Raw genomic sequence first — 169,107 nt, forward strand, 5'->3', positions numbered from 1 at the left:
AGACTTGTGGAGCTCGACCTCCCCCCTCCCTCAGCAGAGTTTGGGGGGGGGCGGTGACGCCCGGACCTTTTCTTGTTCTCGCCCCCCCGCCTCGTCATTCCGTCGCCGCGGTGCCGCGGCTGGGCTGCGTGCATCGCAGGTGTGCCGCTCACCTATGTTGTCCCCTATGAGTCGTTGGGAAGAGCTGACTGGTGGGACGTCCGGAGAGGACTACGCGGCCCGGTTCGCGGCGTTGGCCGGCAGCGGTAAGGACATGCACGGTGAGGCACGATTGTGTGCTGCGCTGGTGCCCGCCGGGGCGCGGGTGCTGGATGCCGGGTGCGGCACCGGCCGGATCATGATCCGGTTGGCGGAGCTGGGGTACGACTGCGTCGGGGTCGACCTCGACGCTTCCATGTTGGCCGTGGCGCGCAGGCAGGCGCCAGAACTGCCCTGGATCCAGGCCGACCTGGCCGCCCTCGACCTGGCTGAGTTCCATATCGCCGCGGACTTCGACCTCGTGGTCGCGGCCGGCAACATCTTCCCGCTCCTTGCCACGGGTACGGAGGCCGCGGTGGTCAGGCGCTTGGCGGCGACTCTGCGGCCGGGCGGCCTCCTGGTCGCCGGATTCGGCCTGGACGCGGCCCACCTGCCGGTACCGCCCACCATCACACTGCCCGAGTACGACGCCTACTGCGCCGAAGCGGGCCTCACCTTGGTCGACCGCTTCGCGACGTGGGACGCCCACCCCTATGAGGGCGGCGGGTATGCCGTCAGCGTCCATGAGGTCCATCAGGTCCCTCGCGGCCGGCAGCAGTAGCGCCCGTAGCTCCCGTAGCGCACGTGGCTCCCGTAGCTCCCGTGATGAGAGTGGGCTCCGTCGGATGGGGGAGGCGAACGCTTCCACGGGCGGATGTGTCCGGGTGGGGCGGCGTCCGAAGCTGGGATTCCTGTTGAGTGAAGGGATTCTCGGGTGGAACGCTGGGACCGGGTCGGGCGCTGCGCGGCATACGGGGCTGCGCTGGCACTGTTGCCGTATCTGTTGATCAAGATGTCGTGGGTGGCCGGTTCGCTTCTGGGAGTGGTGCCGACCCCGGATGGTTACAGCCAAGCCGGTTGGGTGCTTCTCAATACGGTGACCATCGGCATGGCGGGGATCGGTATCACTCTGGCGCTCGCCCTGGTACGGCCGTGGGGGATGCGGATACCGGGGTGGCTGGTGGTGTTCTGTGCCTGGACGGGGTCTGGGTTTCTCGTATCGATCCTTCCGTACGCCGTGCTCAGTACGCTGCTTGAGTCCGCGCGCGGCGACTCGGCCGACAGCGGAAATGACGGCTCTGCCACGACCGACTGGATGTCAGCCCTGATCCAGTTCAGCTTCGTGGGGATGGGGCTGGGCCTTGCCATCGCGCTCCCCGCCTACCTGCGGCGACGCTGGCCGGAGGCGTTTGCCGGGCGAGTGGGGGACGGCACCCGGACAGCCCTGCCATGGGCAGCTGTGCTGGCTGCCGTGGTCGGCCTGGTCTGGCTGTACTGGGCAGTCGGCGGCACCTTGGGAATTGCCCACCCGGCCGAGCGGCAAACCGATGGGTACCTGCTGACCGGCCTGGGCGCCCTGTGGGCGCTGGCCGCTGCCGCTGCCGTCCAGACCGTCGCCCGGACACGTCCCACCCGGATGCCCCGGTGGCTCCCGCTGACGGTGGGCTGGCTCGGATCAGGGTCCCTTTTCGCATGGAGCGGCTGGAAACTGCCCGTCACACTGTTTGTCGCGCTGGCCCATCCCGCCGACATCACACCGCCGGAAAACCTCGCGGTCGCCGCGGTGCTGCACCTGGCTGCCGTGGTGGCGGGCGCCGGCATACTGCGGATACTCATCACCCCGCGCCCGTTCCCGGATGGCTCCGTTGTCGAAGGCCGACTCGTCGTGCGTGCCCCACTCGACGGCTGAGCGCTGTGGATGGACGCCGATGCCGGCCGCCGGCAGGTCAGCAGACGCTGTCGGTCGGCTTCGGGTTGCCCAGGCCGAACAGCGGGCGCAGGCGCAGGCCGGCCCAGGTGCCGAGGATGGCTACGAGCGCCCAGATCCAGCCGTGGAGGGAGCCGGAGGCGATGCCGGCGAGGTAGGCGCCGATGTTGCAGCCGTCGGCCAGGCGGGCACCGACGCCCATCAGGATGCCGCCGATGACGGCGGCGAGCGCTGTGCGGGCGGGGATGTTGCGGTGCAGCCGCCACATGCCGCCGGCGGCCGCGGCGACGGCCGCGCCGACCATGATGCCGATGTCGGTGAGGCTGTTCTTGTCGGCCAGCACCGGCCCGGACAGCTGGGCCGCGCTGCCGGGCTGCTGCCAGAAGGCCCAGGTCTCCGGCGAGCCGCCGAGCGCGTCCACGACCTTGGCGCCCCAGAGGGCGAACGCGCTGGTGATGCCCCAGGCGCCGCCCGAGACGAGCAGTACACCTGCGCCCAGTATCGCCAGCACCAGGGCGCCTGCGGCCAGTGGCCAGGAACCCCGCACCGTACGGCGAAGAGCGCCGCGTGCTGATGGCGGTGTGCCGACCGGCGGGGGATTGCGGCGGGCTTGTACGGCGCGGGCGGTGAACCAGATCGCGGCGAGCGCCGCGATCGTCACTGCCCAGGAGCCGAACCAGCCGATGTGGTCGGACAGTACGTACGGGTCGAGCGCGGGCAGGTTGTTCCAGAGGCCGAACTGCCAGGCGGCGAGGGTGGAGCCGGTGATGAAGCCGAGGAGGGTGAGCACGATGGTGCCCTGGCCGGAACCGACGGCGAAGAGGGTCCCGGAGGCGCAGGCGCCGCCGAGCTGCATGCCGATGGCGAAGAGGAAGGCGCCGACGAGCAGCGCCACGCCGATCGGTCCGGCGCTGGGCGTGGGCACCGAGCCGAACAGGCCGCTGCCGGTGCCGATGATCAGGGCGAAGAGCGTTGCGGTGGTGCCGAGCAGCAGGGTGTGGGCGCGCAGGCCGGTGCCGTTGCCGACGGCCACCAGCTGCCGCCAGGCGGAGGTGAAGCCGAACCGGGAGTGGAACAGGGCGAACCCGAGTCCGATGCCGAGCAGCAGCAGGACGCCGGGTTTGGCCCCGTGCTCCGCGAAGACGTAGCCGGCGAGCGCGGCGCCGATGACACCGGCGACCGCCAGCGGCAGCCGCCGGACCGACGGCAAGGCCTCGGCCTGAGGGGCGGGGGCAGAGGTGGGGGGAGGGACGAGCAGGGCGGGCCGTGGCGGCGCCCCGGCATCGGGAGCGGTGGTCAAGGCGGTCTCCGGGAACGGGAGGGGAGGTCGGACAGGCTCAGGCTGTGGTCGCGTGAGCGCGGAGCGGGACATCAGCGCCGGTTGATGGTCAGCGGCCGACGGGGCAGAGGCCGACTGGTCAGCGGCTGACGGGGCAGTGCCCGATGGGTCAGCGACCGATGGGTCAGCGGCGACAGAGCGCGTCGTCGACGCTCCACGGCGTGGCCGCGAAGAGCGCGAGAGCGAGGTGACGAGCGGGTCCGAACATGCGCTCCACCTTAGACATCCCGCTCAGATCGCAAAATGTTGTCTCACATAGAGGACGCATGAATGAGACGGCGCGCTGGATCGACTGCGCGTCTCCCCCCCCGCGGTCACGCGCTCCTGCGGATGGAATGGGTCCGGGCCCAGTACGACCGGGTGGCGACGATGAGTGCGACCCCGTAGACGGCGAACGCGGCCATGCCGATCCAGCCGACCAGCAGTGCGTCGTCCGAGGAGGGGAAGTCACCGCGCCGTATCGTGACCACGTCGACCGTGGCCAGAGTCACGTAGCCGACCCCGAGTACCCCGTACGGGGCCAGAGTGGCAGCGCCGATCAAGGCCGGGGTCAGGGGGAGCCAGCGGGGAACGCGCCGGCCACGCAACCACGGAGTCCAGCGTGGAAAGACCTGACCCCACGGGCGGACCAGGCCCCACAGCAGGAAGACACCGAGCGCGGCCAGCAACACGGTGCCGTCCAGGCCCCAGGAGTCCAGGGTGAGCCAGATCCCCGACGCACCGTTGCGCTTGGAGATCGCGAGCATCTCTTCGCCGGCGATTCCGGCGAAGGTGCCGCCGGATGCCCAGATGAGCTTCATCGCCACGTAGGGGAGAAAGGCCACCGTTCCGGCGCAGGCGGCGAGTTGGACCGGTCGGGAGGCGGCGGAGGGGGCTACCGCACCAGCCGCCGAGGACGGGCGGCGGTCGGACCGGGCGGTGGCCGCGAGCAGCAGGCCCCCGGCCGCCGACAGCGCGTGGTTCACAGCGGCCACCCCACTGTCCACCCCCTGGCCGAAGACCAGGGTGATGACGTCCATCAGCAGGCCGAACGCGCCGATCCCGGTCAGCGCGCAGAGAACCCACAGCAGCACTCGCAACGCCGGCCGCAACCCCAACCGCGCATGCGCACCGCAAGCCACCGCTGCCAGCGCCCCCACCGCCGCGACCGCCCAGCCCAACGTCGAGGACCCCGGGGCACCGCCCAGGTGGAACGGCGGCGTCCCGCTCAACGCGCAGGCCAGGCCGAAGGCGGCGTACAGCACAGCCCACACCGTCGCGGCGCGGCCCACCCAGTACGGCCACCGCTGCCACCACATGCGCCAAGGCGCAGTCGTCATCCCCGTCGCATCGAGCATGCACCGACCATCGCAGCAGCTGCCGCGGCGTGACATCAACCGCCAGGTTGCTTGCCCTCCCCCGAGTGGGGGAGTGACGCCTACGACCCAGGCACGCCGGCCAGCATGACCCTCGGGACCGGAAAGCCCGCATGGTCTTCGGCTTCGGCCGAGGTCCCGTGATGTCGTCAGGGCGGTGTGAGGGCGTTGAGCTGTTCGGCGAGGTCGGGGTGGGTGGTGGTCAGGTGGGGGCGGGTGGCGTTGAGAGGGGGGATGAGCTCGGCGGGGTCGTCATGGGCGAGGGCCGCGTGGAGCTGGCTGAGCGGGAGGCCGGCCGTGGCGGGCAGGTCGGTGAGGGCGGTGATCTGGCCGGCGATGCGGCGCAGGTCTGCCGCGTTGCGGCGGGCCCACGTGGCTGTGGTCCGTTCGGCGGCGCGGCGTTCACGGGTGGCCTGGACGCGTTGCTCGCCGGTGGTTCCGGCGGGGCCGGGGCAGCCGCGCAGGTAGCGGCGTTCGGCGGCCTGGCGGCTGGCGACGCCGAGAGGGTGGGCGAGGTCGGCCCAGCTGGCTCCCGCGTCGCGGGCGGTTTCGATCAGGCCGGTCTCCCATCCCGCGAGTCGCTCGCGCACCTCCCGCAGCAGCATCAGGGAGGCCAGGGCCTGCTCCGGCCCGGGGCCGACTGCGTCGGGGGTCTCCGCGGACTCTCGCTGGGCGTCACGCAGGGCGTCGTCTATGGCGTGCAGGGCCGCCGCGGCGGCGAGGAACGACGCCGGGCTGTGGGCGTTCGTACTGGTCGTGGACGGCTTGTCGGCTGTGGCCACGGACACCTCCCTTTGATGTCATTTGATGTCATCACGTGGACGACACTGTGGTTGTCATCCATTGGATGACATGTTACAACGGTGTCAGTGAAGCGCATTGGCAGCCACTGCCTGAACCTGCTGGAGGTGTTCTCACCATGTTGATGCGCACTGACCCCTTCCGTGAGCTGGACCGGCTGGCGCAGCAGCTGATGGGCCCGGGCACGTGGTCCCGCCCGTCGGCGATGCCGATGGACGCCTACCGCGAGGGCGACGAGTATGTCGTGGCCTTCGACCTCCCGGGCGTCACCTCGGACGCGATCGACATCGACGTCGAGCGGAACATGCTCACCGTCAAGGCCGAGCGGCGGCCGATGGCGAAGGCCGACGACGTGCAGATGGAACTGTCCGAGCGGCCGCTGGGTGTCTTCTCGCGCCAGATCGTGCTCGCCGACACTCTCGACACCGAACACATCCGGGCCGACTACGACGCGGGCGTGCTCACCCTGCGCATCCCGATCGCCGAGCGCGCCAAGCCCCGCAAGATCTCCATCGGCGTCGAATCCGACCGCAAGGAGATCTCCGGCTGACACCGGCCGGACGGTCGCGGAGGGCGGGCAACTGATCTCCCTCCCACCCCGCTCTCCGCACCCCCTCTCCGCACCCCGTGCACAGTCCGAAGAAGAAGGGTGGCGGCCGAGATGACCCTGCGACGCGAAGCGTTCCTCGGCCATGTGAAGGAACGCGGCGAATACGACACTCACCAGGAAGCCGAGCGCGCGGCCCGTGTGGTGCTCGCCCTCCTCGGCGCGCACCTGGTCGGCGACGTCCGCGCCCAGCTCGCGGCGCGCCTGCCGGAGGAGTACGCCCTGATCCTGCTCAACCCGCTGCAGAGCGCCGAGCCGCTGCCCCCGGAGCGGTTCGTCCGCGCGACCGCCGCGTGGATCGAAGGCGCCACCGAGCGGACCGCGGCCTGGGACGTGAGCGCCGTGCTGTCCACCGTCGCCGACGCCGCCGGCGAGGACCTGCTGGGCCAGATCCTGCTCCAGCTCCCCACCGGCTACGACCTGCTCTTCGGCCGCCCCCAGCCCACCTGACCATCCGACCCCGGTGCCCGAGCACCGGCCACAGAAAGAAAGGCAACCACCCCAGTGATCTCCGACCGGCACGCACCGCACCAGCAGACGTACGGGACGGCATACGAGCAGATGCTGGAGAAGGTCCGCCACCAGGGCGCATACCCCACCCGCGAGAAGGCAGACCAAGCCGCCCGCATGGTCCTTGCCGGACTCGGGCGCCAGCTGACCGGCGACGAACGCGTCGACCTGGCCGCGAGCCTGCCCATAGAAGCCGCACGCGTGCTGACCGCCCAGATCCCCGCCCCCCAGCCCCTGACCGGCTGGGCCTTCGTCAAGGACCTCACCGCCCGCACCGGCGCCTCCCTGGCCACCGCCCGCTGGGACACCGGATCCGTCTTCTCCGCCGTCGCCGCCTACGCCGGCCCCGAACTGATCACCCGCATCCTCCACCAGCTCCCCACCGGTTACGCCCTGCTGTTCGGCCGCGCGGAACTCACAACGGCCGCGTAGGGCATGGACGGCGCGGCGGCCTTGGGCATCGGCGCCGCGGATGTTGGCGGCGGGGAGCGCGGGAAGACCTGCGCCCCCGCCGCCAACACCCGCCGCTCGGCCGCGTTCATGGCTGTCGGCGAAGCGGTCTGCGGCGCGCACCACGTCAGCGGGAACTGCTCACCGGTGGTGTGGGTGGTGCCTCGCGGCCCTGGTGCACGCCGCCGTAGGGAAGCTGTTCGGGCACATCGCCTGTCAGTGGTTCGTGCGCCGCCGATCGGGGCGCGTACGTCCTCGCACCGGTCGGGCCCCGGAGTACCGGGGCACGCACCATGCAAGGCGAGACGACGGTGACGGGGGAGTCCATGCTGTGAGGGGTACTTGGCAGGTCCCCCACCCGTCGTGCGGCCTGCCTGCCGACGTACGGTCAGCGCCGGGTGCCCGGACTGCGCAGGGGAGAGCTCGCCACGCTCGCCGGGGTGAGCGTCGAGTACTACACGCGCCTGGAGCGCGGCAACCTCGCCCGCGCTGCCGGGCCGACGGCGCCCCGAACGCGGGCCCCACGGCGGGCGGTTCGGCCGGCGGTGCGGCCGAGTGTGGCGCGGATCGTCGAAGGCATGGCTCCGAAGTGGTCCGAGCACGCGGCGCACGAAGACGGGGTTGGCGTTGGTGCTCCTGGAGGGTTCCTCCGAACTCACCGGTGACCAGCCGGTCCGTACGGCCTGAAACCGATGACTCGGTCAGGCGGGCGCGGGCCGGGTGCGGTCAAGAACGGGTTCGAGGCGGACGACGATGCCCTTCGACGTGGGCTGATTGCTGATGTCGGCGACGCTGTCCAGCGGCACCAGCACGTTCGTCTCCGGATAGTAGGCGGCGGCCGAACCCTTGGCGGCGGGGTAGGGCACGATTGCGAAGTTCTCGGCCCGGCGTTCGGTGCCGCGTTCGGTGCCGTCCGCCCAGACGCTCACCAGGTCGACACGGTCGCCTTCGGCGAGGCCGAGTTCGGTCAGGTCGGCCGGGTTGACGAGCACGACGTGGCGGCTGCCGTGGATACCGCGGTAGCGGTCGTTGTTGGTGTAGGGGACGGTGTTCCACTGGTCATGCGATCGCAGCGTCTGCAACAGCAGATGACCCTTCGGCGCCCGGGGGACGACGCGCTCGTTGCGGGTGAACAGGGCCTTGCCGACCTTGTTGTTGAAGACGCCCTCGTTGACCGGGTTGGGCAGTTGGAAGCCCCCGGGGCGTGACACCCGTGCGTTGTACTCGTGGAAGCCGGGCACGACGCGGGAGATCCGGTCGCGGATGGTGCCGTAGTCGCCCTCGAAATTTTCCCAGGGGATGTCCGCCTTGCCGTCCAGGGTGCGGCGGGCGAGCCGGCACAGGATGGCGACCTCGCTGAGCAGCAGCGGAGAGGCAGGCTCCAGGCGGCCCTGGGAGGTGTGCACCTCGCTCATGGAGTTCTCGACGGTGACGAACTGCTCGCCGTCGGCCTGGACGTCACGCTCCGTGCGTCCCAGGGTGGGCAGGATCAGCGCGGTGTCGCCGCAGACGGTGTGCGAGCGGTTGAGCTTGGTGGAGATATGGGCGGTCAGCCGACATGAGCGCATCGCCTCCTCGGTGACCTCGCTGTCGGGAGCGGCCCGGACGAAGTTGCCCGCCAGGGCGAGGAAGACCTTGACGCGGCCCTCGCGCATCGCCTTGATCGAGTTCACCGAGTCCAGTCCGTGCGGGCGCGGCGGATCGAAACCGAACTCCTTTTGCAGGGCATCGAGGAAGGTGTCCGGCATCTGCTCCCAGATGCCCATGGTGCGGTCACCCTGGACGTTGCTGTGCCCGCGCACCGGACAGGCGCCGGCACCGGCGCGCCCCAGATTGCCGCGCAGCATCAGGAAGTTGACGATCTCCCGGATGGTGGGCACGCCGTGCTTGTGCTGGGTGATGCCCATCGCCCAGCAGACGATGACGCGTTCGCTGCGCAGGACCTCGTCGCGGACCTTCTCGATCTCCTCGCGGGTCAGTCCGGTCGCGGCGCACACGTCGTCCCAGTCGACGGTGCGGGCGTACTGGGCGAACTCCTCGAAGCCAGTGGTGTGGGCGTCGATGAAGGCGTGGTCCAGGACGGTGCCGGGCCGCGCGTCCTCGGCCTCAAGCAGCAGGCGGTTGAGGGCCTGGAACAGGGCGAGGTCACCGCCGGGCTTGATGTGCAGGAAGCGGTCGGCGATCTGTGTGCCGCGTCCGAGGATGCCGCGGGGTTTCTGCGGGTTCTTGAAGCGCCGCAGCCCGGCCTCGGGCAGCGGGTTGACCGCCACGATCCGGCCGCCATTGCGCTTGGCCTCCTCCAGGGCGGTGAGCTGGCGAGGGTGATTGGTGCCCGGGTTCTGACCCACCAGGAAGATGAGGTCGGCGTGGTGGAGGTCGTCGAGACCGACGGTGCCCTTGCCGGTGCCCAGGGTCTCGCTCAGGGCGAAGCCGCTGGATTCGTGGCACATGTTGCTGCAATCGGGCAGGTTGTTGGTGCCGAAGGCGCGGGCGAAGAGCTGCAGGACGAAGGCGGCCTCATTGCTGGCGCGGCCGGAGGTGTAGAAGACGGCCTCGTCGGGGGAGGCCAGCGCCTTCAGCTCCCGCGCGAGGACTCCCAGGGCGTCGTGCCAGCCGATCGGCTCATAGTGATCGGAGCCGGGCAGCTTGATCATCGGCTCGGTGAGCCGCCCCTGCTGGTTGAGCCACATGTCGGAGCAGGCGGCGAGGTCGGAGACGCTGTGCTCACGGAAGAAGTCGGCGGTGACCCTGCGTGTGGTGGCCTCGTCGTTGATGTGCTTGGCGCCGTTCTCGCAGTACTCGTTGCGATGGCGCTTGCCCGGTGCCGGGTCCGCCCACGCGCAGCCGGGGCAGTCGATCCCGCCCACCTGGTTCATGGTCAGCAGGTCCACCCCGGTCTTCCTCGGGGAAGTCTGCTCCAGGGAGTACTCCAGCGCGTGCACGACCGCGGGGACTCCGGCAGCCCACTTCTTCGGCGGCGTCACGGAGAGGGTGGTCTCCGGCTCCTCGCCGGACGGGTTCTGCATCGGTTCGCCTTTCTCGTTCCGTGTACGGCACGCCGCTCAGCCGACGGGCCACTGGGCCACGCGGCTCCTGGGCGGTTCCGGGTGATCGTGCTGCACGCGGCCGTTGCGGATGGTGCTGCGCCAGGCGCCGCCCTCTTGGCCCAGTCCTTCGATGAAATGCTTGAAGTTCATCAGCTCACCGCGCAACAGGCGGGCGGTCAGCCTAGCGGCCCCGGACGAACGGGTGAGGATACTCGCGGCTCCCCGCGGTTCCAGGAGCATCCGGACGGTGATCGCCGTGCCGCCGGACTCCGTCGGCCTGAACTCGACCTCGCCCTGGTGGGAGGGGCTCTGCTCCAGTCCGCGCCAGGCCAGGTAGGCATCGGGGTCCTGCTCCACGATCTCGACCGCGAAACGGTGGCGCAGCGGCCCGTAGCCGATGGTCCAGGCGGTCACGGTGGGCCTGATCTGCTCGACGGATCGCACCACGGTCGAGAAACGCGGGAAGGCCTTGAACTGCGTCCACTGGTTGTACGCCGTCCGCACCGGCACCGCGATCTCCACCGTCTCCTCGACGTGCTGCTCCCGCAGCGGCCGACGGTGCGTGACGCCGCCGCCGTCGGTGCGTGTCTCCGGCGTGTGCGTGTGCGTGTCCGGCACGGCCTGCCGGTCGTCGTCTTCGTGCGCCATCGTGGTCTCTCCTCCGGGCAGGGAACCGGGCCGCAGGGCACCCGGCCGCCGCTCGCGCGTCAGGGCTCGTCTACCGGTACCCACATCGTGAACTTCGAGTCACTCCGGTGCGGTATGTGCTCCGCATGAGACGATTGCGGCTACGAGAGGGGCGGGCGGGCAGGGCAGTCACGGGGCCGGGTTGGCGAGGGCCGACTTCCGGCGGTTGGCCTTGGACCGGGCGGGTGACCGTGGCCGGGCCGGTGCCCGTGGACCGTCAGCAGCTCCTCCGCCACGTCAGGCATCTCCAGTCTCACCCCCTGCGTGTCCACCCGCCACTCACTGTGATCCAGCAGCACGTAGACGACAACCACGCGATGGGTGTCGGCGGGCGTCGGCGAGCACCCGGGTGCTGACAAACGCCTCCAGCGACGTCTCGCCGGACTCGGCCAACCGGCTGGGCAGAGTAATACAGGGGCCCAGCGCGGGCGTGCGGCCGAAACTCCGCCACCGGAACGGAACGCGGAACGCGGCAGCCGCCCTGCGCTGGCTAGCGAGCCCGCGCCGTGCCTGCCCCCGGCCGCTACGGATCAGTCCGACGCGGCCATCAGGGCGGTGACGTAGGCATCCAGCCGCTTCTCCACAACCGGCGTCGTCAGCTCTGTCCTTCCTGCCTCGCGCCATGGCCGCGCCACCTGCCGCACTTCTTCCGAGCTCGCCAGCCCGTCCCGCACCTGCCAGTACAACCGCTCATCCGCGGTCGCGGCCAGCACACCGCCGGCCGCCTCGTACACCTCAGGGAAACGCAGACCCCACTCCGGGCCATGCAGGAGTGCGAGGGTGGTCGAGCAGTGCGCCACGTCGAGATCTGCCGGGCCCCAGGAAGTCGCTGCCCAGTCGACGACCCCCGTGACACGGGCCTCTGCCGGCCCATGGGGCGGCACGTTGAACAGCACGTTGCCGGGCTGGAAATCCCGGTGTAGGAACCGCCCTTCATAAGGCGGCGCCGGCCTGCGGATCACGTCGATCGCCGCGGCCCATGCCGCCACGTCGGCGCCCTGCGGAGTGACGACAGTGTCGGCGGTCGTCAGCGTCACGTACTTCTTGGGCCGGTCGACAGGCCGCAATGCGTGGATCGCCACGAGGTGACGGGCCAGCAGGTGAATCCGCGTCTCCAGTCCCTCGTCGTCGAGGACCGTCCGGCCCGCCAGATGTGTCATCAGGAGCGATGGATACGCGCAATGCGCGGCGGTCGGATCAACCGCTACCAGTTCAGGAGCAGGCACGTCGGTGTCCGCGAGCTGGGTCAGGGCGCCGGCCTCCCTGTGGAGCGAGTCCTCGGCGTGCTCCACGTAGAACGGGTCGACGAACGTCCGCAGCACCAGGGCACGGGTATCTCCGTCGCGCGTGCCGATGGTCAGCCTCCGCATTTCGGCAGTGATGCCGCCGTGCAGCGCGTCGGCCCTGACGATCCGTTCGCCGGGCTCCAGGTGCCGGCTCACCCAAGCGAGTGTCAACGGTCGGACAGCCGCTGCCCCATCGTGTTTGGTCACCGGGCCACCTCAGCAGCCGGACGGCAGCCTGCGCAAAGGCTTTTCCGGGGCCCGAGGCACCACCGACAGGCCCTCGCGTAGGCCGTCGAGCCCCACGGTGACCTCAGATGGTCGCCGCCCGGGCCCCGGGGCCGGGCCGGTTGCGACGGTTCAGGCGGGTGGGCCGGTCAGGGCCGTCGCCTTCGGTTTCTCGGCAGGGCGGGAGCGGGTGCGTGGCCGGGTGAGTGCCGCCAGGACGACGAGGCCGGTCGCCAGTGTCTGGACGCCGACCGGCCAGGGGTGCCCGTCGGCGTTGTTGACCATGGACTGGGCGAGGAGCGGGCCGACTCCGCCACCGATGATGGTGGCTGTCTGGTAACCGATGGACATTCCGCTGTAGCGGACATCGGCAGGGAACAGGCCCGCGAAGTACGACGGTTCGGGCGAGGACATGATGGCCTGGAGCACGGAGCTGCCGATGAAGACGCAGAACAGGGCTGCGACGCTGTGGCTGGTGAGCAGCCAGGCCATGGGCAGGCTCCACAGGGTGATGGCGAAGCCGCCCGTCAGCAGGAGCCGTCGCTCGCCGAAGCGGTCGGCCAGCCGTCCCACGAACGGGGTCAGCAGCATGTTGACGAAGCTGCCGACGATGTTCCCGGACAGTGCCACCGACGCGCTGATGCCCATCGTGCCGGTGGCGTAGGCGACGAGGAAGGCACCGCTGAGAAAGCCGATCATGGTGGGGCCGACGTGCACACCGATGACGGACAGGATCGACCTGGGGTAGCGCGTCACGGCGATGCGCAGGGGTGTCCGGGCCGGTTTCGCGTGTGCTCGCGTCTGCGCGAAGGCCGGGCTCTCCTCGACCTTGAGACGGAGCACGAATCCGAAGAGGACCAGTACCGCGCTGATGAGGAAGGGGACGCGCCACCCCCACGTGAGCATCTGGTCATCGGTGAGCGTGGTGGTGAGCAACGCCACGACGCCGTTGGCCAGGATGACCCCCAGGGGCGCGCTCGCCGAGACGATGCTGCCGAAGAAGGCCTTGCGCCCCTGGGGGGCGTGCTCTACAGCCAGCAGCGCGGCTCCGGCCCACTCCCCGCCCAGTCCGATTCCCTGGAGGAAACGGAGTGACACCAGCATGACCGGTGCCCAGACGCCGATCTGCTCGTAGGTGGGCAGCAGACCCACCGCGAAGGTCACCGTGCCGGTCAGCAGGAAGCTGGCCATCAGTACCGGCCGGCGCCCCACCCGGTCGCCGAGGTGCCCCGCGATCAGCCCGCCGAGGGGGCGTGCGAGGAAGCCGACGGCGAAGGTTCCCAGTGACAGCAGGACGCCGGTGCCGGAGGACTGAGCGGGGAAGAAGATGCGGGCGAAGACCAGCGCGGCCAGCGGGCTGTAGATGAAGAAGTCGTAGAACTCCAGGACCGACCCGACCCCGCTGGCCAGCGCCGCTCTCCAGGCCTGGTCCTCGGTCGGGGGAGTCCCCGTGGTGGCGTGGCTGTCGGTCATTGTCCGCCACCGCCGACCAGGGTTCCCTGCCCGAGATGCCCGAGATGCCCGAGCCGCCGTGGCCACCGATCCGCCTGTGCCCAACCTGCCCAACCTGTCTTCATCAGCCGCCTCCAGTTAAGTTTGGAATCAATTCCAGGACAGACTGAGTGCGGCTTGCGTGAGCTGTCAATAGATGTGGAAGCACTTACTTGCAGGTCACGAGCTTGACGCCACATTGGTTGGGTCATAGCTTATGGAATCGATACCAAGCCAAGTGGTCGTCGGTGCCAAGCCAACCGGTCGATACCAAGCCAAGCGGTGAACAGGCCCGGTAGTAAGGAGTCAGGCGATGAGTGCGTGCTGCGGACCCGTCCGCGAAGCCGGCGGAGACCCGCCCGCGAACCGGCTGCCCCGGCCCCCGGTCCGGACCGGCACCCGGAGGAGTGGCCCTGTCCACGGCGTGGCAGCGATGGTGCGGATTCCCGGCGGTCCGTTCCGCATGGGAGGTGACGACGCCGACGCCTTCGCGGCCGACGGCGAGGGCCCGGTGCGCACGGTGACGACACCTGAGTTCCTCATCGACGCCCACACCGTCACCAACCGGCAGTTCTCGCGCTTCGTGCGCGAGACCGGGTACGTCACCGACGCCGAACGGTACGGCTGGTCGTTCGTCTTCTACGCTCTCGTCCACCCCGAGGCCAGTGGCGCGATCACGGGGGGAGGCGTTCCGCAAGCGCCCTGGTGGCTAGCCGTCGAGGGGGCTTCCTGGCTGCACCCCCACGGGCCCGGTTCCACCCTGGAGGGACTCCACCAGCATCCCGTCGTACACGTCTCCTGGAACGACGCCTCCGCGTACGCCGCGTGGGCCGGCAAGCGGCTGCCCACCGAAGCCGAATGGGAGAAGGCGGCCAGGGGCGGACTCGCCGGGGCACGCTATCCGTGGGGCGACGAACTGCGCCCACGAGGACGGCACCGCTGCAACATCTGGCAGGGCGCCTTCCCGCAACACAACTCCGGCGAGGACGGCTACCTCGCGACCGCTCCGGTGACAGCCTTCCGCCCCAACGGCTACGGCCTCTACAACGTCGCCGGGAACGTGTGGGAGTGGTGCTCCGACTGGTGGAGCACCACATGGCACGTACCGGACGAGCCGCGCACGCGCGACAACCCCCAGGGCCCCGACCGCGCGGACGCCCGGGTCATCCGGGGTGGCTCCTACCTGTGCCACTCCTCGTACTGCAACCGATACCGGGTGGCGGCACGCACATCGAACACGCCGGACAGCAGCGCCGGCCACACCGGTTTCCGCTGTGCGGCCGACACCGAACCCACTCAAGGAACCGCAGGAGAACACCGTGCCGACCAGTGAGTCCGCCGCACCCGCCCGTACCGTTGCCGAAGCGGTGCCCTCATGGCCGGCCCAGCCCGGTGGCGATCTGCCCAACATCCTCACCGTGATCCTCGATGACACCGGCTGGTCGGACTTCGGCTGCTTCGGCTCCGAGATCCGCACACCCACCATCGACGCGCTGGCCGCAGGCGGGCTGCGGTACACCAACTTCCATGTCACGCCCATGTGTTCGCCCACCCGGGCGTGCCTGCTGACCGGCCGCAACAACCACGGCCTCGGCATGCGTTTCATCGCGGACACCGACACGGGATTCGCCAACTCCCGAGGCCGGATCGATCCCGGCGTCCCGCTGCTCCCCAGCCACCTGCGGCCCTCCGGCTACGGGTCGTACCAGGTCGGGAAGTGGCACCTGACACCCGGACACGAGATCACCCCGGCCGGGCCCTTCGACAACTGGCCGCTGCGACGCGGCTTCGACCGCTTCTACGGCTTCATGGACGGCTGCACCGACCAGTACGCCCCGGAACTCTACGAGGACAACCACCAGGTCCAGCGACCCGAGGGCGAGGGCTATCACCTCTCGGCGGACCTCGCCGACCGCGCGATCGGCTTTCTGCGCGAGCACCGGACCTACCGGCCGGACAGCCCGTTCTACCTGAACCTCGCACTGGGAGCCACGCACGCGCCCTTTCAGGCGCCCAGGGCTTACATCGACCGGTACCTCGAAACCTTCGCCAAGGGCTGGGACCGGACCCGCGTCGATCGCTTGCGCCGACAGGTGGAGGCGGGTCTGGTGCCCGAAGGGACCGGGCTCACCGAGCGCGACCCGGGCGTGCCGGCCTGGGCCGACCTCGACGATGACCGGCGGACCCTCTACACCCACCTCCAGGCCGCCTACGCCGGCTTCCTCGAACACGCCGACGCGCAGATCGGCCGGGTCGTCGCGGCCCTCGAAGAGTGGGGCGCCCTGGACAACACCGTTGTCCTGGTGATGTCCGACAACGGAGCCAGCAGGGAAGGCGGCAGTCAGGGAGCGGTCGACGTCAACGCCCCTTACAACGGGATTCCGCAGAGCGTCCAGCAGGAACTGAAGCGACTCGACCGGCTCGGCGGACCCGAAGGCCCGGCCCACTACCCCGAAGGCTGGGCGACCGCCGGGAACACCCCCTTCCGCCTGTACAAGCAGTTCACCGACCTGGGAGGGGTCCGGGTACCGCTCATCGTGCACTGGCCGCGGCACATCACCGACGCGGGAGGGATCCGCGACCAGTTCGTGCACGCCATCGACATCATGCCCAGCCTGCTGGATGCCGCAGGGACCCTGGCGGACCCGGAGAGCTTCGACGGCCGCAGCATCACCCGCACCTTCGAGGACGCCACCGCACCGGCGCCCAGGGACACCCAGCACTTCGAAATGCTGGGCCACCGTGCCATCAGGCACCACAAGTGGAAGGCAGTCACCACCCACGTCCCCGGCACACCGTACGAGGAGGACGTGTGGCGTCTGTACGACACCTCGGGCGACTTCTCCGAGTGCCACGACATCGCTGCGAGCGAGCCGGGCCGTCTGTCCCACCTGCGCGCGCTGTGGGAGGAAGCGGCCCGCGCCCACGGCGTCTTCCCCCTGGACGACCGGCCGCTCAAGGAACTCCTCGCCCTGGACACCGGACAGGGCCTGCTCGGCACCGACCGGATCGTCCTGGCAGCCGGAAGCGGCCACGTTCCCGCCGCGAGCGGTGTGACCGGCAGCAACAGATCGATGCGCGTGACCGCCCGCATGCACCACCTCGCCGACGGAGTCGTCCTCGCCAGCGGCACCCTCGCGGGCGGATACGTGCTCTACATCAAGGAAGGACGCCTCGTCTTCGAGCACCACCTGCTCGACGAACGCGTGCACTGCGTCGCACCGGGACCGCTCCCGGCGCGGACGGAAACGGTCGGCTTCCGCCTGGAACGGCGTGCGGACCGCTCCGCCCGTCTCACGCTCCACATCGACGGCAGGCCTGCCGGCCGGGCGGAGATCCCCATGACCGCCCCCCGGCTGTCCGGCTACGGCCTCGACGTGGGACGCGACACGGTGAGCCAGGTCTCCACGGCCTACAGCGGCGAATTCCCGCTGCCCGACGGGGCGCTCATCGATGTCGAGCTGCGCTTCACCGAGCCGGGCGACCTCGACGAACGCGCCGAGGTGCTGGAGGCAACGGAATGACCGTTTGCCCCGAGCCTGCCCCGAGTGAGCCCTGCCGCGCTCCGGCCGGACACGCCGTCAAGGAGCCGTGAGACGCTACTGCGTCAGTGACGACATGAACGGCGGACAGGTGAGGAATGGCAACGATCAGCGATGTCGCACAGCGCGCCCAGGTATCGCGGACCACGGTGTCGCGGGTTCTCAACGCCCCCGAAGCGGTCGCGGAGGACAAGCGGCTACGCGTCCTCCAGGCCATCGAGGAGCTGGGCTACCGCCCCAACGTCAGCGCCCGCAACCTGCGCAGGGGCGCCTTCGACACCCTGGCCCTGTGCGTCGGTGACATCTCGCAGCCCTTCCACGGACAGCTCACCAAAGCCGTGCAGAAAGCCGCGGAGAAGCACGGCTACGGCGTACTGATCTACGATCTCGACAACCGGCCCGACCGCCTGGCCGGGTTCCTCCGCGAGCTGCCGCACCGAGGCGTCGACGGTGTACTGATCGCCACCGCCGACGACCTCACCGCCGCCTCGGTGCGCGCGGCGATCGGTTCCGCACTGGAGGCGGGCGTCATCGTCGTCTCCACGGGCACGGAAGTCGACGATCCGGTGGTCCCTGCCATCGCCTGCGACCACTCGGCCATGGGTGCCGACGCCACCCGGCACCTGCTGGAACAGGACATGTGGCCGGTGGCCTTCCTCGGCGGCCGCCGGACCTCCGCACTGTCCGCGCGGCTGGGCGCCGGATACATCGCCGCCTGCCGGCGGGCCGGCCGAGTGTCCCAGAAGTGGATGTACGTCACCGGCGACTACCAGACCGAGCCGGCCAGGGCGGCTGTGACACGGCTCCTGCGCGCCAGGCCCCACACCCGCGCCCTCGTCGCCGCCAACGCGCCGATGGCCCTCGGCGCCCTGCGGGCCGCCGCCGACCTCGGACGGCGGGTCCCCGACGATTTCGCCGTGGTGTGCTGCGAGGACGTCGGCGTCCTGACACACCTTCAGCCCTCCATGACCGCCGTCTCCCTCGACCTCGACGAGCTGGGCTCCCGGGCCGTCGGCACGTTGGTATCCGTCCTCGCCGGCGAGAAGGTCACCACCACCCAGCAACTGCCCCACCACCTGATCGTCCGGGAGTCCTCGGTCTCCGGTGCTTCCGCAATGTGAGCGGGCGTCCGCCGGAGGCTGAGCGCCGGTGGCCCGGATGCCCTCCTCGAACTGCGGGCCGCCGGGGGCGGGGCGACACTCGTCAGTGGCGTCTGCCGACGGGAGGACGGATGGTGAAGCAGGACGACGGCGCGGCCGAGACGGAGGGGCGGGGCCTGGCCGGTTCCCCCACCTCGCGGCAGGGCGGTGCGGATCTGCGGGGCATCAGCGTCCTGGTGGCGGACCGGGACCCCGGAGTCGCCGCACACCTCGCCGCGCAGTTGCGGGAGAGGGGCGCGCACCCCGTCGGGCAGGCCGTCGACGAGACGGAGTTCCTGGAGGTGCTGCGGAGCCGGCCCGATGCCTGGCACGTCTCTCTCTGGCACGAGGCCCTTGAGCCGGACCCGGGCCGCCGGCAGGGACTGCTCCAGACGTGGCAGCGGGAGTTCCCGGCCACCGTGACCGTGCTCACCACGGACAACGTGACGGCGTCGAACACCCTGCTGGCGCTGCGCGGCGGCGCGGTCGACGTCGTACAGCGACACGCCCCCGGTGACGAGCTGGCGACAGCGGTACGCCGTGCCCGGGAGGTGCACCGCACGCGTCGGGCGCCGACGGGTCGTGCGGAGGCTCCGCGCATGCTGGTCGTGGGGGCGCATCCCGACGACTGCGAGATCGGCGCCGGCGGTCTCATCCACCGGCGGGTACGCGACGGGTGGCAGGTGTCGATGATGGCGCTGTCCCACGGCTCGTGGGGCGGGGAGCCGGGCCGGCGGGCGCACGAGGCGCGGGAGGCGGCGACCGCCCTGGGGACGACCTCATTCCACCTGGAAGACTTCCCCGACGGTCACATCGCCGATGAGACGGAGACCGTGCAGGCCATCGAGCGCGTGATCTGCGAGATCGACCCGGACGTGGTGCTGGTGCACTCGGTGCGGGACACGCACCAGGACCACCGGGCCGTGCACCGGGCCACCCTGGTCGCGGCCCGCAAGGTGCCGCGGGTGGGCTGCTACCAGTCGCCGTCCGCGACCGCAGACTTCACTCCGAACCGGTACATCGGTCTGCGCGAGGAGGATGTGGAGGCCAAGCTCGCGGCCATCGCCCGGCACGCTTCGCAGGCCACCACGCGGCCGTACCTCGACGTGGGCCTGATCCGCGCCACCGCTCGGTACTGGGGCCGTTTCACCAACGACAAGTTCGCCGAGCCCCTGGAGATCATGCGGTACACGGCCGAGATCGAGAGGTCCCTGGTGTGAACGACCCCCGACCGCCGCTTCCCGACCTGTCCGCTCCTCTGGGCCGTCGACCCCGCGTCCTGGTCACGGGCGCGGGAGGCCCGTCCGGTGTGTGCTTCCTGCGCGCGCTCGACAGTTCGTGCGACCTCTTCGCCGGGGACATCGACGCCAACGCGGCCGGTCTCTACCTGCTGCCCTGTGAGCGGCGCTGGCTGCTGCCGCGCGGTGACGCCCCGGAGTACGCCGACGCGCTGCTGAGCCTGTGCCGGCGGCTGGGAGTCGACGTCCTGGTGCCGACGGTGGACACCGAGCTGGTGCCCCTGGCCAGGGCCGAGGCCGCCTTCGCCGAGGCCGGGGTGCGGGTGCTAGTGTCCGCCCCGGACGCGCTGGAGCGGTGCCTGGACAAGTACGAGCTGGTACGGGCCTGCCGCGATGCCGTGCGGGTGCCGCACACCGTGCTGCTGGAGGACGGTGCCGCGTCGCGCTTCGCCGCCGGGCTTCCTGCCGTCGCCAAGCCCCGCCGCGGCAGCGGCTCGCGCGGAATCCGCACGGTCGACACCCCGGGCGCGGCGGACCCCTTGCCGCACGACGGCACGTATCTGCTCCAGGAACTCCTCCCCGGCACCGAGTACTCCGTGGACGTGCTGGTCGGTCCGGACGGGTCCGCGTGCGCCGCCGTCCCGCGCTCCCGCGACAAGACCGACTCGGGCATCGTCGTGGCCTGCCACATCATGGCTCGGCCCGACCTGTCGCGCCTGGCCGTCGACGTGGCGGCCGCCGTGGGATTGCGCGGCATCTGCAACGTGCAGGTCCGCGGTGACCGGGAGGGGCGGCCCGCGCTGCTGGAGGTCAACCCCCGCCCGCCCGGCGGCATGTCGCTGACGGTCGCGGCGGGCGTCGCGATGCCGCAGTGGGCGGTGGCCGGACTGCTCGGCGAGCGGCTGCCCGGCCACATCACCCACCGCGAACTGTCGGCGGTGCGGCACTGGCAGGACGTGGTGCTGGCACCGGACGGCCTGGGGACCGTGGCGGGCCGGGCGTGATCCCGGCGGACTCGGCGCTCGCGGAGGACTTCCACACGCACACCGCGTTCTCCGACGGGCGCGACACTCTCGACGCCATGGTCCGTGCGGCGGCCACTGCGGGGCTGCGCACGCTCTACGTCACCGACCACGTCCGCCGCGACACCCGCTGGCTGCCCGAGTACACACGGGCGGTGCGCGAGGCGGCCCGGCGAGCCGCTCCTGACCTGCGGGTGGTGTGCGGGGTGGAGGTGAAGATCCTCGACACGGCGGGGCGCCTCGATCTGCCGCCCGACCTGACGGGCGTCCGGCACGTCGCCGTGGCCGACCACCGCTTCCCCCTGCCCGGCGGCCCCGCGGCACCCAAGGAGGTGAGCGACCTGCTCACCAGCGGGGAACTCGGCCGGGAGCAGGCCCTGGACGCGCTCACCGAGGCGACCGTCGCGGCCGTCCACACCGTACCCGCCTCCTGTACGAGCCATCTGGCGCACCTGTTCAGCGTGCTGCCCAAGGCGGGACTGAGCGAGGAAGAGGTGGGGCCGGACCGGCTGGCCCGGATCGCCGGGGCCTGCCGCGACACCGGCACGGCCGTCGAGGCCAACGAGAAGTGGCACTGTCCAGGACCCGCCGTACTGGAGGCTCTGCGCCGGCACGGCGTGCGTCTCGTCGCCGGCAGCGACGCGCACACAGCGGCAGCCGTGGGGGCCTGGTCGTACGCGATCTCCGTACTCGGCGGCCCGGACGGCGCGGCAGGCGGTCACCGCGACGGCGGGGCGATGCCGTGAGGACCCTGTCGGCGATCGCGCACACCGTCGCCTTCGTCTGCGTCTTCCTCGGAGCGATGCCCCTGCTGACGGCGCTCGGGCAGTTCCTGCTCGTCGGCCTCCAGCGCTACCGCGGCGTCTACCGCCGTACCGCCCTGCACCTGCCCAGGACGGCCGTCCTCATCCCCGCCCGCGACGAGGGCGCCGTACTGGCCACCACGGTCGACACCCTTCTCGCCTCCGCCTACCCCGCTGACCGGCTGCGCGTCGTGGTCATCGACGACGCCAGCACCGACGACACCCCGGCCGTGCTCGCCCGTCTGGCGCGCGCCCACCCCGGTGCGGTGGTGCACCTGCGGCGCGAGCAGGGCGGGCAGGGAAAGGCCCACACCCTCAACCACGGGCTGCGGCACGTCCTTTCCGACGACTGGGCGCAGGCGGTGCTCGTGATGGACGCGGACGTCGTCTTCGAACCGGACACACTATGGCGGATGGCCCGGCACCTCGCGGACCCGCGGGTGGGGGCGGTGACCGCCTACATCCAGGAGGGCAGCGGCCGGCGCGGCAACTATCTGACCCGGTACATCGCCTACGAGTACATCACCGCCCAGGCCTCGGCCCGCCGCACCCAGAACGTCCTGGGCGCCGTGGCCTGCCTGGCCGGAGGCGCGCAGTTGCACAGCCGGGCCAACCTCGACGCTCTGGGCGGCGCCTTCGACACCAGCACGCTCGCCGAGGACACCGTCACCACGTTCGACAGCCAGCTCGCCGGCCACCGCGTCGTGTTCGACGGCTACGCGCTCGTCCTGGCGGAGGAACCGGATTCCCTCACCGGACTGTGGCGCCAGCGGCTGCGCTGGGCGCGGGGCAACTACCAAGTCACGCGGCGCTACCGAAAACTGTGGTTCCGAGGCCGTCTCACCGGCGACAACCGGCTGGGATCCTGGCTCTTCGGGCTGATGTGGTTCGCGGTCCTGCTGACGCCGTTCCTGATGCTGCTCAGTTCGGCCGCGCTGCTCTTCCTGTTCTTCACCGACACCAGCAGCTCGTGGTTCGCCTTCAAGGCGCTGTGGGTCGTGAACCTGCTGAGCTATCTCTTCGTCACGCTCCTGAGTCTCGTCGTCGACCCGCGCACCGCACGCCGCTGCTGGCGCGAAGCGCTCATCTTCCCCGGCTTGATCTCGTGCTTCTTCCTCGTGGTCACCGCCGTCCCCGCGGTGACGCTGCCCTGGCTGGACCGTCTGGGACTGGGGCTGACCCGTGACTCGCCGCACCCGCTCATGCTGTTCGCCTACTGCTGGCTGGCCCTCTGCCTGCCCCTGGCCTGGCTCGCGAAGTGCCTGACGGGAACCCGGGCACGCTTCCTGTCCCGCCCGCTGGTCCACCTCGTCGGCTACGGGTCGGTCCTCGCCGCCTGCTCTCTCGCGGCCTTCCTGATGCAGGTGCGGGGCGCCGACCAGACCTGGGGGCGGACGGAGAAGACCGGCAAGGTGGGCAAGCCGCCCGCCCCTAACGCCGACGCGGCCGGACCCACGACCAGTGACCGCACCCGCTCGGGCTCGACCGGGGACCTGTCCACGCCGGACGGCGCGACAGGCGAACTGAAAGCGCGCTTCACCGAAGGCACCCGACGTGACGCCGAGCGCGACCGTCGACTGCTGTGGTGGGAAGCCGTCGTGATCGTCGTTCTGGCGGCGCTGATGGTGATACGGCAGATCTGGCTGACGTGAACACCCCGCCGCACCACGCCGGGCGGCAACCGGTTCAGGGCTGGTCTCACTCCAGGTAGGTGAACTCGTCCGCCGGGCTCGCGGGCGATGAGTAGTTGCTCGAGAGGACGGTGATGTTGACGGTCGAGGACTTGCCGACGGCGATGGTGGGTCTGGGCGCTTTGACGATCAGTTGCTCGGTGCCGTACTCGAGGAGCTCGGCGAGATTGTCGCCGAAGTAGACCCGGGAGTCCGGGCCGAAGTAGACGCCGTCGACCTGGACTTGGTCGCCGGCCCGGCCGCTGTCCGGGCTGATATCGGTGACCAGCACGGCGGCGCCGCCGCCGTAGCAGAACTGGCCGCGCGGGACGGCCGGGGAGGTGCCCAGACTGCTGGTGACCCGGATGTCGACCACGCCGACGCCCTCGGGCGCCCATGCGACCATCACGTCGTCGCGCAAGACGTAGTTCCTGGTGCTCGACACCGTGCCGAAGTCGACCACGACACCCTGGCTGAACCCGCTGCCGACGATCTCGACGGGGGCGCCGCCCTTGCCGACTGGGGTGACGAGGGTCACCACGGGACCCGACTGCACATCAGGCGCGCCGACAAGGCCCAAGTAGGTGGAGTTGGCGTGCTGGAAGGCCGCCTGGCCCATGAAGTCCTGGGTTGACCGCTTCACCACGTTCGGGTCGACGGGGTGGTAGGTCTTGTTCAGCTGGTCGTCCTTGCCCGGCTGGGCGTAGACGTTGGGGCCGGGGAGGCCGGCGAGCGTGGAGATGACGGCTTTGACATCGTCGTCCGCCGCCGGGCCCGGCGGACTCGGGTACCACTGAGTGGCCGCCGCGAGGTTGTTCCAGGCCTGCGGCACCAGATCGTTGATGTTGTAGTGGCGCTCATTCGCCTGCCACTCCAGGGAGTCGACGTAGGCGGCGAAGGCCTCTCCGCCGGCGGTGGGGGCGGCGAAGGTGTGCAGCTCGAAGTTCGGCTTCCCGCCGGGCCAGGTGAGCGTCTGCAGGTACGGGGCGACCATGGTCGCGATACAGCCGCCCAGGCTGTGGCCGGTCACGTAGACCGTCGGGTTCGGCTGCGCCTGTCCCAGGGCGGTGCCGAGCGCCTGCGCCAGGGTGACACCCGCCGTGCTCATGGTGACGACCTGGGAGAACGCCTTCATCGCCCCCTTGGAGACCTGGACCGGTGACGGCATCCCTACGAGGTTGAGCGGGACCACGTTGCCGACGTCGAGGTCCTCCAGCAGATCGGGCACGTTGCCGACCGTGCCACGGATCACCACGGCGAACGAGTTGGAGCCGTCGGTGTTCTTGGCGAGGTAGGCCATGTTGGCGTTGCCCGGACTCACCGCCAGCCAGCACAGGACCCAGGTGCCCTGGGTCGCGAGCGAGGTGTCCGCCAGTTGCCGGTTGACGCCGAGGACGATCCGCGTGCTCTGTTCCGCGAGCGTCTCGCCCGAGGGGCGCGGGGTGGCGCCGCTCGCCGCGATCGCGGAGAGCGTCATGGTCACCTGCGCGACGGTCGGCTGGGTCACATCGGTCGCCATACTCGCTCCTTCGGGATCGCCCGGTCCGGCAGGAGCAGGTTGGTGGCCAACCTACTTTTCACCGGGGGCGGCCGAGGGGAGGCCGAGGGGAGGCGGGGCTCGGGTTCACGCGATCGGGGCAGTCGGAGGCGGTCGTCGGCCGACGAGCACGAACGGTGCGAGCGACGGCCGACCGTGTCGACGCGGCCCCGACCCGCATCGGCACCTGGTGGCCGACCGACACCGTTCCCCACGCGAGGCCCTCATCTCGTCGCCGGAATTTGCCGCTGATCCAGCTGGTGGGTCGGGTCCGGCCGCCGTGGTGCACCGGACCGGTACGGTGAGCGAGTGATCTCATCTGACCGTAGAGCAGCCGAACGTGAGGCGGCGCAGGCAATCACCTATCGCGTGGCGGAGAGCGAGAGGGACAAGTCCACCGTCATCAAGGGTGAGTTCAGCTCGGATACCGTCTTCGAAGTGGTCGGCTCCGAAGGCGGGTTCACCATTCGGCCCGCCCGGCTGGACCCACCGGTTCACAAGGTCTTCCCCGACGACGAGCCCGAGGCCGATGAGGCATCGGAAGGCAAGCGACGGTTTGTCGCGCTGGATGGCGAACTCGTGTGCGGCTACGTCGACACAGAGTATGAGCCCTGGAACCGGCGGCTGACTATTGCCGATATCGAGGTGGCCCACCCGTACCAGCGCAGGGGAATCGGGCGGACACTGATGCGTCATGCCATCGGCTGGGCCCAGGAATGCGGTGCCGGGCACGTGTGGCTGGAAGTGACGAACATCAACGCTCCGGCCATCCGCGCCTACCAGCGGTTGGGGTTCACCTTCTGCGGCCTGGACACTTCCCTCTACAGCGGTACCGAGTCCGAGGGGGAGACGGCACTGTATATGAGCCTCATACTCGACTGATCCGCCGGCTGGCAGCCGATCCAGTGCTCGACCTTGTCACGTATGCCGGGCTGGTCCCGGTGATGCGTCTGGCCGAGCGGTGCGGGCTTGCCCCTTTGACGGCGCAGAAGGTGAGGCTGAGCGGGCGAAGAACCCCGGGAGTATGGTGCCGACACCCTTGGCGAACGGCGCCGGCCGTCGCGCGGTGCCGGCCACGGTTCGGTCCTCGTGATTGGTGATCTGCTGGCCGGACCGGACGTGCGTCCAATGGAGGGAGTGAGGGGCACGAGGTGAACCGTGGCTCGGCCGCCGGGCTCCCGAACGGGCATGCCCTCGCCCCAGAGCGAGGCGATGCTGACCGCACGTTCGCCGGTGGGTGAGAGGTGTTGTCCGATGTCCCACATGGGTCGCAGAACACCGGCACCGGAGACTGGCGTCGTGCGTCGCGCCTCGGCGGCAGGACGGAGCGTCAGATCTGCCCGGATCATGCCGTTGCGCAGCTCGGAGCACCGCCAGTGGCACCAAGCCGCGCTCCGCTCAAGCCGGAGCTGCTCAGCCGCTTCGGCGAGCTGCTCCCAATAGGCCAGGGGGAGCGAACGTGCGTCGCCGAGCTCCTCCAGCAGGGAAGCTGATTCGAGCAGTTCGGGGACGTCCGTCGCTCATTGTCGGCCACATGAACTATGAGGCTGCGTTGCCCGTTGCCCGTTGCCCCGTTGTCCTGGTCGCGTGCGACGGCTGTGAGCCGGTTCTTGAGGCGGTAGCCAGGGCCGTTGACGGAGATCCGCCTCGGCCCGTCGCTGACCTGCCGCGGGTCGCTTCGGAACGGGGGCCGGTCGGAGATCCTCCCCAAGCTCGAAGCTGTGGAACGATGATCGGCATGGCAGGTCAAGTCTTGGTTTCGCTCATCTCATTGGGCGGAGTCGTCCTCGGCGGCGTGTTGTCCTACCTCGTTCAGCACAGGACTCAGCAATCAGCGGAACGCGCCGAACAGCAGCGGCAACGGACCGCGTTGTCGGAGACCCGACGCGCGGAACGGCTGGGGCTGCTGGAGCGGTTCATCGAGGTATCGGCAGAGGCGGAACGCTGCGCCTACACCCGGCCGTCCGACTGGGAAGACACAGACGACTGGTACCTCACGACCCGGGACGTCATGTACAGGTTGTGGGTCGCGGATAGGCTCCTCCGTATCCAGTTTCCCCTTCCTGTGCATGACGCCGCACACGCGCACTTCCTCGACCTCAACAGAACCGTGTGGCACGGCTTGCCCGACGGTGAAAGCGTGCGGGACTACTTGGAGGGCAACCGGTCGGCGTTTCTGGACGCGGCCCGCGCGGTCATGGGGTAGCGCACCGCTGCTGCCTCGCATAGATCTTTTGCGGGACAATCAATACTCAGGGGAGCGAGCCTGTGTGCGACGCGCTGTTGGACATGAGGAGGACAGGGCGGGTGGCGGCCCAGTGTGGCGGCCTTGGTGCCACTGACGGCGGCGCGGTAAACGTGCCCTGTACTGATCCTCCCGGTCCAGCGTGCACTTCCGCGTGGTGGTACCGAATGTGGCGACGAACCGGGCTCCGGTTGCGCCCCCCCCAACCGTGTTGCCACCGATGACCCTTGTCATCGACGCCGCCAGGACCGACGATGCCGCCGTCACGTCGTCCAGCGCCTCGCCCGCGGCATCGGCCTACGCAGCCGACCTCATGTCAAGCTGTCAAGCGCCTGGGGGAGCCGGACGCTGGGCCAGTCGTCGAGGAGTACGTCCGCCAACGTGCTCCTCGACGACGCCCCTCCTGCGAGGAGGCAGCGCCTGGGCCGGTCCAGCGTCCCGGGGGGCGCCTTCGATTCACAGGTCGCTCTTGGGTACGGGTGGTCCCGCCAGGCGAGTGTCAGTACCAGGCGTTGTCCGTTGCTGCCGGTGTACTCCCACTGGATCGCGTGGGCGCCGTTGTCCTGGCTGCTGCTACCGATCGCCAGGCACTTCCCACTGGCTTTGTTGTGGTCTTTGACGTACGTCCCCTGGCGGCCACTCCGTCATGACGGCGGACGGAGTCGGCCTTGAGGCGCGCGGCCTTGTCGGGGCTCCGCTGCTCGAAGGCCTTCACCTCAGCCGCGGAAAGTTTCTCCACCGCGCCGAGCCCGGAACGGTCAGGCGGCGTGGCGGCGGTTGCCGGAACAGCGAATGCAGAGCTCGTCACGCCGCACAGGGTCGCGGCGGTGACTCCCATAAGGAGCAAGCACCGCTGCCCGCCGCCGTGTGTGGTGGGCAGCCGCCCGCAGCACACGGCGACTGCGCACGCTCATCGCCGCCCTGTCCATCCTGGCTGTGATCGCCTCCACGGCCGCCGTCACGGCCTTGCAGCAACGTGCCACCGCCTGAACACAACCCGGCAAACCTCTGCGAAAGCAGACCAGTCGCGCGGCACCTCGGCGAGACGGAACTCCCGCCGGTGGCCCGTCATTCCCGGGGCGGAGCGCCCGGATTCGTGCTCGCCCGCCCGGCGGAGGCTGTTCGGTCCGTGGAGCGATCCTGACCTGGCTCCTCGGCTGCGAGTCTCGAAGCGTACGGGCCGCTCCGGCCCGTGGACGTGAGGAGCGCGGATGTTCCGGGCCAGGCCGAGCACGACAACCGACGAACCGGCACACGCGCCACGCCGGGAAGGCCGCCTGAGACAGGCATGGCGCGCGGCGCACGAGCCCGCCGCGGGAGTGCCGCGCTGGGCTCGCCGGGTGGCCTACGCAGTGCCGCTGGTGGTGCTCCCCTCCGGGATCTGGCGCCTGGGCGTGCTGTTCGCCGCGGAAAAGCGTGGCGGGGCGATCGCGGACTGGGCGGTGAACGGCTACGTCGTCTTCCTCACCCTCGTCTCCGAGATCCTCGCCTTCATGGCCGTCGGGCTGGTCGCCCGCTGGGGCGAGGTGTTCCCTCGCTGGATGCCGTGGGTGCGCGGGCGGCGGGTACCGACGGCCGCCGCGGTCGTCCCGGCCGCGATCGGGGCGACGGTCTTGACCCTGATGTTCACGGTCATCGCGATCGCCACCACGGCCACCCAGTCCAAGACCAATGGCGATCCGCTGCCGGCCGACTTCCCGAGCAAGGCTGGTGGCTGGGAGACCGTCTACTTCTACGCCGCCTACGCCCCTCTGGTTCTGTGGGGCCCGATGCTCGGCATCCTGACGTACGGGTACTGGCACCGGCGCAGGTCGGCGACGAACGGTCCGCTGCTGTCGTCGGCAGTCGGCAGCACGCGCTAGGCGGCCGTGAGCCGTAGGCTCGGGCCGGGGCGCGAGCGCTTTACGCTGTCCGGAAAGCATTGGAAAACCGGTCGCCAGGTTTTATTCTCTTCCTCGCGGGGCCTTCTGGGCGACCATGATGGACGGCATGTTCAGTCGGGAGTGCTGGCCGAAGCGCGAGTTGGCCGCGGGGAACGCCCGTATGGTACGTACGCGCCGGTTTATTTCGTTCTCACTGATCCTGCCGACGCTGGACTGGTAGGAGGATGTTGTGGCACAGCAAGAGCGGGCCATCAGGACACGGCAGGCGATCCTCATGGCGGCATCTGCTGTGTTCGACGAGGTCGGGTACGAGGCTGCGACCATCTCCGAGATTCTGAAGCGGTCCGGCGTGACCAAGGGCGCGCTCTACTTCCACTTCACGTCCAAGGACGAGCTCGCACAGGCGGTCCTGGCCGCCCAGGTCGGTTCGTTGCCCCCGATCCCGCATCGGGAGCTGACCTTGCAAGAGGGGCTGGACACGTCCCTGGTGCTGGCCTACCTGCTCAGTCGCGGGGACTCATTGGTGCGGGGCAGCGTCCGGCTCACCGTCGAGCAGGGCGCGCGGGACGGCCTGAACCGGCAGGTGCCGATCCAGGCGTGGCTCGACTTCAACGAAGCCGTACTGAGGAAGGCGAAGGCGGGCGGGGAACTGCTTCCGCATGTTGATGTGGCCGCTGCCGCGTGGCTGTTCGCCAGCTGTTTCACCGGGGTCCAGATCGTGTCGAAGATCATGTCCGGGCACGCGGACATGACGACACGGGTGTCGGAACTCCAGCAGTACCTGATGGCGTCCGTTGCGGTGCCGGGGGTGCTCGTACAGTTGGACTTCCGGCCGGAGCGGGGCCAAGAGGTGTACGAAGAAGCGATGAATGCCCAGGAAGAGGCCGCGGCCTCCCGGGCCGATTCGGTCTGAGCGAACTCTCCCGTCGTAGCCCGTCGCCGTAGCCCATCGGGGCGCTGCGCCCTGATAAACAGCCCGCTGAGTCTGCTTTATTGGCTGTTCTGATGCCCGCGCGGGAGGGGCGCTCCGCGCCTCTCGGGGCTTGAGGGGGCGCAGGAGCGACTCGTTAGACCGTCAACTACTGCATGTAGCAGGCTTGTTGGGGCCGATTAGTAGGAAATGTCGGCGTCAGTAGGTGCCGAGCATCGCTGATCTCCCCCGTTAAAAACAGCGCGAACGGTCTCGTATTGACAAACCGTCCGTCCTGTTTTGTAATCGTCGGACTGGGAGCTAGAAACTGCACAGGGTGGGGGAGTTGAGGCGGCAGGTGTCTCGCCGCTGAAGCCGCTCATCCATTTCACCCACTGGCTGGCCCGGACGCTTCAGGAGGAATCGGCTGTCCGGACCGGCTGTCCGGACCGGCTTTCCGATCGCCCGTGAGTGCGCCGGGCGGCTGTCCTGTCCTTGGCGAACGACCTGCGTGGGGCTGCGGCTCGGGGTGCTTGTTTCTGGCCACTGAGAGGAACTCGAAGAGCGACTCGACGAGGTACGGAGGGGAACGTGAAGATCCAGGTTCTGGGTCCGTTGAGTGCTGAAGTCAACGGGGGTTCGATTGTTCCGACAGCGGGTAAGCCGCGACAGATCTTGTCGCTCCTGGCGCTCTATCCGGGGCGGGTGATGCCCGTTCCGACGCTCATGGAAGAGATCTGGGAAACGGAGCCGCCGAGGAGCGCGCTCACCACCCTGCAAACGTACATCCTTCAGCTGCGCAGGAGACTTGGCACGGCGATGGGCCCAGGCGCACCCGGTGGCGCCAAGGACGTTCTCGCGACTCGGCACGGGGGCTATCTGCTGCAGATACCCGAAGACAGCGTGGACGTTCACCAGTACGAACTCCTGGTCGCCGAGGGGCAATCCGCTTTCGAGGCGGGCGCCAACGACGTGGCCGCCGACCGGTTCCGCCAGGCGCTCGGCCTGTGGAACGGGCCCGCACTGGTGGACGTACAGGTGGGCCCCATCCTCGAGATCGAGGTCATGCGCCTGGAGGAGAGCCGGCTGGTCACCGTGGAACGGCGGATCGACGCCGACCTGAGGCTCGGACGACATTGCGAGCTTCTGGCCGAACTGGCAGAACTGACCGCACGTCACCCTCAGCACGAGGGGCTGCATTCGCAGGCCATGGTGGCGCTCTACCGGTCAGGCAGGCAGGCCTCGGCACTGGAGGTGTACCGCAGACTGCGCGTGCGGCTCATCGGCGATCTCGGGGTCGAGCCCTCGCCACAGCTCCAGCGGCTGCATCAAGCCATGCTCACCGTCGACCCGCAACTGGACGTCATCTCGGGGGCCCGGCGCACTTCGACCTTCGACCTTTTCGCAGCCTGAGAATCAGGTGGGGCGCGACGCGCACCCATCATCGCCGCCGACGCCGGCGCCATCATGGTCGCGGTCTTCGGGTCCTTCATGCTCAACGGCGACCGCATGCTGCAGCAGTTCGGCTTCGGGACGGCCGTCGCCGTCTTCGTCGACAAGCACTGACCCCGGTACGGGAGTTCGGGCGTCCTGACGGCGCCCGGACTCCGCCATGCGGCCGTCGCGCCGCCCTTCCATATGGTCGGCCGCACAAGGAGAGACTCTCGTGGACGACGTGCTCACCCTCGCACGGCTCCAATTCGCCCTCACCGCCATCGCGCACTACCTGTTCGTCTCGCTCACCCTCGGTCTGGTCACCTTCCTCGTCGTCATGCAGACGCGCTGGGCGATCACCGGCAAGGAGAAGCACCGCGCGCAGACCAGGTTCTGGGGGCAGCTCTATCTGATCAACTATGCCCTGGGAATCGGCACCGGCATCGTGATGGAATTCCAGTTCGGGCTGAACTGGAGCGGACTCACCCATGCCGCGGGCAACGTCTTCGGCGCGCCCCTCGCGGTGGAGACCCTGGTGGCGTTCTTCGCCGAGTCCACGCTGCTCGGCCTGTGGATCTTCGGCTGGGACCGTCTTGGCCGCACCGCGCACACCGTACTGATCTGGCTGGTGGCGCTCACCGCGTATGCCTCGGTCTTCTTCGTCATGGCCGCCAACGGGTTTCTCCAGTACCCGACGGGCACGCGGACGGTCGACGGCGAAATGGTGCCGGTCAACGCCGCCACCCTCTTCCAGAACTCCAACGCGAGTTCCGCGATGGCGCACGTTCTGACCGGCGCGCTGGCCACCGGAGCCTTCTTCATCGTCGCGGTCAGCGCCTGGCATCTGCGACGGCGCACCGCACACACGGAGTTCTTCTGGTCGTCGATGAAGCTGGCCCTCCCCGTCGCCGCGGTCATGGCCATGATCACCGGTGTCATGGGCGCCGGCCTGTTCCAGGTGGTGGCCGACCAGGCCCCGACCAAGTTCGGTCCAGGGGACAAGAACGCGGTGGCCAAGGCCGAGGAGTTCACCGAGAAGTTCGGGCCCGACAACTACTACGGTCCCGACTACGTCAAGACCGCGGAGAGCCTCATGATCTCCACCTGGGGCGTGATGATGGTCGTCGCCCTCGTCGCCACGCTGTTCCTGATCAAACGGAACCTGATCCGCCGCCGCATCCTGCTGTGGCTGCTCAGCGCCGCCGTGGTCCTGCCGTACGTCGCGAGCACCGCCGGATGGATCTTCCGCGAGGTCGGGCGCCAGCCCTGGGCCATCTACGGAGTGCTCAAGACCGAGGACGCGATCACCCCCGGCATGACCGTCGGCGGTGCGCTCGCCTCGCTCCTCGTCTTCGGCGTACTCGTCGCGGCCCTCACCGTCATCGACTGGGCCCTGCTGCTCCGTTTCGCCCGCCGGGGACCGGACGCGGCGCAACTCGGGAAGACCGAAAGCCCAGCCGAAGAGCCCGCGGACGTAGCCGCGTTGACCTACTGAAAGGCGCACATCATGTGGGACAACATCTGGTACGCCCTGCTGGCACTGCTGCTGACGGGCTATCTCGTGCTCGACGGCATCACCATCGGCAGCGGGATCGTGGGCCGCCTCGTCGCCCGCACCGACGCGGACCGCCGCACCGTCGACGCGGCCACCGGGCCGTTCTTCCTCGGCAACGAGGTCTGGCTGGTGGCCGCCGCGGGCATCACGCTCGGCGGATTCCCCGGCCTGGAGTCCACCGTCGTGAGCGGCATGGCCCCGCTGATCGTCGTGGCCGTCGCCGCGCTGCTGCTGCGGCACGCCGCGATCCAGTTCCGCCGCCGCGTGCCGTCCCCCGGCTGGCGGCGCCGCTGGGACGCCGTGGTCCAGACCGCCTGCGTGGCGCTGGCCCTCATGTGGGGCGCCCTGGGCGGCGCGGTGATCGGCGCGCTGCCCGTCAAGGACGGGCACCTGAGCCCCTCCCTCGACCTGCTGCTGCGCCCCGTACCGGTGGCGTCCGCGCTGACGGCCGTCGCCGTCCTGGCGCTCCACGGCGCCGTGTTCCTGGCCAGAAGGACGACGGGCCCGGTCGCCGAACGGGCCGCGGAGCTGACCTCGTGGCTGGGCACCGCGGCGGCGGGGCTCGGGCTGCTCACCCTCTTCGCTGCCGCCTTCGACGGCAGGACCCGGGACGGAGCGCCCAACGCGCTCCCCGCCGTGCTGATCGCCGCGGCCGCGATGGCCGCCGCGCTCCTCGCGGCACGGCTCGTGGCGTCCAACAGCGCGGGCGCCCCGCTGTTCAGCGGACTCGCCGCGTGCCTTCCGGTGCTGGCGATCGGCGCCGCCCGCTTCCCGCAGACGGTGGTGAGCACGTACGAGGGGGAGGACCTCTCGCTCGCCGAGGCCGCCGCCCACCCCGACACCCTGAGCATGGTCGGCCCCATGATGCTGCTGATCCTTCCGGTGCTGCTCGCCTTCCAGGCCATGCAGTGGTGGGCGTTCCGCACCCGGGCGGATGAGCGGTCCCCGGTGTACTTCTGATCCCGTGGCCGCCCAGCAGGCCGCGGAGACGGGGCTGCTGGGCGACCGCATCCTCGGCGCCTACCGGGCGGGCCCTACCTGTCGTCAGGCGAGCGGCCGGCCGATTCTTGTGGCACCGGATCCGCACCGGATCCGCACCGGATCCGCACCGGATCCGCACCGGATCGAGGATCACTCGTACGCGGACCCAGCTCGTGCGGTGGCCCTCAGGCGGGAGGCCGGGCCAGCATGTAGACCGTGCGCAGCACCAGAACCCCGGAGAGAAGCAGCAGGTGGTAGCCGATCAAGGCATACAGCCCGATCCCGGTGGCGACCACGGGCCCGTCCTTCGAGCCGAGGAGCAGCAGCACCCCGGCCATGCCGAAGAAGACCGCGAGGAACGCCAGCAGCACCCGGCTGAGCAGCTCGCCTATCACGCGCCGGTCCCGCGGGTCGGCGAGCAGCCGGACGTTCACTCCCAGCCGGCCCTCCTCCAGCGCCCCGCTGATCCGGTCCAGACGCCGCGGCAGCCGGCGCAGCACCGGCAGCAGCGCGACCAGCTCGTCGCGCGCCGTCTCGCCCGCCGTCCCGGGGCTCAGCTGCCGGGCGAACTGCGTGGCGGCGTACGCACGGGACGCCTCCACGATGTCGAAGCCGTCCGAAAGCCGGGTCAGGGTGCCCTCCATCGTGGCCAGCGCCCGGAACACGGCCGCGATCTCCGGCGGAACCGCCAGCCTGAAGTCCGTCATCAGCCGGAACAGTTCCGTGAACATCACCGTGTCCGGGGCACCTCCATGGGCGAGATGGCGGGCACTGAAGTGCCCCAGCGCCCGCCGGAGCCGCTGCTCGTCGACCTGCTCCGGCCGGTTGGTCACCTCAAGCAGCGCATCGCACAGCGCGGTGGGATCGCCCCGGTCGACCGCCAGGAACAGCCCGGCCATGGAGGCCCTCAGCCCCGCGTCGATCCGGCCCACCGAACCGAAGTCCAGCAGCGCGGGGGTGCCGTCGGGCAGCACCAGGATGTTTCCGGGGTGGGGGTCGGCGTGGAACACGCCGTCCTGCATGATCTGGTCGAGCAGCGCCGTGAGCAGCGTCGTGGCCAGCTTCTCCCCGAGCTCCGCGGTGCCGGGTGCCGCCTGGCCCAGGGGCACCCCGTCGATACGGCTCATCACCAGCACCCGCGCGGTGCTCAGCTGTTCGTGCACCCGCGGCACGGTGACGCTCCAGTCGCCGCGTGCCTCGGCCGCCATCCGTACGGCTGTCATGTTCCGTGCCTCGATGCGGAAGTCGAGCTCCTCGCACAGCGCGACCGCGAACCCCCGGGCGAGTTCGGTCAGGCCCAGGCTCCGGCCCCAGGCGGTACGGCTCTGCAACGTGACCGCCAGCCTGTTCAGGATGTCCAGGTCCCGCTCGACGAGCTCCTGGATGCCGGGCCGCTGGATCTTGACGACGACCCGGGTCCCGTCGTGCAAAACAGCGGCGTGCACCTGCGCGATGGAGGCCGCCGCGAGCGGCAGCCGGTCGAACTCGGCGAAGACCTCCCCCGGAGGCGCCCCCAGCCCGGCGATCAACGTCTCCTCGACCTGCGGCCAGGGCGCGGGCGAGACCTGGTCCTGCAACCGGCTCAGCTCTTCCGGATACGGCTCCGGCAGCAGGTCCCGCCGGGTCGACATCAACTGGCCGAGCTTCACGAACGTGACCCCGCCGGCCTGCAGTGCCTGCCGCAGCTCCTGCGCCAGGAGCTGGTGGGGCACCCCTTCGTTCTCGACGCCTCTGCGCCCCCGCAGGTAGGGCCCCAGCCCGTGCCGCCCGGCGATCCGGGCGATGTGCGTGTAGCGGCGCCCCCGCGCGATCCGCCCTCTGATCCCGCGCACCAGGTCCAGCGGCCCGCTGCCCGCGGGCAGCAGTTCCCGCAGCGAGACGAGCGTGACCATGGCCGTCAGCACACCGATCCCGATCATCAGCGACAGCAGTACGTGCCGACGATCCGAATCCTGTAGCTGGGGCCCGATCAGTACTCCCGAGACGGAGATCCCGACGACACCCGCCACCACGAGCCGCAGCGGCCCGGCCTCGATGCCGAGGAGACGGCGTCCGAGGAAGGCCGGGAGGAGAACGACGGCGAATGACCCGATCAGTCCGGCGATGATCCACATAGCGCAAGTGTCGCTACTCCCGCTCGAGTATCACTCGTGCGGCCAAGGCTGTGCCGCGGCGGCCCCGGCCACACCCCCGCGACAGAACCCTGAATGTCCGGCATGCAGCATTGGTCGCCGGGGCCGTCTCGACCGGTTCTCGAGTGGGCCAGGGCAGATTCCCTCTCGACACTCATCGGCCTCGGCACCCTTCTTTCCGTACGGCTGGTGCGCTGAGGAGCACCGGTCGGGCGATGCTCCTACGCACGGTCCACGTCGAGCAGCTCGAATTCGACGGCAGACATGAGCGCGTGCCTCAGCCAGCAGTGCCGGTCAGGCAGCGCATGATCGTCATGAGTTCGTCCGGCGGGGAGATTCTCATCGTCCGGCTTTCCTGGTCGAAGAGCGTGATCGATGTCAGGGCCCCGGCGCGCCACCAGAACACTCGGGGGGAGAGGCGTCCGGGGCCGTCCTCGTAGGCGCCCTGCCCGAACTGTGCCAAGGCGTTGGCGGCCTCGGCGACATGCTTGTCGGTGAGGGGATAGAACACGAGGTTGTGCCGGTTGGGGACGACTAGCAGCACACCCTCGTCCGGTATCCAGGGGCCGCCGGCGGCGCGTACCGTCTCCTCGAAGACGAGCACCTTGCTGGCCGCGAACACCGACTCGGGGTGGCCGAGGATGTGGAGGACCGCACCACCGGGGAGATCGACGGTGTCGTAGTTGACCGGCTCGCTGAGCAGGTTGCTACGCGCGGCAGCCGCGAGGGTGCCCCACTCGACGAGGGCCGTGTCGCGGTCACTGAGGACCCGGACGTCGTCAGGAGTGTCGAGGGCGATGCCCACCAGAAGGTCCGTGGCCAGCGGTTGCAGGTAGCTGAACTGCCCTCGCGCTTCCTCGGGTATCGATTCCTCGGAGACCAGCCTCAGGTACACGCTGCGCAGGGGGTCCGGGGCGCTGCTGCGGTCGGTACGGGCTGACAGGACACTCATGCGCGGTTCCTTCGGGATTGATAGGCGGTCCGTCGGGCTGCTCCCACGTGGAGCGGCTCACCGATCAGATCACGCAGCCCCGCACCGCCGCACCGTGGTGCCCTGACCCGTATGCCCCTACAGCGAACGGACAGTACGTACGCAGGATCAGCGCCGGGACGGTGGTCAGGGTGCCGCAAGGGCAGTACGTGCGGCGTCGAGGAAGTCGGCGTGCGCGGTCCGGTACTGCTCAGGTGAGGCGTTCGCGTCGAGGGAGCGTTCCAGTGCCTCGGCTCCGGAGCTGACCGGATCGGGGCCTTCGAGCCGGACGAGGGTAAGTGCCTCGCCGACGGTGGTCAGGGCTGCGCTGTAGCGGTCGCGGCAGCCTGCCGCCTCGGAGGTGCCCAGGGCTTGCTGCCACTCGACGCGACACTGGTGGCCGGTGTCGGTGGCGGCGAGGAAGGCAGCGTAGGCAGCCCGACGCACCTCACGCTGCGTGGCGAGGTGCTGAGCGGTCAGCGTTTGCCGGGCCACGTCGAGTTGGGCATCGGCCTGCAACCGTCCGGCTTCCCACGCGGCATCCGCCTGCCGGCGCCCCGCTTCCCATGCCGCATCCGCCTGGCGCCGACCGGCCGCCCAGGCCGCATCCGCCTGCCGGGCCGCCGCGTCGACCGTGCTCTGCGCCTGTTTCCGGGCGGCCGCCAGGGTGAACCATCCCGTGACCGTACCGCCCGCGAGTGCCCCGGCCACCGCCGAACCGGCGGCGATCCACGCCGTCATCGCCGCATCCGACATACGACTCCCCTGTTCTCCGGACCGCTGCCCCGCCGGTGCAGTGTGCCAGCCACCGAGGACGCCCGCGACGCCCGCGGCCAAAGCGCCAGCAGAAGAACTCCTGTTGCCGGACGCTGCCCTGCCCCGGCGGGGAGCGACATGATGGGCCGGCCACCCATCCCACGCACGAGTAACAGGTGCGGTGACAGGGAATGAGGTGAACTCCGCTTGCATGATGGCGCGTTGGCACGGCATGTCTGCCGATGGTGGTGGTTGCCAGTACACCGGTAGGAGCATGAACATCGGTAGAGCAGGGCGGTCCGGGGGAGGGCGGGTGTCCGAAGAACACACGACGCGTGCTGCGGCCGGGCGTGAACTACGCAGCAGGCTGAACGATCGTCTGGCTGTGAGTCGGTTGACCAAGACACAGCTCGCCAACCGGTCGGGGCTGGGGCGCGCCACCGTCTCGGAGGCTTTCCGGCCCGATGGTCGGCTGCCGTCGGCGAAGACGGTGGCAGCGCTGGCACTGGCCTTGGGGATCCCGGCACAGGCGCTTCTGGAGTTGCAGCGGACCGCGGCCGGTGGGGCAGGCCCGACCGTGGACGTAGGGCCGGTGCTGGGCAAGTCTGTCGAGGAATGGGAACCGCATTCCCTGGAGGTGCACCCGGCCGGGAGCACCGCGAACGGGCACGAGGCGGGTGTGCTCGAAGATCGGGTACTGCCCGGCTATGTACACCGTGAGCACGACCGTGTACTGGCTGCGGCGGTGCGGGAGGCCACAGAGGGCCACAGCCGCATGGTGGTGCTGGTCGGGAGCTCCTCCACGGGAAAGACCAGGGCTTGTTGGGAAGCGGTTCAGCCGCTCGCAGGTACAGGGTGGCGGCTCTGGCACCCCTTCGTTCCGACCCGGGCGGAGGCCGCACTTGAGGACGTGGGCCGGGTTCAGCAGCGGACCGTGGTGTGGCTGAACGAAGCTCAGCACTACCTCGACAGCCAGAGTGCGGGCGAGCGCATTGCTGCTGCCCTGCATCTCCTGCTCACCGACCCGGCACGGGGGCCGGTACTCATCCTGGGGACACTGTGGCCCGAGTACGCCAGGCAGTACACCGCTTTGCCGACCTCGACCGGCTCGGACTCCCACAGCAGGGTGCGCGAGTTGCTTGCGGGCCGCACCGTGTCCGTGCCTGACGCCTTCGATGCCGCTGCCCTGGATCGCGCCGCAGACCTGGCGGACAGCGGTGACCGGCTGTTGGCCGATGCGCTCACCCGGGCCCGGGCCGATGGACGCGTCACGCAGGACCTCGCCGGCGCACCTCAGCTTCTGCACCGATACGAGCACGGCACAGCGGCCGCCCGCGCTCTGCTCGAAGCGGCGATGGATGCCCGCCGCCTGGGTCTCGGGCTCCACCTTTCCCAGCCGTTTCTCACCGACGCTGCCGCCGACTACCTCACCGACGTCGACTACGACCAACTCACCCAGGACTGGGCGGAAGCCGCCTACGCCGAACTCGCTCGCCTCGTCCACGGAAAACAGGCACCCTTGCGTCGCGTCAGCCTGCGACCCGAACGCCGCCGTCCGCAAGCGCCGTCAGCGCCGTCACCTTCCCCTGCTGGGCCCGTCTTCCGCCTTGCCGACTATCTGGAGCAGCACGGCCGGACCGTCCGCCGGCCGCTGTGCCCACCCGCAAGTTTCTGGCACGCCGGTTACACGCATCTCACCCGGGTCGACGACCTCAAGGCCTTGGCGACAGCGGCCCAAAGGCGGCACCGACTGCAGTGGGCACACCACCTCACCTGCCGCGCGGCTGATGCCGGCGACGCTGACGCCCTCGTTCATCTCTCCCGCTTTCGAGAGCGGTCCGGGCAGCACGCGGCGGCCGAGGAACTGGCGGGGAAGGCGGCGGGAGCCGGCGACACCCGGGCGCTGGCGCAGTTGGCCCGGGACCGGGAGAAGGCGGGCAGCAAAGAACGCGCTGAAGCGCTCGCCCGGCAGGCCGCCAGTGCAGGAGACAGCCGGGCTCTGCTCCGGCTCGCTCATGTCCGGGAACAGTCCGGAAACCGCGATGGTGCCGGGCAACTCTACCGGGAGGCCGCTGCCGCGGGCAGCGCCGAAGCAATGATCCAGCTGATGCGGATCCGTCAAGAAGCCGGAGACGCCCAGGGAGCTGAGGAGGCCGGCCGGCAAGCCGTCAGGGCAGGCAGCGAAGAGGCGTTGGTCCGACTGGTCCTCATCTGGCAGGAGGACGGTCGCGAGGAAAAGGCTGAGGTCCTGGCCCGGCGCGCGGCCGCGGCCGGCAAGCTGCGTGCCCTGACAGACTTGGCGCTGACGCGTGCGAAGTCGGGTGACCGGCAGGGAGGCGAAGCCCTGGCCCGGTACGCGCTCGACCTCGGCAGCCCGGCCGCGCTGGCCGAACTGGTGTGGGTTCGAGAGGAGGCTGGAGATCACGCGGCGGCTGACGACTTCGCCCGGCAAGCAGCGGCAGCCGGCAACATCCAAGTGCTGGTGAACCTTATGCTTGAGCGCGAGAAGGCGGGCGACGAAAAGGGCGCCGAAGCCCTGGCCAGGTACGCCGTCAACCTGTCAGGGCACCGCTCATCAGGCGATCCTCCCCTGGAGGGCAGAGGGGCGGCGTACCTGAGTGGTGCCGCGGCAGCCGACTGGCGTGCTCCTGCGTTCCACGGGACGTATGCCTTGCTGGTGCTGGCCCGGCAACGGAAGCGGGCCGGCGACGACGTCGACGCCGAGGACCTCTTCCAGCAGGCGGCCGATGCAGGCGACATGGAAGCCCTTGCGTCGCTGGTCCGGCTACGGGACAAAGCAGGCGAGCATGCAAAAGCGGAAGCTCTGGCCCGGCGCGCGGCCGCCGCCGGCGACGCCGGTCCCCTGACCCATCTGGCACGCTCTCGAGAGCAGGACGCCGATTTGGCGGCGGCCGCGGTTCTGTTCCAACAGGCCGCCGACGCCGGCAGCCGCACGACGCTCGCGGACCTTGCCCGTGTGCGTGACAAGGCAGGCGACCGGACAGGCGCCGAGGAGCTCGTGCTGCACGCGGCCCACAATGGCGACCTCCATCCGCTGCGCGAACTGGTCCGCACATGGGAGAAAGCAGGGGAACACGCGGCAGCCGAGACTCTCTCCGTCCGCGCAGCCGACGCGGGCAACGTCTACGCACTGCTCGATCTGGCCGTGACCAGGGGAAAGGCCGGAGACCACGCAGGAGCCCAAAACCTCCTGCGGCGCGCGGCCGACGCGGGCAGCGCTCACGCCATGTTCGAACTCGCCCAGGAAAGAAAACGAGCCGGGGACCACGCAGGGGCAGAGACCCTCGCCCGGCAGGCAGCCGACAGGGGCAGTCTGGGAAGCGTGTCGAATTCCAACGCCTTCAGAACCTACGCACGACGGCAATGGCCTTACGGTCTGGACCCCGACGGCACGCCCACCCCGCCCTGGACATAGCGAGGCCGACCGTGTACGGGCGGTGCCAGGGGGGTCGGCGGTCCAGGTGCTACTGCTGCGGCGGATCGGCGCGGCCTGGCAGGGCGGCGGGCCTGGGCTGCTGATCCTGCCCGGTGAGCCGGTGGAGCACGACGGTGTGCGGATGGTGCGCGCCGTCGTACGTCCGTTGCCGGCGGCTTCTGCGGCCGTATAGCCGTCGGCGGGCCTGGGATACGAACAGCCCCCTCGACCCAGTGGTCGAGAGGGCTGTCGCGTTGGTAGCGGGGACAGGATTTGAACCTGCGACCTCTGGGTTATGAGCCCAGCGAGCTACCGAGCTGCTCCACCCCGCGTCGGTAGGACAACCCTACGTCACTGGGCCCCATGCTCCCGACCACATCGCCCCGGGCAGCGCCACGTCTTGCTGGTGCCGGTCCAGGACCGACCTGCGCAGTGGGCCAGCCCCAGAGCGTGGTTGGGTTCGCGGTAGTCGTGATCGATGCGCCCACCGGCCCTTGAACAGACGGGCCAGGTCGCTCGATCGGTGAACCGTACGCGGTCTACGTATCGTGCCAGTCCATGGACGCGGCCCGGACGTTCCTCCGCGACGCCCTCAATTCGCATGGACCGCGTGATGCGCAAGCCGGTCCCGGTTTCCCCGATCTCGCCGCCGGAGGGTGGACTGACGGCACCCGCTCAGTCCGGGGCGGGCAGATGGATCGAGGCGAGTTTGGCCGGGTCGATGATGATGTGGATGCCGGCGATCAGGCCCTCGGTGACGGTGAAGGCGATGATGGAGAGAGGGCTTCCGTCGGGGCCCCAGGACATGTGGCCGGGGATGCCATTGACCAGCACGGGCCGTTGGCGGGCGACTTCGCCGGAGAACATACGGGCGCCGGCGGCGACCCTGGTGGCGCCGAGGGTGACGACCACGCCGTCGGGGGTGTCGACGGTCAGCTTCACATTCGGGTCGAGGACACGAAGCAGCGCTTCGAAGTCGCCGCTGAGGGCGGCGGCGCCGAATGCCTGGACGACCTCTCGGTGCTCACGGCCGGTGCCCGCCGACCGGTCCGTGGCCTGGACCTTGCGGCGGGCGCGGCTGGCGACCATCTTGGTCGCGTCGGTGGATTTGCCCAGGATCTGGCCGATTTCCCGGAACGGGACCGCGAACATGTCGTGCAGGACGAACGCCAGGCGTTCGCTCGGGGTGAGCGAGTCGAGCACGATGAGCAGGGCGAGGCCGACCGAATCGGCCAGCGCCACCTGCTCGTCCGGCGCGGGGCCATCGTCGGGTGTCACCACGAGGTTCGCGAACTCTTGCTCGTAGTCGGTTTCGGGGTGAGCTCGGCGGGATCTCAGGATGTCCAGGCTGATTCGGCCGACCACGGTGGTCAGCCAGCCTGCCAGATTGCCGATGGTCGCCTCGTCCTGGCGGACCAGGCGCATCCAGGCTTCCTGAACCACGTCCTCGGCATCGGCGTGCGAGCCCAGCACGCGGTACGCGACGGCGCGCAGCCGGTCGCGCTGGGCTTCGAACGCCTCGGTCACGAGGAGGGACGGGTGGGCGGTCACGGCTTGCGCTGCTGACGGAGCGAGACGCGGTTGCCGTCCGGGTCCACCGCCTCGACGCGAACTCCGAAGGGGTAGTCCACGGGTTCGGGCTCTTCGAAGACGACGCCGCGCCGGCGCATGGTCTCGAAATCCTTTCGCAGGTCCTCGGATTCGAGGATCAGCGGACCGGGCGCGCCGGTGCCGCCCGGCTGTCCCGCGGCCGGCGCATGCGACCACAGAATGATCTGCACCGGGCTGCCGGGCACGCCGACGGTGAGGAAACGTCCGTCGGGCCCGGGGAAGTCGAGCCGCTTTTCCAGGCCGAGCCCTTCGGCGTAGAACTTCAGCGCGCGGTCCTGATCGGTGACGTAGATCGTCACGTACATGATGTTGGTCAGCATCCGGTTCTCGATTCACTCGTCGGTGCGACAACCGTTCGTACTCGGCTGTCACACCTATGACGGATGCCGAGGGGGCAAGGTAACAGCGAGAACGCCCCTGAGGAGATTTCAAGGAGCGCCGTCACGTTGATCGTGATGGCGATCGTCGGTGAGCTGAGCAGCTTCGGGGCCTGCGATCCGTCGGTCCTGACTAGCGTCTCGTGCCGCCGCACGGCCGTGCGGCGGCAGCAAGGAGCACCCCCAAAGGGGCTGACCATGAGGAGAAGTGCGCAATCGTGAGCAAGGGCGCGATCTTGAGGGACGGTGTCGGCGGCGCGACGCCGCCGCCCTTCGCCACCCGGCGGTGGGCGCTCCTCGCCATGTCCGTGGGGGTGTTCTGCATCCAGCTCGACTCGTTCGGCCTGAACCTCGCCCTGCCGCAGATCGGCCGCGACTTGCACGCGGGCGGAGACGGTCTTCAGTGGGTGATCAGTGCGTATCTGCTGTCCACCGGCACGCTGATGCTGGGGGCGGGACGGCTCGGTGACCTGTTCGGCCGACGGCGGCTCCTGGTCGCGGGGCTTGCCGTGTTCGGCGCGTCCTCGCTGGTCTGCGCGCTCGCCCCGACCCTGCCCGTCCTCATGGGCGCCCGGGCGGCCCAGGGCGCCGGGGCCGCGATGATCATGCCGGTGGGGCTGTCCCTGCTGACCAACGTCTACCCGGCCGAACTGCGGGGCCGTGCCACCGGCTGGGCCCTCGGCATCGGCGGGATCGCCACCGCCTGCGGTCCGTTCATCGGGGGCGCCCTGACCGAGTCGGTGTCCTGGCGTGCCGTGTTCTGGCTCAACGTCCCGCTCGCCGTACTCGGCGCGGTATGTGCCTCACGTACCGCCGAGAGCTACGACACCAGTGCGCCCCGCAGCGTCGACTGGAGCGGCCTGGCCGGTGCCACGGCCGCGCTCGCCGCACTCTGCGTCGTCATCGACCGCGGACCGCGCTGGCCGTGGCCCGCGGCGCTGGCGGGCGTGGCCGTCACGGCAGCGCTGCTGATCCTGTTCGTACGGCGTGAGCGGGCCGCAGCCCATCCGCTGGTGGAACTCAGCCTGTTCCGCAACGGGCCGTACATGGCGCTCACCCTGGCCGGTGCCGCGGCCAACACCACCACCGTGATGTTCCTGTTCGTCGTACCCCTGACGCTCCAGGGCCACTGGGACCTCTCGGTCGTCCTTGCGGGCACCGCGTTCCTCGCTCCCGCGCTGGCCATGGCGCTCGCCGGGCCGCTCGCCGGGCGGGTGCCGCCACGGGCCGCGGTACGGCTGATGGCGGGCTGCCTGTGCGGGGGAGCGCTGGTTTTGGCGTGCCTGGCCCGGACCTCCTCCCTCACCTTGTACGTAGGCGTGGCCACCGTGGGCGGCGCGGTCCTCGGAGTGGCCAACTCACTGACGCTCATCGCCACCCAGGCGGTGATCCGGCCGGAGCGGGCCGGGGAGGCGTCGGGAGTCACCAAGACGGTCATCACCGTGGCCGCCGGCCTTGGCGTCGGACTGGCCGGGGCCGTCACCGACCATGACCGCGGCGTGGGTTCGGAAGCGGCAGCCGACACGGCACTGCTGATCACCGCATCGGGCTGTCTGGCGGCGTGTGTCGTCCTCACCGTGTGGATCAAGCTGCGGGAGGGCATGGTGCGGGAGGGCATGGTGCGGGCGGGGCCGGGGGAATCGGGGAGATGACTCAGTTCCGCGGGCGGTACGTCGCGGAGCCGTCGCCGGATCGGGCCGTCCGGTCACCCGAGTTCCTCCCGCGGCCATCCTCCTTCATGCGAGGCAGGCACTTCGACCTCCATCTCCAGTGTTCTGAAGACCCCATCGCCTACGACAGGAATGGCCCCAACGGCTATGGCCCCAACGGCTATGGCCCCAACGGTTACGGTTCCAACGGCTACGGGGCCGTCTCAGCGATCCCGTCGCCCAGCCGCACCAGCACATCCAACGGGGCGGAGTCGATCTGCGTCAGCTCGCCCGGCGCACTGGCCGGCACCTCCCCGAACGGACCCGGCGGCCGTGCGTCGACCGAACGGCGGGTACGGGCCGTCCTGTTCGCGTGAGTGCTCGTGGCCCGCGTCCCCGCTCGGTCCGCCGCCGAGTGCGTGGTTGGCGGGTGCCGAGGTCCATGACGGTGGAGCGGTGGGTCGGTCAATCGGCAGGGCGATCGATTCGGTAGACGAAGTACAGGCGGTCGTCGACAGGATTGTCGGGTTCCAGGAATGCCTCGGTGCGGCGGTCGAGTCCCGCCTTCTCCAGCATCCGCCAGGACGCGTGGTTGGCGGAGTGAACGGGAACGATGATGCTCTGCGCATCCGGGTGGTCGGTCCAGGTGGCCGCGACGATCGCCTTGATGATGCGTGTGCCGAGCCCTCGACCGGTCAACCGGGCGTCACCGATCAGGTAGTCGATGGTCATCGCCTGCTCGGGGATCTCGACTTGGGACGCCAGTTCGCCGATGTACTGCGGATAGTCGGCGAGCCGGCACCGCTGGACCAACGCCACCGGGTCTTCGCCGACAGCGACGAGCAGGTCCTCCGAAGGCTCCTCGCCCCGGACCGCCGGGCCGAAGTCGCGTGCGACCGCCTCGGGTGAGGTCTGGTGATTCCACCAGCGTGCGACGTGAGGCTGAAGGAGCCATTGCCTCAGCAGCGGGAAGTCGGACTCAGTGAGTCTGCGCCATGTGATCGCCACGAAAGTCCTCACGGCATCGGTTGTGTGTCCAGCCTCTATTCCAGCCGACCGGCCGCCGCATCGCCAGCGATTACCGGAGCACCGCCACTGTCTACGTCGCCCGCGCGTCGGCCCCAGCGACATCGGCGCTGCTCGCTGCGTCGGCCGTGCCGCAGGGACGGTAGGTCGTCCGGACCCGCGTCCAGGACGGGCGGCGGGACCGCCACGGTCGACACGGCTTCGCTGTGGACATACGGCGATACCGCTGCCGCCCGTACGGCGAGCGCGAGCGCGAGCGAGATCTCGTGGCCGTCGGGCGACAGGTGTTCAGCGGCGCCCGCGGCGCATGGGTACCAGGTTGCCGCGCCGGTGGGCGGCGATGAGCATGGGGATCGCGATCAGCAGGCTGACGATGACGGGCACGATCGACGCCTCAAGGCCGAAGTCTCCACCGGTCACCAGGTCGGGGCCGGTCGGGTTGGTGGTCATCAGGCCCTCGGAGACGTGGCCGGATACGGGGATGCCGATCAGGCCCAGGGTCGTGTTCCAGGCGAAGTGCAGGCCCACGACGAACCAGATATTGCGCTTCCACAAGAACGCGGCACCCAGGAGGACGCCGGCTTCGATGGCGATCGCGGTCGAGCTCCACAGCGTGGCATCCGGGTTGGCCAGGTGCAGTCCGCCGAACAGCACCGCGGTGATCGTCAGAGCCGCCCAGCTGCCGCACAGCTTCTCCAGTGCCTGGAGGGCGAGGCCGCGGAAGAGCAGTTCCTCGGTCACGGCGGCGCCGACCGACATCGCGGCCATGCTCGCGACGATGGACAGGCCGTTACCGGGCCGTTCATCGAACGAGAACTCGGTGAGGAGCATGAGCATCGACACGGTGATGAACCCGAAGCCGATCGCGGCACCGAGCAACGTCTGTGTCACGGCCCCCGACTTCGCGATCTCCGGCACGCTCCGCTGGGCGACGTAGCGCATGACCGCCCAGTAGATGACAACCGCCACGACCGCACCCACGATGGCGACCACACCACCCACCGAGGCCAGGCTGGATGCCAGACCCACCCCCACTATGCCGGTCAGCATCCAGGCGAGGGGAGACCGGAAGAAGCGGCCGCCGCCCTCCCGGCGTGTGGGCTGGGGTGACGTGGTGTGAGTCGTATTCAAGGTGATCTCCGTATGGCATCGGCCGCGTGTCTTCAGGCGGCCCGCCAAGAACGCTACGAGCGCGGCGACGTCTGCGAGTCACCCCTGAGTGGACAGTCCGAGTAGCTCTGACGGGGGACACGGGCGGCGGACGCCGCGAAAGGCAGGGCGGTTCACGGTGTGGCACGCGGAGCGTCCGGACTGCCGCCGGAGGGTCTTGACCCCTGATCTTGGACACACGAGACACTGGATCCTGAGGATCCGAGGACGGACACCTCGTGGGCATGAAGAACCATCGGCCGCAGGCCGAGGCGGACGCCGCCGCGCTGTACCAGTCGCGACCCGAGGCGATGATCCGGCAGGTCGCCGCCGATCTGGCTGCCCGGTTTCCGGCGGTGCGCCAGGCGTCCGACGCGCGCCTCGCCACCCGCCGCCGAGCTCCGCGAGACGGGCGAGGACGAGAGGCCGCAGGTCTTGCCCCGACTCATCCACACGCTACGGGGGACGCGTTCAGGGGCGCGCGGTGTAGACCGGGTCGCAGTCGGAGAGGAAGTTCGACCGCTCGTCGGGTTTGGGGAGGATGACGCACTGCCGTCCATCGGGCAGGGAGAGTTCGTCCTCGCCTCCGAACGCGGCCAGGACATTCGCTGGGTCTCCGCCGACCACGAGGAGTACGTTCCGCCGCGGCCCGGGCGCGGTGTACACCCACCCCAGATAGGCGGCCCGGACACCGGGGACCGGCTCAAGGCGCGCACCGATCCAGGCGACGAACTGCGAGGGCTGGGGCTCCAGCACGCCGGCGCGGAACAGCGTTGCGGCCCCGTCCAGGGTGTCGAGGACACCCTCGACAACACCCGCCGGCACGGTGAAACCCAGTCGGGAATTGGGATTGACGACGAGTGCCGAGCCGACGGTCACGCGAAACAGGACTCCTGCCTCGGCGGGCACCACCAGCAGGGACTTCAACTGTGGGTTCGCGCGCAGGAAGACCCTGAGCCGGGAGCGGCGGGTGAAGAACGGCGTCACCGGGCCGTCCTCGTCGTTGACGTGGACGATGCCGAGCCCCGGCTGGCCCGGCCGTCCGGTTCCCCCGAGGCTCGCTGGAGGGGGGTCCGGGGAGTCTGTGTGCCGGCCGAGCGCCAGGACGGTGGCTTCGTTCGCCGCCAAGAAGGCGAGGAAGTTCAGCGCGTCCTGGTCACCCCGGACGCGACGCAGCACGGACTCCACCTGTCGAGCCTTGAGAGGGGCCATGCGCTCTGCCTAGCGGACGCGTCACCTCTCCGGCAAGCCCACGGAGGGATCTGGCCATGACCGCTTCCGGCATGACCGGTTCCCTCGTGGCCACGTCCCTGGCCCCGGGCTACGGTCCATTTCACCCCCGCGTCTCAGCGCGGCGAACGCCTCACAGCACGCTACCCACCGGCCAAGATGCCCACATGTCCCTGGAGGTCCCGTGCGTTACCTCAGCCGTGCGCTGACTACCACCGTCGCCGTAGCACTCCTGGCAAGCGCGGTAGCCGTGCCCGCCGTCGCTTCTATCCCTTCGGCCCCGCCAGGGCCCACCGGCTGCACCACCTGGACCGAGAACGACTACGAAATCGGCGTCTGGCTGGGCGCGGGACAGTGCGACACAGGCAAATATGTCGTCAAAGTCCGCTGCCGCAACATCCTGACCGGCCAGGTCTACTTCAACACCTCCAGCAAGACCTTCCCGACCAAAGCTCCTCGCATCGCCTACACCCCCTGCGGCAGGGACAGCGTGGCCCAGGAAGCATGGATCGTTCCCGTCTCCTGATCGTCTCCTGAGAGTACGAAGCGAAGCCATGGGCGGCGGACACACCATCGCCCGCCGACCCAGGCTGCTCCGGCAGCGGTGTCCGACGGCGGCCGTACGTGAGTCCACCGGGCCCGGTGGTACAGGCCAGAGGGCGATGCCTGGCGCGCTGACCGGCAGCCGGGGCCCTTTCCGTGCTGTGCACGGGCTCTGCGCACCCACAGCAGGCTGCTCGCTGCCGGGGATGTCTACGCGCGCCTGTACGCGGCACAGTTCGCGTCCGCCATCCCTTGCCGGTGATCGTGCGACGCCGGGGCAGTGGTCGCCGGGAGTCGCCGATGTGCGTCTTGGTGCATGAGTGGGTGCGAGTACCGCGTCGGCCAGGGCCCCCGAACGGACGGCGGCGGGATGTCCCGGGCTGGCCGCACTCGTCGTCTAGCGCGCCACGTAGACGGTGTTGGTGGCGGTTCCGCCTTGCAGTGGGTTGGGGAAATCCACGATGTGGCTCTCCACCTCCGAGAACACCTTGGCGAGTACGGCGTTGAACTCCTCGTCCGGCGGGTCGTTCGACCACAGGGCGAACACGCCGCCCTGGTGGAGCCGACCGGCGAGTGCGCGCAGCCCCTCTGGCCGGTAGAGGGCTGCGTGAGTCGGATGCAGCACATGGCGGGGTGAGTGGTCCACGTCGAGCAGGATGGCGTGGAAGCGGCGATCCGGCTCCTGAGGGTCCAGGCCGCCGCTGCCCTCGCCTGCCATCGCGAAGAAGTCGCCTTGGACCAGGCGGCATCGGGGGTCCGACGACAGGGCGGCGCCCAGCGGTACGTACCCGCGCTCATGCCACTCGATCACTTCGCCGAGTGCCTCGATCACGGTCAGCGAGCGCACCCGCCGGTCGTCAAGGGCGGCATGCGCGGTGTATCCGAGGCCGAGGCCGCCCACCGCGACGTCCAGCTCGATGTCCGGCAGGGGATCGAGGCCGAGCCGGGTCAGCGCGATCTCGCCGGCCGTGAAGAGGCTCGACATCAAGAACTCGTCCCCGAGCTTCACCTCGTACACGTCGTCGCCCGAGGCCGGGTCCCGTCGCCGTCGCAGGCTGATGTCTCCCATCGGTGTCGGCCGCCAGTCGATCTCCTCGAAACGCACGCTCATCCGTTCACCTTTCTGGGCAGCTCTGGGCAGCTTGGGCGGCTGGGCCGGCGCTTGGTCAGGCGTCGATGATGACCGGGATGATCAGGGGCTTGCGGCGGTGTGTGCGGTACGCCCAGTTCGCCACGGCACGAGCGATGAGCTGTTCGAGCTGGTGGGCGTCGCCTACGCCTTCCTCGGCGGCGGTGGCCAGAGTCTTGTCGATCACCGGGATGACGGACTCGAAGGTCGTCTCGTCGTGGACGAAGCCGCGGGCCAGGAAGTCGGGGGCCTCGGCGAGGGCGCCGGTGTCCGCGTCGACGATGGCGACGACGGTGACGACACCTTCCTCGGCCAGGGTGAGGCGGTCCTTCAGGGAGGCTTCGGTGGCGCCGCCGACGGTCATGCCGTCCACGTAGACGTTGCCCGCGGGCACCTTGCCGGTGATGGAGGCGCGGCCGTCGACGAGGTCGACGACGACGCCGTCCTCGGCGATGACCACCCGGTCGCGGGGAACGCCGGTGCGGACGGCCAGGTCGGCGTTGGCCTTGAGGTGCTTCCACTCGCCGTGCACGGGCATGACGTTGCGCGGCCGGACGATGTTGTAGCAGTAGACGAGCTCGCCGGCGCTGGCGTGTCCGGAGACGTGGACCTTGGCGTTGCCCTTGTGGACGACGTTCGCGCCCCACCGGGTCAGTCCGTTGATCACGCGGTAGATCGCGGTCTCGTTGCCGGGGATCAGCGAACTGGCGAGGAGGACGGTGTCGTCCTTGCCGATACGGATCATGTGGTCGCGGTTGGCCATCCGCGACAGCGCGGCCATCGGCTCGCCCTGGGATCCCGTGCACACCAGGGTGATCCGATGGTCGGGGAGTTTCTCCAGTTCCTTCATGCTCACCACCAGGCCCGATGGGACCTTCAGGTAGCCCAGCTCACGGGCGATGCCCATGTTGCGGACCATGGAGCGGCCGACGAAGGCGACCTTGCGGCCGTACTGGTGAGCGGCGTCCAGGACCTGCTGGATGCGGTGTACGTGACTGGCGAAGCTGGAGACGATGACGCGGCGCGGTGCGGTGCGCAGGACCTGCTCGATCGCGGGGTTGAGGTCGCGCTCGGAGGTGGTGAAGCCGGGCACCTCGGCGTTGGTGGAGTCGGTGAGGAACAGGTCGACGCCCTCTTCGCCGAGCCGGGCGAAGGCACGCAGGTCGGTGATGCGGTCGTCCAGCGGGAACTGGTCCATCTTGAAGTCACCGGTATGGAGCACCATCCCGGCACCCGTTCGGATGGCGACGGCGAGCCCGTCGGGGATGGAGTGGTTGACCGCCACGAATTCGCAGTCGAAGGGACCGAATCCGCGCCGGTCACCCTCGCGCACGCGCACCGTGCGCGGCCGGATGTTGTGTTCCTTGAGCTTGGCCTCCAGGAAGGCCAGTGTCAGCTTCGAGCCGACGACGGGGATGTCGGACCGTTCACGCAGCAGGTAGGGCACGCCACCGATGTGGTCTTCGTGGCCGTGCGTGAGCACCAGCGCCACGACGTCGTCGAGCCGGTCCCGGATGGAAGTGAAGTCGGGAAGGATGACGTCGACGCCGGGCTGGTTCTCCTCGGGGAACAGCACGCCGCAGTCGACGATGAGTAGCTTGCCGGCGTGTTCGAAGACGGTCATGTTGCGGCCGATCTCGCCCAGGCCGCCCAGGGCGACGACGCGGAGCCCTCCTTGGGGCAGTGGCGGGGCGGGCTTCAGCTCGGGGTGTGGATGGCTCATACCGTGACGCTACCGGAGAGTCGAGATGACTGAATCATGACCCGGGCGATCTCTCTGCTTCTCGTTGGTCTGGGGTTTTCTCTGTGGGCTGACTCCGGGGCCTTCTGCTCAGACCGGCGGCCGAGTCAGGGAACGGTGCAGGTGGTACCGCTTGCCGTGGGTGAGTCGTATGCCGGGTGTGCTGGAGAAGATCTCGTGAACCTTGTCGTGGGTTCCGGCGTCGGCCGCCTGCTGGTGGGCCTCGGCGCTGGTCCACTCGGTGTAGTTCAGGACACGGGTGCCGTCGGTGCTCAGAAGGAAATGGGCCGATATGGCCCCGGGGTGGCCGTCGTCATCGGGCAGGGCGGCGGTGAGGGCGTCGACGAAGTGCCGCTGCCGCTCGGGTCCGTCGACGTCGAAGGCGGCGGTGACCAGGCAGCCGGGCGTGCGGGCCTCGTCGGCTTGGGCGAGGCTGCGGTACAGGCGGTAGCGGGGCGGCCCGGCGGGCGTCGCCGAAGAGCCACTGCCCCGCAGGTACGCGTCGTGAGCGGCGGCTCCGGCCCACTGTGCGCAGGTCAGCACTGTCTCGCCGTCGGTGCTGAGGAACCAGGACAGAGCGGCGACCCCCCGTATCCAAGGGCCACGTTCGTATGCGCCCGCATCGGCGGTGGCCATCCTCAGTTGCTGTTCCCGGCTGCCCGCGTACCGGGTGCCGATGACGATGGTGTCGGCGTCGGACCGGCTGAGATCCGGGAAGGCGGGGGTGCTCACGCTGTTCTCCTCCAGGGGCTGGGGCGCGCACGGCGCCGAGCGGGGCCGCCCTCGCCGCAGCGTTTGCGGCCTACTCTAACGTCAGGGTAGGTTTGTGGGCAGTCGGGATACCCTGTGGGAGACGCGAGGTGGCGGAGCCGTGGGGCTGATCGGCGGTGCGAAGACCCGCGGCGGGAGCTGACGTCGGCGGAGGAATTCGCCCGCTCCCCGCACGGTCATCTCTCCCCGCTGTTGGACGCCCCGGTGGCGGATGCGAAGGTGGCCCGATGAGCACCACAGGACAGTGGGCGGCCGGTGATGCCGCGCAGCGGCGACGGACGTTCGCAGTGATCAGCCATCCCGATGCGGGCAAGTCCACGCTGACCGAGGCGCTGGCTCTGCACGCGCAGGCGATCACGTCGGCGGGCGCGGTGCACGGCAAATCCGGGCGGCGAGGGGTGGCGTCGGACTGGATGGAGATGGAGAAGGCCCGCGGGATCTCCGTCACATCGGCGGTGCTGCAGTTCGCCCACCGCGGCTGTGTCCTGAACCTTCTGGACACCCCGGGCCACGCGGACTTCTCTGAGGACACCTACCGGGTCCTTGCGGCCGTCGACTGCGCGGTGATGCTCATAGACGCCGCCAAGGGCCTGGAAGAGCAGACCCGCAAGCTGTTCGACGTCTGCCGGCACCGCGGCATCCCGGTCATCACGTTCGTCAACAAGTGGGACCGGCCCGGCCGGGAGGCCCTGGAACTGCTGGACGAGATCGAGCGCGAGTTCCGTATTCGGCCCACCCCGGTCACCTGGCCGGTCGGCGACGCCGGGTACCTGCGCGGGCTGATCGACGTACGCGACCCCGGCCGTATGCTGCGCTACACCCGCGCGCCGGGCGGGGCTGACGAGGCGATCGAGGAGCCGGTCCCCGCCGAGCAGGCTGCCTTCGAGGAGGGCACCGACTGGGAGCGGGCGACCGAGGAACTCCAGCTGCTGCAGGCGGAGGGGGCTGAGTTCGACCGCTCTTCGTTCCTGGCAGGCGCCTCCACGCCGGTCTTCTTCGGCGCCGCGATCTCCAACATCGGCGTACACCTGCTGCTCGATGCGATCGTGGACCTCGCCCCGCCGCCGGGCCCGCGTGAGCTGGAGGGCGGCGGCACGCGCCCGGTGGACGCGCCGTTCTCCGGCCTGGTGTTCAAGGTGCAGGCCAACATGGACCCCTCCCACCGTGACCGGATCGCGTTCCTGCGGGTCTGCTCCGGCATCTTCGAGCGCGGCGCGACGGTGACCCGGGCCGCCTCGGGAAAGCCGTTCGCCACCAAATACGCGCACAGCGTGTTCGGCAAGGACCGCTCCATGGTCGACACCGCCTACCCCGGTGACGTCGTCGGCGTGGTCAACGCCGCCGCCCTGCGCGTGGGCGACACCCTCTACGCCGGGCAGCCCGCGCTGTTCCCGCCGATGCCGACGTTCGCTCCCGAGCACTTCGCGGTCGTTCGCCCGGTGGACATCGGCCGCTCCAAGCAGTTCCGGCGCGGCATCGCCCAACTGGACGAGGAGGGCGTGGTGCAGGTGCTGGCCTCCGACGTGCGCGGCGAGCAGGCGCCCGTGCTCGCGGCGGTCGGGCCGATGCAGTTCGACGTCGTCTCCGCGCGGATGGCGGGGGAGTTCTCCGCTCCCGTACGCCTGGAGGCGCTCCCGTACCACCTGGCGCGAGCCACGGACGCGGCCGGTGCCGAGGCACTCAACCGCTCCCGGCTGGTCCAGGGCGAAGCTCTCACGAGGCTCCGGGACAATGCCCACCTCGCGCTGTTCCCGGACCGCTGGCAGGCCAACTCCTTCGAACGTGAGTTTCCCGGCGTGCGTCTTGAACCCCTCCTGGCCGCGCACGAATAAGCGAGCCGCGGCTCGGCGGTGGGCGCCTGGCTGCCCGCCGAGGGGACGGCTGGGGCGGCGAAGAGGACGACGGCTCCGACCACCGTTGAGTGGAGGACCTGTCGGGGCCGCCGAGCCGACCGGACCTGGCCGGCGGAGCGGTCGGCGCCATGAAACGGCCGGGGGAGTCGCAACGAGTCCCGCCCCGGGCCACTCGGGCGGGGCCGCTGCGATACGCCCGGGGCGGTCGATTCGCCGCCGTCTGCGAGGCCAGGCGGCGCTCGTCGCCGTGATGATCCTGGTCGCGTTCGCCACCTTCGACTGGCACTCCATCCAGCCCAAGACCCTCAAGCGGATGCCGGTCGGCGAGACCACCGTCATGGCCGTCACCGTCGCCTGCGTGGTGGCCACCCACAACCTGGCCATCGGCGTCGTCGTCGGCTGCATCGTGGCCATGGTGATCTTCGCCAAGCGCGTCGCCCACCTCGCCGAAGTCACGGGCGTTGTCGACCCCGACGGCAACCAGGTCGTCTACGCGGTCACCGGCGAGCTGTTCTTCGCCTCCTCCAACGACCTGGTCACCCAGTTCAACTACAGGGACGACCCCGATGACGTCGTCATCGACCTGACCGACGCCCACATCTGGGACGCCTCGTCCGTCGCTGCTCTGGACGCCATCGAGACCAAGTACGCCCAGCGCGGCAAGAAGGTCACCATCGTCGGCCTGAACAAGCCCAGCGCCGAGATGCACGACAAACTCGCCGGCCAGCTCACCGGCGGCCACTGAGAACAGACGTCGCCCTTGCCCGCCGACCACCGCACCAGACATGGCGACACCGAAGCCGAGCAACCGCGTAGCGCGCGTCGGTCACCGCGAAGGCAGCTCACCGCGAACGCAGCCAGCGTCAGGACGCCGACGGCAAGAGTCCGGCCCGGGGCATCGGCCCGCGCTCCAGCCGTGCTCCTTGGCCTGCGTCGCGCCATGGACGAGCGCGGTGACGCCGAGCGTGGCGAGCACCGCGCCCGGCAGGCACCGCAGACCCGCTGCATCAAAGCCCAGAGCTGACTGGATCGAGGGCAGGGCGACATTCGCCTCCGCCACCGCCACCGCCACGTCGAGCACCACCATGAACTGCACCGCGCACGCCAGCCACATGGCCCTGAACTGGCCGCGCAACCCTTCGTCGCCGGCCCGGCCCCGACCGCCTGGAACGGCAGCTGACCGGAGTGCTGGAACAGGCCCGGGGAGAGGCCACGTTGGTCCGGCGCAGGCATGCGGTGGGCGAGGCCGCGCACCTGCTGTCCCTCAGCCACGGCCTCGGCACCAGTGTCCTGGCCGGTCAGCGCACGGCGGATGCGGATGCGGCCATGGAGATCCTGCACGCCCACCGCGGCCGGCTCTTCGCGTACCCCGCGTCGAGCCCGGGAAGGCACAGCCGGTCAGGCCGGGCGATCAGGCACGTCACCGCCGAGGGTGGTGCAGGCCGCTGTGGTGCGGGGGCCCGGGTCAGGGAGCGGCGACGCGTGTGATGCGTTCGCGCAGGGTGGCGGCGAACTCCTCGGCCCGTGCCAGTTGGGTGCGCAGTTTCTCCACCTGCTCGGCCGAGCTCTGCTCGTAGCCGCGAATGCGCTCGAGCAGCGCCTCCTGCTCAGCCGCCGGCAGTTCTTCGCCGGAGTCGAGGCGGTCGGTCGCGTCCAGGAGATCCCGCATCTCGTCCAGAGTGAAGCCGAGCGGCTTCATGCGGCGGATCACCATGAGGCGGCCCACATCGGCCTCGGTGTAGAGGCGGAAGCCGCCCTGCGAACGGGCCGAGGGGATGACGAGGCCGGCCTCCTCGTAGTGCCGGATGGTGCGCAGCGACAGCCCGGTCCGTGCTGCGACTTCACCGATCTGCATGTGCTCGCTGCTCACGCGAGTGCCTTTCCTCATCCGTCGCCAGGGCCACAGGTGCCAGCGCTGATCTCTACCGTAACGTTACGATGGAGTAGGTGATCGACTGGGGCCGGTCCGGTGCCGCCCCGATTCCGGGTACGGGGATGTATCGATCTCATGATCGACAGTGGTGTCGGGGCCGATGACGCTCCCGGCCGAGGACCAATGCTGCGGGAGAGAGAGCGTGCGCATGCCCATGATGCTCAGCGCCACCACCTGCCCACCGTGATCCTTCGTCTCTGAGCAGCGCCCCCCCACAGCTGTCACCTGTGGCCGCTGCGCCCTCTGACTCCGGCCCGCCGTACACGGGCTTGGCGGATGGCCGCCCCGGCTACCGCGCCTTCCCGCACGCCCCAGGTCATGCCAGGCGTGCCCGAGAACGACAGGTACCTCTTCCTTGTCTACGTCCGCACTGTCCCCGGCCGCCCGGCTGCGCGGCCTGCGCCCCGACTGGCTGTCCGACCCGAAGGTCTGGCGCACCGAGGTGCTTGCCGGCCTCGTCGTGGCCCTCGCCCTCATCCCTGAGGCGATCTCGTTCTCGATCATCGCCGGGGTCGATCCGGCGATCGGTCTGTTCGCGTCATTCACCATGGCCGTCACCATCTCGATCGTCGGCGGCCGCCGTGCGATGATCTCCGCCGCGACTGGTGCCGTCGCCCTGGTGATCGCCCCGCTCAACCGCGAACACGGGCTGGGCTACCTGATCGCCGCGGTCATCCTGGCCGGAGTCATTCAGATCCTCCTCGGGGCGCTCGGTGTCGCGAAGCTGATGCGGTTCGTGCCCCGCAGCGTAATGGTCGGCTTCGTCAACGCCCTCGCCATCCTGATCTTCATGGCGCAGGTGCCCGAGATGCACGACGTGCCGTGGCCCGTCTACCCGCTGATCATCGGCGGCTTGGCGCTCATGGTGTTCTTCCCGAAGATCACCACGGTGATCCCGGCCCCGCTCGTGTCCATCGTCATCCTGACTGTGATCACGATCGCCGCGGGGATCGCGGTGCCGACGGTCGGCGACAAGGGCGACCTGCCCTCCTCCCTCCCGGTGCCGGGTCTGCCGGACGTGCCGTTCACGATGGACACCCTGACCACCATCGCCCCCTACGCGCTCGCGATGGCGCTGGTGGGTCTGATGGAGTCGCTGATGACGGCGAAGCTCGTCGACGAGATCACCGACACGCACTCCTCCAAGACGCGTGAGTCGATCGGCCAGGGCATCGCCAACATCGTGACCGGCTTCTTCGGCGGCATGGGCGGCTGCGCGATGATCGGCCAGACCATGATCAACGTAAAGGTGTCCGGCGCCCGCACCCGTCTGTCCACCTTCCTGGCGGGCTCGTTCCTGATGGTGCTGTGCATCGTCTTCGGGCCGGTCGTCTCCGACATCCCGATGGCGGCTTTGGTCGCGGTCATGGTGATGGTGTCCTTCGCGACCTTCGACTGGCACTCCATCGCCCCGAAGACGCTGAAGCGGATGCCCACCGGGGAGATCGCCGTCATGGTCATCACGGTGGCCTGCGTGGTCGCCACCGACAACCTCGCCATCGGCGTCGTCGTCGGCTCCATCACCGCCATGGTCATCTTCGCCAAGCGCGTCGCCCACCTCGCCAACGTCACCGCGGTCACCGACTCCGAGGCGAGCACCGTGGTGTACTTCGTGACCGGTGAGCTCTTCTTCGCCTCGTCCAACGACCTCGTCGGACAGTTCGACTACGCCACCGACGCGGACAAGGTCGTCATCGACCTGACCGCTGCCCACATTTGGGATGCCTCCTCGGTCGCCGCGCTCGATGCGATCGAGACCAAGTACGCCCATCGCGGCAAGACCGTCGAGATCATCGGCCTCAATCAGCCGAGCGCCCAGATCCACGAAAGGCTCAGCGGCGAACTCACTGGCGGTCACTGACGGATCTGCCTTGCCCACGAGGGCCTCACGGGCTCCCTGCGTGGCGCTGCGGAGGTTAGCGGCCGCAAGCTCTCCCACCCCTACGCCCCCGCCGATCCGGAGCACGTCCTCGCCGTGCTCCGGCGCCTGCTCAGCGCACGCGCCACGGTCCTCGCGGTCAACGCCGCTTACATCGCCTCCGCGGGCAAGATCGCCGCCCGGGCAGACGACAGACCTCGTCATGAACGACGCCGAAGTCGCTGCCCTCATCGACGACCACTACTACATCGGAGAGGTCCAGACGCTCGCCCCGGCGCCGAGGCCAACCTCCTGAAACTCACCGAACTGCGCGGCGCCCTCACCCCCGAGCCAACCGACCGCTGGACCGAGAGCAAGAGCGCAGATGTCCGCGCCCACAGGCTCGGCGGGACCGACGACCCGCTGGTCCGCGCCGTCGACGCCCTTGCCCTCCTCGCCGACCGCGTCGCCTCCGTCGAGACGGCCATCACCCGAGCCGCCGAGCCGCGGGCACGCGCTCGCCAACCCGGCAGCGTCTGAGGGATGAACATGGCGACTCACGACGTGATCCCGAAATGAGTGTCCGATGAACGGACCAGGCCATCTGAATAACGGTCTGGTTTCGTTCGCTGGGAGTTTCGAATATTACGCATGGTGATGTGATCTGCATCACTAAAGAATGCGTAAAGGTCGTGGTAGAACTGCCCAACTCCGCAGGTGGCGTCACCCTCGCCGCATCCCCCGGAGCGGCCGGCACGCACCGGCAGTACGACCAGGATGTTCACGTTCCGAGTCCGCGGAACGTGACCCCAGAGTCGCCGATCGGACAACGGCGTTCGCTCAGACCGCACATCTTCCGGCGCAACCCCCGGCGCCGGCCCTGCGCCATCGAGGTAGTCACCGTGTCACTCGACTCCATCACCACCTCCGTCGACGAGGCCGTCAGCGGCTTCTTCGAGCCCATAGCCACCTGGCTCGGGGACGTCGTCTTCTACTCCGTCTCCGTCGCCGGTACGGAGCTGCCCCTCATCGTTGCCTGGCTCGTCATCGCAGGTCTGGTCTTCACCACCTGGTTCGGGCTGGTGCAGGTCAGGAAATTCAAACTCGCCGTCGACGTGGTGCGCGGGAAGTACGACGAGGAGGGGTCGGCCGGTGAGGTCAACCACTTCCAGGCGCTGACCGCGGCGGTCTCCGGCACGGTGGGTCTGGGCAACATCGCCGGCGTCGCCGTCGCCGTCTCCATCGGTGGCCCGGGTGCCACCTTCTGGATGATCCTCTGCGGCCTGCTGGGCATGGCCACCAAGTTCGTCGAAGTCACCTTGGGCGTGAAGTACCGCGAGGTGCACGCCGACGGCACCGTCTCCGGTGGCCCGATGCACTACCTGCCCAAGGGCCTGGCCGACCGCTTCGGCAAGAACGGCAAGACGCTCGGCAAGATCCTGGCAGTCCTCGCCTCCTTCATGATCCTGTTCTTCGGCCTCTTCGGCGGCAACCTCTTCCAGGTCAACCAGTCCTACGCCCAGCTCGTCTCCGTGACCGGCGGCGAGAGCGGCCTGATGGGTTCCTCTGCCGGTGCGCTGTTCTTCGGCATCCTGATCGCCGCTCTCGTCGGCATCGTGCTGCTCGGAGGCATCCGCTCGATCGCCAACGTGACCAGCAAGCTCGTCCCCGCCATGGCCGGCATCTACATCGCGGCCTGCCTGGTCGTCATCCTGGTGCACGTCTCCGCGGTTCCGGCCGCGATCGGCAGCATCATCGAGGGTGCGTTCAACCCTCAAGGTGTCGCCGGCGGTGTTCTCGGCGCGCTGATCATCGGATTCCAGCGGGCCGCCTTCTCCAACGAGGCCGGCCTCGGCTCCGCCCCGATCGCACACTCCGCGGTCAAGACCAAGCACCCCGCCAGCGAGGGCCTGGTCGCCCTGCTGGAGCCGTTCATCGACACCGTCATCATCTGCACGATGACCGCGCTGACGATCGTCATCGCCAATCCGGCCAGCTGGGTCGAGGCCCGCGAGAGCAACGGTGGGTCCATCGGCGGTGTCACCATCACCTCCGACGCCTTCGCCACCGTAATGCCCTGGTTCCCGTACATCCTCACGGTCGCGGTGATGCTGTTCGCCATCTCCACCGTGCTCACTTGGGGCTACTACTGCCTCAAGGCCTGGACGTACCTCTTCGGCCGCAGCAGGGGCAGCGAGCTGACCTTCAAGGTCCTCTACACACTGTTCGCGGTCGCGGGCTCCCTGCTGACGCTGGAAACCCTGATCGGCATGGCCGACGCGGTGCTCTTCATGCTCGCCGTCATCAACATCATCGGCCTGTACCTCCTCGCCCCGGTCGTCAAGCGCGAGCTGAACACCTTCCTGGAGTTCGTCCGCGCCCGCAACGCCGGTGAGGGCACCAAGGACGACGAAGACCAGGAGCCGGTGAAGACCACCGTCTGACCGCCCCCGCGGCCCGGCTCCTGAACGGGCCCGTCCACACCTGACGCCTTGGTGTGGACGGGCCCGCTCGCCATGCTCGAACCACGTGTCCCAGCAGGGAGAACGCGGCCTGGCAGGGTGCACGTAGGCCGGTCAGGGTGTAAAGCACGCGGCCGGGACTCAGGCCTGGCCTGGTGTCGCTCATGCAACAACGGTCCCACTCGACACACGAGTTCGCTGATGATCGCTGTGCGCGTCGTGTTCCCCACCACACGCCCACGAGCCCGTTAGCGGAGTGCCGCAAGGGCGATATAGATGACCGTCGAGACGCCAACGACGACTAGGGCGATCCGCTCCTGCCTCGGACAATATGTCCATGAACGGTGCGTTCGCGGGTTGAACATGTCGTAGTGGCCCGCGAGTGCGAACGGGTATCCCGCGAGCAAGAGGACAGACAGGCCGAACGCCTTGACCGGGACAGTTGCGCTGCCGATATCGAGGACGGGTGCAATGAAAACCCCGAGCATCGTTACTGCGATCGACAGTAAGTTGAGGATGTCCGCGGGGGGAAGCCACGTAATGTCGCCCTTGCCGCTAACGTCAATCTCCCTATTGATCCGTAGGGCGAGTCCGGTGACCTGGAAGCCGGAGATCACTCCGGCCGCGGTCCATAATGATCCAAGATCGGGTTGCATCTCACACCACCTCGGCTGCTGACATGACACAGGCGGGGTAAGCGTCGCATCGCAGCGAGCCCGCGGAACAGGCCGAGGGGGACTGACCTGGCGGCCTTGTAGAGCTCCAGCTTGCGGGTGTGGAAGTGGTCCTGGAACTCGCATCATTCGTCGGTCGTGGGAGCGCGGTATTCCTCTGCGGGCCGCGTCGCTCGCCGCTGTTGGTATGGCCGAGCAAACGAGCGGCGATATTGACGGGCAGTCCGCCGGCGACGGCCTCGGTCGCGAAGATTCAGCGGAAGTCGTACGGCGTGAAGTGCAGGGGCTCGCCCGTCTGGTTGGTGAGGGCGGTCGGTTCGGGCCAGGATGTCGTTGAGTAACTGGTAGAGCATGTTCGTGCTGATGACGCCGCGTTTCCAGTCGATCCGGCGCTGGATGAGGTACGGCAACGGCGGCCAGGTGACGATACCCCGCTCGGCTGCGGAAGCAGTTGACGGTGTGACGGTGTGATCTGGAAGTGCAGCATCAGGCCCATGCCGGCGAGCACCAGACCGGCCGCGGCCGAGCCGGGTCCGCTCAGCTCTCCGGGCACACCTTCGGGTTCAGGTCGGGGACGCCCAGCGTGGGCTTCTTGAGCAGAGGGGCCAGATTCTTCTGGTACATGGAATTCCACCCCGGCGTGTCCTCAAGGATCGCTGTCACCGCCGAGCACACCTTCTTCTTCAGGACCGGCGTCCCGGAACGCATGGCCACACCGTATTCCTCCGTACCTTCGATGGTGTCCAGCATCTTGACCTTGTTCGACTGGGCGTAGCCCGCGAGAACGGCGTCGTCCGAGGCCACTGCGTAGATGGTTGTCTGCCCGCTCATCAACTGCTCCAGGCAGTACTGGTAGGTGGCCGGCAGCGACTTCATCAGGGTGAAGCCGAGCGAGGGAAGGTCCTTCGCGTAGGTCGAACCCTTGGCGGTGCACACCTCCACCTTCTTGTCCTTCAGATAGCTGGCGTCCTTGATCTCCCCGTGCCGCAACGAGTTCTTGCGCACCAGGAACCCCCGGCCCGCCTCGTAGTACGGGCCGACGAACTCGATCTCGGCGCTTTTCCTCATGGTGTACGAGGCGATGACGAGATCCACCGCCTTTCTCTTCAGGTGACTGTCCCGGTTCCCGGACGTGACATCGACGAACTTGACGTCCTTGTCCTCGTATCCCAGGTCCCGGGCGACCTTGTAGGCCATGTCGATGTCGAAGCCCTCGTATGTGTGATTCCCTTCGCTGTCCTTTCGCTTCCTCAGGCTCAGCCCTCGCTGATCGGCCTTGACGCCGATCTTCAACTGGGGATGAGCCTTCTTCCAGTCCTTCCATGCCTGTGTCTCGGCGTCGCCACCCCGGCCGTCCGGGCTGGCGGCATCGCTGACCTTGTCCTTGTCCTTACCTCCCAAGCCGGCTCCGTTCGTCACGAACCAGCCGGCGGTGGCCAGCAACACCACGGCGAGAGCCACCGCTACCGCCCTCTTCGCGCCTTTCTGGGAGCCGGACCGCGGGTCCTTCTTCGGGGCGGCCGGGGGAGCGGAGGCACTCGGGGGAGCCGGGGCGAACGCGCGCTCCGGTCCGGGTTCGCGTGCGGGTACGGGCTCCGATTCGCGCTTCGGCGGCTGCGGCGCGGCCCCGGCGGGGGCGGCGTTCGATGGAGCGCCCAGCACCTCGCGCAGCATGCTGTCCGCCGTGGACGTGTCCAGGCGCTCATCGGGATTCGTGCGCAGCAGCCCCTGGATCACCGGGGTGAGGGGACCCGCGTACCGCAGGACCGGGTGCGGCGACTCCTTGATGCTCGCCTGGACCTCCCAGGACTCCCTGCCGCCGAAGGGACGGCTGCCCTCGACCATCTCGTACAGCACGACCCCCAGTGCCCACAGATCCGAGGCGGGGGTGGGTCCGCTGAAGAACAGTTCGGGCGCCTGGTACGGGGGTGTGCCGATGACGCTGCCGGACCGGGTCAGCGGGGTGGCTCCCTCGAACGTCGCGATCCCGAAGTCCACCAGGATCACGTGCCCGTCGTCCCGGACCAGTACATTGGCCGGCTTCACGTCGCGGTGGAGGACGGACGCCGCGTGCACCGCCCGCAGACCCTGGAGGATTTGGTGGCCGATGTCCGCCGCCCTCGGCACGGCGAGCACCCTCTGCTCGTGCAGCAGGTCCGCCAACGACCCGGCGTCGAGCAGCTTCATCACGATCCAGACCTGGTTGTCGGTCTCGAGCTGGTCGTGGACCGTCACCACGTTCGGGTGTTCGATCTTGGCTATGGCCTCCGCCTCCCGGCGTGCCCGTTGCATCGCCGCGGCCTGGGAACCAGCGGCCACGGCGTTCCGGTTGAGCAGACCCTTTATGGCGACGAACCGGCGCAGCCGCCGGTCGTGGGCCTTCCACACCTCGCCCATGCCGCCGCTGCCGATCGGTTCCACCAGCTCGTAGCGGCCCTCGATCACCGCATGCGGGTGGTCAGGCGTGGACGAGGCTCCGTGAAACGGTTCCGTGGGCCATTGCTGAGCCGCCCCTGAGCCCGCCTGCTGAGGCGTGCTGTCCGCCCACGGCTCTCCGGAGCCACCACCGGCTCCGGGCCTGTCTTCGCCTTGCATGCGCCCCCCTCACAACTGGATTCAGACCACAGTAGATGCTCGGTCCGAAACGCGCGTAGAGCTATGAGAATGGTGGTGGCGAACATCGTGTCCTGCGCGGTGGTGGCTGAAGAGCGTGAGGACCGCGAGGGGGGCATGTTTCGGCATGGCCCGGGCGAAGTGGCCCTGCCAGGAAAGGTATTGAGTTGTGATCAGTAGGGCAACTGGCCGATGTGGAGCGGATGTTCGTCGAGCCAAGCCATACCCGCCGATCGGTGAGTACGGCCCGTATCCCGCAGCGGCTGCGGAAGCAGTTTGAGGTGTGAACTGGCGGTTCAGGCAGGCGGGTAGTGGCGGGAGATGCCGGCGGAGTTCGGCGCCGCCGCCGCTCTTCCGGGGGCGTGCAGCGTGACGGCCGGGAGCCGTCCGAGTTCGCCGCCGTGCTCCAGGGCCTGATGGCCGACCGTGCCTGGGACCTCCCGGCCGCCGACGACACCGTGCTGGACTGCTGGCCCGACATCGAGGCTGCCGTCGCCTTCCACTCCGAGACCGGCCAGCTGGACCTGCGCCTCGACGTCTCTGAACTCCGCGCTGTCTCAGCGATCAACCGGAGGGTGCCGCGCTGGTACTTGACCGGAAATCGCGGGAGGGGTGGGCAAGCAGGTGGAAAGCGACCGGCGGCGTGCAGCCACCGTGGCGCTCGGTGAGCTCGGGCGAAGCCACGACTACCGTGACCGGGCGGATGCCGGTCATGCCTAGCAGGATTCGCCGAGACGCAGGAGGTCGGTCCACTGCTGGAGCTCCTGCTCGACCCAGGCAACACCTTCGTCACCCGGGTGACGGCGGCGACACCCCCTGACCGTCGTCCCGGGCCGACTCGCACGCCGAACCGGCCCCGGGGCACGCTGGGAGGCGTGAGCAGCGCGGCCGACCGTCGTGCACCTGCCCTCCCTCCCGGGCGGCCGGAGAGTCACGGTGCACAGCAGCGGCCGAGACGAGATCCTCGGCACCGCCTACAACGACCACGGCCTGGTCGCTTTACTCGATGGCGTCGGCGTCGCCGAACCCGAGGCCATCCTGAACGACCCGCAGCGGGTGGAGTGGCGCGGCGGCCCCGCCCACTAGCGCAGCGCCGCCTGACATTCGAGCGGCGGCAACGGCCGGGCAGGGGCTATTCGCTTACAGACGCTTGGTGAAGCGGGCAAGGGTGACATCCACGAGCCCGGCGTCATTCAGCCGGTGCAGTACGGCCTCGTGCAGCCGGCCCCAGACACCGGCTCTGGACCGGATCACGAACCGGCGGTGCGCGGTCGACCGCGGCCGCACCCTCGACCGCTGAGTCGGGGGGTTGTTCACGTTTTCGATCGCGGACCGGCGGGGCGACTTGGCAGACTGCTTGCCCCCGCTGACACCGGGGACCTCGAAGTCGACTTCGAGGCACGGGTCACCACGACCTGCGAGCTGGAGCGGTTGACCGGAGCCATGCCGGATGCTGACTGGTGGTCCTACGGGGCCGACCGGCACGGCTCCTCGCGCAATGGCGACTCCCCGTCGGGCCTGAGGCTCCGCAGGCCGGCCTCGACTGCTGGGGCAGCAGAGGTGCCTTGAGGAGCCCGCGCGGGACCACACGGTGTACATCCACGTGAAACAGTTCGAAGCCCAACGGGCAGCCTGGCTGCCGGCGCAAGTCGGCCTGCGGACCATCGGCGAGTTGCAGATGGCACGCCTTTGAACCTGCCCGAATGGCGCCACACTCACCTGGACATTCGCCGGACAGATGGACGGCCCCGCATGAGCCTGCCTTCCAATACGGAACCGCAGTCATACGAAGGACGCAGAGGTAAGTCGCCGTACCACGGCGTCGGTCGTCCACACGTTGACCTGGACGGCTGTGTCACTCTCACGACGTCGTGCCGAGCTACGGGTTGAAACCGTCATTCTCCTCCGGCGCGTGCGCGACCCGAGTGGGAGCCGCGTAGTTGAGCCAGGTAGATGGAGATGACGGCGGGGGCACGCCGACTGAGGTTTCTACTCCGAGCGGGCGCTGCCGTGTGGGTACCAGGCCATCATTTCCGTGTACTCGGCAGGGGTCTTACCGTCGGAGGTGAGCCAGTCGGTCTCCCCTTGCTCCCATTCGAATGCGAGGTGACGGGCGGTGAGTTCCTCGACGAGGTCGGTGGCGAGACGGGATGCCTCGAAGAGGTCCTGATCGGGGGTCTGGGAGCTGGCGGCGACGACGATGCCGCGGACTTCGGCGGAGTGGCCGTAGCGGAATGCCCCGTTCCCGAGCAGGTGAGGGTCTGTGTGGACGGCCACTCCATTGTTGTGGCCGAGACGGCGGTGCACTGAGGCCTTCGCCGCGGCCTTCGGGAGGAAGCGCCGGGCGTCGCTCCCGATGGTGATGGCGCCCAGGACGGCGTCGGCTTGGCCGACGCGGGCGTCTGCCGTCGGGTCGAGGATGACGAAACCCATCGCGGGCCGGGGGTACGGGCCGCGTGGGGCGTGGCCCGGCGCGGTGGTGGAGTTCCGGAGGATGCTTTCGGCGCGCCGTTCGCCCAGGGACTGGAGCAGGGAGGTGAGTTCGGCGTCATCCAGCATGTATGCATAGGGGTTTCGCTGTACTGCGGCCTGGACCTGCGGACTGTTGGGCACCGCTCTCTCCGATTCTGTGCTGCTGCGACGGTCGATGGGTCAGGTGTCCGTTATGGCTGCGTTCTGGGTCATTCCGCATGCACCGCATGCTTTTCGCGTCCAGTAAGCGCTTTACGGTATTCGCAAGAACCTGGGTTCTGTGTCACCCGCGCGATATTTCGCACCCTTCGCGCGGTGTTTCGCACCCTTGCGTGAGTACTGTCAGGCGGCGCCGGAGGGGCAGTGATCCCCGTGCCCGATGAGCGAATGAGTGACCTGTCGGCGGCGCCGTGCCAATTCCTTCGCCGGCTGGATCATGCCCGGCCGCAGCGATCTTTGCAATGCCCGGCTGCGGCGCCATGCTCGCTGTGAGTGAGGTGGTATGCACTCTGAGCAGGCATGGTACGGAGACTGATGACGCCTCAACCAGGTGCGTGACCAGGTGCGTTGATGTCCTGGCCAGCCGAATGACCTTGACCTGCCGAAGATGTCCCGCCTAGTGTCCGGATCGGCCCACAGGTATAGACCAACCTGTGGAGGCCTCGTCGAATTTCCGTAGTCGGCTGCTCCGTCCGTGCTATGCAGCGTTTTCCACGCAGCGCTGTGCCGACGAAACATAGGCAAACGAAGGGGTTGTTCAGTTTGACCACGCAAGTGGTTTCCGAGTTGGCCCAGAAGTTCGCAGACGACGGATACGCCGTGGTGGGAGAAGTCATCTCGCCGGGCGATCTCGAGGTCTACAGGGCGATCTACGACCGGCTCCTGAGCGGAGACATCGAGACCGGGGACAAGCGGTCCGACCTCGGCTCGCACATCGCACGCAAGGAGGGGGTGCGCGAGAACATCACGCAGATCATGTGGCCGTCCGCGCTCCATCCCCCGCTGCGTGAACTCCCGCTGCACGACAAGGCGCTGGCGGTTGCTCGCGAGCTCATCGGAGACGACGCGGAACTCGACTTCGACATGATGATCCACAAGGATCCGCACACGGCTGTGGCGACCCCCTGGCACCAGGACGAGGCTTACTGGGTCGACATGCCCGACCGCCGCGCCGTCTCGATCTGGATAGCGATGGACGACGCGAGCCTCGACAACGGCTGCATGTGGTACGTCCAGGGCTCCCACAAACAGCCGATCCGGCCGCACCGTCCCACCAGCGACGGCAAGAACATCGAATGCGACTGCTCGGAGGACGAGCCCGGCGCCACCCCCGTGCCCGTGCGGGCGGGCGAGGCAGTGGCGCACTCCGGGGCCACCCTGCACTCCTCGCGAGGAAACACCACGAGCGCCACCCGCCGGGCGTACATCCTCAATTACCGGCCCGCGGCCATGATCCGGCTGGAACGCGAGCGCGGCGCCGATCACGGTCTCAACGAGAACGTGCGGCAGGTCCGCAACTCCGACGCCCAGGACTAACCGCGCGGCGGAGGGCCGACGCCCCCGCCCGCACACGCAACTCGACACCGCCGGGCCGGCCCCCATCGCCGGCCCGGCACCGACGAACCGGAAGGTGACCCGTGAAGGCAGTCGTGCTCACAGGCGCGGTGATGACCCACCCCAGAAGGCTTGCCGCGGCACAGGGAATCGCCGCGCTGGATGCCCGGGGCCGCATCCAGGTCATCACGGATCCCGACCCTTCGGGGCCCCCGACCGCCCTGCGGACCGCCAATCCGTCCTGGAGTTGCGTGGGAGAGGCTGCGACCCATCACATCGTCTTCCAGGACGACGTGATCCTGGCCGAAGGGTTCTTCCCCTACGTCGAGCAGGCCGCCGCCGCCTTCCCCGGCGAAGCCGTCGCCTTCTACGAGGGCTGGGAAGGCCGCAACAGCGGCGTCGTACGCCTGGGAGCGCTGACCGGCGCCCACTGGGCCCACGCCATCGACGAACACGTGCCGTCACTCGCGCTGATGCTGCCTGCCGAAGCGGCGCGAGGGTACGCCCGGTTCGCGGCCGAGCACGGTGATGGCTGGCCGTACGACGTCGTGGTGCAGCGCTACCTCAAGACGTTGAAGATCCCGGTCCGGCTCGCGGTTCCCAGCACCGTCGACCACGACGACGTTCCCAGCCTGGCCGGCAACAGCAAGCACGGATGGCGGCGAGCGACGTACTTCACCGACCGGGCGGGCGAGGTCACCGACACGGTTGCCTCCTCGTTCCCGGTGGTGCCGTTCTTCCAGTACGGCGAGGCCAAGTGCGGCGTGCGGTACGGCGAGCGCTGGGAGTTCCTGGACACCGAGACGTACTTGCACCGCATCCACTTGGCGGAGGCCTGCGACAGCGGCTTCGCGGAGGCCGGGCAGCCGGAACTTCCCGCCGCCGCCCGCCGACACCTGTGGCTCACCGCCTTTGCCACGGGAGTCGTCTGCGCGGACCTCGCCGCAGGCCCCGTCGAACCCGATGTGGCACGTGCCGTGATGGACTCGCTGGGCCCCGGGGGCCTGTGCGAGGACTACACCGGTGCAGAGCTCATCGATATGATTCCCGCGCTCCGTGCACTGGCCCTGGAGGCGTTCGACGCCGGCTTGGCGGCACGGGCCGCCGGGCACCCCCGTCCGCCGCTCACGGCAGATGCCGGCCCGGTGACCGATCCCGTCGTCGTCACCGGTGGCGACCGGGCCTTCGGCGATCGACTGGCCCGGCTGCTCGGGGACGAAGGACGCGGCGCGACCTATGTCAGCGAACTCGGCGCCTACGAGGGGCAGACACCCGCTGCCCTGATCCACCTCGGCGACCGGAACCGTGGAACCCGTACACCGCAAACGCTCGCCCACGCGGAGAAGCTGGGGATCCAGCGCGTGGTGCATCTCGGTTCAGCCGCCGTCTACCGTGGCGCGGCGGCAGACCAGGGCGCGGAGGACGCCTTGCACGTCCGCCCCCTCGACGAGGAAGCGGCCGCCTGGTGGGACGAGGAGCAGGCGATCCTGCGGTGGGGCGCGGAGACGGCCACGTCCGTGCAGGTCGTCCGACTCGCGGAGCAGGTGGGGCCCCACGCTCCGCTGGAGGGCGTCATGGCCACCTGGATGCTCCAGGCCTGGACCCGCCGCCCCATGGTCCTCGTCGAAGGGCGCGACCACCAGATCGTCGACCACCGCGACACCGCGGGAGCACTCGCCGCCATCCTCGCGGGCCCGGCGCGTTCGCCGGTCTACAACGTCGCCTCGGCGCACTTCGAGGAGGCCGAACTCGCGGAACTCGTCGCGGAGACGGCGCGCCGCACCCCGTGGGAGCAGAGCTCCGCCGACCGCACCCCGAGCCGGCCCCGTATGACCACCGCTCTGATCACCGCGGAGACGGGCTGGCGGCCCTCCGCGTCCGTGCACAGCGGGGCGCGCGCGCTCGCGCAGTGGCTCGCCTGCGACATCCACGACCCCGAGACGGCGGCACCGTACCGGAGCAGCGATGCCTGACGAGCAGACGCGTCTGGCCAAGGACGCCGACGCCGGCCCCGGGCTCTTCTCCCGGCGGTACGCCGCCGCGACCACGACCTTCGCCGTCGTCATGTTCCTCACCGGCTTCGCCGCGCTGGCCGTCGTGCCCACGCTGCCGACCGCCGCGAAGGACCTCGACGGAGTGCCGCTGTTCCCGATGGTCGCCGGCTGCTTCGTGGCAGCCAGCCTCTTCGGAGGCGTCCTTGGCGGACACTGGGCCGACCGGGCCGGTGCCCGTCGTCCGCTGGCGCTGGGCATGGCCCTGGCGGTGGTGACGCTGCTGGTGTCCGCGTCCAGCGTCTCCATCTGGCAGCTCGCCCTGGGCCGGTTCGTCGACGGCATGGCCGCGGGGATGGTCGCGGTGTCGGTGACCACCGCGATCGGCCAGTCCTACCCGGAGTACCTGCGCCCCCGCATGCTTGCCATGATGAGCGCGAGCTGGGTCATTCCGTCCCTGGTCGGTCCGCCCCTTGCCGGCGTCGTGGCCGAACTCTGGTCCTGGCGCGCGGTCTTCTACGGCCTCGCCGCGCTCACCGCGCTGCCCGCCGTCGTCCTGGTGTTCGTCCTGCGGTCAGGCCCTGCGGGCGGCCGGGACTCCGCCCCCGCCGACATCCCGCCGGAGGAGGAACGCGCCGCACGTCCGCCGCTGCTGGTCGCCGCACTCCTCAGCCTGGGGGCGGCGCTCGGCCAGTACGGCGTGTCCGAGTGGGATTTCCACCACCTGCTCTTCGTCGCCGTGGGCGTCGCGCTCCTGGTGGCGTTCGCCCCCAAGCTGCTGCCCCGGGGAACGTGGAGCAGTGCCCGGGGACTGCCGACCGCGGTGCTCATGCGAGGTCTCACCTCCGGCAGCTACTTCACCGTGGAAGCGCTGGTGCCCCTGATGCTGATCACGGAGCGCGACGTGGACGCGGTGGTGGTCGGTGTGGCGTTCACCGCCTCCGCCGTCCTGTGGGCAGGTTCCTCCTGGATACAGGGCAACCTCCTCCAGCACGTGGCCCGCCATCGGCTCGTCACCGTCGGAGCGCTGGTCATGGCCGCGTCCGTCGGCTTCGCGGTGATGGGCAGCTTCTCCGGCGTGTCCCCGTTCACCGCGGTCGCGGCCATGCCGCTCGCCGCCGTCGGCATGGGCCTGCTCGACCCCTGCGTCACGGTCCTTTCCCTCAACCACAGCGCACCGCACCGGCAGGGACACACCACCAGCGCGATGCAGACCAACATGAACCTCGGGCAGGTCGTGATCCTGGCCCTCACCACCGCGGTCCTCAACGGCTGTCTGGCCGTAGGCACGAGCACCCTCGGCGGCTATGCGACCGCGTTCGCGCTGCTGCTGGTGCCCACGCTCCTCGTGGCTCTCGTGGCCGTCCGCGCGCGCAGCAACTGAGACAGAGAGCCACCCCCGGCGAATCTCCGGCGAATCCCGCCCCCGCACCCTCCCCACCCCACCTTCAGAAGGAGCACGCTGTGCGCAGCGATCTCGTTGTCATTGGCCTTGGGTACGTGGGCCTGCCCCTGGCGGTCGAAGCCGGCCGCTGCGGCCTGACCGTCACGGGCCTCGACCTCAATGCCGAGACCGTGGCCAGGCTCAACGACGGCATCTCCCATGTGGACGACATCGACGACGCCACCGTGGCCGCCCTGCGCTCCCAGGGCTTCACCGCGACCACCGACGAGCACGTCGTCGCCGAGGCGGACACCGTCGTCATCTGCGTCCCCACCCCGCTGTCCCCGCACGGCGGCCCCGACCTGGCCATGGTCGAGAGCGCCTGCGCCATGATCAGCCGCCACCTGCGGCCGGGCACCCTGGTGGTGCTCGAATCGACGACCTACCCCGGCACCACCGACGAGGTGGTCCTGCCCATCCTCGAGAAGTCCGGGCTCAGGGGTGGCACGGACTTCCACCTGGCGTTCTCGCCCGAACGCGTCGACCCGGGCAACAAGATCTACAACATCCGCAACACTCCCAAGGTCGTCGGCGGATACACGCCCGGCTGCGCCACCGTCGCCGCCGCCTTCTACGGAAAGTTCGTCGACGTCGTCGTCCAGGCCGCCGGCACCCGCGAGGCCGAAATGGCCAAGCTCATCGAGAACACCTACCGGCACGTCAACATCGCCCTGGTCAACGAGATGGCTATCTTCTCCCACGAACTCGGCATCGACCTCTGGGACTCCATCTCCTGCGCCGCCACCAAGCCTTTCGGCTACCAGGCGTTCCGCCCCGGCCCCGGCGTGGGCGGACACTGCATCCCCATCGACCCCAACTACCTCGCCCACAAGGTCCGTACGCTCGGCTACCCCTTCCGCATGGTCGAGCTGGCCCAGGAGATCAACACCCGCATGCCGCGCTACGTGGTCGAGCGGGCACAGCTCCTCCTCGACGCGAGCGGCACCACCCTCAGCGGAGCAAGAGTCCTGCTCCTCGGCGTCACGTACAAGGCGGACATCGCCGATCAGCGTGAGACCTCCGCCCGGGACGTCGTCAGAAGGCTCCGCACCCTGGGTGCCGAAGTCTCCTACCACGACCCGCACATTCCCGCCTGGGAGGTCGACGGCACACCCGTGCGGGCCGAACCGGAGATCACGGCCGCCCTGGACAGCACCGAGCTGGCGATCCTCCTTCAGCGGCACTCCGTCTTCGACATGGAGATGATCGAGCGCCGCGCGCCCCGGCTCCTCGACACCCGGGGCACCGCCCGTGTGCAGGCGCACGTCGCACGCCTGTAGTGACGGCGGCAGCCCACTCCCTTCCGGCCCGGACCATCACACTCATCACTGTCAGGAGTAAAAGCCATGTGCGGTATAGCAGGGTGGGTGGACTTCGCCCACCCCGTCGACAGGGGCCTCGCGCAGGCCATGACGGACACCATGTCCCGCCGCGGCCCCGACGCGGAGGGACTGTGGAGCGACCGCCACGCGGCCCTCGGCCACCGGCGCCTGTCCGTCATCGACCTCGAAGGCGGCTGCCAGCCCATGGCCGCCGACGACCCCGCCGCCCCGGCTGCCGTACTGACCTACAGCGGCGAGACCTACAACTTCCGCGAACTGCGCACCCAGCTCATCGCCCTCGGCCACCGGTTCAAGACGCGCAGCGACACCGAGGTCGTCCTCCGCGCATACCTCCAGTGGGGCCCCGCGCTCGCGGACCGCCTCGAAGGCATCTACGCCTTCGCCGTCTGGGACACCCGGCGCCAGGAGCTCGTCCTCGTCCGCGACCGCATGGGGGTCAAGCCGCTCTACTACGCCCAGACTCCGACAGGGGTCCTTTTCGGGTCCGAGCCCAAAGCGATCCTCGCCCACCCCGCATTCAAGGCCGAGGTCGACGCCGACGGGCTCCGCGACATCCTCTCGGTGGCGAAGGTACCGGGGCACGCCATGTTCCGCGGCATGCGAGAGGTCCCGGCGGGATGCACCGTCCGCGTCAACCGGGCGGGGCTCACGGAGAACCGCTACTGGCAGCTGAAGGTCGCAGATCACACCGACTCCCTCGACCAGACCATCTCCGCGGTGCGCACACTGCTCGAGTCAGTGGTCGAACAGCAGATGGTCTCGGACGTGCCGCTGTGCACCCTGCTCTCCGGAGGCCTCGACTCCAGCTCGCTCACCGCACTCGCCGCCCGGGCCGGACACCGCAAGGGCCTCGGACCGATACGTTCCTGCTCGGTCAGCGACCCGGACATCGACGGCACGGCCGGAGCGGACGCGAACCAGGACCATGTCTACGCGCGCCTACTGGCCGAGCACGTGGGATCCCTGCACAGTGAACTGCCCCTGCGCGCACCCGACCTGCTCGCACCGGAACTGAGGGCATCCGTACTCAACGCCTACGACCTCCCCCTGGCCAAGGGCGACGAACACGCCTCGCTCCACATGCTGTTCGGCATCGTCCGCGGGCATTCCACCGTCGCGCTCTCGGGAGAATGCGGCGACGAGGTCTTCGGCGGCTACCGCTGGCAGCGCGACCCCGACGCGGTCTTCGCCACCACCTTCCCCTGGGTCCACGAAGGCCGGCACAACTACCAGGGCAACGACGTCCTGTACGCCCCCGAGCTCCTCGCAAAGCTCGACCTCGACTCCTACGAACGTGACTGCCACAGCGCCGCGGTGTCCGAGATCTCCGCGCACCAGCATCTCGATGACCCGAATGAGGCCCGCTACCGGGAGGTCACCTACCTGGCACTCACCCGCCACGCGCAAGTGCTCTTCGACCGCAAGGACCGGATGAGCATGGCCTGCGGGCTGGAGGTGCGGGTTCCCTTCGCCGACCACCGCCTCGTGGAGTACACCTTCAACATCCCGTGGGCCATGAAGAGCTTCGACGGACGCGAGAAGAGCCTGCTTCGGGCGGCCATGAAGGACCTGCTGCCCGAAGCCATCTCCCAGCGCGTCAAAACCCCCTACCCTTCCATCCGCGCGGAGGCCTACAACCAGACCCTCCGCGAACGGCTGGCGCATCTCGTCCAGGACGGTTCCAGTCCCCTCACGGACTACCTGGCCCCCAGCCTCACCGAGGGCCTCCGCCGCAACGGGCCCGCGGCTCTGGAGAAGGGCATGAGCCGGGCGGCCCTCGAGACGACTCTCCAACTCGACGCATGGCTGCGCGCCTACAACGTCGCCATCACCCTCTGATCACCGCGGGGGCATGAAGAGGACGAGCCGGTCCCCACCGACCGGCACCGGCTCGTCCTGGCGCCCGCATGCTGGCCGGTATCGCCAAGGCCCTGCATGGCGGCTGCCGGGGCCCGGCAACAGTTCTCTACTACGCCCTGAACACCGTCACTGGCCAACGGCATTGGGCCTAAGCCTTGATCGGTGCGGCCGACCTTGCGGCCTGCTCGATCTTCGCGCAGTAGGCTGCACGGGCTTCCTCGTCGATCTGCTTCTCGTGTTCGGCGCGCAACCCGGTCCGGCCGTCGAGGTCCTCGCGCAGGATATCGGCGTGCCCGGTATGCCGGATGGACTCGCCGAGGACATGGACCAGGACGGCGAACAGGTTGGTGTCGGCATGAGGTTCCGGCCACCACGGCACGTGGCCGGGGGCGTCGAGGGGAAGCTCGTTGATCGTCGTGTTTGAGTGTTCCCACGTGCGCCGGTAGAACCCGATGATCTGAACGCGGGTCTCGTCCTCGGTCGCCCACAGGTCACTGCCGTTGGAGTCCTGCCACCGGGGCAACGGTTCCGGGGATGGGCGGCCGAAGACCTCGCCGAAGTACCTGGCCTCGACGGTGGCCACGTGTTTAACCAGGCCGAGGAGATTGGTCCCGGTCGCCGTCAAAGGCCGGCGGGCGTCGTATTCCGTCAAGCCGTCGAGTTTCCAGAGCAGCGCCTTGCGGTCCCGCCGCAGTCTCCCGTGCAGGTTGTCTTTAGCGAATTCATCGATCACGCGGCACGAGCCTGCCATGGGCTGCTCGCGGTCTCAAGATCCCATACGTGGTCCGAACGACAGGTGGAGCCTAGGGCCCTCCGGTCACTGAGGTCGTCGGGAGAAGCTCCCGCCGCCTTGCGAGAAGGCTGCGGCGGCGCGGGCGGGTGATACTGACGGTGACCTGTTGCCCCGCCGCCGGGCAAGCCTCGGGCGCGGGCCCGGTTGGTGGGCACGCACCTTTGTCGATGTTTCCGAGGGGAGCCGTTCATGACCACGGCGAAAGACCTGTTCATCATCGCCATGGACCCGAAGCGTTCCGTGGGGCAGCGCGACTTGTCCCTCGCACTCGCGGGAGCCGAGCTGATCGATCTCATCGGTGCGGGAGTCCTCGTCGTGGACGGCGAGAGCATTGTGCCGGGTGCACAGGTGACGCTGGACGATCGGTTCCTGGACGAGGCTGCGGCAGGGCTCACTCGGCAGGCGCCCTACGAACGGATCGAGGACTGGCTGTGGCGCCGGGGCCGGGACCTCTCGGCCGCGTACCAGGTTGCCCTGGAGGAGAACGGTGAGCTGAAGGCGCAGCGAAGCGGCCGGTTGCCCTTCGGCTCGGAACGCGTGGAACTGGTCGATACGCCCGCGCGCCGCCGTGCAGCCGACCGCTGGAAAGAGAAGGAACCCGTCCTGATCGCCCTCTCTTCGGTCCTGGGCATCGACGACGAACGATCCGATGATGAGCCCGGCCTCGATGACGAGGCGGTGACGACCGTGGTGGCCGCCGTCCACGACGCGGTGATGGAGCTGGAGGCCGTACGCCAGAGGCGGACCATCGAGAACGCTGCCTTCGCCAACCTCTGGCGCGGACCCTGAGCCGAGCCCGCCTTCGGGGCGCGGTCGCACAGCCGTCGGGCGGGCGCCTACAGCACGTTCGTGGACCCGTTCCGGTCAGGGGCGCGCGGCCCGGTCCGGTCCGGTCCGGCCAGGAGGTCACCTCCGTGTGGACGGACCTGGCGATGGGCGCTATGGCGCTGCCGGAGGGGACTGTCCTGGACGGTGTTTTGTGACGTGTGGGGGTGTCTCAGCCCCAAGGTGTCTCAGGCGGCGCAGCTCTCATGGACGAGACGTGACGAGATGTGACGAGACGTGACGAGACGTGACAGGCTTCGCCGCCACGCGCCGCAGCGGCCGCTCAGAGGTGGCCGTCCAGGAACTTCCGTACCTCGGCGATGGTCATGGACCCCGTGCCGTGCGCCACCGGCTCTCCTCCCTTCAGCAGGACGTAGGACGGGGCTGCGGTGATCCCGTATCGCTCGGTTGCGCCCGGGCAACGCGTGATGTCGGTGCGGACGGCCGTCAGGCGGCCCGTGTAGTCGTCGACGATGCCACCCACGACGAGGTCCATCACTCGGCAGGGCTCGATTGCCTTGGGCCATGTCCCGGTGAAGTATGCGAGGACCGGAACTCCGCTCATCCCGAGGATGAAATCGAACTCCGCGTCCTCACGGGGTCGGTGAACCGGCTTTGCCATGGAAGCTCCTGACTTCACGTTGCGTCATTCCGTCCCTATCATCCCTCGCGAGGTGTGCCAGGCCGGCGGCCCGGCGACCGGATGCTCGATGAGCGCGTCGACGGGCGGACCGGTGGACATCGTCCACCGGATCCAGTCGAGCCGTATCCGCCACCGCGCTTCTCGGAGACAGCGCCCCCGACGGCATTCTCGAGGCCTCGCCCGTTTCCCTGGACCGCTCGCGGACGCGGACGCGGTCGTGGACGGTCGAAGTACGCGTCAGCCGCCCCGAAGACCGACCGCCAGCGTCAGTTCAAGGACCCGGTGCGGCGATGCGAGATCCGGGAACAGCTCCCGCAGCTGGGACATGCGGTACCGGACGGTCTGGGGATGGACGAACAGCGCCGCCGCCACCTCATCCCGCCTGCCCTGGTGCAGCAGCCACGCCCGCAAGGTCTCCTCCAGCCGCCGTGCGGTCGCGACAGGCAAGGTCCGCAACGGTGCGAGGGCTCGGGCACGCAGGTCTGCGAACGCGTCCGCGTCGGCGCTCAGTACCAGCTCGGGCAGATGGTCCTCGGTGTCGCGAATATCGGAGGAGAGGGAGCGCGCGCGTACGGCTCGTGCGTACGAGGCGGACGCGCGAGTCCATGGCCGGGCCGGGCCGACCACGGCGGTGCGGTCGGTCAGCTGCCGCAAGAGACGTGATCGGTCGGCATCGGGGACGAGCAGCACACCGGTGTCATCCGGCAGATCATCGAGGACGAGGGTGCTCGGATTGAGCGCGCGGTAGGCCGGCCGGGCCTGGGCGGCGGGCAGCAGGACCGCGGTCAGCGAAACCGGAGGCTGCCACCCGGCCCGTTGCACAGAGGCCATGAGCACGTCCGGGCTCGCGTCGGCGAGGAGGTCGCGGGCCAGCTCTTCCAGGTGGCGCTCGTGGGCCCTGCCCCGGGCGGCCAGCTCGTCGGCGTGGCCCGCGGCGCTCGCGGCGGAGAGCTCGTCGATGTAGGCGAAGGTCAGCTCGGCGAACTTGGCGACCTCGGCCGCGGGCAGACCTGCGGGTACGGCACCCGCTGCCAGGCATCGCCAGGCCACGCGGGCGCCGACGCGGTAGGCGCTGAGCAGGGCGTCCATCGAACGGCCGTCGCGCACCTCGCCGCGGCCCAGCTCGTAGGCCGCGTCACCGGCGTCGCCGCCTGTGGCGTTCCCGCTCGCCAGGTCCAGGTAGTGGCCCAGGGCGGTGCGGACGGCCCGGCGGATGGTGGCGCCCATGCGGCCCGAAAGGGCGTTGGCGTAGGGAGGGACCTCGTCGATGATCGCCTGGACGACCTCGTCGGCGGTGGTCTTCAGCGCGGCCCGCAGTGCTGTGACCGTCGTCTCATCCAGGGCCAATTCGCTGGCCCTACGAATTGCATGGCTCACGTTTTTGTTCCCTGCGAACAATTCAGCCGATCAGATTTACGTCCTGCGGTCAGGACTTTACACCTTGAGGCGCAGCAAGCTGGAGTCATGACGAGTGCAGCCCTCCGCAGCAGGGCGTGGAAACTGCTGGAGATGGTCACGACGCCGCTGCTGCCGTCGGACTACCTCGACCTGGCCAGCCCGCTGCGTGCGGGCGCTGACCTGCGTGGGCGCATCGAGGCCGTGCACCCCGAGACGGATGACGCCGCGACTGTCGTGATCAGACCGGGACGGGGCTGGCGCGGCCACACAGCCGGTCAGTATGTGCGGATCGGGATCGACGTCGACGGGGTGCGCCTGTGGCGTGCCTACTCCATCACCTCGCCGACGAACCGCCGCGACGGCCGCTTCACGATCACCGTGAAGGCGCTGCCGGACGGCAAGGTCAGCAACCACCTGGTCCGCAGGGCGAAAGCGGGCACGCTGATCCAGCTCGACCAGCCGACCGGTGATTTCGTGCTGCCGCAGGCCAAGCCCGCCAAGGTGCTCTACATGACGGCCGGCAGCGGCATCACGCCCGTGATGGGCATGCTGCGCGACCTCGAGTTCGACGACGTCGTCATGGTCCACTGCGCGCCAAAGCCGCAAGACGTGATCTTCCGCAGCGAACTGCACGACCTGGTCGCGGACAAGAAGCTGCGGCTCACCGAGGTGCACACCGACACGGACGGCATGCTCGACATCACCCGTCTCGACGAACTCGTGCCCGACTGGGCCGAGCGCGAGACCTGGGCCTGCGGGCCCGCGGGCCTGCTCGACGCCGCCGAAGAGCACTGGACCGAGCACGGCGTCCAAGAGCGTCTGCACACCGAACGCTTCCGTCCCAGCATCGTCGTCGCCGGTGACGGCGGCGAGGTCACGTTCAGCACCACCGGCAAGACCGCCGACGCGGACGGCGCCACGCCGTTGCTGGACATCGGCGAGGAGGCCGGCGTGCTCATGCCCTCCGGGTGCCGCATGGGCATCTGCTTCGGCTGCGTCACACCGCTCAAGGCGGGCGCCGTCCGCGACCTGCGCACCGGCGAGATCACCGAGGCCGAGCCGGGCGTCCTCATCCAGACCTGCGTGTCCGCCGCGGCGGGCCCTTGCGACATCGAACGGTAGGAGCACCTTGACCGCCATCGACCCCACCGCCCACCTGACCGCGGAGCAGATCGAAGAGCTTGGCCGCGAGCTGGACGCGATACGCGACGAGGTGATCGCCGATCGAGGCGAGAAGGACGCCGCCTACATCCGTAAGGTCATCTCGGCGCAGCGCAAGCTCGAGCTGGTCAGCAGGGGCGTGCTGCTGTTCTCGATCTTCCCGCCCGCGTGGCTGCTCGGCACCGCCGGTCTGTCCGTGGCGAAGATCATGGACAACATGGAGATCGGCCACAACATCCTGCACGGCCAGTGGGACTGGATGCGGGACCCGAAGATCCACTCCACCACGTGGGAGTGGGATCACGTCTCGCCCTCCGAGCAGTGGAAGCACTCGCACAACGAGCTGCACCACACGTACACCAACGTGATCGGCAAGGACAACGACCTCGGCTACGGCATCATGCGCGTCGACGAGGACCAGAAGTGGCACCCGTTCCACCTCGGCCAGCCGCTGTGGAACTTCATCAACGCCTGCTTCTTCGAGTACGGCATCGCGGCGTACGACCTGGAGCTCAGCAAGAACCTGCAGAAGCACCGCCGCAAGACCCCGGAGTTCCGCGCGCGGGCCAAGGCCGTGGGCCGCAAGATCCGCAAGCAGGTGCTCAAGGACTACGTGATCCACCCGCTGCTTTCGGGCCCGTCGTTCCTCAACACGCTCGCCGCCACGTTCACCGCGAACCTGGTCCGCAACATCTGGACCCACTCGGTGATCATGTGCGGGCACTTCCCCGAAGGCGTACAGGTCTTCGAGCGCCGGTCGATCGAGGGCGAGACGCGCGGCCAGTGGTACCTGCGCCAGATGATGGGCTCGGCGAACATCAGCGGCAGCAAGGCCATGCACTTCATGACCGGCAACCTGTCGCACCAGATCGAGCACCACCTGTTCCCGGACCTGCCGAGCAACCGGTACGCGGAGGTCGCGGTGAAGGTGCGCGCACTGTTCGAGAAGTACGAGCTGGAGTACGTCACAGGGCCGCTGCCCAAGCAGGTGTTCTCCGCCTGGCACAAGGTCTTCCGGCTCTCGCTGCCGAACAAGATGGCCCAAGGCCAAGACGCCGGACCGCGAGCCGAGGTCCCAGTGGCGGCCTGGGCGCAGTGACGCGTGTCGTAGGCCGGGCCCGGAGCTTCGTGCCGGCGGCATGCACGCGGATCTCCCCGATGGGATGCGAGCGGGCCAGACAGGCCGGCAGGGACTAGATCGCCCTACGGTGATCGACCCGGTTCATCCGCGAGAGGTAGTCACGGCGCGCGGAGCGAACCGCACCCCAGCCCTGGGCAGAGCGATCGCCGGCAGCATCGGCAGTATCCGCAGCAACGCCCAGGGCAACGTCGCGAGCACGACTGCGGCCGCCGCCATGCCGATCACCACACTGCCTGCGCCGACCGACAGCCGCAGCATGCTGCGGGCCGAGTCAACGCCGAACCTGCCTGCCGCCGGCACCCGCTAGACCTCTCGGGCCGCTCGGTCGCCTCAGCCTCCACACCAGTGACGGCCGTGTAGTACCGGGCGGAGACCGCACGCTCCACCTGCGGCTCAAGGGCGGTGTCCCCGGTGTCTCCGGTAGGGGTGGCCGCCGTAACAACCCGGGAGTCAGCGGGATGGGCGACTGGCGCGGCCGCGGCGACCCGACACGCTGCGGGCGCGAACGGCACTACGTGACGCTCTTGCGCAGGAAGGTCTCAAGGCGGTCGGTGAAGCCCGGTGCGGCGGCGACGAAGTGTCCAGCGCCCGGATGAACGCTGCGCTCACCGCCGAGTGCGTCCGCGAGGGCGTCGCAGATGCGCTCAAGCGCGGGGGAGTGGTCCCCGGACGCGACGAGCACCGGGACGCCGACGCCCCGGAGCACGTCGAGTCGTGGGCGGGCCTGGCTGGCCGGCCGGCTGCCGTGTGCCCGCCGAACACCGGCGACCACGCCCTCCGGGAGCGGGCCGTCGCCGATGGGCGCGCCCGCGAGACGGAGGAACTCGCGAAGCTCGGCGGGGTCCGTGTCCATCCCCTGGGCGAGGACCGCGTCCCCGATGCGCTCGAGCCGCGTCACCTCGGGATCATCGAAGACGAGGTAGTTGAGCGGCGGTTCGATCAGAGTGAGGGAGCGCACGCCGCCCGGCGCGGCGGCGGCCGCGATCAACGTCCCCAGGACACCGTAGGAGTGGGCGACGACGTGCGGGCGGCCGAGGAGCAGCGGCGCCAAGTCCAAGGCATCCACCTCGAAGTCCTGACGGTCCTGTGGCGGTGGACTCGGCGGATAGCCGCGGCGGTGGACGTGTGCCAGCGTCCACCGAGCGGACAGCGGAGCCAGAGCGCCCCACGTCGTCCGCGGGCCGGCACCGCCATGCACCAGCAGGACCTCCGGCCCGGAGCCGTCGCGCACCACCACGATCTCACCCACGAAGCGAGCATAGCGACGCGCGGCGAGACACCGCGCCAGGAGCGGCATCTTCACCCGTGAGACACGATTTGCCCGGTGTCCGCGGCTCAGCGGCGGCCTCCGCCACCCCCGCCCGTGCCGGAGCCGCTGGTCGTGGAGCTGACGCAGCCGGTGCAGGGCCCTGTGCCCTGCCGCAGATACCGGTGCTGGTTCGCCAGATCGACCGCGGGTGTCAGCGAAGTCCCGTCGGTGGGAACACCGATGCCGAACCGGCCGTAGAAGGTGAGCAGGTCGGCGTCGGCGCGTTCGACAGCGGACCGGGTGCGTACGTAGGCCACTGTCATCAGGCGGCGGACGTCGATGCGCACGAGTCGTCCGCCGTCGGGCGGGGGCCCGCCGATTCCCTGGCCCCACCGGTGGAAGATCTTCTTGACCGGGCCGTCCTCCACCAGCCCGCCGAGGTACTCCTTGACCAGCTGTACGGCCTGGTTGTCGCCCAGATCGAGGGTGTCGAAGGTGCGGGTGATCGCGAGGGAGGCGAGCTCGGCGAACCGGTCGGTCTGCTGCTCCCGCTCCGCGGTGCGCTGTTGGCTCTCGCCGAGCTCATCGAGCCGGCCGTCGAGGTCATCGGCCTCCGGGGCGGGAGTGGGCGGTGACTCAGGGTCGTCGAGAGCCAGTGCTGAGGCCTGGAAGCGGCCGACCTGCCGGGCGATGTCCTGCGCCGTCCGGTTCGCGGGCTCCCCGGCCGGTGAGGGAGCGGCCCGGTGCACGGCGAGAATCACGGCCCTCAGCCGGGCCGCGGCCCGGGGATGTGCCGAGACCTGCTGGTGGATCTCCTTGTACGCGGCCGCGGCGCCCTCGGCGTATTGCCGGCGCTGCACCTCAAGGGCGTATCTCTCGGCCACCGGCCGCTTCCACGCGCCCTCGGACACGGGAGCCGACACGACGATGAACAGTAGGGCGACCATGATGCCGACGTTGATCCCTGAAAGGGAACGGCGCGCGAAGTTGGCGGTCATGCCCAGCGGCAGCCGGGACGAGCTGAAGCGCGCCGGGCGCAGCCGCCGTCTGACCAGCGCGATGCGGTCCGGCCAGCGCAGTACGGCGTAACTGCCGACAGCCAGCACCGTGTAGGCCGCCAGCCAGTACAGCCAGTGCACCTCGGTCAGTCCTTGAACCTTTTCCACCAGGTTCCGCACGATGGTGACTTGTGGCGGAGTGAACGACAGGACGTTGGCCAGCCACACCATGAGAACGCACAGCACCAGGCCGAGTTGCACGGACAGGACGATGTCGGCCACCGCCTGTACCGTCGCCCGCGTCGAGTCCTTCAGCTTTCGCCAGCCGCGCCAGGAGAGCCAGATGGCGAGCGGGAAGAAGAGCCCGGCGGCCGGCGCGAGGGTCAGTACGTCACCGGAGACGAGCTGCTCGACGCTGAGGACGACGAGGAACACGCCGAGCGGATCCGGAAGGTGGCGCACGATCCGGCGCTCGGACGCGACGCACCGCCTCACCGCGAGCAGCAACGTCCAGCCGCCGAAGAACAGCAGCACCACCAGCGGCACCAGACGAGAGGGGATCGCGTGGAACAGGACGAGGAGCAGCGCCACCGCCGGGACGACCGTGCCGAGCGCCAGGGCGGCCGTGGCGAGGTATCGGCGATGCCGGAACCAGCGGATCAGGGCTTCGACGAGCAGTCCGGCCACTGCCTTCGGCACGGCCATGAGGGCTGCCGCGAGGCCAAGGCCGAAGACCGCTCCGATCACCGCCCCCAGGGCAGCCCTGGCGACGGTGAGGAGTGCGGAGCCCGGTCCGTCGACGTCCCGTAGCGTGCCAAGACGCCAGGCCGCCCAGGCGGCCACCCCGAACGTGACGTAAAGGGCCAGGAGTTCCGGCACCTCGCTCGGCGACTCCGGCTCGTCGCGGGCGGCGGATGGCGCGGGCTCGGGCGGAGCCGGGGTGACCGGAGCGCATGCGGCCCGCGGCCTGCGTTCGCGCAGCCGGCGGGCGACGTCGAGGAAGATGTCCAGGTTGGGCAACTGATAACCGGGTCTCAGGAAGTACGTCGGGAAGTCGCTGCCGCGTGAGGTGACCAGCAGGTCACCCTCCGCCGTCAGTGCGAGCGAGTCGACGTCCTCCCAGGTGGTGAAGTCGTCCCGGCCGCGCCTGCGCCGCACGGTCAGTCCGTCCTGGCTCGGCACAAGGTCACCGAACGCGACTTCACCGCCGCTCAGAGCCGTTTCGGCGGCCTGGGCGGACTGCGCGTCCCACACACCCCGCCGGATCGCCGGACCCCACTCCTCCTCCTGGGGGAGTTGGGCGCCCCTGATCACCGTACGGGTGCGCAGGCCCCGGATCTTCTCCCCGCCGAATACGGGGCCATGGTGCGCCGCCCCGAGTGTGACGACCGTCCCCTCGGCGTTGGACAGTTTGTAGCGATGCGAGCCGCTGGTGAAAACAGAGGTCGTCCGCCAGGGATAGACCGCTTCCGCACCGTCGGCCGCAATCGCGACCAGACCCTTCTCGTAGAGGCGGAGCTCCACTCTTGTGTGCCGCCAGTGCCACAGCACCCGGACAGTGAACGGCCCCAGCAGCGCCAGCGCGCCGACCACTCCGGGGGCAACGGCCCCCTCCCAGTCGAACAGCGCGCCGAGGAGGACCGTCACGAGGCAGGCCAGAATCGAGAAGGGGGTCAGGGCCAGCAGGAGCATCGCGTACGTGGAGGGCCCTCTGCGCAGCGGGCGGTAGGTACGGCGATGACGCCCCAACTCCGGGTGCTCCACGCCGTCCCCTGCGCCTATGAGCTCATCCATCCTCCGATCTTCGCAGAGGGTCCCGGTCCTCAGGCCGTGTGGGACGCGGGAGTTGGGGGTGAAGGGGCTGGACTCACCACAGGACCGGCGGCCTTTCGGCGCCACGCGGGTGAGGTCGTCCGCACCGTAGCGGCGGCGTCCGCCTGCGTCCCGTACGGGGTGCAGCAGGCCCATCGACTCCCAATGCCGCAGGACGTGCGTGGCGAGACCGAACCGTGCCGCAAGAGCGCCGATGCTCAGCGCGCTCGCGCTGCTGTCTCCGCTTGACTTCATGCCGACAGCAAGTCGCAGCTTGGCGTCCATGTCCAAGAACGAGGAAGCGGTGGAAAGCACCGCGACACCGAGGCCCTGCTGGCCGCCCTCGACGCGGCGGACCAGACGCCGAGCGCCGGCCTGCTGCGGGCCCGGATGCTGGCCGCGGCCCGGCAACGGTGCTCGGCAGCCGAGTTCTGGGATGCCGGGGCGGAGGATCTGCCGTTCGCCGACGGAAGCGTGCGCGGCTACCGTGCCGACGAGGTCTTCCACGTACTTCAGGAGCCGGGGCGCGCGGTGGCGGAAGCTCGGCGCGTCCTCTGTCCGGGCGGCAGAATCGTCCTGGCGGGGCAGGACTGGGACGAGGACTGGGACGCCATCATGGTCGACTCTGATGACGCGGCGCTCACTCGCACGATCGTGCACGCCCGCGCCGACCTCCTGGGCACGCCCCGCGCCGGCCGCCAGTACCGCAACCTGCTCCTGGACGGCGGCTTCAACGACGTCACCGTCGAGGTGCACACCAGCGTGTTCACCGATCCCGCGATGCTGTCGCTGCTCATCAGGCTCGCCGAACCGGCCTGTACGAGTGGCGCCGTCGGTCGTGACCAGGCCGATGAGTGGCTGGCCAAACAGCGCCGACGCGCCGAGGCCGACCGCTTCCTCATCGCCATTCCGTTCTTCGTGGCCTTCTGACGTGCCGGCCTCCGCGGCGGCCGGCACGTCTGTGTCATGGGGGTGGTGGCCTGGCTGTCTGGCCATGGGGGAGTCGGGCAGGTGCCGTCAGCGCGGGAAGGCGTGAGCTTCTTGGCGTAGGGCGAGCCCGGGGGTGTCCGAGACGCCGAGTTCTGCCGGGCCCCGGCGGTCGGGCGAGTCAGCGCAGGCCGGCGAAGAGATCGTTCTCGGGTACGGCGGCGTTGGTGGAGTCCTTGACGCGTACGAAGGTCTCCATGCCCATCAGCTCGCCGAACTTTTCCTTGCCCATCTTGAGGAAGAAGATGTTCTCGCCCTGGCTGGCATGCGCGGCCAGCGCATCGAACTTCTGACCGCTGAACGCGGTGGTGTCCACCCACGTGGTGATCTCATCGTCGGGGAGGCCGATCTCGGCCATCGCGGCGGCCTCGGCAGGATCGGGCTCGGGCATGTTCTCGTCGAGCTCGCGCATGGTCTCCCCGAAGCGCTGCACCGCCGAGCGGGGCATCGTCGTCCAGTACACCTTCGGTGTCAGCGTGACCATCTCAAGCGCCGCCATCGTGATGCGGTGAGCCTGGATGTGGTCGGGGTGGCCGTAGAAGCCGTTCTCGTCGTAGGTGACGACCACATCGGGTCGGTAGTGCCGCATGAGTTCCGCGAGCCGGGCGGCCCCTTCCTCCACGGGGGTCTGCCAGAAGGATCCGGGGGCGTCGTTGCTCGGCCAGCCCACCATCCCGGAGTCGGCGTAGTCCAGCATCTCCAGATCGCTGATCTTCAGTACGTCACAGCTCTCCTCGAGTTCCCGACGGCGCATCTGGGCGACGGCCGCCGGGTCGTGCCCGGGGTCGCCCGGCTTGAGACCCCCCGGTCCATCACCGCAGCCGCCGTCGGTACACGTCACGAGGACCGTCCTGATGCCCTCTGCCGCGTACCGCGCGAGGACCCCTCCGGTTCCGGTGGCTTCGTCGTCGGGGTGGGCGTGTACTGCCATGAGCGTCAAGGGCCGGTCAGTCATGAAACAGTCCTTCTGTAGGAATACGTAGTCAGTAAAGCGCGCGGGGGCGTACCGCGACCCTGAGGGCCCGGGCCCTGGTGGGGCGGATGGCCTCGGTGGCCCCCGCCCCACCAGGGACCGTCCCTCGATCGATGCAACCGTGCCGACCGCACTGGATGTTCCCGGCGCCGCTGATCGGCTTGCCGGACGTCGCCCGATTCAACCCTCGGAAATGTTCCGGTCGCGGGTGGGCCGGCGACGGCGTCGACGTACTCCCCGATTCAGGCGGGCCGCTCGGCCATGACGACCACGCCCGGCCCGCTCTGCCCGTTCGCGGGGAGGCGGAGCTCGGCGACGGGGTGCAGTCCGGCCTGGTCGATCAGGTCGATGAGCTGTTCCGGGCGCCACTGGTGTGTGGTCCAGCGAACGGGCACCCCGCCATAGGCCTCGGTGCGCACTGCATCCTCGTCGCCGACGTGTGTGGCGGTGATGAAGTGTCCGCCCGGCTTCAGGGCGCGTGCGAACAGGGCCAGGACTTGCGGGAGGACGGCACGGGGGAGATTGAACAGTGACCACCATCCGAGCACCCCGCCCAGGGATGCCTCGTCGAGGTCGAGTTCGGTGGCGGAGGCGACGCTGAAGCGGCAGTGCGGATACAGCCGGCGCGCGTTTTCGATCATGCGGGTGGAGGTCCACCCCGGAGATGTCGAGTCCGCGTTCGGCGAGGTAGCCGGTCACCGTGCCGGGGCCGCAGCCGACGTCCAGGACGGGCCCGAGGTCGCCCACGGTGTCGGCGAAGGCGTCGATCGATGCCTTGAGCCAGGGGTGGCGGCGGATGTCGCCCATGCCGGTGGTCGCCACCATGTGGGCGTAGTTGTCGGCCACCTGGTCATAGGACTCCCGGACGGCGTCGAGATCAGCGGGGCGGTCGATATGGCGTGTGCGCATCAGCCAACCTTAGGGCGGCGGCCGCCCTGGAGCGTGGTCTGCCCGGTGCATGACTCCGGCGGGGTCTTGAGGTGGAACTCACGCTGCGGCAAGTCGTGTTCACCGGATCGCTACCTTGGCACAACCCTTCGTACGCCTCGTCTCGGGCTCGGTCTGGCAGTGGCCGACTTCCGCAGGATCGCGGCGTTCCCGCGGCCGGTGGCCTGCGCGCTGTTCTGTCAGCTTGTGCTGTTGCCCGCCGCCTGTCTGGGCCTGGTACTCGCCTTCGACCTGGGCCCCGCGCCGGCGGTCGGCATGATGCTGCTCGCGGCGTCTCCCGGCGGCACCATGGCCAACATCTTCAGCCACCTATTCGGCGGTGACGTCGCCCTGAACGTGACGCTGACCGCCATCAACTCGGTGATCGCGGTCGTGACGCTGCCGATCGTGGTGAATCTTTCCCTGAACCACTTCATGAGCGGAACGGATGAGGCGCTGGGTCTGCGTTTCGACAAGACGCTGCAGGTGTTCCTGGTGGTCCTGGTGCCGGTGGCGGCCGGAATGCTGGTGCGACACCGCCGACCGGATTTCGCCGAGCGTTCCACCAGGGTGGTGAAGGTGACGGCGGTGGCCGCGCTCGTCGGCATCGTCATTGCGGCGCTCGCCGCCGAGCGCGAGAACGTGCTGGGCTACCTCGCCGACGTAGGCCTGGTGACCTTCCTTTTCGGCGTCATTTCCTTGAGCGTCGGCTATGGGGCGACCCGGCTGGTCCGCGGGGATCACCGGCAGTCCGTTGCCACGTGCTTCGAGATCGGCATGCACAACACCACGCTGTCGATGGCAATCGCTCTGAGCCCCTCGCTCCTGGACAACACCCGCATGGCGATCCCCTCGGCGGTGTACGCGGTGCTGATGTTCGCCATGGCCCTGGCCACCGGTTTCCTGCTGCGCCGCATGGCGCCGACAGGCACCACCCACACCTCCGCAGCGACCCCGACGCCGCAAAAGCCGGTCGGCCCGCAATAACCTCTCCGCGTCGCCCACCCCACCACAAATTCCTGCTCCGTGCTTTAGGCTGGGCTGCCCGCATGACCTCAGACGCGATATCAGCGGCGGCTGCGGACGCGACTGGGGTCACGGACGCGAGCAAGGCTTTGGAGGTCACCTCTCCGGTGATCAGGCGGGCATCGGTGGCGAACGGTTTTCCGGTGCGGTTGAGTGGTACGCGGCCCTGGCGTGCTGGTTGATCGGCGCTGTCGCGATTCCGCTCCGCCACGGCGTGCGCGCAGGCTGGGAGATGACCCGAGAGACATGGCGGCTCCGCACCTACGGCGTCCTCGTCGAGGGGCGCAAGCTGTACTCCGGTACCTACGAGTTCAGCGACGCCGATGGTCGGATTCGTCAACTTACGGACAGCTGCGAGTCCGAGGATCAGGTGCAGATTCTTTACGATCCGGCGGCTGCCGGACAAGTTGCCCAGGTGGGTCGCCGAACTGCCGGCCCGCTGGCCGCCCTGGACGTCCTCTCTGTCGGCCTGCACTGAGCTCCCTGCAAGAAGCTCCCTGTACTGAGGCCAGACGGTGGAAGCAGGACCGGCGCCGCGCTGACAATTCTCGGGAACCGTAGGGTCCGCAGGAGACATGGGGCCACCCGGAGGCTGGTCAGCAGGGTCGAGCCGGCGCGATGCTCGGGGCAGTCTCCCCAGGAGGAGGGCCCATGAAGGCCATCGCCCAAGGCTCCTACGGCACCGCCGACGGCCTGGAACTGCGCGACGTCGCCCGTCCCGTTCCCAAGGACAACGAAGTTCTGGTCCAGGTGCATGCCGCTGGGGTGGACCCGAGCATCCTGCACCTCATGACGGGCAAGCCCTACATCGCCCGTCTTGCTCTGGGACCGCGTAAGCCCAAGAACCCGGTCCGCGGCTGGGACCTTTCCGGAGTGGTCGAGACCGTTGGTGCGAAGGTGACGCGCTTCGAGCCGGGGCAAGAGGTCTTCGGCAGTGGCGACGGCTCGTTGGCCCAGTACGCCTGCGCCAGGGCCGACAGGCTGGCGCCCAAGCCCGGCAACCTCACCTTCTCTCAAGCCGCGGCTCTCCCCGTCTCCGCCGTCACCGCCTACCAGGCCCTCAGCGGCAAGGCCCGCTGCAAACCAGGGCAGAAGATCCTGATCATCGGTGCCTCCGGCGGCGTCGGCTCCTATGCCGTACAGCTTGCCGTCGCGCGGAAAGCTGAGATAACCGCCGTCTGCGGCCCAGGCAACGCGGACTTCGTGCGGGCACTGGGCGCCACCCGCGTCATCGACTACACCAGCGGGGAGATCACCGACTCCAAGCTGCTGTTCGACATCATCCTGGACACCGCAGGCAACCGCCCGCTGTCCCTGCTGCGCCGCGCCCTGGCCCCCAAAGGCGTCCTGGTGATGGTCGGGGGCGAAGGCGGCGGTGACTGGGTGGGCGGCCTGGGGCGCCAGCTCGGCGGCTACGCACTCTCGCCCTTCCTCGGCCAGACGCTGAGCAGCTTGATCGCGAGGGTGCGCCACGAGGACCTGCTGGCCCTCAAGCAGCTCGCCGAGAACGGCACGATCGCACCGGCCATCGACCGCACCTACCCGCTCGACGAAGCCGTCGCAGCGATCAAGCACCTGGAGACGGGCCATCCCCGGGGCAAGATCGTCGTGACCGTTTGAGCCGTGGGCGATCGCGGCGTCAGCCGCACCAGGACGCCACCGCGGCGTCCTGGCTACGCAATGAGAGGCTGGAACGATCAGTCAGCCACGCCGTGGCCTTGGATGTGCCTGCTCCGCCCAGGCTCCGGCGAACCGTTCGTGAACGGGAGTCGGGATGGCGAGGGCTGCGGGGTCGTCCGTCGGGGTGGGTGGTGCTGGGCGGGGGGCCTTGGCTGCGGTGAGTTCCTTGCGGACGGCGCGGTGGTGGTCCAGGGTCCAGGTGTTCCAGCGGCGGATGATGCGGTCGGCCGGGCGGTCGAGGGCGTGCAGTTGGAGGTGGAGGGCCGCCGCGTCGCGGCCCACGCCGAGGGCCGCCGCTGCTGTGTCCACCAGGGCCGGGACGCTGAAGAGCGGGTTGGTCTCGTACTGGCCCGGCGGGACCGGGGTGTCGGCGGACCGGTCCGCCAGGCGGCGCAGGGCGGTGCGGAGGCCGGCGGGGGCGTCCGTGAGCTGGTCGATGAGGGCGCGGGCGCCCGCTGCGGCCGGGTCGCCGGTCGGGCGTTCGGTGAGCGCCCAGGTGATGGCGGTTACGGCGTCCCGAACCCCCTCGGCGTCCAGGGGCTCCGGGGCGCGCCCGGTGAGCAGGGCGGCAGCCCACATCTCGGGCAGGCCGCGGTCCGCGGCGAGGGCGGCGGCGTGGCTGCCGTCGTCCCTGTACGGGGCGGCATCGAGGAGTCCGGCCCAAGCGGTGGCCATACGGTCCGCGGCGGCGGTCATACCGCCGGGTGCCCACAGTTCGGCCGGATCCGCGGGCAGGGCCGCCGCGAGCACGGTACGCCGGCCGGCCGGGCCAAGCCGTCCCTGCAATGCCCCGTACGCCCAGACGGTCTTCTGGTCGGCTTTGTACGGCTTGGTGCGGAGCAGCTTGCGGTGCTCGTCGTAGTCCTCGCGGCCGGGGAACCCGTCGAGGATCAGGGCGGCGACCGGGCGCGGTACGCCGGTGCGCCAGCGGAACAGGTCCACCGCCTCCTCGGGCATCGGCAGCGGGCCGTGTTCGGCGAGCAGCGCCAGCAGGCGAGGCAGCCGCGTGGTGTCGTCGCCGGTGATGGTGTGGGTCTCGCACTCCTCGGCATCGGCGGGCGCCGGGTCGGCGGCACGATGGAGGAAGGGAGCGAGGCCACCGCGGACCGGGCCGGAGGCGATCAGGACGCCGTCGGCGCGGAGTTCGGCGATCCGCTGCGCGGGGGCGCGGCCCACCCGCCAAGCGCTGTCCGCCTCGGCGAACGGCTGCCGGCTCCACACGCCGAGCAGTGCGGTGAGGGCCTGCCGTTCCTCGTCGGGGGTGGCGGAGGTGGCGGCGCGCCAGGCAACCGCGTCGATCCGGCCGGTCAGCCCGCCCCACTCGGACGGGGTGGCGGGCAGGGCGAGCACCCGGACCTCGTCCTCGATCTCGCCGCGCAGGTACCGGCCGTCGGCGGCGACCGATGTGAGGAGCGCGGGCTGCGGCTGTGGCGGATGCTCCTCGAAGGCCCGCAGTTGGGGCAGCAGGCCGCGCAGGGCGGGGATGAGACGGGTGTCGAGTGCCGGGTCGGGCAGGTCGACCACCGGCCCCGACCGCATGATGGCGACCCGGTGGGACAGTTCCCGGCGGCGGCGCAGAACATCGGCGGCGAGCCGGGCGGCGCGGTCGACGCCGGCCCTCACCCGCAGGTCGCTCACGCCGGGCAGGGGGTGTGGCGCGTTGTCGCCGCTGCCGGTGCCGGGCTGCAGTAGCCGCCGCAGGTCGGTGTCGGTAACGGCCCGCAGGGCTGTGGAGGATGCCTCGTCACGGGGGACGAGGAAGTGCCAGTAGGCGGGCGGCGGCATCGGTCCGGCCTGCTCGCCGAGGGTGGCGCGTACGGGGGAGCGGTCACGGCTGCCGGGGAAGCCCCGCACCTGCCAGAGCAGGGAGTTGTCCTCGGCGGCGTGGCCGCGGATGGTGATCTCGCCGGTCACGACGGCGTCCTCCCCGCCGAGCGGCAGGGCGAGAATGCCCCAGGGGCGGCGCCCCCAGGTGCGGCTGCGGTAGGAGGCGGTGCGGCCGTCGATGCTTTCCAGCACGAATTCGCGGGGCGAGGGCCCGGCGTACGGCGTGCGGTAGCGGACCCGGCAGCCGGTGAGGCGCCCGTCCTGGCCCAGCGGAGAGGGCGGCGCATCTGGTGGCAGCGCGGCGAGGATCCGGTGGTCGGGGAAGGGCTCGGTGCCGGGCGGGGTTTCGGCGGGGCGGTGGAGTGCGGGCAGGGTGTGGTCGTCGGTGAGGGTGCCTGTGTCCGAGTCGAAGCGGGCCCAGCCATTCCTGCGTTCGCCGAACACCTCGGAACTCCAAAGGGCCTGGCCGTCGTACATCTGGTAGTCGCGGTGGCCGATGCCCTCGTGGCCTCCTGCGCGCAGGACGCGTTCGCCGTCGAAGCGCCCACTGCCGTCAGGGGTTTCGAAGTGGTAGCCGAGGCCGCCCTGGATGCTGCCGCCGTAGGGGGCCAGTCCGTACGTCTCCTCCGGTTCGAAGATCTCGCCGAGCCGGTCGGACCAGTAGGCGTTGCGGGGTCGCCAGTCGCCCTCGTCCTCGCTCCACGCGACGAGGAACCGGCCGCCCACCCAGTGCACGGTGTGGCTACAGGAGGCGTCGGGCAGATCCAGAGTGTGCTCGCCGCGCCGGCCGGCGTGGTCGACGGCGATGGCGCGCGTTTCCCCGTACACGGTGAGCACCGGCCAGGTGCAGGTGACGTGCAGGGTCTCGTCCGGCCGGAACTCGGTCAGGGCCTGTTCCAGCGCGGGCCAGCCCAGCTCCTCGGGCAGTCCGGCGCGCAGGCTGCGGGCCAGCGGGCCGGTGAGGTCGAGGGCGTCGAGGGCTTCCTCGATGCCGTCCAGCGCGATGGCGGTGGGCCGGTCGAGGAGCTCACGCAGTTCGTCGACGGCTTCGTCGGCGGCGGCGAGGCCACCGCCGCGCAGGGCGTCGAGCAGCTTCTCGACTCGGGTGTGCACCTCGGCGGCAACGCCTGGGTTGTGCGGGAGTCTGCTGATGGCGGTGCCGGGGCGGGGCCCGACGACGCCACCGCGGCCGGAACGGAGCCCGGCGTGCACGGTGCCCTCCAGACGGGGCCCGAACACCGGGTCGGCAGCGAGTGCCTTGAGGTCCCGCCACGAGCGCTCGCCCCACAACTCCAAGGGGGTGGCGGCGCCAGGGTCCTCGACGGACACGCCCTCGGCGAGGCATTGGTCGAGCAGGTCCGCGTCCAGGTGCGGCCACTGATAGCGGTCCTCGTGCAGCCGGACCGGGGTGCCGGCCGCCCGGAGCAGCGGTGCGAACCGGCCCACCAGGTCGAAGAGTTCGGCCGGCATGGCCTGCCTGGTCACACCGCCGCCGGCGACACGGCGGTGCGAGTAGCCGGCACAGTAGCGGCGCAGCCAGTCGCCCAGGCCGCCCTCGGGGGCGATACGCCCGGTCGCCGCGGCGTCGGCGGCACCACAGCGGATGAGCAGCCGCAGCCAGGCAGCCGCGTCGTTCTTCGACTCAGGGAACAGGTCGAGCAGTGCGGTGGCCTGGTCGTCGGTCGGTGGGTGGGCGCTGAGCGGCCCGGCTGCGGCATCGAGCAGCCGGTCGGGCACGGCCTTGCCCCGGGCCGCCGCCAGCAGCTCGCCCAGCACCCGTGCCTCCTCCTCGGTGCCGAGACCGGCGGCACGGGACGAGTCGCGGACCCGGCGGACCAGGTCGGCGGGGAGCTCGCCGGGCGATGCCGCCCAGGTGGCCAGGAGGCGTACGAACTCAAGGTGCGCGTCGCCCGGTTCGAGGATTCCGGTCAGCCACGTGTGGTGACCACTGAGTTCGACGGTGGGCAGGGCGCCGAACCGGGCGAACAGCAGCACGTTCGCCCTCCGCCAGTCGGGGTCGACCCGTAGCCGGTGATCTCGTTCGGCGGCGCGCGCCTGGCCGTAGGCGCGGGCGGCGGAGCGGCGGTGCGTCTCCAGCAGCCAGTGACCGATGGTGTCCCAGAACCAGGGCAGGTGGGCCGTCGGCAGACCTCGGGCCAGCCTCTCCATGTCGTCCACGAACCGACCGGGCTTCTCCCAGGCCCGCCCCCGCTTCCGGTCGGCCTGGTCGAGCACGGCGCGCGCGGTGGGCTCGGCGCCCGGCTCCTGGGTGCGCGCCCAGTCGACGTAGCTCTCGGACATGCGGTGGTTGGGCGGCAGCGGGACGGGAGCGTCGGTGTGGCTGGTCATGGCTCCGATCGTGCCAGCTGGCACTGACAAGGCGGGCAGGACCCCGGCTCTGAACGCCCGGCCATTCGGCCGGCTCTGCCGGACCCATGCGGCAAGTTGCTCTGAGTCCGCCGATGCTCAGCCCCGGCGTCCGCGTCTACGTGTGGACCAGCCCGACCCCACGCCGCCCGAGCGCAACGCGAGAGGGGCAAGCCCTACGAGCAGGGGACCGACCACCGCGCAGGGCCTGGTGTGGCCGGGTCTGCTTGCGACCAGGACCGCCCGGCAGCCGCAGATGCCGTATTGGCGCGACCGCGGCGTCGGCGGGAGTTCTGCGTTCAACGGGCAAACCACGATCCGGCCACCGATGGAGGACTTCGACGACTGGGACGCCACCGGCTTTACCGACCGGGCCGGAAAGGATGTGCTGCCGTACTTCGCGAAGCTGGAGGACGACGCGGAGTTCGGCGACATGCCCTACCACGGGCACGACGGACCCACGCCCACCTTCCCTACGCCGCGAGCGCGTTGCGGCGGCGCCGACCACGCGCTTCTCGAAGCGGCACGCGCCGCAAGCTGCGCCTGGGCGCCGGACGTGAATGCTCCCCGGTGCGACAGGGATCTATCCCTACCCGATCAACTCCCGGTCCGGGCGCCGCGCCTCGGTCAACCGCGCGGTCGGTGTCCGCGTGCGCTCAGGACGATCTCGTCGCCGTACTCAGTCTCCGCCGCCCCGTCCACCGGCCCCTTGAGATGCCGATTCAAGGCTGCCGTGAGACCCGACATCGCCAAAGCGGCCAGGGCGAAACAGCCGCAGACGAAGCTCACGGTCGCGCCCCATGCGGCGGGCAAGCCGTACACCGAGAGGGAGAACTGAAACCCTGCGCCGAGCGCACCCGATCCTGCGGCGAGCAACCATGTGCCAGGGGTGAACGCGGTCCAGATGTCACCCGTGGCAGCAGACCGCGCGACGCGCAGGAAGACCTGCCCGGCAAGTACCGCGCACGCGATCGGCGCGACAGCGGCCAACCCCAACAGGAGCACTATGGGCAGGATCCAGATACCGGCATCTTCGGACGCGAGGGTCATGAGTGCATGACCGTCTGAGCAGCCAAAAGGTTGCCCTGCACAGGACGCCATTGATGGTGAGAGGGGACCTCACCATCAATGGCGTCGAGGGTGTCGAGGCGTCGAGTGCAAGTTCCTGCGGCTCCTCCTTGGCTGTCACCGCGGTCGGGGTGGAGTTGCGAGGAGGAGTGACGAGGGGCTACGAGGGGGCCGGGGTGTCTGAGTGTGCGTCGTCGGTGTCGGGCTCCTGGAGCGGGTCGCTGAGTTGTTCGCGCAGGTAGTTCCAAGTCACTGCGGTCAGGGCGGTCGCCGGTACGGCGAGGAGGCTTCCCACGACGCCGGCGAGGTTGGTGCCCAGGGTGACGGCCAGCAGGATCACGCCCGCGTGCAGGCCGAGCCCGCGGCTTTGAATGATCGGTTGGAAGACGTTGCCTTCGAGTTGCTGGACCACGAGGATGATGGCGAGCACGATCAGCGCGTCGGTCGGTCCGTTGTAGACCAGGGCGATGAGTACGGCTACCGCGCCGGCGAACAGGGCGCCCACGATCGGCACGAATGCCGTGATGAAGGTCAGGATGGCCAGCGGGAGAACGAGGGGCACGCCCAGGATCCACAGGCCCAGGCCGATAAAGATGGCGTCGAGCAGGCCGACGAGTGCCTGGGAGCGTACGAAGGCGCCCAGGGTGTCCCAGCTGCGGGCGGCCACATTGGGGACGTGGATGGCGAGTCGGCCGGGGAGCTGACGGGCGAGCCAGGGAAGGAAGCGGGGGCCGTCCTTGAGGAAGAAGAACATCAAGAAGAGCGCCAGGACCGCGGTGACCAGCCCGTTCAGCACGGTGCTCACTCCGGTGAACAGAGTGCTGACCATGCTGCCGGCGCTGTCCTTGATCCGGTCGGTTGCCGAGTCGACTCCTCCTGAGATCTGGGCGTCGTCGATGTTGAGGGGCGGCCCGGCGGCCCACTGGCGCAGCTTCTCGATGCCTTCGACCACGCCGTCGCTCAGTTCGCCGGACTCGGAGGCCACCGGCACTGCGATCAGCGCCACGATGCCCGCAGCGGCCACGAGGAACAGCACGGTCACCACCGAGGCCGCCAGGGCGGGAGGCCACCCGCGCCGGCGCAGGAAGTGGGCAAGGGGCCAGGTCAGCGTGGTGAGTAAGAGGCCCACTATGAGCGGCCAGATCACTGACCACATCCGGCCCAGAACCCACAGCGCCGCTGTAGCGGCCACCACAACCAGCAGCAACTCGGCGGAGACCCGCGCCGACTGGCGGAGCGCCGCGGCGGTTTTCGTGGAACTTAGCGTGGCAGGCATGGGGGACACCCTATGGATACGTCCGTCGCGTTCGCCCTCCGGGATGACCTTGCGGGCACCGATCTCGCATCCGTGGCCCAGCGGCCCAGCCGGGCATCGGTGCCGCGATCCGGCTCCACGCCACAGATGTCCAGGCGATCCACGATGCTCTGGTCGCCGATGCTCACAGTCGCCCCCGACCTGGCCGAGCAGACGGTGCACACGTCCGGCTACTGCTACTGCGGCTATTCGTCTCGGCGTTGGCGTCCGGCCGGGAGGTCCAGGCCGGTGAGTTTGTACCGGGTGCTTACCGCGGTGGTCTCCAGGCGTACCTGTTCTCGGAGGTCGGTCAAGGCCTGGTTGAACACTTCGTAGCCGTCGACGTCGCTCGTGAAGCGCCGGCCGTCGTGTCCGCCGGTCTCGATGAAGTCGGTGAACGCGGAGCGCAGAGCCCGCAGCCAGGTACGCAGATCACTCTTGGGTTTGTGGATCTGCTCCAGGAACTCCGAGAGCCGCTGCCTGCACTGAGCTGCCGAAGCGAGGCAGGAGGTGGCTTCGATCTCGGGGCGCCCGGACCCGATGGTCAGGACGCGTCTGTCGGCCAGGAAGTCCATGACCTGCTGCGCGATCAACTTGTCCGACTTGGTGAACTCCCAGTTCGCGCCTATGCCCAGTGCGCTGAATGCCGTCCCTCTGATACCCATGCCGCCGCCCCCTCTTGGCCGCCGATGTCGGTGCTCCATCTCTATCAGGACGACGTAGTACGAACCTATGGCGAGCGCGATGTCCGCCTGAGCCCAGAACCGGTGGCACGTGAACGTCGGCGCCGCCCCGCCCGCCAAGTAGGCCGCGAGAAGTAGCCGTTCGCCGGGTTGGTGATCTTCCCGTAGAGATCGAGGAAGCGGGCATCGTACGTCTTGGACGCGCCGAGCTGAGTGGCGGTGACCGTGGCCTTTGGTGTGGCCCGGGGCCGTCACGCCGAAGGTGGCCGCGCCGGTGCCGGTGCCGGTGCCGGTGCCGGAGGCGGAGGCGTTGGCCGACGCTGCATTCGGCTGACGCCGCGTCGGCGGTGGCGGGAAGAGCGGTGAGCGTGGCGAGCGGTAGTGCCAGGGTGGCCGCGACAGCGGTCCACGGCCGCCGGCCCGTCTTTGTGGCATGCCCTGGTTCCTCCTTGCAGTTCGAAGAGCGAGGGGTGGCGATGTGATGTGGGCGTCACAACCTGTGAACCAGTGGGAGCGCTCCCAAGGATGGGGACGGAGGAAATGGGGGTCAAGAGGGTTGAAGAGTCGAATAAATTCGACAGCAGAGAATTACCAACTTCTCTGTTGCTTGACGGGAGTTCATTCTCTACAGTCCACCAGCAACCAGTGGGAGCGGTTCCATCAGTCGACGCGACGGCCATGTGCCGGTCGCGCCCGAGCTGCAGGGAGTCGCTCATGCGCCACCCCCCGCGTCACGCATTGCACGCAACCCTGCTCGCGTGCGCCGTCTCGGCGGCCACGCTCGTCCCCATGACCGACGCCGCGTCCGCGGCCGCCCCCGCATGCTCGGTGGAGTACTCCGTCACCGGCCAGTGGGACAGCGGCTTCCAGGCCGCCGTGGAGGTCACCAACCACGGTGCGGCCAAGGGCGGGTGGAAACTGTCCTTTTCCTTCGCCGACGGACAGAAGGTCACCCAGGGATGGGCCGCGAAGTGGTCCCAGACCGGGACAGCCGTGACCGCCACCAACGAGTCCTGGAACGGCGCGCTTCCCTACGGCGGCAGCGTCTCGGCCGGGTTCATCGGATCGCGGTCGGGCGCCAGCACCGCACCGACGGCCTTCAAGCTGAACGGCACGACCTGCGACACCGACGTCACCGATCCGACCGATCCGACCGATCCCACCGAACCCACCGATCCCACGGACCCGACTGATCCGCCTGACCCGACTGATCCCACCGACCCGACCGATCCGGGCGGCGAGGGTGAGGCCCCGGCCCTGAAGGTCTCCGGGAACAAACTCGTCGACGCCTCCGGTGCCACCCGCCGGATCCTCGGCGTGAACCGCTCCGGTGCCGAGTTCATGTGCGTACAGGGCCACGGAATCTTCGACGGGCCGGTCGACGAAGCGTCCGTCGCGGCCATCGCCGACTGGAAGGCCAATGCCGTCCGGATCCCGCTCAACGAGGAATGCTGGCTCGGCCTCGACAACATCAAACCCGAGTACGCGGGAGCCAACTACCAGTCCGCTATCAAGGAGTTGGTCACCAAGGTCAAGGCCCACGGCATGACGCCGATCCTGGAGATGCACTGGTCGTACGGCCAGTACACCGGGAACTCGGCCGGCTGCGCCGACGTCCACGCCACCTGCCAGAAGCCGATGCCGGACGCCCGGTACGCACCCGGCTTTTGGACATCGGTCGCAAGCACGTACAAGGACGATCCGACGGTCGTCTTCGACCTCTTCAACGAGCCGTACCCGGACCGCGCGACCTCCGACATCTCCGATGCATGGGCCTGCTGGAAGGACGGCGGCACCTGCCCCGGCATCGGCTACGAAGTCGCCGGCATGCAGGACCTCGTCGACTCGGTCCGAGCCACGGGCGCCAAGAACGTGATCCTCGCGGGCGGCCTCGCCTACTCCAACGACCTCAGCCAATGGCTCGCCCACCGGCCATCCGACCCGGCCGGCAATCTCGCCGCGGCCTGGCACGTCTACAACTTCAACACCTGCTCCACAGAGAGCTGCTGGGACTCCACGCTGGGACCCGTCGCCGCCCAAGTGCCGCTGGTAGCAGGGGAGATCGGCGAGAACACCTGCTCCCACGGGTTCATCGACCGCGTCATGAAGTGGTTCGACGACCGCAAGCAGTCCTACCTCGGCTGGACCTGGAACACCTGGAACTGCTCCTCCGGCCCGTCCCTCATCAGCTCCTACGACGGCACACCGACCGCGTTCGGAACCGGCCTGCGCGATCACCTGCGCACCGTGAACGGATGACCGCCCCGCACCGTACGGCTACCACCCCACCCCGCACCACCCTCCTCATCCCAGAACTCTCCTCATCCCAGAAGGGACACCGCACCTCATGAGCGGTATCAGATCGAGAGCCGGCACTGCCGTGCTCACCACCCTCGCCCTCACCGGCGCCGCCTGCGTTGGCACCGCCGTCGCGCAGCCCGACGTGGGGGCAGCGGCCCCGGCCTGCAGCGTCGACTACAAGATGCAGAACCAGTGGGACGGCGGCTTCACCACCGCCGTCACCGTCACCAACAACGGCGCCGCGGTCAACGGCTGGAACCTCACCTGGTCCTACGCGGGCAACCAGAAGGTCACCAACAGCTGGAACTCCGACATCACCCAGGCCGGCGCCGCCGTGACCGCCAAGAACGCCTCCTACAACGGCAACCTGGCCACCGGCGCCTCCGCTTCCTTCGGCTTCAACGCCTCCTACAGCGGCAGCAACGCCCTGCCCACCACCTTCAAGCTGAACGGTGTCACCTGTAACGGGGACACCGACCCCACGGACCCGCCCGATCCGACCGAGCCCGGGGATCGCGTCGACAACCCGTACGCCGGAGCCAAGGTGTACGTGAACCCGGAGTGGTCCGCCAAGGCCAAGGCCGAACCCGGCGGTTCCCGCATCGCCAACGAGCCCACCGGCGTCTGGCTCGACCGCATCGCCGCCATCAACGGCGTGGGTGACGGCATGGGCCTGCGCGACCACCTCGACGCGGCGCTCGCCCAGAAGGGCAGCGGCGAACAAGTCGTCCAGCTCGTCGTGTACGACCTGCCGGGCCGCGACTGCGCCGCTCTGGCCTCCAACGGAGAACTCGGCCCCACAGAGATCGACAAGTACAAGACGGACTTCATCGACCCCATCGCCGCGATCCTCGCCGACTCCAAGTACAAGGATCTGCGCATCGTCACCACGATCGAGATCGACTCACTGCCCAACCTCGTCACCAACGTCTCAGGCCGGCCCACGGCCACGCCCAACTGCGACGTGATGAAGGCCAACGGCAACTACCAGAAGGGCGTCGGCTACGCCCTCGACAAGCTCGGTGACATCAAGAACGTCTACAACTACATCGACGCGGGCCACCACGGCTGGCTCGGCTGGGACGACAACTTCGGCCCCTCCGCCGAACTGTTCAAGACGACCGCCTCCAGCAACGGCGCGAAGCTGTCCGACGTCCACGGCTTCATCGTGAACACGGCCAACTACAGCGCACTCAAGGAGGAGAACTTCGCGATCGGCGACAACGTCGCGGGCAAGTCGGTGCGCGAGTCCAAGTGGGTCGACTGGAACCGCTACACCGACGAGCTTTCGTACGCCCAGGCCATGCGGACCAAACTGGTTTCGCTCGGCTTCGACCAGAACCTCGGCATGCTGATCGACACGTCCCGCAACGGCTGGGGCGGCACCGCCCGGCCCACCGGCCCCGGCGCCACCACGAACGTCGACACCTATGTGAACGACGGGCGCTACGACCGCCGCATCCACCTCGGCAACTGGTGCAACCAGTCCGGTGCCGGCCTCGGCGAACGGCCGCAGGCCAACCCGGCCACCGGGATCGACGCCTACGTGTGGATGAAGCCGCCGGGCGAGTCCGACGGCTCGAGCGAGGCCATCGACAACGACGAGGGCAAGGGCTTCGACCGCATGTGTGACCCCACGTACACCGGTAACCCGCGCAACAACAACAACATGTCCGGGGCGCTGCCCAACGCACCGCTGTCCGGCCACTGGTTCTCCGCCCAGTTCCAGGAGCTCATGAAGAACGCCTACCCCGCGCTGTAGGCACACCGCACTCCGCCGGGACCCGGGAGCGTTCGGCCCCGGGCCCCGGCCACTTCCGCGAGCTGATGGCCACGGTCAGGTATCCGGCGCGGGATGCCAGGCGGTATCCGGTGGCGCCCTGGATGCCGGCCGGCGCGTTTGAGGCGTTCCTCGCCGCCGGGGGCAGCCCCGACGCCGGCCACTGAAAGCTGCCGTCCGGACTGCTGGGCTCAATCGTAAGTGGGCGGTGACGTGCATATGGTCACCGCCCGTCGTCCAGGTGAGTGCCGGTTCAGGCGGCACTCCCGTCGCCCACCACACGGGTGAAGCCGAGCTTGTCGACAGCCTGGTAGTACGTCCAGGCCGTCCCGTTGCAGGTGCTCTTCGTTGCGCCGCTGTACCTGGCGCACACTCTCTTCAGGTCTTCGTAGAAGGCGCTGTCGACGCGGGCCTTGTTGGTGGTGAAGGTGCCCGCTTCCTTGTAGTTGCGGTATCCGAAGTCATGGCGCGCGCAGGCCGTTTTGAAGGGGAAGCCGAGGGGGTTGTCGGGGGAGCTGGAACAGTAGTCGGTGGACCAGTTGAACTGATACGCGCTCCAGGCTCCTTGGTTGCCGTTGGCCGACACCCAGGCGTTATAACTGCCCGCGTCGGTCTGGGTCCACTGGCTGAGGACCTGCGGCTTGTCGGCGGGCACGGCCGATGCGGGGGAGGTGGCTACGCCCATGCCCAGGGTGAGGGAAGCGGTGCTTACGGCGAGAGCGGTGAATCGACGGCGCATGGGGGCGGCCTTCTGTGGGGGATGACACGGTCGTCTCAACAAGCCGTTGCATGCCCACAGTTGGTACTTCATTAAACAAGGCATTCGCGTGAACCTTGTGGGACGGACAGGTGTTGAGGGCGCCTCCCGTGACTGCGCGTGCGCCACCGCGTCGGACGGAGGGTGGACCGCGATGCCCTGCCGGGTGCGGGCCGGGGGCGCACGGTGGAGGCCGGCACGAGCAAAGCGGTGTCCTGCCAGTCGGCCAGGCGGGTACGCGGCCCTTCCGCCTCGTTCGCACCATTACAGGCCGCGTGCCCCTTCCGCCCCGGACGCGTTGATTCAGGCCGAGCCATGCGCGAGCAGTTGGGTGGGCCACGCCCGCGCATCCGTGCTCCCTCGCATAAGCCGGCGCAACGTGTCCCCACCAGGTCCTCATCCAGAAGCGCTGAAGCCATTTACCACGAGATCAGCCGACACCCCGGGTACCTCGCTCATGCCGAAGCGGGTGCTGCTCGATGGCGCGCTCGCCGGAGCGCGACGCGTACGCCCACATGCTCAGGCAACTCGCCCAGTGCTACCCAGCCAACGCTCCAGTTCCCCTGAGACACGGCGATCCTGGGACTCCGGCCGTTCCGGCCGTTGTGGCCGCTCCTGCGCCATCGGCAGTACCGCACGCGGCGCGTCCGAAGCCTGACCAGTACGTCATTCCACCGCCTCCGTGATCGTCGTACGCACGTCGGCGTCCCGCCCCTCCTCACCGCCCGTTCCGTCCCCACGGGACCTCACAGGTCGGCCGAGACCACCGTGCGTGGAGTGCCGTGTCCTTCCGGCGGTGTCACGGTCACAACCATGCCCTTCGCCTTGTGTTCGCGCGTCACCTGGTAGGCGGCTGCGGGGCGGCCGGTGTGGTCGGGGACGGTGACCGTCACCTGGTGGGCGTCGGGGGTGACGAGCAGGGCGAGGTCGTCGAGCCAGTCGCCGTCGGGTCGCTGTGTGTCGGAGCCGAGCGGGAGGACCGCTCCCGGGCGGACGTACAGGGGCAGGCTGTCGAAGCCGTGCCTCTCGCGGCGCCAGGCCGGGCCCTGGACGTGTTCGCCGGTGAGGAGGTGGGTCCAGGTGCCTTCGGGCAGGTAGTACTCGACGACGCCGTCGGCCGAGAAGACGGGGGCGACGAGCAGGTCGGGGCCGAGCATGTACTGCCGGTCCAGGCCGCGGGCGGTGGGGTCGTCGGGGAACTCCAGGAGCATGGGCCGCATCAGCGGCACACCGGTGTGGTGTGCTTCGGCCGCAGCGCCGTACAGATAGGGCATGAGGCGATGCTTGAGCCGCGTGAACCGCCGCGTCACGTCGACGGCTTCGTCACCGAACTCCCACGGTACCCGGTAGGAGCTCGAGCCATGGAGACGACTGTGGGAGGAGAGCAGGCCGAAGGCGAGCCAGCGCTTGAAGACCGCCGGGTCCGGGGTGCCCTCGAACCCGCCGATGTCGTGCGACCAGAAGCCGAAACCCGACAACGACAGTGACAGACCGCCGCGCAGCGACTCCGCCATCGCACCGAACGACGACCAGCAGTCGCCGCCCCAGTGCACCGGGTACTGCTGGCCGCCCGCCGTCGCCGAGCGCGCGAACAGAACGGCCTCACCCGTGCCGCGCTCCTTCTCCAGGAGCTCGAAGACGGCGCGGTTGTACAGGTGCGTGTAGTAGTTGTGCATGCGCTCCGGGTCGGAGCCGTCGTGCCACACCACGTCGGTGGGGATGCGCTCGCCGAAGTCGGTCTTGAAGCAGTCGACGCCCTGGTCGAGCAGCACCTTCAGCTTCGCCTGGAACCACGCGTAGGCCTCGGGGTTCGTGAAGTCGACGAGCGCCATGCCCGCCTGCCACAGATCCCACTGCCAGATGTCGCCGTTCGCCCGCTTCACCAGGTACGCCGCGGCGGCGGCCTCGTCGAACAGGGCGGACTTCTGCGCGATGTACGGGTTGATCCACACGGAGATCTTCAGTCCCCGCCCCTTGAGCCGGGCCAGCATGCCCTCGGGGTCGGGGAAGACATCCGGATCCCACTCGAAGTCCGACCACTGGTACTCGCGCATCCAGAAGCAGTCGAAGTGGAAGACGCTCAGCGGTATGTCCCGCTCGGCCATGCCGTCGACGAACGACGTCACCGTCTCCTCGTCGTACTGCGTGGTGAAGGACGTGGTGAGCCACAGCCCGAACGACCACGCCGGGGGCAGCGCCGGGCGGCCGGTGAGTGCGGTGTAGCGGCGCAGGACGTCTTTCGGTGTCGGGCCGGCGACGACGTAGTACTCCAACGTCTGGTCCTCGACGCTGAACTGCATCTGGCCGACCGACTCCGAGCCGATCTCGTAGCTCACCTTGCCGGGATGGTTGACGAACACGCCGTACGCGCCGGTGGGGGAGACGTGCAGGCTGAACGGGACGTTTTTGTAGGCCTGTTCGCTGCTCGTGCCGCCGTCGGCCTGCCACATGTCCACGATCTGGCCGTTCTTGACGAACGGCGTGAAGCGTTCGCCGAGGCCGTAGACCTGTTCGCCGACGCCGAGCGCCAGCCGCCCGGCCACGTGGTGCGCGCCGTCGCCGGTGGTGAAGAAGGCCGTGCCCTTGCGGCCCGCCGATGTCACCTCCCTGCCGTCCGCGTCATAGAACGACAGTGTCCAGGGTGCGGCCTGGTCCAGGCGTGCGGTGAGAGGGCCGCTGGTGAGCTCGATCGTGTCGCCGTCGCGGCGCACTTGGCCGACCCCGGTGTCGGCGCCCGGCAGGCCGAAGTCCGGACCGGGGTGGCGCTTGCCCGCCAGGTGTGTGGTGCGGACGCCGATGACGCCATCGGCGGGGGAGAAGCAGTCGACGGTCAGCAGGGGGGAGTTGAGGGTGTCACCGCGGCGCTCGACGCGCTTGGTCGCGGCGTGGACGGTGAAGCGGTCGGCGTCGGCTCGGACACTGCGGACCTCGGTCGCGTACGAGGCCTCGACCCCGTTGCGCATGAGCCAGAAGCCGTCGGTGAACTTCATGATCTTCCTCAGGGTGGTGCGGGGCGGCGGCAGTTCGGGTCGCGGGAGCCGTCGGACTCACCCTGCCGATGACGACGCTCGGCCGGTGGCGTGGAGTCCCTCAACTGGCTTGCGATCTTGAAGGAGAAGTAGCTGCGCACGCCATTTGATCGTACAGAAAACAAAACGGCAAGGGCCGTGTTCCGGTGCGATCGCGGAAGCGCTTCGATTCCTGATCGCGCCAGGTAGCGACGCTTTTGCAGCGCGTGAAGTTGGTTGCAGGGTCTGGCGTCGAAGCGCTTGGTGGCGTATTAGTCATGCCAGAAAACAAACTCGCAGCAAAGGGCCACCCCATGTCCGACTGCTTCACCCTCACCCCCGAGGACACGTTCACGTTCGGTCTGCGGACCGTCGGTTGGCGGGGCAACGACCCGTTCGGCGACGCCATCGCACAGCCCACCGCCGCCGAGGGCCTGGCCGGGCTCCTGGCCGACAAGGGCGCGTACGAGGACTACGACCCGGACGCCGCCGCCGAGCGCTCCATGGCCTTCGAGCACCTCGACCAGCTCGCCATGGAGCACCTGCTCGGGGTGCGCTGACCCTCGCACCCCGTGATCGAGCCCGTACGGCCGAGGCCGGAACCGTACCGGGATCTGCGAACACCCCCGGCGGGACACGGGCGTCCCGCCGGGCCGGCCACCCCTCCCAGGCAAGGGCAACCACCGTGACAGCAGCACACACACCGGAGCGCGCGCGTGTCAGGCGCCACCGCGCCGGTCGGCGGGCGACGGTCCCGCTCACCGTTGTCTCCGCGCTCGTGGCCACCACGGCGCTCGCCGGCTGCGGCCAGCAGCGTGACGACGACGTCTACACCGTCCTCAACTCGTCGACCGACGACTCGTATCACGGCTGGGACGCCGCCACCCTGTCCCGCTGCGGCAAGCGGCTCGGCATCACCATCGAGCAGCAGAGCGTGCCGGCCCCACAGGTCATGACGAAGTCACTGCGCATGGCGTCGTCGAAGTCACTGCCGGACGTCATCCAGTTCGACGCCTCCGAGATGCCGACGTTCGCAGACGCAGGCGGCCTCGTCGACCTGCGCACGCTGGGCCTGTCCACCCGGGACATACCGCGGGGCATCGTCGACTTCGGCTCCTACAAGGGCACGTACTACGGGGCCGCGCGCACGGTGAACACCCTCGCCCTGTTCTACAACAAGGACATCTTGAAGAAGGCGGGTCTCCAAGTGCCCACCACGTGGGACGAGATGCGGCGGACCGCCGAGAAACTCACCAAGGGCAGGCAGTACGGCATCGCCCTGAGCGCGGGCGGCGCGGAGGACGGCGTCTTCCAGTTCACGCCGTTCATGTGGTCCAACGGCGGTGACGAGTCACACCTCGCGAGTGAGCAGGTCACCCAGGCACTCGACTACTGGAAGGGCCTCATCAAGGACGGATCGCTGTCCAAGTCGACCGTCAACTGGACCCAGGCAGACGTCAACGACCAGTTCATGGCAGGCAACGCCGCAATGATGATCAACGGTCCGTGGCAGGTCGAGACCCTCAACACCAAGAAGGACCTGGACTGGGGCATCGCCCGGATCCCGGTGCCGAAGGCGGGGGAGGACTCCGTCGGGCCGCTCGGCGGCGCCGTGCTGACCGTACCCAAGACCGGTGACACGGCGCGGGAGAAGACCGCCGCGAAGATCATCGGCTGTATGGCCGGCGAGAAGGAACAGATCACCTACGCGCGCAACAGCTGGATGGTCCCGGCCAACGAGAAGGCCGCCGCCGTCTGGCGCAAGGAAGTGCCCGAACTCGACGCCCTCGCCGACCAGGTGGCCACCGCGCGCTCGCGCACCGCCAAGGTCGGCGCGCGCTGGTCGTCGGTGTCGCTCGCCCTGCAGAGCGCCTTCCAGTCCGCCCTCACCGGGCAGTCCAGCGAGGCCGCGCTCCAGCGCGCCCAACAGCGCGCCACGAGCGGGAAGTGACGTGACGAACATGGCCACCACCACAGCCTCCGCGGCCACCACCGCCCACGACGACCCGACGACCACCGTCAAGAAGCCCGACCCGGCACGCGCCCGACGCCGCCGCAGGCTCTCCCAATGGGGCTTCATCGCACCGGCGGTCGTCTTCATGGTGCTCTTCTTCGGCTACCCGCTCGTACGCAACGTCCTGATGAGCTTCCAGGACTACTCGCCCTCCACCTTCTTCGACGGCAAGGCCCCGTTCAACGGCACCGACAACTGGAGCAATGTCTTCCAGGACGACCTGTTCGGCAAGGCGCTGTGGCACACCGTCGTCTTCACCATCGGGTCCCTGATCGGCCAGTTCGGCATCGGCCTCGCGCTCGCCGTCTTCTTCACCAAGAGATTCCCGCTGAACGGAGTGCTGCGCTCCCTGATCCTGCTGCCCTGGCTCGTCCCGATGGTCGTCTCCGGCATCGTCTGGCGCCGCATCCTGGACCAGGACACCGGCGTCCTCAACTCCTTCCTCGACACCCTCGGCCTGGGCGGCGCCACACCCTGGCTGACCAGCCCCGGCATGGCCTTGTTCTCCGTCATCCTGGTGAACATCTGGATCGGCATCCCCTTCAACATGGTGATCCTGTACGGAGGCCTCCAGGAGGTCCCCAAGGAGCTGTACGAGGCCGCGTCCCTGGACGGCGCGTCCGCCTGGCGCACCTTCCGATCGATCACGCTTCCGCTGCTCAAGCCGGTCATCACCGTGGTGCTGGTCCTCGGCTTCATGTCGACGGTCAAGATCCTCGACCTGATCCTCGCCCTGACCGACGGCGGCCCCGCCGACTCCACCCAGACCCTGGGCACCCTCACGTACCAGAACTCCTTCGTGCAGCTGGACTTCGGCGCGGGGGCCGTCGTCGGCAACGTCCTGATCCTGATCTCCGCCGTCTTCGCGGTGTTCTACCTGCGGGCCAACCGCTCCGAGGGGAAGTGACCGGCATGGCGACCACCACCGTCACCGAGACGCCCGCCGCGCAGAGGCCTGCCACCAGGGCGAAGCGCCGATGGGGCGCCACCGTCGTCGGCGTACTCATCCTGTGCGTGATGCTCTTCCCGCTCTACTGGATGCTCAACACGGCCCTGCAGCCCACATCAGGCCTCCTGGAGGTCTCGCCCATCCCGCACGGCGTGGACCTGTCGGGGTTCACCTCCGCGATCCGCGAACAGGGCGGCCACCTGCTGACCTCGCTCGCCGTCGCCTTCGGCGCCGTCACCATCTGCCTCGCTATCGCCGCTCCCGCCGCCTACGGGCTCGCCCAGTTCCGCCTCCGCGGCACCCGCACCATCGTCTTCGGCACGCTCATCACCCAGATGGTGCCGGGCATCGTCATCGCCAACGCGCTCTACAGTGCGTACGTCGATCTCGGCCTGGTCAACTCCTACTTCGGGCTCATGCTCGCCGACGCCTCGCTCGGCATCCCCTTCGCCATCGTCCTGATGCGCTCCTTCATGGTGGCCATCCCCAAGGAGGTCATCGAGGCCGCCGAGGTCGACGGCGCGAGCCGGTTGCGTACCTTCGTGCAGGTCGTGCTCCCGATGAGCCGTAACTCCCTGATCACCGCGGGCCTGTTCTCCTTCCTGTACGCGTGGAGCGACTTCATGTTCGCGCTCACGCTCAACACCACCGACGACGTCAAGCCGGTCACCCTCGGCATCTACCAGTACATCGGCGCGCATGTCGGCGACTGGGGCTCCGTCATGGCCGCGTCCGTCCTGTCCGCGATCCCGGCAGCGGTGCTGCTCGTCCTCGCCCAGAAGTACATCGCCGCCGGCATCACCGGCGGATCCGTCAAGTAAGGCCATCCAAGACATGAATGACTTGCCCACTTTTCCCCCCGGCTTCGTATTCGGCGCCGCCACCGCCTCGTACCAGATCGAGGGTGCCGCGCGCGAAGACGGCCGCGGCCCCTCCATCTGGGACACCTACTGCCACACCCCCGGCCGCGTCGACGGCGGCGACACCGGCGACGTGGCCTGCGACCACTACCACCGCTACCCCGAGGACGTGGCCCTGCTGCGCGACCTGGGGGTCGACTCGTACCGTTTCTCCATCGCCTGGCCCCGCATCCAGCCCACCGGATCAGGTCCCGCCAACGCCAAGGGCCTGGACTTCTACTCGCGGCTCGTCGACGAACTCCTCGAAGCCGGCATCGAACCGGCCGCCACCCTCTACCACTGGGACCTGCCCCAAGCCCTGGAAGACCAGGGCGGCTGGCGCGTGCGGGAGACCGCCGAACGCTTCGGCGAGTACGCCCAGATCGCCGCAGAACACCTCGCCGACCGCGTACCCCGCTGGATCACCCTCAACGAGCCATGGTGCAGCGCGTTCCTCGGCTACTCCGTCGGCCGCCACGCCCCCGGCGCCCAAGAGGGCACCGGCGCCTTGGCCGCCGCACACCACCTGCTCGTCGGCCACGGCCTGGCGATGAAGGCGCTGCGCGCGGCCGGTGTCCGGGAGGCCGGCATCACCCTCAACCTCGACCGCAACGTACCCGCCGACGACACGCCCGCCGACCGCGCGGCTGCCCTGCGCGCCGACACCCAGCACAACCTGGTGTGGACGGAGCCGATCCTCGCGGGCCGCTACCCGGCTACCGAGCGGGACACCTGGGGCGAGCTGATCACCCGCCAGGACTTCCGCCGCGACGGGGACCTCGATCTCATCGCCCAGCCGCTGGACTTCCTCGGCATCAACTACTACCGGCCGATCGTGGTCGCCGACGCCCCCCACCGCGAGCCCGACCCCGCCCGTCGCGTCGCCACGGACAACCGCTACCAGGAGGTGGCCTACCCGGGCGTACGGCGCACGGCCATGAACTGGCCCGTGGTTCCCGAGTCCTTCACCGACCTGCTGACCGCGCTGAAGGACACCTACGGCGAGGCCCTTCCGCCGGTCCACATCACCGAGAACGGCTCGGCCGAGCACGATGTGGTGGACGAGGACGGTGGCATCCACGACCCTGACCGCGTCACCTATCTTCACAGCCACCTGACGGCCCTGCGCGCCGCCATGGACGCGGGCGTGGACGTACGCGGCTACTACGTCTGGTCCCTGCTCGACAACTTCGAGTGGGCGCTGGGCTATGCCAAGCGGTTCGGGATCGTACGCGTCGACTACGACACCCAGCAGCGCACCCCGAAGGACAGCTACCACTGGTACCGGCAGCTGATCGCGGCACATCGGCCTTGACACCGTCCCGCAGCGCGCGGCGGACCGACACTGCCAGGACCCCGCCCGGCCACGGTGTCAGTCCGCCACGCGCTCCACGTACGCCGCCGGGTCCGCCAGGACCTCGCGCACCACGCGCCCGGCCGCTCCGCGTGCCGCGTCACCGGCCGAGGACGAGGCCCGCAGCCGCTTGCTGCCCGGCGTCCACAGACCCGACACGACACGGGCGGTCAGTTCCTCGTCGGCGGCGGGGGCGAGCCACGGCATCAGGTCGCGGAAGACACCGCCCAGAATCACCGCGTCCGGGTCGATGAGGTTCACCGCACCCGAGAGGACCCGGCCCAGACGGCGCCCGGCTTCCTCGATCGCGTGCCGGGCCCGTGGCTCGCCCTGGCTCGCCCGCCGCTCCAGCTCCGCGAGCCCGGTCAGGCCCGCACTCTCGTCGAGGCCCGCCGCCCTCAACAGCGCCGCCTGTCCCGCGTACTGCTCCAGACAGCCCCGCGCCCCGCAGCGGCACTCAGGACCGTCCGGCTCCACCACCACATGCCCGATCTCACCCACGAACCCGTGGGCGCCCCGCAGGAGTTGCCCGTTCAGCACCAGGGCGCCGCCGATACCGATCTCGCCGGTCAGGTAGATGAAACTGGTCACGCGGTCGTCGCTGTCGCCGAACCACAGCTCGGCCATGGCCGCCAGGTTCGCCTCGTTGTCGGCGCTGACCGGCAGCGCGCGGTGCGTGGGATGCAGCGTCGTCAACGCCTGCGCGAACAGCCCTTCCACGGCCACCCGGTTCCAGCCCAGGTTCGGCGCCTGCCGCACCGACCCACCGGAGACCAGGGCGGGCAGCGCCAGTTCGGCGCCGACGGGGCGAAGCTTCTGCTCCGCGGCGGACCCGATGGCCCGTGACGCGAGCCGCGCCGCCCGGGCCAGGATCGTGGCGGGCGGGGCGCCCCGGTTGTCGGTGCGCTCCACCAGGCGTACGCGGTCGGTGCCGGCGAGGTCGATGACACACACCGTCACGTGGTCGATGTTGATCTCGACCCCGAGCCCGGCGGGCCCGGTCCGCGCCACCTGCAACGCCGTGCCAGGCCGCCCCGCCTGCCCGCTGAACGTCTTGCCCCACTCGGTGAGGAACCCCTTGGTGAGGAGCTGATCCACGAGCGAGGACACCGCGGCCCGGGTCAGCCCCACCCGCGCGGCGACCCCGGCACGCGTCGTCTCACCCGCGTCATGGACCGTGCGCAGCACCAGGCTGAGGTTGTGCCGCCGTACGGTCGCCTTGTCGGCCTTGGACGGCGCCGCGGACGGATCGTTGCTGTTCATCGTGGCTCCGACCCTATGCGAAGGGTCGCGGTGACCTGCACGGTACGACACGGCCTCGGCCGTCGCGGGGTGCTTGACGCTCGCGGTGCGCGCTCCGTTCGCGTCGGTCGTGACGGAGGCCGACGTCCATGTGCCGCCGCCGTAGTAGGAGACCTTGACGGTCAGGGTGGCGATCTTGCCGGTGCAGGCTGGCGCGCCGACCACCTTCAGCGGCACCGTGAGCGTGCTGCCTGTCGGGGCGGCGCCGTTCAGCGCCAGTTTCGGCGCGAGGCGGACGGTGGACAGGGGCAGAGCGGTGGGCGGGTCGACGGGTTCTTCACGGACTTGAACGTCCACGCCGCGGCCACCTTGGTGCCGGTCGCGGCGACCCTGGCCGCGCGGGTGGCCTCCATGTGTGGCGGACAGTGTGCCCTTGCGCCGGGCGGCGACGGAGCCGATGCCGTACTTCACCTCGGCGAGTTCGGTCTTGGGGGCGGTGTGCATCAGGCCCGAGAACCGGCTGCCGCTGCGGCTGAAGCCCAGCCGGTAGTCGACCTTCGACCCGCCGCCGTGCCCGAGGCATTCCAGATGCCGTTGTACTGGGCGTTTAGGGGGGGGCGATTCGGCTCCGAGGCCGAGGGTGCGGATAACGGCGCCCTCGCTGAGGCTCCAGTTGTTCGCGATGCCGAGGGCCGTGTCGTCGTAGCTGATGTGCGACGCCGTGAGACGCGCGCCGTCGTCCGGGGTGGTGACCGCGGCCGGCCTGGCCTTGCGGGAGTCCAGCGCGTACGTGCCCTTGGGCACCCGCAGGGTGACCGGCCTCTGCTGGTAGGGGACCTCGATCCTTCTAGATCGCGCCCCAACCCCTTCTGACCCCCGGATCGCAGTCATCGATGTCGGCGGGGACGACCACCTGATGATCGTCGAAACCGCCACCGCTCCCACCACTGATCTCGATCCCCTCAGCAATGCGGGATGGGGGCTGCGCGTGGGAACGTACGCCCAACTGCGCGAGGTTCGCGATCAGATCCTGGCTGCCGGATGGCCGGTCGGACAGATCGAGACACTACCCACGCAGTGGACGATGACAGCTCGCGATCCCGATGGACGCCCTGTGGACGTTCGAGCTCATCGCCCACGCACTGCATCGTTGTCACGAACCACTAACACTGACTGACAGCTGCCCCGACTTTCACAGCACGCGCTAGCTAGATCTGCAACGTCCGGTGTGCGTCCGGTGTCGAATGGCTCCACCACAGATTCCGGACCAGCCCTGACATCATCCGGTCACGTCGGCAGATCTCTTGCGCCTCCTTCTGAACGGCCCGCGTCAGGGGGCGAGTCGGATGCGTTCGCCGGTGGTTGCGGCGCGTTCGATGCTGTCGAGGAGGCGGTGGCGGCGTACGGCGTGCCGGAAGTCGGGGGCGGTGCGGGTCCCCTCGGTCAGGTCGTCGTGGAGGTCGGCGTACGCGTGGGCCAGCGCGTAGCCGGGTTCGTCGGAGCGGCCTGCCATGGAGGGGACCCGCTCGTAGGTGTCAGGGACGGCGAGTGCGGTGAGTCGGGTGTCGTCACCGCGGGCGCCGTGCAGGGTGAGGGGTGCCAGCTGCGGGTGCCCGCTGGGCGCGGTGATGATGAGATCGCCGTCGGTTCCGTTGATCTCCCAGTGGAAGTTCGTCCCGCGGGAGGAGCCTCCGCGGTAGTGGACGGAGGCGACGGCCCCAGTCTCCAGGACTCCCGTGACCGCGACCTGGTCGGCCGTCGTCATGGTCGTGCTCTCGCCGGTCTCGGCGTTGGTGACGCGGGGGCAGCGGACCGCTGTGGTGGCGGTGGTCTCGGTGAACTCACCAAGGACCGTCGACAGCGCGTCGATGGTGTGTCCGAAGGGGATGGTGAGCATGGTGGCCCCGTTGTCCCGGTCGAGCAGGTACTCGCTGCCGGAGGAGAACGTGGGTCCCCAGGCGCCGCCGGAGGCGATCGTGCTGGTGGACAGCACCTCGCCGACGTAGCCCTCGGCGACCAGGTCGCGCGTATACCGCAGGGCAGAGCTAGCACGGGCCTGGAGGCCCACGAAGCCGCGGACGCCCGCACGGGTGGCGAGCCGCGCCAACTCCTCCGCTTCTGCAAGGCCGTTGGCCAGGGGCCACTCGCACAGGACGTTCTTGCCCGCGTGCAGTGCCGCCTCGACGAGCCTGCGGTGGTGGGGGACCTTCACGGTCACCACCACCAAGTCCACTTCGTCGCGGCGCACCAGTTCCTCGGCGCTGCCGAAGGCCAGTGGGATGCCGTACTTCTGCCCGGCGGCCCTGGCCGACTCGGCGCTGCTGGCGCTCAGCGCGCGCAGTTCGAACTTTCCCTTCAGCGCTTCCAGGGCCGGCACATGGGCGCGGGCGGCCCAGCCGCCGCGCGCGCTCAGCCCGATGATGCCGACGCCCACGGGAGATGGGAGTGGTTCGGCGGGTGAGACGGTGGATGACATGGTGGTGGGTCTTCTCTTCCTGCCGGTGACGAGCGCTGCGGGCTCTTACGCGTCGAGGATGCTGGGGGTGTCGTGCAGGACCACGCTCTGCCGCAGCGGGATGCGGTCCATACGGACCTTGTTCACCGGCGTGGTCTCGTCGGCGATGCCGAAGGAGATGCCGAACAGCAGCTTGAGGTCCTGGGGGACGCCCAGGAAGTCGCGGACGGTGTGGGCGTAGAAGCCGAGTTGGGTCTGCGGGACGCCGGCAAGACCGCGGGCGGCGAGGGAGAGGAGGAAGTTCTGTCCGTACATGCCGATGTCGCCGGCCGCCCGCACTCCGTCGCCGAACGTCGGCATGAACAGGAAGGCGGCGTGCGGTGCGCCGAAGAACTCCAGGCCCTTGCGGGCGACGGTCTTCCGGGCTTCCCGGTCCTCGCGCTTCAGGCCCTGGGCCTGGCTCATGGTCGCGGCGTGGTGGTGTGCCCGGTCGAGGTAGGCGCCGTCACCGAAGTCGGCGTAGTCGAAGGTGAAATCGGGCGAGAAGCGGCCCTCCTCGTCGGCCCTGAGTATCTCCTTGCTCGAACATGCCAAGGCCATGTTCGAGCGGCCCTCGCCGCGCGGGTGCCGTTCGCCTGGCTGACCGCTGATGAGGCATACGGGCAGGTCAAGGGCTTGCGGTACTGGCTCTAACAGTGCAGGGTGTCCACGTGTCGGCGACCCGCCGCAACGTCACCGCCTCGCGCATGGGCCACCCCGTGGACGAGATGGTCGCCGCTCTGCCCCGGCAGGCGTGGAAGCGGCCTTCCTCCGGTCGCGCATGTCCTGCACTGGTCTAGTCGGTCGAACAGGGCGAGAGGTACCACCGCCCGCCCGGCTACGCCGAAAAGAACGCACGGTAAGAGTCACTTCGCTCACGCACCGGCGAAGCCCAACTATGCGACACGGAACGCACGAGGCTGCAGTGTTGAGCCTGGCCGCGTCAGCAAAGCCTCGTCCTCGGCCGACGCGGGATCGACGCGCACGTGGTCCGTCAGGGTCCATCCGCTGGTCGTGACGCTGGCCCGGTCAGCCCGTGCAGCAGCAGATCCGTGAGGCTGTCGACGACATGCTGGTCGTCTTCGCCGCCGCCGGGGGGCGTGAGCACAGCGTAGTTGAGGGTGACGAGCATCGCGCCTATCGCCACCGCGATGAACTCCGGGTCGCCGGGCAGCCGGTGTCCGCGCTCGACCAGGTACTCCAGATGCTCCCGAATGGTTCCCGTCTGCTCGCGCAGGTCGCGCCAGGCCCGGCCCATGCCGGGGTCGTCGGCCACCATCGCCTGAAACAGTGCGAGCGTGACCGGGCGGTTCTGCCGCATCACCGTCCACGCGACACCGACGTGGTCGCGCAACTGGTCGCGGTCGGTCAGATCGTGGTCGCGGGGGTGCTCCATGCCCACCATGCGCGCGTCGATCGCATCCTCCATCTCGGCGAGGAGCGCCTGAAGCAGCTCGTCCTTGCTGGAGAAGTGTTCGTAGAACGAGCCGGTCGAGCGTCCGGCCGCAGCGGTGATGTCAGTGATCTTCGTATTGAGGTAGCCGCGATCGTTGAACAGCCCCCGCGCCGCGTCCAGTAGCGCGGCACGGGTCTGGGCCGCCCGGACCTTTCGACTGGCGGTACTCGCCTGCGGCATCTCTCGTCCTCCATCGGCTGTTGACAGGTGCCAGCGTATCGGAACACACTTGACCGAATCGAGATTCAGTGAACATAAATTCAAGGAGGCATCATGCGGACGATCGTGATCGGTGGCGGGATAGCTGGACCCGCCGTCGCCCTTGCACTGCGGCAGATCGGTCACGACGTGACCGTCTACGAGGCGTACGAGGATCCGGTCGGGGACGTCGGCGCCCACTTCAGCCTGGCGGTCAACGGCCTGCGCGCGCTGGAGAAGCTGGGCTGCTTACGCGACGTACAGGCGATCGGATTCCCCATCGACCGGATGCGGTTCTACACGGCGGGCGGCCATCTCTTGGGCGACGTGCCACGCCTTCGGCGCGACGCCGACTCGATGCGCAGCATCTCGCTCGAGCGCGGACGGCTCGTGGCACTCCTGCGGCGCGCGGCGCTCGACGCGGGCGCGCAGATCGTCACCGGCGAACGCCTGGTGGGCGCGACGGAGTCAGCGAATGACGTGGTGGCCGAATTCGCCTCCGGCCGGCGCGACACCGCGGAGCTGCTCGTGGGCGCCGACGGCATCTGGTCAACCGTGCGCGGGCTGATCGACTCGTCCGCGCCGCGCGCAGAGTACGCGGGGCTCTACGGGGTCGCCGGAATCTCCACCATGACGGGTGTCGAGGCCGGCGTCTGGAACCTCACCTACACGCGCAGCGGTGCCTTTGTCCACACCGGCATCGACGAACACACCCAGTGGTGGACGGCTCAGATCGGGGATCCGGTCAAGCCCGAGCTGCGAGGCGTCAGCGACGCGCAGTGGATACGGCGCGTCACCGAGCTGTTTCCGGAGGCAGTACCGAAGGCCCTCGTTGCAGCCACGACGTCGATCGTCGCGTCCGGCTACCTGAACGTCTGCGGCCCGATCCGGAAGTGGCACAGTGGGCGCATCGTCCTGGTCGGCGACGCCGCCCACCTTGTCGGCGTCGGACACGGCGCCTCGATGTGCGTCGAAGGCGCACTGGAGCTCGCGGCGGCGCTGAGCAGCACCCCGACCGTCCCGGCGGCACTCAAGGCCTACGACGAGGCACGCCGCCCGCGCATTGACAAGCTGCTCAAGCACGGGCACAACGCCCGTGAGAGCAAGCGGCCCGGCAGCGTGAAGCGTCAGATCAGCGCGGCGAAGATGCGCGTACTCCTCCCGTTCTTCGAACGGGTGCAGGGATACCTGTACGACTATGAGCCGCCTTCCCTGTCCGCCGCAGGCGGATCACAGTCCGCCACGCGCTAGACGGTATGCAGGTCCGACGCCTCGCTCGTGAAGAGGGACGCGGGTTGCCGACGATGGATATCGGTAGGGCCGCATTCACGGGGAGGCGCCGTGTTTCCGGCCTGACGCGTCGAGCTGGAACTCGGCGGGAAGGGCTGGCGTCCGATGGCGGCGACGCTGGATGGCGTGGTGAAGAAGAAGGCAGGCGAGGCGCCGGCGGAGCAGCGGGCTGCGGCCGAATCGGCGCGGCTGGCGACGCCCCGCCCGAGGGGGTCGGCCGGCAACTCCGTAACGGGACGCGGCGCAAGACCGTACTGACCGGGCATTGACCGACCCGAACTGATGACAACCCGGGTGTGCCGCCGCGTCGAGGGCGATGCGGTGCCACACCCATCGAGAAGGAGGAGAAGTTGCTGAAATCGCGGGTGAGGAAGAACTTGGCCATTGGGCTGGTGATCACGGTCGTCATCGCGGCGCTGTCGGTGGTTGTCGCGGACGACGGCAGCAAGATGGAGGAGTTAAGGATGTCGCTGATAATGGGCCTGTTGGTGACGGGGACAGTGACAGGGGCTACCTGGTTGCTGCAGCGGAGACGTTCGGCACCGTGACCGGCGTCCGAGCACCGGCCCTGCGGTTGCCGGTGCTGCCACGGTTGCCGGTGCTGCCACGGTGGCCGGACCACCTTCCCGCTCTCCGCCCGAAGTCGCCGCGTCGCTGCGTCGCTGCAAGCAGTTCCTGGCCCACCGGTACGCGCACGTATTCGCGGACGCCGGGACGCTGACCGCTCTCGTGACCGCTCTCGTGACCGGCCTGGAAGTCGTGCCGTACGGCCACGGACCGCGACAGGAGGCGCTCCTCGGGACAGCGGTGGCCGCGGCGGGCGGCCGGCTGCGCCGTGACATCCGCGCGAAGGCGGGCACCGGCGAAGCGGCGTCCTGAGGGACGGCAGAGATGGACGGCAGAGACGGACGGCGCGCGGCGGTGTTCAGTCACCGTCGTGCGCCACAGCCCCGAGCTCGGTCTCGATCCAGTTCACACCGAACCGCACCACGTCGGACGCCTCGAAGAGATGACTGTCGGCCGCACCGACCAGTCCGGTGCGACCGATGCCTTCGGCGAGCATTGCCTCGGCGATCACCGTGAACGGCCAGACACCCGCGGGCACCACGCGCCCGTAGTCGAACGCTTCCGTCTCCGTGTCGACGTCCCGGAACCGGCGCCACACCCGGCGCCCGTCGACCATGATCGGCTGCTCGTACTCGACGTGCCGCTTGCCGGGGGCCTCGGCAAGCGCCTCGGCGTGGTGAAGAAGGGTGAGCGAGTCCAGGGGCGCTCCCAGCAGCAGGACGCGGCCACCGCTCGCCGCCAGCCTGGCCAGTGGGCTGTCCGGGCCGTGCGGGTCGTCCCACGGGTGGTCGTCCATCAGCCGGTGGGCGGCCGCGCCCACGGCCACGAAGCTGGCGTCGGGGTGACGGCTGCGCACCGCCCCGGGCCGGCGCCGCAGCGCCTCGGGCACCCGGCCGTTGCTGTGGTCGGCCTCGCTGACCAGAGGATCGTAGGCGGGCCACTCGTCCCGGGCGGCATCCTGCCAAGGCTCCGGCCATTCCGAGAGGTCGTACGGAGGGGCGTCGCTCCAGCCGCAGTACGCCATCACGGTGCCGTCGTCCCCCACGGCGTCAACGAGCGCGGCGATGACCGTCTGCGTGCCGCCCACGACGTAGCCGAGGGCCGAGAGACGTGTGTGGACCATGACGGTGTCGCCCTGGGTGATCCCCAGCTTCCTCAGATCCCGGCCGAGACGGCTGCGGGTCACCGGGCCGTCGGCGCGTTCGAGCAGTTCCTTCACATCCATGGGGCCGAGCCTACGGCCGCACCGGTGAGCGATGCTCGGTCATTACCCGTTGACTGCCGCCGCGATGGATCCGCTGCGGAAGCGGGCCGCCCACGGCACCTCGGAGAAGCCGCCACCCCTCGGCTCGCCCGGACCGACACCGAAGGCGACCTCGACTGGGCCGTCGCGGTCGGCCCCACCACGGCCGCAGGTCCCGGATGCGGTCCGTGAGCACGGTCAGGCCCCGGTCCCAGCCAATGCGCTCATCGATCACTGTCGCCGGCATCTCCGGCCACTGCTCCAGCAGCTCACGAATCAGCGGCTCGACCGCGTCCTCGATCGCGTCCTCGATCGATCCCTTCGGCGCTCACTGATACTTCACCGTCGCGTCATCCGCGATCGCTCTGCGAACGGTGTTACTCGTGATCCCAGCCTCCTCGCGATCGCCCGAACCGGCGCCTGCTCGACCCGATGAAGCCGGCGGACCTCCGACACGCGAGCGCACCTTCGGCGGATGTGGCAGCACGAAGCACAGGCGGAGTCGGGCGGTGCCGGGTGCCCGGTCCCGGGACATCGGGGCGCGTACGGCGTCGGCGCGCACACGCCCCGCCCGCCTGAGCGGATCCGCGCGGCTGTCCGCCCTCGGTCGACGCCTCCGCGGCCACCCGCCATAGAGTGCGCGCCACCCCTGCGACGACTGACGCAGTCGCCCCGGTCCTCTCGGGGAGGACGCGCCGGCCGGATGCCCCGGCGGCGCAAGGAGCGATGACACGCGCCACCCCGCCCTGCCGCGCCACCCCGCCCTGCCGCGCCACCGGAAGATGTACTGCAACGGCCCGTGCCGCGCCCGCTCGGGGGCCCCGGCGACCGAGGGCGGACTGACTGTCTCGATATCGCCCGGCCCCATCGGTGCCACTCACGGCGGCTGAGACGCCTCAATTCCGCGTGGGCACACCGACGACCGAAAAGTGCGTATACGCCGCAGTGAGTCGTCGCCACCATGAACGAGCCATCCCCGCCGCACCGCGAAGCAAGTCCTGTGACACCGCCAACGGCTTCACCCGGAACGGGCAGAGATCTTCATGCTTGCGTCAGGATAGGAGGACGCCGTCTTGCGTGTGCAGGAAGCGTCGAACTGGCTGCTCGGAGAGCTCACGAACCATGGCCGTATCCCTTTTCGGCTCGCCTGCCGAAGGCTGACGCCCTGGGAGTCGCTACTGGTCCAGCACGTCCTCGGCCGGACCGACGTCGAGATCGTCACGGACCCGCCCCTCGGCGCCGGCCTGATCCCGATCACCCGCTCCGCGCTCTGCGGCCTGTCCTTCTGGAAACCCGGTGAGCTGCCGGAATCCCGTACGGAGCCGCTCGCCCGGATGCGCGTACCGCCCGAGATCCTCGACATGGTCGACGAGGAGGAAAGGTCGTGGCAGGCGCGGGAGGCCGCCGAATTCCACGAGGTCGACGCCATTCTCCGTGGCTGGGAGAGCACAGGCGAGCTCGACCGCCGACTGGCCCAGCTCGCCGACTGGGTGGAACGGGTGGAGACGGTCTACGTGTTCGTGGGACGCGAGGTCTTCTCGAAGTCCGACGCCGGCAGCAACACCTTGACCCGCGACGGCCGCCTCGCGGATCTGCGGCAACGCCCACTCGAAACCTGGGCCGCGGCCGACCGGTTGTTCGTGGCCCTCGCGCACTGCCTGTTCAGCAGCGGGAGATCGGTCCGCTTCGAGGAATTCAACGGGGTACAGCTCTCGGCCACCGGGCTGCGCCACTTCCTGTTGGAGCGGCACGCCAGCTACTGCGCCGCGATCGGACGCCTTCCGCACAACGTGGGCGGAATGCCGCTGCCTCAACTGGCGGAGGAGGTCCGTGCCCTGCAGAACGAGGTCGACCGGTGTTCGCCGCTCATGCGCTACCGCCGGATCAACGGCCTGACCTTCGTGAAGAACGAGTACCTGGCCGACTTCCCGCTCCCTCGCGACCCTGACGTCCTGCCCGAGCTGGTCGCCCACCACGGCCGTGTGCACCTTGACGTCAAGCCCACCGGGCGGGTGCGGACGGACCTGCGCTCGCTGGCGACCGCGGCCGCCCTTCTCGACGCCGAGGCGGCCGCGGGCGACGGTGACCGGGCCAAGCACGGTGCCGTCGGGGAACTCCTCGCCGCCATCGTGCTCTCCGCCATCCACGCCACCGAGTCGGACTACGGCATGAGTAGCTCGGTCCGTGATCTCACGCGGTTGCGCGGCGCCCGCCCCGGCGGCCCCGAAGGCGTCCTGACGCTCAAGAAGGGCAACTTCTTCTGCTGCTGCCTGCCCCACACCACCCGCATGGCCGCAACCGGCGAGGAAACCGGCCCCACCCTGTGGCGGGCCGCCCAGCGCATGATGTACAACCGCTGGCACTTCGCCCCCGGCGAATTCGCCCGCGAGGACATTCCCGACAAGCGGCACTACTTCTTTCCGCCGCAGGTGCCCGACATCGCCGAGCACGCCGAACACCACCACGGTGGTCACATCGCCTCGCGGGTGCGATTTTCCATCCGTGCCCCCGGGGCTCAGGTGTGGCATCCGCCGTTCACCGTCTTCGGGCACGGCTTCCGCGGCTGCTACGACATCCGCCTGGTGCGCATGGAGGGCCCGGCCTACACCCTGCGGGAGCTGCACGAAGCCGTACGCCACTGCTCCCTCGTTGACGAGCTGTGGCGGACGCTCGCCGACGGCGTGCAGGACGCCACCCTGCCCGTGCGTGCGGTGGGCGGCTTCGACCGCGACTGGTACATGTCCAAGGGCTGGCAGCGGCTGAGCGCCCACGTCTTGGCCGCCGACGCACTGCCCGTCCCCGGCTGATCACCACCCCGCGCACGGTGACGGCACCGACATCGACGCCGCACACGCCGACGCGGCCACGCCCGCCCTTCAGCCGCTGACAGCTTCCGAGCAGGAGGAAACGCTCCGTATGACCGAGCAGACCGCCGACCCGCCGCAGGGCCCTCCCGTACCGGTCACCGATGTCATCGACCGCATCGCACGGACCGTGTCCCAGGACACCCGGCACCGCATCCACTACCGCGACGACGACGGTATCCGCTCACTGAGCCTGGCCGAACTCGACGCGGGCGCCGTGCGGGTGGCCGCTCGGCTCAGCGCGCTCGGCCTGCGCCCTCGCGACCGGCTCGGCGTCATGGCGCCCAACCGAATCGAATGGGTGCTGCTCGACCTCGCCGCCCTCAAGCTCGGCGCCGTGACCGCCGCGATCGAGCCGGACCGTCACGAGGCGGCCGCCATGGCCGCCGAACTCGGTCTGCGCCTGCTGTTCACCAGCGACCCGCGGCACTCGTGCGAGGCCGGTGCCGGTGCGGTGGTGCAGGACATCGGGCAGGTCGGCACCTGGGCCTTCGATCCCGCAGGCCCCTGCGAGCCACCGCCACACCCCGGCTACGACCTGGCCGACATATGCGCGATCAAACAGACTTCCGGGAGCACCGGGCCACCCAAGAGCATCGAGGCCACGGTCGCCAGCACCAACCGCTCGATGGCGGCCGTCCAGGAGATGTTCGAGCACGGGGACGGCGACAACCTGCTGGTCTTCCTGCCGCTGTACTTCCTGCAACAGCGCTTCTGGATCTACTCGGCCCTCACCTACGGCCATGACGTCACCCTCGCCGACCGGGGGACCGCCGCGCAGACCGCACGCGAGGTCTCCCCGACCGTGATCATGGGTGTGCCGGGCTTCTACGAGCAGGTCATGACCCGACTGGAGGCCGAAGGAGAGTCCCTCGTCCCGACGGACCGGGGCGCGGCGATCCAGCGTGCGCTCGGTGGCCGCATCCGCTACCTGTGGACCGGGTCCGCTCCAGCGGGACGTAAGATGCTGCACTTCTTCAACGACGCCGGCGTTCCTCTCTACGAGGGCTACGGCCTCACCGAGACCTGCATCGTCTCCAAGAACCACCCGGGAGCCTTCCGGATCGGCAGCGTGGGCCGGGTCCTGCCGCACAAGTGGATCCGCTTCGACAAGGACGGCGTCCTCATCGTCGGCAGCAGCCACCCCCTCAACACCCGCTACACCTCGTGCCCGCCCGGTGCGAGCGAGCGGACGTTCCTGCCCACCGGCGAGGTCAAGACCTACGACGTGGGCCATGTCGACGAAGACGGCTTCCTGTACATCGACGGCCGGGTCGACGACATCGTCTCCCTGAGCACAGCGCTGAACATCCTGGTGCCCGCCGTCGAGGAACGTATCCGCGAACTCCCCGGGGTGCACGACTGCGCCGTCTTCGGCGACGGCAGGCCCTACCTCGCGGTGGTCGTCTCTCCCGCCGCCCCGAAACCCGACGGGGACGCGCTCGCCCGCGACCTGACCAAACTCAACCGGGACCTACGCTTCGACCAGCGCGTCTACGCGGCCGTCGTCACGAACGAGCCGTTCTCCATCCGGAACGGCCTGCTGAACGCCCAGTACAAACTGGTGCGGTCCCGGATCGGCGCGCGCTACGCCGCGGACCTGGACCGCGTCTATGACGAGCACCCCATCTGCAACGACGGCACCATCGACGAGGCGCCCGTGCTGGTGACATCCGCGGCCGCCCAGCCGCCCGAGGAACAAGCGGAGGAACGAGAAAAGTGAGCTGGGACAAGCTGGCCGGAGTCGAACTGGCCAACGACCGGGTAACCCTGCGGCGTGTTCGCGTCACCGACACCGAGGCGTTCGCACACATCGTGTACGAGCCGGAGATCTGGCGCTACTTCGTGCAGTGTATCGAGACGCCGGACGACCTGCACATCTTCATGGAGAGTGCCATCCGGGACACCCTGACCGGTACGCGCATCGTATTCGCCGTCATCGACAACACCACCGGCCGGATCGTCGGCAGCACGGCCTACGGCAATCTGGCCCCGGTCGACCGACGGCTGGAGATCGGCTGGTCCTGGCTGTACGCGGGGGCCCGCCGGACGGGCGTCAACCGGGCGACCAAACTGGCCCTCCTCGATCACGCCTTTGACGCACTCGGCTGTGAGCGCGTCGAGTTCAAGACTGACGTACTCAACGAGGGCGCGCGCACCGGACTGTCAGGCATCGGAGCCGTCGAGGAGGGAGTCCTGCGCAGCTTCAACTACATGCCGGGCGGCCGCCGCCGCGACGTCGTCTACTACAGCATCCTGCGCGACGAGTGGCCCGCCGTACGCAAAGACCGGTTCCAGGAGGCGGGCGCAGCCACGTGAACCCCATCCCGCGGCACCACATCCACCGGGAGGAACACACAGTGCACCGCGATTTCGTCTTCGAAGCCGCCGGTGAGCGTCTGGCGGCGACCACGATCACGGGCGGCGAGGAGACCGAACCGGACATCCTGGCCCTGCACGGGCTTGGCCCCACCACGACCCGGCACCGGACGCGCTATCTGCTCGACGCGTTGGCGGAACACGGACACTCCTCGCTCACCTTCGAGTTCTCCGGCAACGGCGAAAGCACCGGGGAACTCACCCGGTCCACCCTCCGCCGGCGCCGCGCCGAGACCCTCGCCGCGGCCGACCGGCTCGACCGGACCAGACCGCCCGTGATCATCGGCACGAGCATGGGCGCCCACCTCGCCGCCTGGACCATGCCGGAACTGCGCCCGCGCGGCCTGGCCCTGTTCTGCCCGGCCACCTACCCCGCACACGCGGCTGACCTGCCCTTCGACGGCAGCCTGGTGCGCCCCGCCTACCACCCCGACTCACCCGCGTACGCCGCTCTGCGCCAGTTCGAAGGCGATCTGCTGATCTTCGGCGCCCGACAGGACGAGGTGTGCCCGCCCGAGGTCATCGAGGGGTATCACGCGCACGCCCGACGCGCCCGGTCCGTCGAGATCGTCTGGCTCGAAGGCTGTGGCCACTTCGTCCATGACTGGCTGCCCGGCCAGGAGTCCTTGCGTCAGCAGGCCGTGCACAGGTTGCTGCGCCTGCTCGCCACCTGACGCGAACCCGCGATCCGAGAGAGGCATCGCCATGCAGAACGAGCCGAACCTGCTGAAACGGCAGGACATCGACGCCCTCAACACGGTAGAGACGGCCTTCCGCTCCGGCCCGCTCGCCGATGCGCTGACGTCCGCCCCGGAACTGGAGCGCCGCTGCGGCCTGACCCGGGAGCAGTTCGACCGGGAGTACCGGTCCCAACGGCGCCCGGTCGTACTGGAGGGCTACGCCGCCCACTGGCCCTCCGTACGCGAATGGACCTTCGAGAACCTGGCCGTCCGCTGCGCCGACGTCCCGGTCATGGTGGACAGCTACACCAGCAGGTCCGCCCGGAGAACCACCTTCGGTGAGTTCGTCCGCCTCCTGGACAAGAACGCCGACAGCGACAGTGCCCCGCTCTACCTCCAGGAGTGGTACTACCAGACCATCGCTCCGGAGCTCGCGCCGGACATGCCCGAACTGGACATCGCGCAGTACGACTTCCGGCGCGACCTGTACGGCGAGGCCGCCTCGACCAACCATCAGCTCTGGATCGGCCAGCGCGGCGGCATCACACGCCTGCACCAGGACTCGTACTCTGTCGACGTGATGCATGTGCAGATCGTCGGCGAGAAGCGCTGGCACATCATGGGCCCCGATGCCGAGCTCCTGGTGGGCACCGACGGCGAGGCCCGGCTGGAGGAACTGTGCGCCGCACCGGGGACCCGGCTCATGCGCTTCGTCCTGCGGCCCGGGGACGTGCTCTACCTCCCCTCGCGATGGTTCCACCGCATCGAACTTCTCAACGACTCCATCGGGCTCGGCCGCAAGGCCCTGGACAGCGGCAACCTGCGTGCCCACGTCCGCCAGCGGGTCGGGGAACTGCTCGCCCTGGCGCTGAACCCCGACGAACTGCGGACCACGCACTCGGAGTTGTTCGACGTCGTCATCGCCAGGGCCCGTGCCCTGGCCAACCGGATGGACATCGACCTGTCCCGCCTGCGTCAGTGAGGTAGAGAACGTCCATGAGGCAGCGACACATCCTGTTGGTCGGCGGAATCGGCGGCCAGGGCCACGAACTGGCCAAGGCGACGGCGCTGGGGCTGCGCCACTCGATGATTCAGGTTCCCGAGTGGGCAAGCGCGGAACAGGCGGCGAACACCGCGCGGTACGCCGTCCTCGACTACCGCGACCCGGACGAATTCCTCCCCCTGGTCCGCGACTGGCACGCGGCGGACCCCTTCGACGCCGTGCTCTCCTTCACCGAGTACGGGCTGGAACCCGCCTCCAGGGCGGCCCTCGAGCTGGACATCCCGGGGGAGAACCTGGCCGCCGTCCTCGCAACACGCGACAAGACGAGAACCCGCGCGCTGCTCGACCGACACGGCCTCAGCCCCGTACGGCACCGGGTATGCCGATCCGAGCAGGACGCGGCGGCCTTCCTGACCGACGTCGGAAACCCGATCGTCCTGAAACCCTCGGCGGGTGGCCTCAGCGAGGGCGTCTACGTCGTCGAGTCCGCCCAGCAGCTCACCGAGCGGTGGGCCTGGACCACGTCGGTGTCCGGCCGGCAACCGGTGCTGGCGGAGGAGTACCTGACCGGACCCGAGTACAGCGTCGAGTCGATGTCCCGGCACGGCACGCACGAAGTCGTCATGATCACCGAGAAGCTGACGACCGACTTCCCGGGGTTCGTGGAGTTGGGCCACCAGAGCCCGGCCTGTCTCGACCCCGGCGAGCGGGCGGCCGTCGAGGACCTGACCCTGTCATTCCTCGACCTCATCGGCCAGCGGACGGGCCCGGTCCACAGCGAGGTACGCCTCACCTCGCACGGCCCGCGCATCATCGAGGCCCAGACCCGCGTCGGCGGCGACCAGATCTGGGAGATGTGCCAGATGGTCAGCGGGTCGGACCAGATCACGGAAACCATGTGCGCGCTGCTGGATCTGCCGGACCCGCCGCGCGCCCCGCAGGCCCGCGCCGCCGCGATCCGCTTCTTCTCCTACGAAGAGGTCCGCGTCCGGCACGTCGAGGGCGTCCCCGACGCCGAGCGGGCCCCCGGCGTCGTCCGCGTGGAGTGCACCCTGCGGCCCGGCCAGGAGCTGGGCCCCCTCTTGTCCTCCGCCGACCGCCAGGGATACGTACTGTGCGCCGGCGACAGCACGAAGGACGCCGTCGCGAAGGCCGAGGCGGCGCGGGAACTGGTCCGCGTGGACTGCGTACCGCTCACCACCACGCCGGCGCGGCACAGCGGCACATGAGTGCCGCGGGTGGCCGTCGGGCCACGCTCGGCCCCCCCGCACCGAACCAAGTGAGGAAACATGCGAATTCTCGTGTCCGGCACCAACCGGATGTGCCATGACCGCCTCCGCGCCCAGGGACACGAGCTGGTGCTCTTCGTCCCCCGGGGGAGAGCACAGCGCGAGGACGCGGTGGGCCTGTACACCCATGTGGTGATCCTTGACGACAGTGCCGGCTCCGACCTGTGGGCCGACGTCGCCGAGTCCCTGCACCGCCGCACACCTTTCGCCGCCGTCGCCGCGTACAACGAACACACGTATCCCATCGTGCGGGCCATCAGCGAGCGGCTGGACATCCCCACCACCGTCGATCTCGACCTGTTCGAGAAGGTGCTCGACAAGGCGAGGATGCGGGCGGTCCTCGACGAACACGAGCTCCCGAGCTGCCGGTACGGCTTCGCCCGCGGGAGGCAGGCCGTGCTGGAGGCCGTCGAGGAGATCGGCCTGCCGTGCATCGTCAAACCGGTGGACACCGAGGCCAGCGTGGGCGTGTCGCACATCGACACGGCCGAGGACATCGAGGCCGCCCTGCGCCGGGTCGGCCGCCACCACATTGACCGCGGTGTGGTGGTGGAGGAGTTCCTGGACGGCGAGGAGTACAGCGTTGAGGGGATCTCCATCGGCCGCGACCACCGCATCGTCGCTGTGACCCGCAAGTTCACCGACCCCGACACGTTCGTCTCGCGGGGCCACGTGGTGCCCGCCCCCCTCACCCCCGAAGAGCACGAGGCCGTAACCGCCTACGTCACCCGGGTCCTTGACGCCTTCGGCTTCCACGACTGCCCCTCGCACACCGAGGTCATGCTCACCTCGCGCGGACCCCGGATCATCGAGATGCACAACCGGGTTGCCGGGGACGCCATCATGGACCTCGTCCGTCTCGCCACCGAGGTGGACCTGTACGACCTGATCGCGCGGCAGAGCATCGGCGAGGACGTCGGCGCCCTGCTGCCCGACCGAATCGTCCCCGTGCGCAGCGCCGCGGTCTGGTACGCGGCTCCCTCCGGGCCGCCGACACACACCTTGGTACAGGTGCGGGGAGTCGAAGAGGTCCGCGAACTGCCGTACGTCGACACCGTGACGCTGTTGCGGGAACCGGGAAGCCCGCAGCCGACGGTCACGCAGAACTTCGACCGTTCCGGCTGTGTCATCGCCGTCGGCGACTCACCGCAGCAGGCACTGGCCCGCGCCCGCGAGGCGACCGGAATGCTGTCCTTCGTCTATACGTGGAGCAGCCGCGAGAGGTGAGCGCCTCAGGCCCCCGGCCGTGCGGGCGACCGGGGAACGCGGAACGGGTCAGGACCAGACACGTCCGCGCCACTGCCCCTGCCGCGGGCCGGGGGAGGGCTCCGGAGAGTCAGGCGATGCGGACGCTTCAGCCGTTTCGGCCGCATCAACGATCTTGTCGAAGGACTCCCGGCTGGTTGCCTTGTACGTATTCGACTGGGCTGCCAGATCGACATCCAGCGTGAGCGTGCCGTTGACCACGCTCGTCCAGGTCCCCGGCAGGGCTCCTTGGGGTCGGTCCGCCACTCGAGCAGATCGAAGTAGTGCTGGTCCAGGCTGTTGCGGCCTCACCTTTCATGGATGCCCGCCTCCATCGTCCGTGGACTCGGCAGAAATCCAACAGCGCTCCCTCGTGCCGGGACAGCCCGCAACCGGCAGAGTTCATGTCAGACAGCAGCGCAGCCTGCGCCGGTGCGGCATGCGCTGGACGGCGAGTCCAACTGTCTGCCGAGGATGATGCTCGGCGTGGGAGGCGGCCACCCCGACATGCGACCTGGGGTGCGCCAACCAGCCGATGTGCCGGATCAGGTCGATGCACGAGGAGAAGGGGAGCGTCGCCTCCGGCTCGTCCAGGACGTAGAGCCCGGCGTGCGGGAACTTGCCGCGGAACACCCGGAGCCCGCGCCCCGGGGCGGCGTAGCGCCCGTCGTGGGAGCCGCCGTAGGGGCCCAGACCGAACCCCTCGGCCGGCGCCTCGACCAAGGTCGACTTAGCCGGCGCCGAAGCCATGGTCGCGGTCGCGCTCATGACCGCACTCGCAGACGTCGCTCAAATGTCCGATTCCTTAGATGGCGAGACGGAGACGCAGGTACCCGGCCGCCCGACGGCTGGATGGGCGCGGACCTCGGAGGGGACCGCATCCCCGAGCGGCCGGCGATGACCGAGCGGCACACCGGCAGCGAGGTCATCGACTACACCTGTACCGATGTGGGCGCCGAACCCAGGGAACGCAGACAAGCCCCCTCCACGTATGACATGTTCAACCGACGGCTGCGTACACGCGGTCACCCGGCCGGACGGGCCAACGGCTGAAGAGCCGCGGACCTGAACGGCGGAGAACCGGAGCCCGCCGAACTGGCCGCACCCGCGGTGCTCGGACGCGTCTCAGGCGTTGAACTTCCAGAAGGCGTCCTTGGTCTTGGCACCGAACGCGCCGTCCACGGCGAGCCCGTAGCCGCCCCAGTAGTTCAGGTGCTTCTGCAGCCCCTTGATGGTCTTGGGCCCGACGATCCCGTCGACGTCGGAACCCCGGAACCCGAACTCCTTCTGCGCGGCCTTCCAACTGGCCGTTCCCAGCTTCCCGTCGATCGTCCCGGGGTTCTGACCCAGATCCTTCAGCCAGCGCTGCCAGTTCTTGGCCCGCGCCGTGTTCAGACCGAGGTTGTCGTACTGGGCCGAGACGTCCTGGGGGAGTTCGGCGGACATGACGTCCGACGCAGGCGCCGCGGAACTGACGCTCGCTCCCGCGAGCCCTCCGACGGCGAGTCCGACGACGGCGGTCGCGCTGACGAGTGCCCGTGTGAAAGCAGGTCGCATGGTTCTCTCTCTTCTGTCGATTGTCGGCATCGTGCGGCCGGAGCATTGCCGAGCCGCCGGCGGGATCGCCCCGACGCACCAGCGGCCCATGGCCCGGAGCGCCCAGCGCGAGTTACGCCTTCGGCGGCCAGGAAGAACCGGCCGAGCTGTGCGCATGGGCGGCCCGCCCCGATACAACCAGCGCGTTAGCGGCTCGTACCGAGCTGATCCGCCGGCGCACCGCGACGGCCACGGCCACGGGTACGGCCACGGCCACGGCCACAGACCGCTGGACGCTGACCGGCGACACCTACGCGCCGCCTTTGACCTGCTGTTGCCGAAATTCCCTCACCGAATTGCCGCGCCCGCTCTTGTCAGGAACATGTAAAGCTTTTAGAGTCCCCGACCGAACCACCAGTGGGAGCGCTCCCATCATGGGGGACACGGGACGCGCCCACAAGGTCGCCCCCCGCACCCCAACGAGAGGCCCCCGCATGCGACCGATAACGCATCACATCCGCGCCCCGCGCGGCCTGTTGGGAACGCTCCTCACCGCTCTTGCCGTCGTGGCCGCGCTCGTCACGGCGACGGCACCGGCGGCGCAGGCCGACACCACGATCTGCGAACCGTTCGGCTCGACCACGGTCCAGGGGCGCTACGTCGCCCAGAACAACCGCTGGGGCACCAGCGAAACGCAGTGCGTCTCCGTCTCGGACACGGGCTTCAGGATCACCCGGGCCGACGGCTCCGTACCGACCAGCGGCGCCCCCAAGTCGTACCCGTCGGTCTTCAACGGCTGCCACTACACCAAGTGCTCGCCGGGGACCAGCCTTCCGGCACGGCTAAGCACCATCTCCAGCGCGCCCACCAGCATCTCCTACGGCTATGTCGGCGACGCGGTCTACAACGCCTCGTACGACATCTGGCTCGATCCGACGCCACGGAAGGACGGCGTGAACCGGACCGAGATCATGGTCTGGTTCCACAGGGCGGGCGCGGTTCAGCCCGTGGGCTCCCAGGTGGGCGCGGCCACAGTGGCCGGGCGCACCTGGCAGGTCTGGTCGGGCAACAACGGCGGCAACGACGTGCTGAGCTTCGTCGCCACCTCGACGATCACGAGCTGGAGCTTCGACGTCATGGACTTCGTCCGGCAGGCGGTCGACCGAGGCATGGCACGGAACGACTGGTACCTGACGAGTGTTCAGGCCGGTTTCGAGCCCTGGCGGAACGGCACCGGACTGTCGGTGAACTCCTTCTCGTCGAGCGTCCACCTCGGCCTCACCCGTCCCGGGACCCGCTCCGGCTCCGACGCCCTCCGAGGCCCTGAGGAGACACGATGACCGATCCGAAGAGACAAGCCGACCCGCGCACCGGGCGTGCGCGTCGGGGCCGGTCGGTGGCCCTGGTCACCGCACTGGCCGTCCTGATGCTCGGCGCCGCGGGCGGGATCACGGCAAAGCCCGCGGCCGCCGCGGAAGCGCATGTCGACAACGCCTTCGCCGGGGCGACCCTCTACGTCAACCCCGACTACGCGGCCAACGTCAGAGGTTCCATCACCAGGACCTCCGACCCCGCGCTCAAGGCGAAGATGGAGAAGGTCAAGAGGTACCCCACCGCCGTCTGGCTGGACCGGATCGCGGCGATCCACGGGGGTGACGCCAACGCCGGCCGCAAGAGCCTCGCCGACCACCTCGACCAGGCACTGGCCCAGAAGAAGCCCGGGAAGCCGATCACGGCCACGTTCGTCGTCTACGACCTGCCCGGGAGGGACTGCGCTTCCCTCGCCTCCAACGGCGAACTGCCGCTGACCGAAGCGGGCCTCGACCGCTACAAGAACGACTACATCGACGTCATCGCGAGCGTCTTCAAGAAACCCAAGTACCGGAAGGTCCGCATCGCCACAGTCGTCGAACCGGACAGCCTGCCGAACCTGGTGACCAACACCGCCGACCCGGAGTGCGCCCTGGCCAAGAGCAGCGGCATCTACACGCAGGCCGTCCAGTACGCGCTCGACAAGCTGCACGCCGTCCCCAACGTCTACACGTACCTGGACGCCGCCCACTCCGGCTGGCTCGGCTGGGACACCAACCGAGCGCAGGCCGTGCAGTTGTACACCGAGGTGGCCAAGGGCACCGCGGCCGGGCCGAGCAGCGTCGACGGGCTGGTCACCAACGTCTCCAACTACACGCCGATCGAGGAGCCGTTTCTGACCGACCCCGACAGGACGGTCGGCGGCGGCATGGTCAAGTCCAGCAAGTTCTACGGGTGGAACCCCGGCTTCGACGAGTCGGATTTCACCAGGGACCTGCACCGGGGCCTGGTCGCGGCGGGCTGGCCCGCCTCCACCGGCATGGTCGTCGACACCTCGCGCAACGGCTGGGGCGGCCCCGCCCGGCCGACCGCCGAGAGCACGAGCAACGAGCTCGACACCTACGTCACCGAGTCCAAGGTCGACCGCCGCGCGCACCGCGGCCTGTGGTGCAACGTCGACGGCGCCGGGCTCGGGCAGCCGCCGCGGAGTGCGCCTTCCGGCTTCCCGGACTCGCACCTGGACGCCTTCCTGTGGGTGAAGCCGCCGGGCGAGTCCGACGGAACCGGCGAGGACATCCCGAACGACGAGGGCAAGGGCAAGGACCCGATGTGCGACCCCACCTACACCGCGCCCGGCGCGGGTGACAACAAGACCGGTGCCCTGCCCGGCGCACCCCTGGCCGGTCACTGGTTCCACGACCAGTTCTCGATGCTGGTGAGGAACGCCCACCCGGCCGTGCCGGCCGGCCCGAAGGCCACGGCGAAGGAGACCTCATGACCCCGAGCGCCCGGACCACTCCAACCGCCTCGAGCACCCCGCTCACTCGCAGCGCCCGAGGCAGGAAGCGGCCGCTGACCCTGCTGGTGGCGGTGCTCGCCACCCTGCTCAGCGGGCTCGGCCTGACGCTGATCGGCCAGACCAGCGCCCAGGCGCACGGGGTGACGATGACCCCTGGATCACGGACCTACCTCTGCTACCTGGACGCCAAGACCAGTACCGGCGCGCTCGACCCGACGAACCCGGCGTGCAAGGCGGCGCTCGCGGAGAGCGGTGCGAACGCGCTGTACAACTGGTTCGCCGTGCTCGACTCCCAGGCCGGCGGACGCGGTCCTGGCTACGTCCCGGACGGCAAGCTGTGCAGTGCCGGTGACCGTTCTCCGTACAACTTCACCGGCTACAACGCCGCCCGCGCCGACTGGCCCCGTACGCACCTCACCTCCGGGTCGACCATCAAGATCAAGCACAGCAACTGGGCGGCGCACCCCGGTGACTTCCGGGTGTACGTCTCCAAGCCCGGCTACTCACCCACGGAGCCGCTGGGCTGGGACGACCTGGAGCTCGTCCAGACCGTCACCGACCCGCCGCAGTCCGGCCCGGTGGGCAGCGAGTCCGGTCACTACTACTGGGACCTCAAGCTGCCCTCGGGCCGCTCGGGCGACGCGATGATGTTCATCCAGTGGGTGCGGTCGGACAGCCAGGAGAACTTCTTCTCCTGCTCCGACATCGTCTTCGACGGCGGCAACGGCGAGGTGACGGGAGTCCGCGACCCGGGCAACACCCCCACACCCACCCCCACGCCGACCCCGACCCCGGACGACCCGCACACCGGGTGCATGGCCCTCTACAAGGTGACCAACCAATGGGACGGCGGCTTCCAGGGCTCCGTGGAGGTGATGAACCACAACACCGCCGCCCGTGATGGATGGGCCGTCCGCTGGCAGCCGGGCGCGGGCACGAAGGTCAACCAGGTCTGGAACGGCACCCTCAGCATCGGCTCCGACGGCGAGGTCACGGTCAAGAACGCCGATCACAACCGCACCATCCCGCCCGACGGCACCGTGACCTTCGGCTTCACGGCCACCTCGACCGGGAGCAACCTGCCAGTCGGCTCGATCACCTGCGTCAAACCCTGAGAAACCATCCGAAGAAGCGGAGCGGAAGAAGGAGATCATGGACTGTCATTTACGTGCCGGCGGCGAGCGAGCACACAGGGAGCGGGAGCAGGGCGAGACAACTCTCGGCAAGCGGGCCCGCAGCGGCAGCGGCAGCGGCAGCGGCAGCGGTAGCGGTAGCGGACAGCGCCGGCTGACGCTCGTCCTGAGCGTCTTGGGCGCCGTGCTGCTCGGTCTGATCCCCTGGAGCGGTCCCGCCGTGGCTCACGGATCGGTCGTCGATCCGGCGTCGCGCAACTACGGCTGCTGGCAGCGCTGGGGCAGCGACTTCCAGAATCCGGCCATGGCCACTCAGGACCCCATGTGCTGGCAGGCATGGCGGGCCGACCCCAATGCCATGTGGAACTGGAACGGCCTGTACCGCAACGGCTCAGGCGGTAACTTCCCGGCCGCCGTCCCCGACGGCCAGTTGTGCAGCGGGGGCCGCACTGAGGGCGGCCGGTACAACGCGTTGGACGCGGTGGGCCCGTGGAAGACGACGGACATCGGCGCCGACTTCGACGTCAAGCTGTACGACCAGGCCAGCCACGGCGCGGACTACTTCCTGGTCTATGTCACCCGGCAAGGCTTTGACCCGACCACCCAGCCGCTGCGCTGGAGTGACCTGGAACTGGTGGCCCGAACCGGTAAGTACGCGCCCAGCCAGAACTACACGATCCCTGTGCGCACGTCCGGTTACAGCGGTCGTCATGTCGTCTACACGGTCTGGCAGGCGTCGCACATGGATCAGACCTACTTCCTGTGCAGCGACGTGAACTTCCGCTGACCGCGCCGGCACCCTGACGCACCGAGCGCCGCTCCAAGGCCGGGCCGCCGCCCCCTCCGACGGCCCGACCCGGTTCGGTGACAGGACCCTCAGCCTGGTGCCGCCGTAGCGCCTGGTCCATGGGGTGGGCCAGCCGGACTGCGACATAGAGCGGGTACACGACGCCCGCGATGGACCGGGAAACGAGGAGCGCCGGGTCGGCAGGGTCGACGAGTCCGACGGTATGTAGTCCGGTCGGTTGTACCTGTACCACCCGGTCGGCCCGGAAAGTACGCCACTGGCCCCGGGCGATGCCCCGGGCGACGAAGTACCAGCGTCGGCCTGTGTGCACCAGGCGATAGGGGGCGACGCCCCGGACAGTGTCCTTCCCCGCATGGTCGCGGTACGACAGACGGGTGCGCTCGCCACGACGGCAGACGGCGGCCAGTTCCAGCAGCACACCGGGCGAGATCTGACGGCCCTCGGGCCTGGGAGTGTGTACGAAGGTCGAGTCCATCTCCCCCAGCTGGTCCGCGATCCGGGGCGGCAGGACCTGCCGCAGTTTCAACAGCGCCGACAGCGCGGCCTGTTCGCTGCCCACCTCGTCTTCGATGCCGTAACCGAGTTCAGGCAGGCGGGTGATGTCACGCCGGACCGTGCGGTCAGTGACCGCCATACGCTCGGCCAGCTCATGGCAGGTCCACGTCGGTCGGCTGGACAGCAGCGAGACCAGTCGCAGCAGGCGGGCGGAGGTGCTGATCACATCCCGAAGTGTTCCCCATGACCAGGACCGGAACTGTCTGGGTCCCGTCATTGCGTCTTCCTCATGAGTACTGAACCCACATCCGGACCCGCGATCCGCTTGCTGTCCGTCGACTTCGACTGCTTGGACCCCGCCGAGCTGGCTCGCTTCTACGGGGACGCGCTCGGCCTGCCCGTCGTCTACTCCAGCGATGACTTCATCCTCCTCGGTCGGGAGGGTTCACCCGGCTGGGCTTTATCCGGGTGGCCGACTACCGGCGTCCGACCTGGCCGGACCCGTCTCAGGGCAAGCAGGCTCACATGGAGTTGGGCGTCGACGATCTGGACGCCGCCCACGCACGGATGCTGGCACTGGGCGCCATGGAAACCTCGTTCATTCCGGGCCGGCCCTATTTCTTCGTGGCTGTGCTGGAGCCGGGTGCCACGTCCTGGACCGCGATCCTGGACGCGGTGCGGCTCGGTCCGGGACGACGCGACCGCGATCACCGCCGCCCAGCTACGTGGAGTCGTTGAGCGGCTCATCGCCGCGGGCCAGTTGCAGGCCGGGGACCCGCATATAGTGATCGTCAGCGACGCCGGTTACGACGTCACCCGCCTGGCCTGGGTCCTGCGCGACCTACCAGTCGAGCTGGTCGGCCGAGTCCGCTCCGACCGCGTCATGCGTCTGCCGAAACCACCGAGGACGCACGGCGTCAAGGGTCGGCCTCCCAAGCACGGCCCGGAATTCCGCTTCACCAAACCGGAGACCTGGTCACCACGGTCACCGACACCACCAACTACGGCAAGGCCGAAACCCAGGCATGGGACCGGGTCCACCCCCGACTCGCTCACCATTCCTCATGGCTCGACCATGGTGGTGAACTCCCGCTGGTCGAGGGAACATTGATGCGGTTGAAGGTCGAGCACCCATCGAAGGACCGGGATGTCCTGCCGGTGTGGTTGTGGCCCTCCAAGACCGGTGCCACCCCGGACGACGTGAACCGTTCCTGGCAGGCATTTCTCCGCCGCTTCGATCTGGAGCCACCTTCCGCTTCGCGAAGCAAACCCTCGGCTGGACGCCCCCGAAACTCCGTACCCCCGAGGCGGCGGACCGCTGGACCTGGATGCTGATCGTCGCCCACACCCAGCTCCGGCTTGCCCGGCCACCGGCCCCTCGCCGCAGACCTCCGTCGGCCCTGGGAGAAACCCGCCGCACCCGACCGGCTGACCCCGGCCCGGGTCCGCCGGGGGTTCAGGAACATCCGCGCTCACCTTGCCTGCCCGACCGGTGTTCCCAACCCCCCCCCGGCGCTGGCCCCGGTCGGCCACCTGGCACCAAGACCAAGCGCCGGGCGCCCCGCTACGACGCCGGCAAGACCGTCAAACGCCCCGAAACCCTAAGGGCCATCGGCAGACCTGGTAGGTCCTGGTAGATAAAGAACAAGCTAAGAGGTCGCGCAGATAGGCGTGTATTCATGGGCTACGGTGTGGGCGTGCGTCCCAGCGGTGAGTCATCCATGCCTGACGTATCAGGCTACGTACGGTGATGACGGCGTCGGCGAGGTCGAAGAAGGCGTCAATGACGATGAGCCGGCGCTCGTAGCAGCGGGCGAGGCGGTGGACGGCGTTCTGCCAGGCGTGGGTGCGTTCGACGTGCCAACGCTGGCTGGCTTGGATGGGGGCCTTCTCCCCCTTGTGCGCGATGCGTCCGTGCAGGCCCCGTTCGCTGAGTAGCGCGCGGGTCTTGTCCGAGTCGTAGCCGGCGTCCAGGTGCACGGTGATGTCGTCGGGTAACGGCCCCAGGTCGTCCAGGGGGTCCAGGGTCGGGGCGAGCAACGGGGAGTCGTGGCGGTTGGCACCGGCCAGGACGCGGCCCAGGGGAATGCCGTATCCGTCCGTCATGCCTGAGCGTTTCAGGCCCTGTTTGCCGCGGTCGACCGGGGAGCGGCCGGCCACCTCGCCGCCTCCAGGGGCTTTGGTGATCGAGCCGTCGACGGCGATCTGGTCGAGGACGAGGCCGACGATTCGGTCGTAGGACTCCAGCGCGATCTGCTTGAACCTGGCGAAGACGCCGAGTCGTATCCACTCGTTGCGGCGGTTGCGGATCGTGGTGGCCGAGCAGGTTGTGTCGGCGATCGCCTGGTAGGAGCAGCCGAAGCGCAGGAGTTGCAGCATTTTGTCGAAGATGATGCGGTCGCTGATGCGCGGGCGGTGGCAGCCCAGCGGATGGTCCGGGTGGTACTCCGGCCGCTCGGGCAGCAGGGACGCCAATTGGTCCCAGAGCGGTTCGGTCAGCCATGATGGCAGCACAGGCACAGGTCTCCCCAATGAGTGATGTGCATCGTGGTCACGGCTCTGGGCAGGAGAAGTACTCGCGCTGCTCGTCGGCTGGTGTCCACGACGATCAGGTCAGAGGCCACGTGGCCATGCCGCGGGCTCGAACTTGGTCCGCAGACGTCCCCGGGCCACGAGGCGGTCAAGTCGTCGCTGCTCGGCTCGTAGAGCGACAGCAGACCCTCGACGTCACCGGCCTACAGGTAGTCCATGAACAAGGGCCCCACCTGCTGAGCGTGTCTCGGCATGGCGCCGGGCGATGAGACCGACCTGCTTGTCGCCCCGGTCGGCCGCGGCAAGCAGGTCTGGCTGGGGTGCGTATCAACGCGGGAGGGTCGGGCCTAGGCCTCGCACTGTCACGCGGCGGGGCGTCCCGCGGGTGATCGGGGACGAAGTCGATTTTCAGGCCGCGCAGATGGTCAGGCTGCTGGTGCGAATGCCGTGATTGCGTCGACGAGGTCGGCCGGAGCTTCCAGCGGGATCAGGTGACCCGTGTTCGGAATCACCGTGAAATCGGCTCCGGAGAGGTAGGGCACCAGGTTGTTGACGAGCACGTCGACGGGCTCGACATGGTCGTTCTCCCCGGCGACGACGAGGGCGGGGACGCTGATCATGCGGGTGTGCTCGCAGACGTCCTCCGCGATGCCGCGCAGCGGCCACTCCGTGCGGGCGGCGTCGGTGCTGGCCCGCGAGTCGGTCGCGATCTGCGACTTGATCGATTCAGGCAGCTCGGTCGCGGTGAGGATGTGATCCCGTGCGCCGGCGACGGACTCGTCGGAGTCGTAGGCGTGGGAAAGGCCTTCCCGGTACTCGGGAGTGATCCCTGCGGCGGGCTTCGCCGGACCGGAACCGACGAGGATGATCCCCCGGAGGCCGACGGGCCGGGTCGCCGCGATGAGCTGCGCGACCTTGCCACCCATGGAATGTCCGACGAGGACGTAGTCGGTGACGCCCGCGTCGGCGATCACGGCGAGCGTGTCATCGGCGAGTTGGCGGAGGGTGTAAGGGCCGGCCAGGTTGCTCGAGCGACTCCACCCGCGGAAGTCGACAGTGAGCATGTCGCGTCCCGCCAGGCGGTCGACGACGAGGTCCCAGGTGCGGGCGGATCCACCCCAGTAGTGCAGAAACACCAGGGTCGGTCCGGTCCCCGGCCGGTGGTCATAAGCGGGCAGTAGCGGCTGCTGCGTCGTGTTCATCGTGAATCTCTCGATCAGTGTTCTGGGGCGGTTGTTCTGTGTGTTCATTGAATCTCTGCCGCTGTGCCGGGGCATCGGCATGACTGGTCGCCTGTTGGTGGAAACTGGACAGATGACTGTGATCCGGCAGATGACCTACCAGCCCGTCGGGCGCCGTGCCGCCACTGTCGAAACCATGACGTTCGACCGCCTTCGCGAGCTGAACGACGGCGGGACACAGCGTGCCGACTTCCACGTCCTCGCCGTCGTCGATGCCGGGCACGGATCCGTCACCGTGGACTTCCTCCGACACCCGCTCCAGGAGCGGTCCGCGGTGTGGGTCGCTCCTGGAGCTGTGCACCGATGGGATGACATCGCTGGCGTGGCTGGGCACGTCGTGCTGTTCGTGCCGACCGCGCCGGTCACCCACGCCACCCGGGAGCTCGTCGGGTTCCCGGACCTGGTTGCACACTGGAACATTCCCGACGCCGACTGGCCGTTCGTCGACACCGCCCGCAACCATCTCCTCCTCGAAGCATCCGCCCCACCAGGGGATAGCTCGACGGAGCTGCCCGAGATCCTGCTCTCCGCGCTCATCGCCCGGCTCCGGCCCCCGCACGCCGAAGCACGGTCGATCAATCCGGTGTTTAGACTGTTCCGGTCCAGCGTCGAAGCGCACTACCGGGAACATCACGACGCCGGCTACTACGCCCGGACACTGGGATACGCGCCCCGCACCCTCTCAAGAGCGGTGCAGCAGGTCACCGGCCGCAGCGCGAAGGCGTACATCGTCGATCGGATCGTCCTGGAAGCCAAACGGCTCCTCGCACACGACCGTCTCACCGCGGCCGCCTGCGCCAACACGCTCGGCTTCCCCGACGCGTCCAACTTCTCGGTGTTCTTCCGGAAGGCGACAGGCATGCGCCCGGGCGCATGGCAGGCGACGGTGGCCGTCGAGTGAGGGGGTGTACTTGAGAAAGGCACTCAAATCCATGATCACAGAGCGTTGCACCTCCGTGATCGCCAGGGCCCAGTACCCGCCTCGCTGTTTGGGTACCACCGCGCCTATCTGCGCGGACTCTAAGCTTGTGATTTAACGTCCTGGCATGAGCGGTGCGCACCCTTCTCGGTGGCCGGTCCGGTCAGGATTCGTTGTGTCAGTTCGTGTTGTCGATGACGCTGCGGGCTGCGAGGCGGAAGTTCTTGACTGCTTGGTAGAGGATTCGCTCTCGTTCGGCAGCAAGGGCGGTGTCCTCGGCTTTGCGGGTGCTGTCTCCCGCGTGAGCGTTCTCGGTCATCCGCCGCATGATGTGGGAGAGATCGCTGGAGGCGTGGGTGACTCGTGCGGCGACTTCCGCGAGGGAAGCCGGTCCTTCGAGGATGACGACTTCGGTAGCGCGGTGGACCTCGCGGGCCAGGGCGATGAAACGGCGTAGCTTCTCGTCGACGTCTGCTAGGTCGGGGTTGTCTGAACGCAGTGCGTCGAGGATGGCGTCCATGGCGATGTCGCGGTCATGGAGCGCGCTGAGATAGCTGGCGTATGCGTCGCGGCGATGCTGACGGCGCCACTGATCATGCTGCGCCCGTGCCTGTGCCCGGCCGCTCACGATCGCGGCGGCGAGAGTGGCGATAGAGCCGACAGCGGCGCCCAACAGCGCGGCAACTCCTGCGTCCATGGGCCCAGTCTGCCGTTGTTGTCGTTCATCCAGTGCGCCGGGGTTTGGTGCCGACCTTGTGGTGGGCGGGTCGGCTGTATGCCTCGCGGGTGGCAAGGACTCTGCCCACGTCATGACGGGTGGCTTGGCGCCGGTTCTTCGAACCCGGGGGCCGACCTGGTCCGGGCCGGGACGGTTTCGGTGCACCGGTTGGCGACCCGGTCTTCGCGTGCAGGTTTCTGAAGCCTCTGCGGACGCGGGCTGGTGTCAGTCTGTTCGGTTCGGCCGGCCTTTCCCAAGGTCGCCGCAGGTCGGTGGCCAGTGGGCGGGTGAGCCGGAGCTGGGCATAGGCGGCGATCACCAACCACGTCCACCGGTCGGCCGCTTCCGAGTCGCGGAGCCGGGGCTTGGTCCAGCCGAGTGTCTGCTTGAACAGGCGAAACGTGTGCTCGATGTCGAAGCGTCGGAGGAAGGACTGCCAGCATCGGTCGACATCTGCTTCGGTAGCACCGGTGCCCGACCACCACAGCCAGACCGGCTTGTTGACCCCGCCGCTGGGCAGTTTCTCCACGGCCAAGCGGATGACGGTGCCCTCGATGATGGGCAGTGGTCCGTCGTGGTCAAGCCATGCCGCCCGGCGGGTCAGGCGCGGGTGCAGCCGGTCCCATGCCCGCGCGGTCGCCTTCCCATAGAGCCGCGTGTCCGTGGCCGTCACGACCTGCTCGGTGCCCCAGGTTGCCGGGTCGCCGAAGATGAACTCGCCACTGTGCTTGGGCGGCCGACCACCTTTGGGGTCGTAGACCCGCGGCGGTGTCGGCCGCCGCATCACGCGGTCCGAACGGAGCCGCCCAACTATCTCGACAGGCAGCCCCGCCAGCAAGTGGGCGATACGCAGAGCGTCGTATCCCGCGTCCAGCACGACCAGGATCTCTGGATCACCCGGCCGCCACTGGCCGGCGGCCACCAGCCGCTCGACGACCTCGCGGACCTGCACGGAGGTCACCGCGGCGACATCGGCGCCGGGCTCCAGGCGGACCGCGTCCAGCACCGCCGTCCAGGACGTGCGGCCGGCCTCCAGCGCGGCCACCACCGAGTACGGCCAGCCCGGGACCATCTGATGCTTGCCCTCGCCGCGGCCGAATGTGTGGCAAAAGGACCGGTCAGCACATGTGTTGGCGTCCGGCCGCAGCCACGGCGAGACATCCACAGCCAGCACCAGCCGACCATCGGCCGCCCTCGGCAGCGGCATCCCGACCAGGGCACGACGCAACCTTGCGACATCGATCCGCCCCTGGTTCAGTCCGCCGTACAGAGCCCCGTGACCACGACGGTGTTCAGGCGCGAGCGCGAGATCAACCAGCGTCCGCACCGGGCCGTCCGTGCACAACAGCGCGTCGCACAACTCGAACAACGCGTCGCCCCGAGCAGTCAGACACGCGTACAGCTCCGACCGGAAGTGTGACACTTCCGCGAACGCATCCCGCAGGACGCCTTGATGCACCAAACTCACGACCACGGCCTTCGCGCTGATCCACTCTGTGACGGAGCACAGGATCAGACGGGGGCCGCCCTCACGTCCGCTGGACTGCGAAAACGCCCACCAAGTTCGAGCCGTGTTCGACACCGGACCATAAATGACAAGCTAAGTGCTTGTTTCTGAACCCTCTGGAGCGTGGGCGGTAGCCTGACAGCAGGTGGACCAAGGGTGAAGGTGCCGACCACCACCTTCAGATCGATCAAGCCGCCGGACTCCTCGGAAGGCTCTGGGTAGCGGCGGTTCGGGCAGGCGCCACGGTGTTGGTAGAGGCGTCCCCCACCATCTCGGCGACACGGCTGGCCAGGTCCTCCCACGGACGCGGACCGATGACCGGCACACCGGCTGCCTGCGCCTGCGCGGTGAGCCACCGGCCGTACAGCACGCTGACGCGTGCGCGATGGCTCTGCGGTCCGGCCTCTGGCTCCCGGCGCAGGTAGTTGGCCGTCACCTGCCCCTCGTCGTCCTCGTGGAGGAAGACGGCACGGACCGGGCCTTTGGGCGTCGCCGGTCTGGGCAGGACATAGTCCCCTTCCAGGATCACCGGGGTGTCGGTGCCCACGTGGTTGGCCACCACCGCCTCGATCGCCGGTTCCAGCGCCCTGGCGATCGCGATCTGCCGCTCGACCACCGACTCGGGCGTCTGGCGGGCGGCCTCCGGGTGAGTGCGCCAGAAGTGGACCTCTGGCAGGTGCTCAGGCAGCGTCACCGCGAGGAGGGCCTCCACGATGTCGTCGACCTCCACGACGGGGACGTCGTACCGTCGTGCCAATGCCCGCCCGACACCGGTCTTCCCCATCCCCGACGCACCCCCGACGACGAGCACCCGCCAGTCGGGAAGACTCTTCACCTCATCCGTACCGTCCACGAGGGCAGAATACTGTAGCCGCTTCTCTCACCTGAGCCACACCAGCAGCAGCGGTGTCCGTTCGAGGAACGGTCGCGGTGACCGTTCCTCGAACATTTGCGCAAAGTTCCCGTTTCGTTCTGACGACTCTTGACCTACTGATGCGGGGTTCAGAAACAGGCACTGAGCCAGCGGCCTTCAGATTCAGAACCTGCCGTGCGCACGCGATATGTAGTTAAGAGCTCGTAACAGGATCTTGGCGAGGTGTGGTGGTGCGGCCGAACTCTTCGGTCGGCCACTAAATGTTTCCTTCGGTCGCTTCGACGCTTGGTACATTCGTCGACTGCCGTCGTTGAGGATTTCGGCGTGGCGTTTTCGGTCGCGCGCCTACCCCCGCACCGCTCTACCCCACGTTTCCAGCAGTTCGCGCTCGCGCTGGCTGCTGAGGCCGGCCCGACGGGGCCGGTTCAGACCCTGCTCCCGCTCCCAGCGCAGGGTCTGTGTCAGGAGCTCCGCCCGAGGCCGGTGCCGCAGGCCGGCTGCGGTCGCCGCTGCGCCATTGCGGGCGCTGAAACCGACCCACTCCGGGTCGGTCACCCACAGCGCGAGCGACTCCGGGCCCATGGCCTGGACCACCTTCTGCCTGAGCAGCCAGTCGTTGTCCGCCTCCACCACCGGCCCGGGGAGCCCGCCGATCTCCCTCGAAAGCTCGACCCATTCCCTGAAGGGCACGACCGGGCCGACCGCGTTGTACGTTCCGGTCGTTCCCTTCTCCGCACAGTCGAGCAACCATGCAGCGAGGTCTCGTGCGTCAACCACCTGCGTCGGGATGCCAGGGCAATCCGGCACCAGCAGCGGGGCCAGCGGGTCACGGGCCGCGCGGGCGACCCAGCACCCGCAGCGGCCGCTGTGGTCACCGGGGCCGCCGATCAGTCCCGCCCGCGCAATGAGGAGTCGGTCGCCCACGGCGGCCGCCGTGGTCTCCTCGCAGGCCACCTCGGCCTCCCCGAACTCGGCGTGGTCGACCTCGTCCCGCTCGGCCGCCGGAAGCGGTTCCGCTGACTCGTCCGCGTCCAGCTGCGCATGCGAGGCATACGCGCTGACTGACGACACGTACGACCAATGGCCCGTGCCCTCGCCGAGCGCCGCTAGGGCCCCGCGGACGAAGCCTGGCTGCCACGAGACCTCGACCACGGCGTCCCACTCCCGTCCCGGCAGGCTTTCGTACGCTGACGGGTCACGTCTGTCCGCAGCGACCAACTCGGCACCCTTGGCCACCTCGCCGCTCTCCCCGCGGGCCAGGCAGGTCACCCGATGACCACGTTCCAGTGCCTGCCGCGAGACCTCGCGGCCCACCCACGCCGTTCCGCCCAGCACCAAGATCTTCATCGGGTCACTCAAACATGGACCGTGAGCATGGCCTGTGACCGCCTTTGACCACTGTCTCGACACCCTCGAAGCCGGAGCCGGGCGGCACCTGCCCTGAACCGCCGCCCCTGGGCGGAAGCGCAGGCGCATCCACGGATGGCGTACGGGCTTCCTCCCGGTGTGTAAGGCTCGCCTCCGGGCCGTCCCGGGCGGTCGGCGCAGGTGTCCTCAGACGTGTCCGGATCGTTGAGCACGCAGCTCGCAAGCGATAGATGAGGATCATCCTGGTGAACAATGACACCCTCCGTCCGCACCTGCCAGCGGACGCGAGCAGGCCCTTCCGCCTGGTCGTCACGGGCGGAGGGACCGGCGGGCACACCTACCCCGGACTCACCGCCATCAGCACGCTTCAGAGCCGCTTGACGGCAGCCGGAAGACCGCCACTGGAAGTCCTGTGGATCGGGACCGCCGAGGGCCTGGAAGCCCGCGTGGCACCGAGTGAGGGCATCACGTTCGCACCGGTTGCCACCGGCAAGATCCGCCGCTCCAAGAACCCATTGAAGCTGGCCTCCCCGGCGAACATCGCAGACATGGCCCGCGTCCCGCTCGGCGTGGTCCAGGCCCGCAAGCTCATCAACGACTTCCGGCCGGACGTGGTCCTGGCCACCGGCGGCTACGTCGCCGTGCCCGGCGGGCTGGCGGCCCGCATGTGCCGCCGACCGCTCGTCCTGCACGAGCAGACCGTCCGCCTCGGCCTGGCCAACGCCCGCCTGGCCAGCTCAGCGACCCGCGTTGCCGTCTCCTCTCCCGCCACGATCCCGCTCTTGCCCGAAGCGGTCCGGAACGCCGCGGTGATCACCGGTAACCCGGTACGGCCCGCAGTCTTCACCGGCCGAGCCGACAAGGCCATCGACGCGCTGCGCCTGTATGAGTTCGACCGCCGGTTGCCCACCGTGTACGTCACCGGCGGGGCCCAGGGCTCGAAGCAGATCAACGAGCTCATCGGCGGATCGCTCGCGTGGCTGCTGGACCAGGCCAATGTCATTCACCAGTGCGGCCCCGACCACGTCGACACCCTGCGTCGACACGCTGCCACACTCGCCCCCGCCCTGAGCGCGCGCTATGACCTGACCGGCTTCATGGGAGCTGCCGGACGTCCTCGACCTGGCCGATGTAGTGGTCTCCCGCAGCGGCGCGGGCACCATCGCCGAAATCACCGCGCTCGGCAAAGCCGCCCTCTTCGTCCCCCTTGCAACGTCCGCAGGCAACGAACAAACCCACAACGCCCGCTACCTCACCCAGGCCGGAGCCGCACTCGCCCTGCTCGACACCGTCTCCGCCGACGCCCTCCAAGACACATTGGCTCCGCTGCTCACCGACCCCCAGTACCGCACCACGATCGCCGACAGAGCCCGCCAACATGGCCACCCCGGCGCGGCGGACCAACTGGTCGATGTCATCCTCTCCGCCGCCTCGACAAACGGGGGCACCCTCAAGTGATCAACGCACCATCCACAGATGATCATGTGATCGTGGAGGCACAGGTGCGTGACTAAAGGTTTTCGCCGGCTCAGCAGGGTGAGATTTGGAGACGCTGGTGCGAGGGGCAATCGTTCAGCTTGTTCGGTCGGGCGCTCGGGGCGCCGATGCAGAACGCCCGCCGGTTCCTGCACCAGAGCGGCGGCGTCCGTCTCGCCCCGCGGCAGCGATCAGAGCGGCAAAGCGGCATCTGATCGGCAGCGAGAGCGAAGAGATATCCCGCGGTATCACCGCCGGCGAATCGGCCCAGCTGCTTGGCCAAGCAGCTGGGCCGATTCACCTTCGACCGTCTCCCGCGAGATCGCCCGCAACGGAGGCCGGGACCGCTACCATGCCGCATCCGCCGACGAGGCCGCCTACGCGCGCGGGCGCCGGCCCAAGTAGGCCAGCTCGCCCCAACGACCGGCTCTGCGCGCCCTGGTGGAGGTGAAGCTCACTCTGTGCTGGTCTCCCGATCAGATCGCAGGATGGCTGCGACACCAGTTCCCTGGCGACACCGCCATGCAGATCTCGCACGAAGCGATCGACCTCTCGCTCTACGACCCTCGTCGCCGCCAGGCAATCGACCGCAGCCTCACTCAGTGCCTGCGGTCAGCCCGGCCCATGCGCCGCCCGAAGATCGCCCGTCGGCCTACCGGGCGGGGCATCATCCGCGGCATGGTGTCCATCACCGCCCGCCCCGCCGAGGTCGAGGACCGGAAGGTCCCGGCCATTGGGAGGGCGACCTCGTGATGGGCACCAGGCCCTCGGCGGTCGCCATGCTGGTCGAGCGCACCGGCCGCTACACGGCCATCGTCGCGCTGCCGGACGGCATCAAGGCCCAGCAGGTCACCCCACACCTCACCAGGAGCCTTCTCGGCATCCCACCCCACCTGCGGCGGACGCTCACCTGGGACCGCGGCCGGGAGATCGCCGAGCACCAGGCCGTCACCACCGAGACCAGGATGCCGATCTACCTCTGCAAGCCGCGCAGCACGTGGCAGCGCGGCACCAACGAGAACACCAGCCGGCTGCTTCGGCAGTACCTCCCCAAGGGCGCCGACCTCCGCGCGTTCAGCCAGGCCGACCTGGACGCCATCGCTCACGAACTCAACCACCGTCCGCGCAAGACCCACGGCTACCGCACCCCGGCAGAGGTCTACGCTGACCTCCTGAAGAGCAGTGATGGGCTGACCGCTTGAGCTCGCCATCGTTTGACGACACCATCGCGCGGGCTACTGGAGGAAATCCGCTCGTGCAGGCGTCGGCGGTGTCACCCTCTCGTCGCCTACCAGCTCAGCCCGACGGCGGATCCAGCTCAACCCGGCGGCGGATGCTGAGCACCCACCCCGCACGCGAAGATCGACAACGTCGGATCTCGCCGGGGGAGGGCACGTATGACCACGCATGCCAGGGACACAGCAGCCGCCGAGGTGTCAGCCGGCGCGCCGGTCGGCAGCAACCCCGTCGAGCCCGTTCCCCGCTGGGCGGTCCGGGTGGCCCATGCCATCCCGCTGTGTGTCCTGCCGTCTGGGCTATGGCGTGTCGCGCTGGTGCTGGGCCTGGCCGGCTACGACGCGGACTACCACTGGGCGGTGTGGGAAAGCCCGTACGTGATCGCGCTGTCCGTGGTCTCCGAAGGACTCGCGCTGCTCGCCCTCGGGCTGGTGCGGCCGTGGGGCGAAGCCGTCCCGCCTTGGATGCCGCGGCTGCACGGTAGACGGATCCCGATCCCGGCGGTGGTCATTCCGGCCGCACTCGGGGCAACGCTGATCATGATGCTCTGCGCGTACGCCGTGCTGAACCAGGTATTCGGTTTCGTGGAGCCGATGAACGAGAACGGCGACGGTTTCCCTACCAGCGGTCCGGCCGCCTGGGCGCTGTGGACGACATACGCCCCGCTCCTCGCCTGGGGCCCGCTCCTGGCGATCCTCACCGTCGCGTACTACCGACGCCGCCGAGCAGACGACGCATCGGCTGCCGCTCGGCCCGAAGCCGGATAACCGGCCCGATCGGGCCTGCCGTTGCGCGGCATCGTGATCGTCTGCCACTTACCCGCTGTACCCGCCGACGTTTCAGACCTCACCCCTGTCCTCCTTGTTCGCAGGCTCGCGGGCGGCCTGCAGTTGACGGGCGGTGTTCTCGGGCGCCACGTCGGTCCCCGAACCGGTACGGGCCATCGAGCACCCTGCGGTCGTGGGCCTGGGGGTGCACTGGGTGCTGCCTGATGATCCCGAGCGTCCGGGCCCCAATGCCTACCGGCACCCCTTCGCAGCTCAGACCCTGCTGAGCTCGGCGCAGCTCGCGCCGGCCATCGACGCCCAGGAACCTCACCTGCTCGTCGGACAGGTGTGCGGCATCCCGCGAGTTCCCCTGAGCGCCCTGCTGAGTCACCGACCCCGTAGCCAGGGCGTTCTTTCGAGACAAGGAGCTCCTTCCAACCTCACCCTGATGCGTGGTGAAGGACGAGGACGGCCTTCACCACGTTGGTGATGCGGGCGACGCTTCTATCGTTTGAGTCGGCGGCCTGGGAACGGGACGCGGACGGGTCCGCCGGCGCTTTGATACGCCTTGTCGGCCCAGCATTTGGGTCCCGCATCGGCCAGGGCGTCGATGGTCCCGTGCTGCCTGGCGGCGGTGAGGTCGCGGGTCGAGCCGGGCAACGCCGGCGGGGCCCACAGCAGACGCCGAACGGATCGATGAGAATCTGGACGTTCATGCCGTGACGTTTGTGTTTCCCGGAGTAGTACGGGGTGTCGGCGGCGATGCGGTAAATGGGCAGCATGGTGCCGTCGAGGATGACGAACGCCCTCGCCCGGATGGTCTTCATCGCCTCGGTCAGGGTCGGGGCGAGGGTGGACACGACCTCGACGGCTTCCCGTATGTAGCGGTAGACGGTGGCGATCCCGATGCCGAACCCGGCGGCGAGCTGGGCGTAGGTGTCACCGCACCGCAGATGAGCCAGAGCGAGCAGGGCCTGACGTGCGGCGGACAGGCGTCGCCACCGCGTCCCGTTCTCCTGCCGCCTCACGGTCAGTTGCCCCGTCAGGAACCGCAGAGTGCGGCTGGACAGATCAATCGAGGACGGATGGACCAGCACGCGAAGCTCCTGGCGGACGGCCGGCCCCCCGGATTCGACAGCGAGCACTACAAGAAGCGCAACACCGTCGAACGGGCCATCAACCGCTTGAAGGGCTTCCGCGGCGTCGCCACATGCTACGAAAAGCGGGCCTACATCTACCTCGGCACCGTCACCCGCGCAGCACTCACCATCTGGCTCCGCACATGGTCCGAGAAACAGCGCCTAGTGCTGAGCGGTCCAACTTTGATGGCAGACAGTCCAACTTCACGTGCCACGGGACCCTCACCCGCGCTCACCCTGCCCGCTGATCACCGATGGTGACCGTCGGACTGTCACGCCCACGTGTCACGCGCCCTCGATCCGGCTGTCACGCTGGGGTGTCACGCTGCCCATCGGGCCCGTGATCACGAGGCCCGCCCCCGGTTTTCGGCTCCACCAGACAACGTGACACCCCCGCCGGATTCGGATGCGGATGTCCCATCTCAGTTGATCTGGTCTGTGGGAGAGGCTCCGGCTTGGGTCGACCAGAAAGCTTGAGATGCGGGTCCGTCTGGAATCTCAGTCGACCTGGACCCGAATGCGCGGATGCTGGGTGGTGTCTCGGTTGATCTGGTTCCTCTCCACGGCTTTGCACTGATGTCACGACTGGGTGGCCATGGCCAGGGCTGTGAGGAGCCGGACCTGGCCCGCGGTCAGGTGTCGTCCACTGCTGCTGCCTGCTCCTGGAGAGTCTTGATCAGGGTCGCGAGCTGTGGGTGGTCGCGGCGGCGGGTGATCGTGGCAACGCCGATGTGCCGAGTCGGACCCGGCTCCTTGATCGGGACAGTGAGCACGCCTGGCACATCCGGGGCCAGCGCGATGGAGGGGATCAGTGAGATCCCCATGCCTGCGGCGACGAGCGAGCGCGCGAAGAAGTAGTCGGTTGTCGTGCCGCGTATCTCCGGCTTGAAGCCGGCGCGCCCCGCGTAGCGCCGCAGATATGCCTCTGTCTTGAGGCAGCCGAGCACCCAGGGCTCGGCCGCCAGCTCGGCGATGTCGAGCAGAGCGCGGTCGGCCAGTCGATGGCTCTCGGGCAGCACGACGCGCAAGGGGTCTTTCAAGAGCGCAGTCCACTGCATGCTGGAGTTCTGGCTCACCTGACCGGGCAGCGGGCCGTCGAAGTGATAGGCGAGTGCGAGGTCCACGGCGCCCTGGCGGACCAGAGGCAGGCTGTCTTCAGGCTCAGCCTCCCTGACATGGAGCACGGTGTCGGGATGGGCTGCCGTCAGCCGGGGGACGGCGCCGGGCAGCAGGAGCCTGCCGCCGCTGGTGAACGTGGCGACGGTGAGCTGCGTGCGTCCCGTACCGAGCCGGTCGACCTGCTGTTGTGCGTGCGCAAGCTCTGCTGTGACCGACTCGGCGGCCTGGACCATGATCCGACCGGCCTGGGTGAGGGTGACCCCGCGCGTGCTGCGCGCTACGACCTGCGCCCCGAGGCTGCGCTCCAAGACTGCAACGTGCTGGGAGACTGCCGAGGGGGTGAGGTGGAGGGCTGCTGCCGCCTTGTTGAAGCTGCCGTGCTCCGCCACTGCCCGCAGTACGCGAAGGCGCTGCACATCGATCAACAGTATTCCTTAACACGTATCCAGTAAGTCGGCACTTCTACTGGTGACAGTAGATCCTCACGATGGGGGCATGCAAAGAATCTGTGTCATCGGCGGCAACCGGTACTTCGGAAAGCTCCTGGTCCAGCGCCTGTTGGCCGTCGGGCACCAGGTGACGGTGATCAACCGCGGCTCCACCCCGCCACTTCCCGGTGTCGAGCATCTTGTCGCCGACCGCGACGACGAGGCCGCCTTGGCCGCCGCCCTCGGCTCCCGCACCTTCGACGTGGTCGTCGACCAGGTCTGCTACACCCCCGTGCAGGCCGCCATCGCCGCCCGCGCTTTGCGCGGCCGCACCGCGCGGTACGTCATGACGTCCACGATCGAGGTGTACGACCCGACGACCGCCGCACTACCCGCCGTCCGGTACGGCACGCCTGTGCCGGAAGACATCGTGGACCCCGCCGCCTGGCTGGTGCGGATGGACTTGCCCTGGCACGACGCGGCGTACCTGGATGCCCACTACGCCGAGGGCAAGCGCCAGGCGGAGGCCGTCTACACCCGGGACGGCGGTTTCGCGTTCGCCTCCGTGCGCAGCGCCCATGTACTCGGCGGCGGCGTGCAGGAGTTCACCGGCCGCCTGGAGCACTACATCGAGCGCATCGGCCAGGGCACGGAGATCGCCGTGCACGCCGAGGCGCTGCCCACGGTCTTCATCCACTACGAGGAGCTGGCGGACCTGCTGCTGTGGGCGGCCACGGCCACCGACTTCACCGGCCCGGTGAACGCCTGCTCCGACGAACTGCTCGACGTACGCGGCCTGGCCGCCGTCATCGCCGCGCAGACTGGCCGGGAACCCGTGTACCGGACCATCGCCGCGGGAGAGGCGGCCTCGCCCTTCTCCTTCGACCGCCACTACGCCATGAGCAACATTCGTGCGAAGGAACTGGGCTTCTCCTTCTCCCGCACCACCGACTGGCTGCCCAGCGCCGTCGCCGAAGCCCTCAACGCATCCGTCGCCCAAGCCACCTGAGGAACTGACCCACCATGCAATACCGCACCATCGGGAAGACCACCGTCAGCGCCGTCGGCCTGGGCGCCATGCCGCTGTCCATCGAGGGACGACCGGACGAGGAACGGGCCGTCGCCACCATCCACGCCGCCCTCGACGCGGGCGTCACACTCATCGACACCGCCGACAGCTACCACTGGCACGCCAACGAGAGGGGCCACAACGAACTTCTCATCGCCCGCGCCCTCGCCCGCTACGGCAGCGACACCTCCGGCGTCCTCGTCGCCACCAAAGGCGGCCGCGGCCGGCCCGGCGACGGCAGCTGGACGGTCACCGGTACTCCCGGACATCTCAAGCGCGCCGCCGAGGCATCCCGGAAGCGACTGGGCGTCGAGGCCATCGGCCTCTACCAACTGCACAAGCCGGACCCGGCCGTGCCATGGGCCGACTCCGTCGGCGCACTGCTCGAACTGATCGACGCCGGCACGATCCGCGCCGCCGGGATCTCCAATGTGAACACTGCCCAGATCCGCGAGGCGCACGCGATCCTTGGCGACGGGCTCGTCTCCGTCCAGAACCAGTACTCCGTCGCCGTGCGCGGCAGCGAGCCCGAACTGCGGCTGAGTACGGAGCTGGGCCTGGCCTTCCTGCCCTGGAGCCCACTGGGCGGCATCGCCCGTAGCTCTCTCGACGGCCCGTCGGGCCCGACCTCCGCGGGCACCGCCTTCCACCACATCGCAGCCGAACGGGGTGTCAGCCCGCAGCAGATCGCCCTGGCGTGGTTGCTCACCCGCTCCCCGGCAATGATCCCGGTGCCGGGAGCCAGTCGCCCGGCATCCATCCAGGACTCGACCCAGGCCGCCGAGCTCAAGCTGAGCTCGGCGGAGCAGGCACTGATCGACGATGCGCCGCCGAGCTGAACCCAAGCCGCTCGACGTCCGCTGCGGCAGACAACGTGGCGGGACTCCTCGGAGGCAGCTGCTGATCTCCGACAAACAGCTCAGACCGACTGGTCGGGGCGAGGGCCACGCAGCCGCTGCCGGAGCGCATCGCGGGGTGAATGCGCCGCGTTCCATGTGCTCGGTCACACGTCGCCGAACCACAACACCTGAGACCAGAAGCACATCGAACCAGTCATCTGGGACAGGGACCAGATCCATCGAGATGGGACAGCGAAGCGTAACCGCCGGGATCGGTCCCGCTGTCCTGTCTCACTGAACCTTGACCGAATCTCAGGGACGTTTGACTGGCTCGGGGGCAGGGGCGGCTAGAGGCCGGCGTTCGCATCGGGCTTGTCTGCCTGGCGCTCGGTTGCCATCGACCGCCTGGCGGCTTCCCGTGCCGCCTGCTCATTTGGACGGAGCACTCTGCGCCGTCCAGTACTGGGGTCCAGCAGGAACGGATCACGCAGCAATTCCCCGTCCGGCTGTGGCGGCTCCTGCCACCCGGCGGGCGTGAAGACGATCACGTACTCCTCCAGTCCTTCGTGGAGGACTTCGTCCCTGCCGAGGCCCTCCACGAACCGCTGGTTGGCGTGCTCCCGGCCCTTGGCGTACACCCGCACCGTGTGGGTGCGCGAGGTCGGCACCTTCAGATGGACGGCTGGATTGGAGGGCCCGGTGGTACATCCCCAGAGCTCCATCCGCCCGCCGTACACCGGTCGGTACTCCACTGTGTCCAGCAGCGCCCAGCCCTCCCCGAGCTCCGGGAGGCTCTCGTCCGGTCCGGTGCTGATCAGTGCCACCGGCGCGTAGTGGGACTGCACGCAGCTGCACACCGTCAACTGGCCGGGGGTAAGCAGTACCGGACGGCCGCTGGCGAAGTCGGGTTTCTCGTCGAGGCCCTCGATGCCGCTCTCCACCCGCTCGGTGGCGTAGAAGTGGCGGTAATCGATGTCGATGATCCCGTCGTGCCGCTCCACGGTTCCTCCTCGCCGCAGGATACAAGTCACTGGACAGCATCCACCGTCACGCATCGTCTGAGACCGTGTCCTACGTGGTGAGGCGGACGAGTCGTTTGTAGCAGCACAGGGCTGCGGCGAGTCCGAGAAGGGCCAGGTAGTTGCGGGGATTGCGTTCATAGCGGGGGCTGAGGCGCCGGTAGCCCGACAGCCAGGACATGGTCCGCTCGATCATCCACCTGCGGCGGCCGAGCCGTTCGCTGGACTCGATTCCCTTGCGGGCGATGCGCACGCCGATGTGCTTACTCCATAGCCATTTCCGCAGGGGGGTGTCGTATGCCTTGTCTGCGTGCAGCCTCTTGGCCTTGAAGTACCGGCCGCGGTAGGGGTCGTTTTGCGTTTGGTGGCCCTCGACCATGGGCTCAGCCCTTCGCTGTCGTGGACGTTGCCGGCCGAGATGCCAACGACGAGGGGCAGGCCGTTCGCATCCGACAGGATGTGCATCCTGGAACCCGGCTTGCCCCGGTCCACGGGACTCGGACCTGCGTGTTCGCCCCCTTTTTAGCGCGGACGTGCGCGGTCTCCAGGACAACGCGGTTGACATCCACGAGCCCGGCGTCATGCAGCCGGTGCAGTACGGCCTCGTGCAGCCGGCCCCAGGTCCCGGCTCTGGACCAGATCACGAACCGGCGGTGCGTGGTCGACTTCGATATGCCAAAGCAGGGCGGCAAAGCCCGCCAGGCGCAACCACTCACCAGCACGTAGACGATCGCCGCAAACAGCGTCTCATCAGGCGTGTCCTGCGTCCCGCCGCCCTGCGGACGCACCCTCGACGGCGGGGTCAGCGGCTTCGCGATCTCCCACAACCCGTCCGGAACGATCCAACCGTCCGGAACGATCCAACTCCAAGTTCCCCGTCCCGTACCAGAGTCAACGACCGCCTCGCCCACGTAGGACACGGTCTAGTACTGCAATGGTGTCTGTTGTGACTGGTCGTCAGGTAGTTCGTTGATGTGGTTATGGGCGGGGACTTTGCTGGTGTGCGTGTGTGGGCGAGTGCAGTGGAAGCTGTGCACGGGCGGTTCGTGCACCGGTTCAACCGGTGTGAGCCACGGGAGTCGGCGCTTGCTTATGTGCAGGGGTTGATCGCTGCGTTGGAGCGGAAGAACGGCTGGATGCTGGCAGGACAGGCAGGTCATGCCGCGCCGGACCGTATGCATCGGCTGCTGAACCGGATCGAGTGGGACGCCGATGAGATCCTGGACGACATACGCGACTACGTCGTTGAGTACCTCGGTGACCGTGATGCTGTCCTGATCGTGGACGACACCGGCTTGCAGCGTCAGTACTTCGGAACCGCCGGCCGGACGGAGAACTGCCAGATCGGTGTCCTCCTCGCTTACGCATCTCGGCACGGACGCATGCTGATTGACGGCGGCTGTATTTGCCCACGTCATGGACTGGCTTCGTTCGCTTCAAGCGGCAGCGTTTGTTCAGCAGTCTGGGAGGCAGTTGGTGATCGACTGGCTCGCTGATGTTCACGAGAGTTGGGTTATGGCACAGATCTTGGGCTCTGTCGCTGATTTGAGGATGCCGCCTGGTGGATCACGGCGAGAGGAGGATGAGGCGTCGCAGGAGGTCGAAGTTGGCCCGGCCGTACATCTGTCTCTTCAGTAATTTGATTTTGGTGACATTGCCTTCGACCGCTCCGGAGGTGAGGGTGGTGGTCAGGGCCGCGAGGACGGCTGCTCGGTCGCGCCGGATGCCGGCGGCCAGGGTGCGGAGTTCTCTTCCGTCGAGGCGGACGTCGGCGAGCCAGACGTCGAGGGCCAGGTGCTCGTTGCGGCGTTCGCGTACCAGTGTGGCCAGACGCTGGGCGTAGTCGGTGGTTGTGGCCAAGGCGGGGCTGCGTTCGCACAGTTCGGTGAGGTATTTGCGTTCGGTGTCGGTGAGCCGTTCGGGCCGTCGCATGATCCAGTTGGTGACGCGTCGGACGGTCAGATGCGGTAGCGGGACGGGTCGCGGCAGACGGTCCGTACCTCGGGGTGATCGCTCAGCCAGGTGGCGAAGGTGTGCGCTGCCCGGTCCACGAGAACATCGACGGGGCGGTGAGTGTTCATGTCGATGAGGATCGTTGCGTAGGTGCGACCGCGGCGTATGGCGAATTCATCGACGCCCAGGCACGGAACGGGCCGCGACGGCGGGTCGGGCAGTGCACGAATGGGACGGAGTAGGGAGTCCTTGCTCGTGGTGATGGCCATGCGTCCGGACAGACGCGTTCCTGGACGTCCGCCCAGGAACAGGGCGATGTCGGTGAGCTGAGCGGTGAGGGCGTTCGTGCGGCGTGCGTATCGGCGGGTCAGGGCCGGGACCTGCTCGGCGAACGTCCGCTGTGTGCAGCGGTCGTTGCTGCACACGAGACGACGTGCCCGCAGATCGAGCAGCACCCGTCGGCCGGCGACAGGGCGGTCCGCGAGAGACCGCGGGTAGTAGCAGTGCACCCGAGAGGATCTCCGCCCGCATGCCGGGCAGACGGCCGAGCCCGCCGGAGACCGCACGAAGAGTCGGACCTCGGATTCCCCGAGGACCACCCTCTCGACCTCCACGCTCGCACCCGGCAGAAGTACGTCAGCGAAGCTCACTGGATCCTTCACACCCAGGTGATGCCCACCCGCCCGCAGCCGGGCGCACCACCAAATCAGCGACAGAGCCCAAGATCTGTGCCAGAACCGAGAACCGACAGCACCTGTGTACGAGTTTGGGCAGCACTCGGAGCTCTGCAGAAATCGAACAGTTCATGACTTTGGGCAGCACTGGCCCCCGCTGAGAGTTCAGCACGGGCCCGCGCTGAGAGTTCAGCACGGGCCCCTGCTGAGAGTCCAGCAGGGGCCCGCGACGGAGAGAGCTGCGGAGGGCCGGGCCCTGTCCTCGTTGAACGGCATACCGGCCGACAGCAGCTACCGTCTGCTGCCGGTCTGACGGCCCGGTCTCACTTCAGATGTCGGGTGAGGAACTGGCCCGCGGCGTGCCCCGCGAACTGTGGGACGCCGGTGTGCCCGCCCATATTGGCGTGCAGGGTCTTCTCCTTGGAGCCGAAGGCGTCGAACAGGTCCAGGGCCGCCTGCCGGTCGTTGCCTTCGTCGTCCCACTGCAGCAGGACGTGCACAGGAATCGTGACCTGGCGGGCCTCCTCGAACATGGCGCGAGGAATGAAACTCCCGGCGAACAGAACGGCGGCCGCGATGCGCGGCTCGACCACCGCCAGCCGGACGCCGATGGAGATCACTCCCCCCGAGTACCCGACCGGGCCGCCGATCTCGGGCAGCGACAGGAGCGCGTCCAGGGCGGCCTGCCATTCCGGGACAGCCTTGTCGACCAGCGGGAGGATGAGGGCGTCGACGATCTCGTCGCTCACCGGCTCGCCGGCCTCCATCGCCCGGCGCAGGTCGGCGCGGGCCTGCTCGGCGGCGGGCAGGCGGGGCCGGTCGCCGCTTCCGGGGAGCTCGATGGTGGCTGTGGCGAAGCCGTCCGCCGCACAGTGCCGGGCTCGGGCCACCAACCGGGGGTACATCTTGCGCAGCCCGAGAGGAGGGTGGCCGAGCAGGATCAGCGGCGCCGGTACGGATACGGAGGCCGCTGCGGGCGTCCACAGGATGCCGGGGATCTCACCCAGGGTGAATTCGCGTTCGAGGACGCCGTCATCGAACCGTTGCTCAGACGTGAATCGCATGGTCGTGCCTTTCGGGAGTGCTCACAGTGGCGCTCCCGGACGACCTATCGCCCGACCGTGACCCCGGAGGGGAGCACCCATGTCGATACTGCGTTCACGGGTACCACCTCCTCGATCTCTCGCACGGCCTCCGGGAGGCTAACAGTGGTCGGCCGTGGCTCGCCAACGAGTTTTCGCGGAGGCTCGACCGGATGCCACGGAGACACGATGCACAGCTACTCAGGGTGACGTCGCGACTTCCCGAGTCGCGGCTCTGCGACGGCGGAGTGCACTGGCGCTGTCGTTTCTCGGTTCTGGCACAGATCTTGGGGAGCGGTCGCGGAGCGTGAGGATAGCGTTCGATTGCAAAGGTGCTCCGGCAGCCTGCGCTCGAGAACGATGCGAGAAGTGCCGATGTCAGTGGGCCCACGTACGTTTCGGTTGACCGTCCATGCGGGCGGCGAGGAGGGGTGAGCCATGAAGTGGGTCGGGGACGAGCGGCTGGCAGCCGGGTCTGAGGCCACCTGGTACCTGGAGACGGCTTTCACGCCCGGCGCTCACCTGGGGACGGTGTACGACGATCCGACGACGCCCGTCGTCGTGACCAGCATCGAGGAGGTGACCATCATGCGTGTACCCAGCGGCCGTCTTGTTGTCGATGCGCCGTGGGACGACGAGGACGTCTGGAGATACGAGCGAGGGGTGCCGACTCGGCCTCCGCGGGAGCTGGCGGTGCGTATTCCCCCAGGCGTCTACCGAGTAGAGATCGCGTGGACGGCGGGCCCGTACGAGTTCTTCGACGAGCACTTCGATGGCGTCGAGTGCGCCGCGACGCGCCTGCGCATCAGCGACGACCCTGTGATCGGGTGGGAGATGGGCTTGGGTGTCGACGACGATATCGACCGGCTTCCGCCAGGCGGGCAACCCCAGTTCGGCGCCGACCACAATGTTGGCTGCTTCGCCGACGCCGGCGCGTGGACGACCTTGTCCGCGCCATTTCGCACGTGTGTGGATGGCCGTTGGGAGCCGCGAGGAGCCGGACGACTGCCGGATGGGTGCGAGCGGATAAGCGACGAGTCGCAACAAGCGGATCTGGTTACGTTCACGGCGCAGTCGGGCGGCGTCGTCTGGTTGGGACGGACCAAGAACGGCTACGTGGCCGCTTGGGCGGTGTAGATGCAGCCGATCTGCTGGTGGCCGCCGGTGTGGGTGGCCCAGAGCTGGCTTCTCGGGGCGAGAGGGTTGCCATCGGGGGCGGTGAGGGCTTTGTTCGCGTTCCACGCGCCTTTCCACGTACGGGTGGCTCCGGTCCGACGGATTCGCAGCGGGGGATCTGCTCGCTCAGGTAGGAGCGCAGACGATCAGCCGACTCGACAACCGCTTCGAAGAACTCGTCTTTGTGCGGGTCGTAAAGCACCCGGTGATTCTCCAGGTGACGCAGGATCTGCCGGGCTCGCGCGTGCTCGGTCTCTTGGGCTTGCCAGCTCAAGGTCGCGCCAGTGAGCGAGACGCTGATGCTCGTGAACTGCCTCTTCGTGTCCCGCTTCCGCCTGAACCACATACGTTGCCGCCGCCCCTGTCCAGAACCACGGTCCGACTTCAGTGGCAGGAAGATAGTGGTTGTCCAACTTCACTGGCAATCAGTCCAAGCTCGGAGTCAGAGGCCACCGCCCGACGCCCGCGATCAACGACGGTGACTGTCACGCTCGGTGTCACGCCCCCCTGATCCGGCTGTCACGCTGCCGATTCGGCCTGCGACAGCGGGGCCGACCCCCAGATTTCGGCCTCACGTCCAACGACGTGACACCGCTCCCGGCCCGACTACGGTCCGCATCTGCTGCCGGATTCGGCTGACTCGTCGCAGTCGACCTGGTCCCCGTCTCATGTGGTCTGGTCCGGTTCGCTCGCCGTCTCAGACGGGGTCCGTCGGGGCTACTCGTATATCTGGGCGGCTGAGAGCTGGTGGGCGACTGACCACCAGGTGACCGGTTCGAGTCGGGCATGGAACGGCGTGTCCGCGCCCAGCCAGGCGGCCCAGGCCTCGAGCACGTCGTACAGGGTGCCGTACGCCCAACTGCCTCCATCGCCGGCCCATTCACCGCGGCTGGTCTTCACCTGCGTTTCCCGTCGGTCGCGGGCGAAGTCGACAGCGAGCGTCGCGGCATACAGACGCAGGTCGTGGGCACTGCCCACCTCGTCCGGCTCGGTGACGGAACCGGCGAGATCGCCGTCAATGCCGGGCGTCGCGGTGCGGAGAGTGTCCAGTTGAAAGGACAGCCCCTGCCACCCGGGCCGATCAGGAGCCTCTTCGTGCAGCAGGTCGGTGCCGTCGAGCCGGTTTTCCAGAAGCCGAACCCAGGCCCAGAGGAAGCCGTCGACGGACCGGTTGGTCCAGCGTCGTGCTGCGGGTGCGTGGGGATCGTGCCCGTCGCAGGCGGTCTCACAGTCTGCGGACAGCAGTTGAAGGTAGGCAGTGAAGTCCTGGCGGGACTTCACCTGCTGCCAGGAATCGGAGTTTCGGGGTACAGGCACATCGCGAAGAGTACGAGCCCTGCTGGCCTGCGTCGACCAGATTCGCGGAGCCGCACCAGATCACTTGAGACGACAACCGGCACCCGTGCGTGCGGGGCCGGATCAATTGAGATTTTCACCGGACGGGCATCTCAGATGACCTGGTCGCCGCAGGTCACAGGCGCACCCGGGCCCGGACGACAGGGCATGCCCCGGTAGTCCGCTATCTCTCTTCGCGATCACTGTGCGCTCAGGCTTAATGACTGATTGTCAGTGGTAGCTGTCAGCATGGCAGTTCGGCGGGGAGGCCGCGGGGGAGGAGGGCTGTATGCCCTGGGTGAATGCGTACCGGCGCAAGGACGGGACCAAGGTCAGGGGCACTCGCGGTGGACTGCGGGCGCCCGGGGGGGGGCGATCCTGGCGGTAGTGGCGGTGATCGTGGTCGGCGGCGGAAACGCCGCGAACAACGACACCTCGCGGCACGAAGCGGGAGAACAAGCCGCGGCCGGACTCGACGGCAGTGTACCCGGTGCGCTTTCCCGGCTGGAAGAAGGACACGACACCAAAACCACAGCCGTCGGTGTCCTACCCGATCCGATTCTCACCCTGGGCCGGTGCCCGGTGACGCGCTGCCCGCCCGCCCGCCGACGCCGACGACGGCAGACCAAACGCCGGCAGCAACAGCAGACCCAGCTCCTGCTGCTCCTGGCGGCAGCCGTCCTCGTGTACGCCGTCGTCACCTGGTTGCTCACGCACTGGTGGGTGCTGATCCTGCTGCTGCTCGCGGCTGCCGGGACGGGCGCCCTGCTGCTGCGCCAGGGGCAGCAGCAGGCCGCGTGGGTCGACGTGCACCGGCAGACCCTGCGCTACCGGCTCGAGTAACTGGATGCCCTGCATCACTGCGACTTCGAGTACGCGGTGCGCGACCTGATGCGGCGTGACGGTTGCACCGATGCCCGCCAGGTCGGCGGGGCCGGCGACAATGCAGCGGACGTCCTGGCCACCGATCCGCTGGGCCGCACGTGGGTCATCCAGTGCAAGCACCGCAAGAACGGAGCCCAGGGCACAGCCGTCGGCACACCCGATCTGCAGCGCGTCAACGGCACCGCCCGCCAGCTCCACGGAGCCGACGTCGTCCTGGTCGTGACCAACGGCCGCTTCTCCACCCGCTGCGCACCGCTGGCCGGGCAGTTGCGCATGCACCTGGCCGACCGGAAGCTGTTGGCAACCTGGGCGCGGCCGGTTCGCGGCCGCTGTGGGACCTCCTGCCGCAGATCCCGCCGCCGCGCCGCTCGACGCCCACGAGCTGAGGTGGGCGTGTGCGCGGTTGGGCGGGAGAACCCTGTCTGGTCGGCTTCCCCAACGGGGGATCCGGCTCTGGCCTGCGGTGGTAAGCGCTTTGCCCTGCCCGCAGACCGGCGTGGTAAGTCCCCTACCGACGTATGCCCGTGGTGGAGGAGACGGCCCCGTTAGATCTGACGGGACCCTCAGAGCTGGGTTCGCTGCCGTGGATCGCATGGCCGGGCCCCCTTGACCACCTAGCGGCCAAGGGGGCCGGTCAAGGGGTGCAGACCTTGTCATCCAAGCCCACCGACCACAGGAGAGCTGCCGCTGGCAAGTGAGGCAGGCCCGATGTGACACCGGATGGGACATTGGACGGGCCGGGATGTGACGTCACATGCTCTGACCTGGGGATAAGGCATCGAGGTGTGGGGTTCCTTGTTGTGTCACACGTGGGACATCCCTGCTGTCCGTACCCTTTGTGATCTTCCCGGCACGCCGAGTTATGGTGATCGCCATACCTGCTGTCTTCCATCCCCCGGGGGGATTTGTGACGACCCGCTCCACGCGCCGTGCGGCATCGCTGTGCGGTGCTCTCACGCTCTCGCTCGCTCTGGCCGCCTAGCGCGTCAAGCCAGGGTGACGGCAAGGTTTCTGACACTCAGCTACCCGCCGCCCGTGAGGCGGCGTCGGACAAGCCCGCGTCCACGCCGTCCGCCCGGGACCAGGACCCGCAGGCGAAGGAGAGGCTGGCGGTGCTCGACGTCTACGCCGCGATGTGGGAGGCACAGATGACCGCCTACGAGAAGGGCTCGCTCAAGGGCACCGCGGTGTCGAAGTATGCGGCGCTGAACGCGTTGTCGACGTTCGAGTTGGATGTGCGCGCAATGAAGAAGGCCGGCACCGTCGGCGGCGGCTCCCTGGGCCACGACGCGGACGTCGACAAGCTGGACCTGGACGCGAAGCAGCCCACCGCGACCGTCACCGACTGCGTGGACGTCAGCCGGTGGAAGGCCAAGCGCGTGGGCAGCGGCGAGAGCGTGCCCCTGCCCAAGGACCAGCCGCGCCGCTACAAGGCCACCGCCACCGTCGGGAGGTGGGACAAGGGCTGGTTGGTCACCGAGTAGACCCCGCACGGAGACCAGCGGTGCTGAGCCGCCGCGCGGTCCCGGCCGCGCTCGCTCTGGCCGCCGTGGCCGGGACCCTGAGCGTGTCTCCCGCCGCTGCTGACGGCGGGTCGGGCAAGGCGGGCTGCGACACCTCCACGGTCATCGTGACCGTCTGCGCCCGCGACTCCGCCAGCGCCCCGGCCAGTCCGGGCCACGCTGCTCGGCCCGCCAAACGCGGCGACAAAGACGGCGGCGGGGGCCCGGCGTCGAAGTGCGTGTACGAGAAGGCCGTCCCCCAGCCCCCTGCCAACAACCTCGCGGTGAAGGAAGGCAAACGCCGCGGTGACAAGGGCGCGGTCTACCGCGTCATGTGCCCCGAGACCGGCCGCATGGGCGTCGTATGGCTCCCCGCAGGCGATCAGGCCCCGGTCCGCCATCGACCCGGAGACCGTGGCACGCCAGGCGGTGGACTCGATGCCCCTGAAGGGCCCGCGGATCGAGTCGCCGAGGGCGGCGGGCAAGTACGTGGCGGGCGTGCCGATGTGGATGCACGCCGCGCGCACTCCGACGTCGTACGGGCCGCAGTCGGCGACCGCGACCGCCGGCGGCGTCACCGTCACCGCGACCGCGAAGGTCTCGCGCATCGTGTGGGACATGAAGGACCCGGGCGATCCGGGCCGGATCGTCTGCCACGGCCCGGGCGCCATGTACCGGGAGGCGTATGGGATGCGGGAGTCCCCGGACTGCGGGCACCGCTACCAGAAGACCAGCGCCGGCCAGCCTGACGAGCGGTTCCCCGTCACGGCGACGTCGTCCTGGGCCATCACCTGGGAGGTCACCGGAGGCGGTACCGAGTCCGGCTCGTGGACCGAGACCCGCGAGAGCACCGTCGGTGTCCGCGTCGGGGAAGTGCAGGTTCTCAACTGACCGGACCCCGGAAAGTACCCCGCGCAGGCAGACGGGGCTGGCCTGACACCGAGCGGCTCGGTGCTCTTCCGGCCGGGGCGGTATCGGCGGGACGCTAAGGCGATAGCAAGGAAGACGCGTCGCTGCGCGCAGTGCCGGGCGCCGTTGCCTCAGGGGGCGGGGCCGAATCGGCGGTTTTGCGATGTGACGTGCCGCAGCCGGCACTGGCGGCGCGTGCAGCGGCACGAGGAGATCTACCGGCGGGCTCTCGATGGCCTGGGCCTCATTCGGGGCGAGGTCCTGTGGGCGCAGGGCCGGTGCCCGGCGTGTGGCGTGCATGTGTCCCTGCGCAAGCGGACCGATGCGGTGTACTACTCGCCGAAGTGCCGGACACGGGCGTGGCGCCTGCGAAGGGAAACCGCGGACGGGGACGTGTGATGCATCCGAACGGCCGTTGCCACAGCCGTCACCACGTGACGGCTAACCGACACGATCGACCATGAAACCGAGGGCCACGCCGACTACTTCTCTGGCGTCGCAGCGAAGCCTGGCCCGAGGTTTCGCCGGCCTTCGTGCACGGCCACGTCCTGGTGCTCGACGCTGTCCGACGGGCGGGTCGCTGGTTCACCTCGTTCGGCGGGCAGGAGCCGCGGGGCGGTCGAGGTCGCCGTGCTCCTGGTGCTCGTTGTGGGGCCGGTGCCCAGCGGGCGGCGCGAGCTCATTGCGGCAGTCTTCCGCACTACCGGCATGGCACTCGCACTTCGCAGTCCTGCCGAACAGGTCACGCCCTCAGTCGCGTCCTGAGTCGCGTCGGTTGGTGCCGTATACGGCGGCTTGCCCTACACCTTGGGGATGGTCTGCGGTCGCGAAAGCTGCACGTCACAGACCTGGTCAAGGGGGCCGGGGGCGCCGACTGCTTCTCTTGGAGGGGACTGGGTGAAGTCCGGGCTGAGTATGTCGATGACGGGCAGCAACGCCTGTCGGTGAGTTTCAGCAACGACTGAGTGAGGTCGGCGTCTGGAATGTCGGTGAGTTTCAGCAACACTGCCGCCGGGAGCGCCGACGAAAGCTCTGGTGACGCACCGACGGAACGGGCGGCATCATGACCACGGTGCCGCCCGTTCTGTCTTGTTCAATCGTCGCGGCGGCCGGGCAGCTCCGGGCGGTGGTGCGCAGGTGGAAGACAGCCCAGGCACAAGTGGCCCGCGCCTCTAAATCTGCTTCGATCCCGAGAGACGCGGCGGCGGGCCCTCCGCTCTGTCGTGGGAAGAGCCGGTACTGTCCATCTGCCTCCAGACCGGGAAGATCAACGGGCACAGCGTGGCGAGCAGATACACACCGCCAACCGTCAGCAGCGTGCAGGGCAGGCCGGCCGAGTCCACGAGGAAGCCCGCAGCCAGTCCGCCCATCGGAGTGATCAGCTGGACCGAGGCTGTCGTCGCACTCAACACGCGGCTGCGCAGTTCCTCCGGCACCGTCTCGTACGTCACTGTGGCCATGATGGGGTTGAGTACACCGAAGGCGAGACCCTCAATCGCCATGATCACGGCCAGCGGCGCGAAGGTGTCGGTGAAGGCGGCGACCACGAAGCGCGGCAGGCCCCCGATGAGAAACGCGATCGTGAACACTGGCCACCGCCGAAAGCGGCTGCCCACTGCCCCAAAGACCAGCGCCCCCGCGAGTGCGCACACCCCGAATGCCGCGTTCAACAGACCGAGATCGATGGAGCCATCAAGCTCCACACGGGCATCCACGGGGAGGAGTACGGCGCTCCATCCCTGGTCGAGGGCCCTGGTGACCAGCGTCATCAGGCACAGGCTCAGCAGCAACGGAGTGGCTGCCAGGAAGCGATAGCCTTCCGCGAGTTCACGACGGTAGGCACGCAACGATGTCGGGCCGACCTGCCGCTGGGCTTGTGCCTCGGGCAGGCTGTGCACTCCGAACGCGAACAGTGGCGCCGCCACGGCGAAGGTCGCGGCATCCACCCACAGGACGTTCTCGGCTCCGAGTCCGGCGATCAGCACACCTCCGAGAGCCGATCCCGTCAGCGACGCACAGCGTGCCGCACCGTCGTACAACCCGGCAGCCCTGGTCAGCGGCATTCCGGCGCGTTCGGCGAGCGTGGGCAACAGCACGCCGCGGGCCGTTTCACCCGGCGAACGGAACAGCCCTGTCACCGCCATGAGCACGCACAGCATCCAGAACTGCAGGACGCCGGCGAACTGCAGCAGCGGGATCGTCGCAACGGCGATCCCGCAGGCGAGATCCGAGGCGACACTCACCCGCCGTCGCCCGATCCGGTCGATGACCGGACCACCGACGAGCGCAGCGAGTACCGCAGGCAGCAGTGTGCAGAACGCGGCGATCCCGGCCTTGGCGGCGCTGCCCGTGCTCTGCAGCACGAACCACGGCACACCCATGTACGTGAGGCAATTCCCAGTGATCGAAAGGAGGTTGGCGGCAAGAACCGTTGCCAGAGGACGGCGATCAACCGTCCCGAAGTCTTCGGACACTACGGTGGTCTCCCATAAGGGGAAGCGCCCACCGCGAACGAAGCAGGTCAGCCGGTGGGCGAAGCGAAGTGGTCAGCGTCTGGCGCGCACAGAGAGGCGCACCGCGATGCGGTGTTCACAAGCAGCGCCTCCAACACTTCGCCGGGATGACCACCCGGCACCTCCACGCATTGTCACCTCGGACACCCGTCCTCCGCAACGATGATCCGTTCGCAACGGGCAGCTCGCACAGGGAGTTGTCCGAGGTGCGCAGATGAAGGCCGTCGGTGCCCCCTGCGGTCAGGTATCGGCTGACCGCCCGGCCTTGCTCCGGGTGTGGGCGAGTCGGTAGGAGTCGGTGCCGGTCTCGATGATCGTGCCGTTGAAGGTGAGCCGGTCGACGATCGCGGTGCAGAGCCTGGGATCGGTAAAGGTCTTCGTCTAGCCGCCGAAGGACTCGTTGGATGCGATGGCGATGGCCTTGTTCTCCTCCCGTTCGGTCAGTACCTGGAACATTAACTCGGCGCCATGATGGTCGAGTTCCATGTGGCCCAGCTCATCAGTACACAAAAGATCGACGCGTCCGTAGCGGGCGAAGCTGCTTCTCGTCCGCGGCCTCGACCAGCTCGTTCACGAGATTGGTCGCCAGGGTGTACTTCACCCGGAAACCGGCCATCGCGGCCTCGGTTCCCAACGCGATCAGCAGGTGCGACTTGCCGGTGTCGGAATCGCCGATCAGGCAGAGGGGCTGCGCCTTCTTCACCCACTCGGAGGTGGCCAGGGTGTGGATCACGGCAGGGTCGATGTTGGGGTTGGCATCGAAGTCGAACTCCCTGACCGTCTTCTGCCTCGGAAACGCAGCGGCCTTGATCCGGCGCTGGGAGCGACGCCGGGCCCGGTCATCGCACTCGGCCAGCAAACAGCTCAGCGAGGAAGGTGAGGTAGGACATCTGCTCGTGGGATGCCTGCTCGGCCAGGTCGGGGAACTTCGAACGGATGGTGGGCAGCCGCAGCATGCGGCAGGCGCCGACCACGGCGGTCTCCGCCGCCTGCTCGCTCATCCGGTGACGGCTGGGAGTATTCACGGCAGCGACTCCTTCGGTGCGGCGGGACGACGGTGCAGCAGCTGGTCATAGACGGCCGGCGAGGGCAACGGCCGGAGACCGGGCGGAAGGTGTGCGAGGCGGCGCTGCGACAACGAGGCCACGGAAGAGGCCTCTTGGGGCTGGGCCGGGGTGGAGTCATCGTCGGATTCGGCGGCCTGCGGGCCTCCAGGGCGACGGCGTCCGCAGTCAGTGCGCCCACCCGTAAGGATGCGGCGAGCCCTGCTACCAGGTGCTCGTGCGGGATGCGACGGTGCAAGAGCAGCACCTCGATCAGAGCCTTCGTGCCTTCCTTGTCACCGCGGGATCCTGCGGGCAGCGGACCACCACGCGTCGTGGATCGGGGTGAACCTGCCCGCCTGGCGGGCAGGTTCCAGCACGGTCGCCCCGGGCAGGGCGCCCGGCTTGCGCAGCAGCGTCTCCAGGTAGTGGTCGAGTTCGAGACGCTCGCCGGCATTGGCGACCAGTCGCTCGTGGCGGGCGATCTCGGTGGCGCCGTCGTAGACGGCCAGCCCGTTGGCGTGCAGCACGATGCGGACCCTGCGCTCGATGTAGCGGGCCGGCACCGAGTAGAAACCGGCGCGGGCCCGGATGCGGCTGTGCCGGTCCACCCGGGTCTCGATAACTTGTCCGGCGTCGAACGGCTCGGTGGGGAGCGGGCGCCAGCAGCGGCTGCTCGACGGCGAAATACCACCGACCGTGCGCGGTCGCATCCGGATCCGGCGGGCTTCGTCCTCCTCGTCCCATCGCTCGACCAGCGTGTTGAGCTCGGCCAGCGAGCCGACCTCCGGGACGGGGACGAAGTGGTTGCGGCGGAAGCGGCCGATGTCGCCCTCGACCCTGCCCTTCTCGTGGGCGCCGATCAGGCCAGGGCGGCAGTAGAAGCTGTCGACGCCGTAGTGTTCATGGAAGGGGAGCCACCGTGCAGTCTGATGCTGCGGGTGGACCTGGACGCCCCGCGCAAGCAGCGGCACACCGCCAAGCGGCGCGGCGCCGCAGAACGACGAGCACGGGCGGCCGATCCACCTAAAGCTGTGCCCGGCCTGCGACACCGGCGACGCCGACCGCCCGGCGGCCGGCTTGTTCGTCCAGTGGTTCGCCGACGGCGGCGGTCATGACGAAAGCCGCGTCCAAGAGGGCGCGCATCTGCTGATGGAGTGGACGAAGGAGTGCATGGCGGCCCACGGTTGGTCTTTGCAGGACGCCCCGCCCGATCAGCCCTGAAGGCCATCTACTGAGCTTTCGGGCTGAGTGTCGTCAGGGTGAGTCCGGTCGCGGTGAGGCATCCGTCGATGATGTCGCTGCGGTATTGGATCTCGCGGAGGGTTCGGCGCAGGGCGCCCATCAGGTGGTCGGGGTCGGTGAAGGCGAGGTTGTTCTGGCCCGCGCGTCGGACCAGTGACCAGGTGCCTTCGACCGGGTTGAGGTCGGGTGCATACGGCGGCAGTTGGAAGGAGGTGACCCAGTCGTGGGCGGCGATGAAGGCACGCAGCCGGGCATCCAGATGCACATTCAAATTGTCCCAGACGAGCACGAGTGTCGGCGTACTCCTCTGAGTGCTCCGCCAAGTACAGGCAAGCGTGCCCCGCTTGATGGTCGGGCGTGATGGTTGGCCGTGGGCAGTGTCGGAAGTCTCTCCGTGGGCTGTCATGATCTCGGCCATGGACGAGATCATCAAGGTTCTGAGGCGGGAGTTCGACGCAGAGGAGGGGAGCTTCCTGCTGCGGCTGCGTGGGGATCTGGAGTGGGACCCGGCGGCTTTCACCCGCCTGGAACAGGCAATGCGGGCCGCGTGCGAGCGATCTCAGTCCGACGAGAAGCTCGATCGATGGGCCGCTGAGGGGTTCTATGAGGTCGCGGCCTGGGTTCCGTCGTGGACGTCACACTCGAACTTTCCCAAGCCGGCGCCCGATTCCTACTTCGCTGACTGCATCGAGCGAATCGGGGATCTTGCCAACTGGTATTTCCGGGGCTGGCACGACTACTCCGAGGGACATGTCTGGACTGACCTGTGAAAACTCTGGGGAGCTTGGTCAGGCTACGTCGTCCCGGTCGCGTTCGATGGCAGCGAGCCGGTTCTTGAGCCGGTAGCTGGGGCCGTTGATGGAGATGACATCGCAGTGGTGGAGGAGGCGGTCGAGGATGGCGGTGGCGAGGGCCTCGTCACCGAACACCTGCCCCCATTGGCTGAAGGTCTTGTTCGAGGTCAGGATGATCGAGCCCTTTTCGTAGCGCTTTGAGATCACCTGGCAGACCAGGTTGGCCTCCGCGCGTTCGAGGGGCTGGTAGCCCACCTCGTCGACCACGAGAACGGCCGGCCGGAGATAGCTGCCGAGTTTGCTGGTCAGCCGTCCGGCGGCCTCGGTGGTCTTGAGGTTGCGGACCATGTCGTCGAGGCTGGTGAAGTAGATCGAGTAGCCGGCCCGGCAGGCCGCGACCGCGAGAGCGACGGCGATGTGTGTCTTGCCCACTCCCGGCGGCCCGAGCAGGGCGGCGTTGGCCTTGGCCTCGACGAACGACAACGTGGCGAGGTCCTTGACCTTGCGCGGGTCGAGCTCGGGCTGGAATGAGAAGTCGTAGTCGTCCAGCGTCTTGTGGTGAGGCAGTTTCGAAATCCGTAGGCCGGTGCGGAAGCGGCGGTCGTCACGGACAGCGAGTTCTTCGGAGAGGACCAGGTCGATGAAGTCGAGGTATCCCATCTTGGCCTCGTCGGCCCGCTGGGCGTACTGGGTCAGGGCCTCGGTCAGGTGGGGCAGTCCCAGCTTGCCGGCCGTGTTGCGGATGCGGGTGGAGACCAGCTCGCTCAAGACGATTCCTTCGTGCTCGGCTTGGTGGTGAA

127 protein-coding genes, 1 tRNA gene and 22 pseudogenes are annotated in these 169,107 nt (G+C 69.0%); 82 read left to right on the forward strand and 68 right to left on the reverse strand.

Annotated features, from left to right (window positions below; genetic code table 11):
• Positions 1-166 precede the first annotated feature (166 nt).
• Together ACZ6JY_RS32660 and ACZ6JY_RS32665 are read left to right on the forward strand one after the other, a co-directional pair.
• The gene (locus tag ACZ6JY_RS32660) at positions 167-799 is read left to right on the forward strand and encodes a class I SAM-dependent methyltransferase (RefSeq protein WP_469201741.1); all 633 of its coding nucleotides are present in this window, start codon (positions 167-169) and stop codon (positions 797-799) included.
• A 153-nt stretch (positions 800-952) separates the two neighbouring features.
• Entirely contained in the window at positions 953-1,927 is a 975-nt protein-coding gene (locus ACZ6JY_RS32665) for a hypothetical protein (protein WP_469201743.1), read from the forward strand.
• 37 nt (positions 1,928-1,964) lie between these two features.
• Here ACZ6JY_RS32665 and ACZ6JY_RS32670 read toward each other — a convergent pair whose 3' ends face one another.
• The 3 genes from ACZ6JY_RS32670 to ACZ6JY_RS32680 all read right to left on the reverse strand — a co-directional run bounded on the left by ACZ6JY_RS32670 (position 1,965) and on the right by ACZ6JY_RS32680 (position 5,421).
• Positions 1,965-3,245, reverse strand: coding sequence for a YeeE/YedE family protein (locus tag ACZ6JY_RS32670; protein ID WP_469201746.1), 1,281 nt, complete (start codon positions 3,243-3,245; stop codon positions 1,965-1,967).
• A 353-nt stretch (positions 3,246-3,598) separates the two neighbouring features.
• Positions 3,599-4,603 (reverse strand): hypothetical protein, encoded by a 1,005-nt coding sequence (locus ACZ6JY_RS32675; protein WP_469201748.1) that lies wholly within the window; start codon positions 4,601-4,603, stop codon positions 3,599-3,601.
• Positions 4,604-4,788: 185 nt separating this feature from the next.
• Positions 4,789-5,421, reverse strand: coding sequence for a type III effector protein (locus ACZ6JY_RS32680; protein ID WP_469201750.1), 633 nt, complete (start codon positions 5,419-5,421; stop codon positions 4,789-4,791).
• A 137-nt stretch (positions 5,422-5,558) separates the two neighbouring features.
• Between ACZ6JY_RS32680 and ACZ6JY_RS32685 the strand changes: the two genes are divergently transcribed.
• The 3 genes from ACZ6JY_RS32685 to ACZ6JY_RS32695 all read left to right on the forward strand — a co-directional run bounded on the left by ACZ6JY_RS32685 (position 5,559) and on the right by ACZ6JY_RS32695 (position 6,989).
• A complete protein-coding gene (locus ACZ6JY_RS32685) occupies positions 5,559-5,990 on the forward strand; it encodes an Hsp20/alpha crystallin family protein (protein ID WP_469201752.1) in 432 nt (143 codons plus the stop codon).
• A gap of 111 nt (positions 5,991-6,101) precedes the next feature.
• The gene (locus ACZ6JY_RS32690; RefSeq protein ID WP_469201754.1) at positions 6,102-6,497 is read left to right on the forward strand and encodes a DUF2267 domain-containing protein; all 396 of its coding nucleotides are present in this window, start codon (positions 6,102-6,104) and stop codon (positions 6,495-6,497) included.
• Positions 6,498-6,551: 54 nt separating this feature from the next.
• Positions 6,552-6,989 carry a DUF2267 domain-containing protein gene (locus ACZ6JY_RS32695; protein WP_469201756.1) on the forward strand — a complete coding sequence of 146 codons (438 nt, stop codon included), beginning with the start codon at positions 6,552-6,554 and terminating at the stop codon, positions 6,987-6,989.
• A 719-nt stretch (positions 6,990-7,708) separates the two neighbouring features.
• Here ACZ6JY_RS32695 and ACZ6JY_RS32700 read toward each other — a convergent pair.
• The 4 genes from ACZ6JY_RS32700 to ACZ6JY_RS32715 form a co-directional block, all read right to left on the reverse strand.
• Positions 7,709-10,033: an FdhF/YdeP family oxidoreductase gene (locus ACZ6JY_RS32700; protein ID WP_469201757.1), complete on the reverse strand. Its 2,325-nt coding sequence runs from the start codon at positions 10,031-10,033 to the stop codon at positions 7,709-7,711.
• 36 nt (positions 10,034-10,069) lie between these two features.
• Entirely contained in the window at positions 10,070-10,702 is a 633-nt protein-coding gene (locus ACZ6JY_RS32705) for an SRPBCC family protein (RefSeq protein ID WP_469201759.1), read from the reverse strand.
• A 569-nt stretch (positions 10,703-11,271) separates the two neighbouring features.
• The gene (locus ACZ6JY_RS32710) at positions 11,272-12,234 is read right to left on the reverse strand and encodes a phosphotransferase family protein (RefSeq protein ID WP_469201761.1); all 963 of its coding nucleotides are present in this window, start codon (positions 12,232-12,234) and stop codon (positions 11,272-11,274) included.
• A gap of 150 nt (positions 12,235-12,384) precedes the next feature.
• Positions 12,385-13,725, reverse strand: a complete 1,341-nt coding sequence (locus ACZ6JY_RS32715) for an MFS transporter (protein WP_469201763.1) — start codon at positions 13,723-13,725, stop codon at positions 12,385-12,387.
• Between the two features lie 331 nt (positions 13,726-14,056).
• Here ACZ6JY_RS32715 and ACZ6JY_RS32720 point away from each other — a divergent pair, with 331 nt between their 5' ends.
• The 7 genes from ACZ6JY_RS32720 to ACZ6JY_RS32750 all read left to right on the forward strand — a co-directional run bounded on the left by ACZ6JY_RS32720 (position 14,057) and on the right by ACZ6JY_RS32750 (position 23,139).
• Entirely contained in the window at positions 14,057-15,076 is a 1,020-nt protein-coding gene (locus tag ACZ6JY_RS32720) for a formylglycine-generating enzyme family protein (protein ID WP_469201765.1), read from the forward strand.
• Positions 15,063-17,267 (forward strand): arylsulfatase, encoded by a 2,205-nt coding sequence (locus tag ACZ6JY_RS32725; RefSeq protein ID WP_469201766.1) that lies wholly within the window; start codon positions 15,063-15,065, stop codon positions 17,265-17,267. Before ACZ6JY_RS32720 ends, ACZ6JY_RS32725 begins: the two co-directional genes overlap by 14 nt.
• Before the next feature lie 116 nt (positions 17,268-17,383).
• The gene (locus tag ACZ6JY_RS32730; protein ID WP_469201768.1) at positions 17,384-18,406 is read left to right on the forward strand and encodes a LacI family DNA-binding transcriptional regulator; all 1,023 of its coding nucleotides are present in this window, start codon (positions 17,384-17,386) and stop codon (positions 18,404-18,406) included.
• Between the two features lie 110 nt (positions 18,407-18,516).
• The gene (locus ACZ6JY_RS32735) at positions 18,517-19,644 is read left to right on the forward strand and encodes a PIG-L deacetylase family protein (RefSeq protein ID WP_469201770.1); all 1,128 of its coding nucleotides are present in this window, start codon (positions 18,517-18,519) and stop codon (positions 19,642-19,644) included.
• Positions 19,641-20,666 carry an ATP-grasp domain-containing protein gene (locus tag ACZ6JY_RS32740; RefSeq protein WP_469201772.1) on the forward strand — a complete coding sequence of 342 codons (1,026 nt, stop codon included), beginning with the start codon at positions 19,641-19,643 and terminating at the stop codon, positions 20,664-20,666. The genes ACZ6JY_RS32735 and ACZ6JY_RS32740 overlap by 4 nt, the downstream gene beginning before the upstream one ends.
• Positions 20,663-21,430, forward strand: a complete 768-nt coding sequence (locus tag ACZ6JY_RS32745; RefSeq protein WP_469201774.1) for a PHP domain-containing protein — start codon at positions 20,663-20,665, stop codon at positions 21,428-21,430. The genes ACZ6JY_RS32740 and ACZ6JY_RS32745 overlap by 4 nt, the downstream gene beginning before the upstream one ends.
• Complete coding sequence (locus ACZ6JY_RS32750; protein WP_469201776.1) at positions 21,427-23,139, forward strand: glycosyltransferase family 2 protein; 1,713 nt, start codon at positions 21,427-21,429, stop codon at positions 23,137-23,139. The genes ACZ6JY_RS32745 and ACZ6JY_RS32750 overlap by 4 nt, the downstream gene beginning before the upstream one ends.
• Before the next feature lie 46 nt (positions 23,140-23,185).
• Here ACZ6JY_RS32750 and ACZ6JY_RS32755 read toward each other — a convergent pair whose 3' ends face one another.
• Positions 23,186-24,676 (reverse strand): lipase family protein, encoded by a 1,491-nt coding sequence (locus tag ACZ6JY_RS32755; RefSeq protein WP_469201778.1) that lies wholly within the window; start codon positions 24,674-24,676, stop codon positions 23,186-23,188.
• 327 nt (positions 24,677-25,003) lie between these two features.
• On the opposite strand from ACZ6JY_RS32755, the gene ACZ6JY_RS32760 reads away from it, so the two are divergent.
• Positions 25,004-25,576 (forward strand): GNAT family N-acetyltransferase, encoded by a 573-nt coding sequence (locus ACZ6JY_RS32760; protein WP_469201780.1) that lies wholly within the window; start codon positions 25,004-25,006, stop codon positions 25,574-25,576.
• Between the two features lie 180 nt (positions 25,577-25,756).
• Here ACZ6JY_RS32760 and ACZ6JY_RS32765 read toward each other — a convergent pair.
• Positions 25,757-26,178 (reverse strand): annotated as a pseudogene (locus ACZ6JY_RS32765) (hypothetical protein); the annotation flags it as partial.
• A 245-nt stretch (positions 26,179-26,423) separates the two neighbouring features.
• Here ACZ6JY_RS32765 and ACZ6JY_RS32770 point away from each other — a divergent pair.
• The 6 genes from ACZ6JY_RS32770 to ACZ6JY_RS32795 all read left to right on the forward strand — a co-directional run bounded on the left by ACZ6JY_RS32770 (position 26,424) and on the right by ACZ6JY_RS32795 (position 33,681).
• Entirely contained in the window at positions 26,424-26,900 is a 477-nt protein-coding gene (locus tag ACZ6JY_RS32770) for a hypothetical protein (protein ID WP_469201783.1), read from the forward strand.
• 1,358 nt (positions 26,901-28,258) lie between these two features.
• Positions 28,259-28,801 carry a hypothetical protein gene (locus ACZ6JY_RS32775; protein WP_469201961.1) on the forward strand — a complete coding sequence of 181 codons (543 nt, stop codon included), beginning with the start codon at positions 28,259-28,261 and terminating at the stop codon, positions 28,799-28,801.
• A 250-nt stretch (positions 28,802-29,051) separates the two neighbouring features.
• A complete protein-coding gene (locus ACZ6JY_RS32780; RefSeq protein WP_469201785.1) occupies positions 29,052-29,735 on the forward strand; it encodes a ScbR family autoregulator-binding transcription factor in 684 nt (227 codons plus the stop codon).
• Positions 29,736-30,323: 588 nt separating this feature from the next.
• Complete coding sequence (locus ACZ6JY_RS32785; protein ID WP_469201787.1) at positions 30,324-31,145, forward strand: AfsR/SARP family transcriptional regulator; 822 nt, start codon at positions 30,324-30,326, stop codon at positions 31,143-31,145.
• A 253-nt stretch (positions 31,146-31,398) separates the two neighbouring features.
• On the forward strand, positions 31,399-32,661 hold the full coding sequence (locus ACZ6JY_RS32790; protein ID WP_469201788.1) for a cytochrome ubiquinol oxidase subunit I: 1,263 nt from the start codon (positions 31,399-31,401) through the stop codon (positions 32,659-32,661).
• A 12-nt stretch (positions 32,662-32,673) separates the two neighbouring features.
• Positions 32,674-33,681 carry a cytochrome d ubiquinol oxidase subunit II gene (locus ACZ6JY_RS32795; protein WP_469201790.1) on the forward strand — a complete coding sequence of 336 codons (1,008 nt, stop codon included), beginning with the start codon at positions 32,674-32,676 and terminating at the stop codon, positions 33,679-33,681.
• 206 nt (positions 33,682-33,887) lie between these two features.
• On the opposite strand, the gene ACZ6JY_RS32800 is transcribed toward ACZ6JY_RS32795, so the two are convergent.
• From ACZ6JY_RS32800 to ACZ6JY_RS32810, 3 genes are all read right to left on the reverse strand, one after another.
• Complete coding sequence (locus tag ACZ6JY_RS32800) at positions 33,888-35,816, reverse strand: ABC1 kinase family protein (protein ID WP_469201791.1); 1,929 nt, start codon at positions 35,814-35,816, stop codon at positions 33,888-33,890.
• Positions 35,817-36,111: 295 nt separating this feature from the next.
• The gene (locus ACZ6JY_RS32805) at positions 36,112-36,786 is read right to left on the reverse strand and encodes a hypothetical protein (RefSeq protein ID WP_469201793.1); all 675 of its coding nucleotides are present in this window, start codon (positions 36,784-36,786) and stop codon (positions 36,112-36,114) included.
• Between the two features lie 165 nt (positions 36,787-36,951).
• Positions 36,952-37,560: a hypothetical protein gene (locus ACZ6JY_RS32810; RefSeq protein WP_469201795.1), complete on the reverse strand. Its 609-nt coding sequence runs from the start codon at positions 37,558-37,560 to the stop codon at positions 36,952-36,954.
• A 313-nt stretch (positions 37,561-37,873) separates the two neighbouring features.
• Here ACZ6JY_RS32810 and ACZ6JY_RS32815 point away from each other — a divergent pair, with 313 nt between their 5' ends.
• Positions 37,874-40,996 carry a hypothetical protein gene (locus ACZ6JY_RS32815; protein ID WP_469201797.1) on the forward strand — a complete coding sequence of 1,041 codons (3,123 nt, stop codon included), beginning with the start codon at positions 37,874-37,876 and terminating at the stop codon, positions 40,994-40,996.
• Positions 40,997-41,251: 255 nt separating this feature from the next.
• Here ACZ6JY_RS32815 and ACZ6JY_RS32820 read toward each other — a convergent pair.
• The 3 genes from ACZ6JY_RS32820 to ACZ6JY_RS32830 form a co-directional block, all read right to left on the reverse strand.
• Positions 41,252-41,328: transfer RNA gene (locus ACZ6JY_RS32820), tRNA-Met, on the reverse strand.
• A 343-nt stretch (positions 41,329-41,671) separates the two neighbouring features.
• Positions 41,672-42,547: a sigma-70 family RNA polymerase sigma factor gene (locus ACZ6JY_RS32825; RefSeq protein ID WP_469201799.1), complete on the reverse strand. Its 876-nt coding sequence runs from the start codon at positions 42,545-42,547 to the stop codon at positions 41,672-41,674.
• Complete coding sequence (locus ACZ6JY_RS32830) at positions 42,544-42,927, reverse strand: VOC family protein (RefSeq protein ID WP_469201801.1); 384 nt, start codon at positions 42,925-42,927, stop codon at positions 42,544-42,546. Before ACZ6JY_RS32830 ends, ACZ6JY_RS32825 begins: the two co-directional genes overlap by 4 nt.
• A gap of 275 nt (positions 42,928-43,202) precedes the next feature.
• Between ACZ6JY_RS32830 and ACZ6JY_RS32835 the strand changes: the two genes are divergently transcribed.
• Positions 43,203-44,636, forward strand: coding sequence for an MFS transporter (locus ACZ6JY_RS32835; RefSeq protein WP_469201804.1), 1,434 nt, complete (start codon positions 43,203-43,205; stop codon positions 44,634-44,636).
• Positions 44,633-45,010, forward strand: a complete 378-nt coding sequence (locus ACZ6JY_RS32840) for a hypothetical protein (RefSeq protein WP_469201806.1) — start codon at positions 44,633-44,635, stop codon at positions 45,008-45,010. The genes ACZ6JY_RS32835 and ACZ6JY_RS32840 overlap by 4 nt, the downstream gene beginning before the upstream one ends.
• 88 nt (positions 45,011-45,098) lie before the next feature.
• Here the strand turns inward: ACZ6JY_RS32840 and ACZ6JY_RS32845 are convergent, their stop codons facing one another.
• From ACZ6JY_RS32845 to ACZ6JY_RS32855, 3 genes are all read right to left on the reverse strand, one after another.
• The gene (locus ACZ6JY_RS32845; RefSeq protein ID WP_469201808.1) at positions 45,099-45,641 is read right to left on the reverse strand and encodes a GNAT family N-acetyltransferase; all 543 of its coding nucleotides are present in this window, start codon (positions 45,639-45,641) and stop codon (positions 45,099-45,101) included.
• Between the two features lie 306 nt (positions 45,642-45,947).
• The gene (locus ACZ6JY_RS32850) at positions 45,948-46,790 is read right to left on the reverse strand and encodes a lysostaphin resistance A-like protein (protein WP_469201810.1); all 843 of its coding nucleotides are present in this window, start codon (positions 46,788-46,790) and stop codon (positions 45,948-45,950) included.
• Between the two features lie 489 nt (positions 46,791-47,279).
• Positions 47,280-48,020, reverse strand: coding sequence for an SseB family protein (locus ACZ6JY_RS32855; RefSeq protein WP_469201813.1), 741 nt, complete (start codon positions 48,018-48,020; stop codon positions 47,280-47,282).
• Positions 48,021-48,222: 202 nt separating this feature from the next.
• On the opposite strand from ACZ6JY_RS32855, the gene ACZ6JY_RS32860 reads away from it, so the two are divergent.
• Positions 48,223-48,564, forward strand: a complete 342-nt coding sequence (locus ACZ6JY_RS32860) for a hypothetical protein (RefSeq protein ID WP_469201815.1) — start codon at positions 48,223-48,225, stop codon at positions 48,562-48,564.
• Positions 48,565-48,978: 414 nt separating this feature from the next.
• On the opposite strand, the gene ACZ6JY_RS32865 is transcribed toward ACZ6JY_RS32860, so the two are convergent.
• The 3 genes from ACZ6JY_RS32865 to ACZ6JY_RS32875 all read right to left on the reverse strand — a co-directional run bounded on the left by ACZ6JY_RS32865 (position 48,979) and on the right by ACZ6JY_RS32875 (position 52,183).
• A complete protein-coding gene (locus ACZ6JY_RS32865) occupies positions 48,979-49,692 on the reverse strand; it encodes a polyamine aminopropyltransferase (RefSeq protein WP_469201817.1) in 714 nt (237 codons plus the stop codon).
• Positions 49,693-49,747: 55 nt separating this feature from the next.
• Complete coding sequence (locus tag ACZ6JY_RS32870; RefSeq protein WP_469201818.1) at positions 49,748-51,433, reverse strand: ribonuclease J; 1,686 nt, start codon at positions 51,431-51,433, stop codon at positions 49,748-49,750.
• A 108-nt stretch (positions 51,434-51,541) separates the two neighbouring features.
• Positions 51,542-52,183 (reverse strand): antibiotic biosynthesis monooxygenase family protein, encoded by a 642-nt coding sequence (locus ACZ6JY_RS32875; RefSeq protein ID WP_469201820.1) that lies wholly within the window; start codon positions 52,181-52,183, stop codon positions 51,542-51,544.
• A gap of 266 nt (positions 52,184-52,449) precedes the next feature.
• Here ACZ6JY_RS32875 and ACZ6JY_RS32880 point away from each other — a divergent pair, with 266 nt between their 5' ends.
• Entirely contained in the window at positions 52,450-54,054 is a 1,605-nt protein-coding gene (locus tag ACZ6JY_RS32880; RefSeq protein ID WP_469201822.1) for a peptide chain release factor 3, read from the forward strand.
• 253 nt (positions 54,055-54,307) lie between these two features.
• Positions 54,308-54,820 (forward strand): annotated as a pseudogene (locus ACZ6JY_RS32885) (STAS domain-containing protein); the annotation flags it as partial.
• Positions 54,821-54,901: 81 nt separating this feature from the next.
• Here the strand turns inward: ACZ6JY_RS32885 and ACZ6JY_RS32890 are convergent.
• Together ACZ6JY_RS32890 and ACZ6JY_RS32895 are read right to left on the reverse strand one after the other, a co-directional pair.
• On the reverse strand, positions 54,902-55,162 hold the full coding sequence (locus tag ACZ6JY_RS32890; RefSeq protein ID WP_469201824.1) for a hypothetical protein: 261 nt from the start codon (positions 55,160-55,162) through the stop codon (positions 54,902-54,904).
• A gap of 378 nt (positions 55,163-55,540) precedes the next feature.
• Positions 55,541-55,945, reverse strand: coding sequence for a MerR family transcriptional regulator (locus tag ACZ6JY_RS32895; RefSeq protein WP_469201826.1), 405 nt, complete (start codon positions 55,943-55,945; stop codon positions 55,541-55,543).
• A 418-nt stretch (positions 55,946-56,363) separates the two neighbouring features.
• Here ACZ6JY_RS32895 and ACZ6JY_RS32900 point away from each other — a divergent pair, with 418 nt between their 5' ends.
• Both ACZ6JY_RS32900 and ACZ6JY_RS32905 read left to right on the forward strand, forming a co-directional pair.
• Complete coding sequence (locus ACZ6JY_RS32900; RefSeq protein WP_469201828.1) at positions 56,364-57,869, forward strand: SulP family inorganic anion transporter; 1,506 nt, start codon at positions 56,364-56,366, stop codon at positions 57,867-57,869.
• Positions 57,870-58,768: 899 nt separating this feature from the next.
• Positions 58,769-60,310: an alanine/glycine:cation symporter family protein gene (locus tag ACZ6JY_RS32905; RefSeq protein ID WP_469201830.1), complete on the forward strand. Its 1,542-nt coding sequence runs from the start codon at positions 58,769-58,771 to the stop codon at positions 60,308-60,310.
• A gap of 266 nt (positions 60,311-60,576) precedes the next feature.
• On the opposite strand, the gene ACZ6JY_RS32910 is transcribed toward ACZ6JY_RS32905, so the two are convergent.
• Together ACZ6JY_RS32910 and ACZ6JY_RS32915 are read right to left on the reverse strand one after the other, a co-directional pair.
• On the reverse strand, positions 60,577-60,984 hold the full coding sequence (locus tag ACZ6JY_RS32910; RefSeq protein WP_469201832.1) for a hypothetical protein: 408 nt from the start codon (positions 60,982-60,984) through the stop codon (positions 60,577-60,579).
• 555 nt (positions 60,985-61,539) lie between these two features.
• The gene (locus ACZ6JY_RS32915) at positions 61,540-63,597 is read right to left on the reverse strand and encodes a serine/threonine-protein kinase (protein WP_469201834.1); all 2,058 of its coding nucleotides are present in this window, start codon (positions 63,595-63,597) and stop codon (positions 61,540-61,542) included.
• A 380-nt stretch (positions 63,598-63,977) separates the two neighbouring features.
• On the opposite strand from ACZ6JY_RS32915, the gene ACZ6JY_RS32920 reads away from it, so the two are divergent.
• Positions 63,978-64,283: a hypothetical protein gene (locus ACZ6JY_RS32920; protein ID WP_469201836.1), complete on the forward strand. Its 306-nt coding sequence runs from the start codon at positions 63,978-63,980 to the stop codon at positions 64,281-64,283.
• Between the two features lie 268 nt (positions 64,284-64,551).
• Positions 64,552-64,701, forward strand: coding sequence for a hypothetical protein (locus ACZ6JY_RS32925; RefSeq protein ID WP_469201837.1), 150 nt, complete (start codon positions 64,552-64,554; stop codon positions 64,699-64,701).
• Positions 64,702-64,782: 81 nt separating this feature from the next.
• Here ACZ6JY_RS32925 and ACZ6JY_RS32930 read toward each other — a convergent pair.
• A pseudogene (locus ACZ6JY_RS32930) lies at positions 64,783-64,893 on the reverse strand (IS5/IS1182 family transposase); the annotation flags it as partial.
• A gap of 711 nt (positions 64,894-65,604) precedes the next feature.
• Positions 65,605-66,174 carry a hypothetical protein gene (locus tag ACZ6JY_RS32935; protein WP_469201839.1) on the reverse strand — a complete coding sequence of 190 codons (570 nt, stop codon included), beginning with the start codon at positions 66,172-66,174 and terminating at the stop codon, positions 65,605-65,607.
• Between the two features lie 675 nt (positions 66,175-66,849).
• On the opposite strand from ACZ6JY_RS32935, the gene ACZ6JY_RS32940 reads away from it, so the two are divergent.
• The 5 genes from ACZ6JY_RS32940 (at position 66,850) to asnB (ending at position 74,258) form a co-directional block, all read left to right on the forward strand.
• On the forward strand, positions 66,850-67,623 hold the full coding sequence (locus tag ACZ6JY_RS32940) for a phytanoyl-CoA dioxygenase family protein (RefSeq protein ID WP_469201841.1): 774 nt from the start codon (positions 66,850-66,852) through the stop codon (positions 67,621-67,623).
• Positions 67,624-67,724: 101 nt separating this feature from the next.
• Positions 67,725-69,614, forward strand: a complete 1,890-nt coding sequence (locus ACZ6JY_RS32945) for an NAD-dependent epimerase/dehydratase family protein (protein ID WP_469201843.1) — start codon at positions 67,725-67,727, stop codon at positions 69,612-69,614.
• The gene (locus ACZ6JY_RS32950) at positions 69,607-71,016 is read left to right on the forward strand and encodes an MFS transporter (RefSeq protein WP_469201845.1); all 1,410 of its coding nucleotides are present in this window, start codon (positions 69,607-69,609) and stop codon (positions 71,014-71,016) included. The genes ACZ6JY_RS32945 and ACZ6JY_RS32950 overlap by 8 nt, the downstream gene beginning before the upstream one ends.
• A gap of 80 nt (positions 71,017-71,096) precedes the next feature.
• On the forward strand, positions 71,097-72,356 hold the full coding sequence (locus tag ACZ6JY_RS32955) for a nucleotide sugar dehydrogenase (protein WP_469201847.1): 1,260 nt from the start codon (positions 71,097-71,099) through the stop codon (positions 72,354-72,356).
• 66 nt (positions 72,357-72,422) lie between these two features.
• Positions 72,423-74,258 carry an asparagine synthase (glutamine-hydrolyzing) gene (gene asnB / locus ACZ6JY_RS32960; protein ID WP_469201849.1) on the forward strand — a complete coding sequence of 612 codons (1,836 nt, stop codon included), beginning with the start codon at positions 72,423-72,425 and terminating at the stop codon, positions 74,256-74,258.
• 169 nt (positions 74,259-74,427) lie between these two features.
• Here asnB and ACZ6JY_RS32965 read toward each other — a convergent pair whose 3' ends face one another.
• The gene (locus tag ACZ6JY_RS32965) at positions 74,428-75,012 is read right to left on the reverse strand and encodes a DinB family protein (RefSeq protein ID WP_469201851.1); all 585 of its coding nucleotides are present in this window, start codon (positions 75,010-75,012) and stop codon (positions 74,428-74,430) included.
• A 249-nt stretch (positions 75,013-75,261) separates the two neighbouring features.
• Between ACZ6JY_RS32965 and ACZ6JY_RS32970 the strand changes: the two genes are divergently transcribed.
• Positions 75,262-75,861 (forward strand): GOLPH3/VPS74 family protein, encoded by a 600-nt coding sequence (locus ACZ6JY_RS32970; RefSeq protein WP_469201854.1) that lies wholly within the window; start codon positions 75,262-75,264, stop codon positions 75,859-75,861.
• Between the two features lie 319 nt (positions 75,862-76,180).
• On the opposite strand, the gene ACZ6JY_RS32975 is transcribed toward ACZ6JY_RS32970, so the two are convergent.
• Together ACZ6JY_RS32975 and ACZ6JY_RS32980 are read right to left on the reverse strand one after the other, a co-directional pair.
• Positions 76,181-76,519 carry a thioredoxin family protein gene (locus tag ACZ6JY_RS32975; RefSeq protein WP_469201856.1) on the reverse strand — a complete coding sequence of 113 codons (339 nt, stop codon included), beginning with the start codon at positions 76,517-76,519 and terminating at the stop codon, positions 76,181-76,183.
• Positions 76,520-76,777: 258 nt separating this feature from the next.
• Positions 76,778-77,917 (reverse strand): PucR family transcriptional regulator, encoded by a 1,140-nt coding sequence (locus ACZ6JY_RS32980; RefSeq protein WP_469201858.1) that lies wholly within the window; start codon positions 77,915-77,917, stop codon positions 76,778-76,780.
• An 87-nt stretch (positions 77,918-78,004) separates the two neighbouring features.
• On the opposite strand from ACZ6JY_RS32980, the gene ACZ6JY_RS32985 reads away from it, so the two are divergent.
• From ACZ6JY_RS32985 to ACZ6JY_RS32995, 3 genes and pseudogenes are all read left to right on the forward strand, one after another.
• Positions 78,005-79,060, forward strand: a complete 1,056-nt coding sequence (locus ACZ6JY_RS32985; RefSeq protein ID WP_469201859.1) for a ferredoxin reductase — start codon at positions 78,005-78,007, stop codon at positions 79,058-79,060.
• Positions 79,061-79,067: 7 nt separating this feature from the next.
• Positions 79,068-80,166 (forward strand): annotated as a pseudogene (locus ACZ6JY_RS32990) (fatty acid desaturase family protein); the annotation flags it as partial.
• Between the two features lie 141 nt (positions 80,167-80,307).
• Complete coding sequence (locus ACZ6JY_RS32995; protein WP_469201979.1) at positions 80,308-80,547, forward strand: hypothetical protein; 240 nt, start codon at positions 80,308-80,310, stop codon at positions 80,545-80,547.
• Positions 80,548-80,751: 204 nt separating this feature from the next.
• Here ACZ6JY_RS32995 and ACZ6JY_RS33000 read toward each other — a convergent pair whose 3' ends face one another.
• Positions 80,752-81,489, reverse strand: coding sequence for an alpha/beta fold hydrolase (locus ACZ6JY_RS33000; RefSeq protein ID WP_469201862.1), 738 nt, complete (start codon positions 81,487-81,489; stop codon positions 80,752-80,754).
• 2,891 nt (positions 81,490-84,380) lie between these two features.
• A pseudogene (locus ACZ6JY_RS33005) lies at positions 84,381-84,554 on the reverse strand (MerR family transcriptional regulator); the annotation flags it as partial.
• 135 nt (positions 84,555-84,689) lie between these two features.
• Here ACZ6JY_RS33005 and ACZ6JY_RS33010 point away from each other — a divergent pair.
• Positions 84,690-85,229 (forward strand): methyltransferase domain-containing protein, encoded by a 540-nt coding sequence (locus ACZ6JY_RS33010; protein WP_469201864.1) that lies wholly within the window; start codon positions 84,690-84,692, stop codon positions 85,227-85,229.
• Positions 85,230-85,407: 178 nt separating this feature from the next.
• Here ACZ6JY_RS33010 and ACZ6JY_RS33015 read toward each other — a convergent pair whose 3' ends face one another.
• Together ACZ6JY_RS33015 and ACZ6JY_RS33020 are read right to left on the reverse strand one after the other, a co-directional pair.
• Positions 85,408-86,241 carry a PIG-L family deacetylase gene (locus ACZ6JY_RS33015; protein ID WP_469201866.1) on the reverse strand — a complete coding sequence of 278 codons (834 nt, stop codon included), beginning with the start codon at positions 86,239-86,241 and terminating at the stop codon, positions 85,408-85,410.
• Between the two features lie 260 nt (positions 86,242-86,501).
• A pseudogene (locus ACZ6JY_RS33020) lies at positions 86,502-87,006 on the reverse strand (class I SAM-dependent methyltransferase).
• Here ACZ6JY_RS33020 and ACZ6JY_RS33025 point away from each other — a divergent pair.
• The 3 genes from ACZ6JY_RS33025 to ACZ6JY_RS33035 all read left to right on the forward strand — a co-directional run bounded on the left by ACZ6JY_RS33025 (position 86,899) and on the right by ACZ6JY_RS33035 (position 89,832).
• Positions 86,899-88,173, forward strand: coding sequence for a bile acid:sodium symporter family protein (locus tag ACZ6JY_RS33025; RefSeq protein WP_469201868.1), 1,275 nt, complete (start codon positions 86,899-86,901; stop codon positions 88,171-88,173). The pseudogene ACZ6JY_RS33020 and the gene ACZ6JY_RS33025 overlap by 108 nt on opposite strands.
• Positions 88,174-88,390: 217 nt before the next feature.
• A complete protein-coding gene (locus ACZ6JY_RS33030) occupies positions 88,391-88,690 on the forward strand; it encodes a hypothetical protein (protein ID WP_469201870.1) in 300 nt (99 codons plus the stop codon).
• A 173-nt stretch (positions 88,691-88,863) separates the two neighbouring features.
• Positions 88,864-89,832: an NAD(P)-dependent alcohol dehydrogenase gene (locus ACZ6JY_RS33035; protein ID WP_469201872.1), complete on the forward strand. Its 969-nt coding sequence runs from the start codon at positions 88,864-88,866 to the stop codon at positions 89,830-89,832.
• Positions 89,833-89,913: 81 nt separating this feature from the next.
• On the opposite strand, the gene ACZ6JY_RS33040 is transcribed toward ACZ6JY_RS33035, so the two are convergent.
• A complete protein-coding gene (locus ACZ6JY_RS33040) occupies positions 89,914-94,068 on the reverse strand; it encodes a hypothetical protein (protein WP_469201873.1) in 4,155 nt (1,384 codons plus the stop codon).
• Positions 94,069-94,342: 274 nt separating this feature from the next.
• On the opposite strand from ACZ6JY_RS33040, the pseudogene ACZ6JY_RS33045 reads away from it, so the two are divergent.
• A pseudogene (locus ACZ6JY_RS33045) lies at positions 94,343-94,483 on the forward strand (GMC family oxidoreductase N-terminal domain-containing protein); the annotation flags it as partial.
• Between the two features lie 230 nt (positions 94,484-94,713).
• Here ACZ6JY_RS33045 and ACZ6JY_RS33050 read toward each other — a convergent pair.
• Together ACZ6JY_RS33050 and ACZ6JY_RS33055 are read right to left on the reverse strand one after the other, a co-directional pair.
• Positions 94,714-95,136, reverse strand: a complete 423-nt coding sequence (locus ACZ6JY_RS33050; protein WP_469201981.1) for a hypothetical protein — start codon at positions 95,134-95,136, stop codon at positions 94,714-94,716.
• Positions 95,137-95,314: 178 nt separating this feature from the next.
• A complete protein-coding gene (locus tag ACZ6JY_RS33055; RefSeq protein ID WP_469201874.1) occupies positions 95,315-96,430 on the reverse strand; it encodes an AI-2E family transporter in 1,116 nt (371 codons plus the stop codon).
• A 24-nt stretch (positions 96,431-96,454) separates the two neighbouring features.
• On the opposite strand from ACZ6JY_RS33055, the pseudogene ACZ6JY_RS33060 reads away from it, so the two are divergent.
• Positions 96,455-96,600, forward strand: a pseudogene (locus ACZ6JY_RS33060) (VOC family protein); the annotation flags it as partial.
• 54 nt (positions 96,601-96,654) lie between these two features.
• Here ACZ6JY_RS33060 and ACZ6JY_RS33065 read toward each other — a convergent pair.
• The gene (locus ACZ6JY_RS33065) at positions 96,655-97,113 is read right to left on the reverse strand and encodes a DUF6650 family protein (RefSeq protein WP_469201983.1); all 459 of its coding nucleotides are present in this window, start codon (positions 97,111-97,113) and stop codon (positions 96,655-96,657) included.
• Between the two features lie 732 nt (positions 97,114-97,845).
• Between ACZ6JY_RS33065 and ACZ6JY_RS33070 the strand changes: the two genes are divergently transcribed.
• Together ACZ6JY_RS33070 and ACZ6JY_RS33075 are read left to right on the forward strand one after the other, a co-directional pair.
• On the forward strand, positions 97,846-99,390 hold the full coding sequence (locus tag ACZ6JY_RS33070) for a cellulose binding domain-containing protein (protein ID WP_469201875.1): 1,545 nt from the start codon (positions 97,846-97,848) through the stop codon (positions 99,388-99,390).
• An 88-nt stretch (positions 99,391-99,478) separates the two neighbouring features.
• A complete protein-coding gene (locus ACZ6JY_RS33075) occupies positions 99,479-101,194 on the forward strand; it encodes a glycoside hydrolase family 6 protein (protein ID WP_469201876.1) in 1,716 nt (571 codons plus the stop codon).
• A 271-nt stretch (positions 101,195-101,465) separates the two neighbouring features.
• On the opposite strand, the gene ACZ6JY_RS33080 is transcribed toward ACZ6JY_RS33075, so the two are convergent.
• Positions 101,466-101,951: a phospholipase gene (locus ACZ6JY_RS33080; RefSeq protein WP_469201877.1), complete on the reverse strand. Its 486-nt coding sequence runs from the start codon at positions 101,949-101,951 to the stop codon at positions 101,466-101,468.
• A gap of 764 nt (positions 101,952-102,715) precedes the next feature.
• The gene (yicI, locus tag ACZ6JY_RS33085) at positions 102,716-104,959 is read right to left on the reverse strand and encodes an alpha-xylosidase (protein ID WP_469201878.1); all 2,244 of its coding nucleotides are present in this window, start codon (positions 104,957-104,959) and stop codon (positions 102,716-102,718) included.
• 419 nt (positions 104,960-105,378) lie between these two features.
• On the opposite strand from yicI, the pseudogene ACZ6JY_RS33090 reads away from it, so the two are divergent.
• The 5 genes and pseudogenes from ACZ6JY_RS33090 to ACZ6JY_RS33110 all read left to right on the forward strand — a co-directional run.
• A pseudogene (locus ACZ6JY_RS33090) lies at positions 105,379-105,537 on the forward strand (xylose isomerase); the annotation flags it as partial.
• Positions 105,538-105,662: 125 nt separating this feature from the next.
• Entirely contained in the window at positions 105,663-106,928 is a 1,266-nt protein-coding gene (locus tag ACZ6JY_RS33095) for an ABC transporter substrate-binding protein (protein ID WP_469201880.1), read from the forward strand.
• 10 nt (positions 106,929-106,938) lie between these two features.
• Entirely contained in the window at positions 106,939-107,898 is a 960-nt protein-coding gene (locus ACZ6JY_RS33100) for a carbohydrate ABC transporter permease (protein ID WP_469201881.1), read from the forward strand.
• Positions 107,899-107,903: 5 nt separating this feature from the next.
• Positions 107,904-108,761, forward strand: a complete 858-nt coding sequence (locus tag ACZ6JY_RS33105) for a carbohydrate ABC transporter permease (protein WP_469201883.1) — start codon at positions 107,904-107,906, stop codon at positions 108,759-108,761.
• Positions 108,762-108,774: 13 nt separating this feature from the next.
• On the forward strand, positions 108,775-110,154 hold the full coding sequence (locus ACZ6JY_RS33110) for a GH1 family beta-glucosidase (protein ID WP_469201884.1): 1,380 nt from the start codon (positions 108,775-108,777) through the stop codon (positions 110,152-110,154).
• Positions 110,155-110,211: 57 nt separating this feature from the next.
• On the opposite strand, the gene ACZ6JY_RS33115 is transcribed toward ACZ6JY_RS33110, so the two are convergent.
• The 4 genes from ACZ6JY_RS33115 to ACZ6JY_RS33130 all read right to left on the reverse strand — a co-directional run bounded on the left by ACZ6JY_RS33115 (position 110,212) and on the right by ACZ6JY_RS33130 (position 115,565).
• Positions 110,212-111,456, reverse strand: coding sequence for an ROK family transcriptional regulator (locus ACZ6JY_RS33115; protein ID WP_469201963.1), 1,245 nt, complete (start codon positions 111,454-111,456; stop codon positions 110,212-110,214).
• 1,309 nt (positions 111,457-112,765) lie between these two features.
• Complete coding sequence (locus tag ACZ6JY_RS33120) at positions 112,766-113,911, reverse strand: Gfo/Idh/MocA family oxidoreductase (RefSeq protein WP_469201885.1); 1,146 nt, start codon at positions 113,909-113,911, stop codon at positions 112,766-112,768.
• 45 nt (positions 113,912-113,956) lie between these two features.
• On the reverse strand, positions 113,957-114,490 hold the full coding sequence (locus ACZ6JY_RS33125) for a nitroreductase family protein (protein ID WP_469201886.1): 534 nt from the start codon (positions 114,488-114,490) through the stop codon (positions 113,957-113,959).
• 433 nt (positions 114,491-114,923) lie between these two features.
• Positions 114,924-115,565, reverse strand: a complete 642-nt coding sequence (locus ACZ6JY_RS33130) for a TetR/AcrR family transcriptional regulator (protein ID WP_469201888.1) — start codon at positions 115,563-115,565, stop codon at positions 114,924-114,926.
• A gap of 93 nt (positions 115,566-115,658) precedes the next feature.
• On the opposite strand from ACZ6JY_RS33130, the gene ACZ6JY_RS33135 reads away from it, so the two are divergent.
• The 3 genes from ACZ6JY_RS33135 (at position 115,659) to ACZ6JY_RS33145 (ending at position 117,752) form a co-directional block, all read left to right on the forward strand.
• Positions 115,659-116,834, forward strand: coding sequence for an FAD-dependent oxidoreductase (locus ACZ6JY_RS33135; protein WP_469201890.1), 1,176 nt, complete (start codon positions 115,659-115,661; stop codon positions 116,832-116,834).
• A 389-nt stretch (positions 116,835-117,223) separates the two neighbouring features.
• Positions 117,224-117,421, forward strand: coding sequence for a hypothetical protein (locus ACZ6JY_RS33140; RefSeq protein ID WP_469201892.1), 198 nt, complete (start codon positions 117,224-117,226; stop codon positions 117,419-117,421).
• 61 nt (positions 117,422-117,482) lie between these two features.
• Positions 117,483-117,752: a hypothetical protein gene (locus tag ACZ6JY_RS33145; protein ID WP_469201894.1), complete on the forward strand. Its 270-nt coding sequence runs from the start codon at positions 117,483-117,485 to the stop codon at positions 117,750-117,752.
• A gap of 46 nt (positions 117,753-117,798) precedes the next feature.
• On the opposite strand, the gene aac(3)-VIII is transcribed toward ACZ6JY_RS33145, so the two are convergent.
• Positions 117,799-118,665: an aminoglycoside N-acetyltransferase AAC(3)-VIII gene (gene aac(3)-VIII / locus ACZ6JY_RS33150; protein WP_469201896.1), complete on the reverse strand. Its 867-nt coding sequence runs from the start codon at positions 118,663-118,665 to the stop codon at positions 117,799-117,801.
• 1,091 nt (positions 118,666-119,756) lie between these two features.
• Here aac(3)-VIII and ACZ6JY_RS33155 point away from each other — a divergent pair.
• The 7 genes from ACZ6JY_RS33155 (at position 119,757) to ACZ6JY_RS33185 (ending at position 128,125) form a co-directional block, all read left to right on the forward strand.
• Positions 119,757-121,490 carry a hypothetical protein gene (locus tag ACZ6JY_RS33155; protein ID WP_469201898.1) on the forward strand — a complete coding sequence of 578 codons (1,734 nt, stop codon included), beginning with the start codon at positions 119,757-119,759 and terminating at the stop codon, positions 121,488-121,490.
• Between the two features lie 109 nt (positions 121,491-121,599).
• A complete protein-coding gene (locus ACZ6JY_RS33160) occupies positions 121,600-123,270 on the forward strand; it encodes an AMP-binding protein (RefSeq protein WP_469201900.1) in 1,671 nt (556 codons plus the stop codon).
• A complete protein-coding gene (locus tag ACZ6JY_RS33165; protein WP_469201902.1) occupies positions 123,267-123,866 on the forward strand; it encodes a GNAT family N-acetyltransferase in 600 nt (199 codons plus the stop codon). Before ACZ6JY_RS33160 ends, ACZ6JY_RS33165 begins: the two co-directional genes overlap by 4 nt.
• Before the next feature lie 41 nt (positions 123,867-123,907).
• Positions 123,908-124,600, forward strand: coding sequence for an alpha/beta hydrolase (locus ACZ6JY_RS33170; RefSeq protein ID WP_469201904.1), 693 nt, complete (start codon positions 123,908-123,910; stop codon positions 124,598-124,600).
• 31 nt (positions 124,601-124,631) lie between these two features.
• Positions 124,632-125,588 carry a cupin-like domain-containing protein gene (locus tag ACZ6JY_RS33175; RefSeq protein WP_469201906.1) on the forward strand — a complete coding sequence of 319 codons (957 nt, stop codon included), beginning with the start codon at positions 124,632-124,634 and terminating at the stop codon, positions 125,586-125,588.
• A 14-nt stretch (positions 125,589-125,602) separates the two neighbouring features.
• On the forward strand, positions 125,603-126,838 hold the full coding sequence (locus tag ACZ6JY_RS33180; protein WP_469201909.1) for an ATP-grasp domain-containing protein: 1,236 nt from the start codon (positions 125,603-125,605) through the stop codon (positions 126,836-126,838).
• Between the two features lie 60 nt (positions 126,839-126,898).
• Positions 126,899-128,125, forward strand: coding sequence for an ATP-grasp domain-containing protein (locus ACZ6JY_RS33185; protein WP_469201911.1), 1,227 nt, complete (start codon positions 126,899-126,901; stop codon positions 128,123-128,125).
• 420 nt (positions 128,126-128,545) lie between these two features.
• Here the strand turns inward: ACZ6JY_RS33185 and ACZ6JY_RS33190 are convergent, their stop codons facing one another.
• The gene (locus ACZ6JY_RS33190; protein WP_469201913.1) at positions 128,546-128,911 is read right to left on the reverse strand and encodes a hypothetical protein; all 366 of its coding nucleotides are present in this window, start codon (positions 128,909-128,911) and stop codon (positions 128,546-128,548) included.
• Between the two features lie 84 nt (positions 128,912-128,995).
• On the opposite strand from ACZ6JY_RS33190, the gene ACZ6JY_RS33195 reads away from it, so the two are divergent.
• Positions 128,996-129,196, forward strand: a complete 201-nt coding sequence (locus tag ACZ6JY_RS33195) for a hypothetical protein (RefSeq protein ID WP_469201915.1) — start codon at positions 128,996-128,998, stop codon at positions 129,194-129,196.
• Between the two features lie 72 nt (positions 129,197-129,268).
• On the opposite strand, the gene ACZ6JY_RS33200 is transcribed toward ACZ6JY_RS33195, so the two are convergent.
• Positions 129,269-129,700, reverse strand: coding sequence for a peptidoglycan-binding domain-containing protein (locus tag ACZ6JY_RS33200; RefSeq protein WP_469201917.1), 432 nt, complete (start codon positions 129,698-129,700; stop codon positions 129,269-129,271).
• A gap of 473 nt (positions 129,701-130,173) precedes the next feature.
• On the opposite strand from ACZ6JY_RS33200, the pseudogene ACZ6JY_RS33205 reads away from it, so the two are divergent.
• From ACZ6JY_RS33205 to ACZ6JY_RS33220, 4 genes and pseudogenes are all read left to right on the forward strand, one after another.
• Positions 130,174-130,992, forward strand: a pseudogene (locus ACZ6JY_RS33205) (GH12 family glycosyl hydrolase domain-containing protein); the annotation flags it as partial.
• A 23-nt stretch (positions 130,993-131,015) separates the two neighbouring features.
• Positions 131,016-132,488 carry a glycoside hydrolase family 6 protein gene (locus ACZ6JY_RS33210; RefSeq protein ID WP_469201919.1) on the forward strand — a complete coding sequence of 491 codons (1,473 nt, stop codon included), beginning with the start codon at positions 131,016-131,018 and terminating at the stop codon, positions 132,486-132,488.
• On the forward strand, positions 132,485-133,624 hold the full coding sequence (locus ACZ6JY_RS33215) for a lytic polysaccharide monooxygenase auxiliary activity family 9 protein (protein ID WP_469201921.1): 1,140 nt from the start codon (positions 132,485-132,487) through the stop codon (positions 133,622-133,624). The genes ACZ6JY_RS33210 and ACZ6JY_RS33215 overlap by 4 nt, the downstream gene beginning before the upstream one ends.
• A 37-nt stretch (positions 133,625-133,661) precedes the next feature.
• On the forward strand, positions 133,662-134,429 hold the full coding sequence (locus tag ACZ6JY_RS33220; RefSeq protein WP_469201923.1) for a lytic polysaccharide monooxygenase auxiliary activity family 9 protein: 768 nt from the start codon (positions 133,662-133,664) through the stop codon (positions 134,427-134,429).
• Positions 134,430-134,679: 250 nt separating this feature from the next.
• Here ACZ6JY_RS33220 and ACZ6JY_RS33225 read toward each other — a convergent pair.
• Positions 134,680-135,222, reverse strand: a pseudogene (locus ACZ6JY_RS33225) (helix-turn-helix transcriptional regulator); the annotation flags it as partial.
• Positions 135,223-135,413: 191 nt separating this feature from the next.
• Between ACZ6JY_RS33225 and ACZ6JY_RS33230 the strand changes: the two are divergent.
• Positions 135,414-135,482: pseudogene (locus ACZ6JY_RS33230) on the forward strand (VOC family protein); the annotation flags it as partial.
• A 60-nt stretch (positions 135,483-135,542) separates the two neighbouring features.
• Positions 135,543-136,582 (forward strand): annotated as a pseudogene (locus ACZ6JY_RS33235) (transposase); the annotation flags it as partial.
• 40 nt (positions 136,583-136,622) lie between these two features.
• Here the strand turns inward: ACZ6JY_RS33235 and ACZ6JY_RS33240 are convergent.
• Together ACZ6JY_RS33240 and ACZ6JY_RS33245 are read right to left on the reverse strand one after the other, a co-directional pair.
• A complete protein-coding gene (locus ACZ6JY_RS33240) occupies positions 136,623-137,465 on the reverse strand; it encodes an IS5 family transposase (protein ID WP_469201925.1) in 843 nt (280 codons plus the stop codon).
• A gap of 437 nt (positions 137,466-137,902) precedes the next feature.
• Entirely contained in the window at positions 137,903-138,679 is a 777-nt protein-coding gene (locus ACZ6JY_RS33245; RefSeq protein ID WP_150508665.1) for an alpha/beta fold hydrolase, read from the reverse strand.
• Positions 138,680-138,791: 112 nt separating this feature from the next.
• Between ACZ6JY_RS33245 and ACZ6JY_RS33250 the strand changes: the two genes are divergently transcribed.
• Positions 138,792-139,619, forward strand: a complete 828-nt coding sequence (locus ACZ6JY_RS33250) for a helix-turn-helix domain-containing protein (protein ID WP_469201965.1) — start codon at positions 138,792-138,794, stop codon at positions 139,617-139,619.
• 196 nt (positions 139,620-139,815) lie between these two features.
• Here ACZ6JY_RS33250 and ACZ6JY_RS33255 read toward each other — a convergent pair whose 3' ends face one another.
• From ACZ6JY_RS33255 to ACZ6JY_RS33270, 4 genes are all read right to left on the reverse strand, one after another.
• The gene (locus ACZ6JY_RS33255) at positions 139,816-140,334 is read right to left on the reverse strand and encodes a proline dehydrogenase (protein WP_469201927.1); all 519 of its coding nucleotides are present in this window, start codon (positions 140,332-140,334) and stop codon (positions 139,816-139,818) included.
• Between the two features lie 25 nt (positions 140,335-140,359).
• Positions 140,360-141,823 (reverse strand): NF041680 family putative transposase, encoded by a 1,464-nt coding sequence (locus ACZ6JY_RS33260; protein WP_469201967.1) that lies wholly within the window; start codon positions 141,821-141,823, stop codon positions 140,360-140,362.
• A 226-nt stretch (positions 141,824-142,049) separates the two neighbouring features.
• Positions 142,050-142,715 carry a hypothetical protein gene (locus tag ACZ6JY_RS33265; protein ID WP_469201929.1) on the reverse strand — a complete coding sequence of 222 codons (666 nt, stop codon included), beginning with the start codon at positions 142,713-142,715 and terminating at the stop codon, positions 142,050-142,052.
• 366 nt (positions 142,716-143,081) lie between these two features.
• Complete coding sequence (locus ACZ6JY_RS33270) at positions 143,082-144,083, reverse strand: NAD-dependent epimerase/dehydratase family protein (RefSeq protein WP_469201969.1); 1,002 nt, start codon at positions 144,081-144,083, stop codon at positions 143,082-143,084.
• Positions 144,084-144,334: 251 nt separating this feature from the next.
• Between ACZ6JY_RS33270 and ACZ6JY_RS33275 the strand changes: the two are divergent.
• The 3 genes and pseudogenes from ACZ6JY_RS33275 (at position 144,335) to ACZ6JY_RS33285 (ending at position 147,583) form a co-directional block, all read left to right on the forward strand.
• Positions 144,335-145,562 (forward strand): annotated as a pseudogene (locus tag ACZ6JY_RS33275) (UDP-N-acetylglucosamine--N-acetylmuramyl-(pentapeptide) pyrophosphoryl-undecaprenol N-acetylglucosamine transferase).
• 506 nt (positions 145,563-146,068) lie between these two features.
• Complete coding sequence (locus tag ACZ6JY_RS33280) at positions 146,069-146,782, forward strand: IS30 family transposase (RefSeq protein ID WP_469201971.1); 714 nt, start codon at positions 146,069-146,071, stop codon at positions 146,780-146,782.
• Positions 146,783-146,977: 195 nt separating this feature from the next.
• Entirely contained in the window at positions 146,978-147,583 is a 606-nt protein-coding gene (locus ACZ6JY_RS33285) for a hypothetical protein (RefSeq protein ID WP_469201931.1), read from the forward strand.
• Positions 147,584-148,102: 519 nt separating this feature from the next.
• Here the strand turns inward: ACZ6JY_RS33285 and ACZ6JY_RS33290 are convergent.
• Positions 148,103-148,680: pseudogene (locus ACZ6JY_RS33290) on the reverse strand (transposase family protein); the annotation flags it as partial.
• On the opposite strand from ACZ6JY_RS33290, the gene ACZ6JY_RS33295 reads away from it, so the two are divergent.
• The gene (locus ACZ6JY_RS33295) at positions 148,669-148,983 is read left to right on the forward strand and encodes a hypothetical protein (protein ID WP_469201933.1); all 315 of its coding nucleotides are present in this window, start codon (positions 148,669-148,671) and stop codon (positions 148,981-148,983) included. The pseudogene ACZ6JY_RS33290 and the gene ACZ6JY_RS33295 sit on opposite strands and share 12 nt — an antisense overlap.
• Positions 148,984-149,354: 371 nt before the next feature.
• Here the strand turns inward: ACZ6JY_RS33295 and ACZ6JY_RS33300 are convergent, their stop codons facing one another.
• Positions 149,355-150,266 (reverse strand): LysR family transcriptional regulator, encoded by a 912-nt coding sequence (locus tag ACZ6JY_RS33300; RefSeq protein WP_469201935.1) that lies wholly within the window; start codon positions 150,264-150,266, stop codon positions 149,355-149,357.
• A gap of 70 nt (positions 150,267-150,336) precedes the next feature.
• Here ACZ6JY_RS33300 and ACZ6JY_RS33305 point away from each other — a divergent pair, with 70 nt between their 5' ends.
• Positions 150,337-151,278, forward strand: a complete 942-nt coding sequence (locus ACZ6JY_RS33305) for an NAD-dependent epimerase/dehydratase family protein (RefSeq protein ID WP_469201937.1) — start codon at positions 150,337-150,339, stop codon at positions 151,276-151,278.
• Positions 151,279-151,292: 14 nt separating this feature from the next.
• Entirely contained in the window at positions 151,293-152,177 is an 885-nt protein-coding gene (locus ACZ6JY_RS33310; RefSeq protein ID WP_469201939.1) for an aldo/keto reductase, read from the forward strand.
• A gap of 347 nt (positions 152,178-152,524) precedes the next feature.
• Here ACZ6JY_RS33310 and ACZ6JY_RS33315 read toward each other — a convergent pair whose 3' ends face one another.
• A complete protein-coding gene (locus tag ACZ6JY_RS33315) occupies positions 152,525-153,178 on the reverse strand; it encodes a hypothetical protein (RefSeq protein WP_469201941.1) in 654 nt (217 codons plus the stop codon).
• A 70-nt stretch (positions 153,179-153,248) separates the two neighbouring features.
• Positions 153,249-154,107: pseudogene (locus ACZ6JY_RS33320) on the reverse strand (IS5 family transposase).
• Positions 154,108-154,176: 69 nt separating this feature from the next.
• Between ACZ6JY_RS33320 and ACZ6JY_RS33325 the strand changes: the two are divergent.
• Positions 154,177-154,619: pseudogene (locus ACZ6JY_RS33325) on the forward strand (IS701 family transposase); the annotation flags it as partial.
• Between the two features lie 143 nt (positions 154,620-154,762).
• Here the strand turns inward: ACZ6JY_RS33325 and ACZ6JY_RS33330 are convergent.
• The 4 genes and pseudogenes from ACZ6JY_RS33330 to ACZ6JY_RS33345 all read right to left on the reverse strand — a co-directional run bounded on the left by ACZ6JY_RS33330 (position 154,763) and on the right by ACZ6JY_RS33345 (position 156,887).
• Positions 154,763-155,218 carry an ISL3 family transposase gene (locus ACZ6JY_RS33330; protein ID WP_469201973.1) on the reverse strand — a complete coding sequence of 152 codons (456 nt, stop codon included), beginning with the start codon at positions 155,216-155,218 and terminating at the stop codon, positions 154,763-154,765.
• Positions 155,155-155,574, reverse strand: coding sequence for a transposase (locus tag ACZ6JY_RS33335; protein ID WP_469201975.1), 420 nt, complete (start codon positions 155,572-155,574; stop codon positions 155,155-155,157). Before ACZ6JY_RS33335 ends, ACZ6JY_RS33330 begins: the two co-directional genes overlap by 64 nt.
• Positions 155,575-155,811: pseudogene (locus ACZ6JY_RS33340) on the reverse strand (transposase family protein); the annotation flags it as partial.
• 335 nt (positions 155,812-156,146) lie between these two features.
• Complete coding sequence (locus ACZ6JY_RS33345; protein ID WP_469201943.1) at positions 156,147-156,887, reverse strand: dienelactone hydrolase family protein; 741 nt, start codon at positions 156,885-156,887, stop codon at positions 156,147-156,149.
• 456 nt (positions 156,888-157,343) lie between these two features.
• Here ACZ6JY_RS33345 and ACZ6JY_RS33350 point away from each other — a divergent pair, with 456 nt between their 5' ends.
• Positions 157,344-158,042 (forward strand): DUF4241 domain-containing protein, encoded by a 699-nt coding sequence (locus ACZ6JY_RS33350; RefSeq protein WP_469201945.1) that lies wholly within the window; start codon positions 157,344-157,346, stop codon positions 158,040-158,042.
• A 756-nt stretch (positions 158,043-158,798) separates the two neighbouring features.
• On the opposite strand, the gene ACZ6JY_RS33355 is transcribed toward ACZ6JY_RS33350, so the two are convergent.
• Positions 158,799-159,398, reverse strand: a complete 600-nt coding sequence (locus ACZ6JY_RS33355; protein ID WP_469201947.1) for a hypothetical protein — start codon at positions 159,396-159,398, stop codon at positions 158,799-158,801.
• Positions 159,399-160,073: 675 nt separating this feature from the next.
• Here ACZ6JY_RS33355 and ACZ6JY_RS33360 point away from each other — a divergent pair.
• The 3 genes and pseudogenes from ACZ6JY_RS33360 (at position 160,074) to ACZ6JY_RS33370 (ending at position 162,694) form a co-directional block, all read left to right on the forward strand.
• A pseudogene (locus ACZ6JY_RS33360) lies at positions 160,074-160,687 on the forward strand (restriction endonuclease).
• A gap of 726 nt (positions 160,688-161,413) precedes the next feature.
• The gene (locus ACZ6JY_RS33365) at positions 161,414-161,785 is read left to right on the forward strand and encodes a hypothetical protein (protein ID WP_469201949.1); all 372 of its coding nucleotides are present in this window, start codon (positions 161,414-161,416) and stop codon (positions 161,783-161,785) included.
• A 432-nt stretch (positions 161,786-162,217) separates the two neighbouring features.
• Complete coding sequence (locus ACZ6JY_RS33370; RefSeq protein WP_469201951.1) at positions 162,218-162,694, forward strand: ATP/GTP-binding protein; 477 nt, start codon at positions 162,218-162,220, stop codon at positions 162,692-162,694.
• A 1,190-nt stretch (positions 162,695-163,884) separates the two neighbouring features.
• Here ACZ6JY_RS33370 and ACZ6JY_RS33375 read toward each other — a convergent pair.
• The 3 genes and pseudogenes from ACZ6JY_RS33375 to ACZ6JY_RS33385 form a co-directional block, all read right to left on the reverse strand.
• Entirely contained in the window at positions 163,885-165,186 is a 1,302-nt protein-coding gene (locus ACZ6JY_RS33375; RefSeq protein ID WP_469201953.1) for an MFS transporter, read from the reverse strand.
• Positions 165,187-165,465: 279 nt separating this feature from the next.
• Positions 165,466-166,226 (reverse strand): annotated as a pseudogene (istB, locus tag ACZ6JY_RS33380) (IS21-like element helper ATPase IstB).
• Between the two features lie 338 nt (positions 166,227-166,564).
• A complete protein-coding gene (locus tag ACZ6JY_RS33385) occupies positions 166,565-167,242 on the reverse strand; it encodes a Mu transposase domain-containing protein (protein WP_469201955.1) in 678 nt (225 codons plus the stop codon).
• Positions 167,243-167,264: 22 nt separating this feature from the next.
• Between ACZ6JY_RS33385 and ACZ6JY_RS33390 the strand changes: the two are divergent.
• A pseudogene (locus tag ACZ6JY_RS33390) lies at positions 167,265-167,492 on the forward strand (DUF6300 family protein); the annotation flags it as partial.
• A gap of 7 nt (positions 167,493-167,499) precedes the next feature.
• On the opposite strand, the pseudogene ACZ6JY_RS33395 reads toward ACZ6JY_RS33390, so the two are convergent.
• Positions 167,500-167,805: pseudogene (locus ACZ6JY_RS33395) on the reverse strand (transposase); the annotation flags it as partial.
• A 124-nt stretch (positions 167,806-167,929) separates the two neighbouring features.
• Here ACZ6JY_RS33395 and ACZ6JY_RS33400 point away from each other — a divergent pair.
• Positions 167,930-168,283, forward strand: a complete 354-nt coding sequence (locus ACZ6JY_RS33400; protein ID WP_469201957.1) for a hypothetical protein — start codon at positions 167,930-167,932, stop codon at positions 168,281-168,283.
• Between the two features lie 18 nt (positions 168,284-168,301).
• Here the strand turns inward: ACZ6JY_RS33400 and istB (ACZ6JY_RS33405) are convergent, their stop codons facing one another.
• Positions 168,302-169,075, reverse strand: coding sequence for an IS21-like element helper ATPase IstB (gene istB / locus ACZ6JY_RS33405; RefSeq protein ID WP_469201977.1), 774 nt, complete (start codon positions 169,073-169,075; stop codon positions 168,302-168,304).
• Positions 169,076-169,107: the final 32 nt, after the last annotated feature.

It is taken from the genome of Streptomyces sp. NPDC046335 (assembly GCF_055587985.1).

Bases quoted from the DNA above. Each gene is read 5' to 3' on its own strand.
- ACZ6JY_RS33035 (WP_469201872.1), top strand. From the start codon at position 88,864: ATGAAGGCCATCGCCCAAGGCTCCTACGGCACCGCCGACGGCCTGGAA.
- ACZ6JY_RS33055 (WP_469201874.1), bottom strand. From the start codon at position 96,430: ATGCCTGCCACGCTAAGTTCCACGAAAACCGCCGCGGCGCTCCGCCAG.
- ACZ6JY_RS33065 (WP_469201983.1), bottom strand. From the start codon at position 97,113: ATGGGTATCAGAGGGACGGCATTCAGCGCACTGGGCATAGGCGCGAAC.
- ACZ6JY_RS32685 (WP_469201752.1), top strand. From the start codon at position 5,559: ATGTTGATGCGCACTGACCCCTTCCGTGAGCTGGACCGGCTGGCGCAG.
- ACZ6JY_RS33350 (WP_469201945.1), top strand. From the start codon at position 157,344: ATGAAGTGGGTCGGGGACGAGCGGCTGGCAGCCGGGTCTGAGGCCACC.
- ACZ6JY_RS33075 (WP_469201876.1), top strand. From the start codon at position 99,479: ATGAGCGGTATCAGATCGAGAGCCGGCACTGCCGTGCTCACCACCCTC.
- ACZ6JY_RS33255 (WP_469201927.1), bottom strand. From the start codon at position 140,334: ATGGACGCAGGAGTTGCCGCGCTGTTGGGCGCCGCTGTCGGCTCTATC.
- ACZ6JY_RS33110 (WP_469201884.1), top strand. From the start codon at position 108,775: ATGAATGACTTGCCCACTTTTCCCCCCGGCTTCGTATTCGGCGCCGCC.
- ACZ6JY_RS32975 (WP_469201856.1), bottom strand. From the start codon at position 76,519: ATGGCAAAGCCGGTTCACCGACCCCGTGAGGACGCGGAGTTCGATTTC.
- ACZ6JY_RS33190 (WP_469201913.1), bottom strand. From the start codon at position 128,911: ATGAGCGCGACCGCGACCATGGCTTCGGCGCCGGCTAAGTCGACCTTG.
- ACZ6JY_RS32840 (WP_469201806.1), top strand. From the start codon at position 44,633: ATGACTCAGTTCCGCGGGCGGTACGTCGCGGAGCCGTCGCCGGATCGG.
- ACZ6JY_RS32800 (WP_469201791.1), bottom strand. From the start codon at position 35,816: ATGTGGATCATCGCCGGACTGATCGGGTCATTCGCCGTCGTTCTCCTC.
- ACZ6JY_RS33400 (WP_469201957.1), top strand. From the start codon at position 167,930: ATGGACGAGATCATCAAGGTTCTGAGGCGGGAGTTCGACGCAGAGGAG.
- ACZ6JY_RS32935 (WP_469201839.1), bottom strand. From the start codon at position 66,174: ATGCTGGATGACGCCGAACTCACCTCCCTGCTCCAGTCCCTGGGCGAA.
- ACZ6JY_RS32720 (WP_469201765.1), top strand. From the start codon at position 14,057: ATGAGTGCGTGCTGCGGACCCGTCCGCGAAGCCGGCGGAGACCCGCCC.
- ACZ6JY_RS33210 (WP_469201919.1), top strand. From the start codon at position 131,016: ATGACCGATCCGAAGAGACAAGCCGACCCGCGCACCGGGCGTGCGCGT.
- ACZ6JY_RS32870 (WP_469201818.1), bottom strand. From the start codon at position 51,433: ATGAGCCATCCACACCCCGAGCTGAAGCCCGCCCCGCCACTGCCCCAA.
- asnB (WP_469201849.1), top strand. From the start codon at position 72,423: ATGTGCGGTATAGCAGGGTGGGTGGACTTCGCCCACCCCGTCGACAGG.
- ACZ6JY_RS32705 (WP_469201759.1), bottom strand. From the start codon at position 10,702: ATGGCGCACGAAGACGACGACCGGCAGGCCGTGCCGGACACGCACACG.
- ACZ6JY_RS33280 (WP_469201971.1), top strand. From the start codon at position 146,069: ATGGCTGCGACACCAGTTCCCTGGCGACACCGCCATGCAGATCTCGCA.
- ACZ6JY_RS32855 (WP_469201813.1), bottom strand. From the start codon at position 48,020: ATGGCCCCTCTCAAGGCTCGACAGGTGGAGTCCGTGCTGCGTCGCGTC.
- ACZ6JY_RS32805 (WP_469201793.1), bottom strand. From the start codon at position 36,786: ATGAGTGTCCTGTCAGCCCGTACCGACCGCAGCAGCGCCCCGGACCCC.
- ACZ6JY_RS32880 (WP_469201822.1), top strand. From the start codon at position 52,450: ATGAGCACCACAGGACAGTGGGCGGCCGGTGATGCCGCGCAGCGGCGA.
- ACZ6JY_RS33245 (WP_150508665.1), bottom strand. From the start codon at position 138,679: ATGAACACGACGCAGCAGCCGCTACTGCCCGCTTATGACCACCGGCCG.
- ACZ6JY_RS33160 (WP_469201900.1), top strand. From the start codon at position 121,600: ATGACCGAGCAGACCGCCGACCCGCCGCAGGGCCCTCCCGTACCGGTC.
- ACZ6JY_RS32700 (WP_469201757.1), bottom strand. From the start codon at position 10,033: ATGCAGAACCCGTCCGGCGAGGAGCCGGAGACCACCCTCTCCGTGACG.
- ACZ6JY_RS33185 (WP_469201911.1), top strand. From the start codon at position 126,899: ATGCGAATTCTCGTGTCCGGCACCAACCGGATGTGCCATGACCGCCTC.
- ACZ6JY_RS32985 (WP_469201859.1), top strand. From the start codon at position 78,005: ATGACGAGTGCAGCCCTCCGCAGCAGGGCGTGGAAACTGCTGGAGATG.
- ACZ6JY_RS33310 (WP_469201939.1), top strand. From the start codon at position 151,293: ATGCAATACCGCACCATCGGGAAGACCACCGTCAGCGCCGTCGGCCTG.
- ACZ6JY_RS32735 (WP_469201770.1), top strand. From the start codon at position 18,517: ATGGTGAAGCAGGACGACGGCGCGGCCGAGACGGAGGGGCGGGGCCTG.
- ACZ6JY_RS32910 (WP_469201832.1), bottom strand. From the start codon at position 60,984: ATGCAACCCGATCTTGGATCATTATGGACCGCGGCCGGAGTGATCTCC.
- ACZ6JY_RS32730 (WP_469201768.1), top strand. From the start codon at position 17,384: ATGGCAACGATCAGCGATGTCGCACAGCGCGCCCAGGTATCGCGGACC.
- ACZ6JY_RS32865 (WP_469201817.1), bottom strand. From the start codon at position 49,692: ATGAGCGTGCGTTTCGAGGAGATCGACTGGCGGCCGACACCGATGGGA.
- ACZ6JY_RS33010 (WP_469201864.1), top strand. From the start codon at position 84,690: ATGCTGGCCGCGGCCCGGCAACGGTGCTCGGCAGCCGAGTTCTGGGAT.
- ACZ6JY_RS33080 (WP_469201877.1), bottom strand. From the start codon at position 101,951: ATGCGCCGTCGATTCACCGCTCTCGCCGTAAGCACCGCTTCCCTCACC.
- ACZ6JY_RS32950 (WP_469201845.1), top strand. From the start codon at position 69,607: ATGCCTGACGAGCAGACGCGTCTGGCCAAGGACGCCGACGCCGGCCCC.
- ACZ6JY_RS32715 (WP_469201763.1), bottom strand. From the start codon at position 13,725: ATGACCGACAGCCACGCCACCACGGGGACTCCCCCGACCGAGGACCAG.
- ACZ6JY_RS32810 (WP_469201795.1), bottom strand. From the start codon at position 37,560: ATGTCGGATGCGGCGATGACGGCGTGGATCGCCGCCGGTTCGGCGGTG.
- ACZ6JY_RS33100 (WP_469201881.1), top strand. From the start codon at position 106,939: ATGGCCACCACCACAGCCTCCGCGGCCACCACCGCCCACGACGACCCG.
- ACZ6JY_RS33180 (WP_469201909.1), top strand. From the start codon at position 125,603: ATGAGGCAGCGACACATCCTGTTGGTCGGCGGAATCGGCGGCCAGGGC.
- ACZ6JY_RS33285 (WP_469201931.1), top strand. From the start codon at position 146,978: ATGACCACGCATGCCAGGGACACAGCAGCCGCCGAGGTGTCAGCCGGC.
- ACZ6JY_RS32660 (WP_469201741.1), top strand. From the start codon at position 167: ATGAGTCGTTGGGAAGAGCTGACTGGTGGGACGTCCGGAGAGGACTAC.
- ACZ6JY_RS33215 (WP_469201921.1), top strand. From the start codon at position 132,485: ATGACCCCGAGCGCCCGGACCACTCCAACCGCCTCGAGCACCCCGCTC.
- ACZ6JY_RS33015 (WP_469201866.1), bottom strand. From the start codon at position 86,241: ATGACTGACCGGCCCTTGACGCTCATGGCAGTACACGCCCACCCCGAC.
- ACZ6JY_RS33270 (WP_469201969.1), bottom strand. From the start codon at position 144,083: ATGAAGATCTTGGTGCTGGGCGGAACGGCGTGGGTGGGCCGCGAGGTC.
- ACZ6JY_RS33040 (WP_469201873.1), bottom strand. From the start codon at position 94,068: ATGACCAGCCACACCGACGCTCCCGTCCCGCTGCCGCCCAACCACCGC.
- ACZ6JY_RS33050 (WP_469201981.1), bottom strand. From the start codon at position 95,136: ATGACCCTCGCGTCCGAAGATGCCGGTATCTGGATCCTGCCCATAGTG.
- ACZ6JY_RS33250 (WP_469201965.1), top strand. From the start codon at position 138,792: ATGACTGTGATCCGGCAGATGACCTACCAGCCCGTCGGGCGCCGTGCC.
- ACZ6JY_RS33135 (WP_469201890.1), top strand. From the start codon at position 115,659: ATGCGGACGATCGTGATCGGTGGCGGGATAGCTGGACCCGCCGTCGCC.
- ACZ6JY_RS33305 (WP_469201937.1), top strand. From the start codon at position 150,337: ATGCAAAGAATCTGTGTCATCGGCGGCAACCGGTACTTCGGAAAGCTC.
- ACZ6JY_RS32915 (WP_469201834.1), bottom strand. From the start codon at position 63,597: ATGCAAGGCGAAGACAGGCCCGGAGCCGGTGGTGGCTCCGGAGAGCCG.
- ACZ6JY_RS33115 (WP_469201963.1), bottom strand. From the start codon at position 111,456: ATGAACAGCAACGATCCGTCCGCGGCGCCGTCCAAGGCCGACAAGGCG.
- ACZ6JY_RS32970 (WP_469201854.1), top strand. From the start codon at position 75,262: ATGACCACGGCGAAAGACCTGTTCATCATCGCCATGGACCCGAAGCGT.
- ACZ6JY_RS32755 (WP_469201778.1), bottom strand. From the start codon at position 24,676: ATGGCGACCGATGTGACCCAGCCGACCGTCGCGCAGGTGACCATGACG.
- ACZ6JY_RS32890 (WP_469201824.1), bottom strand. From the start codon at position 55,162: ATGGTGGTGCTCGACGTGGCGGTGGCGGTGGCGGAGGCGAATGTCGCC.
- yicI (WP_469201878.1), bottom strand. From the start codon at position 104,959: ATGAAGTTCACCGACGGCTTCTGGCTCATGCGCAACGGGGTCGAGGCC.
- ACZ6JY_RS33200 (WP_469201917.1), bottom strand. From the start codon at position 129,700: ATGCGACCTGCTTTCACACGGGCACTCGTCAGCGCGACCGCCGTCGTC.
- ACZ6JY_RS33195 (WP_469201915.1), top strand. From the start codon at position 128,996: ATGGGCGCGGACCTCGGAGGGGACCGCATCCCCGAGCGGCCGGCGATG.
- ACZ6JY_RS33120 (WP_469201885.1), bottom strand. From the start codon at position 113,911: ATGTCATCCACCGTCTCACCCGCCGAACCACTCCCATCTCCCGTGGGC.
- ACZ6JY_RS33105 (WP_469201883.1), top strand. From the start codon at position 107,904: ATGGCGACCACCACCGTCACCGAGACGCCCGCCGCGCAGAGGCCTGCC.
- ACZ6JY_RS32770 (WP_469201783.1), top strand. From the start codon at position 26,424: ATGATCGGCATGGCAGGTCAAGTCTTGGTTTCGCTCATCTCATTGGGC.
- ACZ6JY_RS33295 (WP_469201933.1), top strand. From the start codon at position 148,669: ATGGACCAGCACGCGAAGCTCCTGGCGGACGGCCGGCCCCCCGGATTC.
- ACZ6JY_RS33130 (WP_469201888.1), bottom strand. From the start codon at position 115,565: ATGCCGCAGGCGAGTACCGCCAGTCGAAAGGTCCGGGCGGCCCAGACC.
- ACZ6JY_RS32830 (WP_469201801.1), bottom strand. From the start codon at position 42,927: ATGCTGACCAACATCATGTACGTGACGATCTACGTCACCGATCAGGAC.
- ACZ6JY_RS33175 (WP_469201906.1), top strand. From the start codon at position 124,632: ATGCAGAACGAGCCGAACCTGCTGAAACGGCAGGACATCGACGCCCTC.
- ACZ6JY_RS32690 (WP_469201754.1), top strand. From the start codon at position 6,102: ATGACCCTGCGACGCGAAGCGTTCCTCGGCCATGTGAAGGAACGCGGC.
- ACZ6JY_RS33220 (WP_469201923.1), top strand. From the start codon at position 133,662: ATGGACTGTCATTTACGTGCCGGCGGCGAGCGAGCACACAGGGAGCGG.
- ACZ6JY_RS33125 (WP_469201886.1), bottom strand. From the start codon at position 114,490: ATGGCCTTGGCATGTTCGAGCAAGGAGATACTCAGGGCCGACGAGGAG.
- ACZ6JY_RS33070 (WP_469201875.1), top strand. From the start codon at position 97,846: ATGCGCCACCCCCCGCGTCACGCATTGCACGCAACCCTGCTCGCGTGC.
- ACZ6JY_RS33345 (WP_469201943.1), bottom strand. From the start codon at position 156,887: ATGCGATTCACGTCTGAGCAACGGTTCGATGACGGCGTCCTCGAACGC.
- ACZ6JY_RS32795 (WP_469201790.1), top strand. From the start codon at position 32,674: ATGTGGGACAACATCTGGTACGCCCTGCTGGCACTGCTGCTGACGGGC.
- ACZ6JY_RS32675 (WP_469201748.1), bottom strand. From the start codon at position 4,603: ATGACGACTGCGCCTTGGCGCATGTGGTGGCAGCGGTGGCCGTACTGG.
- ACZ6JY_RS33025 (WP_469201868.1), top strand. From the start codon at position 86,899: ATGCGGGTGGAGGTCCACCCCGGAGATGTCGAGTCCGCGTTCGGCGAG.